We start from the raw sequence: 221,041 nt of genomic DNA, 5'->3' as shown, positions 1-221,041 counted from the left end.
TGACGGCCTTGTCGAGCTTGCGGGAAGCCTCCTGCGCGAGCGCGGTGGCCTTCTCCTTGTCACCGGCCTCGGCGGCCTCACGGAACTTGCGGATGGCGGTCTTGAGGGACGACTTGACGGCCTTGTTGCGCAGGCGCGCCTTCTCGTTCGTCTTGATCCGCTTCATCTGGGACTTGATGTTCGCCACGCGAAAGCCACCTTTTCCTCGGTCTCGGAGTCGCACCGCGCTTGTCACCGGCTCCGCCCCACTAAGGGGCGGTCTTCCTCCACAGCGGAATGCCGCGCGGGTACGGCCCAGAAGGTTATCAGGGCAGCTCACCGCACCGTGAATCGAGCCCTCTCGTCGCCGACCACGACCTCGTAGCCACCCCTGGCCACCTCGGGCTTGCCCGAGCCGTCCATGTCACCCGCCGTCACCGCGAGCCGCCGCACGTCGAACGCCACCTCGACCACCCGCGACTCGCCCGCCTTCAGCGCCACGCGCGTGAAGCCGACCAGGCGCTTGTCCGGCGTCAGCACCTTGCTCACGGGCTGGTGCACGTACACCGGCACGACGAGCGTGCCGTCACGCCCACCGGTGTTGGCCGCGGTCACCGAGACCGTCACCTGGCCGTCCCGCCGCACCTCGGCGGACTTCAGCGTCGGCGCGGACGTGGTGAACGTCGTGTACGACAGGCCGTGCCCGAACGCGAACTCCGGGTCGTACCCCGAACCGGCCACCGTGTTCGCGCCGCGCGGCTGGTCGTAGGAGAACGGCTGGTCGCCGACGGCCTTCGGCCACGACACCGGCAGCTTCCCGCTCGGGTTCACCGCGCCGAACAGCACGTCGGCGATGGCGCTGCCGCCCTCCGACCCGGGCAGCCAGCCCGCGACCAGGGCCGGCGCGTCCGCCACCGCGCCCAGCACCTGCGGCCGGCCGGTGAGCAGCACCACCACGACCGGCTTGCCGGTCGCGCGCACCGCGTCCACCAGGCCCTGCTGCTCGGTGGTCAGCGCGGGCTCCTCGGTGTCCGCCTCGCCCTCCGCGCCCGGGTCCTCACCGAGCACCACGACCACCGCGTCGGCGTCACCGGCCTGCGCCACCGCGTCGGCCCGAGTGGTGGCGCTCACGACGTTCGCCGACGGCGCGGCGGCCTTGATGCCCTGCAACACGGTCACCGCGGGCGGCACGGGGGACCAGCCGGGCACGCCCTGCCAGCCGACCGACCAGCCGCCGAGCTGCCGGGCCACCGAGTCGGCCGCGTCACCGGTGACCACGAGCTTGCGCGCGCCGGTCGACAGGGGCAGCACGCCGTCGTTGCGCAGCAGCACCGCGCTCTCCGCCGCCGCCCGCCGGGCCAGCTCCCGGTCCGCGCCGTTCACGATCGCGTCGGCCTTCGCCGCGTCCACGAACGGCTTCTCGAACAGCCCCAGCTCGAACTTGAGCTTCAGGACCCGCCGCACGGCCTGGTCGATCCGCTTGCCGGGGATCGCGCCGCTGCGCACGCCCGCCAGCAGCCCCGAGGTGAACCCGGCCGCGTCCGACGGCTCCATCGCCATGTCGACGCCCGCGTTGACGGCCATCGCGATGGCCTCCTCGTAGTCCGCCGCCACGTGGTAGCGGTCGACCAGGAACCGGATGTCCTCCCAGTCGGTGATCGCCACGCCCCGGAACCCCATCCGGTCGCGCAACTGCGTGGTCAGCAGGTACTTCGACGCGTGCGCGGGCACGCCGTTCACCGCGCCGGAGTTGATCATCACGGTGCCGACGCCCGCGTCGAACTGCGGCTGGAACGCGGGCAGCACGGTGTCCTGGAGGTACCGGATCGGCAGCTGGGCGGGCGCGCGGTCGTGGCCGTTGAACGGCTCGGAGTAGCCCGCGAAGTGCTTGGCGGTCGCGGTGAGCCTGGCGGTGCCGTCGGTCGGGTCGGACTGCTGCCCGCGCACGTTCGCCGCCGCCAGGGCGCCGGCCAGCACCGGGTCCTCGCTGTAGGTCTCGTAGTAGCGGCCCCAGCGGGTGTCACGCGCGATGTCGGACACCGGCGCGAAGTTCCAGAACACGCCGGTGGCGCGCATGGCCCGGCCGGTGGACGCCCCGAGCTTCTCCTGGAGCTCCGGGTCCCACGTCGCGCCGAGGCCGATCTGGTGCGGGAACATGGTGGCGTTGAGCACGTTCGAGTGCCCGTGCACGCCGTCCGCGCCGTAGATCAGCGGGATCCGCAGCCTGCTGTGGTCCAGCGCGTACTTCTGGATCGCGTTGGTCATCTCGGCCCACGCCCGCGGCGTGTTCGGGTCCGGCGCGTCGCCGCCGCCGGACAGGATCGAGCCGACCTTCGCGTCCTCCAGCACGGTCTTCATGCAGTCCTCGCGCAGCGGACCGGGGTTCCACTCGCAGTTGCCGCGCAGCTTGCCCAGCCGGATCTGGGTCATTTGGCCGACCTTCTCCTCCAGCGTCATCCGCTTGAGCAGGTCGTCGACGCGGCGGTCGACCGGGGCCCGCGCGTCCTGGTAGCCCGGTCCGGACGGCTCCATCACGCCGCCGGCCTGCGCGCCGGTGACCAACAGGGCCAGCGTGGCCAGCGCGGCCACCGTGGTCCGCTTGCGGGATCTCAACACCGAGGACCTCCAGGTGGGTCGGGGAGCACCGGGATCACCCTCCCTGTGTGACCCTGCGCACAACAGGGCTGAACGGCGCATTCTGGGAGCGCTCCCACTCCGGTAAGGAGTGAAATGCAGTACGCTCGTCTTGTTTTATGTGGGGGTGACCGCCGCACTCGACTGGCCCGGCTTCGGGCACATCTCGCTCGCCGCCCTGCTGTTCCTCTGCCTGGCCGCCGCCCTCGCGGGCGCGGTCGACGCCGTGGTGGGCGGCGGGGGGCTGATCCAGTTGCCCGCGCTGCTGCTGATCGCGCCGGGCGGCCAGCCGCTGTACGCGCTGGCCACCAACAAGGTCGCGTCCGTGGTCGGCACGGCGGCGGCCGTGCGCACCTACTCGCGGCAGGCCGCGATCGACTGGACCTCGGCGCTGCCGATGGCGGGAGCGGCGTTCGCGGGCGCGGTGGGCGGCGCGGCGTTCGCGGGTGCGCTGGCGCCCGGTGTGCTCAACGGCGTGGTGCTCGTGGCGCTGGTCGGGGTTGGCCTCTACACGTGGCGCAAGCCGGAGCTGGGCGTGGCGGAGGCGCCGCGGTTCACGCGGTTCGCGCAGATCGCCGTGATGGCCCTCGGCGGCGCGGTGATCGGCTTCTACGACGGCCTGGCGGGACCGGGCACGGGCGCGTTCCTGGTGTTCTTGCTCGTCGGCCTGGTGGGCTTCGCGTTCCTGCGCGCCTCGGCCACGGCCAAGGTCGTGAACGTCGCCACGAACCTGGGCGCGCTGCTGTACTTCATCCCGGCGGGGAAGGTGTTGTGGGGCTTGGGCCTGGTGCTCGCCCTGTGCAACGTCACCGGCGCGGTGTTCGGCGCCCGGCTGGCCGTGCGGCGCGGGTCGGCGTTCGTGCGCCGGGTGTTCCTCACCGTCGTGGTGGCGCTGGTGGTCAGTCTGGGGTGGAAGGCGGCGGTTGGATGACCCGGAACGTCGCACCCATCGGGTCGCCGACCGTGGTGAACCGGCCGAACCGCGACTCGGCCACGTCGCCGACCGTGATGCCGCCCAGCTCCTGCACCCGCCGGACCGCCGCGTCGGCGTCGGTCACCGCGAAGTAGGTCATCCAGTGCGGCGGGATCTCGGCGGGGATCTCGTTGGCCATCCCGAACACGCCCGCCACCGCGCGGCCCCCGACCCGCAGCTGGGTGTACGGGAAGTCCGGCAACGGGTCCAGCCCCACGCCGAACACCTGCTGGTAGAACTCGGCCGCGCCGAACGGGTCGCGGGTGGCCAGCTCGTTCCACACCACCGAACCGGGTTCGTTCACCACGTACGCGCCGATGTGCGTGCCCGCCTCCCACAGCCCGAACGCCGCGCCGTACGGGTCGACCGCGATCGCGCCGCGCCCCGGTCCGCCGGTGTCGAACTCGGGTACGAGCACCTTGCCGCCGTTGGCGTTCAGCTCCTCGAGCGACTCGTCGAGGTCGTCGGTGGCCAGGTAGGTCGTCCACACCACGGGGAACATCGCGTCCGACGGCATCTCGCCGAACCCGGCCACGGGCCGCCCGCGCACCAGCGCCATCGTGTAGTGCCCGGTCTCCGGGCCGCCGACCTCGAAGTCCCAGCCGAACAGGCCGCCGTAGAACTCCATGGTGGCGGCGCGGTCGGTGGTCATCATGTCGACCCACGCGGGTGTGCCCGGCGGGTACGGGGCGTCCATCTCGCTCACCTGGCCAACAGTCGCACCGGCGTCGGCCCGCCGCGAGTTGATCTACGCAGGGGAACGCCGCCGGCGGGAGTGGTCCGCGCCGACGGCGTCCGGTCATCCGTCCCGGCTCTCCCCGTCGTCCTTGCGGGGTCGGCCGCGCTTGGGTGGTGCGGCGGCCCCGGTGGGCAGCCGCCCGGCTTCGGCGAGCGCGCGGCGCAGCAGGAACTCGATCTGCGCGTTGGTGCTGCGCAGCTCGTCGTTCGCCCACCTCGTCAGCGCGTCGTGCACCGCCGGGTCGAGGCGCAGCAGGACGCTCTTGCGCTCGGCCACGTCAGGTGTACAGCGACCCGGCGTTGACCACGGGTTGGGTGGATCGGTCTCCGCAGAGCACGACCAGCAGGTTCGACACCATCGCCGCCTTGCGCTCCTCGTCCAGTTCCACCACGTCCTCCTCGGCGAGCCGGTCCAGCGCGAGCTGGACCATGCCGACGGCGCCCTCCACGATCCGCGACCGCGCCGCGACCACCGCGCCGGCCTGCTGGCGCTGCAACATCGCGTGCGCGATCTCCGGAGCGTAGGCCAGGTGCGTGAGTCGGGATTCGATCACCTTCACGCCGGCCGCCTGAACCCGGGCCGCGATCTCCACCGACAGCGTCTCGGTGATCTCGTCCGCGTTCTCCCGCAACGACAACCCGGTGCCGTCGTGGTTGTCGTAGGGGTAGCTCGTCGCGATGTGCCGCACGGCGGTCTCGGTCTGGATGCCGACGAACCGCACGAAGTCGTCCACCTCGAACATCGCCCGCGCGGTGTCCTCGACCTGCCACACCACCACGGCGGCGATCTCGATGGGGTTGCCGTCCGCGTCGTTGACCTTCAGCGTCGCGGTCTCGTGGTTGCGGATCCGGGTCGACACCTTCGCCTTGGTGGTGAACGGGTTCGCCCAGCGCAGGCCGTCCTGGCGCACGGTGCCGGTGTAGCGGCCCGCGAACTGGAGCACCCGCGACTCGCCCGGCGCGACGGTGAACAGCCCCACGGACACGACGACGGTGACGACGAGCAGCAGGGTGCCGGCCACGATCGCCGGGACGGTGGGCCCGTCCTCGCCCGGGATCGAACCGAGCGTGATCAGCGCCGTGCTCGCCAGCGCCCCGACCACCACGCCCGCGAGCACGCCCCACCCCGAGGGCGCGCGTGCTTCCTTCTCCCGGACCACCGGGACCGGCATCTGCACCGCAACATCCGTGACGTCCATGTTCCACCCCTCGATGTCATATCGCCTGCTTAGCAAAGTGATATCACTTTTTCGCGGACACGAGCAAGTCGCGACGGAGACGAGGACGGAACCTGACCGCATTGAGACCTACGGTGGGCGCATGACCCCGGTTCTGAGCCGTCGCGCCCTCGGTCGGGCCACCCTGGCCCGCCAGTTCCTGCTCGCCCGCACGGACGCGACCGTGCCCGAGGTCGTCGCGCACCTGGTCGGCTTGCAGGCCCAGACGCCGCACACCTGGTACACGGGGCTGTGGTCGCGGATCGACGGCTTCACGCCCGACCTGGCCGCGGACCCGCTGGTGAACCGCGAGCTGGTGCGCATCGCCGTGATGAGGTCGACGATCCACCTGGTCACCGCGCGGGACGCGCTCGCGCTGCGCCCGGCCGTCCAACCCGTGCTCGAACGCGACCTGTTCCGCAACTACACCCACGGCCGGGACATGCGCGGCCTGGACGTGGACGCCGTGGTGGCCGCCGGGCGCGCCCTGCTGGCCGAGAAGCCGCGCACGAACAAGGAGCTCGGCGCGCTGCTGCACGAGCAGTGGCCCGACCGCGCGCCGTCCTCGCTGGCCTACGCGATCCGGTGCCTGGTGCCGCTGGTGCAGGTGCCGCCGCGCGGTGTGTGGGGTCGCAGCGGCTCGATCGCGCACACCAGCGCGGAGACCTGGCTGGGCGCGCCCGTCGTCGACAAGCCGTCGGTGGACGACCTCGTGCTGCGCTACCTGGCCGCGTTCGGGCCCGCGACGGTGAAGGACGTGCAGACCTGGTCCGGCCTCACGAGGCTGCGCGAGGTGGTCGAGGGGCTGCCGCTGCTGCGGCTGCGCGACGAGGACGGCCAGGAGCTGTTCGACCTGCCCGACGCGCCCCGGCCGGACGAGGACGTGCCCGCGCCGCCTAGGTTCCTCTACGACTTCGACAACCTGCTGCTCTCGCACGCCGACCGGCGCCGGGTCGTCACCGCGGACGTGCGCGCGCAGAACTACGACCCGCACGGCCCCGTGCCGCAGTTCTTCCTGGTCGACGGCGTCACGGCGGGTGACTGGAGGTTCGACCGGACCAAGGAGGTCGCCACGCTGGAACTGCGGCCGTTCCACCGCCTGCCCGCGCCCGACGAGGTGGAGCGGGAAGCCGCGCGCCTGCTGGCGTTCCTCGCGCCGGACGTGCCGCGGCACGAGGTCCGGACAACCTCACCGGCGGCGTCGCGTCCCTGACTGCATGGGGACGATCACCGTGCGCCCGCCGGCGGAGGACGAGTGGCCGCTCGTCGACGTGTACGTCAAGGCCCGGCGCAGCTACTACGAGGGGCACGTGCCCGAGGCGGAGCTCGCCGAGTGGGAGCGGTCGGCGCGGGCCACCGGCTACGCCTTCGACAAGCCCGACCGGGTGTGGCTGTGCGCCGAGCTGGACCACGTCTTCGCCGGGTTCGCCCTGGTCACGCCCGGTGGCGACCTGTTGCAGCTCCAGGTCGCGCCGCAGTGCTGGGGCAGGGGCGTCGGTCACTCGCTTCACGAGGCGGCGATGGACGAGCTGCGCGGCCTCGGCGTCACCACCGCGCACCTCGACGTGTTCGCGGAGAACCACCGCGCGCGGCGCTTCTACACCGACCACGGCTGGCGCGAGACCGGCCGCGACGGCGACCACGTCCGAATGGCGCTCGAGCTGCGCGTGTGATCGCCTGGACGTCGTGGAGATCCTGAGCAGCCGCGTCCTCCTGCGCTCCCGCGACCCGGAGCGCACCACGGCGTTCTACCGGGACGTGCTGGGCCTGGCCGTCTACCGCGAGTTTCCCGGCGGCACGGTGTTCTTCCTCGGCCAGGGGTTCCTGGAGGTCTCGGGCACCTCCGCCGAACGGGCAACCGACGCCACGCGGCTGTGGTTGCAGGTGCGCGACCTGCGGCGGGCCGCCGAAGACCTCGCCGAGCACGTCGTCCGCCCCGCCCGGCGCGAGCCGTGGGGCCTGGACGAGCTGTGGGTCGCCGACCCCGACGGCCGACCGATCGTGCTGGTCGAGGTGCCCGCCGACCACCCGCTACGCCGGGACGCGCGCCACTAGCTGCACCGCGGGTCCGACCACGCCGCCGTACTGGTGCAACGACGTGCGCACCTCGGTGAACCCGGCCGCTTCGGCCTCCCGGATCAGGTCGTACTCCGAGGTGTCGAGCACCCTCCGGTGCACCGAGACGACCAGCCTGCCGCCGGGCCGCAACACCCGGGCCAGCTCGTGGAACGCGGCCGGCCGGTTGCCCCACAGCTGGAGGTTGTTCACCGAGACCACCACGTCCACCGAGTCCGCGGGCTGGCCGGTCCGCGTCGCCGCGCCCTCGCGCAGCTCGACCCGGCCCGCCACGATCAGCTCCGCGCACCGCGTGCGGGCCTCGTCCAGCATCACCTGCGACGGGTCGACGCCGATCGCCTTGAGCGCCCGTTCACCGGCGAGCTTGAGCCCGACGCCCGGACCGGGGCCGAGCACCAGCACGACCTCCTCGGGCGTGGGCGCGGCCACGTCGGTGACGTGCTCCTCCACCTTCGCGTTCAGCACGGCCATGACCCGGCCACCCAGCTCGCCCACCTTGCCGCGCGGGTGCCCGAACGCCGCGTCCAGCGCCTTCATCAGGTTGTTCGCCATGAGCCCAGCGTCGCCGCGGCACCGACCCGGCCGCATCCGGGATGGCCCCGAGGTCCCCCCAGGAGTGCTACCCGGACGAGCCCGGGTAGCACTCCCGGGGGAGTCGGTCAGCGCCAGCCGAGCCGTCGCAGCGCGTCCACGACCAGCGAGAACCGCTCCGGCTCCAGCACCGAGCCCTCACGGCGGATGTCGTCCTCGTCCAACTCGAACACCCGGTCCAGCCGCACGTAGGAGCGCCGGCCGTCGCGGTCCCAGCGGCCCGAGCCCAGGTCCAGGCAGTCGTCCACCTCGTGCCGGTCGGGGGTCCGGCTGGTCAGCATCAGGCCGAGCAGCGCCCGGCGGTGGCGGCCGACGACCAGCAGGGGCCGGTCCTTGCCGCGGCTCGGGTCCTCCTCGTAGGGGACCCAGGCCCAGACCACCTCGCCCGGGTCGGCCAGGCCGTCCAGGTCGGGCGAGTACTCCAGGGCGGCCGCCACCGCGGTCGTGTGGACCTCGCGCACCGCGCCCTTCACGGGGCGGGCGTCTTCACCGTTCGCGTACACGGCGGGCAGCATATGGTCCCGGTCACGTACGCGCGGAACGCCACGACGCCGTGACGTGAGAAGATGGGGCGATCCCCCGTCCTTCGTGTGCGAGGAACCTGAGTGACCACGTTCGCCGACCAGACGTTCACGCCTCCGGAGCTCATCCGGAACTTCTGCATCATCGCGCACATCGACCACGGCAAGTCGACCCTGGCCGATCGCATGTTGCAGCTCACCGGCGTGGTCGACGCCAGGGCCATGCGCGCTCAGTACCTCGACCGCATGGACATCGAGCGCGAGCGCGGCATCACGATCAAGGCGCAGAACGTGCGGCTGCCGTGGCAGGTCGACGGCCAGGACCACGTGCTGCACATGATCGACACGCCGGGTCACGTGGACTTCACCTACGAGGTCTCGCGCGCCCTGGAGGCGTGCGAGGGCACCGTGCTGCTGGTCGACGCCGCGCAGGGCATCGAGGCGCAGACGCTGGCCAACCTGTACCTGGCGATGGAGAACGACCTCACCATCATCCCGGTGCTGAACAAGATCGACCTGCCCGCCGCGGACCCGGACAAGTACGCCAAGGAGCTCGCCCACATCGTGGGCTGCGAGCCCGAGGAGGTGCTGCGGGTCTCGGCCAAGACCGGCCTCGGCGTCGACGCGCTGCTGGACGAGGTCGTCAAGCGCGTGCCCGCGCCGGTCGGCGACGCCGACGCGCCCGCCCGCGCGATGATCTTCGACTCGGTCTACGACACCTACCGCGGCGTGGTCACCTACATCCGCGTGGTCGACGGCAAGATCACCCCGCGCCAGCGGATCCGGATGATGTCGACCAACGCGACCCACGAGCTGCTCGAGGTGGGCATCATCTCGCCCGAGCCGAAGCCGAGCGTCGGCCTGGGCGTCGGCGAGGTGGGCTACCTGATCACCGGCGTGAAGGACGTGCGCCAGTCGAAGGTCGGCGACACCGTCACGGCCGAGAAGCACGGCGCGACCGAGCCGCTGGCCGGCTACCGCGAGCCGCGCCCCATGGTCTACTCCGGGCTGTACCCGGTGGACGGTTCGGACTACCCGGTGCTGCGCGAGGCGCTGGAGAAGCTCCAGCTCAACGACGCCGCGCTGACGTTCGAGCCGGAGACGTCGGCCGCCCTGGGCTTCGGCTTCCGGTGCGGCTTCCTCGGCCTGCTGCACCTGGAGATCACCCGCGACCGGCTGGAGCGCGAGTTCGGCTTGGACCTGATCTCCACCGCGCCCAACGTGGTCTACCGCGTGGTGATGGACGACGGCACCGAGCACGTGGTGACCAACCCGTCCGACTGGCCCGACGGCAAGCGCGCCGAGGTCTACGAGCCGATCACCAAGTGCACGATCATCGCGCCCAGCGAGTACATCGGCGCGATCATGGAGCTGTGCCAGTCCAAGCGCGGCCAGCTCGGCGGCATGGACTACCTGTCCGAGGACCGCGTCGAGCTGCGCTACACCATGCCGCTCGGCGAGATCATCTTCGACTTCTTCGACGCGCTGAAGTCCCGCACCCGCGGCTACGCGTCGCTGGACTACGAGGAGTCGGGCGAGCAGGACGCGGACCTGGTGAAGGTGGACATCCTGCTCCAGGGCGAGCCGGTGGACGCGTTCAGCGCGATCGTGCACAAGGACCACGCGTACGGCTACGGCACGAAGATGGCCAGCAAGCTGCGCGAGCTGATCCCGCGGCAGCAGTTCGAGGTGCCGATCCAGGCCGCCGTGGGCGCCCGCGTGATCGCCCGCGAGACGATCCGCGCCATCCGCAAGGACGTGCTCGCCAAGTGCTACGGCGGTGACATCACCCGCAAGCGCAAGCTGCTGGAGAAGCAGAAGGAAGGCAAGAAGCGGATGAAGATGGTGGGCCGGGTCGAGGTCCCCCAGGAAGCCTTCGTCGCCGCTTTGTCCACCGACGACTCCGGCGGCAAGGACAAGGGCAAGAAGTAGTACCACCGGCCCAATCCGCGTCGATCGGCACATCTTAGGGTGACCGTTCGGCGCGGATCGCTGTTTCGGAGGTCTTCTCCGCCATGGTTGGCGCGCCAACCGGGAGGAGGGGACCATGACCGTCATGGCCGAACACGAAGGCGACTCCTACACGGTCGAAGACCTGGAGGACATGCCTGATGACGGGCGCCGTTACGAACTCGTCGACGGGCAACTGCTCGTGAGCCCGGCACCGGGGTACCGGCATCAGCGAATCGTCTTGAAGCTCGGTGCGCTCCTGGACGCCCACTGCCCGGACGATCTGGCCGTGCTGACTGCCCCATTCGCCGTGCGGCTGTCCGGGAGGACCGAGGTGCAGCCGGACGTTCTCGTCGGCCGCCACGTCGATTTCACGGACAAGTTGTTGCCCGTCGCCCCGTTGCTCGCGGTGGAAGTGCTCTCGCCGAGCACGGGTATTCGCGATCTCACGATCAAGAAGAACGCCTACGAGCGAATGGGCGTGATCAGCTACTGGGTGATCGACCCGCAGGAGCCCGTGCTGGCGGTGTTCGAACTCGACCCTGCGGGCCGTTACCAGCAGGTGGCCGAGGTGCGGGGCGAGAAGCCGTTCGACGCGACGCTGCCGTTCCCGGTGCGGGTCGTGCCCGCCGAGCTGCTCGGCACGCTGTGGGAAGGCGAGTCGGGATGACGAAAGGGCCCTCAGGACGCCCCTGTCCTGAAGGCCCTCGAAGGGGTGTGGCGGCTCAGCCGTGGTTGCGCAGCGTGGTGCTGAGCGCCTGGCGGCGGAGGATCGCTTCGATCTCGCGCGCCTCGTGGCTGGAGTGCCGGGCGAGGATGGCTTCCATGTCCATCCGAGCGCTCGGGGTGTCGTAGGCGGCCAACTCGCGGTTCAGGTCCGCTTCCCGCTTGCGGATCTGCCGCCGGGTGGCGAAGTACGTGCGAACGGTCTCCAGAAGGGTGGTCATGTCGCCTTTCGGTCGTCCATCTGTATCGGTTCACCTACTATGATGCCGCACGTCAGAGCCTTGCGCGACCAAATACGACGTGATCTCCGCCGCAAGTGTCACGAGGGCGTGAAGGCCGTGTCACCGGCCCAGGACGTCCAGTGCCCGGGAGTACTTGGCGCGCAGCCGGTCCTGGGTGGCGGTGTCGAGCAGGGCCAGTCGCGGCGGTGAGGTGTTGTCGGCGATGTCGGCCCGCTTCACGGCCACCGCGACCGGGTCGGCGAGCACCCGCGCGAGGTAGTCCTCCTGCGCCTCACCGTCACGGTGCGTCAACGCCAGGACGGTCGCGACCACCTCGGGCGGGCACCCGGCGGCGAGCAGGTCGTCGGCCGTGACGGGGGTGTCCTCGACGACGTCGTGCAGCACGGCCGCCATGCGCGCGTGCTCGCCGGACACCCGCCCCATCACCCGCAGCGGGTGGCCGATGTAGGGCTGGCCGGACTTGTCGACCTGCCCGTCGTGGGCGGCCCGCGCGATCCGGATCGCGTCATCAACGGTGAACGTCATCCGATCATTGTTCACACCCTTGACAACACCCAGTGGTCTAGTCCATTTTTCGAGTGGCCCACGTCACCTGTGCTGGGCCTTGGCCGCCGACGAGAACGTGGAGGTGGACGTGGTTCCGAGGACGAGACGCGCACTGGGCGCGGTGCTGGCGGGTCTGCTGGCCATCGCGGGCCTGACCCTGGTGGTCGTGGGCAGCGCGTCGGCCGCCAACCTGGTCGCCAACCCCGGGTTCGAGGGCGGCACGGGCGGGTGGACGTGCAGCGCGGCGGCCACCGCGGCGACCACGACCAAGCGCAGCGGCACGCACGCCATGGCGGGCACCCCCGCGGGCCAGGACAACGCGCGCTGCTCGCAGACGATCTCCGTGCAGGCCAACACCGCCTACAAGCTGTCCGCGTGGGTCCAGGGCACCTACGTCTACCTCGGCGTGAGCGGCACCGGCAGCGGTGACAAGAGCACCTGGACGCCGGGCTCGGCGGGCTTCAGCCAGCTCTCGATCGACTTCACCACCGGCGCGAGCACCAGCGTCACGATCTACGTGCACGGCTGGTACGGCCAGCCGACGTTCTACGCCGACGACGTGAGCCTCGACGGCCCCGGCACCCCGCCGACGAGCACGACCACCAGCACCACCACCAGCACGACGACGACCACCAAGACGACGACGACCACCACCACCACGCCCGGCAACCCGAACCCGACGCTGCCCAAGCACGCGCTCACCGGCTACTGGCACAACTTCGACAACGGCTCGCGCCTGCTCAAGCTGGCCGACGTGCCCACCACGTACGACATCGTGGCCGTCGCGTTCGCCGACGCCACCACCACGCCGGGCGCGGTCACGTTCGCGCTCGACCCGACGTTGTCGAGCAAGCTCGGCGGCTACACCGACGCCCAGTTCAAGGCCGACGTGCGCACCCTGCAGAACCGGGGCCAGAAGGTGATCATCTCGGTCGGCGGCGAGAAGGGCACGATCAGCGTCGGCAACTCCACCGCCGCGACCAACTTCGCCAACAGCGTGAAGTCCCTGATCGCGAACTACGGGTTCGACGGCGTGGACATCGACCTGGAGAACGGCGTCAACGCCACCTACATGGCGCAGGCGTTGCGCGCGATCCACGCGGGCGGCGGCACCGTGATCGCGATGGCGCCGCAGACCATCGACATGCAGTCCACCGGGCAGGAGTACTTCAAGCTGGCGCTGGCCGTGAAGGACATCCTGACCGTCGTCAACATGCAGTACTACAACTCCGGCTCGATGCTCGGCTGCGACCAGAAGGTCTACTCGCAGGGCACGGTGGACTTCCTGGTGGCGCTGGCCTGCATCCAGTTGCAGAACGGCCTGCGCCCCGACCAGGTGGGTCTGGGCCTGCCCGCCTCGCCGTCGGGCGCGGGCGGCGGCTACCAGTCGCCCGCGAACGTCAACGCGGCGTTGAACTGCCTGGCCAAGGGCACGAACTGCGGTTCGTTCAAGCCCTCGCAGACCTGGCCCGGCATCCGCGGCGCGATGACCTGGTCGATCAACTGGGACGCGACCAACAACTGGCAGTTCGCCAACACGGTGGCGCCGCACCTGGACACCCTGCCGTAAGCCCCGACGTCACGACACACCGCTCCCGGACGTAGGACTCTCGCGAGAGTCCTACGTCCGGGACGCGTGCGTCCTACGTCCGGAACACCCGAGTCGAGCGTTCGGAACACGCCGTCCGGCGGTCGCGCGGGTTAGGGTCGGCGCCATGTTGGACCGACTCGAAGTGCCCGTCATCGCCGCGCCGATGGCCGGTGGGGCGTCCACGCCCGCGCTCGTGGCCGAGGTCGGCCGGGCGGGCGGCCTCGGGTTCCTGGCGGCCGGCTACCTGTCCGTCGAGGCGGTCGCCGAGCAGATCACCGCGACCACCGCGCTCACCGACCGGCCGTTCGGCGTCAACCTGTTCGTCCCCGGCCCCCGCTCCACCACCGACCTGGCGGGCTACCGCGAGCGCGTCGCCGCGCAGTCCCCGACCGAGCCGGGCGAGCCGCGCTGGGACGACGACTCCTACGGGGCCAAGCTGGAACTGGTGATGGCGCTGCGCGTTCCGGTGGTCTCGTTCACGTTCGGCCTGCCCAACCCGGAGGACGTGCACCGGCTGCACGCGGCGGGTGCCACGGTCGTCGTCACGGTCACGACGCCGCAGGAAGCCGCGCAGGCGGCCCAGGTCGGCGCGGACGCGCTGTGCGTGCAGGGAAGCGACGCGGGCGGGCACCGCGGCACGTTCGCCGACGACGGCGTCTCGCCCGGCGGCGGTGAGCTGTACGGCGTGCTGGCCGCGTTGCGGCTGGTGCGCGCGAAGGTGGACCTGCCGCTGATCGCGACCGGTGGGCTGGTGCACGGCGCGGACGTGGCCGCCGTGCTCGCCGCGGGCGCGGTCGCGGCGCAGCTCGGCACCGCGTTCCTGACCACGCCGGAGGCCGGCACGTCGGCCGCGCACCGCCAAGCCCTCGCCGAGGGCACCCGCCGCACGGCGTTGACCAGGGCGTTCAGCGGACGTCCGGCACGCGGCCTGGTGAACAGGTTCCTGGTGGAGAACCAGGAGCGGGCACCCGCCGCGTACCCGGAGGTGCACCACCTGACCAAGCCGGTGCGCGCGACCGGCGACCCCGAGCTGATGTCGTTGTGGGCCGGGCAGACCTACGCGCTGGTCCGAGCGGCCCCGGCGGCCGAGGTGGTGGCCCGGTTGGCCGCCGAGGCGCGCCAAGCCCTTTCCGTCGCCATCACGCGCATTTCCCCGGTGTAGCACCACAGAATGTCGGCGTGACCACCGCGCGCGAGCTCGCCGACGAGATGTTGACCCTGGTCCTGGACGCCGACCCCGTCACGGCGACGTTGCTGGGCATCCCCGGCTGGGACAACCGGTTGCCCGACCCGAGCGCGGAGGGCGAACGCGTGCTGCGCTCCCGCGCCGAGGACATCGCGCGGCGCGCGCGGGGCGGGGACGACGACCCGGTGACGCGTGCGGTGGTCGCGCAGCAGGCGTGGGGTCTGGTGCACCGCCTGGACGCGCACCTGGTCGAGCACACCCACGCCGAAGGGCTCACCGCGCCGCTGGCCGTGCTGCTGGCGGCGTTACCGCTGGTCCGCCCGTCCGGCGACGAGGCGCGCAAGGCGTACCTGACCCGGCTGTCGTCGCTGCCCGCCTACCTCGACGCGCTGACCCGAAGACAGCGGGACTCCGCGCGCCGCCCGCTCGGACACCTCGTGGAAGCCGCCGTCCACCGCCTCGACCGCTACCTCGCCGAAGCCGACGACCCGCTCGGCGTTCCGCTGCACGGCACCCCGTTCGCCGCGGTGTGCGCCCGGCTGCTGCACGAGACCGTGCGCCCGGCCGTCACCCGCTACCGCGACTTCCTGCGCGCCGAGGTGGTCGGCCGCGGCCGCGGGGAGGACCGGCCCGGCCTGTGCTGGCTGCCCGACGGCGACCTGATCTACGCGGACCTGGTCCGCACGTACACCACGACCGGTCACACGCCCGAGGAGCTGCACCGGATCGGCCTGGCCCTGGTCGAGGAGCTGGACCGGGAGTACGAGGAGATCGGCGGCCGGGTGTTCGGCCCGATCGGGGCGGCCGGCGTGCGCGCCCGCCTGCTCGCCGACCCGGACCTGCGCTGGCACGCCCCCGAGGACATGGTGGCGGTGGCGGCGGCGACCATCGCCCGCGCCGAGGAGGTCGCAGGACAGTGGTTCGGCACGGTGCCGCCGGCCCGGTGCGCGGTCGAGGCGGTGCCGGAGGCGGAGGCGCCGACCGCGCCGCTGGCCTACTACGTCGACCCCGCGCTGGACGGCTCCCGGCCGGGCACCTACTACGTCAACACTTACCGGTCCGAGCTGCGCGAGCGGTTCAGCGCCGAGTCGACCGCGTTCCACGAGGGCGTGCCGGGCCACCACTTCCAGATCTCGCTGGCCCAGCGGCTCGACGACCTGCCGCTGCTGCGCCGGTTCGCGTCCATCGAGGCTTACCTGGAGGGGTGGGCGCTCTACACCGAGCGGTTGGCCGACGAGATGGGCCTCTACAGCGACGACCTGGCCCGGCTGGGCATGCTGTCCGGCGACTCGCTGCGCGCCGCCCGGCTGGTGGTCGACACCGGGCTGCACGCGATGCGCTGGACCCGCCGGCAGGCCGTGGACTACCTGCGCGCCAACGCCGTCATGCCGGACGTGGACATCTTCTCCGAGGTGGACCGGTACATCGAGAACCCCGCGCAGGCGCTGTCCTACATGGTGGGGCGGCTGGAGATCCAGCGCCTGCGCGGCGAGGCGGAGCGGAGGCTGGGCGACCGCTTCGACATCAAGGCGTTCCACGACCTCGTGCTCGGCGGCGGGCCGTTGCCGATGGCCGTGCTCGCCGACGTGGTCGACGGGTGGTGCGGCTCAGTCCTCGGTGTTGTTGAGGACTGACTTCCGCCTGCTGTAGCCGAAGTACACGACCAGCCCGATGACGAACCACACGCCGAAGCGCAGCCAGGTCTCCGGGGCCAGGAACGTGATCAGCCACAGCGAGAACACCACGCCGATGATCGGCACGACCGGCATGCCCGGCGTCTTGAACGTGCGCGGCAGGTTCGGCTGCTTGTACCGCAGCACGATCACCGCGACGCAGACCACCACGAACGCCAGCAGGATGCCGATGTTGGTCAGCTCGGCGGCCTCGGCGATGGGCAGGAAACCGGCGATGACGGCGGACGCGATGCCGAGCACCCACGTGGTGCGCGTCGGCACGTGCTTGACCGGGTGGGTCTTGGCGAACCACTTCGGCAGCAGGCCGTCGCGCGACATCGAGTAGCCGACCCGGGCCGCGCCCATCAGGAACGTGAACAGCACCGTGGTGATGCCGAGCACCGCACCGACGGAGATGATGATGCCCAGCGCCGGCAGGCCGATGTCGGCGAACGCCGAGGCGAACGCGCTCTCCGCGTCCACGTCCTTGTAGTTGACCATGCCGGTGAGCACGAGGCAGGCCAGCACGTACAGCACCATCGAGACGGCCAGCGAGTAGATGATCGCCTTCGGCATGTGCTTCTGGGAGTCCTTGGACTCCTCGGCGGCCGTGCTCATGGCGTCGTAGCCGAACACCGCGAAGAACACCGTCGCCGCGCCGGTCAGCGCGCCGGAGATGCCGAACGGGAAGAACGGGTTGTAGTTGTCGGTGTTGATGTGGAACGCGCCGACGACGATCACCAGCAGCACCACGGCGACCTTCAGGTACACCAGGGTCGTCTCGAAGCGGGCCGCGTTCTTCATGCCCATGTTGAGCACGAACGCGATCAGCAGGCACAGCAGCACGGCGAACAGGTTGACCTTGTAGCTGCCCGCCGCGACGTCACCGGTCTCGGTGCCGGGCGCGCCGAGCATCCACACCGGCAGGTCGAGGCCGAGCAGGTTCAGCAGCTCGTTGAAGTAGCCGCTGATGCCGATCGCCACCACGGCCACGATCGCGGTGTACTCCAGCAGCAGGTCCCAGCCGATGAACCAGCCGACGATCTCGCCCAGCACGGCGTAGCCGTAGGTGTAGGCCGAGCCCGCCCTGGGGATCAGGCCCGCGAACTCCGCGTAGGAGAACGCGGCGGCGGCACTGGCGATGCCCGCGACGAGGAACGAGATCAGCACGGCCGGGCCCGCGGTCTTGTTGGCCACGGCCCCGGCCAGCGAGAAGATGCCCGCGCCGATGATGCCGCCGATGCCGATGGCGGTGAGCTGCCACAGCCCCAGGGTCCGGGTCAGCGCCGTCTTCTCGTCACTGATCTGCTCGATCGGCTTGCGGCGGAACACGCCGCTGCCCCGACCGAAGCCGTCCTGCACCGTCATTGGTCCAGCTCCCTCGGTGGATTGGTGTGCGGCGAACCGTACGCCGGTCCACCGGCACCGGGTTTGTTCGATTGCACCATTCGAGGGAGTGTTTTTTGTGCGGCCGTACGGGTTGACGAAGCTCAGTCCCGGGTGAAGACGATCTTGCCCGCGGTCTCGCCGTCGAGCATCGCGCGCAGGCCCTCCTCGACCCGCTCGAACGGCAACCGCGCGCCGATCTGCGGGCGCAGGCCGGTGAGGTCGCAGAACGAGAGCAGGTCGCCCAGCTCCTCGCGCGTGCCCATGGTCGAGCCGACGACCCGCAGCTGCAGGAAGAACAGCCGGGGCAGCTCGGCCGCCGACGCGTCACCGCTGGTCGCCCCCGAGATGACCAGCGTGCCGCCCGGCTTGAGGGCCTTCATCGAGTGCGACCAGGTGGCCTTGCCGACGGTCTCGAACACCGCGTCCACCCGCTCGGGCAGGCGCGCGCCCGACTCGAACGCCTGGTGCGCGCCCAGGCTCTCGGCCAACGCCCGCTTCTCCTCGGTGCGGCCGGTCACCCACACCCGGAAGCCCGCCGCCCGGCCCAGCTGCACCAGCGCGGTCGAGACGCCGCCCGACGCGCCCTGCACCAGCATCGTCTGCCCCGGCCGCAGGCCCGAGTTCACGAACAGCATCCGGTAGGCGGTCAGCCACGCCGTGCCCATGCACGCCGCCTCGGCGAAGCTCAGCCCCGCGGGCTTCGGCAGGGCGTTGCGCTTCGGGACGACGACGTAGTCGGCGAACGTGCCCTGGTGCTTCTCGGTGAGCAGCGTGCGGCGCGGGTCCAGCGTCTCGTCACCGGACCAGTCCGGGTCGCCGATCACCGAGTGCAGCACGACCTCCGTGCCGTCCTCCAGCACGCCCGCGCCGTCGCAGCCCAGGATCATCGGGAACTGCTCCGGCTTGATGCCCACGCCGCGCAGCGTCCACAGGTCGTGCATGTTCAGGCTCGCCGCTCTCACGGCCACCTTCACCCAGCCCTCCGGTACTTCGGGATCCGGTCGGTCGCCCACGCGCAGGGCGGCGATCGGGTCTTGCGGGCTCGGCTCGGCTGCGTAGACGGCGAACATGCGGGCAACTTACCGACTGGTAGTGATCCGTGTGCGGTGAAGCGCGTCACGGGACTACGCTCGGCGGTGTGGTGGACGCGTTCGAGCAGTGGTGGGACGGCGTGGAGCTGTGGTTGGCGCAGCTCGCGTTCCCGTTCCAGTTCGCGCTGCTCATGTGCGTGCTGCTGCCGTTGTCGCTGGGCCTGGCCCGGCTGATCGACCGGGTCGTGGACAACGCCTCGACCAGGTTCAACCCCGTGCCCAAGGTGCCGCCGGCGACCGAGGACCCCCAGCCCCGGAAGGTGGGGGCGGGCGAGCCTTCGTAGGCTCTGTGACCGTGACTCCCGCCCGGCGGCTCTCCGTCGCACTGCTCGGCCTGATCGCGCTGGTCGTGGTCGGCTACTTCGCCAAGGACCTCACCGGCACGTCGTCGTCACCCCCGCCGCCCGCGGTGTCGGGCGTGCCGGGCGCGGACTCCGGGTTGCCGGTCAAGTCGCTGTCGAGCCTGCCCGGGCAGGTGCGGGACACGTGGGAGCTGATCGAGCGGGGCGGGCCGTTCCCGTACCCGCGCAACGACGGCGTGACGTTCCAGAACCGCGAGAAGCGGCTGCCCGCGAAGGCGTCCGACTACTACCGGGAGTACACGGTGCCGACGCCGGGCAGCGACGACCGAGGGGCGCGGCGACTCGTGACGGGGTCGTCCGACGAGGTGTTCTACACCGGCGACCACTACGAGTCGTTCGTGGTCGTGGACGTGAGCAAATGACCTACCGGCACGTGGTGCGGCGAGGCGCGCACTCGAAGAAGGCGGCCATCGCGGCGATCGCGGAGGCGTTGAGCTTCCCCGACTGGTTCGGGCACAACCTGGACGCGCTGTACGACTGCCTGACCGACCTGTCGTGGCTGCCCGAGGGCGAGCACGTGCTGGTGTGGGAGGGCGGGAACGCCGACGTGGAGGCCGTGCTGGCGGACGCGGTCGCCCGAACCGCCGAGCTGGGCGACCGCGTCCTCACCGTCGTCCACCCGGACTGACTCAGTCCACGGGTTCGCTCTCAGCGAGTTCACGCAGCTCCGGCAGCGCCTTCCCGAGCATCGCGTGGACCTTCGCCGCGGCGTCGGGAGCGAGTGCCAGGTCGACCACGCCGTCGAGGTTCAGCTCGAAGTCGCCGTCGCCGTTGACGTGCGACCTGAACTCCGCGCCGGCGTAGACCTTGATGAACGAGGAGTGGTCGACTCCGCTTCCGCTGTGCTTCGCCATCTCGGGCAGCTCTCCTGTCATGTGGGGAAGGTCTTCAGCTCGCGCGGGAAGTAGTTCCGGTAGACCCCGGTCGCGGTGTCCCTCGCGGAGACGCACCCGCGAAGCTCCCGGACCAACCGCTCGTCGAACGGTTGAACCACGACCGCGCGCACTTCGCCGTAGAGCCGGACGTACCGCGTCTCGCCGGGGGTCGGCAGGTCGTCCATGTGTCGAGAGTAAGACGGCAACTCAATCTATGAGGCGGACGAACGGGTGAAAGTTTGAGTTGCCGTTTGAATCACTCGATCAGGTGGCCTCATTACGCCGGGTCGCTGCGGCAGACTCCGGCGCATGGTTGGTGATGACGACTTCGACCCGGTTATCGCGCGGCTCCAGTTCGGCGAGTTGGCTCGTGAGCTGCGAGAAGCGGCACGGGTGGAGTTCGGCGAAGCGGATCGGGCCGTGGGCGGCTACCTCGGCAAGCTGTCGAAGATCGAGACGGGCTCCATCGCTCCGCGACCGCAGGACGTCGACTGGATGATCGAGCGATACGGAGTCTCGTCGGCTCGGGCCGAGGAGTTGCGCTCACTCGCCGCGATAGCCCGACGCCGCGCCAAGCCCGCGAAGACCGCGAACACGTCCAGGCAGTACATCTCGCTCGAACGTCGCGCCTCCGAGATCCGCATGGTCTACAACGAGATCCCGGGCCTGCTCCAGACCGCCGAGTACGCCTTCAACGTGTTGTCCATGTCCCCTGTCGTGGTGGCCGCCGACGTCGCCGATCTCGCTCAGGAACGGGCCGAACGCGGACGCCGGGTCATCCGGCCCGACGGTCCGGCGATCTGGATCGCGCTCGGTGAGGACGCGTTGTACCGCTCGAACGGTGGGTCGGATGTGCTCCGTCGACAGCTCGAACACCTCCGCGAGGTCGCCGCGATGCCGAACGTCCGCTTCCGCGTGCTGCCCAGGTCGGCTACAAACGGCATCGTTCCTGCGCTGAGCTGCCCGTTCACCCTGCTACGGGTGGAACCGGGGAAGACGATCGTGTACGTCGAATCGTTGACGCGACCGGACTACATCAAGGCCACCGCGCCGTACGTGGCAGCGTTCGATCAGGCTTGGAACCTGGCGGCGTCCGAGCGCCAGTCAGCGGCAATACTGGAACGCGGGATCACTGACTGCGACGCGAAGTAGGAGCAGACGATGCGGATCGAAGCGACCGGCCTGACCGGTGCACGGTGGAGGAAGAGCAGTCGTTCGAACGGCGGTGGTGGCGCTCAGTGCGTCGAGTTGGCTTGCCTCGAAGCGGGCAGGGCAGTGCGGGACAGCAAGGCTCCCACCGGACCGGCCTTGCTCTTCGCCGCGCGGGCGTTCCAGGCGTTCATGGCCGAAGCGGCGTCCGGCAGCTTCGATCGGAAGTGACAGTGGGGGCGGGGCACCGCCTGATGCCCCGCCTTCGGCACTGCTAGCTAGTCGACCGGCACCCACGACGGCTTGCGCTTGGCCACGAACGCGGCGATGCCCTCCTGGCCCTCGGGGCCGCCGAAGTGCCGCGCGGACAGGGCCAGCATGTCGGCGAACACCTCGCCCAGGTCGGCGGACCGGGGTTCCCGGAGCATCCGCTTGGTGGCGGCCAGGGCGTTCGGCGCGCCCAGCGCGAGCATGTCGGTGTAGCGGGTGACCTCGGCGTCGAGGTCGTCGGCGGGCACGGCCGAGTTGATCAGGCCGATGGCCGCGGCGCGCGGGGCGGCGAACGTCTCGCCGGTCAGGAACAGCTCGTGCGCGGCGCGGGGGAGCAGGCGGGGCAGCACCGTCACCGAGATGACCGCGGGCACCACGCCGATGCGGACCTCGCTGAACGCGAACGTGGCCGTGTCCACCGCGACCGCGATGTCGCACGCCGCCACCAGGCCGACACCACCCGCGCGCGCGGGGCCGGCCAGCCGGGCGACCACCGGCTTCGGGCTCGTCCAGAGCTGCTCGAGGATCGCCGGGAACTCGTTGACCCCCTGCTCGTCGGCGCTCGCGCCGCCCGCCTCCTTGAGGTCCATGCCGGAGCAGAACACCGGGCCGGTGTGGCTCAGCACGACCACGCGCACGGCGTCGTCGGCCGTGGCGGTCCGGAGGTGCCCGGTCAGCTCGGCGCGCAGCCGGGAGGACAGGGCGTTGCGGTTGTGGGGGGAGTCCAGCGTGATCGTCGCGATGCCACGCCGCACCTCGTAGTGGACCAGCTCGTCTGCCATGGACGGCACTCTACGATCCCGGCATGATTGACAGCATCCTGTCAAAATGACAGGATGCTGTCATGGCGACGAAGACCGTGCACCTCGCGCTCTACGACACGCTGGCGGACTGGGAGTTCGGCTACGCGACCGCGCAGATCAACACCCCGGACTACCAGAAGGAGCCCGGTCGGTACCGGGTGCGGACCGTCGGCGCGACGCTCGACCCGGTGACGTCCCTCGGCGGCCTGAGGATCACGCCCGACCTGGCGCTGGCCGACGTCGACCCGGCGGACAGCGCGATGCTGATCCTGCCCGGCGCGGCGACGTGGGAGAGCGGCGGGAACGCGGTGTTCGCGGCGGCGGCGCGGCGGTGGCTGGATGCGGGCGTGCCGGTGGCGGCGATCTGCGGTGCGACGATCGGCCTGGCCGCCGAGGGCCTGCTGAACACGCGACCCCACGGTGGCAACGCGGTCGAGCAGTTGGCGGCCGTGCCGGGCTACACGGGTGCGGCGCTGTTCGGCTCCGAGCGTGCGGTGCGGGCGGACGGGCTGATCACGGCCGGTGCGGCGTCGGCGCTGGAGTTCGCGCGGGAGATCTTCGTGGAGCTGGACCTGTACGAGCCGGCCGTGCTGGAGGCGTGGTACGGGCTCTACCGGACGGGCGACCCGGCGTGGTTCGGCGAGCTCGTCGCGGCGGTCTCGTGAACGAGGTCGAGCCGCGCACGGAGGCGGGTGACGTGCTGACCGAGGTCATCATGCGCACGTTCCGCCTCTACGGCGGCTTCCTGGAGGCCGCGGAGGTGATGACGAAACCGGTCGGCCTGACCGCCGCGTGGTGGCAGGTGCTGGGTGCCGTGCTGCGGCAACCGCTGCCGGTGTCCGGCATCGCCCGCGAGATGAGCCTGACCCGGCAGAGCGTCCAGCGCATCGCCGACCTGCTGGTGGAGAAGGGCCTGGCCGAGTACCTGCCCAACCCGGCCCACAAGCGGGCCAAGCTCCTCCGCCCGACCACCGCAGGCCACGCCGCCGTCTCCCGCCTGGCCCAGGCCCAACACGCCTTCACCAACCGCATCTCGTCCCAGGTGGACCTGGCCGACCTGCGCACCACCCTCCACGTCATGGACCGCCTCGTCCACGCCCTGGACACCGACCACCCCTGACCCGCGAGTCCTACGTCCAGAACGCGAGAGTCCTACGTTCGCGCACCCCGAGTTCAACGCTCGGGCATACCGACGGGTATGCCCGAGCGTTGAATTCAGGTGCTCTGAACGTAGGACTCTCGCGGCGTGGACGTAGGACTCACGCGGAGGCGGCCAAGGGGGTGGTGAGGGCCGAGTGGTAGCGGTGGAGGATCAGTTCGGCGACTTCGGGGTCCGGGCCCAGGGGTGGGGCGATGACGGCGTCGTCGCCGGCCAGGCGGGTGACGCGGTCCGGGAGGAAGCCCGGGGCCAGGAACCACGACGCCACGGCGATGCGGCGGGCGCCGCGGGCGCGCAGGCGGGCCACGGCGGTCGGCACGTCCGGTTGCGCGCTGGCGGCGAAGGCGGCCTCGACGCCCGCCCAGCCCGAGCCCGCGGCCCAGCGGGCGGCGATGGACGAGACCAGGGCGTTGGCCGGGGCGTGCGACGAGCCCGCGCCGGCCAGCACCACGCCCAGCGTGCGGTCGCGGGAGCGGACGCCCACGGAGGCCAGGCGGCGCAGCGCGGCCGACTCCAGCCGCGGGTCCGGTCCGAGCACGTCGGCGATCGTCACGGCCAAGCCCGGCAGCCGCGTGTCCGCCACGGCACCCGGCACGTCCACCCGAGCGTGGAAAGCCTTGCCCAACAACAACGGCACCACCACGGCCGAACGGTGACCGTCCGCGTGCACCCCGCGCAGCACGTCACCCAGCAGCGGCACCGAGAGGTCCAGGAACGACCCGCGCACGTCCAACGACGGGGCCAACGCCCGCACCACGTCCAACAACTGGTGCACGACGGCCGCCGACCGCGGATCACGGCTGCCGTGCGCCACGGCCACCAACGCGGTCACAGCGCGCCCGTCAATCCGCGCGCCCGCAGCACCGCCCGCTCCAACGGCCGGAACACCAGCAGCTCGATCCCCACGCCGACCAGCAGGATCAGGAAGATCGCCGCGATCACCATCGAGATGTCGTTCAACGCCGACCCGTTGTGCAGGTACTGCCCCAGCCCCTCGCCGAGCTGCGGTGACGTGGCGATGATCTCCGCCGCCATCAGCGACCGCCAGGAGAACGCCCACCCCTGCTTCAACCCGGCCAGGTAGCCGGGCAGCGCGGCGGGCAGCAGGATGTGCCGCGCCGCCGCGAACCGGCTCGCGCCCAGCGCCTGACCGACCCGCGGCAGCAGCGGCGGGATCTGGTCGACGCCCGACACCAGGCCGTTCGCGATCGACGGCACCGAACCCATCAGCACGACGAAGTAGATGGTCGCGGGCGTCGCGCCGAACCACAGGATGCCCGCGGGCACCCACGCCACCGACGGCAGCGACTGCAGGCCCGTCAGCAACGACCCGATGGCCGCGCGCACCACCCGCACCTTGGCGATCAGCAACCCCAGCGGTGTGGCGATCACCACGGCGGTGAGGAACCCGAGCACCGCGCGGCTCACCGAGGTCCACAGCACCTCGAACGCCCGGCCGGTCTGGACGGCCTCCGCCACCGCCGCCCACACCGCCGCGGGCGAGGGGAGCTGGTACTCCGGCCAGAACGCCAGCGCCCACAACCCCTGCCACACGCCCAGCAGCAGGGCGAACGCGATCAGCGGCGGCACCGCGGTGCGGACGAACCGCTTGCGGAACGACGGCCGCCGCTCGCCCGACGGCGCGTCGAGCGCGTCCAGCCCGGCGCCGACCGCCGCGAGGTCCGTGTCAAGCTGCGGCATGACCGCTGATCACCTCTCGCAGGTGGGTCGTGATGTCCTCGATCACAGCGGGCTCGTCGCAGTCCACGGTGGACCACTCGCGCACCACGCGGCCCGGCCGGGACGACAGCAGCACGACCCGCTGGCCCAGCCGCACGGCTTCGCGCACGTCGTGCGTGACGAACACGATCGCCGTCGACGTCTCCCGCCACACCCGCACCAGCTCCGCCTGGAGCACGTCGCGGGTGATGGCGTCCAGCGCGGCGAACGGCTCGTCCATCAGCAGCAGGCCGGGCGTGTTGTCCTCGGCGCTGCCCAGCGTGGACGCCAGCGCACGGGCCAGCGCCACGCGCTGCCGCATGCCGCCGGACAGCTCGTGCGGGCGCTTGTGGCCCGCGCCGACCAGCCGCACCAGCGACAGCAGCTCGCTGGCCTTCTCCCGCCGCGGCCCCCGCTTCACGCCCGCGAGCCGCAGCGGCAGCTCCACGTTGCGCGCCGCGGTCAGCCACGGCATCAGCGCGGCCTCCTGGAACATCACGGCGGGCCGTGACGTGGTCAGCTCGATGCTGCCGGAAGTGGGCGCGTCCAGCCCGGCGACCAGGTTCAGCAAGGTCGACTTGCCGCAGCCGGACGCGCCCAGCAGGCACACGAACTCGCCCGGCGCGACCGACAGGTCGACGCCGTCGAGCGCGACGACGCCGGCCGGGCCGTGGCCGAAGACCTTCCGCACCCCGGACAAGGTCACCGCGGCGTCCACGTCGGACACGGCCGCTGGGGTCTCAAGCGTGGCGGTCATGGTGTGCCTGCCTTCCTCGAGTTACTTCTTGTCCAGCCCGGCGGTGTCCACGGTGGGCTTGCCCGCCGCCGTGAGCACCTTGTTCAGCAACGTGAAGTCGGCGAGCCCGGCCACGTCCGCGGCCTCCTTCGCCACGCCCGCGGTCACCGCGTCCTTCGCCAGCTGCGGGAAGCTCTTGGCCTGCGGGTCCACCGTCAGCTCGATGTTGTCGAACGCCCGGTCCAGCACGGGCTCGCCCAACGCCTTGCCGGTCAGGTCCTTGAGCGCCTTGTTGACGATCTGCTTGGCCTCGACCTTGTTGTTCTGCGCGAAGTCGGTGGCGGCGAGGTGACCGCGCAGCAGCGCCTCGACGGTCTGCGGGTGTTCCTGGAGGAACTTGGTGCGCACCAGCAGCACGGTGGTCGGGAACTTGCCGCCCTCCCACAGTGACTTCTCGTCCAGCAGGACCTTCGCACCCGCGTCGATCACCAGCCGCGAGGACCAGGGCTCCGGCGCCCACGCGCCGTGCACGTCACCCTTGCGGAACAGGTCGAGCGACTGCGAGTTCTCCGTGTTGGTGACGTTGACCTGGTCGGCGCCCGCGCCGACGGCGAGCTTCTCGTCCGACAGCCACTTCTTCAGCGCGACGTCCTGCGTGTTGCCGAGCTGCGGGGTGGTGATGACCTTGCCCTTGAGGTCGGCCACCGAGTTGATCTCCGGCTTGACCACGAGCTGCGCGCCGCCGGACGTGGCGCCGGAGACGAGCCGCACCGCCTCGCCCTTGGACTTGGCGTAGGCGTTGATGGCCGGGCCGGAGCCGATGAACGTCGCGTCCAGCGACTCGCCGAGCAGCGCGTTCACCGCCTCCGGGCCCGCGTTGAACGTCTGGGTGGTGAGCTTGGTGGTGCCGAGTTCCTTGGTGAACAGGCCCTTGTCGACGCCGATGAGCGCCGCGGCGTGGGTGACGTTGGGGAAGTAGCCGAGGCGGATCTCCGCCGCCGCGCCCTTGTCCTGCGCGGGCGCGGCGGACTCGTCGCCGCGGTCGACCCGCGAGCAGGCGGCGAGGGTGAGGAAGGCGGTGGCTACGGCCAGTGACTTGATCAGGGTGCGGCTGCTCACGACGGCGGTTGGCCTTTCTGGCTCAGGGACCGGGGGACACGAGGGCGTGGCTGTCGGACTGGGCGGCGTCGCCGCCCTCGGTACAGCTCTCCACGCCGTCCACCTCCGGCAGCGGGGCACCCACGAGCCCTGCCGCCAGCGTGCTGCCGTCGGCGGCGTCGATCACCAGGAACGCACCCGTGCGGCGGTCCTTCGCGTAGTCGTCCAAGGGGATCGGCTCGGCGGTGCGCACCGCGACCTGGCCGATCTCGTTCAGGTTCAGCGAGCCGGGCGCGTCGGTGCTGGCGAGCTTCTGCTCGTCGAACCGGGTGCGCAGCTCGGTGACGATCGCCTGCACGGTCCGCGTGCCGTGCTTAACCAGCACCCGGGCGCCCGGCGTCAGCGCCTTCTCCGACAGCCAGCACACCGTGGCGTCGAACTCGTCGGTGACCGTCGGCTGGTCGCCCGCGGCGGCGATCAGGTCGCCGCGGGAGATGTCGAGGTCGTGCGCCAGCAGCAGCGTCACCGACTGGCCCGAGGAGGCTTCCGGCAACGGGCCGTCGGCGGTGTCGATGCCGGTGACCGTGGAGCGCAGGCCCGCGGGCAGCACGGCGATCTCGTCGCCGACCCGCACGGTGCCCGCCGCGACCTGGCCCGCGTAGCCGCGGTAGTCCGGGTGCTCGGCGGTGCGCGGGCGGATCACGTACTGCACGGGGAAGCGGAACGGCGCGTCGTGCGCGTCCGGCTCCACCGGCACCGATTCCAGGTGCTCAAGCAGCGTCGGGCCGTCGTACCAGGGGGTCCGCGTCGAGCGCTCCACCACGTTGTCGCCCGCCAGCGCCGACACCGGGATCTCCACCACGGCGTCCTCGGCGTACCCGAGGGCGGTGGCGTGCGCGGTGAACTCCTTGGCGATGCGGGAGAACGTGACCTCGTCGAAGTCCACCAGGTCGATCTTGTTGACCGCCAGCACCAGCCGCGGCACGCCCAGCAGCGCCAGCACGGCCGCGTGCCGCCGGGTCTGCTCGATGACGCCCTTGCGCGCGTCGACCAGCAGCACGCCGAGCTGCGCGGTCGACGCGCCGGTCACCGTGTTGCGGGTGTACTGCACGTGGCCGGGGGTGTCGGCCAGCACGAACGAGCGCCGGGGCGTGGCGAAGTAGCGGTAGGCCACGTCGATGGTGATGCCCTGCTCGCGCTCCGAGCGCAGGCCGTCGACCAGCAGCGACAGGTCGGGCGTGGTCAGGCCGCGGTCGGCGCTGGCGCGGTGCACCGCGTCGAGCGTGTCGGCCAGCACCGACTTGGTGTCGTACAGCAACCTGCCGACCAGCGTGGACTTGCCGTCGTCCACGCTGCCCGCCGTCGCCAACCTCAACAGGTCGCTCATCTAGAAGTAGCCCTCCCGCTTGCGGTCTTCCATGGCGGCCTCGGACAGCCGGTCGTCCGCGCGGGTCGCGCCGCGCTCGGTGAGCCTGCTGGCCGCCACCTCGGCGATGACGGCGGAGATGTCGGCGGCCTCGGACTCGACCGCGCCGGTGCACGACCCGTCGCCGACGGTCCGGTAGCGGACGGTCTTCTCGATCTTCTGCTCGCCCTCGCGCGGACCGCCCCACGGGCCTTCCGCGAGCCACATCCCGTCGCGCAGGTACACCTCGCGCCGGTGGGCGTAGTAGATCGACGGCAGCTCGATGCCCTCGCGGGCGATGTAGTGCCACACGTCCAGCTCGGTCCAGTTGGACAGCGGGAACACGCGGACGTGCTCGCCGGGGCGGTGGCGGCCGTTGTAGAGGTTCCACAGCTCCGGGCGCTGCCGGCGCGGCTCCCACTGGCCGAAGGCGTTGCGCAGGCTGAAGATCCGCTCCTTGGCGCGCGCCCGCTCCTCGTCCCGACGGCCGCCGCCGAACACCGCGTCGAACTTGTGGTCGGTGATCGCGTCCAGCAGCGGCACGGTCTGCAACGGGTTGCGGGTGCCGTCGGGGCGCTCGGCCAGCCGGCCGTCGTCGATGTAGTCCTGCACCTTGGCGACTTCCAGCCGCAGCCCGTGCTGGGCCACGACCTTGTCGCGGAACTCGATGACTTCCTCGAAGTTGTGCCCGGTGTCCACGTGCAGCAGCGGGAACGGCACCGGCGCGGGCCAGAACGCCTTCACCGCCAGGTGCAGCAGGAGGGTGGAGTCCTTGCCGCCGGAGAACAGGATCACCGGCCGGTCGAACTCGCCCGCCACCTCGCGGAAGATGTGGATCGCCTCGGACTCCAGGCGGCCCAACGTGTCCAGAGCTGTCGCGGTGGTCATCCGTGCAACCCGCATTCGGTCTTGGCCAGCCCGGCCCACCGGCCGCTGCGGGCGTCGGCGCCCGGCAGCGGCTTCGCGGTGCACGGGGCGCAGCCGATGGAGGGGTAACCCGCCTGCACCAAGGGGTTCTCCAGGATCCCGTGCTCGGCGATGTAGGCGTTGAACTGCTCGTCGGACCAGGGCGCGATCGGGTTGACCTTCACCAGCCCGTTGCGGTCGTCCCACTGGACGATCGGCGTGTTCGCCCGGGTCGGCGCGTCCACGCGGCGCACACCGGTGACCCACGCGTCGTAGTTCTTCAGGGTCCGCTGCAGCGGGATGACCTTGCGCAGCCGGCAGCACCGGTTCGGGTCGGTCCGGTTCAGCAGGCCGAACTCCGCCTCCTGGTCGGCCACCGACTGCTCGGCCGCGGCGTTGACGATGTGCACCTCGGGGTAGACCAGGTCCACGGCGTCCCGCGTGCCGATGGTCTCGGCGAAGTGGTAGCCGGTCTCCAGGAACAGCACGTCCACGTCCGGCTTGACCTTGGTGGCCAGGTCGACGAGGACGGCGTCCTGCATGTTCGACGCGACGATCCAGCTCTCGCCGAACGTGCGGGCGGTCCACGCGAGCGCCTCTTCGGCACTGGCATCCGCCAGCTCGACCGAAGCGGCCTCGGCGATCACCTTCAGTTCCTCGACCCGGGTGGGGGCGGTCATCGCTGCACCTCCTGAGGAAGGTTGAGACCAACGAACTTGACGGTGAACACGCGGCGGCAGGAGGCGCACAGCCACGAGTGGCTCGGCTCCTCCTGCGGACGGAGGTCCTCGTCGCCGCAGTACGGGCAGTAGAAGGGGGTGGCGCGCTCGCTCACCGGAGATCACCCTCGTCCGCGCGGGCGACCCACTGCGCGAACCGCTCGTCCGCCTCGCGCTTGGCGACGAAGTTGCGCACCACCCGCTCGACGTAGTCCGACAGCTCGGCGGCGGTGACCTTGTGGCCGCGCAGCTTGCGGCCGAACCCGGCGTCCAGGCCGAGCCCGCCGCCCAGGTGCACCTGGAAGCCCTCGACCTGGTTGCCGTCGGCGTCGGTGACGATCTGGCCCTTGAGCCCGATGTCCGCGGTCTGGATGCGGGCGCACGAGTTCGGGCAGCCGTTGATGTGCACGGAGATCGGCTCGGTGACGCCCGCCACGACGTCGACCAGCCGGGCCTCCAGCGCCGACACCAGCTCCACCGCGCGCGCCTTGGTCTCGACGATCGCGAGCTTGCAGAACTCGATGCCGGTGCACGCCATCACGCCCCGCCGCCACGGCGACGGCTCGGTCTGCAACCCCAGCTTCGCCAGGTCCGCCTGGAGGGTCTTCACCTCGGCCTCGGGCACGTCCAGCACCACGAGCTTCTGCTGCGGCGTGAGCCGCACCCGGCCCGAACCGGCCCGCTCCGCCACCTTGGCCACCTCGACCAGCGTGGAACCGGACACCCGGCCCGCGATCGGGGCCGCGCCGACGTAGAACAGGCCGTCCTTCTGCTTGTGCACGCCGATGTGGTCGCGCGGGACGGCGGGCACCTCGGGCGCGGGACCGTCGACCAGCTTGCGCTTGAGGTACTCGGTCTCGAGGACTTCCCGGAACTTGTCCACGCCCCAGTCGGCGACCAGGAACTTGATCCGGGCCCGGTGCCGCAGCCTGCGGTAGCCGTAGTCGCGGAAGACGCTGATCACGCCCTCCCACACGTCCGGCACCTCGTCGGACGGCACCCACGCGCCCAGCCGCTTGCCGATCATCGGGTTGGTGGACAGGCCGCCGCCGACCCACAGGTCGAAGCCGGGGCCGTGCTCGGGGTGGTCCACGCCGACGAACGCCACGTCGTGGATCTCGTGCGCCACGTCCGGCAGGCCCGAGATCGCCGTCTTGAACTTGCGCGGCAGGTTCGAGAAGCGCGGGTCGCCGATGTAGCGGCGCAGGATCTCGTCGATCGCGGCCGTGCCGTCGACCACCTCGTCCTCGGCGATGCCCGCCACCGGCGAGCCGAGCACCACGCGCGGGCTGTCGCCGCAAGCCTCCATCGTGGTCAGGCCCGCGTCCTCCAGCTTCCGCCAGATCGTCGGGACGTCCTCGATGCGGATCCAGTGGTACTGCACGTTCTGCCGGTCGGTGATGTCGGCCGTGTCCCGCGCGTAGGTCTGGGACAGCTCGCCGATCAGCGCGAGCTGCTGCGTGGTGAGCCGGCCGCCGTCGATGCGGACGCGCAGCATGAAGTACTCGTCATCCAGCTCCTCCGGCTCCAACGTGGCCGTGCGGCCCCCGTCGATGCCCGGCTTGCGCTGGGTGTAGAGGCCGTACCAGCGGAAACGCCCGCGCAGGTCGGCCGGGTCGATCGAGTCGAAGCCGCCGTGGGCGTAGATGTTCTCGATCCGCGCCCGGACGTTGAGCGGGTTGTCGTCCTTCTTGCTCCGCTCGTTCGGGTTCAGCGGCTCGCGGTAGCCCAGCGCCCACTGCCCCTCACCTCGGCGCTGCTTGGTGCGCTGAGGCGTCGTCGTCGGGGGGACCATCCTCGTCCTCCGGGGATTCGGGGCGCTGGTGCGCGTGCGAGTCCCGGTGGAGCTGTGGTGGGGGTCTCGTCAGCGCACCCGGCGCCGACGGGAACAAAAAGGCAGGCGCGGGTTATGCCGAACGACGGCACATCGCGCTGGAGACACGCCGGAAGTCGACGTGGCGGCGGACCACCAGGCGCACTCCGGTCGATGTCATGTCAGTCAGCGTGCCACGCGTCCATCTCGTGGTCCACCGCCATCCGCATCGTGGGACGGGGTTGCGCCGCTGGTAGATGGGACAATGGGAGCCATGCCCTCCGCTCTGCCGATCGGTGACCCCGCGCCCCCCGACGGCTCCCTGCCCGCGTCCGCGCTCACCGGCCTGGGTGACCGCCCGTTCGGGGTGTACGTGCACGTCCCGTTCTGCGCCACCCGGTGCGGCTACTGCGACTTCAACACCTACACCGCCGGTGAGCTGGGCACTTCCGCGTCACCCGCGTCCTGGCTGGAAGGGCTGCGGCGGGAACTGGACCTCGCGGCGTCCGTGCTGGGCGACCCGCCGGCGGTCGACACGGTGTTCGTGGGCGGTGGCACACCGTCGCTGCTCGGCGCAGCGGGGTTGGGCCAGGTGCTCGACGCGGTGCGGTCGTCGTTCGGCCTGTCGGCGGGCGCGGAGGTGACCACGGAGTCCAACCCGGAGTCCACGTCGCCGGAGTTCTTCGCCGCCATCCGTGACGCGGGTTACACCCGGGTGTCGCTCGGCATGCAGTCGGCCGCCCGCCACGTGCTGGCCGTGCTCGACCGCGCGCACACCCCGGGCCGCCCGGTGGCCGCCGCGCAGGAGGCCCGCGCGGCCGGGTTCGACCACGTGAACCTCGACCTCATCTACGGCACGCCGGGGGAGACCGTCGCGGACCTCCAGGCGTCGCTGGACGCGGTCCGGCGCGCCGGCGTCGACCACGTGTCGGCGTACGCGCTGATCGTGGAGGAGGGCACGGCGCTGGCCCGCCGGGTGCGCCGCGGCGAGCTGCCGATGCCCGACGACGACGTGCTCGCCGACAAGTACGAGCTGATCGACTCGGCCATGACCGCCCAGGGGCTGACCTGGTACGAGGTGTCGAACTGGGCGGCGTCGGGCGAGGCCGCGTGCCGGCACAACCTGCTGTACTGGCAGGGCGCCGACTGGTGGGGCGCGGGCCCCGGCGCGCACAGCCACGTCGGCGGCGTGCGCTGGTGGAACGTCAAGCACCCGGCGAAGTACGCCGAGCTGCTGGCCGCCGGCACGTCGCCCGCCGCCGGCCGCGAGGTCCTCGACGACGACGACCGCCGGGTGGAGCGCGTGCTGCTGGAGCTGCGCCTGGCCACCGGACTGCCCCTCGACGTCCTCGACGCGGAGGGCCGGGCCGAGGCCGAGTCCGCCGCCGCCGACGGCCTGCTCGACCACACCGCCCTCGACCGCGGCCGCTGCGTCCTGACCGACCGGGGCCGCCTGCTCGCCGACGCCGTCGTGCGCCGGCTCACCTGACCACCGGGCCTGCGCGGGGCCGCACCGAAGCCCGGCGAGCGGTTTTTCCGATCCGGGCCCCAACCTCCGTAAACTCAAGGTGAAGCAGCCCGGTCCGTCCTGGAGGTGACGTGCGTGAACGCCGATGAGCGCCGGTTCGAGGTACTGCGCGCGATCGTCGCCGACTACGTGTCGAACCAGGAGCCGGTCGGTTCGAAAGCCCTGGTGGAGCGGCACAACCTGGGCGTGTCGAGCGCGACGGTCCGCAACGACATGGCGTCGCTGGAAGAGGACGGGTACATCACCCAGCCCCACACCAGCGCCGGCCGCGTGCCCACCGACAAGGGCTACCGCCTGTTCGTGGACCGGCTCAGCGAGGTCAAGCCGCTGTCCACGCCCGAGCGCAAGGCCATCCAGAACTTCCTCGAAGGCGCCTACGACCTGGACGACGTGCTGCGCCGCAGCGTCCGGCTGCTGGCCCAGCTGACCCGCCAGGTCGCCGTCATCCAGTACCCGACCCTGAGCCGCTCCACGGTCCGGCACATCGAAGTGCTCGCCATCACACCGGCCCGGCTGATGCTGGTGCTGATCACCGACACCGGCCGCGTCGACCAGCGCTCGGTCGACCTCGGCGACGTGATCACCGAGGACAACGTGGCCCGCATCCGGTCCATGCTCAACGGCGCCATGGTCGGCAAGCGCCTGTCCGACGCCTCCGCCGAGGTCGCGAAGCTGCCCGACGACGCGCCCGGCGACCTGCGCGACATCGTGCTGCGGGTGAGCACGGTGCTGATCGAGTCGCTGGTCGAGCACCCCGAGGAACGCCTGGTGCTGGGTGGCACGGCGAACCTCACCCGCAACGTGGCAGACTTCCCGGGTTCCCTGCGCCAGGTGCTGGAGGCGCTGGAGGAGCAGGTCGTGGTGCTCAAGCTGCTCGCCTCGGCCCGCGACCCCGGCCGGATCCTGGTGCACATCGGCGAGGAGAACGAAGCGGCCGAGATGCGCAGCACCTCGGTCGTGTCCATCGGCTACGGCAGCCGGGACAACCTGCTCGGCGGCATGGGCGTGGTCGGGCCGACCCGCATGGACTACCCCGGCACGATGGCGGCGGTGCGAGCGGTCGCCAACTACGTGGGGGAGATCTTGACCGGACGGTGACAGCGGGGGAACACCGCGGTCCCGCAGGACGTTTCGCAAGCGAGCGAGCGCGTGTCGAAGCGCGTTCGCAGGAGGAAACACGGTGGCGAGGGACTACTACGGCACGCTCGGGGTCTCCAAGAACGCGACTCCCGACGAGATCAAGCGCGCCTACCGCAAGCTCGCGCGGCAGCTGCACCCCGACGTCAACCCCAACGAGGAAGCGCGCTTCAAGGAGGTGACCGCCGCCTACGAGGTCCTGTCGGACCCGAAGAAGCGGCAGGTCGTCGACCTGGGCGGCGACCCGTTGGAGCCGGGCGGCGGTGGCGGCGGCATGCGCGACCCGTTCGCGGGGTTCGGTCTCGGCGACATCATGGACGCCTTCTTCGGCGCGGGCGGCGGTGGCGGGCGCGGTCCGCGCAGCCGCGTGCAGCCCGGCTCGGACGCGCTGATCCGGCTGTCGATGACGCTGGAGGAGTGCGCGGCGGGCGCTTCCCGCGAGCTCACCGTGGACACGGCGATCCTGTGCGACCGGTGCGTGGGCAGCGGGTGCGCCGAGGGCTCGTCCCCGGTGCGCTGCGACACGTGCGGCGGTCGGGGCGAGGTCCAGTCGGTGCAGCGCTCGTTCCTGGGCCAGGTCGTCACGGCCCGGCCGTGCCCGGTGTGCCGGGGCCTCGGCGAGGTCATCCCCGACCCGTGCCAGCAGTGCGCGGGCGAGGGCCGGGTGCGCTCGCGGCGCACCATCTCGGTGCAGATCCCGGCCGGCGTGGCCGAGGGCATGCGGGTGCGGCTCGCGGGCCAGGGCGAGGTCGGCCCCGGCGGCGGACCCGCGGGCGACCTGTACGTCGAGGTGGAGGAGGTGCCGCACGAGATCTTCGAGCGTGACGGCGCGAACCTGCACTGCTCCATCCGCATCCCGATGACGACCGCCGCACTGGGCGCGGTGCTGCCGCTCCAGACGCTGGACGGCGACGAGGAGCTGGAGATCGAACCCGGCACCCAGCCGAACACCGAGCTGGTGCTCACCGGGCGCGGCATGCCGCGGCTGCGGTCCAGCGGCCGCATCGACGGGCGCGGCGACCTGCACGTGCACCTGGAGGTCGTGACGCCGACCAAGCTGGACGCCCGGCAGGTCGAGCTGCTGCGCGAGCTGGCCGTCGCGCGCGGCGAGGACGAGCCGACGCTCGCGCACAACGGCAAGGGCGGCGGCGGTCTGTTCTCACGGCTGCGGTCCGGCCGCAACCACCGGTGACCCTGCCGGTCTTCCTGGTCGCCGCGCTGCCGCCCGGTGACGAGGCCGTCCTGGACGGCCCCGAGGGGCGGCACGCGGCCACCGTGCGCCGGTTGCGCGCGGGGGAGGAGCTGGTGCTCTCCGACGGCACGGGCGCGCAGGTGCGGTGCGCGGTGTCGGAGGCGTTCAAGGACTCCCTCCGGCTGCGCGTCGTCGAGCGGTGGGTCGTGCCCGAGCCGTCCGTCCGGGTCGTGGTGGCGCAGGCGCTGGTGAAGGGCGACCGGGGCGAGCTGGCCGTGGAGCTGGCCACCGAGGCGGGCGTGGACGGCGTCGTGCCGTGGCGCGCCTCGCGCTGCGTGACCAAGTGGGAGGACGGCCCGCGCGGGGCGAAGGCCCTCGAACGCTGGCGCAGCACCGCCCGTGAGGCGGCCAAGCAGGCCCGCCGGGCGCGCGTGCCGTCGGTCGCCGAACCCGTTTCGACGTCCGGCCTGGCGCGGTTGGCGTCGTCGTCGGCGATCACTTTGGTTTTGCACGAATCCTCTTCGTCGGCCATCGGATCGGTTCAGCTGCCCGCTTCGGGCGATGTGCTGCTCGTCGTCGGACCGGAAGGCGGCATCACCGACGAGGAATTGTCGACGTTGACCGGGGTCGGCGCGCACGTTGTGCGACTGGGGCCCACCGTTCTGCGAGCGTCGACCGCCGCGGCGGTCGCTTTGGGTGCGCTGGGTGTGCTGACCGATCGCTGGCGGTAATTGGCCTTGCTCCCTTCTGGCGAACACCCGACGTAGGGGTTACCCTCATGGCAGAGGGGTTGACTTGGTCTAACCGGGGAACCCCTCGACAGACCCGCCGGACACCTCCCCCCTCGGTCCGGCGCTCGCCGCGTCGCGGTGGGACGACCCCCAGGTCCCACCGCGACGCGGCCTCTTTTTTGCGTCCAAGGGGTTTCGATTGCGCATCGTCTACGGGCCGCACCCGAGCCAGTTCGGCGAGTTTTCCACGCCGTCCGGTGAATCGTTTCCGGTCGTCGTGGTAATCCATGGTGGTTTTTGGCAGCAGCGTTATGGGCTCGAACTCGGCCGCCCCTTGGCCGCTGACCTGGTCAGTCACGGCGTCGCCGCGTTCAACGTGGAGTACCGGCGGGTAACCGGCGGTGGCGGGTGGCCCGCGACCGGCGACGACGTGCTCGCCGCCATCGACGCCCTCGACCCGTCGTTCGGCCCGGTCGTCACGCTCGGTCACTCCGCCGGTGGTCACCTGGCCGTGTGGGCCGCTGCGCGCCACCCGCGCGTCGTGGGAGCCGTGGCGCAGGCGGGCGTCCTCGACTTCCTCCAGCACCCGGAGATCACCCGGCGGGCCGCCGAACTGCTGGGCGGCACCCCCGCCGAGGTCCCCGACCGCTACGCCGACGCCTCCCCGGCCGCCCAACTGCCCATCGCCAAGCCCCTCGTCCTGGTCCACGGCGAGGACGACGAGGACGTGCCGTTCGCCCAGAGCGAGGCGTTCGCCCGCGCCTCCGGCGCCGAGCTGATCGCCCTCCCCGGCACCGACCACATGTCCCTCATCACCCCCGGCACCGCGGCCTGGGCCACCTGCCGCACCGCCGCCCTCCGCCTGACCCGAACGTAGAACTCACCGGTCCCGAGCGTTCGACACGCGGGACCTGAACGTTCGACTCTCGCGAGAGTCGAACGCTCGGGACCCGAGAGTCGAACGCTCAGGACCCCTGAGTTCAACGCTCAGGACGGCGCGGGCCGGCCGGGTCGGTAGCCTGCGGAGCCATGTCCGACTGCCTGTTCTGCCGCATCGTCGCCCGCGAGATCCCGGCGACGGTGGTGCACGAGACCGACACCACGCTGGCGTTCCGCGACATCGCACCCCAGGCGCCGACCCACGTCGTGCTGGTGCCCAAGGTGCACGCGACCGACGCCGTCGCCCTCGCCGCGGCCGCACCCGGCGTGCTGGACGACCTGTTCCTGGCCGCCGGGGAGGTGGCCAAGTCCGAGGGTGTCGCCGACACCGGCTACCGGCTGCTGTTCAACACCGGCCAGGACGCGGGCCAGACCGTCTTCCACGCCCACCTGCACGTCCTCGGCGGCAAGCCGCTCGGCCCGCTGGCCTGACGCCTAACCCAGGGCCTGCATCACCGGCGCGTGCAGCCGCGCCCGGTCACCGCCGAGCGCACCCAGCACCATCAGGTCCACGGTGGACCGCGGCACGACCCCGCGCGCCTCCAGCCACGCCCCCAACCCCGCGTCACGCACGTCCACCCGCACCACCGCCCCGACCGCCACGTCCGCGACCAGCTCCGCCGCACGCTCCACCGACGGCGCCACGACCGGCCCCACCATCGTCACCGGGCCGTTGCGCCACGTCGCCACGAACCCGTCGTCGGCCACCCTGACCTGCGACGCGAACCCGAACAGCTCCGCCCACATCGCCGACCGGTCGGCGCCGAACACCTCGGCGTCGACCGCCACCACCCGCGCCCGGTCCGCCGGCTCCAACGGTCGCGACACGCCCGCGGCCGGGCCGCCGAACGCCCCGACGTGCGCGGTCACCGACCCCACCGACCGGAACCCCAGCTTCTCGTACAGCGGCTTGCCGTACGAAGTCGCGTGCAGCGACACCACCGGCGTGCCCGCGAACGCCAGCGCGTGCTCCACCAACCGCCGCCCCAGCCCGCGCCCGCCGCGGCTCGACGCCACCAGCACCATGCTCACCGCCGCGTGCTCGTCACCGAACCGGGTGACGATGGTCGTGCCGACCAGCTCGTCGCCGTCGAACAGCCCGAAACCGGTCCCGACCCGCAGGAGGAACGCCCACTTCGCCGGCTCCTCCGGCCACTTCCGGTCCGACGCCAGGCGGACGCAGGCGGGCAGGTCGTCGGGGGTGAGCTCGCGCAACTTCTCCACAGGTCCGAGTACACCCGCCGTGTCCAACCCGTTTCTTACTCCGGTGCGGACTGTCGGTGAGGGCGGCTAGCATCGGAACCGGTAGGTCGAATCCACCCGAGCACGGCGCGAACGCGCAGGAAGAGGGCCCGAGGCCACGTGGCCGGTACCGACGACAACACGCCGCACGCAGCCCCCACCGCGGCCGACGCCCAGTCCAAGTTCGCCGTGCCCGACGGCGCGGTGCTCGCCCTGCTCGGGTCGCGCGACGAGAACCTCCGGCTCGCCGAGGAACTGCTGGTCGCCGACGTGCACGTGCGCGGCAACGAGATCACGCTCTCCGGCCAACCGGCCGACGTGGCGTTCGCCGAACGGGTGTTCTCCGAGCTGGTCACCCTCGCCAGCCGCGGCCAGCAGGTGGGCCCGGACACGGTCCGCCGCACGGTCGCGATGCTGTCCGCGGGCACCGCGGAGTCGCCCGCCGAGGTGCTGAGCCTGGACATCATCTCCCGGCGCGGCCGCACCATCCGGCCCAAGACGCTGAACCAGAAGCACTACGTGGACGCGATCGACCAGAACACCGTGGTGTTCGGCATCGGTCCGGCGGGCACGGGCAAGACCTACCTGGCGATGGCGAAGGCCGTGCAGGCGTTGCAGGCCAAGCAGGTGAACCGGATCATCCTGACCCGGCCGGCGGTCGAGGCGGGCGAGCGGCTGGGCTACCTGCCGGGCACGCTGTACGAGAAGATCGACCCCTACCTGCGCCCCCTGTACGACGCCCTGCACGACATGGTCGACCCCGAGTCGATCCCGCGCCTCACCCAGGCGGGCACGATCGAGGTCGCCCCACTGGCCTACATGCGTGGCCGGGCGCAGCCCGTGTTCACCAACGTGCTCACTCCGGACGGCTTCCGGCCCATCGGCAGCCTCCGGGTCGGTGACCTCGTCATCGGCTCGAACGGCGAGCCCACCCCGGTTCTCGGCGTCTACCCGCAGGGAGTGAAGGACGTCTACCGGGTGACGGCCCAGGACGGCGCCTCGACGCTGGCCTGCGGTGAGCACCTCTGGACGGTGCGGACCAGGTCCGACCGCCGCCGCGACAAGCCGTGGCGGGTGTTGCAGACCAAGGAGATGATCGGCAACCTCCGCGCCGCGCACGCGCGCCGGTACGAGTTGCCGATGCTCAGCGCACCGACCTGCCACCCGGCGCGCGAGGTCCCGATGGACCCGTACGCCCTGGGCCTCCTGCTCGGCGACGGTTGCCTGACCGGGACCACCACGCCGTCCTTCGCGACCGATGACCCCGAATTGGCCGTCGCGCTCCAGGCCGCCCTGCCCGGGGTGGCGGTGAACTGGAAGGACCGGGTGAACTACACCCTCAACCGGGTGAAGTCGCCGGGCGATGTCGTGACGCTGGAGAACCCCGTCACCGGGGCGCTCCGAGCGCTGGACCTGCTCGGCACCCGCTCGCACACGAAGTTCATCCCCGAGGTCTACCTCGCCAACACGGCCGAGGTCAGGGTCGCGCTGCTCCAAGGTCTGCTGGATTCCGACGGCGGGCCGGTGGTCCAGTCGGGGCGCAGCTGCCGCATCCAGTACACGACCACGTCGGACGGGCTCAGGGACGACGTGATCCGCCTGGTCCGGTCGCTCGGTGGTGTCGCGCACACCAGGACCCGCGTGGCCGAGGGGCGCAAGCCCGGGTTCGCCGGCGGGCGCGAGGTGGCCTACCGGCACGACGCGCACGTCGTCGACATCCGCCTGCCGGAGGGCGTCGAGCCCTTCAGGCTCGCCCGCAAGCGCGAGAAGTACCTCGCGTCCGGTGGTGGTGGGCGGCCCATGCGGTTCATCGACAGCATCGAGCCCGCGGGCCGCACCGAGGCGGTGTGCATCCAGGTGGCCGCAGCGGACTCGCTCTACGTCACCGAGGACTACCTGCTGACCCACAACACGCTCAACGACGCGTTCATCATCCTGGACGAGGCGCAGAACACGACGCCCGAACAGATGAAGATGTTCCTCACCCGGTTGGGGTTCGGGTCGAAGGTCGTGGTGACCGGTGACATCACGCAGGTCGACCTGCCCGGCGGGCAGCGCAGCGGCCTGAAGGTCGTCAAGGACATCCTCGAAGGCGTCGACGACGTCCACTTCTCCGTCCTGACCAGCAACGACGTGGTCCGCCACCGGCTGGTCGCGGACATCGTGGACGCCTACGAGAAGTGGCAGGTCGAGCAGGACGAAGGCGACGCCGCCAACGGCCACCAGCACCACGCCGGACCCGGTGCGCGGTCGCGTGGGCAGCGCCGGGGACGATAGGCGCCGTGAGCATCGAGATCGCGAACGAGTCGGGCGTGAGCGTGGACGAGCCGTCCATCGTCGCCGCCGCCCGGTTCGCCCTGGACCGGATGGGCGTCAGCCCGTTGGCCGAGCTGTCCGTCCTGCTGGTCGAGCTGGACGTGATGGCGGACCTGCACCAGCGCTGGATGGACCTGCCCGGCCCGACGGACGTGATGGCGTTCCCGATGGACGAGCTGGACTCGGCGCGCCGACCGGACGCCGCGGGCCTCGGCCCGGCGCTGCTCGGCGACATCGTGCTGTGCCCGGACTTCGCCAAGGACCAGGCCAAGAAGGCGGGCCACAGCCTGCTGGACGAGCTGCACCTGCTGACCGTGCACGGCGTGCTGCACCTGCTCGGCTACGACCACGCCGAACCCGCCGAGGAACGGGAGATGTTCACGCTGCAGAACCGCATCCTGGGCGACTTCCGCACCGCGGCGGCCGAGGCGGAGCGCAAGTCGGCGCAGCGCGAGGCGGATTCGAAGCTCCTCGGGGCGGTGGGCCTGGAGGACGCGGACCGGCCCGAGCCGACAGCCTGAGGCGGCCGGGGTGATAGGCAGTTCCGCCGGCTTGCTGGTGCTGGCCGTGGTGTTGGTGTTGTCCGCGGGCGCGTTCGCGGGTGTGGACGCGGCGCTGGGCACGGTGTCGCGGGCGCGGGTCGAGGCGTTGCAGCGGCAGGGCCGGGCGGGCGCGGGGCAGTTGATCGCGCTGCTGGCCGACCGGCCGCGGCACGTGAACCTGCTGCTGTTGCTGCGCCTGGGCTGCGAGCTGGCGGCGACGGTGATCGTGACGGTGGTGTGCCTGGGGCTCATCGCCACCGACTGGGTGGCCATGCTGGTCGCCGGGCTGAGCATGCTCGTGGTGTCGTACGTGCTGGTCGGCGTGGGTCCGCGGACGATCGGTCGGCAGCACCCGTACGCGGTGAGCCTGCTCGCGGCGGGCCCGATCCGGGTGCTGGGCCGCGTGCTGGGGCCGTTGAGCAAGCTGCTGATCCTGGTCGGCAACGCGATCACGCCGGGCAGGGGCTTCCGCGAGGGGCCGTTCTCGTCCGAGGTGGAGCTGCGCGAGCTGGTCGACATGGCGCAGGAGCGCGGCGTCGTGGACGAGGGCGAGCGGGAGATGATCCACTCGGTCTTCGAGCTGGGTGACACGATCGCGCGCGAGGTGATGGTGCCGCGCACCGAGATCGTGTGGATCGAGCAGACCAAGTCGATCCGCCAGGCGCTGGCCCTGTCGCTGCGCACCGGGTACACCCGGGTGCCGGTGATCGGGGAGAGCGTGGACGACATCGTCGGCGTGGTGAACCTGAAGGACCTGGTGCGGCTGACGCTGGCCGAGGAGCCGAACGGCACGTCGGTGGCGGACGTGATGAAGCAGGCGTCGTTCATCCCGGACTCGAAGCCGATCGCGGACCTGCTGCGGGAGATGCAGCTGTCGCGCAACCACCTGGCGGTGGTGGTGGACGAGTACGGCGGCACGGCGGGCCTGCTCACCATCGAGGACATCCTGGAGGAGATCGTCGGGGAGATCACCGACGAGTCCGACACCGACGACCGGCCGCCGGTGGAGCACCTGGACGACGGTTCGGTGCGGGTCAGCGCGCGGTTGCCGGTGGACGACCTGGACGCGTTGTTCGGCACGGAGCTGGACGACCACGAGGTGGAGACGGTCGGCGGGCTGCTGGCGCAGCGCCTGGGCCGCGTGCCGCTGCCGGGCACGGAAGCCGAGATCGCGGGCCTGCGGATGCGGGCCGAGGGCGGCAAGGACGAACGCGGGCGGATGCGCATCACGACGGTGCTCGTGCGCCCGGTGAACAACGGCGACGACAGCGAGGGGACCACCGGTGAGTGACCTCGACCCCGAGGACCAGAAGATCGTCACGCTGGCGCGCTCGGCGCGTGCCCGCACGGGCGCGGCGGAGGGCGCGGCGGTGCGCGACACGGACGGCCGGACCTACGCGGCCACCACGATCGCCCTGCCGTCGCTGAAGCTGACGGCCCTCCAGGCAGCCGTCGCCGCGGCCGTGTCCAGCGGCGCCGAGGGCTTGGAGGCGGCAGCCGTCGTCACCGCTTCGACCGAGGTGGACGCCGACTCCGTGGCGGCCGTGCGCGACCTGACCGCGGGCGCGCCCGTGCTGCGGGCCGACGCATCCGGCGCGGTGCAGGAAACCGTGTAGGTGCGCGACTACGTCACCGTGTGCCGAGGCTGTTGCTGCGGCACGGTCAAGAAGCACCCGGACTACGACCACGACGAGCAGTTGCGTCGGTTGCGGACGCTGGCGGACGGTTCCGGCGGTCGACTGCGCGTGCGCACCGCCGACTGCCTCGACGCGTGCGAGAACTCGAACGTCATCGTGGTGAAGCCCGCCGGGCAGAAGCCGGTGTGGTTGGGCTTCGTCCTGCACGACGCGGTGATGGACGACGTGGAGCGCTGGCTCGCCGACGGCGGCCCGATGCCGGCGACGCTCGAGGTGAACCGCATCGCGCCTCCGGCGCAGCAAGCCTGAACGGGTCGGCGCGCCCCCCTGGAGAGGGCTGACGCGGCGCGGTCGGCGGGGGCGGGGACAATGGGCGGATGGATGGTTACCGCTCCGGGTTCGCGTGCTTCGTCGGCCGCCCCAACGCAGGCAAGTCGACGTTGACCAACGCGCTCGTCGGGACCAAGGTCGCGATCACGTCGAGCAAGCCGCAGACCACCCGGCACACCATCCGGGGCATCGTGCACCGCGAGGACGGGCAGCTGGTCCTCGTGGACACCCCCGGCTTGCACCGGCCGCGCACCCTGCTCGGCCAGCGGCTCAACGACCTGGTGCGCGAGACGTGGTCCGAGGTGGACGTGGTCGGCTTCTGCGTGCCCGCCGACCAGAAGGTCGGCCCCGGCGACAAGTTCATCGCCGCCGAGCTGGAGAAGATCGCCAAGCGCACCCCGGTCATCGGCATCGTCACCAAGACCGACCTGGTCGGCCAGCAGCAGGTCGCCGAGCAGCTGCTCGCCCTGCAGAACGTGATGGACTTCGCCGACCTGATCCCGGTGTCCGCGGTGGACGGCTACCAGGTCGACGCGCTGGCCGACCTGGTGCTGGGCAAGCTGCCGGAGGGCCCGCCGCTGTACCCGGACGGCGAGCTGACCGACGAGCCGGAGCTGACCCTGGTCGCCGAGCTGATCCGCGAAGCCGCGCTGGAGGGCGTGCGCGACGAGCTGCCGCACTCGATCGCGGTGGTGGTCGAGGAGATGCTGCCCCGCGAGGGCCGCGACGACCTGGTGGACATCCACGCCAACGTGTTCGTGGAGCGCCCCAGCCAGAAGGCGATCATCCTGGGCCACCGCGGCGAGCGCCTCAAGCAGGTCGGCATCACCTCGCGCCGGCACATCGAGAAGCTGCTCGGCACCCGCGTGTACCTCGACCTGCACATCAAGATCGCCAAGGACTGGCAGCGCGACCCGAAGCAGTTGCGCAGACTGGGCTTCTAGGCAGACTGGGGTTTCCAGGTGGCGAACCTCTACCGGGACACCGGGGTGGTCCTGCGGGTGCAGAAGCTCGGGGAGGCCGACCGGATCATCACGCTGCTCACGCAGCGGCACGGCAAGGTGCGCGCGGTGGCCAAGGGGGTGCGCCGCACGTCCTCCCGGTTCGGCGCCCGGCTGGAGCCGTTCGGGCACGTCGACGTGCAGTTCTACCCCGGCCGGTCGCTGGACGTGATCACGCAGGTGGAGACGCTGGACGCGTTCGGCGTGGTGCTGGTCGACGACTACCAGCGCTACACGGCGGCGTGCGCGGTGCTGGAGACCGCCGACCGGCTCACCTCCGAGGAGGGCGAACCGGTCGTCCGGCTGTACTTGCTGGTCACGGGCGCGTTGCGGGCGTTGGCGGCGAAGGAGCGGGACGCCTCGCTCATCCTGGACGCCTTCCTGATGCGCGCGATGGCGTTCGCCGGGTGGGCGCCCGCGGTGGACGAGTGCGCCCGCTGCGGCGACCCCGGCCCGCACAAGGCGTTCAACGTGCACGCGGGCGGCATGGTGTGCCCGCGGTGCCGCCCGCCGGGCAGCGCCACGCCGTCGACCGACACGTTGCGCCTGCTCGCCGCGCTCCTGCACGGTCGGTGGGACGTGGTGGACGGCATCCCCACGGGCGCGCGGCGGGACGCGAGCGGCCTGGTCGCCGCGCACCTCCAGTGGCACCTGGAGCGGCAGTTGCGCTCGCTGCCGCTGGTCGAGCGCAAGGCGCAGCCGGCCGACGGTTAGGCTCGCTCGCCGCACGAGAACCCCACCCATGGAGAGGACAGCCATGCTCCGCCGACGGCGGGTTGAGCGCGTCCAGCGCGTTCCCCGACCCCCGGAACCGCACCCGACCGGCGCGACGCCGCCGGTGCTGCCCGCGGACCTCGTGCCCCGGCACATCGCGATCGTGATGGACGGCAACGGCCGGTGGGCGAACCAGCGCGGCCTGTCCCGCATCGAGGGCCACAAGCGCGGCGAGGCCGTCGTGGTCGAGGCCGCCAAGGGCGCGATCGAGATGGGCGTGAAGTGGCTGTCGCTGTACGCGTTCTCCACCGAGAACTGGCGGCGCAGCCCGGAGGAGGTCCGCTTCCTCATGGGCTTCAGCCGTGACGTGATCCACCACCGCACCGACGAGCTGGACGAGCTGGGCGTGCGGGTGCGGTGGGCGGGTCGCCGGCCCCGGCTGTGGCGCAGCGTCATCAAGGAGCTCGAGGTCGCCGAGGAGCGCACGAAGGACAACACCGTGCTGAACCTGGCGATGTGCATCAACTACGGCGGTCGGGCCGAGGTCGGCGACGCGGCGCGGGAGATCGCGCGGCTGGTCGCGGCGGGCAAGCTCAACCCCGAGAAGGTGGACGAGCGCACCCTCGCCAAGCACATGTACCAGCCGGAGATGCCGGACGTGGACCTGTTCATCCGGCCTTCCGGCGAGCAGCGCACGTCGAACTTCCTGCTGTGGCAGTCGGCGTACGCGGAGCTGGTGTTCCAGGACATCCTGTGGCCCGACTTCGACCGGCTGGACCTGTGGCGCGCCTGCGAGGCGTACGCCATGCGCGACCGGCGCTTCGGCGGCGCCGTGGACAAGCCCGACGTGGAGGATTCTTAAGTGACCGACCAGGACGCCAAGGTGACCGCGGAACTGCTGACCGCGGCCCGCGAGGCGTTGGAGATGTTCCACGACGTCCACGTCGACGACGACGGCGCGTTGAGCTTCCAGCACGGCGAGGTGCCGTGCGCGGTGCAGGCGATGCGGCTGGCCGAGGGCCTGACCGTGCTCAGCCTGACCTGCGTGGTGGCCTGGGACCTGCCCGACGACCGCAACCTCGCCGTGTCCGCCGCCGAACGCGCCGGTCAGGGCCTGTTCGGCACGCTGGGCGTGGTGCACACCGACCGCGGGATGGATGTCACGTTGCGCTACGCGTTCCCGGCCGAGGGGCTGAAGCCGGAGCCGTTGAGCACGCTGCTGATGTTGGTCGTGTCCACTGCCTCGCAGCTGCGCAACGAGCTGCTGGCCGGAACCGGGAGCGCCTGATGGCCGGTGTGATCGTGTACGAGCCCGACGACGACACGGACGTGGAGGGCCTGCCGTGGGCGGTCACGTTCGAGGCGTCGGCGGGGGAGGAGTGGGCCTCGTTCGTGTGCGGCCCCTACGACCGTGACGACGCGGTGAAGCTGGCCGAGGAGGTGCTCGCCGCGAGCCGCGGCGTGACCGCCGTGGTCGAGCCGCTGCTGCCGGTGACGGAGGCGGCGGACGTGCTGGCGACGATCGCCGAGCTGCGGGACGAGGAAACCGACCCCGAGTAACCCTGCGTGACCGACCCGGTACGGTCTGGGCCCGAACGGGCGTCGACTTGACCGGGGGGGTCTTCGTGGAATCGCCGACTGCCAGTGAGCTCGGATCGGTGGAGGGGGTGTCGGTGGCGGTCGTCGCCACCGACATGCCGTGGGCGTTGGAGGTGGACGCCCTGGTGGTGTCCGTGGGCGGGAGCTTCGGTGAGCTCGGCGCGGAGCTGGCCCATCGGTTCCCGTCCTTCGCCAAGGAGGTCGAGCGCCTCGACCTGTCCCGCATCCCGTCGTCCCGACCGCGCACGGTCGAGCCGGGCGACGTGGGTTCACTGCGGTTCGTGATCCTCGCTTCCCCGCACGGCGACGACGGCGAGGTGAGCGAGGAGGCCGTGGCGGTCGCGACGAAGGCGGCCGTCCACGCCGCCGCCCGCGCGGGCGCCACGGGTGTCGCGCTGCCCCTGCTCGCCACGGGCGTGCTGGGGCTGCCGCAGGAGGACGTGGCCGCCGTCGTGGTGCCGGCGCTGGTGGAGGCCCTGCGGTCGTCGGCACGGCGCGGCCTGCGCCGGGTGGTGCTGTTCGGCCGACGGGAGCCGGTCGTCGGCATCGTCGCGCGGCAGTGGTCCGGTGAGGGTCCGGTGGCCGAGGGCTCGTTCCCGGCGACCGCGCACGACGACCTGGCGGGCGGGGTGTCCAGCGACCTGGTCGACCCGGCGAAGCCGATCCCGCTGGAACGCGACCGGCTCGGCGTGGGCACCTACGTGTCGATGCTGGCGACGGTGATCGCCGAACGCGCCACCCCGACGCCGTTGTCCATCGGCGTGTTCGGCGACTGGGGCGCGGGCAAGAGCTTCTTCATGGGCCTGCTGCGCGGGCGGATCGAGGAGCTGGCGGGCTCCGGCTCGCCGAAGTACTGCCACCGGGTCGTGCAGATCGGGTTCAACGCGTGGCACTACGCCGACACCAACCTGTGGGCGAGCCTGGCGGACGTGATCTTCCGGGCGCTCGCCGAGCCCGATCCCGGACCGGAACGGCGGCGCAGCGAGCTCCAGCGCGTGCTGGCCGAGAAGATCGACCGGCGGGTCGAGCTGGCCGAGGTGAACGGGCGGGCCGAGGCCGAGGTCGCCCGGCTCAAGGCCAAGCTGGACGAGGCGGACAAGGGGCACGTCACCGGTGCGCGCGACCTCCTCGCGGCCGTGCGCGAGTCGACCGAGGTCCAGGAACGGCTCGACCGGGTGTGGAAGCGGATCGGCGTCGCCGATGAGGTCGAACAGGGCAAGCTGCTGTCGCGGCAGCTGCGGGACACCCACTCCGACGTCGACGAGGTGCGCCGGTTGCCGAGCGACCGCAACGGCAAGCTGGCGCTCGCGGCGGCGGGCGTGGTGCTCGGCGTCAGCGCCGCGGCCGCGCTGGCGGCCCCGGTGATCACCTGGCTCGGCGGCGCGGCGGGGGTGGTGCTCGCCGCCCTGGGCGGTGGGCTGCTCCTGCGCGCCCGCCGCGGGTTGAGCGAGCTGCGGACCATGGCGGAGGACATCCGCGGCGGGCTGGACCGCATCCACGAGGAGGGAGTGCGGGAGCGCGTCGCCGAGACCGTCGAGCACCTGCGCAAGGCCGAGGCGGACCACCTGGTCGCGCAGGCGCAGTTGGACGAGGTGGTGGCCCGGGTCGGGGAACTGGGCCGGGAGCTGGCCGACCTCGACCCGGCGCGTCGGATGTCGGCGTTCGTGAGGGACCGGGCCGACGGCGACACCTACACCCGCGACCTCGGCGTCGTGTCGACGTTGCGCAAGGACTTCGAGCAGCTCGTGGCGCTGCTGGCGGACTGGCGGGCGAACCCGGGCGCGGACCCGGAGACCCGGCCCGTCGACCGCGTGGTGCTGCACATCGACGACCTCGACCGGTGCGAGCCGCGGCAGGTCGTGCAGGTGATGGAGGCGGTGCACCTGCTGCTGGCGATGGACCTGTTCGTCGTGGTCGTCGGCGTCGACCCGCGCTGGCTCGTGGGGGCGCTGCGCAGCCACTACGCGGGCGTCCTGGACGCGGGCGAGTCGCCGTGGCGGGTGCTGCCGGAGGACTACCTCGAGAAGATCATCAACATCCCGTTCACCCTGCCCGGCATGCCCGGCGGCAGCCTCGGGTCGCTCCTGCGCGCCATGGTGGAGGCCGACGCCCCCGGTCCGACCCCGGCGTCCCCGGCCGCGTCGGCCGAGCCCGCGCCCGCTGCGGAGCTGACGATCGAGCCGGGCGCGCAACTGGACGCGCCGCGGTCGCCGCGGGCCGCCCGACCGTTGACGGAGCCGGAGCTGGTGTTCCTGGACGCCCTGGACCGCCTGGTGGACACGCCGCGCGCGGCGAAGCGGCTGCTCAACGTGTACCGGATGATCCGGGCGACCCGGGACCTCGGCGACGCGGCGCGGTTCCTCGGCTCCGATGATCGCCCCGGCGAGTTCGAGGCCGTCGTCGTGCTGCTCGGCATCACCGCCGCCGCGCCCGCACTGGCCGCCGACGTGCTCACCGCCGCCCCCGAGTCGGCCGACGTGCGCGGCGGCCTCGTGCACCGCGACCCGGCCACGTCGTGGACGTCGTTCGCGGCCGACCTCCTGCCCCGGGACGGGCGGTCGCCGATCGTCGGCGAGATCGGCCCGGAGGCCGCCGAGCGGTGGCTGCGCCTGCACCGCGGCCTGCAACCGATCACCGATTCGGTCACCCTGCCCGACCTGACCGCGTTCCAGGCGTGGGTGCCGCACGTCCGCCGGTTCTCCTACCTGAGCCGCTGACCTCGGGCACCGCCGGACCCGACCGGTGTCGGCTACTCGTCCGGCGGCTCGTCGGGCTCGACGAACGCGAACATGCGCGCGCCTGTCGGCAACGGGCGCGGTTCGGCGCGGAAGCGGTGGGCGCCGACGCCGTAGCCCGCGTCCGGGTCGGAGACCCACCGGCGCTCGAAACCGCGCTCCTCGAACCACGCGCAGATCGACGGCACGAGGTCCGGAGCGCCGCGGTGGCGGGTCCAGATCACCGTGCCGCCCGTCCGGCACAGCGCGGCGCAGTGGTCGACGGTCCGCTCCACGTCCTCGTCGGTGATGTTGCCGAACACCCCGCAGACCAGCACGAGGTCCGCCGGGACCAGGTCGCGGTAGTGGTCGGTGAGCGAGGCGTCGGCCGTCAGCACCTCCACCCCTGGCAGACCCGCCGCCCGTGCCGCGGCGTGCTCGGTGTTGCGCGGGTCGAGCTCGACCAGGCGGGCGCGCACGTCGTCGCGCCGGGGGTGGTCGACGAGCACTTCCAGCAGGTCACGCCCCTGGCCTGCGCACAGGCTCACCACGCGCAACGGCCCCGGTGGGCTGTCGTCCAACGCGGCGCGGACCTGCTCCTGGACCGCCCGCAGCCGCCGAGCCAGCCGCGAGTCAGGACGGTCGTAGTCGGCGTGCCACCCGTGCCAGTCCACCCCTCGAACCTACCGCCGGTGACGGCCGGGTGGCCGGCACCCGAAGACCAGCCGGAGGTCGGTGAGCCCGCGGCGCGAGTTCTGGCATCATCTCGAAAGTGACAATCACTGGCGAGATCCGCGGCTCGCGCCGGCGCGGCACGCCACCGCGCTGGAAGATCACTTCGCTGGAAGTGCTCTGCGCGCTGCTCGTGCTCGCGCTGGTGCTCCAGGACTGGTTGGTCGGCGTGCTCGACGTGCCGGTGCTGCGCACGGCGTCCACGGTGTTCGTCGCGGTGTGCGTGCAGGCGCTGCCGTTCCTGGTCCTCGGCGTGCTCATCAGCGGCGCGATCGCGGCGTTCATCCCGGCGACCGCGCTGCGCCGGGCGTTGCCGAGCAAGACCGCGCTGGCCGTGCCCGTCGCCGGTGTCGCCGGTGTCGCGCTGCCCGGCTGCGAGTGCGCGTCCGTGCCCGTCTCGCGCCGCCTGATGCAGCAGGGCGTGGCGCCCGCCGTGGCGCTGACGTTCCTGCTCGCCGCGCCCGCGGTGAACCCGATCGTGCTCGTGTCCACGGCCGTCGCGTTCCCGAACGCCCCGATGATGGTGCCCGCCCGGTTCGCCGGCGCGCTGCTCACCGCCATCGTCATGGGCTGGCTGTGGACCCGGTTCGGCAAGGCCGAGTGGATCGCCGAACGGGCGTTGCGCCGCCTGCCCGACCACGACGGCACGTCCCGCTGGGCGGTGTTCGCCGAGACCGCGCGGCACGACCTGGTCGACGCGGGCGGGTTCCTGGTGCTCGGCGGCGTGTTCGCGGCGGCGTTCAACGTGCTCGTGCCGCAGGAGTGGCTCCAGACGCTGGGCGGCCAGGTCGTGCTGGCCGTCGTGGTGCTGTCGCTGCTGGCCGTGGTGCTGGCGCTGTGCAGCGAGGCCGACGCGTTCGTGGCGGCATCCATGTCGGCGCTGCCGCTGCTGCCCCGGCTGGTGTTCCTCGTGGTCGGCCCGGCGGTCGACGTCAAGCTCATCGCGCTGCAGGCGGGCGCGTTCGGCAAGTCCTTCGCGGCGCGCTTCGCCCCGGCCACGTTCGTGGTGGCGATCGCGTCGGCCCTGGCGGCGGGAGCGGTGTTCCTGTGAGGCGTGAGAACCCATGAGGCGTGAGACCCAGAACATCCTGCTGGTCCTGCTCGGCGGCGCGCTGCTCAAGCTCGCGCTGACCGGCACGTACCTGCGGTACGTCAAGGAGTCGCTGCAACCGTGGCTGGTCCTGACCGGCGCCGTCATGGTCGTGCTGGCCCTGTTGTCGATCGTGCGCGACATCCGCGGCGGTCAGCAGGACCCGAGCGGCGTCGAGCACGCCGGGCACGAGCACGGCACGTCCCGCAGCCCGTGGATGCTGCTGCTGCCGGTGTTCGCGGTGTTCCTGATCAGCCCGCCCGCGCTGGGCGCGGACACGGTCAACCGGTCCGACCGCAACGCCGCCCAGGAGGCCAACGCGTCGAGCGGGTTCGCGCCGCTGCCGTCCGACGACGTCATCCCGCTCACCATCTCCGAGTTCGTCACCCGCACGGCGTGGGACGACTCCGGCTCGCTGGACGACCGCACGGTCAAGCTCACCGGGTTCGTCGTGCGCAAGGACGCCGACGTGTTCATCGCCCGGCTGACCATCTCGTGCTGCGCCGCGGACGCCTCGCCGGTCAAGGCGAAGATGGCCGGTCAGGACTTCGCCGCGCTGCCCACCGACCAGTGGGTCGAGGCCACCGGCCGGGTCGTGCCCGGCTCGGCGACCAAGGAGACCGCGTTCGTTCCGACGTTCACGGTGTCGCAGGTCGTGCCGATCGCGACACCCGAGGACACCTACGAGGGCTGAGCCTTCCCGCAGCAGTCGCGGCACGTGCCGAAGATCTCCACGGTGTGGCTGACCTCGACGAACCCGTTCTCCGCGGCGACGCGGTCGGCCCACTTCTCCACCGCCGGGCCCTCGACCTCCACCGTGCGCCCGCAGCTGCGGCACACGAGGTGGTGATGGTGGTGCTGGGAGCAGCGCCGGTAGATCGCCTCACCCGAGTCGGTGCGCAGCACGTCCACCTCGCCGGCGTCGGCCAGCGACTGCAACGTGCGGTAGACCGTGGTCAGGCCGATGCCCTCGCCGCGCTTGCGCAGCTCCTCGTGCAGCTCCTGGGCCGAGCGGAACTCGCCCAGCGAGTCGAGCAGCTTGGACACCGCCGTGCGCTGCTTGGTCGACCTCAGTCCGGGCACCGCGGTGGTCGGACGCTCGCTAGTGGTCACATCTCCTCCGTCCGGGGGGTCCGGTCGGTCTGGTTGATACCACGCGGCCCCTCGTCCACATGGGTCACCGCGTCCACGACGATGTGCGCCAGGTGCTCGTCGACGAGCCGGTAGACGACCTCGCGGCCGTGCCGCTCGCCGTGCACGACACCCGCCGCCTTGAGCACCCGCAGGTGCTGGCTGATCAACGGCTGGGCCACGCCCAGCGCCTCGACCAGCTCGTGCACGCACCGGTCCGCCTCGCGCAGTTGCAGCACGATGGCGATCCGCACCGGCGCGGCGAGCGCGCGCAGCAGCTCACCGGCCGCGGACAGGGTCCGGGTGGGCTGCCGCGGCGCGGGCGGGGGCACGCGGCGTTCCGGGGAGTGCACGTGCTCGCCCCGCACTCCGACCGTCACGTCGCCTCCCACGTGGTATGGATTTTCACCACCGATACTACGGCGCTAGAGCACCGACACCGTGATGAGCACCAGGACGGCCAGCACGAGCAGTCTCAACACGCGCGCGCTCGGGGTCAGCAGGGGCCAGGTCGTGGCGAGCAGCGCCGCCACACCCAGCGCCAACAGGCCCAGCAGCAGCGCGCCCACCGTGCCCTGGAGCCACACGCCCAGCCCGAACACCACCAGGACCAGCAGGAACGCCGCCGGCGCGGGCACCCGCGAGAGCGGTCCGGCACCGGGGATCAGGGTCCGCTTCGAGTTACCAGCCACCGTGGCATCCTTGCACCGTGCTGCTCGTCTGCCGCTTCACCGTGGCCGAACCCGGGGTCGAGGCGTTCACCGGGCGCGTCGACCGGGCGTTGGCCCTGCTCACCGCCCAACCCGGCTGCCGCCGCGCCCAGCTGTCCCGGTCGACCGACGAGGCGGACCGCTTCGTGCTGACCGTCGAGTTCGACTCGGTGGTGGCCTACCGGCGCGCGCTGTCCCCGTTCGAGGTGCGCGAGCACGTCATCCCCCTGCTGTCCGAGGCGAGCACCGACGAACCCGCCGCCTACGAACCGCTGCTGGTCGCCGCCGACGGGGCGGTCCGGCGCGAGGTGAGCCTGCTGGCGCACGACGCGGGCACCGTCCGCCTGGGCGAGGCCGCGGGGCCGACCACGCCGCGCTGATCGGGTCCGCCGCCGGACCGCGGGGGCGTGCGGCGTGGCCCGGTCGCCCGATGGCGACCCGACGGCAAGGACTACCCTGGCAAGCCCCTTTCCCGTCCTTTCTGCATCTCCCGATGGAGTGTCCGTGGCAGCCGATCGCATCGAGACCGTCGTCAGCCTGTGCAAGCGTCGCGGGTTCGTCTACCCGTGCGGCGAGATCTACGGCGGCACCAGGTCGGCGTGGGACTACGGTCCGCTCGGCGTCGAGCTGAAGGACAACATCAAGCGCCAGTGGTGGAACTACATGGTGCGCGGCCGGGAGGACGTCGTCGGCTTGGACTCGTCGGTGATCCTGCCGCGCGAGGTGTGGGTGGCGTCCGGGCACGTCGAGGCGTTCGTGGATCCCCTGATCGAGTGCAACTCGTGCCACAAGCGGTTCCGGCAGGACACGCTGGCCGAGGAGTACGCCGAGCGCACCGGCAAGCAGGTGGCCGAGGGCGACGTGTCCGACGTCCCGTGCCCGAACTGCGGCACGCGCGGCCAGTACACCGAGCCGAAGATGTTCAACGGCCTGCTCAAGACCCACCTCGGCCCGGTCGAGACCGACGAGGGCCTGCACTACCTGCGCCCGGAGACCGCGCAGGGCATCTTCACGAACTTCCTCAACGTGCAGACCACGTCGCGCCGCAAGCCGCCGTTCGGCATCGGCCAGATCGGCAAGAGCTTCCGCAACGAGATCACGCCGGGCAACTTCATCTTCCGCACCCGCGAGTTCGAGCAGATGGAGATGGAGTTCTTCGTCGAGCCGGGCACGGACGAGGAATGGCACCAGTACTGGATCGACGAGCGCACCCGCTGGTACACCGAGCTGGGCATCTCCAAGGAGAACCTGCGGCACTACGAGCACCCCAAGGAAAAGCTGTCGCACTACTCGAAGCGGACCGTCGACATCGAGTACCGGTTCCGGTTCGGCGGCCAGGAGTGGGGTGAGCTGGAAGGCATCGCCAACCGCACCGACTTCGACCTCACGACCCACTCGAACCACTCGGGCGTCGACCTGTCGTACTTCGACCAGGCCACGAACTCGCGCTACAAGCCGTTCGTGATCGAGCCCGCGGCGGGCGTGGGCCGGCCGATGATGGCGTTCCTGCTGGAGGCTTACACCGAGGACGAGGCCCCGAACGCCAAGGGCGGCGTGGACAAGCGGGTCGTGCTCCGCCTGGACCGCAGGCTGGCCCCGGTGAAGGCCGCCGTGCTGCCGCTGTCGCGCAACGCCGACCTCTCGCCGAAGGCGAAGGACCTGGCCAACGCGCTGCGCAAGCACTGGAACATCGAGTTCGACGACGCGGGCGCCATTGGCCGCCGCTACCGCAGGCAGGACGAGATCGGCACGCCGTTCTGCGTCACGGTCGACTTCGACACCCTCACCGACCACGCCGTGACGGTGCGGGAGCGCGACACCATGTCGCAGGAGCGCGTGTCGATGGACCAGCTGGAGGGCTACCTGGCCGCCCGGCTGATCGGCGCGTGACCTGAGCGTTGAACTCGGGGGTCCCGAGCGTTCGACTCTCGGGACCTGAGCGTTCGACTCTCGGGACCTGAGCGTTCGACTCACGGGGTGGCGCGGTGGGCGGAGGGGGAGAGGCCCCGTTCCCGCTTGAACGCCGTGCTCAGTGCGAAAGCGGTGCTGTAGCCGACCTGGCGGGCGACCGCGGCCACGGTGGCGGACGGTTCGCGCAGCAGGTCGGCGGCCAGGGTGAGGCGCCAGTCGGTCAGGTAGGCCATCGGCGGTTCGCCGACCAGTTCGGTGAACCGCCTGGCCAGCGCCGCCCGGGACACGCCGACCGCCTCGGCCAGCGACCCCACCGTCCACGGGTGGGCCGGGTCGGCGTGCAGCAGTCGTAGGGCACGGCCCACCACGGGGTCGGCGTGCGCGGAGTACCAGGTCGGCGTGCGCGCCTCCGGCCGGCAGAACCACGACCGCAGCACCGAGATCAGCACCAGGTCGAGCAGGCGGTCCAGCACGGCCTCCTGGCCCGGTTCGTCGCGGGTGATCTCCTCGGCCAGCAGGGGCACCAGCGGCAGCTCGGACCGCGGCGCCACCAGGAACGGCGGCAGCACCGACAGCAGCCGGCGGCTCACCTCGCCGTCCCACTGGTACGTGCCGCTGAGCATCACCACGGACCCGTCCGCGTTCGCGCCCCACGTCCGCACGCCCAGACCCCACTGCTCGCACAGCGCGGCGCCGTCCGGCGTGGTGGTGATCCCGCCGGGGTGGACCACCGCCTGCACGGGCGTGGCCGGGTCGTCCGCCAGCACGTACGGGTCGGGCCCGCACAGCACCGCGACGTCACCGATGCGCAGCCGCACGGGGTCGCCGTCGTGCGGCAGCAGCCAGCCGTCCCCGCGCACCATCGCGACCACGGTCAACGGCGCGCGGTCCTCGATGCGCAGCGACCACGGCGGGTCCAGGACGGTGCGCATGAGGAACGCGCCACGGGCGCGCGGCCCGTCCAACAACCCGGCGAGAGCGTCCACGGGCGCCAGCCTAAGACGCTCGCGCATGCGTTCGAGGCGTCGAGCCATGGAGAGTCCAGGACCCCTCGACTTGACTGGTGCTCATGTTCCCCACGGTGACGATCATCGCGGCCCTCGGCTGCGGGATGATGGCTGGAGTCTTCTTCGCGTTCTCCGCGATGGTCATGCCCGGTCTGCGGCGGGCCGAGCCCGAGGTCGGGGTGGCCGCCATGCGGGCGATCAACCTGGCCGTCGTGAACCCCGCGTTCATCGGGCTCTTCGCGGGCACGGCGGTCGTCGGCGTGGTGGCGGCGTTCGAGGGCGACCCGTGGGCGTGGGCGGGCGCGGCGCTCTACGTCGTGGGCGGGATCGTGCTCACCGGGGCGTTCCACATCCCGCGCAACAACGAGCTGGAACGGCTCGGCTCGACCGACTGCTGGACCCGCTACTTGCGCGAGTGGGTGCCCGCGAACCACGTCCGGGCGCTGCTGTCGCTCGCCGCAGCCGTGTCGTTCACCCTTGCTGCCCTCCTCTAGCGATCACTGTGCGTAACCGGATTCGAGTTTAATGATCTGCGTCACGAACCATCGAGTGAATATCGAACCGACTGCGTGAAAACAGGCTCCTGATTAACCCTCACGTCACCCGCCTTTGTGACACTGGATTGCAGGCGCGGCTCATCGGGGGGTGTCATGACGCGTGTTGTCGTCGTCGCGATCGCCTTGGCGCTCGTCGCCGTGCTCGTGCCGTCGCCGTCCGGTCCGGTCGGCGTCGTGCGCGCCGCCCCGGTCGGCCACGTCGTCTCGGGTTCGGAGGAAGAGCCCGCCCGCGAAGGCCGCACCGGGGCCGAGACGCGATCTTGGGCGACCCGCCCGTCGCCGGCCCGACCTGCGGCGAACCCCTCCCGCGTGGTCCCCGTCCTCCGGCGCGTCGACGCGTCCACGGGTACGGACCCACCGGTGGACCGGGGACGACGGGACCACCTCCGTTCGTGGTCCACCCCATCGGCTCTCCAGGTGTTCCGGAACTGATCGGCGCCCCACCGCCAGTCGATCGCACGAGTCCGACCACCGACGAGTGGGGAAAACCGATGGAAATCACCCTGCGGGCGCACCACGCCCGCGCATATCCGCCCCGCGTGTCCCAGGAAATGGGACGCGGGCGCGCGAACGACCGATCACCGACCCCGTCCACCGGCCACGCGGCATCACGCGCGGTGAACGGCCCGGCGGGGGACGACCGGTGAGCACCATGACCCGACGACCCGCCCCGGCCCGGCTGCGGGCGACCCTCTGGCCCGACGTCGGCGCGTCGCTGGTGGTGTTCCTGGTGGCGCTCCCGCTGTGCGTGGGCATCGCCGTCGCCTCCGGCGTCCCGGCCGAGCTGGGCATCATCACCGGGGTGGTGGGCGGCCTCGTGGTCGGCCTGCTGCCCGGCAGCACCATGCAGGTCAGCGGCCCGGCGGCGGGCCTGACCGTGCTGGTCGCCGACACCGTCGCCACGCACGGCCTGCCCGCGCTCGGCCTCATCGTGCTCGGCGCGGGCCTGCTCCAGGTGGCCATGGGCCTGCTGCGGCTGGGCCGCTGGTTCCGCGCCATCTCGCCCGCCGTGGTCCAGGGCATGCTCGCGGGCATCGGCCTGGTGCTCGTGCTGGGCCAGCTCTACCCGTTCGCGGGGCAGGACCAGCCCGCCACGACCGGCGGGAAGTTCGCGGGCCTGCCCGACCTGGTCCGGGCCGCGTCGACCACCGCCGTCGGCCTGAGCGCCGTGGCCGTGGCCGTGCTGACGCTGGTGGTGGCCTGGCTGTGGAAGCGCACGCCGTGGCGCGCCGTGCCGGGGATGCTGGTGGCCGTCGTGGTCGCCTCGGCGGTGGGCGTGCTGCTGCCGGTGCCGCGCATCGAGGTCGGTCCGCTGACCGACGTGGTGGCGTTGGTCGACTTCTCCCTGCTGGACGCGGGCCTGCTGGGCGCGGTGCTGACGTTCGCCCTCGTGGCGTCGGCGGAGACGCTGTTCTGCGCGGCGGCCGTGGACCGGATGCACAGCGGGCCGCGGACCAGCTACAACCGGGAGCTCGTCGCGCAGGGCGTCGGCAACGCGGTGTGCGGCGTGCTCGGCGCGCTGCCGATGACCGCCGTGATCGTGCGCAGCGCGGCCAACGTGGACGCCGGGGCCCGCACCCGGCTGTCCCGCGTGCTGCACGGCGTGTGGCTGCTCGTGTTCGTCGTGCTGCTGCCGGGCGTGCTGTCCTACGTCCCGTTGGCGGTGTTGGCGGCGTTGCTGGTGCAGGCGGGTTGGAAGTTGCTGGCGCCCAAGCAGGTGCTGGCCCTGGCCCGCGCGGACCGGGCGGAAGCGGCCATCCTGGTCCTGACCGCCGGCCTGATCGTGCTGACCGACCTGCTCACCGGCACCCTCGCCGGCCTGCTCGCCGCGGTGGTCAAGACGGCCTGGGACATGTCCCGCCTGACCGTCACGGTGACCGCGCACGGCGAAGACCACCACCACGTGGCCGTGCGCGGCAACGCGACGTTCCTCAAGCTGCCGGGCCTGCTGGAGACCCTGGAGGCCGTGCCGGACAGCAGGCACGTCCGGGTCGACCTGACCGGCGTCCGCCACCTCGACCAGGCGTGCGGCCAGGCCATCGACCACTGGGCCGCGGGACGCGGCGGCGTCGAGCTGATCCACCCGGCGTCCGACTGAGCGCCACGCCCGGCGCGGGACCGCCCCCGCGCCGGGCACCGCCTCACGCCTTCGACCGCCGGGCGTGGTTGGCGTGCTTGCGCGCCGCGAACGCGTGCGCCTCGACCAGCAACGGCTCGACAGCGGCCACCGTCGCCTCACCCGGCGACACCACGCAAACCCAGTGCTGCGCCGCGTAGACGGGGTGCGGCATCACCCGATCCCGTTCCGCGTAGTCGAATCCGGTCTTCAGCACGCCCTGCTCGTCGCGCTCGGTCGGCACGGGCCCGAACATCGCCGTGTACGTCGCCTTGGTCAGCCCGATGTTGAGCCGATAGGCGCCCGGCCGGTCCAAGTCGGAGACCTGCTCGTAGTTGTCGCCGGTCACGATCGTCGCGAACGGCATCTGGCGCTCGGGCGGCAGGTCGCCGTCGGGGTCGTAGAGGAAGAACGTGTCGCCGTACGCCTCCATCACGCGGGTACCGGCAAAGGACTTAATGTGTTCCGTCATTTCCTCGGCATTCACACCTTCAAGCGTAACTTTCAACTTCCATATGAGGCTTCGCCGAGCTTTTCCCTGGGCAGACGGGCAAAACCCTCAAACCGCAGTTCAACCGAGGAGCGGACTTCCCGTACCGCTCCAGAGCACCCGGACCGCGCCCCGGGCTGCGGCCGCGAAGAGCAGGCAGCGCTCCCGGAGCGGGCGTGACGGCCACCCGCAGTGAGCCGGCCGGAATTCGCGGCGATGACCGCGTCGGCGGCGCACTACCGGCTCGCCCAGCAATCACCACAGCTCGCCATCCCGTGCGTCGACGAGCGTGGTACTCCTACGACCGGATCCGGGACGGCGACGCGTTCCACGTCGACCCGACGCCGTGACGGGCGGTCGCCCCGCTCGTCCCGCCGCTCACCGGGGCCAGAACTGCATGACCCAGTGCTCGACGGCCTCGTCCGCGTAAGGCAGGGAACCCACTTCGGCGGCGGCCTCGCGCCCCCGGCAGTGCACCCGCATCGCGTGGACACCGGGACCGCCCACCCGCAAGGTCCCCTCGGGCGCCCAGGCCGTCACGGTGGCCGGCCGCAGCACCCCGGAGGTGAGGAGCATCCTGCCCTCCCACACCACGTCCCACTGCCCCTCGGGCACGTCCGCCGGCCCGTCCCACGACTCCAGTCGCACGGCCGCCAGGTGCATGGCACCGCCACTGCGGAAGACGGCGCCGTTCTTGCCGGTCAGCATCGTCTCCGGTGAGCCCAGCGCGGACCAGCCCGGTTCGCCGGGTTCCACCCGGTCGTCGTCGATGAGGCCGAACTTGCCCCACTCGACGGTGACGTGCTCGTCCAACGCGGCCAACAGCCTCGCCATCCCACCCCCCGGCACTCGCGGCTCGCGGTATACCAGCATGCCGATCCCGTCACCATCGCGAGCAGGTGTTCGACGGCCGGGGTACCGGGGCGGGCACGGTGGCCTACCGTCCCGTCGATGACCATGCAGAGCGACCCTGAGCGGACCCGGTTACGCATCGCCGAGTTGGACCGGTACATGCGTGCGCACGTGCTGGATGGCAGCGGATTCAGGTGCGGCAAGGAGGCCGTCTGCCGGGCGTCGGCGCTGCGGCGTCCTGGCACGTCGTTCTGGCGTGGCCAGTTGTCGCACATCGGCCGCCACTACGACATCGTGGAGAACGGCCGGCCGTGGCGGGTGATGGTGTTGGGCATGGAGACCGGCAGGGAACGCGAGCACGTCACGCTGGCGGAGCGGTGGTCGGAACAGCAGTCGGTGATCGACGGCGACCCGCGCAGCCGGAAGCCCCACATGAAAGGCACGGCGAGCGCGTTGCGGCTGGCGTTCGGTCGTGAGCCGGGTCCGGACCGGCGTGGCGAACTGCTCGACCTGGCGAACGCGCCGCACCCGGTGCACATCATGGATGCCTACGCGCTGGTCAACGTCCGGCTGTGCTCAGCGGTCGCCACGGGGACCACCGCCTCGCGGGGGACCGCGGTGATGACCGCCAACTGCCTGGCGCACCTGGCGGCCACGGTGCGGGCACTGGAGCCGACGCTGTGCGTCCTGCAAAGCCGACCCGCCCGCGACGGGATCGACTCGATCGTGACACGAGCGCGGACCCTCGCGCCGAACCTCGAACACGTCCACCTGGCCGGTGTGCCCGTCTACCTGGCGTCATTCGGCCACCCGCACCAGATGGGCGCGCACTCGCCGATGAACTGGGGCAGGTCGTTCTCGACGCCCTATCTCGACGACGTCGTGGCCCCGACCATCCGAACGGCCCGTGACCTGTATCAGGAAGCCTGAGCGAAGGTGGTGGTCGCCGAAGCGGAGACAGCCCTGCTGGGCAGCGCGAACCTCACCGACCGGGGCCCGTCCGGCACCAGCGAGCTCGGTGTGCTGTCCCGCGACCGTGCGTTCGCTTCGAGGCTCGACGGGCGCTTCCGCGCGTTGCTGCGGCCTGAGGCGCGCTGCTTCAGCCGGTTGGCGTGAGCGCCGCGGTCAGCGCGTCGGTGACGGAGGTCAGGCGGTCTTTCGCGGTTTGCTCGTCGACGTTCGCCTGGATCGAGAGGACGGCCACGGCGTGGCGGTCGGCGAGGACGCCGGACGTGTGCAGGTGGAGGTCGGCCGGCAGGTACCACATCCAGCCCTGCTTGGCGTAGGTGTGGGAGTGGGTGGCCGAGCCGGGGGCGAGCAGGCCGTACGCCTGGTCGAAGCCGTCCGCGGCGGTGGGGGAGGCGGACGTCAGGGCGGTGACGACGAAGTCCCGGTCGGCGGTCGGGAGGTCGGTCGCGATGTAGCGGTAGAGCCGGGTCACGTCACGGGCCGACATCTCCACGTCGCCCCACTGGGAGGCGTCCTCGGGCGCGTGGGTGTCGGTGAGGCCCGCTCGGGCGGCGACGCGGTCGATCGCGCCCATGCCGTCGTGCACCGTCCACAGCGCGTTCATGGCGTCGTCATCGCTCAGGCTCAGGGCGCGTGCCAGCCGGTCCAGGTCGGCCGACGGGACCTCGCCGGCGGTCAGCACGTCCACGGCCACCAGGAGCTTGCTCAACGACGCCGAGCGGAACGGGGTGTCGGCGTCGGAGCCCGCCGTCGCGCCGGTCTCCAGGTCCACCACGGCGAGCCCGAGGTCGATGTCGCCCGCCGCGCCGACCGCCCGCGCCACCGCCGCCGAGAGGTCCGGGGCGGGTGCCTCGGCGGAGCGTGGCGCGGCCGGACGCGGGGTGTCCGCCGGAGTGGTCGCGGTGCTGTGCGGCGCGACCAGCGACGCGTGCGCGGTGCGGTCCGCCGCCTGCGGGTGCACGAGCGCGACCACGCCCGTCACCACCGCGACCGCGACCACCCACCAGCGTCTCCCCACCCCTCCACGGTCCGTCTCACAACCGCCTGACGTCGAGCGATTCCTCCTGTGCGGTTGCTGAAGATTCGTCACGTCGCACCACGTACGCACCGCCGGAGCGCCGCTCGGACACGGCTTCGACGAGCTCGGTGCCGTGGTAGACGAGCCCGGCGCCGTCGTCGGTGCAGTGCGCCACCGGCAGCACGCCCGACGTCACCGCCGCGTGGATCGCGGGCCGCCGCGCCGGCTCGCTGTCGTAGTGCACGCCGTTGCCGTACGGCAGGAAGCCCAGCCCGTTGGTGATCACCCGCAGCTCCGGCCCGAACGAGTCGGTCGCGCCGCCCACGAACCAGCAGATCGACCCGGCGGACACGCCGCCGAGCACGACGCCGTCCTGCCACGCGCCGCGCAGCGCCGACCCGAGGTCGTGCACCGCCCACACGGCGAGCAGGTTCGCCACCGACCCGCCGCCCACCCACACCACGTCGTGCTCGCGCAGGAACCCCGGCACGTCGGTCGTGGGCGGCATGGTGAACAGGTTCAGGTGCGACACCTCCCAGCCCGCGAGCTGCCCGGCTTCGGAGATGTTCGCGTTGAACCACCGCTGGTCGCCCGCGGCCGTGCCGATGTAGCACAGCCTGGGCTTGCGGCGGTGCACGCCGGACAGGTCGACGGCGTGGTGCACCAGGCCGTGGAACTCGAGGTTGGTCCGGTGCCCGGGGCGGAAACCGCCCGAGGTCGCCACGATCGTCGGCTGCTCTGCTGGCATGAGGTGATCCTGGCAGCGATGACGCCGCGACCGGTATGGGATCATCCGCGACGTGACGTTCCTGCCGAGACTCCGCAGGCTTGCCACGCGCGTCGTCCTGGGCGGCCTGGTGATCGGGCTCCTCGTCGTCGGCGGCACGGCGTTCCGCGTCTGGCAGGTGGCCCGCGAGGACGACCGCACCCACGCCGACATGGCCGTGGTCCTGGGCGCGGCCCAGTTCAACGGGGTGCCGTCGGACGTGCTGGAGGCGCGGCTGGAGCACGCCCGCCGGCTGTACGAGCAGGGCGTGGTCAACTACATCGCCACCACCGGCGGCCGTCAGCCCGGCGACAACTTCACCGAGGGCGAGGCCGGCCGGATGTGGCTGGAGGCGCGCGACGTGCCCGCCGACCGCATCCTCGAGGTCGGTGAGGGCACCGACACGCTCGGCAGCATCCGCGCGCTCGCCGCCGCCGCCCGGGAGAAGTCCCTGACCACGGCGGTGATCGTCAGCGACCCGTGGCACTCGCTGCGGGCGCGCACGATGGCCGAGGACGAGGGCCTGTCCGCGTGGACGTCGCCGACCCGCAGCGGCCCGAACGTGCAGACCCGCGAGACCCAGTTGTTCTACATCCGCCGCGAGACCGGCGCGCTGCTCTACTACCACCTGATGAAGGCGCCGGCGGGCGCGTTCGACGGCATCCTGCTGTAGGTCTGCCCTTACCCTGGGCGGATGAGGTCGGGCACGTGATCCAGGGCTACACCGCGCACGACTCCGCGAGGCTGCTCCCCGAGCTGCCCAAGGGAGCGGTGCTGCCCGGGGCGCGCACCGAGCGCCGTTCGCCGTTCTCCCGCGACCGGGCCAGGGTGCTGCACTCGGCGGCGCTGCGCCGGCTCGCGGGCAAGACCCAGGTCGTCGGCCCCAACGAGGGCGCGGAGGTCACCGGTGTGCCGCGCACCCGGCTCACCCACTCGCTGGAGGTCGCCCAGATCGGCCGGGGCATCGGCGAGGAGCTGGGCTGCGACCCGGACGTGGTCGACACCGCGGGCCTGGCCCACGACATCGGGCACCCGCCGTTCGGGCACAACGGCGAACGCGCGCTCGACGAGCTGGCCGGGCTGTGCGGCGGCTTCGAGGGCAACGCCCAGACCCTGCGCATCCTGACCCGGCTGGAACCCAAGACCGCCCGGGGCCTCAACCTGACCCGGGCGTGCCTGGACGCGGCGACCAAGTACCCGTGGACCCGCCGTCCCGGGATGGTGAAGTTCGGCGCCTACGACGACGACCTGGACGTGTTCTCGTGGGTCCGCCAGGGCGCGCCCGACCACCGGCGGTGCCTGGAGGCGCAGGTCATGGACTGGGCCGACGACGTCGCCTACTCCGTGCACGACGTGGAGGACGGCGTGCTCGCGCACCGGATCAGCCTGTCGGCCCTCGGCGACCCGGCCGAGCGCGCCGCCATCGCGGAACTGGCCGCCAAGCACTTCTCCGACGAGCCGGTGTCCGTGCTCGAAGCCACCGCCACCGAGCTGCTCGGCCTGCCGGTGATCGCCGAGCTGACCGAGTACGACGGTTCCCTGCGCGCCCAGGTGGCGTTGAAGCGGCTCACCAGCGAGCTGGTCGGTCGGTTCGCCTCGGCCGCCGTCGGCGCGACCCGCGAGGTGCACGGCCACGGCCCGCTGAGCCGCTACCGGGCCGACCTGGTCGTGCCGCCCCGGGTCGCGGCCGAGGTGGCGCTGCTCAAGGCGGTCGCGGTGCGGTACGTGATGAGCGACCCGTCGCGGCTGGCCATGCAGGCGCGGCAGCGGGAGCTGGTCGCCGAGCTGGTCCACCTGCTGCTCATGCGCGCCCCGGACACGCTCGACCCCGCGTTCCACCCGGCGTGGGCCGCCGCGGGCACCGACGCCGAACGGCTCCGAGTCGTGGTCGACCAGGTCGCCTCCCTCACCGACGCCCAGGCCGTGGCGTGGCGGCGGTCGCTGGCGAACGTCGCCCCCGAACCACTGTGACCGGTGGCACACTCGACCTCATGGCCGATGAGTCCAGAAGACCGCCGGGCCGTCCTTGGCCGTGGCGCAGACCGACCCGCGACCCGGTGCACGTCGGTGGCGAGCTCCCGTACGACGGGTGGGACGACGAGCCCGGCGACGACGGCTCCGCCGGGGTGCGCGAACCACGCCACCCCCAGCCGCTCGGACCCACGAGCGGCGCGGGTGAACGTCCGATCCCGGACGAGCCCACCGCCGTTAAGGAGACCCTGTGCCTGATCGAGCGCACCTGACGTTCGCCCTCACCCTCCACGACGCCGTCGCGCCCGACCGCACGCGCAACGCCTGCTGGTCGCCGTACTCGGTGGCTAGCGCGCTCGGCATGACGGCGCAGGCGGCGCGCGGGGAGACCGAGGCCGAACTGGTCGCGCTGCTCGGCGCGGACCACGCCAAGGTGCTCAAGGACGCGGTGGTCGGCGACGACGCCGAGTTCGCCGTGGCCAACACGCTGTGGGCGTGGGACGAGCTGCCGCTCAACGAGGGCTTCCTCACCGACCTGGCGGGGTGGCCGGGCGCGAAGGCCAGGTCCGCGCCGTTCGCGCACGACCCGGAAGGCGCGCGCAAGCTCGTCAACGCCGACGTGGCCGAGACGACCCGGGGGCTGGTCCCGGAGCTGCTGGTGCCGGGCTCGATCACGTCCGACACGGTCGCGACGCTGGTCAACGCGCTGTACCTGAAGTGCGCGTGGACCGAGGAGTTCCCCGAGCACGACACCGCCGACCTGCCGTTCCGCGGCGCCGGGACCGTCGCCACGATGCGCCGCGAGGGGAACGCGCGCTACGCCCAGCGGGACGGGTGGCAGGCCGTGGCGCTGGCCGCGCGCGGCGGTGTCGAGGCGGTCGTGCTGCTTCCTGACGGCGACCTGGGGGGCACCGAGGGCGTGCCCGGGGTGCTGGAGGCGTTGGACCACGACCGGGTCGAGCTGTTCCTGCCCAAGCTGGACCTGTCCGTGAAGGTGTCGCTGGCCGACGCGTTGCAGCAGGTCGGCGTGCGCACGATGTTCGGCCGTGACGCGGACCTCACCGGCCTGAGCCCCGACCCGCGGCTCTACGTGGACGACGTGGTGCACGAAGCCGTGCTGCGCCTGGACGAGCAGGGCTTCGAGGGCGCGGCGGCGACCGCCGTGATGATGCGCCTGACCTCGTTCATGCCGGTCGAACCCGCCCGCACGGTCCGCGTCGACCGGCCGTACCTGCTCCTGGTGCGGCACGCCGACACGGGCGCGATCTACTTCCTCGCCCAGGTCGCCAAGCCGTAGCCGATCTCCCGGGGCGCTGTCACGTCCGGGCCTCCCTCCTCGTCCACCGGGTGAAGACCCGAAACGAGGAGGGGACATGGCACCCAGGATCCCGGTGGTCACGACGAAGCAGGCCAACCCGCTGGTGCGCTTGGCCTACCGGTTCGCCAGGAAGCGGTTCGGCGCGGTGCCCGAGCCGTTCACCGTGGCCGCGCACCACCGCCGGCTGTTCGTGGCCAGCGCGCGGCACGAGATGGCGGTGGAGAAGGCCGCCCGGACGCTGCCGGTGTCGCTGCGGGAGCTGGTCGTCTACCTGACCGCGGTGAAGCTCGGCTGCTCGTGGTGCGTCGACTTCGGCACGATGCTGATCAAGCACGAGGGCTTGGACATCGACCGGCTCAAGGAGATCCACGACTACCGCACGTCGGACAAGTACACGGAGCTGGAGAAGCTGGCCCTCGCCTACGCCGACGCGATGACCGAGACGCCCACCGCGGTCACCGACGAGCAGGTCGCCGAGCTCGACCGGCGGCTGGGGCACCAGGGCCTGGTCGAGCTGACGTACCTGATCGCGCTGGAGAACCAGCGCGGCCGGTTCAACTCGGCGTTCGGCATCACCGACCAGGGCTTCACCTCGGGGGACGCCTGCCGGGTCCCTATGCCTTGACGCCCTCAGGGGCCTCGGGTCCCTCGGGGAACGGCACGTGGCCCAGCTTGTCCGGGTTCGACATGTCGTACACGCCGGCCACCTTGCCGTCCCGCACCACGATCGCCTCGACCCGGGGCGTCAACTCGCCCTGGGCGGCGAACACCAGCCCCAGGTCGCCGTTGACCAGCGCGGGCCGACCCTCGACGTCGCCGTAGCGGCGCATGAGGCCGAGGATGAGGCGCGCCACCTTGTCCGCGCCGCTGACCACGTGGACCGCCGTCTTGGCCTTGCCGCCGCCGTCGCCGACCATCACCACGTCCGGGTGCAGCAGGCTGACCACGGCGGCGAGGTCGCCCGACGCCACGGCCGCGAGGAACCGCTCCAGCACCTCGCGCTGCTCCTCCAGCGCCACCCGCGGCGGCGGGTCGGCCTCGGCCGCCGCCCGCCGGCCCCGTGACGCGTGCTGGCGGGCCGTGGCGACCGTGCAGCCCAACGCGTCCGCGATCTCCGCGAACGGCACGTCGAACGCGTCGTGCAGCACGAACGCCACCCGCTGCTCGGGCGTGAGGCGGTCCAGCACGACCAGCGCCGCCATCCGCACGCCGTCGTCGCGCACCACCGCGTCCAGCGGGTCGCCCTGCCCCGAGGTGACCACCGGCTCGGGCAGCCACTGCCCGACGTAGCGCTCCCGCCGCACCGCCGCCGACCGCAGCCGGTCCAGGCAGATCCGGCCCACCACGGTGGTCAGCCAGCCGCGCAGGTCCCGGATGCCGGCGCGCGCCTGCTCGGTCAGCCCGGTCAGCCGCAGCCACGCCTCCTGCACCGCGTCCTCGGCGTCCGCGACGCTGCCGGTGAGCCGGTAGGCCACGCCGACCAGGTGGGCGCGGTGGCCGGTGAAGGTCGAGGCCAGGGCCTGCTCGGCAGCCGGGGTCTCCGAGGCTGTGGTCACGGGCACCAGTCTGCCAGCACTAGACTCGCTCGACGTGGCAGGACGCATCCGGGAGAGCGACATCGCGGTGGTGCGCGACCGCAGCCGGATCGACGAGGTCGTGGGCGACCACGTCTCGCTGCGCCGGGCCGGTGGCGGTGCGCTGAAGGGCCTGTGCCCGTTCCACGACGAGAAGTCGCCGTCGTTCAACGTCCGCCCGTCGCACGGCACGTTCCACTGCTTCGGCTGCGGCGAGGGCGGCGACGTCATCGCGTTCGTGATGAAGATCGAGCACCTCGGGTTCGTGGAGGCGGTCGAGCGGCTGGCCGACCGGGCGGGCATCCAGCTCACCTACGAGGGCGGCGGCGCGACCATCCAGCGCGACCGCGGCACCCGAAGCCGGCTCATCGAGGCGCACCGGGTCGCCGCCGAGTTCTACGCCGAGCAGCTGACCACGCCGGACGCGCTGGCCGCGCGGGAGTTCCTGGCGCAGCGCGGTTTCGACGAGGCCGCGGCACGGCAGTTCGGCTGCGGCTTCGCGCCCGGCGGTTGGGACAAGCTCACCAAGCACCTCCTCGGGCGCGGGTTCGAGCTGACCGAGCTGATCAAGGCCCAGCTGACCAAGGAGGGCAGGCAGGGCCCGATCGACCGGTTCCACCGCAGGCTGCTGTGGCCGATCCGCGACATGGGCGGCGAGGTCGTCGGGTTCGGCGCGCGGCGCATCTTCGACGACGACCCGATCCAGGCCAAGTACCTCAACACCAGCGAGAGCCCGATCTACAAGAAGTCCCAGGTGCTGTTCGGGCTGGACCTGGCCAAGCGGGAGATCGCCAAGCGCAGGCAGGCCGTGGTCGTCGAGGGCTACACCGACGTGATGGCCATGCACCTGGCGGGCGTGCCCACGGCGGTCGCGTCCTGCGGCACGGCGTTCGGCGCGGACCACATGAACGTGCTGCGCCGGCTGCTCATCGACGACTCGCTCAACGGCGAGGTGATCTTCACCTTCGACGGCGACGCGGCCGGGCAGAAGGCGGCGCTCAAGGCGTTCGAGGGCGAGCAGGCGTTCTCCGCGCAGACCTACATCGCCATCGCGCCGGACGGCATGGACCCGTGCGAGCTGCGGCAGGCGAAGGGCGACGTGGCCGTGCGGGACCTGGTGGCCCGCCGCACGCCGCTGTTCGAGTTCGCCATCAAGACCCGGCTGCGCGACTACGACCTGGACTCGGTCGACGGCCGGGTCGAGGCGCTGAAGGTCATGGTGCCGTTCGTGGCGCAGATCAAGGACCGGGCCAAGCGGGACGGCTACGCGACCCGGCTGGCCTGGTGGGTGGGCTGGGACGACGAGGCCGCCGTGGTGCGCCGGGTGCGCGAGACCGCGACCGGTCGCGCGCCCGCCGCTCCCCGCCGCGCCGCGCCGGTGGACCCGAACCAGGGCGCGCTGGACGTCGACGGCCCGCCGCGCCCGGACCCGCGCGACCCGGCGCTGTGGGCGCAGCGCGAGGCGTTGAAGGCCGCGGTGCAGCTGCCGGAGATGGCCGGGCCGTACTACGACTCGCTGCCCGACGAGGCGTTCACGCACCCCGCGTACCTGGCGCTGCACCAGGCGATCCGGGAGGCGGGCGGGGTGTCGTCGGGGCTGGCCGGTCCGGCGTTCCTGGACGCCGTGTCGCAGGCGTGCCGGCAGCAGGCCGTGCGGTCGGTGCTCACCGAGCTGGCCGTCGAGCCGCTGCGGGTGAAGTCCGAGGACGAGTACCGGTACGTGCAGGGCGTCCTGGCGGGCCTGCAGAAGATCCTGGTGGCCAAGCAGATCGCCGAGATCAAGTCCCGGCTGCGGCGGGTCTCGCCGGTGGAGGAGCCGGACGAGTACCGGCACCTCTTCGGCGACCTGATCGCGCTGGAGGAGTACCACAAGGCGTTGGGCGAACAAGCGGTGGGCGGGCTGTGATGGGGCTGTTCCGGAGGATTTTCGGCTCGGGCGCGCCCGAGGGGTTCACCGGGTCGCTGGACGCCGACGAGAACGTGCTGGCGTCGGCCGCGGTCGGCTCGTCCTGGCTCGTGGCGACGTCGCACGGGCTGTGGTTGCCTGACCCGGGGCAGCCCGATCCGGCACAGCCCGATCCGGTTCAGCCCGGTCCGCGCCGGGTCGGGTGGCACCTGATCAGCAAGGCGACGTGGCGCGGCAACGCGCTGGTGGTGGTCGAGGCGGTCGAGGACGGGACCGCGGGCGGCGCCGTGGTGCTGCGCGACCTGCCGCCGCAGCGGTTCCCGCTGGAGTCGCCCGGCAAGGTGCCCGAGGTCGTGCACGAGCGCGTGACGGGGTCGATCAAGTCCCGGGAGCACAACGGGACGGTCGGCGCGTGGTTCGTGCAGCGGAAGGTCGCCGGGCGGGACGGCGTGGTGCTCCAGGTGCGGCCCGATCCCGGGGTCGACGTGGAGCGAGTCCGCGAGGTCGCGGCCTCGGTGGCGGCGAAGATCGCCGAGCTGCGCGGTTGACGAGTAGCAGTACGCGCGTACTGTAGGTAGCAGTACGTCCGTACTGTTGCTGGGGGTGCGCACATGTGGGATCCGGGGCGGTACCTGGCGTTCGCCGACCACCGGTCGCGGCCGTTCCACGAGCTCGTGGCCCGCATCGGGGCCGAGTCGCCGCGCCGGGTGGTCGACCTGGGCTGCGGTCCGGGGAACCTGACCGGGACGTTGGCGCGGCGGTGGCCGTCCGCGGTGGTCGAGGCGCTGGACTCGTCGCCGGAGATGGTCTCGGCGGCACGGGCGCGCGGGGTCGACGCGCGGCTGGGCGACGTGACGACGTGGGAGCCCGGGCCGGACACCGACGTGGTCGTGACGAACGCGGTGTTGCAGTGGGTGCCCGGGCACGAGGACCTGCTGCGGAAGTGGGCGCGGGCGCTGCCGTCCGGCGCGTGGCTGGCGATGCAGGTGCCCGGCAACTTCGCCGGGCCGTCGCACGAGCTGGTGCGGTCACTCGTGGCCGAGTCGTGGCCCGCGTTGCGCGGGTTGCTGCGGCCCTCGCCCGTGCTCGACCCGCGCGGGTACGCCGAGGTGCTCGACGGCTGCGCGGTGGACGCGTGGGAGACGACGTACCTCCAGCGGCTGGAGGGCGAGGACGCCGTGCTGGAGTGGATCACCGGGACGGCGCTGCGGCCGATCCGGGCGGCGTTGGACGACGGCGGGTGGGCCGCGTTCCGGGGTCGGTTGGCGCCGCTGCTGCGCGAGGCGTACCCGCCGCGGGCGGACGGCACGACGTGGTTCCCGTTCCGCCGGGTTTTCGCGGTGGCGCTGGTGCCGTAGACGTGCGCCGAGGCCGCCCCGGGGTTCGAGGCGGCCTCGGTCGGCGCGGGTCGGTCAGTTGGCGCGCGGGATGACGGGGTCGCGCCGGTGGCCGTTGGCGTTGGGCTGGTGCCGGCGGAAGCCGGTCTTCTCGCCCACCTTGGCGCGCACGATGCCCGCCGCGCCCTGGACCGCCGGGTGGTCGGCCAGGGAGCGGTAGGCGCGCACGATCTGGTCGTAGCGCTGGCGTCCGGCGCGCGCCCCTAGGACGTAGCCGACGGCGGCGCCGAGCAGGATGCCCTTCATGAGGTGGTCCTCTCCTGGAGATCGTGCCTGGTCACACCCCTTCCTACCCCATGAGGAGGGGGGTGTGCGCGAGCACTGTTCCGGATGCGCTAGAGTTACGTCCTGTCGGGCCGAGAGGCCCGGCCCACAACAGAACAATCCCCCTTAGCTCAATGGCAGAGCATTCGACTGTTAATCGAAGGGTTACTGGTTCGAATCCAGTAGGGGGAGCGCGATGGCAGCCCCAGGCCGGTCGGCCTGGGGTTTTGTCGTCTCATGGGGCCGGGGTACCCGCGAGTCACCCGTTTGTCACACGTTCGGGGCCGGTTTCTTGGGGCAGGCTGGGCCGCATGGCCGACCGCTTCGACCGTTTTGCCATCCGGCGCCGGATCACGTCCCTGGACCCCGAGCGGGACCACGCCGAGATCATGCGCCTGTCGTCGGGGTACGAGTTCCCGTGGGACTACGTGCGGGCGCTGGAGTTCGCCCTGTTCCGGACCTACTGCGTGCCGTCGATCTCGGCGTTGCTGGCGAAGACGGGCGAGTTCGAGCGGTGGCCGCAGAAGCGGTACGACGACACCGCGCTGCTGATGGCGGAACTGGTCGAGCACGGCTACGACTCGCCGCGGGGCCGTGAGGCGTTGCGGGTGGTGAACCGGCTGCACGGGCGGTACGACATCTCGAACGACGACATGCGGTACGTGCTGTCGACGTTCATCTTCGACCCGATCGAGTGGATCACGAAGTTCGGCTGGCGGCCGTTGACCGACCACGAGCGGCTGGGCGCGTTCCACTTCTACTCCGCCGTCGGGGCCCGGATGGGCATCAAGGCCCTGCCACCCACCTACGAGGGCTACCTGGCGTTCAAGCGGGAGTACGAGGACGCTCACTTCACCTACAGCGACACCAACCACGCGATCGGCCGGTACACGCTGGACCTGTTCTGCTCCTGGTACCCGGTGCCGCGCGCCCTGACCGCCAAGGCCGTCCTGGCCATGCTGGACGGCCCGATGCTGACCGCGTTCGGCTTCCCCCACCAACCCCGCTGGCTGACCGGCGCCGCCCACACGGCCCTGCGCCTGCGCGCCACCACCGTGCGCCACCTCCCGCCCCGCAGGACACCGCACCTGACCAACGCGAAGAACCGAACCTACCCGGGCTACCCCACGGGCTACCGCCCCACGGACCTCGGAGCCCCGTAGCCCGCCAGTGCACAGCTTGGTCACGCCACCCGGGTTGTCGAGACGCGGGGGATCTCCCCTCTGTACCCTCCGGAACCGCACGTCAGGGGGCGGTAGCTCAGCCGGTCAGAGCAGCGGACTCATAATCCGTCAGGTCGTGGGTTCGAACCCCACCCGCCCCACCGGCTGACCAGCGTGAACGCTGGGTCGGTGAGCAGTTGCCGCAGCGGGTCGAGCGCTGGTGGGCGGCCATGAGGTCGTGGCCGCCCACCAGCCCCTTGGTCGGCGTCGGGGTGGTGGATGCGGTGCAGTGGTGGATCAGGCCGGGGGTTGGTCGGGGTAGGTGACCTCGAACCGTTCGTCCGGTGTCTCGGGAGTGGTCAGCCGGCCGTCGGCAAGGGTGGAGAACGTGACGAGGACCGAGGGCAGCTCGGAATCGCCGATCGGCTCCCCGAGTGCCAAACCGGACAGGTCCAGCTCGCCCGAGGTGAGTTCTACGTCGGCGAAGCTCATCCGGACGAACTCGTTCAGCTCGGCTCCCCGGAACACCACCTTGCCGCCGGTAATGCGCGACTCGTCGAACGTCGCGTGGCCGAGGTTCCCCACGGGCGGGCAGTTGCTCGCCTGGGTGAACTCGGTGTGGCCGAAGTAGGTGGTTCCGCCGCTGAACTCCGATTTTCGGAAGAAGAGGTTGAAGTTGGTGAAACTGGCGCCTCCGAAGTGGGTGATGCCCGAGGCGAACTCGGCTTCGTCGAAGAAGAGGACAGCACCTTCGAACCTGGTCTGGAAGAAGGAGGCGCCGGCGCCGAAGTAGCACCGCTCGAAGTGGAACCAGCCGTCGTTGCGGTCGTCGCTCCTGCGTTCCAGCCCGGTGAACTTCGCGTCGCTGAAGTCGACCTCCTTCTTGAAGTGGCTTCCGTAGAGGTTCACTTTGTCGTACGTCCCGCCGGAGAAGTCGAAGTCCAAGTCACACCAGGAGTCCGGGTCCGCGGGGTCGGTGAGGTGCTGCCTGATGACGTCGAAGATCGTTTTTCTCACCAGCGACTCGTCGTCGTTCTCCAGGCTCGGCCGGTACGGCATCCGCAAGTAGGCGCACAAGAGGTCGACGCACATCTGGCGATTCTCAGGCCAGTCGTCGGCGAGCCTTCCGATCGCGTACACACCTGCCAGTCGGACGGGTGCGCGGTCGTGCCCCAATTGGGCTGCCGCATCCTGGTAACGCTTGCTCAGGTGCTCGGCGTCGGCTCGGTGGCTGGTCGCTTCGTCGATTCTCTGCTTGCGGTACGCGTAGACGAGTGCGAATGCTCCCGCCACAAGCGTGGCAGCGGACACCGTGGTCTTGACCAGATCATGCAGTTGCGCACCCGAGATCAGCCCCGAGGCGGGTGGGAACAACTTGACGCCCGACAGCCACGCTATCCCGAAGAGCAGCAGCGCGGCGGCCAGTGCGAATGCCAACAACGTGGCCAGCGCGGCGACCAGGAGGCCGGGCAGGTTCGGCGTGTGCCTGCCGCCCGGCCTGTTCTTCTTGACCGGCTTCTTGTGGTGTTCTCTCACTGTTCGACCCCGCTGGGTGGGTGGTGGCTGGACTGCCGCGCCGAGTGAGCGGCACCGCTCATGATCCGGCAGGTCGCTCGGGCACCGGGGCTCGCGTCGTGGCGGGACAGGTGCCACGGCCAAGCGGCGACACCCGTGTGCTTCGGGCCGAAGTGGGGTTCGACCCGTGCTGGTGGGCGTCGGTGCAGGTCAGGGCGGTTGGTGGGGGTTGGTTGGCGGGGTCGGGTGGAAAAGTTCGGTGGGGAGCGACCAGTTTTCGGTGGTGGCGGTGTCCATCCCTTCGAGAGCACATCTCGACCGCTTCGCCAGGCCGACCCGACCCCACCCGCCGTCGCACGTCAGACCTGTCGCGCCACCGTCCAATGCCGCCATCGGTCCTGCCCGAGCGCGCGGTGACCACAGGAACATGAGGAGCCACCATGCGAGGGATCCCGCCGGTCAGGGGAACCGACGCCTCGGCCCGGCGCTCGGCCGAGGGTTTGCTCGCGTTGGCGCGCAGTGGGGACGGGGAGGCGTTCCGGGGGCTCGTGGAGCCCTTCCGGCGGGAGTTGCAGGTCCACTGCTACCGCATCCTCGGCTCCGTGCAGGACGCCGAGGACCTGTTGCAGGAGACGTTGCTGGCGGCGTGGCGCGGGATCGGCGGGTACGAGGAGCGCGCGTCGGTGCGGACGTGGCTCTACCGGATCGCCACCAACCGCTGTCTCAACGCACTGCGGGCCGGCACCCGTCGTCCGAACGACTATGCGGCCTACCAATCGGAGGTCCCGTTGCCCGAGCCATCTCACCGCCGCGCGGAGCCGAGCTGGCTGGAGCCGTACCCCGACGCACTGCTCGACGAGATCGCCGACGACATGCCGGGGCCGGAGGCGCGCTACGAGGCCAGGGAATCGGTGTCCCTGGCATTTCTGACCGCCTTGCAGCAATTGCCGCCGAAGCAGCGGGCCGTGTTGGTGCTGCGGGATGTGCTCGGCTTTCGGGCGGCCGAGGTCGCGAACATCCTCGACACCTCCGAGAACGCGGTCACGAGCGCTTTGAAACGGGCCCGGAGCGCGCTGACGCAGGAACTGCCCGGTCGCGACCGGGAAAGCGCACCGCTGCCGAACTCGCCGCAGGAACGCCGGATCGTGGACGACTTCACCCGCGCGTTCCAAGCCGGTGACGTGGACGCGGTGGTGGACCTGCTGACCAATGACGCGCGGCTCACCATGCCGCCGCTGCCGCTGGAGTACCAGGGACTGGACGCCATCCGCCACTTCCTGGCCACGGTGGCGCTGCGCGACGGGATGAGCCACGTGCTGATCCCGACGCGCGCCAACGGCCAACCGGCCTTCGGCTGCTACCTGCGCGACCCGCGGACCCCGATCCTGCACGCGCACGGCGTGCTGGTGCTGACCCTCACCGGTGCGCGGATCACCGGCCTCACCAGATTCCACGACAACTCCCTGCTGCCCATCTTCGGACTTCCTCGATCACTCCGCGAATAACCCCGAGCGGCTGACTGCGAATCCGCCGCAGTCGATCCGACAGCACGTCCACGGAAAGTGCACGCGACAGGTCGTGCACGGGATGAACGGCAAGGCTGTGGCACTCGTCCACGGCATCTGCCTGCACTTTTTACCGATGAAGTAAACCGAAGGAGAACGGTGAGTACCGAAACAGGACGAATGTCGTCCAAACAGGCGTGGACATTGGGGCTCGCCTCACTGGCGTCGTTCATGATGGCCCTGGACAGCCTTGTCGTCACCACCACGCTGAGCACGATCCGCGCGGACCTGACGGCGTCGATCGAACAACTGGAATGGGTTGTCAACGCGTACAACCTGACCTTCGCGGTGTTGCTGCTGACCGGCGCGGCACTCGGTGACCGGTTCGGTCGCCGCAAGATGTTCAACACCGGTCTGGCGCTGTTCACCGTCGCGTCGGTGGCCTGTGCGCTGGCGCCGAACATCGTCTTCCTGATCGTGTCCCGAGCCTTCCAGGGCGCCGGGGCCGCGATGGTGCTGCCGCTGTCGCTCACGCTGATCACCGCGGTGTTCCCGCCGCAGACGCGCGGCAAGGCGATGGGCCTCTACCTGGGCCTGACCGGTCTGGCCACGCTGAGCGGCCCGTTCATCGGCGGCGCGATCGCCCAGGGCCTGGCCTGGCAGTGGATCTTCTGGCTGAACCTGCCGATCGGCATCGTCGCGATCCTGCTCGCGTCGCGCAAGGTCGACGAGAGCACCGGCCCGAACAACAAGCTCGACCTGGGCGGCCTCGTCCTGGTGACCCTGGGCGCGTTCGGCATCATCTGGGCCCTGGTGCGCGGCAACGCGGCCGGGTGGGGCAGCGCCGAGGTCGTCGCCTCGATCGTGATCGGCGTCGCGCTCATGGTCGCGTTCGTGTTCTACGAGAAGCGCACGCCGCGGCCGATGGTCCCGATGGCCTTCTTCAAGCTGCGCGCCTTCTCCACCGCCAACCCGGCGAACTTCTCGGTGTTCGCCTCGCTGTACGGCACGATGTTCTTCCTCGCGCAGTACTTCCAGGTCGTCAAGGGTCACGGCCCGCTGGTCGCCGGCCTCATGCTGATGCCGTGGACCGGCACGCTCATGGTGTGCGCGCCGATCGCCGGTCGACTGGTCGACAAGGTCGGTGAGCGCAAGTTCGTCGTCGGCGGCCTGTTCCTCCAGGCGGTCAGCATGGCGTGGATGGCGATGGCCATCGACACGGACACCTCGTACCTGGAGATCCTGCCCGCGCTGGTCATCGGCTCGGTCGGCATCACCGCGGCCATGCCGGCCGCGCAGAAGGCCGTCGTGAGCGCGGTGCAGCCGCAGCAGATCGGCCAGGCGTCCGGTGTGTTCATGATGCTGCGCATGTTCGGCGGCGTGTTCGGCACCTCGGTGTCGGTCGCCGTGTTCGGCGCCGTCGGCGGTTACGCCACGGCGGAGTCGTTCGCCGACGGCTTCTCCGGCTCGATGACCGCGGTCGCCATCCTGGCGTTCGTCGGCATGCTGATCGGTCTGGCGATGCCGAGCAAGCGTCCGGCTGCCGCCGCCCCGGCCGCCGCGCCGCAGCCGGCCGCCGCCGTCCCGCAGGCCGAGAAGGCTTAGGGCGACGGGCGCTCGACAACTGCACAAACTGCTGCACAACGGCAACCGCGCAATAGTCGCGAACGTCGGCCACTTCCGGCCGGCGTCCGTGACTATTGCTTCTCGGGTCATTGTTCGACAGTCGGCGAAGTGGTTTTGACCTGCGACTTCGTGTTCCCGTTGAGGTCTGACGGGTAGGGCATGTGAGAAGAAGCGGTTTCTTTCAGCGGTGTGCTAATAATTAGTGGCATCCGGCGGGAGACGGTTGTGGGAATTCTTTGAGAGGAGTCCAGTGTGGGCGCAGAAATTGGTGTCGCGCTGCCTGTCCGTGAGTACTCGATGCTGTACCCGACCGACGCGGCGGCCCCGCTGATCAGCCTGGCGCGCAAGGTCGAGGAGCTGCGGTTCGACTCGGTGTGGGTCGGCGACTCCTTCGTCACCCGGCCGCGCCTGGAGCCGCTGGCGCTGCTGGGTGCGATCTCGATGGTGACGAGAACGTCACCATCGGCACGGCGGCGCTGACGGCCGTGCTGCGGGAGCCGAAGTCGCTGGCGCACGCGATCACGCCGCTGGACCAGCTCGGCAACGGCCGGTTGAAGATGGGCCTGGGCATGGGCGAGCCGCTGCCGGTGAACAACGAGAGCGACCTGGTCCTGATGTCCTACACCGAGCGGATCACGCGTCGACGAGATGGTGCGGGCGTTCAAGACGGTGTGGGAAGGCCGCGAGGGCGACCTGAAGGGCCAATACTACGACCTGAACGAGCTGCGTCAGCAGGGCCCGCCGAAGACCCAGGGCGGTCCCGGCATCTACCTGGTCGGCAACGGCAAGCCGAAGGCCGTCCGCTGCACCGCCGAGATGTACGACGGCTGGATGCCGGTGCACATCGACGCGGAGGGCTACCGCCACTCGCTCGGCCGGATCCGGGAGCACGCGGAGAACTTCGGCCGCAACCCCGACGACATCCGCCCGACGATGTACATCGACGTCAACATCGGCCAGGACACCGCCTCGGGCGAAGCGGCGCTCAACGACTACACCACGCGCTACTACCAGCTGCCCCAGACCACCATGTCGAACTACCAGAACTACTTCGGCGGCACGGAGAAGGGCCTGGTCGAGCACCTGCGCGAGTTCGTCGAGGCGGGGTGCCGGCACATCATCCTGCGCATCAACACCTTCACCGACTACGACGACATGCTGCGGGTCATCGGCGAGAACGTGGTGCCCGCCATCCACGAGATCGAGGTGGGCTGACGCCGCGCGAGGTCACCGGGGCGGGCGATTGCGAGCGCAATGGCCCGCCCTCCCACGAGCGGCGCGGGCCCTCGCCGGCCGGGTTCCTACCCGGTAGGACCGGAGGTAGCATCGGTGGTATGAAAATCAGTGTGAGCCTCCCCGAGGAGGACGTAGAGTTCGTTGATCGCTACCTGCGGCAACACCGGAGCGCCTCCCGGTCGTCGGTGATCCACCAGGCGATCACGTTGCTGCGCGAGGCGGGTCTGGAGAACGCCTACGCGAGCGCGTGGGAAGAGTGGGAAGCCGGAGGGGACGCCGACATGTGGGACGTGACCGCGCCAGACGGTGTCCACGATGCGGCGAGGTGACATCTACTGGGTGGACCTGGAGCCGGCGCAGGGCGCCGAGGCGAACAAGATCCGCCCGGCCGTCGTCGTGAGCAACGACGCGGCGAACCGGGCCGCCGGACGGGGCGGCCGGGGTGTGGTGACCGTGGTCCCGATCACCTCCAACACCGCGAAGGTGTACCCGTTCCAGGTGCTGCTGCCCGCCAAGGACTGCGGGCTCGGCGCGGATTCGAAGGCCCAGGCCGAGCAGGTGCGCACGGTCTCCGCGGCCCGGCTCCGCGCCCGGATCGGCGGCCTGCCGCCCGCGGTGCTCAAGCAGCTCGACGACGCCCTGCGCGTGCACTTGTCGCTCTGAGCGACCGCCGCGCGACCGCCTCACGGTCACCGGCCGACCGCCGCCGGGACCGCCCGTGGACGGCCCCGGCAGCTCTGATCACCCCACGACGCGGATGGCCCCGGCCGGGCACAGGTGCGCCGCTTCACGCGCCGCCTTCTCGTGCTCGCCCGTCGGTGACGGCTCGAGCAGCACGACCGTCCCGTCCGCCTCGTCCTGGTCGAACACCGCCGGGTCGGTCAGCGCGCACATGCCCGATCCCGCGCAGCGGTCCGGATCGACTTCGATCTTCACGAGAACTCCACCGGCAGTTCGTGCACCCCGTAGATCGCCATGTCGGTGCGCAGTTTGACATCCTCCGCGGGCACCGCCAGCCGCAGGTCCGGGAACTCCCGGAACAGCGCGCTGAACCCGACCCGCATCTCGATCCGGGCCAGCTGCTGGCCCAGGCACTGGTGCACGCCGTGGCCGAACCCGAGGTGCCCGGACGCGGATCGGCGGACGTCGAACTCGTCCGGCCGCTCGAACCGCGCCGGGTCCCGGTTGGCGGCGGCCACCGAGATGGAGACCGACTCGCCCGCCCGGACCACCACGCCGCCGATCTCCACGTCCTCCAGCGCCGTGCGCAGCGTGCCGAACTGGATGATCGTCAGGTACCGCATCAGCTCCTCGACGGCGTTGTCCACCAACGACGGGTCCGCCCGCAGCGCCGCCAGCTGGTCGGGCCGCTGCAACAGCAGCAACGTCCCGATGCCCAGCATGTTCGCCGTGGTCTCGTGGCCCGCGACGAGCAGGAGCAACCCCATGTTGGCGACTTCGGAGTCGGTCAGCTCGCCGGTGGCGACGAGCCCGGTCAGCATGTCGTCGCCCGGCTCCACGTGCTTGCGCTCGGCCAGCCGGAGCACGAACTCCTCCAGCCGCTCGAACGCCGCCATGATCTCGTCCATCGTGGAGTCCAGGCTCAGCAGCTTCGCCGTGTCCTGCTGGAACGACTCCCGGTCCTCGTAGGGCACGCCCAGCAGCTCGCAGATCACCATCGACGGCACCGGCAGCGCGAAGTTCGCCACCAGGTCCGCGGGCGACCCGGACGCGCGCAGCGCGGCCAGGTGCTCGGCCACGATCTGCTCGATCCGCGGCATGAGCTGGTTCATCCGCCGCACGGTGAACTGCCCGGTGAGCAGCTTGCGGTACCGGGTGTGGTCGGGCGCGTCCATCCCGATGAACATGCCCGGCTTGGCCGGCGGCCGTTGCGCCACCGGCTGGCCCGCGACCATCCGCGGCGAGTGCTGGAGCTCGACCCGGCTGCTGAACCGCCGGTCCGCGTGCACCTCGCGGGCCAGCTCGTAGTTGGTCACGAGCCACCCCAGGTGCCCGTCGGGGAACTTCATCCGGCTGATCGGCGCCCGTTCGCGGAGCAACCCCAACTCCGCGGGCGGGTCGAACGCCGTGGTGCGTTGGGTGGGCAGCTCGGAGTACAGCGTTTCGGTCATCTCGCACACCTCCCAGTGCGTTAAGGGACCTACTTCGCAACATACAGAAGTTTCACGAACCCGTGAAGTAAATATGGCGTAGGGAAGGGGTGTAGTACGACTGATAGCAGGTGTGCTACAAAATGCCCAAGAACTCCAACACGGGGAGGTGAGGGGTCCTTGGTCATCGAGGTGCGCGATCTGCGGATGCGCTACGGCACGACGGACGTGCTGCACGGGGTGGACTTCACCGCGGGGCCGGGCGAGGTGGTGGCCCTGCTGGGGCCCAACGGCGCCGGCAAGACCACGACGATCGAGATCCTGGAGGGCTTCCGGCTGCCCTCCGGCGGGCACGTCCGGGTGCTGGGCGTCGACCCGGCGACCGGTGACGAAGCCTGGCGCGCCCGGCTCGGCGTGGTGCTCCAGTCCTGGCGCGACCACGGCCGCTGGAAGGTGCGCGAGCTGCTGCACCACCTCGGCCGCTACTACGAGCCCTACGCCACGCCGGGCCAGTCGCGGCCGTTCGACACCGACGAGCTGATCGAGACCGTCGGCCTGGCCGAGCACGCGCACAAGAAGATCAGCGGCCTGTCCGGCGGCCAGCGGCGGCGGCTGGACGTGGCGATCGGCATCGTCGGCAAACCCGACCTGCTGTTCCTGGACGAGCCGACCGCCGGGTTCGACCCGCACGCGCGCCGCGACTTCCACGACCTGGTGCACCGGCTGTCGGACCTGGAAGGCATGACCATCCTGCTGACCACCCACGACCTGGCCGAGGCGGAGAAGCTGGCCGACCGCATCCTGGTGCTCGCGGGCGGCCGGATCATCGCCGACGGCAGCCCCGACCGGCTCAGCCGCGAGGTGGCGGGCAAGTCCGAGGTCCGCTGGACGCACGACGGCCTGCGGCACGTGCACACGACCGACGACGCGACGGCGTTCGTGCGCGACCTGTTCCGCCAGCACACCAGCGGCATCTCCGAGCTGGAGGTGCGCCGCAGCACGTTGGAGGACACCTACATGGCACTCGTGCAGCGGCACGAGAGCGGGCAGGCGACGGAGGAGGAGGTGGCGCTGCGGTGAACGCCAAGGCGCAGGCGATCCGGCTCGGCGTGGACCGCGGCGTGCGCGAGTTCCGCCACTCGATGGGCAGCTCGGACCAGTTCTACAACCTGTTCACCGGGCTCGCCGCGCTGGTCGTGCTGTGGTTCCAGCGCGACTCGTCGGTCGAGGGCTCCGGCGTCTCGCTCGCCGCGCTCACCCTGCCCGGCATGCTCGGCATGGGGATGGTGTTCGGCGCGCTGGTCGGGCCCGCGGGCCAGCTCGCCATCAACCGGGAGGACGGCACGCTGCTGCGCGCCAAGGCGGTGCCGAACGGCATGATCGGCTACCTGGTCGGCCGCACCGTGCAGACGTCGCTGGACTCGTTGTCCGGTCTGGTGGTCGTGCTGGTGCCCGGCCTGCTGCTGGTGGACGTGCTGGAGGGCGCGGGGGTGGGCGGTGTGCTCGGCCTGCTCGCGGTGCTGGCGCTCGGCATGGCGTCGATGCTGCCGTGGGGCGCGGTGGCCGGGTCGATCACCAAGAGCCCCAGCGGCGCGATGGGCATCACCATGCTGCCGATGATGGGCATCATCGCGATCTCGGGCATCTTCTACCCGATCACCGCGATGCCGGGCTGGTTGCAGGGCGTGGCGCAGGTGTTCCCGGTGTACTGGGCGGGGCACGGCGCCAGGGCGGCGCTGCTGCCGGACGCGGCGGCGGCCGCGGAGCTCGGCGGCACCTGGCGGATCGCGGGGATGGCGGGCGTGCTCGGGGTGTGGGCGGTGGTCGGTTTCGTGCTAGCGCCTACGATCCTGCGTCGGATGGCTCGCCGGGAGTCCGGATCGGATATGGAGCAGCGCCGACAGGCGGCGTTGCAGAGGGTGCGATGAGCGAAAGCGTCTACAACCGGATCGCGATGCTGCGCGCGGAACGGGGTGTGTCACGCCGGCAGCTCTCCGAGGCGTTGGGCATCCACTACCAGACCGTGGGCTACCTCGAACGGGGCGAGTACAGCCCCAGCCTGTACCTGGCGCTGCGCATCGCGCAGTACTTCGAGGTGCCGGTGGAGGTCGTGTTCTCGACCGACCCGTTCCCCCGGTTGGGCAGCTCCGAGCGGTCCGCGTAGACGAGCGAGGGGGGCGGTGCCGACGCGCACCGCCCCCTTCGCGCTACCTCAGCTCGGCCTCGATCACGTCGGCCGCCGCGGCCGTTCCGCCCGCCGCCCGGATCTCGGCCTTGATCGCGGCGAGCCGCCGGGCCACCTCCGGGTCGTCGGCCAGCTCCAGCACGGCCGACCGCAGCCCGGCGGCCGTGACCTCGTCGCGCGGGATGTGCCTGCCGACGCCGAGGTCGACCAGGCGCAGCGCGTTCATGGCCTGCTCGCCGATCATCGGCAGCCCGATCATCGGCACGCCGTGGTAGAGCCCTTCCATCGTGCCGCCCATCCCGCAGTGCGTGATGAACACCTTGGCGTGCGACAGGATCTCCAGCTGCGGCACCCACCGGTGCAGCTCCACGTTGGCCGGCGGCTCGCCCAGCTCGACCGGGTCGACGTGCTTGCCGATGCTCATCACCACGTGCCAGTCCAGGTCGCCGAACGCCTCGAAGCACCGCCGGTAGATCTCCGGCTCGTCGGTGTAGGCCGACCCGAGCGAGATCAGCAGCACCGGCCGGTCGTCCGCGGGACGCTCCCACGTGCCCTGGAACGACGACCGGTCGCTCAGGCACGGTCCCACGAACGCGTACTTCGGGTGCACGGACTCGTGGTTGGGCTGGAACGACCGCGCGATGCTCACCACCGCCCGGTCCGGGTCGGCGACGTAGGCCGGGCCGGGGGTCGCCACGCCCTCGGCGGCCAGCCACTCGTCCAGCTCCTCGTAGAACGCGCGCACCTCGGGCTGGTCGACCATGTCGCCCATCTCCTCCTCCCAGCCCTCGTACGTGACGAAGGTGGGGGAGAACTGGACGGCCGGCACGCCCCAGCGGCCCGCGAGCACGCGCGCGGTCCACGCGCCGATGTCGTACACGACGACGTCCGGCCGGTCATCGGCGTACGCGGCCTCCAGCACCGGCAGCACCGTTCGGGCCTCGGCCAGGAACAGGTGCATGGCCGGTGCCAGCTCGGTCGGCCAGCGCTGGTCGTCGGTGGGCAGGGTCGTGGGGTGGACGACCGGCCGCGCGCCGGCCCGCTCGACGACGTCCGCGAAACCGGGGTCGACCGCGTAGCTGACCCGGTGGCCGCGGTTCACCAGCTCGGTGACGACGGGCAGCGTCGGGTTGACGTGGCCGTGGCCGGGGATGTTGAAGAAAGCGATGTGGGACACGGGAATCTCCGCATGGGTGAAGGGTCGGCTCGAAAACCCCGTCACGCGTCACGCGTGGGGGTGGACGGCTGCCTTCGCTCAGAGGTAGAGGACCCGGAACATCCACATGCCTACGACACTAGCGACGGGCGCCACTCATTTCCCGAGCACGCCGCGCAGCGCCGCCCGGACCGCCGCGGTCAGCTCGGCCACGCTCTCCGGCGTCCCGGGAGCCGGTGCGCCGAGCGCGCCCGCGCCCACCAGCCGGTCGAACACCAGACCGTCCACGAACGCCACCAGCTCCCGGCTCTGCCGCTCCGGGTCCGGCGCGCCCAACGCCGCCAGCAGCTCCCGCGCCTGGGCGCGCGGCCGTTCGCCGTGGGCCAGGACGCCGCGCAGCTCGTGGTGGTGGGTGGCCTCCAGCAGGCACGCGTACCGGGCCAGCGTGCGCTCCCGGCCGGTGGTCATCCACCGGTCCAGCACGTGCGCGACCGCCTCGGCGAGCAGGTCGGGGTCGAGCGTGACGCTCAGCCCCGCCTCCGCCACCTCGGCGTCGTCCAGGTCGGCGAGCCGCTGCACGACGCCCTCGACCAGCGCCTTGCGGGTGCGGAAGTAGGCCGAGGTCGAGCCGGTCGGCACGCCCGCCTGCGCGTCCACCGCGCGGTGGGTCAGCCCGCGCATGCCCTTGGTGGCCACCACGTGGATCGCCGCGTCGGCGAGGGCCGCCATGCGCTCCGTCACAGTGCGTCCTCCTTCTACAGCTGTAGAGTACTGGCATCTACAGCTGTAGAAGGAGTGGGCATGAAAGCGGTCGTGGTGGGCGGTGGCCTCGGGGGTGTCACGGCGGCGGTCGCGTTGCGGCAGGTCGGCTGGGAGGTCGAGGTGCTGGAACGCGCACCGGAGTTCGGCGAGGTCGGCGCGGGCGTCGGCGTGATGCCGAACGCCCTGCGGGCCCTGGCGGCGCTCGGGCTGGCCGACGACGTGCGGCGGATCGGCACGCCCCGCGTGCCCGGCGGCATCCGCGACCCGAGGGGCCGGACGCTGACGCGGGTCGACGCTTCGCCCGAGGACCACGTGGTCGCGGTGCACCGGGCCGACCTGCACCGGGTGCTGCGGTCGGCGCTGCCGTCCGCGTGCCTGGTCACCGACACCGAGGTGACGTCCGCGGACGACCTGGACGCCGACCTCGTGGTCGCGGCGGACGGCCTGCGCAGCCGAACCCGGCAGGCGCTGTTCCCCGGGATGCCCCAGCCGGTGTACGCGGGCACGACGGCGTGGCGCAGCGTGACGACGGCCGCGTTCCCCCGGGACCTCGGTCTGAGCCAGACCCTCGGCCCCGGCACCGAGTTCGGCGTCCTCCCGCTCGGTGACGGCCGGGTCTGCTGGTACGCGGCCACCATCGCGCCCGCCGGCGGCCGTTCGGCGGACGAGCTGGGCGAGGTCCGCCGGCTCGTCGCCGACTGGCACGACCCGATCCCCGACCTGCTGGACGCCACGCCGCCGGACGCCGTGCTGCGGCACGACATCCACGAGCTGGCCGCGCCGCTGCCGACCTACGTGCGCGGCCGGGTGGCGCTGCTCGGCGACGCGGCCCACGCGATGACGCCCTACCTGGGTCAAGGCGCGTGCATGGCGATCGAGGACGCCGTGGTCCTGGCCGCGGCGTGCGCCCGCGCCGACGACGTGCCGAGCGCGCTCGCGGAGTACGACCGGCAACGCCGGCCGCGCACCCAGTCGATGGCGAAGGCGTCGCGGATGCTCGGTCGGGTGGGGCACAAGTTGCGCAACCCGGTGCTCGTGAAGGTGCGCGACACCGCCGTGCGCGCCGTCCCGCCGTCGATCGGGCTGCGCGGGATGGCGAAGTTCATGGCGTGGACGCCGCCGTCGTTGTCACCCGATAGGTGAATATGCTGCTGTGAGGTAAATCACAAGTAACCGCCGCGATTCGGGCGGATAACGATCCAATATCACTCGTTTTCGCAGGATGTGTCACCCTTCTGCGCGATCAAGCACTTACTGTCCGCCATCGCCGGTCGGTCCTCACGGCACTTCGGCACCCGGCACGGCGGTGCAGCGACGGCGAAGGTCCAACTACGGTGTCCCGCCATGGCCCCCGTCCCCCCGAGTCCGGCTGAAGCCATTCCCCTGCACGACTCCGCCGCACCCGCCGTCGACCTCGCCGAGGCCGAGGAGTTCCTCCGACTGCACCACTCCGAGCACCCCGAGCTCGGTCCCGTCGAGTACCGCCTCGCCGAGATGCACGCCGAGGTCGCCGCCACCGGCACCTACCGCCACACGCCCGACGAGCTGACGTTCGGCGCACGGGTGGCGTGGCGCAACAGCGCGCGCTGCATCGGCCGGCTGTACTGGCGCAGCCTCAAGGTCCGCGACCTGCGGGACCTGCGCGACCCCAAGGAGATCGCGGACGAGTGCGTCGAGCACCTCAAGCTCGCCGGCAACGGCGGCAAGGTCCGCCCGGTGATCAGCGTGTTCGCGCCCGACGAGCCCGGCAGGCCCGCGCCGCGCATCCGCAACGAGCAGCTGATCCGGTACGCGGGCTACGTCGGCTCGGACGGCGGCGTGCTGGGCGACCGGCGCAACGCCGAGCTGACCGCCGCGGCGATCGACATGGGGTGGCGCCCGCCCGCCCGGCGCGGACCGTTCGACGTGCTCCCGCTGATCGTGGAGCGGGAGGACGCCGAGCCCGCCCTGGTCGAGCTGCCGCCCGACGCGGTGCTGGAGGTGCCGATCGGCCACCCCGAGCTGCCGTGGCTGGCCGACCTCGGGCTGCGCTGGCACGCCGTGCCCGCGATCAGCAACATGCGGTTGCGCATCGGCGGGATCGACTACCCGGCCGCGCCGTTCAACGGCTGGTACATGGGCACCGAGATCGGCGCCCGCAACTTCGCCGACGTCGACCGCTACGACCTGCTGCCCTACCTGGGCAGGCGGATGGGGTTGGACACCTCGTCGGTGCAGACGCTGTGGAAGGACCGCGTGCTGGTCGAGCTGAACCGCGCGGTGCTGCACTCGTTCAACCGGGCGGGCGTGACGATCACCGACCACCACACCGAGTCCGACCGGTTCCTCACGCACCTCAAGAAGGAGGAGGCGGCGGGCCGGTCGTGCCCGGCGGACTGGACGTGGATCGTGCCGCCGATGTCGAGCGGCATCACCAGCGTCTTCCACCGGTACTACGACAAGCGCGAGCTGGTGCCCAACTTCTTCCCCGGCGACACCACGGGCGTCTGCCCGGTGATCCACTGAACGTCTCAGCAAGACGTATGTACGGTTAACGTTAAAGTCCATGTGTGGCGTAGATCACCTCAGCGCGGCTAGGGTGACTCTCCGTGAGAGTGGGCATACCCGTCGAGGCGCGGCCCGCTGAGCGCCGCGTAGCCGGTCTACCGGAAACGGTGACCACGCTGATCGGTGCCGGACTCACGGTCGACGTGCAAGCCGGAGCGGGCCGACACGCCCACGCCTCGGACGCCGCCTACCGCGCAGCCGGTGCGAACGTCATCGCCGACCACCCGGCCGGGCAGTCCGACGTGGTCGTCTCCGTCCAACCGCCGACCCCCGAGCAGGCCGCCGCCCTCCGCGAGGGCGACATCACCATCAGCTTCCTCCAACCGGCCGCCGAGCCCGAGCTCGTCGAGGTGCTCAAGGACCGGAAGGTCACCGCGTTCAGCCTCGACCTGCTGCCCAGGGTGACCCGGGCGCAGTCCGCGGACGCCCTGTCGTCGCAGGCCCTCGTGGCGGGCTACCGGGCGGTGATGGAGGCGGCGAGCCGGCTGCCGAAGTTCCTGCCCATGTTCACCACGGCGGCGGGCACGATCCCGCCCGCCAAGGTGCTCGTCCTCGGCGCGGGCGTGGCCGGCCTCCAGGCCATCGCCACGGCACGACGCCTCGGCGCCGTGGTCGAGGCTTACGACGTGCGCGCCGCCGCCAGGGAAGAGGTGAAGAGCCTCGGCGCGCGGTTCCTCGAACTGGACCTCGAAACCCAGCGGGGCGTGTACGCCGAAGCGCAGTCGGAGACGTTCCTGGAGCGCCAGCGCGAGCTGATCGCGGACCGGGTCGCCGCCTCCGACGTGGTGATCTCCACCGCCGCCATCCCGGGCCGCAAGGCGCCCGTGCTGGTCACCAACGACATGCTCAAGGCGATGGCGCCGGGCTCGGTGGTGGTCGACCTGGCCGCCGAGTCCGGCGGCAACGTCACCGCGAGCAGCCCGGGTGAGGAGACCTGGGTCGGCGAGGTGCTGGTCTACGGCGCGAAGAACATGCCCAGCAGCATGCCCGTGCACGCCAGCAGGCTCTACGCGCGCAACGTGGCCAACCTCCTGATGATGATGACCAAGGACGGCCGGGTGGTCCCCGACCTCACCGACGAGGTGCTGTCCGGCTGCTGCCTCACGCACGCGGGAGAGCTGAGGAGGGAGCTGCCGTGATCGACCTGTTGACGATCTTCGTGCTGGCCGTGTTCGTCGGCTTCGAGGTCGTGTCCAAGGTGTCCACGATCCTGCACACGCCGCTGATGTCCGGCGCGAACGCGATCCACGGCGTGATCCTGGTCGGCGCCATCCTCATCACCGGCCGCGCCGAGCACGCGCTGGAGGTCACCCTCGGCCTCCTGGCGGTCTTCCTGGCCACGGTCAACGTGGTCGGCGGCTTCGTGGTCACCGACCGGATGCTGGAGATGTTCAAGGGCCACAAGGGCAAGCCCGTGAAGAGTGCGTCCAACGGGCACAAGGAGGTGGGGGAGTGAGCCCCACCTGGGTCCAGCTCGCGTACCTGGTCGCCGCGCTGTGCTTCGTGCTGGCGCTCAAGGGGCTGAGCACGCCGAAGCACGCCCGCGCGGGCAACCTGCTCGGCGCGGCGGGCATGGCGCTGGCCGTCGTCACCGCCTACGTGCACGGCGCCGTGCACAACGGCCTGCTGATCCTGCTCGCCGTCCTCGTCGGCGTGGCCGTGGGCATCCCGGCCGCGCGGTCGGTGAAGATGACCGCGATCCCGCAGATGGTGGCGCTGTTCAACGGCGTGGGCGGCGCGGCGGCGGCGCTGGTGGCGTTGACCGAGTTCCTGGCCGTGCCGCACGGCTCGGTGCTGTTCCAGGTCGCCACCGTGCTCACCGTGCTGATCGGCTCGGTCAGCTTCTCCGGCAGCGTGGTCACGTTCCTCAAGCTCCAGGAAATCATGACCACCCGGCCCGTGCTGCTGCCCGCGGGCCAGTTCCTCGCCATCGGCGTGGCCGCGGTGAGCGCGCTGCTCGCGCTGTCGGTCGTGCTGACCGGGAACAGCGTGCTGCTGGTGCTGCTGGCGCTGGCCGGTCTCGCGCTGGGCGTGCTGTTCGTGCTGCCGGTGGGCGGCGCGGACGTGCCGATCGCGATCTCGCTGCTCAACGCGTTCACCGGCCTGGCCGTCGCCGCGTCCGGTTACGTGCTGGCCAACACCCTGCTGATCGTCTCCGGCACGCTCGTCGGCGCGTCCGGCACGATCCTGACCCGGCTGATGGCCCAGGCCATGGGCCGGCCGCTGACCAACATCCTGTTCGGCGCGTTCCAGACGACCACGGCGACGGCGGCCACCGACGAGCAGCGCACCGTCCGCGCCGGCACCGTCGAGGACGTGGCGATCCTGCTCGGCTACGCCCACTCCGTGCTGGTGGTACCCGGTTACGGCCTCGCCGTGGCGCAGGGCCAGCACGCGGCGCGGGAACTGGCGCAGGTGCTGGAGCAGCGCGGCATCACCGTCCACTACGGCATCCACCCCGTCGCGGGCCGGATGCCGGGCCACATGAACGTGCTGCTCGCCGAGGCGGACGTGCCGTACGAGCACCTCAAGGAGCTCGACGACGTCAACCCCGGCATCGGCAGCGTCGACGTGGTGCTGGTGGTCGGTGCGAACGACGTGGTCAACCCGGGCGCGCGGGACGAGCCGAGCAGCCCGATCTACGGCATGCCGATCTTCGACGTGGACCGGGCCAAGGCCGTGGTGTTCATGAAGCGCTCGATGCGGCCGGGCTTCGCGGGCGTGGACAACAGCCTGCTCTACAACCCGAAGACGACCATGCTGTTCGGCGACGCCAAGGAGTCGCTGACCAAGCTGCTGGCCGCGGTGAAGCAGGTCTAGGCCAACTCGTAGGGCGGCACGGCGGGCGCGAGGTGGTCGCCGAACGCGGCGTCCGCCTCGACCCGCGTCCACCACCGCGCCCGGTCCTCCGTGGACAGGTCCGGCACCAGCACCGACACCCCGGACGAGCGGAGCAGCGCCACCATCCGCTCCACCGCGGTGTGCAGGAACGACTCGGGCCGCTCGGCGAGCCGGCGCACCACCGACGGGTCGAGCACCAGCGCGTCCACCGGCAGCTCGTCCAGCAGCGACAGCTCGGCCTGGCCGCCGTTGAACCGGGTCAGCCCGGTGGCGATCCCGTTGTCCCGCAACACCTGCGCGTTGTCCTCGCCGGAACCTTCGAGCATCGAGCGGGTGTCCAGGAAGATCCGCAGCCGGGACGCGGGCAGCCCGGTCTCGTCCAGCGTCCGCTTCACCGTGCGGACCAGGTCCTCGTCGCGCGACTGCATCGGCGACAGCTCGAAGAACAGCGTGCCGAACGACTCCGGACCGGTCGCGTCGCCCGCCGCCTCGCGCAGCGCCCACTGGCCCAGCGCCAGGGACAACCCGGTCTCCTCGGCCAGCTCCACGCACTCGTCGTGCCCGGCGCCGTCCCAGCGCAGCCGGGCCACGTGCCCGAGCACCCGCCCGTCCGCCAGGCCGACCACGGGCTGGTACTCGACCTCCAGCTCCCGCTCGGCCAGCGCGCCGGGCATCCGCGCGGCCCGCGCCTGCCGCTCCCGCAGCACCTGGTCGGCGTGCCCGTCGTAGGTCAGCCACTGCCGCTTGCCGCCCGCCTTGGCGCGGCGCAGGGTCGCGTCGCCCGCGCGCAGGACCTCCGCGACGTCCCACCCGGCGGGCGGCCGGTCGACCACGCCGATGGACGCGGACACGGCCACGCCGTTGTCCATGGGCCGCTGCAACGCCTCGTTGATCCGGTCGACCATGACGGGCACGGTCGGCGTGCCCGGCGCGTTGTCCACCACGATGGCGAACTCGTCGCCGCCCATCCGCGCGACCAGCGCGACCTCGTCCGCCACGACGGCTTCGAGCCGGTGGCCGACCTCGGTGAGCAGCCGGTCGCCGACCGCGTGCCCGAGGCCGTTGTTCACCAGCGAGAACGCGTCCAGGCCGAGGTGGTAGAGCGTGATGCCGCCGCGGGACGTGCCGTGCAGGGCCTCCAGCCGGGTGGCGAAGCGCTGCCGGTTGGACAGGCCGGTGAGCGAGTCGTGCAGCAGCTGGAAGTCCAGGTTCTTCTGGAGCAGGTGCAGTTCGCTGACGTCCTCGACCATGGTGACGTGGTACGCGGGCTCGCCGTCCGCGTCGCGCAGCAACGACACCGCCAGGTGCACCCACACCGGCTCGCCGTCCTCGCGCAGCAACCGCCGCTGCTCGCGCACGCGCGCCACCCGGCCCTCGCCCACCGCCCGGTACCTGGTCGCCAGCCCCTGGGCGTCCTCCGGGTCGAACAGCTCGACCAGCCGCCGGCCGGTCAGCTCGCCGCGGTCGCGGCCGATCATCTCGGCCAGCGCCTCGTTCACCTCGACGCACCGGCCGCCCAGGTCGGTGATCACGATGCCGAACGCGGAGGAGTCGAACACCTCGCGGAACCGGGCCTCGCTGACCTTGAGCACGCGCTCGGCGCGCAGCTTGGCCGCCAGGAGCGCGCGCTTGACCTCTTCCTGCTGGTCGAACGCGTCCAGTCGCATCGCGGTGGCGAAGCCGGTGCTGACGCTGCCCAGGATGGCGACGACCTTCTCCGCCAACCGCGGCACGTCGCGCAGCTCGGGGCTGAACAGCAGGGCGTGCCCGAGCACGTCCACCGTGCGCTGCAACGTGTCCGGGCCGGTGAAGTGGGCTTGGACCAGCCGGTGGCCGACCACGTCGACCGGGTCCACGGCGAACGGCTCGGCCTGGACGGCGTCGGCGATCAGGTCCACGAGGTCGAGCAGGAACAGCTCGATCTCGATCGGCGACATCGGGACGTACGCGGTGGGGTAGACCGCCCGCATCCACTCGCGCGCGATGTCCTGCCGCCGGGTCCGAGCGGGTGGCGACACGTCGCTCACGCCTTGCGCCCCACCCCGGCGAAGATGCCCGCCCGGTCGGCGTCCTCCTCGAGGGAGCCTTCCTCCGGCCGCCACCGCGGCAGCGGCACCACGCCCGGCTCGACCAGCTCGAAACCCTCGAAGAAGGCGCTGATCTCGGCGTGGGTGCGGGGGTACATCGGGTTCGCGCTGTCGCGCATCACGGCCACGACCCCGGACATCTCCTCGGGTTGCAGGTCGGAGGTGAACTGGGACAGGGCCAGGTGGCTGCCCGGCGGCACGGCGTCGCGGTACGCGGCGACCACGCCGGTCGGATCGCGGTCGGGCGGCACGAAGTGGAAGACCCCGACGGTGAGCACGCCGATCGGCTCGGCGAAGTCGATCAGACCTGTGTCGCGCACGCCCGCGAGCACGGCGTCCGGGTCGGTCATGTCCTCTTGCAGGATCGCGGACCGGTCGTCGTCGGCCAGGAGCATCCGGCTGTGCGCGACGGCGACGTCCTCGTAGTCCACGTACACCACGCGCGACTCGGGCGCGGCCCTCTGCGCGATCTCGTGCACGTTGCCGACGGTCGGGATGCCGGAGCCCAGGTCGAGGAACTGCCGCACGCCCGCGTCGACCAGGTGCAGCACGGCCCGGCGCAGGAACGCGCGGTTGAGGCGGGCGATGGTGCGGGCGTTGGGCTGGGCCGCGAGGAACTTCTCCGCGAGCTCCCGGTCGGCGGCGAAGTTGTGGCCGCCGCCGAGCAGGTAGTCGTAGAGCCGCGCGGCGCTGGGCAGACCGGTGTCGACCTCGTCGGGGACCCAGCTCCGCCGTTCCGCCACCGCTTCCTCACCCGTGTGTGTGCTCGTGCGAGCCCTTCGCCCCACCGGGGCGAGGTTACTGACCCGGCGGGACCAGAGGGCAGGGGACGGGGACGCTTGTCCCCGATCGGCGTACAAACGATCAGCCAGGTGATCACTGTGAGTGTGTCGGTTGCCACTCTCGGTCCTCATCCCGAGTGGGCGGCCGTGACACCCGGCGGACGTCCGGTCCGGCCACTGTGGACGGTGAGGCGCCCGCTCGGGTGATGCGGCCGGACCGTCCCGCGATGCGGGCGGGTGGAGTGTGACGCGGCTCGCGTCGAACCGGCCTCCCGCAGCACCCGGACCCACTGTTCTCGTGGCCGGCCGAAGTGTTCCGCCGCAGGTGGAGCGTCTGCGGCGGCCGGCGAGGGGCGGACGCGAACCGCCGCGGCGGACGATCCCTCGCCCGCAGACTGGATCGGTGCCCGACATGGTGCGACCCAGTACCCTTCCCGCATGTCAGACGAGGCACGCTCGCTCACCGACGTGGTCACGAGGCTCCGCCGGGCACTGCGCACGAGCATCCGGTCGGAATGGCCGTGGGACTCCCTGCCGATGGCGCAGGTCGAGCTGCTCCAGACGCTCGCCGAGCGCCCTCCGATGCGCGTGGGCGACCTCGCGGCCGAGTTGCGGCTGGCGCCGAACACGGTCAGCGGGCTCGTCGGCCAGCTCATCGAGAACGGCCTGGTCGAACGGGGCGGCGACCCCAGCGACCGCCGCGTGGCCCGGCTCTCCGTGACGCCCCAGGGGCACGAGCAGCTCGCCGTCTGGCAGGCCGCGCACGAGAAGCGCATCGGCTCCGCGCTGGACAAGCTCGACCCGGGCGAGCGCGCCGACGTGGTCCGCGCCCTGGCCGCGCTCGACCACCTGGTGGACCACCTGCGTGCGCACTGAAGCCCGCACCGTCGCCGCCGTCGCGCTGGGCGGCGGACTCGGTGGCCTCGCGCGCTACGGCCTGACCGCGGTGACGCCCGGTCCGTGGGGCACGCTGCTGGTCAACGTCGTGGGCTGCGCGTCGATCGGGGTGCTGATGGTCCTGGTGCCCCGCCTGCACCCGCTCGCGCGGCCGTTCCTCGGGATCGGCGTGCTGGGCGGCTTCACCACGTTCTCCGGCTACGCGCTGGACGCGGTGCGGCTGGGCGGCCTGACCGCGTTGGCCTACCTGTTCGGGACGCTGCTCCTGGCGCTGGGTGCGACGTTCGCCGCCATGGCCGTGACCCGCCGGGTGGCGCCGTGACCGTGCTGCTGGTCTTCGCCGGCGCGGCGGTCGGCGCGTCGCTGCGGTACGGCGCGAGCCGGGTGCTCCAGCGGTCGTTCCCCTGGGCCACCTTCGCGGTCAACGTCGTCGGCTCGTTCGTGCTGGGCTGCGTCGCGGGCGCGTCGCCCCACCTCGTCGCGCTGCTCGGCACGGGCCTGTGCGGCGGCCTCACCACCTACAGCACGTTCAGCTACGAGACCGTCCGGCTGACCGAGGACGGCCGCTACCGGCAGGCGTTCGCCAACGTCGCCGCGAGCCTCACCACCGGCGTGGCCGCCGCCGCCCTCGGCTACGCCCTTATCCGGTGACCTGTCGGTCACCGCTCACCCGCGAAGTCTCGCTGCTCGGCTGAGGACGTCTCCTGTGCCTCCAGTCCGGGATGAGCGACCCGTTCGGGTGGTTATTCGCGCCGTCAGGTGGATTCGGTGGCTCCGCGTGGCGAGGGGTCAAGCACGCTCATAACGTCTCCCGACAGCGATCGGGGCGGTGGGGCCGTCGATTCAAGTCCAGTGTGGACTGTGCAGGCAGGTCGCTCGTCCGGCTTGCACAGCAGACCCGGACCCCGAGCGCACCGGCCGAGTCGTACCGGCCCGGTCGATTGATCGACGGGAAGGCGATACGGATGGACGGCAAACCCACGAGGACGTTCGTCGGGGAGACCTGGCGCCGCCGCTGGGTCGCGGTAGTGGCACTCGGCGCGATGGTGAGCATCGTGACCTTGATCGGCACGTTGGCGAGACCGCCCGCAGCGCACGCCGTCGAGGCGCCGGTCGAGCTCGGTGTGGCGGAGAGCTTCTCGGTGCTGGGCGGTCAGTCGGTCACCAACACCGGTGACACCGTCCTGAGCGGCGACCTCGGCGTCAGTCCCGGTACTTCCATCACGGGCTTCCCACCAGGGATCGTCGGTGGGACCACGCACCAGAACGACGCGGTGGCGGCTCAAGCACAAGCCGACCTGACGGTCGCCTACGACGACGCCGCAGGACGGGCTCCCACCGGGCAGGCGCTCCCCGCGGACCTCGTCGGGCTGACGCTGGTAGGCGGCGTGTACGGGGCATCCGGGGCGACCGAGTTGAACGGGACGCTCACCCTCGACGGCCAGGGCGACCCGAACACGGTCTGGATCTTCCAGATCCCCTCGACCTTGATCACCGGCTCGGCCAGCGTGGTCAGCCTGATCAACGGCGCCAGGGCGTGCAACGTCTTCTGGCAGGTGGGCAGTTCCGCGACACTCGGCACGAACTCCGACTTCGTCGGCACGATCATGGCGTTGACGTCGATCACGGTGAACACGGGTGCGGACGTCCAGGGGCGCGCGCTGGCGCGCAACGGCTCGGTCACCTTGGACGACAACACGTTCACCACGGACGTGTGCGAGCCCGTTCCGACGACCACGACGACGACTAGCACAACGACCGCTACGACGACCACCACGACGGACACGACGACGCCGACGACCACCACCACGACCACGACGACCGATACGACGACGACGGCGCCGACCACGACGACGACCGGCACGACCACCACGACGACCGGCACGACGACGACGGCGCCGACCACGACGACGACCGGCACGACGACGACGGCGCCGACCACGACGACGACCGGCACGACCACCACGACGACCGGCACGACCACCACGACGACCGGCACCACGACGACGGCGCCGACCACCACGACGACCGGCACCACGACGACGGCGCCGACCACGACGACGACCGGCACGACCACCACGACGACGGGCGTTCCCACCAGTACGACTTCCCACCCCGGGGGTCCGATACCACCGGGGCACGTCCCGCACCACCCGGACGAACTCGCCTACACGGGATCGACCAGCCCGCTCGGCCTGCTGGTGAGCGTGGGAGCACTGTTCCTGGCGCTGGGCGCCGCGCTCATCGGCATCGGACGCCGGCGAGCACGGTGGAACAAGTAGCAGCGGTGTGAGGCGGTGAGGTCCGGTCGGTGCCGAGCAAGTGCACCGACCGGACCTCACCGCTCAACCGGTCAGCCGGTAGGCGACAACCTGCCCAGCACCTCCGGCAGGTCGCCGGTGTGCACCACGCCCAGCCGCTGCGTGGCCCGGGTCAGCGCCACGTACAGGTCGCTCGCGCCGCGCGGCGACTCGGCGAGGATGCCCGCCGGGTCGACCACCAACACCGAGTCGAACTCCAGGCCCTTCGCGTCCGTCACGCCCAGCACGACCACCTGCGCGTCGAGGTCGTCGGAGGCGCCCGGCACGGTGGAGCGCAGTGACGCCACCGACGCGGCGGGCACGATCACGGCCAGCTTGCCGTCCCCGATCGCGGCGACCTCCTTGCCCACCAACGACGGCAGCGCCTCGGCCACCGACGGCACCCGGAGGGCCCACGGCTGGAAACCGCTGTCCCGCACCGACGTCGGCGGCACCAGGTCCGGGTCGACCGACGCCAGCACGTCCGCCGCGACGGCCATGATCTCCGACGGCGTCCGGTAGTTGACCGTCAGCTCGGTGAGCTTCCAGCGGTCCATCACGTACGGCGACAGCACCTCGTGCCACGACGACGCGCCCGCGATGTCGCCGGTCTGCGCGATGTCGCCGACCACGGTCATCGACTTGGACGGGCACCGGCGCATCAGCGTCCGCCACGCCATCGGCGACAGCTCCTGCGCCTCGTCCACGATCACGTGCCCGAACGTCCAGGTCCGGTCCGCCGCCGCGCGCTCGGCCGCCGTCTCGTAGCGCTCCGCGCCGTGCCGCTCGGCCAGCCGGTAGGCGTCGACCAGGTCGGTCGCCATCAGGATGTCCGGGTCGGCGTCGTCCTCCAGGTCGAGGATGTCCAGCACGCCCTGCGCGTAGTCGATCGCCTGCCGCCGCTGCCGCTCGGCCCGCGCCTTGGCCTCGGTGTCGTCCTCGCCGAGCAGCTCGGCCGCCTCGTCCAGCAGCGGCACGTCGGCGGGCGTCCACTCGGCGCCGCGCGGGCGGGCCAGCAGCTCGCGCTCGGCGGGGGTGAACTTCGGCGCGGCCTTGGCGATGAGCTTCGGCGACGCGTACAGGTCCTCCAGCAGCCGCTGCGGCGTCAACGTCGGCCACAGCTTCTCGATCGCGGCCTGCACCGCCGGGTCCTCGCGCAGCTCGCGCCGGATGTCGTCGATGTCGGCCTGGTCGAGCAGGTGCCTGCCCAGCCGGGACACCGCCTGCGAGGCCAGCGTGGAGATGATCTCCCGCTGGAACGTGCGCCGCGCCTCGTTGTGCGGTCGCCGGGTCCGCCGCGCCCGGCCGCGGGCGTCGCTGATCGCCCGCCGGTCCAGCCGCAGCACGTCCTGGTCGAACGGGACCTCGACCAGGCTCGGCGCCTCCTGCCGGTCCCGGATCGCGTGCGCCACCACGTCGGCCATCTCGATGCGGCCCTTGAGCGCGGCCACCTCGGCGGGCTCGCGGCCCACCGCGGTCAGGCCGGGGAACAGCTCGCCGACGGTCGACAGCAGCACGCCGGTCTCGCCCAGCGACGGCAGCACCTGCCCGATGTAGCGCAGGAACGTCGCGTTGGGCCCGACCACCAGCACGCCGCGCTTGGCCAGCTGCCGCCGGTGCGTGTAGAGCAGGTAGGCGGCGCGGTGCAGCGCGACCGCGGTCTTGCCCGTGCCCGGACCGCCCTGCACGACGACCACGCCGTTCAGCTCGGTGCGGATGATCTTGTCCTGCTCGGCCTGGATGGTCGCGACGATGTCGCCCATCTGGCCGGTGCGGCTCGCGTTCACCGCGGCCAGCAGGGTGGCCTCACCGGTCAGGCCCTCGGACGGCCGGTTCGGGTCGACCGAGTTGATGTCCAGCAGCTCGTCGTCGAAGCCCACGACCTTGCGCTGCTTGGTCCGCAGGTGCCTGCGCCGGCGCACGCCGTCCGGCGCGGCGGCGGTGGCCAGGTAGAACGGGCGGGCGGCGGGCGCGCGCCAGTCCATCAGCAGCGGCTCGTACTCCTTGTCCTCGTCGAACAAGCCGATCCGGCCGATGTAGAACCGTTCGTCGGTGTGGAAGTCGAGCCGGCCGAAGCACAACCCGTTCTCCACCGCGCTGTACTGCGCCAACTGGTCGGAGTACATGGCCACCGAGGTGTCCCGCTCGGACCGCATCTGGTGCGTTCCGCCGGTTTGCCGCAGCGCGCCGGCCAGGCGCTTCGAGCTCTGCTCGCGGAGGTCGTCCAGCCTGCCGTACAGCATCGACACGTATTCCTGCTCCGACTCGGTTTCCGCGAGCCGGAGGTCATCGGAGGGGCTTGACAACGTGCCTCATTTCTGGATAGCGTGGTTTATCAGCCTGTCTCACATTGCGGCTGACGGTTCTTAGCGGGCACACTCCTGCGCCCGTCCTGCGCAGAACGTCTAATCTACTACACGTTCTTGGCGCCCGTGCGTGAACAAACCCCGCGATCCTCGCCCGACCCCGTGATGTGCGAAGGCCGCCGCCGAGCGGGTGCTCGGCGGCGGCCTGGTCCCGGTGAGCTGGCGTTACAACCGGTCCGCGACGATCGCGCCGATGGCGGCCATGCCGTCCGCGTTCGGGTGCAGCGGCGCGACCGGGCCGGTCGCCGCGACGCCCTCGAACCAGCGGTCCCGCGCCGGGGCGCACGCGTCGTGGCCCGCGCTGGGCGCCGCGATGTCGACGAACTCCACGCCGTGCTCCTCCGCCTCGCGGGCGAACACCTCGTTCAGCCGGTGGAGGCCGCCCTGGAGGTAGTCGGCGTCACGGCCCCAGATCGGCTGGTCCGGGTAGCAGCCGCCGGGCCGGATGTAGGTGCCGTAGCCGACGATGACGATCCGCGCCTCGGGCGCGCGGTCCGAGATCAGGTCGAGCGCGGCGGCGAACTCGGCGGCGTAGGCGTCGATCCGCTCGGCGAGCTCGTCCCGCCCGTTCGCGGTGAGCTGGTCGCGGCACGACGTGCCCACCGGTTCGGGCAGCACGTTGACGCAGCTCTTCGCCAGCTCGACGAACCCGACGTCGTTGCCGCCGATGGTCAGCGTCACCAGGTCGGTCGACGGGCTCAGCGCGTCCGCCTGCGGCTCGTGCGTGCCCCGGACCGTCGCCTGGGGCTCGGCCAGGTTCTCGGTGACGGCGCCGGAGCACGTCATGTCGGTGAGCCGCGCCCCGGTGCGCTCGGCCAGCGCGGCCGGCCAGTTGCGCGTCGACCGCAGGCAGCCGGGGTCCTCCGCGTCCTGCTGGGGGATGAGCGGTCCCGCGGCGGACGAGTCGCCCAGTGCGACGTACTCGAAGTCCGGTTCGGCGGTCGCCGCGCCGGTCGCCCAGGTGATCGACAGCACCGCCAGCAGTGCGGGTAGCAGCCTGCGCACGAGCGCCTCCTCATCGTGATCGGGTCGGGTCCGCTCGACATGATGTGGCCTGCGCCGCGGCGGTGCGTCGCCGAGCCGGGGTAGATCACCCGAGAGGGTTGCGGTGCGCGGAGCACACCCGGTGAGGGCCCACCACCCGATGAGCGGCTGTACGAAGGCACGCGGGTGAAACCGGATCGCGCGACCGGGTCGCTCCGGCAGGCTGGGACGCGTGAAGGAGAAGCGCCGGGAGTTGGCGAGGCTGTGCCGCATCGCGGTCGACCGGCCGAGGTGGCAGCTCGGGTTCGCGGTGGTCGTCTCGGCGTGGTCCCTGGTGTGGGTGGTGGGGCAGGCGTTCGGCGCGCCCAGCCCGCTGGAGGTGCTGCCGGTGCGCTGGGCGGGCCTGCCGACGGGGTGGCTGGACGCGACGCGGTCCTGGTTCGACGGCCGCACCGGGTTCCTGGCGGTGGTGGGCGGCCTGCTGTGGGCGATGACGAGCCCGGGCGGCCAGTCGCCCGCGCTGGTCGGCTGGCTCGCGGTGATGGCGGCGGCCGAGGACGTCGGCTACGTGGCGGTGCGGTGGGCGTTGCTGGCCCTCGCCGTGTTCCTGGCGGTGATGGGGCTGGTGTCGCTGACCGGGCGGCGGGCGTTCGTGGTGGACCGGGTCGCGGTCATCCCGCGGGACGTGGCGCGTGCCGGCGCGACCGCGGTGGCGTTGTCGGCGGTGGTGCCGCTGGTCGCGCCGGGACTGGTGCTGGTCCGGCTGGTCGGCCCCTACGTGACTCGGCCACCGCGCCGTCGGCCGGGGGCGCCGATCGTCGGCGCGGCTTCGACCGAACGGCGGCCGACCACCGTTCCGGCCGGTGAGACGCCCGGTGAACTGCAAGAACCGGTTCCGGCGCAGCGCGGATCACGATGACGGGCCGGTCGGATTCGGTGATCCCGTGAGATCGTGGGGGTTCGCGGCGGATCAGTGAGGGTATGCAAATAGTTTTGCCCCCCAACAATCCGAACCGAAAGATGAACAAAGCTCACATCACATTCCGGAATCGTCTGTTTGGGCTTACCGGTCCGTATCCATCAAGATGTGCCCGTGCCAGAAAATCCCGCCGAAAACCGCTTAGCCAAGGTGATGCGTCGTCAGCCCGTTCAGCAGCGCGGGGCCGCGACGGTGTCCGCGATTGTGGATGCCTGCGCGACGCTGCTCAACGACTACGACTACGACGACATCACCACCGCTCGGATCGTCGAGCTCGCAGGCGTGCCAATTGGATCGTTCTACCAATACTTCCCGGACAAGCGCTCTGTTGTGCACGCGCTGGCGTTGCGCGGCATGGAGGAGTACCTGGGCCGGGTCGAAACGCTGTTCACCGAGGGTCGGCTCGCCGACGACTGGCGGGAAGCGGTGCAGCAGGTCGTCGGCATCTACCTGCGGATGCTGGTCGAGCTGCCCGGTTTCGGCCGGGTGCGGTTCAGCGACCTGCTCGACGGCCACCGCCTCGACGCCTCCGTCGACCAGTACGAGCTGATGGCCGAACGGCTGCGCGACCTGTTCCTGGGCCGCTTCGCGGTGCGGGGCGACGCGCCGGTCACGTTGACGTTCCGGATGGCCGCCCAGACCGCCGACGCGATGTTCAAGCTCGCCGAACGGGTCGAGCCCGACGAGCGCCCGGTGGTGCTGCGCACCGCCGACGGCGTGATCCTGAGGATGCTCGCCGGGGTGTTCGACCCCTCGTGACTTGCCGCACCGGTCCGGGTGGTGTGGGGTGGACCGGTGAGCGACGACTTCGACGTGATCGTGATCGGCGGCGGCCCGGTGGGCGAGAACGCCGCCGCCCGGACTGCCGCCGGCGGACTGCGGACCGCGCTGGTGGAAGCCGAGCGCGTCGGCGGTGAGTGCTCGTACTGGGCGTGCATGCCGAGCAAGGCGTTGCTGCGCCCCGGTCACGCGCTCGCCGCCGCCCGCCGGGTGCCGGGCGTGCCGGTCGGGGCACGCCTGGACCCCGTGGAGGTGCTGAAGCGGCGCAACAGCTTCACCTCCGACTGGGACGACGCGGGCCAGGTCGAGTGGGCCGAGGGCGCCGGGCTGACCGTCGTGCGCGGACGCGGGCGACTGGTCGGGGAGCGCCGGGTCGACGTGGACGGCCGCGTGCTGACCGCGACCAAGGCGGTCGTGGTGTGCACGGGCAGCGTGCCGCGCATCCCGTCGCTGCCCGGTCTGGCGGACGTGGCGTACTGGACGTCACGGGAGGCGACCTCCGCGCAGGAGGTGCCCGAGTCGTTGGTGGTGCTCGGCGGCGGCGTGGTCGGCGTGGAGATGGCGCAGGCGTGGGCCCGGCTGGGGTCCGACGTCACGCTCGTGGTCTCCGGCGAGCGGCCGCTGCCGAAGTTCGAGGCGTTCGCGGGCGACCTGGTCGCCGAGGGGCTGCGCGAGGACGGCGTCCGGATCGTCACCGGGGCCAAGGCGGTCGGGGTGTCCGGTTCGGACGGGAGCGTGTCGCTGCGGTTGTCGGACGGGTCGGAGGTGCGCGGCGCGCACCTGCTGATCGCGACCGGGCGGCAGCCCGCGACGTTCGACCTCGGGGTGGAGCGGTTCGGCTTCACCGCCGGGGAGGCGCTGGAGGTCGACGACACCGGCCGGGTGTCCGGAGTGGACTGGTTGTACGCGGCGGGTGACGTCACCGGTCGCGCGTTGCTGACCCACCAGGGCAAGTACGCCGCGCGGGCGGTCGGCACGGCGATCGTCACCGACGCGGTCGACCCCCGACCGTGGACCGCGCCGGTCGCGACGGCGGACCACACGGCGGTGCCGCAGGTGGTGTTCACCGATCCCGAGGTGGCGTCGGTGGGCTGGTCTGAGGCGCAGGCCCGCGAGGCCGGACTGGAGATCCGGGTCGTCGACCTGGACATCGCGGTGGCCGGGTCGTCGCTGCACGCGGACGGGTACCGGGGCAAGGCGCGGATGATCGTGGACGAGCGCAGGCGCACGCTCGTCGGCGTCACGTTCGCGGGTCCGGACGTGGCGGAACTGATCCACGCGGCCACCATCGCGATCGTCGGCGAGGTCACCGTGGACCGGTTGTGGCACGCCGTTCCGGCGTACCCCACCATCAGTGAGGTGTGGTTGCGGCTCCTCGAGGCTTACGGTCTCTGACGCTCGGTGCACCGGGTGTCACCACATCGTGCACACTTTCCGCCGAGTGCCGTAGCACCAGTGGGGCCATCAAGACTCTTTACCTCAAAATGCGGCTTCAGCTCATTACACTGCGGTCGTGACCAGGGGAACCGTGGCTCTCGCGATCGGCGCGGTGTTGTGGTGCGCCTACGTGATCGTGTCCACGTTCCTGCCGGGCGGGCCTTCCTGGCCGCCGGTCGCGGTGCACCTGCCCGGGTTCCTGGTCGTGCCGGTCGTGCTGCACACGTTGTGCCGCGCGCGTTCCAACGCGTTGTTCTGCCTGGCGCACGTGCCGAAACCGGTGCTGTTCACCGGGTTCGCGATCGCGGTGGGCGGGTGGTTGTTCTCGTTCGGCGCGATCACGGGCAAGCCGGGCACGGAGACGTTGTGCGCGGTGGCCGGGCTGGTGATCGTGCTGCACGTGGCGTTCGGGCTGATCGGCGTCGGTCTCGTGCGCACGGGGTACTGAGGCGCGCCGCCGTTCCTACCGCTGCGAGGCGGGCAGCCGCAACGCCTGCTCGGTGAGCTCGGCCAGCCCCGGGTCGGCCGGGTCCTGGTCGCCCTCCGCCCACACCACCTGCGTGATGCGCACCTGCGCGCCCTTCGCCGAGACGGTGATCGCGGACCGGTCGAACGACGTCGGACCGCCCGGCCACGCGCGGCCCTCCTTGACCAGCGGGGTGACGCCGCCCGCGCCCGCCACCGACGCGATCGCGTGCAGCTCGGCCGCCCGGGTCGCGTCGGGCAGGCTCAGCTCGGCGACCGCCACACCCGCCCTCCGACCGTCCACTGTGGTCTCGTACTGCGCGCGGCGCAGCTGCATGCAGACGTGCTGGGCCAGCCACGCCTGCACGTCGCCGAACGCGTGGCCCGCGCAGTCGTCGGTCCGGTCCGCGCCGCGCGGCGTGAAGTTGCGGCCGTCCACGACGACGGTGGTCGGCTGGGGGTCGGTGGTGGTGGACGTCGAGCTGTCGGCCGTGTCGCCCGGTGACAGCGAGATGATCAGGGCGACCACCAGCAGCACTGCGAGGACCACGCCGCCCACGTAGGGCAGCACCTGGCGCTTGGTCGGCGCCGGCGTGACCTTCGGCAGCAGCATCGTGCTCGCCGACGCGAGGTCGGCCGCCGTGTCGGAGAAGCCCTCGGCGAGCAGGTGCTGGCGGGCGGGCGGCGTGCCGGTGGGCGCGAGCACGGCGACGAGCTTGGCCGCGTGCTCGGCGGAGCAGGGCCGGTCGCTGGTGGCCAACTCGCGGGCGGCGGCGAGGAGGGTCGTCGGCTTCGGGTGCAGCACGCGCACGCCCCGGTTGAGGTCCACCGTCGGCTGCACCACCTGGCCGACGTAGGGGCCGACCGCGACGACGGTCGTCACCGGCAGCGGCTCGCCGCGCATGTCCTGGATGCGGCGGGCGACGGCGGTGGAGGCGGCGAGGGCCTCGGCGGCCGGGCTCGTCGCGCCGTCCGGGCGGGTCAGCGGCCAGCCGTCGATCTTCCACTGCCCGTTGAGCGGCGCCTCCAGGCGCATCGCCGGGTCCGGCAGGTCCACGCCGACCACCACGAGCACGCCGCGGGGCAGCACGACCACCGCGTCGAGGTCGCGGGTGCTGTCCGGCGGGCGCACGCCGAGCAGGGCCACTCCGCCGAGCACGGCGTCACCGATGCCCCACGTGCTCAACGCGGCGCGCACGTCCGCGCCCACCGCGGAGGGCTCGGTCCCGAGTCGGATCAGCCGCACAAGATCACCACACGGTCGCTCGGTTCGGCGTTCCACACGGTCGGACACGGTAGCGCCGCCGGGGTGCGAGCTGCTCCGCGCATCGCGGGAGATGACGTTGCGTGACGACCATCACCTGAACAGGCGTGACTCGTTAGTGGGTTGCTCAACCCTGCATTGGAGGTTCGCCCGTGATGCGCAACGCCGCCCTGCTCGCGGCGGGCACGCTGGCGCTGTCCGCGGCGGTGGTCCCCACCGCCTCGGCCGGTCCGCTCGCACCCGTCTCGACGTTGCTCGCCAGTCAGCTGTCCAGCGCACAACCCGCGACGGTGTTCGTGCACGGCACCGACACCGCCGCCGCCGAGAAGGCCGTGGAGGACGCCGGCCTCGCCCGGATCACCGGCTTCGACCGGATCGGGGTGGTCGCGGCACGGGGCACGGCCGCGCAGATCACCGCGGCGCGGGCGGCGACCGGCGTGACCTACGTCGAGGCGAACCGGCCGATCCGGTTCACCGGGTCGACCTCGCACGTCGCGACCCGCGGGTTGGCCGCGCGCCAGACCCTGACCGGCGCGAACGGCGTGGCGCTGGACGGCACCGGCGTCACGGTCGCGGTGATCGACTCCGGGGTGGACCCGACGCACCCGGCGTTCCGGCAGGCCGACGGGCGGACCAAGGTCGTGCGCAGCCTGAAGAGCGTGTGCTTGGACGAGGCGAGCGCCGGCACCGGGTGCATCCTCGACGTGCCGACCTCCGTGGACACCGACCTGCTGTCGGTCGGCGGGCACGGCACGCACGTCACCGGCATCGCGGTCGGCGGTGACACGACGTTGAGCGACGGCACCGTGGTGCGCGGCGCGGCTCCCGGGGCGAAGGCCGTGGTGATCTCCACCGGCGCGGTGCTGTTCATCATCGGGGCCGACGCGGCGCTGAACTGGGTGTTGGAGAACCACCGGGCACCGTGCGGCGCGGGCGTCCCGGCGTCGGTGTGCCCGCCGATCAAGGTGGTCAACAACTCGTACGGGCCGTCCGGCGGTGGCGCGTTCGACCCGAACTCGACCACGGCCAAGTTGCAGCGGGCGCTGGCGGCCGAGGGCGTCGTGACGGTGTGGGCGAACGGCAACGACGGCGGTGACGGCAGCGCGAACCTGTCCAACCCGGCCGGTCAGGACCCGACGCCCGGCGTGCTGTCGGTGGCGTCGTACCACGACCTCGGCACCGGCACGCGGGACGGCGCGGTGTCGGACTTCTCGTCGCGCGGGCTGGCGGCGGACCCGTCGACGTGGCCGGACATCTCCGCGCCCGGCGAGGACATCACCTCGGCGTGCCGTCCCCACCTGGTGATCTGCGCGACCGGGCTCCAGCCGCAGAACGGTCCGGGGCTGCTGGACGTCGGCACGTTCAACACGATCAGCGGCACGTCGATGGCCGCGCCGCACATCACCGGCATCGTCGCGCAGCTGTTCCAGGCCGATCCCGGTGCGACGCCGGCGCGGATCGAGGCGGCGTTGAAGTCGACGGCGCACAAGTACGCGTCGGGTGCCGGGTACTCGGCGGTCGGGCCTTACACGAGCAGCCACGACAAGGGAACGGGGTTGGTGGACGTGGTCGCGGCGGTGGGGGCGCTCGGCGCGCTGTGATCGACCCGGAGATCAAGTGATCACCGCGAAGATCACGTGACCGTGTCCGGGTGATCCCGGAAAGTGACCTCGCGGTCCGGTGCCGGGCCGCGAGGTCGCGGATTTTGGGGTCGAAAGTCCTGTATCTGACCCGGGTGGGTGAGGAACGGGATGGTTCTTATGGCGGACCGCTGCCGCAGCGGGCAGAATGACCAAGTCGGGAATTCGCAAGATCGTCCGCATCATCGAGAGGTCGTAGGGGAAGACGTCCCTCGTCGAGTAGCGGAGGTCAGCTGTGAGCACCCGTGGCAGCAGCAGTGGCGTGGTCTACGTCCACTCGTCGCCGTCTGCGGTCTGTCCGCACGTCGAGTGGGCGATCTCGGGCACCCTCGGTGAGCGAGCGGACCTCAAGTGGGCGGCGCAACCCGCGGCGCCAGGTCAGTTGCGCGCCGAATGCAACTGGACCGGCGACGCCGGCACCGGTGCCCGACTCGTGTCCGCGCTCAGGGCGTGGCCGATGCTCAGGTTCGAGGTGACGGAAGACCCGAGTCCGGGCGTGGACGGCGTGCGGTACTGCTTCGCGCCCGTGTTGGGGCTGTGGCACGCGCGTACCAGCGCGAACGGCGACATCGTCGTGTCGGAGGACCAGCTCCGGGCGTTGGCGGCGCGCAGCAGAGGTGGCGAGTCGTTCGCGCACGGCGTGGATGAGATCCTGGGCGCGGCTTGGGACGACGCCCTGGAACCGTTCCGGCGGGCGGGCGACGGCGCACCGGTCACCTGGCTGCACCGCGTGGGCTGACCACCGGGCCTGCCCCACCTTCCGAACACGCGTGTCGAACGCTCAGGTCCCGCGTGTCGAACGCTCAGGTCCCGCGTGTCGAACGCTCAGGTCCCGAGAGTCCTACGTTCAGGTCCGGTGAGTTCAACGCTCAGGCAGGCCAAAGCACCCGGACCCATGTCACATCGAGCCTCAGAGGGCCGGCTGCGGGTCCGTTGTCGGCGCTTGCCATGCGGCCATGAGGTCGCGGTAGAGCGGGGAGGTGGCCAGGAGGTCCTGGTGGTGTCCCAGGAGGGGTGGGCCGCCGTCCATGAGGAGGACTTGGTCGGCTCTGAGTGCGGAAGAGAGCCGGTGGGCGATGACGATCAGGGTGCCGTTGCGGGCGGCGAAGGCTTGTTCGACGACGGCTTCGGCGGCGGGGTCCAGGGCGGAGGTGGCCTCGTCCAGGATCACGATGTCGGCCGGTGAGGTGTAGACGCGGGCGGCGGTGAGGAGTTGGGCCTCGCCGGCGGAGAGGCCGGAGGCGGAGTGGCCGATGGTGCCGGAGAGGCCGCCCAGTTTGGTGAGCAGGTCGGAGGCGCCCACGGCGGCGGCGGCCTGGAGGAGGGCGGCGTCGGAGGCGTCGGGGGCGAAGAGGGACAGGTTCTCGCGGACGGTGCCCGTGAAGAGGTAGGTCTCCTGGGGAACCAGGGCGATGCGCTGGTGGCGGAGTCGGGGCGCGACCGAACGGACTGGTGCGCCGCCGAAGAGGATGTCACCGGCTTGGGGCTCGACCAGGCCCGTGATCAGGCCGGCCAGGGTGGACTTGCCGATGCCGCTGGGGCCCACGACGGCCAGGTGGGAGCCCGGGGGCAGGGTCAGGTCGAGGTCGCGGACGACCGGTTCGGCGGTGGGGCTCCAGCCGAAGGTGACGGCGCGCAGTTCGAGGTCGTTGCCGGCGGGGGTGGCGTCGCCGCCGGGTTCGCGGATCGGGGGCGCGGCTTCGGCGAGCCGGCGGAGGGCGACCACGAGGCGCAGGACGACGGTGCTGGTGGTGTCCGCGAGGCGGCGCAGCGCGGGTTGGACGCTGGTGCTCAGGTAGACCACGGCACCGAGGACCTCGCCGACGGTCAACGTGCCCGCACGCACCATGCCCGGGGCCATGAGCAGCAGCAACACCAGCGGCGCGAAGCCGCCCAGGGCGATCACGACGCCGCGCAGCGCAGTGGCGAAGGCCATCCGGACGGTGGCCGACGCCTGGTGGTCGACCTCGGTCATGACGTCGCGCAGGGCGTGGTCCGCGCCGCCCACGGCGGTGACGTCGCGGACGCCCAGGAACACCGTGCCGGCGACGGAGGCGGCTTGTTCGTCGGCCAGCACGAGTCGGCGCTGGCCGCGGGCCAGCGACGGGAGCAGGAGGCCGAACAGGACCAGCGCCGCCACCACGGGGAGGATCACCAGCCAGGCCAACGAGGAGACCGTGGCGGCGAGGCCGACGAGGGCGGCGGCGGTGGTGACCAGCAGGGCCCTGGCTTGCACCAGGACGCCGGCGGTGGCGTCGCGGACGACCTCGACGTGGCGGGTGATCCGGGCGACGGCGCTCGCGTCGGGTTGGCGGGTCTGCGAGCCGGCGTGCAGGACACCGCGCACGATCTGGCGGACCAGCGCGTCGCGCAGGGGTTCGACCACCGCGCCCAGGCGCGTGAAGACCTGCCGCAGGCCGAAGCCGCCGAGGACGGCGACCGCGGCGAAGAGGAGGAGCCAGGCCACGCCGGTCCACGGGCGGCCGGCGGCGAAGCCCCGGTCCACGGCCAGGCCGACCAACCGGCCCGACAGCAGCGCCGGCACGCCTTCCAGGACCGACCAGCCGAGCAGGACCGCGATGCCGCGCCGCTGGTCGCGCAACGCCCGCAGGTAGGTCATCAGCCGAACACCGCCCGGTACTCGTCGTCGTGCCAGAGGTCGTGGTGCGGTCCGGTCCCGCGCACCCGGCCGTCGTCCAGCCAGACGACGAAGTCGGCGCGGCGGGCGGTGGCGGCGCGGTGGGTTACGACCACGCGGGTCCGGCCGGGCAGCGCCGACTCGACCGCGCGCTCCACTGTGGACTCGGTGACCATGTCGAGGCTGGCGGTGGCGTCGTCGAGCACGAGGATGGCCGGGTCGCGGACGAACGCCCTGGCCAGGCCGAGGCGCTGGGCCTCGCCGCCGGACATCGGCGCGCCGGACATCGGGGTGTCGTAGCCCTCGGGCAGCCGGACGACCACGTCGTGCACCTGGGCGGCGCGGCAGGCCGCTTCGACGTCGGTGCGGGGCAGCGAGGTGCCGTAGCGGACGGCGTCGGCGACGGTCGTGCCCACCAGGGCGGGGCGTTCGAACGCGTAGCCGACGGAGCCGCCGCGGCGCACCTCGCCCGACGACGGCCGCACGAGCCCGCCGATGACCGAGGCCAGCGCCGACTTGCCGGAGCCGGAACGGCCCACCACGGCGACGAACGTCCCGGCGGGCACGGCCAGGTCGACGTCGTGCAGCGCGTCCGGGACGTTCACGCCGATCAGCTCGATCCGACCGGGGGACGTGTAGCCCGGTGCGGCCAGAGGGGGGAGAGGTGTGGTGAGGACTTCTTCCAGCCGGCGGGCGGAGGCCCGTGCGCGTTGCAGGGCCGTCAAGAGGGTGGTCTGCCCCACCACGGTCATCCCGAGTGCGACGTAACCCAGGGCGGCCAGCACGTCGCCGACGCTGAGCCGGCCCGCGACCACGCCGAAACCGGCGGCGACCAGGACGGCCAGCTCCACGGCGGGCAGCAGCAGGCCGGCCCGCCAGATCATCCGCGCCTGCGTGCGCCACATGCCCACGCCGGCGGCGGTCAGGCGGGGCAGCGGACGCAGGACGCGCTCGGCCTCCTGGTCGGCACGACCGGAGGCGGCGATGGTGCGCAGGCCGCCGACGGCGTCCACCAGTCGCGCGGACAACTCCCCGGACACCTCCTGGTAGGTGGCCACGTCCGCGGCCGTCAAGCGCAGGTGCGAGCGCACCAGCAGCGCGGCCAGCGGCACGCTCAGCAGGAACACCACGGCCAGCCGCCAGTCCAACAGCGCCAACGCGGTGATCGCGCCGATCGCCGTGACCACCGAGATGCCCAGGTTCACCGCGAGCACCGAGACGCTGCCCGCGATCGCGCTGTCACCGGTCAGCCGGCTCACCGCGTCACCGGCCTCGAACCGCGCCGGGTGGCCCAGCGCGAGCAGGTGGGACGTCAGCCGCCGGCGCAGCCACGCCGCGCCGCGGGCGGTGATCGCCGCCGCCAGCACCACGCCGATCGCGTCACCGAGCACTTCCACGCCCGCGAGCCCGACCAGCCACCACACGGTCGGCGCGTCCAGCCGCCCGTCCAGCGCCATGTCCACGGCGGAGGCCAGGGCGGTCGGCAGGAGCAGCCCGGCGGCGGTGGCGGGCAGCGCGTTCAGCGCCAGCAGCACCCACCGCAGGTCTCGCCGGATGACGGTGGACAGCACCACGATCTGGGACTCCTAGGTCTATCGCCGTCCTCGGCGCATCATGGCCCTGCGAGGTCGCGACGTCCTCGCCGCCGGCTGCGCGGCAGCGGCAACCGGAAAATGGAGCCGGGTGAGCGGCGCACTTCGACTGCGCCGCTCACCCGGACCGGTGTTGCGAGTGTCAGCAGGCCAGCAGGCTGACGGTGGAGTGGCTGCAGGGGAGCAGCAGGGAGGCGTTGGACGCCGTGGTGCTGCCGCCACCGCCGCTGCCGCCGCTCGCCATCGCGTTCGACTGGGCCTCGGGGGTCTCGAGCTCCTGCAGGTCGAGGATGAAGTCCATCGTGACTCCTCAATTCGGGGGATTGGAAAGGGTTACTGCTACCGGCCGGTGAGGGCCGGGGCTGTGAGGAACGGCAGCACGGGTGTGCCGTCCAGGGCGGCGCCGAGCGCCAGCAGCACGCCCGCGCCGCCGGTGTCGACGTCCATCGAGAGCCGCCGCAGCTGGATGCCCGGGAACGCCAGGCCCTCCTGGTAGGGCACGGCGTGCCAGGCCAGCGCGGCCAGGTGCCGGTCGATCGCCTCCCGCGGGCCGTTCGCGTGCGCGAGGGTGGCCAGCAGGCCGGCCCGGCCGAGCATCAGCGCGGGTTGGATCACGAACTCGCCGGTCGTGCCGCCGACCAGCTCCGGCAGCCGTTCGACCACCGGCAGGTCCGGCGCGGCCACGCGGAACTCGTTGAGCACCAGGGCGATGCCCGCGCTGCCGACGCCGAGGTAGGGCAGGGTGCGGAAGTTGCCGTCGCGGACCTGCGTCGAGCCGTCCAGCGCGGTCATCGTCTCGGCCAGGTCCCGCTCCAGGGCGCGGACGCCCAGGTCGAGCCAGCGGCGGTCGCCGGTGTGCTGGAACAGGCGCAGGAACAGCAGCGCCGGGCCCGACCAGCCGTGCTCGAAGCCCGCGCGGGCCTTCGGGCCGGGCGGCTCGGCGTCCGCGAGCGCGGTGTCGAGCCGTTCGCCCAGTTCCAGCGCTCGGGCGGCGTAGGTGTCGTCGTCCCGCGTGCCGGCGAAGTGCAGCAGGTTCAGGCCGATGCCGGCCAGACCCGCGCTCAGGCCGTGGTCCCGGGTGTCGGGCACCATCTGCGCGTACGAGCGGACGAGCTCCTCGGCCAGGTCGTGGTGGCCGAAGTTCTCCAGCACGTGCGCGATGCCGTGCGCGCCGGTGAAGAAGCCGGGCTCCTTCGGCGGCTCGCGGCGCACCGCGTCGAGCAGCCACTGCTCGTGCTCGGGGTAGCGGCCCATCCCGGTGACGTGCAACGCGTGCAGCACGCCCGCCGCCCCGTAGCCGAACCCCGCGCCGCCGACCTCGAACTGCTCCACGTCACCGGGGAACAGCCGGTCCGCGCGCTGGGGCGTGGCGCTGGCCAGGATGCCCGCGGCGATCGACTTGCGCACCACCTGCCAGTCCGGTTCCGGCACGTCCAGCGCGGTGGTCGCGGGCCCGGTCCGCGGGTCGCGCGGGGCCAGGACGTCGACGATCTTCGCGCAGTACTCGTCGGGCAGGCCGAACCGCCGCTTGATGAAGTCGACGTGCGAGCGCAGCTTCACCGGGGCGAGCTCGACCACGGCGTTGAGCGGCAGGAAGACGTAGAGGCGCAGCGCGGCGAGCGCGTGCTCGTCGATGTCGAAGCCGGTGCGGTCCGGCGGCGCCTGGAAGCCCGGCGCGCCGAGCGTGGGCTTGCCGTTCTCCTCGACGCCGAACGCCAGCTCGAAGTCGATCAGCGACACCACGTCGTCGTCGTCCACCAGGACGTTGAGCGGGTGCAGGTCGCTGAACACGACACCGCGCTCGTGCACGGCGTCGACGATCCGCTCCACGTCGGCGACCAGCTTCAGGGCCCGCGCGGTGTAGGCGGTGATCGCCTCGTCGGTGACCTCGTGGTGGGTCAGCGGGTAGTTGTGGCCCAGCCACTGGCCGAGCGGTCGGCCCGACACCCGCGCCATGGCCAGGAACTCGTGCTCCCACGCGGTGAAGTGCTCGTACACCTCCGGCACGCCGGGCACGCCGGCCACCCTGGTCAGCATCGCGTGCTCGCGGCGCAGCCGGGCCACCGCGTCGACGTTCTCCCGGTCCAGCCCGGCGTGCGGCCTGGCCTCCTTGAGCACCACCGGCAGCTCGTCGGACTTGCGCACGGCCTCGTACACGCCGCCGCCGTTGGAGAAGTGCAGCGACCGCAGCACCCGGTAGGGGAACGCGTCGGCGTCACCGGCGCGCCGCGCGGCCAGGTGCTCCTCCAGGCACGCGGGCAGCTTCACCCAGTCCGGCACCCAGAACGTCGGCTTGCGCTGGTCCGGCACGAGCGCGCCGTCCGGGCCCTCGATGGCCAGCACGCGCTTGCCGTCCTGCTCCAGCCACTGCTCCACGAAACCGCCGTAGCGGACGAACAGCGGTCCGGCGCCGTAGCGCAGGTCGCTGAGGATGTACGCGCCCGACGAGCCCTTGAGGATCTCCGACAACTCCGCGAGCGTCGATTCCAGCTGCGCCTCGTCGGAGGGGTAGATGGTGATGAGCTTCCCGCTGCCTTCACGCGGCGCGTACTTCGAGTTCCGCGCCAGCACGATCGACTGGGTGCGCAGGTATTTGAACGGGATGCGGCGCGCGATCAGGTACTCGTACGACTTCAGCAGCACCTCGCCCGCGTTCAGCACGGTGGCCGAGACGTGCACCTTCCAGCCCTGCTTGGGCAGCACCACGCCGTCCGGGTGAACGTGCCGCCAGATGTTGCGGTCGCCTCGGGTCCAGCCGTCCGGCAACGCGGGGAGCACCTGCGAGAAATCGTCTTCGGCGGTTTCCGCGTGGCTTTGCACGTCGTAGAACAGACGGTCCGCGAAGCAGTAGGCCTCATAGCGGAGGTCCACGTGGATTTCGCCTCCTTGCGAGTTATCCGACCGGCATATTCCCGCACGGCAACGGCGGACAAGCCAATCCACCATTTCGGGGGGTGTTGACGTCCGTTCGTGCGATTGAGAGACGCTCGGATTTGCACTGCACGTGGGTATAGGCCGCCAGGAGTCACCCGATCGCCATGTTTAGCGGCACGGCTGTGCGGAAACCGGCTACCCGGCCAGGCTAAACGAAACGCGATCGTTCTTCGCGTTCGATGGCGCCCACCTGCGCGTTCGACGAATCACCGCTGTTTTGCGGGAACCGTTACCGACCGTGTCGAAAGAGGTGGTCAGAGCTGGGTTCGCAGTTTTCGGGACGACCGTCACCCGATATTTCGGGAAAACGTGACCGGGAACACTCCGACGCCATTGTGAGTAGTTATGCCAGGTAGCCCAAACCGCACTCTGCGGGTCTGTCGCTGCACCGTCCGGGTGATTACCCGCGCGTACGGGCGCTGTGGCACCCTCCAAGGGTGTCCGCGCGCCTGCTGCTGCCCGCCGTGCTCCTGGTCGCCGCCGCCACGGCGGGGGTGGGCGTGCTGGCGCGCGAGGTCTACCAGCGGCCCGCGGTGGCCCAGGGCGACGAGGTCGCCGCGCCCGTCTCCGGTACGTCCGGTTCGGTGCCCCGCAGCGCCCAGCCGGGCAGCGGTGCGGTGCAGCTGAGCGTCGACGCGGCGCAGCACCCCGACGGCCAACGCGTGCGCGAGGTGCTCCAGCAGTTCTTCGACGCGATCAACGGCCACGACTACGAGCAGTGGGTCAGGACCGTGACCGCGCACCGGGTCCAGGGCACGTCCGAGGCCGAGTGGCTGGCGGCCTACGAGAGCTCGCGGGACGGCTCGATCCTGGTGCACCGGATCGAGTCGGTCACGTCGACCAGGCTGAGGGTGCTGATGACGTTCACGAGCACCCAGGACATCGCCAAGGCCCCGGCCGAGCTCCAGTCCGACTGCATCCACTGGCGCGTCGTCTACCCGGTCCAGGAGGAGCGCGGCGCGCTGCGCATCGACTCCTCCCCGGAAGGCTCGACCTCCCAGTTCACCCCCTGCTGAACCGGCCCGGAGCACAACGGTGGGGTCGCCCCCCCGACCTTGGCGACCCCACCGAAAACCGCGACCCCGCCTACAGCGGGATGTTGCCGTGCGCGCCCCGGCCCGCCGGAGCCGCCGCGAGCGCCTGCGCCAGCTTGCGCCGCGTCTGCGTCGGCTCGACGACCTCGTCCACCACGCCGATCGCGATCGCCCGCTCCACGCCGCCCGCGATCCGCTCGTGCTCCTCGACGAGCTTCGCGTGCAACGCCTCCCGCTCCTCGTCCGGCACGGCCGCCAGCTTCTTGCGGTGCAGGATGCCGACCGCGGCCTTGGCGCCCATCACGGCCACCTCGGCGATCGGCCACGCGAACACCGCCGTCGCACCCAGCGACCGCGAGTTCATCGCGATGTACGCGCCGCCGTACGACTTGCGCGTCACCAACGTCACCCGCGGCACGACGGCCTCGCCGAACGCGTGCAGCAGCTTCGCACCCCGCCGCACCACGCCGTCCCACTCCTGGCCGACGCCCGGCAGGTACCCCGGCACGTCCACCAGCACGAGCAGCGGCACGCCGAACGCGTCGCACATCCGCACGAACCGCGCCGCCTTCTCCGCCGACAGCGAGTCCAGGCACCCGCCCTTGCGGATCGGGTTGTTCGCGATCACGCCGACCGTGCGCCCACCGAGCCGGCCGAGGCCGACCACGATGTTCGGCGCCCACTTCGCCTGCAACTCCTCGAACGAGTCCTCGTCGAGGATCGCCCGCACCAGCGGCTTGACGTCGTAGGCGCGCTGCGGCTGCTCCGGCAGCAACGCCCGCAGGTCGTCGCCGTCGGGCACCGTGTGCAGGTCGAACACGCCGGGCTGGGCGAACAGCCCGGTGATCCGCCGGGCCCGCTGGTAGGCGTCGGGCTCGTCGTCGGCGATCACGTGCACGACACCGGACTTGCGCCCGTGCGCCTCCGCGCCGCCCAGGCCGTCCATGTCGATCTGCTCGCCGGTCACCGACCGGACCACGTCCGGCCCGGTCACGAAGACCTTGCCGGCCGGAGCCATGATCACCACGTCGGTCAGCGCGGGGCCGTACGCGCCACCGCCCGCCGCCGGGCCGACCACCACGGAGATCTGCGGCACCCGGCCGGACGCCCGGATCATCGCGGCGAACATCTGGCCCATGCCGTCCAGGGACTCCACGCCCTCCGGCAGCCGCGCGCCGCCGGAGTGCCAGACGCCGATCACCGGGGTGCGCTCGCGCACCGCGGTGTCGATCGCCTCCACGATGTGCCTGCACCCCTCGGAACCGAGCGCGCCGCCCATCCGCGTGGCGTCGCTGCAGTAGGCGACGACCTTCGCGCCGTTGATCCGGCCGCGCACGGCGAACATGCCGCTGCCGTCACGGGGTCGCAACGGCGCGATGGACCCGGGGTCGAGCAGTTGCGCGAGCCGGACCTCCGGGTCGCGCGGATCGGTGTCGCCGTCCGCACCCGGGTTCGCCGGTCGGGACGCAAGGGCAGTCATCGCGAAAGGCTCCTCGTGAGACGAATGACGTCAGACCTGGGTGAAGACGAGCGAGACGTTGTGGCCGCCGAACCCGAACGAGTTGTTGACCGCGGCGACCAGGTCGATCTTGCGCGGCTCGCCGGTGACGACCTCCAGCTGCACCTTCGGGTCCTGGTCCTCCAGGTTCAGCGTCGGCGGCACGATGCCGTCGCGGACCGACAGCAGCGTGGTGATCGCCTCCACCGCGCCCGAAGCGCCGAGCAGGTGGCCGTGGTTGCCCTTGGGCGCGGTCAGCACCGGGTGGTCGCCGATCGCGCGGCGCACGGCCTGCGGCTCGATCACGTCGCCCACCTGGGTGGACGTCGCGTGGCAGTTGACGTGGCCGACGTCGGCCGGGTCGACGCCCGCGGCGCGGATCGCCTTGGCGATGGCCCGGGACTGGCCGATGCCCTCCGGGTCCGCCGCGGTGATGTGGTGGCCGTCCGAGCTGGTGCCGATGCCCGCGAGCTTGCCGTAGATCCGGGCGCCGCGGGCGCGGGCGAAGTCCTCGCGCTCCAGCACCATGATCCCGGCGCCCTCGCCGAGCACGAAGCCGTCCCGGTTGACGTCGAACGGGCGCGACGCGCGTTCCGGGTCGTCGTTGCGGGTGCTCATGGTCCGGGCCTGGATGAAGCCCGCCATGGTGATGGTGGTGATGCACGCTTCCGCGCCACCGGCCACGACCACGTCCGCCTCGCCGGACTTCAGCATCCGGTACGCCCAGGCCAGCGCCTCGGCGCCGGACGCGCAGGCCGACACCGGGGCGTGCACGCCCGCGCGTGCCTTCAGGTCGAGGCCGACGTGCGCGGCGGGGCCGTTCGGCATGAGCATCGGCACGGTCAGCGGCGAGACCTTGCGCAGGCCGGACGCCTCGATGAGGTCGTCCTGGTCCAGCAGCGTCATCGCGCCGCCGATACCGGTGCCCACCACGACGCCGAGCCGCTCGGGGTCGACGTCGTCGTCACCGAACCCGGCGTCCGCCCACGCCTGGCGGGCGGCGACCACCGCGACCTGCTCGCAGCGGTCCAGCCGGCGCGCCTCGACCCGCGGCAGCACCTCGGTCGGCTCGACCGCGAGCGGCGCGCCGATCTTCACCGGCAGTTCGAAGCGCTCCACGAAGTCGGCCGTCAGCGTGCGCACGCCGCTGCGGCCGGCCAGGAGGGCGTCCCAGGTGGAGGCGACATCGCCACCGAGCGGGGTGGTGGCACCCAGCCCGGTGACGACGACGTCGTTGCTACTGGTCATGCGTTGCTGGCGATGTAGTTGACCGCATCGCCCACGGTCTTGAGGTTGGCCAGCTCGTCGTCCGGGATCTTCACGCCGAACTTGTCCTCGGCCTGCACGGCGATCTCCACCATGGACAGCGAGTCGATGTCCAGGTCGTCCACAAAGGACTTGTCAGCCGTCACGTCGGCCGCCTCGACACCGGCGACCTCCTCGACGATCTCGGCGAGCCCCTTCTGGATGTCCTCGTTGCTCACTGAAAATCCCTTCCTTCTTGCTTCGCCGGCTGGGTGGTCCCACCGGAGTCTCGGATAGCGGTCACGGCAGCCGGACGACCTGTCCCGCGTAGGACAGGCCGGCTCCGAAGCCGACGAGCAGCGCCACGTCACCGCTGCGCACCTCTCCCGCCGCGCGCATGTGGTCCAGCGCGAGGGGGATCGAAGCGGACGAGGTGTTGCCGGAGTCCACGATGTCACGAGCGATCACGAGGTCTTCACGCGCACCCTTGGCGCGCAACCGCTTCGCGATGGCCTCGACGATGCGCAGGTTCGCCTGGTGCGGCACGAAGACGTCCACATCGGACACCTCCAGGCCGGCCAGCTCGATCGCCTTGAGCGCGATCGGCGCGATCTGCGTGGTCGCCCACCGGAAGACCGACTGGCCCTCCTGGAAGATGAACGACTGCCGGTCCCGCACGTGGATCATGTCCACCAGGTCGCCCGCGCTGCCCCACGACACCGGGCCGATGCCCGGCTCGTCGGACGGGCCGACGACCGCGGCGCCCGCGCCGTCGGCGAAGATGATCGCGGTGGACCGGTCGTCGCCGTCCACCCAGTCGGTCAGCTTCTCCGCGCCGATGACCAGCACGTGCTTCGCGGTGCCCGCCCGGACCAGGTCGGAGGCGGTGCCGAGGGCGTAGCAGAACCCGGCGCACGCGGCGTTCAGGTCGAACGCGGGCGCGCCCTTGACCCCGATCCGGTCGGCGACCTGGGCGGCCGCGTTGGGGATCTGGGACGGCATGGTGCAGGTGGCCACGATGACCGCGCCGATGTCCGACGGGGCGAGCCCGGCGTCGGCGACGGCCTTGGCGCCCGCCTCGACGGCCATGTCGACCAGCAGCTCGTCCGGCTTGGCCACGCGGCGGTTGGCGATGCCGACCCGGTCGCGGATCCACTCGTCGGAGGTGTCCATGCGCAGGCTCAGGTCGTGGTTGCTCACGATCGTCTCGGGCTGGTAGCTGCCCAGGCCGAGGATGCGGGTGCCGACCGGGCCGGTGGGGACCGAGAAGGTGGTCACTCGGCCACCTCCGCCGGGGCGGCGGTGATCAGGTCGACGACCTGGTCGAGCTGGTCGGGGGTCTTGAGGCCCAAGGTGGGGGTGCCCTTCAGTTCGCGCTTGGCCAGGCCGGTCAACGCGCCCGCGGGCGGCAGTTCGACCACCGCGGTCACGCCGTGCCCGGCGAGGGTTGCCTGGCAGGCGTCCCACCGCACGGGGCGGGTCACCTGGGAGATCAGCCGGCTGAGCACCTCGTCGCCGTCGGAGACCACCGCGCCGTCGGCGTTGGACAGCAGCGGCAGCGCGGCGTCCTTCACCACGATCCCGGCGGCACGGGCGCGCAGCGCCTCTTCAGCGGGCGCCATGAACCGGGTGTGGAACGCGCCCGCGACCTTCAGCGCGCGGATCTTCGCCCGGCCGGGCGGCTGCTCGACCAGCCGCTCCAGCGCGTCCAGCGGGCCCGCGGCCACGATCTGGCCCGCGCCGTTGCGGTTCGCGCCGACCAGGCCGAGCTCGTCGAGCCGGGCCAGCACCTCGTCCTCCTCGCCGCCGAGCACCGCGGCCATGCCGGTCGGCGTCAACGCGCAGGCGGCGGCCATCTCGGCGCCGCGCACGGCGGCGAGCGCCACGGCGTCGTCGGTGCTCAGCACGCCCGCGATGGCGGCGGCGGCCAGCTCGCCGACGGAGTGGCCGCCCACGACGGTGTCGGCGGGCAGCTCGACCCGGCGGCGCAGCTCCTCGTAGGCCAGCAGGGCCAGCGCGACCACCAGGGGCTGGGTGACGGCGGTGTCCTTGATCTCGTCCGCGTCCGCCGTGGTGCCCAGCCGGGCCAGGTCGAGACCGGTCGCCTCGGACCACGCGGCGACGCGCTCGGCGGCCCCCTCGACTTCGAGCCAGGGGGTCAGCATGCCGGGTGTCTGAGACCCCTGTCCGGGGGCGAGGAGCGCGATCACCCGCTCACTGAACACGGTCGCGGCCGTTTCCGGTGATGTCGCCACGGACGAAACCCAGGACCCAGCGTTGTAGGGTCTCTACAAATGTGACTCGTAGATGAACGTAGAACGACGTCGCGTGTTGTCGATCCCGGCCCAAACCGGACATGCGTCGTCCGTCACACCCGGTCAGGGGTCGCCCAGCGGTGTCACCACAGGCCGCGGGCGCGGGCCAACCTGCCCACGGAGAGCGCCACCCGCAGCACCAGAGCGTCACGGGGGTCGTTGGCGTTGCGCCCGGTGAGCTCGGTGGCCCGCTTGAGCCGGTAGCGGACCGTGTTCGGGTGCACGAACAGCTTCCGCGCGCACGCCTCCAGCACGCCCCCCACTTCCAGGAACGCGTCCACGGTCTCCAGCAGCGCGCCGCCCGCGTCCTCCAGCGGCCGGGCCACCCGGTCCACCAGCTGCCACTCGGCCTCCGGGTCGCCCGCCAGCGCCCGCTCCGGCAGCAGGTCCAGCGACCGCACCGGCCGCGGCGCGGCGGGCCACCCCACCACCGCGCGCAACCCGGACAGCGCGTCGCCCGCGCTGCGGTGCGCCTCGGCCAGGCTGGTCACGGTCGGCCCGGCCACCACCGCGCCCGGCCCGAACGCGTCGGACATCCGCACCAGCGCCTCGCCCCGCTCCGTCTCACCGCCCAGCACCACGACCAGCCGCGAGCCCTGCACGCTCAGCAGCACCGGCCGCCCGATCCGGGCCGCCCGGCTGCGCACCTCGAACACCACCGCGGGCGGGTCGTCCGACGGCGGGTTGCCCACCAGCACGGTCGCCTCGGCCGCCGGGTCCCAGCCCAGCGCGGTGGCCCGCGACAGCAACGACTCCTCCGCGTCGCCACGCACGATGCCGTCCACGACCAGCGCCTCCAGCCGGGCGTCCCACGCGCCGCGCGCCTCGGCCGCCGCCGCGTACGACGTGGCCGCGGAGAACGCGATCTCCCGCCCGTACCGCAGCACGCCCTCGGTCAGCAACGCGCGCTCGGCCTCGTTCTCGGCCAGCTTCGGCAGCAGCTGCTCGAACAGCTCCAGCGCGATCCGCACCAGCTCCACGGTCTGGCGCAGGCTCACCCACCGGGAGATGTCCTTGGGCGCGGAGCGGAACGCCTCGGCGGTCAGCCGGATGGCCTGCTGCGGGTCGTGCAGCCAGGACACGAACCCGGCGACGCCGTTCTGGATCAGCAGCAGCACCCCGGCCCGCTGGTCGGCGGGCATCCGCCGGAACCACGGCAGGCGCTCCTCCATCTCGGCCACGCTCGCCGCGGCCAGGTCGCCCGACGCCCGTTGCAGCGTTCGCAAGGTGGCCCGCGACAACGCGGTTGAGCTGGTCATGACCCCACGATCGCACGGGCCCGCAGGGCCGACACCAACGAGTGACACCCCCTGACGCTCCGCGCCGATCCCCTTACCGTCGGTGGCGTTCTGACCGGCTCGTTCGGGAGGGTCTAGTGCGCAGGTACATGTCAGTCGCGCTGGCGGTCGGCGCCGTGCTGGCGACGGCGGTCGTCCCGTCGCTCGGAGCGGCGCGCAGCGATCCGCTGGTCGAGTTCCACTCGCAGCAGCTCACGTGGTCGCCGTGCAAGCAGTCGCTGGAGTGCGCCGAACTGGTGCTGCCACTGGACTACGCGCGGCCCGCGGCCGAGCGGATATCGCTGGTCATCAGCCGGAAGAAGGCCGCGGAACCGGCCCGGCGGCGCGGCATCCTGGTGCTCAACCCCGGCGGGCCGGGCGGGTCGGGCCTGGGCATGCCGACGTTCCTCGCGGGCAGCGAGCTCGCCAAGGTCTACGACCTGGTCGGGTTCGACCCGCGCGGCGTCGGCGGCTCGACCGCGCTGACCTGCCGCACGGTCCCCGAGCTGGCCACGGTCGACACCCGACCGGCTGATTCGGAGTTCCCCAAGTGGGCCGCCGAGGCGCAGGCCGCCGAGGACGCCTGCCACCGCTCCGCCGGCGGCATCCGGCCCTACATCAGCACCGCCAACACCGCGCGCGACCTCGACGTGGTGCGGGCCGTGCTCGGCGAGGAGAAGCTCAACTACCTCGGCTACTCCTACGGCACGTACCTGGGCGCGGTGTACGGCAGCCTGTTCCCGGCGCGGATGGACCGCAGCGTGCTCGACTCGGCCGTGCACCCCGAGTGGATCTGGCGCGAGCAGTTCCGCGCGCAGGCGGTGGCCTACCGGCGCAACGTGGAGGCTTGGTCCACCTGGGTCGCCCAGCACCACGACCGGTTCCAGCTCGGCGCGACACCCGACGCGGTGATGGGGTCGGTCGAGGCGGTGGCGACGGCCCTGGCGACGAAACCGGTCGGCGAGCACGACCGCACCCGCTTCGACGCGGCGGTCGGCGTCGGGGCGCGGTACCGTCCACTGTGGTCGGACCTCGCGGTGGCGGTGACCCAGCTCCAGTCCGGGGCGCCGTCCGCGGCCGGCGCGCTGATGTCCGGCCATGCGCAGGACGACCTGGTCTCCGGCGTGTTCAACACGGTCACGTGCGAGGTCGACTGGCCGACCGACCTGGAGACCTACTACGAGGACATGCGCGTCTTCCGCGACCGCTACCCGTACGGCTTCGGCGTGATGCGCGCGGCGCCGACGACGTGCGCGTTCCGCAGCTTCACCCCGCCGGAGCCCGCCGTAACGCTCAAGCGCGCGGGCTACCCCGTGGGGGTGGTGGTGCAGGCGGAGGGCGACACCCAGACGCAGTACGAGAGCGGCCCGGCCATGGCGGAACGGCTCGGGCACAACCTCATCACCGTGCGGGACGAGGGCAAGCACGGCCTGTACGGCAGCGGCAACGCGTGCGTGGACCGGGCCGTCAACCGGTACCTGATCGACGGAATCCTGCCCGCCAGCAGCTCGTACTGCCCCGGTGACCCGCGGCCCGACGTGAGCCGGGTGAGCTCGCCCGAGCACGTGCGGGCCTACCTGGACGGTAGGGGCCTGTCGGCCCGGTGGTAGGCGCCGTGACCCGACCCGCGATGCGAAAACGCCCGGCGCGAGAACCTCGCGCCGGGCGTTTCCCTCTCCCCGGTCCCCACCGGTGATTCCACTCTGGACTGCCGACGCGAGAACCGCCACGTCAGTCACCCTTTCGTGCCACCACTTCAGGTTGCCGGGTGATGCGGGCTGAGAAACGATCCCGGCACAAGCCAAACGCGAAGGAGGGTCGTCGTGGGTACCCAGATCACCGAAGGACTCGGGCAGGCGTGGACGATGGTGGCCACGTTCGTGCCGAAACTCCTCGGCTTCCTGGTCGTGCTGCTCATCGGGTGGATCATCGCCAAGGCGCTGAGCAAGGCCGTCGGCTTCCTGCTCAAACGGGTCGGCTTCGACCGGCTCGTGGAGCGGTCCGGGCTGTCCGGCGCGATGGCGAAGTCCCCGATCGACGCCTCCGGGCTCATCGTCAAGCTGGTCTACTACTTCGTGCTGCTGATCGCCCTCCAGCTCGCGTTCGGCGTGTTCGGCACCGGCAACGCGGTGAGCGCCCTGCTCAACGACGTCATCGCGTACCTGCCGCGCATCGCCGTGGCGATCGTCCTGGTGCTCGTCGCCGCCGCGATCGGCAAGGCCCTGCGCGGCCTGGTCACCGGCGCGCTGGGCAACCGGCCGTACACGCGGATGCTGGGCGGCATCACGTACGGCTTCATCGTGGCGCTGGGCGTCATCGCCGCGCTCAACCAGCTGGGCATCGCCGTCGCGGTCACCATGCCGGTGCTGATCACGGTGCTGGCCACGATCGCCGGCGTGATCGTGATCGGCGTCGGCGGCGGCCTGGTCCGCCCGATGCAGCAGCGCTGGGAGGGCTGGCTCAACCGCATCCAGGAGGAGTCCGCGCACATCGCGCCCGCGCCGCGCCAGTCCCAGGACACCATGACGAGCCGGGCGCAGGAGCCGGTGACGGCCACCGCCCGCTCGGCCCGGCAGGCCCCGGTGGACCCGCCGACCCCGCCCGCGGGCATGCCGATGCCGCCGCACACCGAAGGGCGCTGACCCGACCGGCGCTGACCCGACCGGCGCCGGCACCCGCCACGACACCCGTCGCAGACGCCGACAGGCCCCCGACCCGGAGCACCGGGCGGGGGCCTGTCGGCGTTCGCGCGAGGTCAGTCCAGCTCGTCCAGCACGTCCGCCCAGCTCACGTACGCGAACCCGGTGGTCGGCAGGTCGCCCGCGGCCGGGGTGCGCTCGCCGTCGTGCACCACCAGCAGGCCCTCCGGGTAGGCGGGCCCGAGGTCGGCGGTCACCAGGTGCGCGCCGTCGGAGTGCTCGACCGAGTCGTTGCCCCGGCCCGCGCCCACCACGAACTCGCCGACGTGGCGGTTTCGGCCGGTCCGCTCGTAGGCCACGAACCGCGAGTCGCCCTGGCTGGACGCGATCAGGTAGCCGTCGCCGACGGTCAGGCCCTCGGCGTCGGCGGTCAGGTGCCGGCCGCCGAAACCGGGGTCCGCGCCCGACACCGAGCACTCCTCGGTCTCCGGGTCGTAGCTCTGCGGTACCCCGAACGAGCGAACCCGGTCGACCAGCGCGGGCGTGCCGAACCCGGTCGCCCGCAGCGGCACGCGCCAGATGCCGACGTCCTCCTGCGCGGCGTACAGCACGCCGTGCTCGGAGTCGACCACCATGCCCTCCAGCTGAGGCCCTTCGCCCGGCTCGCCGCACGGCGTCCACGTCGTGCCGTCGGGCAGCGGGAACGACGACGGCAGGTCGAGCGCGGACACCACCGCCGTGCCGACCGAGCCGTCCGGACCGGGCGTCACCCGCAGCAGCGCCACCCTGGTCTCGTTGCGCCGGTTCACCACGACCACCGGCGTGCGGCCGACGAACCCGGCCGCCAGCCCGTACGCGGTGTGCTGGTCGTCCACCTCCTCCTCCGACGAGGAGAACACCGGCCGCGCGCCGGGGTCGGTCACGTCCCGCACGACGGCCGGGCCCGCCGCCGCGCCGCGACCGTCGAGCTCGTAGACCCGGACGCGGTCCCGGCCGCGGTCGCTGACGAACGCCAGGTCGCGCGACCGCCCGCCGACCGGCACCCGGCTCAGCACGTCGACGTTGTTGAACCGGCCCGGCTTGGCACCCGGCGTCGGCGGCGCGGGCGCCGGATACGTGCCGAGGGTGCGGCCGGCCAGGTCGAACGCGGCCAGCCCGCCTTCCTTCAGCGTGCCGAGCACGACGCTCTGCCGCGCCGAGCGCGGGTGCACCCACACCGCCGGGTCGTCGGCGTCGGCGTTGGCCGGCGTCCCGGAGGCGTCGTCGACGAACGCGCGGGTCTGGGTGACCGGCACGACCTCGTCGGGCCCGGGGGAGGAGGCGATGAGCAGCGGCACCACCGCGGCCATGAGCAGGATTCGCATTCGGCGGAAGCTACTGGCCGCCGGTGTACCGGGGCTGAAGTCGAGGTGACCAGCGGGACGCGACTTCTCGGATCGTGCCGAGTGTGCTTTCGGTCACCCCAGGAACAGTTCCGCGCGCGATGATGTTCCGACGCGATGAGAGACATGCGCTCCGGGGCTCGGTGGAAATCCGAACCGGCGGTGACAGCCCGCGACCCGCCCACCAGGGCGGTTGACCCGGTGGAACTCCGGGGCCGACGGTGAAAGTCCGGATGGGAGGCGCGCATGCCGTTGGCCCGCCATGCCCCGGAGACGCCTGTCGGGGATGGAGGACGCGGTGCACGTCTTGATGCAGCAGGGCTTCACGGTGTTCGGGCAGAAGGTCTCCTGGGCCGAGTTCATCGGCCAGGTCTTCGCGCTGGTGGTGGTGTACCTGGCGCAGAAACGCTCGCTCTGGACGTGGCCCGTGCAGCTGGTCTCGGTCACGCTGCTGTTCGTGGTCTACGTGTCCGCCCAGCTCGGCGGCACGGCCGCGCGCCAGGTCGTGATCGCGCTGATCACGCTCTACGGCTGGTGGGCGTGGACGCGCCGGCGTGACCCGGTGTTCGGCGTGGTGGTCCGCAAGGGCACCGCGAAGGAGCGCGTCGCCGTGGCCGCGGCCTTCGTCCTCGGCACGGTCGCGTTCGCGTCCCTGCTGGACGCCCTGGACGCCTCGTGGGCGCCGTGGCCGGACGCCGCGATCTTCGTCGGCACCGTCCTCGCCTTCACCCTCCAGGGCTTCGGCCTGGTCGAGTTCTGGCTGGTGTGGCTCGTGGTGGACGCGATCGGCGTGCCGCTGCAGATCCAGTCCGGCCTGTGGTTCAGCGCCGCCGTCTACACCGTCTTCGCCGTCCTGGTGATCCGCGGCTGGATCGACTGGAACCGCGCCGCCAAGCAGACCACCGGCCGGGTCGCGGCGGCCACCTCCTAGCGCCCCTCGGCGGCCCGGGCGAGGTCGTCCGCGAGCTGGTCCAGCGACTGGCCGACCGAGCCCGGGTTCTCCAGCACGTGGTGCAGGCTCTCCTGCATCACGCTGGTCAGCTCGTCGTAGTGCGGCGACGGTCGCCGGATCCGGGCGTTGAGCAAACTGTCGCGCAGCTCGGGCGGGACCAGGCCGGGCTCGTCGTACAGCGCCCGGGTCGTGGGGGCCCACCCGGCGAGCTCGGCCATGCGCCGCTGGTTGTCGTCACGGGTGAGGAACTTGATGAACTCGCGGGCGGTCCGCTGGTTCGCCGAGCACCGCGACACGGCCAGGTTCCAGCCGCCCAACGCGCTGGGCCACGGCAGCGCGACCCTGCCCCACTTGCCGATCACCTTCGACCCGTCGGTGTCCAGCACCGGTCCGGCGTACGGCCAGTTGCGCATGAACAGCGCGCGGTCGGACCGGAAGGCGTCCAGCGAGCCGGGCTCGTCGTAGTCGCGGGCCTCGCGCGGGATCCAGCCCTGCGCGAAGCCGTCGGCGACGGCCCGCACGCCCGCCTTCGTCTCGGCGGCGTCCAGGCGCTCCAGGTCGCCGCGGTGCGCCCAGACGGCCTCGGCCGTGTTCACGATCAGGCCCTCGTAGCGCCGGAACTGGCCCACGAAGCCCTGCAAGCCGTACCGCGGCGCGATCTCGACCGCCTGCCGCCGCAGCTCCTCCCACGAGGTCGGCGGGGCGACCCCCACCTCGTCGAGCACGTCCTTGCGGTAGTAGAGCAACCCGGCGTCGCTGCGCCAGGGCACCGCCCACAGCGTGCGGCCGTCCGGGGACCTGGCCGCGTTCACCGCCGCGGACAGCATCCGGTCGACGCCGAACTCGACCGGGTCCAGCGGCTCCAGGTGACCGGCCGCGGCGAACGGCACCGTCCACACCATGTCCACGGCCATCACGTCGTAGCAGTCCGGGCTGCCCCGCACGCCCCGCAGGTCCTGACCGCGCGCGGTCAGCTGGGCGCGGTGGGCGTCGGTGGACGTCGGCATCTCCACGAACGTCACCTGCTCGCGCCTGCTGGCCTGCGCGTTCCAGCGGTCGACGAGCTCGCGCACCCGGCCGTGCGCGGTGGTGTCGAGGCCGTCCACGAAGGTGATCGGACCGGTGCCGTCCACGGCGTCGTCCCGGACCGGGGTCGTGCAGGCCGCCAGGAGCACCACCAGCGGCACGAGAAAGCGGATCACGTCACCCTCCCCACGCGGCGCGCCTGATGGCGTCCAAAGCGTCTTCCTGGCCCTGAGTGGCCCCGGAGCCGTTCCGGGAGACGATCTCCACGCAAGGACCCCCGTTGGCCTGTGCGGCCTCGTACAGCGGCGCTGAGGCCCCGCACGCGCCTTCCGTGAACCCGACGGCCACCACCCGGACGCGACCACCGGCGGACTTGGGTATCGAAGGGGCCCGGGCCGACGCCACCAGCACCACCACGTCCACGTGCTGCCCGACGCCGTCCTCGAGCGCGCCTTCGGTCAACGGCAGGTCCACCACCCGGTCGCGCGGGCCGGCCAGCTCCCGCACCCGGGTCGCGAACAGGTTCGCCTCCGGCGAGCCGTCCCGGGCCACCCCGAACACCTGCGCCCTGCTCGTGGCGTCCCACGCCCGCTGCACCAGCCTCACGTCCGGTTCGACCGCCAGCGGCCGGGGCCGGTCCGGGCGCACTCCCGGACCCGACCGCAGGCCGGTGTTCCAGGCCAGGTCGCGGAAACCGGCCCGCTTGAACTCCTCCTGGGCGTGCGGCGACAGCAGGTGCGCCAGGAACCGGTCCACGATCCGCTGCCGCCACTGGTTCGGCCGACCGGGCCGCTCCACCTCGACGAACGGGTGGTCCAGCACCAGCGCGCCCTCCCGCGGGTACAGCACCCGGCAGCCGGCGGTGCGCGCCACCGCCCGCTCGGAGCCGACCAGCGCCACGTCGCCCGTGCACGGCCCGTCGTCGGTCGTGCGGCCGGTGACCCGGCGCACCTCGCGCAGGAAGGTCGGCGAGTTCGGGTCCAACTCGCCCAACTGGCCGTACAGCAACGCGGCGGCCGCGGCCGTCCCGACGCCCGACGAGGTGTCCACCGCCGCCGACGGCCGCCGCACGTCACGCCACTCGAACTCGCCGTCCTGCGGCGCGATCCGCCCGGCCAGCTCCTCCGACGCGCCCAGCACCACCGGTGAGATCGCCACCTCACCACGGCGGTGCAGCCGCACGTCGTCGCGCTGCCGCAACGCCTCCTCCACGGCGGTGACCTCGGCGGTGGTGTCCGGCAGCCACACGTGCGGCTCGGCGGCGTCCACCAGGGTCAGGTCGCCCGGCTGCCAGCCCCGGCCCAGCGCCTCGGCCGCCACCCGGTCGGACCTGCCCGTGTACACCAGCGCGTCGAACTCCTTGCAGCCCTGCGGGTTGTGCCGGCCCGAGTCGTCCTCCAGGTCCAGCGCGAGCGACCGGACGACCTGCTCCTTCTCCGCCGACACCAGCACGTTCAGCTGGATCGGGGGAGGGCAGGGCGGCTCGGCGGGCGGCCGGGCGCCGAAGGCGTCCGCGGCACCCGCGCCGACCAGCAGCGCGGCCAGCCCCAGCCGGGCCCACGGCGGCTCGCGGCGCTCGCGGCGCACCCGCTTCGGCCTCGGCTCCGGCCTCGGGGGTGGCGCGTGGCCGTTCGGCACGTGCAGCCAGGCGCGCCCGCGCACCTCCTTGACGCCCACGTGCACGGGGCGGAACGACTCCGGGTCCATCGCCGGGTCCGGCCGCACCACGTCGTCGTAGAACCGGTCGGAGACGATCAGCGCGAACAGCGAGGTCGAGCGGTCCAGCGCCTGCCGCAGCGGCGAGGAGTCGAGCAGCCGGAACGCCAGCGTCACCTCGTCGCCGACGACCCCCTCCTTGTCGTGCTGCACCTCGCCCGCCGTGATCGCCATCCGCAGCCGCACCCGGCTGTCCTCGTGGCGGTTGAAGTTGTACCGGCGCAGCTCGCCCAGCAGCGCGTGCGGCAGACCGCCGACCACCCGGCTCTTGGGCACGTCCGGCGGCACGAGCACCATCACGCCGTCGCCGCGGTCCTCGTGGTAGGCCGCCGCCCAGTCCAGCCCGCTGTCCTCGAACGCGATCTCCAGTGCCGCGTAGAGGCCCCGCCGGATCTCCTCCTGCCGGATGCGCGTCCGCAGGCTGAACGCCGACACGTCGACGACCACCACCGTGCGGTGCACCGCGTGCAGCGGTTGCGTCCCCATCCGACCCCTCGTTGGAACGCCGGGTTTCGTGGGGCAAGTCTATGGGCTGGATCACAACCGGCAGCGGGAAAGCGAAGATTTCCGCTGGTCGGCCGCATTACTGCGGAAACGCCTCGGGGGCGGCACCCGCGTCACCGCGCGTGCCGCCCCCGAGGGTGGCGATCAGGCCAGGCCGGCGTCCGAGGTGGACGGGCCCGCGGCGCTCACGTCGTCGATCTTGTACTTGCGGGCCGCCTGCACGACCAGCGACTGCTGGATCTCGCCGCGCTTGGCCAGCGCCGCCAGCGTGGCCACCACGATCGACTCGGCGTCGACCAGGAAGTGCCGCCGCGCCGCCGGCCGGGTGTCGGAGAAGCCGAACCCGTCGGTGCCCAGCGTGGTCATGTCGGTCGGCACGTACGGCCGGATCAGGTCCGGCACCGCGCTCATCCAGTCCGACACCGCCACCACGGGGCCCGCCACGTCCGCCAGCACCTGCGTGACGTACGGCACGCGGGGCTCCTGGTCGGGGTGCAGCAGGTTGTGCCGGTCGACCTCGACGGCCTCGCGCCGCAGCTCCGAGTACGACGTCGCCGACCACACGTCGGCCTGCACGCCCCACTCCTCGGCCAGCATCCGCTGTGCGTCGACCGCCCACGGCATCGCCACGCCGGACGCCAGCAGCTGCGCCCGCGGACCGCTCTGCGCCGGCGCCGCCTGGTACCGGTACAGACCCCTGAGCAGGCCGTCGACGTCCAGGTCCGCCGGCTCGGCCGGCTGCTGGTACGGCTCGTTGTAGACGGTCATGTAGTAGAAGATGTTCTCGGCGTTCTCGCCGTACATCCGCCGCAGACCGTCCCTGACGATGTGCGCCACCTCGAACGACCACGCCGGGTCGTACGCCACGACGGCCGGGTTGGTGTGCGCCAGCAGCAGCGAGTGCCCGTCCGCGTGCTGGAGACCCTCGCCGGTCAACGTGGTGCGGCCGGCCGTGGCGCCCAGCACGAAGCCGCGCGCCATCTGGTCCGCCGCCGCCCACAGGCCGTCACCGGTCCGCTGGAACCCGAACATCGAGTAGAAGATGTAGATCGGGATCATCGGCTCGCCGTGCGTGGCGTAGGACGTGCCCGCCGCCGTGAACGACGCCGTCGACCCGGCCTCGTTGATGCCCTCGTGCAGGATCTGGCCCTGCTCGCTCTCCTTGTACGCCAGCATCAGCTGGGCGTCCACGGAGGTGTACATCTGCCCGTTCGGGTTGTAGATCTTCTGCGCCGGGAACATCGAGTCCATGCCGAACGTGCGCGCCTCGTCCGGGATGATCGGCACGATCCGGCCGCCGATCTCCGGGTCCTTGGCCAGGTCGCGGACCAGCCGGACGAACGCCATCGTGGTGGCGACCTCCTGCTTGCCCGAGCCCTTGCGGATCACGTCGTAGACCTTGTCGCCCGGCAGCACCAGCGCCTTGGACTTCGTCCGCCGCTCCGGCACGAACCCGCCGAGCTGCTTGCGCCGCTCCAGCAGGTACTGGATCTCCGGGGAGTCCTTGCCGGGGTGGTAGTACGGCGGCAGGTACGGGTCCAGGTCCTTGTCCTCGATCGGGATGCGCAGGCTGTCCCGGAAGAGCTTCAGGTCCTCGTGGGTCATCTTCTTCATCTGGTGCGTGGCGTTGCGCGCCGCGAAGTGCGGGCCCAGGCCGTAGCCCTTGATGGTCTTGGCGAGGATGACCGTCGGCTGGCCGTGGTGCTCCACCGCCGCCTTGTACGCCGCGTAGACCTTGCGGTAGTCGTGGCCGCCGCGCTTGAGGTTCCACACCTCGTCGTCGGACATCGGCGTGACCAGGTCCTTCGTCCGCGGGTCGCGGCCGAAGAAGTGCTCGCGGACGTACGCGCCGTCATTGGCCTTGTACGTCTGGTAGTCGCCGTCCGGCGTGGTGTTCATCAGGTTGACCAGCGCGCCGTCGCGGTCGGCGTGCAGCAGGGCGTCCCACTCACGGCCCCAGATGACCTTGATGACGTTCCAGCCCGCGCCGCGGAAGAACGCCTCCAGCTCCTGGATGATCTTGCCGTTGCCGCGCACCGGGCCGTCGAGGCGCTGCAGGTTGCAGTTCACCACGAAGGTCAGGTTGTCCAGCTGCTCGTTCGCCGCGACCTGGAGCAGGCCGCGCGACTCCGGCTCGTCCATCTCGCCGTCGCCGAGGAACGCCCAGACGTGCTGGTCGGACGTGTCCTTGATACCGCGGTCGTGCAGGTAGCGGTTGAACCGCGCCTGGTAGATCGCGTTCATCGGGCCCAGGCCCATGGACACCGTGGGGAACTCCCAGAAGTCCGGCATCAGCCGCGGGTGCGGGTACGACGGCAGGCCGCCGCCCGGTCCGGCGTGCGAGTACTCCTGGCGGAAGCCGTCGAGCTGCTCGGCGCTCAGGCGTCCCTCGAGGAACGCGCGGGCGTACACGCCGGGGGAGGCGTGGCCCTGGATGAACACGTGGTCACCGCCGCCGGGGTGGTCCTTGCCCCGGAAGAAGTGGTTGAAGCCGACCTCGTACAGGCTCGCCGACGACGCGTAGGTCGAGATGTGCCCGCCGACGCCGACGCCGGGCCGCTGCGCGCGGTGCACCGTCATCGCCGCGTTCCACCGGATCCAGGCCCGGTAGCGGCGCTCCACCTCCTCGTCGCCGGGGAACCACGGCTCGCGCTCGGTGGGAATGGTGTTCACGTAGTCCGTGCTGGTCAGCGAAGGGACACCGACGTGGCTCTCCCTGGCCCGCTCGAGCAGCCGCAGCATCAGGTAGCGGGCGCGCTGCTGCCCGCCGCCCTTGAGCGCGGCGTCGAACGACTCCAGCCACTCCGCGGTCTCCTCCGGGTCGATGTCGGGGAGGTGGGCGGCCAGACCGTCACGGATGACGCGTACCCGCTCGGGGGTGTTCTGCGGGGCCAAGGGATCTCCTCGTTCCGGGGTCTTCTCAGTCCCATCGTCGCCCGACAGTCACGGTCCCGTCACCTCTACCGGTGAGTAACTCTGGATCGTTTCTCTCGCGCGCGCGAATAGGAGGTATGTAGAGCGTGCCTCATCCGGTCGGGGGACCGCACTCGGGGGTACCCGATGCGGCGTGTCTTGGCCTCTACGGTTGCGCGTGGCGGGGCTGACAGTGTTCGCTAGCCGCGACTGGTAGTGACATCGCGCGGCAGTCGTACCCCCGGCTGCCGCTCTTGTGTACTTGGAGGAGTGGAAGCCGTGGTCGCCGCGGAAGACGCCGGCAAGATCGGTGTCGCCGACAGGCTCGGGATCGAACCGGGCAGCGTGGTCCAGGAGATCGGCTGGGACGAGGACGTCGACGACGACCTGCGTGCCGCGATCGAGGAGCGGGTGGGCGGTGATCTGCTCGATGAGGACTCCGACGAGGTCATGGACGTGGTCCTGCTCTGGTGGCGCGAGGAGGACGGCGACCTCGCCGACGCCTTGATCAACGCCACCACGGCCCTCGCCGACGACGGCGTGATCTGGGTGCTGACGCCCAAGACCGGGCGGGCCGGTCACGTGGAGCCGAGCGACATCGCCGAGGCCGTGTCCACCGCGGGGCTCGCCCAGACCTCCAACATCACGGTGAGCGGTGACTGGTCCGCGACCAGGCTCGTCTCCCCGAAGTCGGCCAAGACGAAGCGCTGACCGCGGACGAGGCACGCCGCTCGCCATGCCCTAGGCTCGACGGCGGGCTCCCCGATCGGGTGGAGCCCGTTCTTCGGGTTGCCCAGGTGGCACGCGGTGGTGGAGGGTTGCATTGGTCGAGGTTGGCGCTCAGGCCCCTGACTTCACGCTCAACGACTACAACAAGCAGCCCGTGACGCTGTCCTCGTTCCGCGGGGAGCGCAACGTGCTGCTGGTGTTCTACCCGTTCGCGTTCAGCGGCATCTGCACCGGCGAGCTGTGCCAGGTGCGCGACGAGCTGGCCGCCTACGAGGACGAGAACGTGCAGGTCATCGGCGTGTCCGTGGACACACCGTTCAGCCTGAAGGCGTGGGCCGCCCAGGAGGGCTACCAGTTCCCGCTGCTGTCGGACTTCTGGCCGCACGGGCAGGTCGCCCAGGTCTACGGCGTGTTCAACGAGCAGGCCGGCCTCGCCAACCGCGGCACGTTCCTCATCGACACCGCCGGCGTGGTCCGCTACGCCGAGGTGAACGCCCCCGGCGAACCCCGCGACCAGGAGGCTTGGAAGAAGGCCGTCGCCGCCCTGTCCTGATACCTTCCCGGCGCCGCCTCACCACCGGCGCTTCTCCGGGCGCGTAGCTCAGCGGAAGAGCACTCGGTTTACACCCGAGCGGTCGCAGGTTCGAATCCTGCCGCGCCCACTGTGCCCCCTGGGGGTGCAACCCCCAGACCCCGCCCGGTGGGCTCCGCCTCCGGACCCCCGCCGGGGCTCGTCGCCCCTGGCCCCCGCGGTGGCGGGCTTCACTTCAGCGCTTCGCGCCTTCGCTGCGCCATGAGAGCGTCGCGGTGGTCCTGTTATGTGCTTCAGGTTTCGTCCAGCCAGATCACGTGCGCTCGTCGTGCTCCGGCTGAGCGGGAGCTGATCTCGAACACGGTTCGTGCGTGGTCGGGGCTGTCGGAGGTGAGCCGGAAGTCGCCCTCGACGGAGTTGACGTCGGCCCGGTCGCCGTAGGCCAGACCGTAGCCGGCGACGCGAACGTCCTTCGGGTCGTCGTACTCCTCGACGATGGCGAACAGCCGCGGGGCTTCCTGGCGGGCGATCTCGTGCGCGCTCACGCGGCCTTCCTCTCGTGCTCGTGGATCAGGTCCGCCAGTGCGTCTCCAGAGACCAGGCGATTGCCTGCCTGTTCGGGCGTCACCAGCCACATCACCGGTGTGGTGTCGAGGGCACTCGGGGGTAGCGGGATGGGCATTCCCGCGGCCACCACCCGAGCCTGGGCGCTCAGCAGCACCGACGGCACTGGTGGTTGGACGAGGAAGTAGGCGATCGGCATGTTCGGGAACGCGAGGACCGGCGTCGGTGAGGCGGCGAACCGAGGGTCGTCGGTCAACCTCATCACCAGGTTCTCGGCCACCATGAACGCCCCCAAGCGCGTGCCGGTCACCGTGAGGACGTTGGGCTGGTGCCGTCCGGGCATCGACCACCACTCGCGCACCCGGCGGGCATCTGTGGTCGCCTCTTCGGACGGTCGCAGACAGGGGTCGATGACACGGGACTCGTCCGCCGGATCGGCGAAGTGACCGTTGTGCCAGATGGCTCCCGGCAGGACGGGCCAGCCCATCTCGGCGTAGTCGAGGGCGGCTTGCGGGATCGTGTTCGTGGGCACTGCTGACGTCGAAGCCGTGGCGTGTGACCAGCGGAGGGAGTGGGATGTCGGAGACCCCCGACATGATCGGCAAACGTGTCCGCTACTGGCGCTTGCGCCGCAACCTCGGCCGCAAGCAGTTCGCCGACATGATCGGTCGGTCGACGTCGTGGCTGGACAAGATCGAGTCCGGCGAGCGGGACCTGGTCCGCATCCCGGTCATCGAGTTGGTCGCGGACGCGTTGTCCGTCGACCCCACCGTCCTCACGGACGGGCCCGCTGCGGCTCGCGCCGCCGGTTGCGTGGACACCGCGGAGGTCACGGCGATCCGGGCCGCGCTCGGCCGCTACCCGGGGTTGGCCCTCGATGCTCGCCAACCGCGCTCGGTCGCTCACCTGGCCCGCCAAGCCGACTACGTCAACCACGCCTGGACCTCATCGCACTTCACGACAGTCGTCCGCCATCTGCCTGAGCTGCTGGAGGACGCACAGGCGGCGACCCTCACCGCACAACCCGCCGACCAGGTCGCGGCACACCGGGTCCTCGTTACGGCCTACCGGATCGCCTCGTCGGTGCTGCTCAAGTTCGAGAGCCACGACATCGCCTGGCTGGCGGCCGACCGGGCCATGCACACCGCCCTGGCCGTGGACGACACCTGGTCACAGGCTCGGGCCACCCGGAGCGTCGCCCGAGCCATGACCGCGGCGAGGCAGCGTGCCGGGGCTGTCAACGCCCTCCTGGACATGTCAGAGCGGATGCGACCCGCAGTTCCCGGGGACCCGGGCCGCCTGCTGTCCCTCCAAGGGATGCTCTACCTCACCGCGTCGATCACCGCCGCCAAGCAGGAGGACCCGACTTTGGCCCTGGCCATGCACGAGGAAGCGATGCAGGCCGCCGAACGCATGGAACCGCACTACGACACGAGCGACACCCAGTTCGGTCGAGCCAACGTGGCCATCCACCGCGTCGCGGCCCTCGTCCGCCTCTTCGAGGCCGAGTCGGCGCTGCACTACGCGAAGACCATCCCGGCCGGCGCGGTCGACGCCCTACCGCCCGAACGCCGGGCCAACTACCTGCTCGACCTGACGCAGGCCAACACCCAGCGCGGTAACTACGCCGAAGCCGCCCGCACTCTCACCCGGGCCGAGCGCGTCGCCCCGCAGGAAGTTCGCTGCCGACCGGCCGCCCACAACCTCCTGCGCACGTTGCTGTCCGCCACCACCGGTGAACCCGCCCGCCAAGTCCGTCAGATGGCACACCGAGCCGGAGTCCCCGCATGACCGAGCGAGTCCTGTACCTGATGATCTGCGGCGCGGGTCCGGCCGACCACGTCGACGTCGCCGTGGACCTCGCCCACGAACGGGGCTGGTCGGTCCACTGCGTGGCCACACCCGCCGCCGTCGAGCACTTCCTCGACCTGGACAAGCTGGAGCACCGGACCGGCCACCCCGTCCGCACCGGCTACCAGCGGCAAGGTCAGCCGGCGCTGCCCAAGGCCGACGCTGTGGTGGTCGCGCCCGCGACCTACAACACGATCAACAAGTGGGCCGCCGGGATCGCCGACACCTACGTGCTGACCCAACTCGCCGAGCTCACCGGTCTGGGTGTGCCGATCGCCGTCCTGCCCTTCGTGAACACGGCCTTCGCCGCCAATCCCGTCCTGCACCGCAGCATCGACGCGTTGCGTGCCTCGGGCGTGAACGTCCTGTTCGGCGAGGGCGGCTTCCAACCGCACCCGCCGAGAACCGGGAGCACGGTGATGGCCGGCTATCCCTGGCGCTTGGCCTTCGACGCAGTGGAGTAGTTCGGGTACGTCGGTGGATCCGTGACACGCATGTCGAATAAAGCTCACCTTTATCCGGGCGGTGCATCGCGGAAAAGGGCATGTGCGTTACATCGGAGTTGTCGGGATAACGGTCCGGCACGCGTTGTAACGCGCGTTCGCGCACTCGCGATGATCGGGCGTACATCGATTTCGAGGAAGTGCGCCATGGAACACCAGCAGATCTCCCACCCCCAGCCGTATCCCCAGCCGGTGGCGGTGAAGCCGACCAGGTTCGGCGCGCTCGCGTGGGCAGCCCTGATTTTCGGCATAGTGGGCATCGTCGGTTCGCCGATCATCATCTTCAACAACCTCACCGCGGTCGTCGCCGGCGTCGGTTTCGTGCTCGGGTTCATCGCGCTCTTCGGCACCAAGAAGATCATCGCGGTGATCGGTGTGGCGCTCTGCGTGCTCGGGATCGTCTTCACCGTCATCGCGCAGCAAGCGGCGGTGGAGAAGCTCGACGAGATCATCAACGGCTCGACCAACCAGGGGCAGGTCAGCGGTGGTGCGGACAGCGCCGCGCCGGTCGAGCCGAAGCCCGAGGCGGCGCAGGCGGCGCCCACTTGGGGGCAGCGCTACACCTGGGCCGACGGCTTGGCCGTCGAGGTCTCCGCGCCCACGCCGTGCACGCCCGGTCAGTACGCGGCACCGCCGAACATCGCTCGCGCGGCCAAGGTGACCGTGACCGTCACGAATGGCACCGACAAGCCGTTCGACGCCGGACTCCTGTCCTTCGGCAGCGATGCGCAATTCGACGGGCGGAAAGCGGAAACGGTGTTCGACTCCAGTGGCGGATGCGGGAGCGGCGGTGCGGAGAACGCCACGGTGCTGCCCGGAAAGTCCTACACGTACGAGACGGCCTTCTCCGTCGGTGCGCAGCCCGGTGAACTCCAGATCGCCTTGCAGCCCACTTTCGGCTCGGACAAGGCCGTGTTCGTCGGCCAGGCGTGAAGCGCCCCGTTATGCGCTGGCGGCGGATTCCGTGACGCCGGACAGGTCGAGGTCGGAGCGGGTGGTCGGGAGCAGGCGGTCGCCCACCGAGAGGTGGCCCGGGACGAGGACGGCGTACTTCGCGCCGAACGCGACGCCGGTCGGTGTGCGGCGGTAGGTGGCGAGGGTGCGCAGTGGTTCCGGGCCGGTTCGGGTGCCGGTTGGTTGGTCGACGGTGGTGACGGCGCAGCGGATGGCCGGTTTGGCGTAGGCCAGTTCGACGGTTCCGGTGGTCAGGTGGAGGGCGTGGTCCTCTTCGTGGGCGGGCCAGTCGTCGACGACGATGTTCGGGCGGAAGCGGCTCGCCGGGACGGGGTGGCCGCCGCTGGCGGTGATCCGGGCGTTCAGGGCGCGCAGCGAGGTGGCGGACAGCAGGTGCACCGGGCAGCTGTCCGCGTAGGCCGACGTGCCCGCGGTGAGGCCGTCGGTGACGCGGTGGTGTTCGGGTGGGGCCAGGACGAGCCGGCTCGGTTCGCCGAGGACGGCGGTGAGCCAGGCGGCGACGGGGTCGCCCTGGTCGATGCCCGTGTACGACGAGCCGAACAGGGTGACCGGACGTCGTGGCGAGGTCGTGTCGAGGGGCACGGCGATGCTGCCGGCGTCGGGCGCGGACAGGGTGAGCCGGTCCGGGTCGACGGTGGGCTGGATCGTGGCCAGCAGCGGGTCGCGGCGTTGTGAGCGGAAGGTGCCGGAGAGGTCGGTGACGAGGTAGCGGCGGTCGTGTTCGAGGCCGGCGTGGCCGAGCCTGCCGGCCTGGAGGCGGATTCCGGCGCAGCCCTTCACCGGGTAGTGGTACAGCTCGGAGATCGTCGCCATGTCGGCCACGGTAGCCAAGGGCGCGGGCAACGCGATTGCGGAAAATCGTTCGAGCAGGCCACGCCGAAGCAATGATCCGGCGTGAACAGCATCGATCGCGCAATAGTCGAGCACCTCCGTGCCGATGCGCCCGGCTCACCAACAGTGAACTCGCCGACCGGGTCGGTCCGACCCCGCCCCTGCTTGCGATGCCACGGTCGCCCGGCTACGCCGCCACCGACCGGATCGAGGACGCGCCCGGCATCGGTCGCGTCGCCTCGCACCTGACCGTGAAGACCATCAAGCACGAGCCGTGGCGCGGTCAGGCGGCGTGCTCGCGACCCTCGCGCAGCTCGTGCCAGCGGCCCTCGCGCAGCCGGTAGGAGCGGCCCGCGACGGTGGTGTCGAAGGCGACCCAGCGGTCCATCGGGATCGGGGCGGTGAGCAGTTGTTCGCGGTCGGGGTCGGCGCAGGGGATCAGGCGGGACTGCTTCAGCTCGTCGGTCCGGGCGAACTCGGGGATGCGGGCGAAGCGGGCGGTGAGGGCGGTGACGTCCAGGGCCGGGTCCAGGGGGACGGGGCCGTAGCCGCCGACGTCGTTGCTGCGGAACGCGACCGTGTCGCCGGCTCGTGGCGCGGCGGCGGCGGGCCAGCGAAGGGTCAGTCGGCCGAACCGGGTGCTGCCGCCCAGCGCGGCGGCCAGGCGACGTTCCAGAACGGTCAGCAGGGTGTCGTCTTCGACGGTGTTCACGGCGGTCGGAACTCCTTTTCGTGCGCGGCGGAACGGCGAGGAAGAGTTCGGCGCGATGTATTCACCGTGGCCCACGGACGAGTGGAACGGGCGGGTCTGTCGGCGAGCGGCAAGTGGGGTGAGCTCAGCGGCGGTGGGGCTCGGGCGGGGGCGATGAGGTGCGAAGACCACCCCGGCGAGGCGGAGTTGGGCGTATTGGGTGGCACTGCGGAAAAGCAAGTCACTCGATGAGGTGATTATCGTTTTTTGAACGTGATCGTTTCCTGAAGAGTTGCTGAAGCTGTCGCGGTCACGCGAATGAGTCGACAGGTCGGGGCGAAAGGCGGCCGGACCGTTCGGCGCACGGGGCCGTCCGCTCGCCCCAGTGGGCCGGATGGTCCATTAGGGGCTGCTAACCGGATCCCCCTATGTGGCATCCCCCTACCCCGGGGCGTGGCGAAAGCGTAACTTCCTCGCATGTCGCCCAGGACGGTCATCGCGGTGGTGGGTGCCGCGTTCTTCCTGGCCGGGTTGCTGATCATGCTGCTGCCCCTGTCCGCGGACTCGCCGTCGGGCGTCCCGGTCGCGTGCGGGAACAGCGTGGGCATGGGGTACGACGCCGTGGTGGTCGAGGCCGAGGGCTCGGCGTTCGTCGAGATCTGCGGCCGGCTGCGGAGGGAGCGGTTGGCGTGGGCCGCGCCGGTCATCGTGGTGGGCCTGGTGGGCGTGGCCGGGACGATGGTGGTGCGCCGCAAGTCGTCCCCGTAGCTACCTGCGAGTAGCTTCTACCCCATGAGGTGGATGGTCTACGGCGCTTACGGGTACACCGGCACGCTCGTCGCGGAACTGGCGGTGCGGCGCGGGCTGCGGCCGGTGCTCGCCGGGCGGGACGCGGCGAAGGTGCGACCCCTGGCCGAGCGGCTGGGCCTGGAGCACCGGGTCTTCGGCCTCGACCGGGCGGCGCGGGAGCTGGCCGACGTGGACGCGGTCGCGCACTGCGCCGGGCCGTTCTCCTCGACCTCGGGGCCGATGGTGGACGCCTGCCTCGCCTCCAAGACGCACTACGTCGACATCACGGGCGAGATCGACGTCTTCGAGGCCGTGAGCCGGCGGGACGAGGACGCGAAGCGGGCCGGTGTGGTGCTGCTGCCCGGCGCCGGGTTCGACGTCGTGCCCACCGACTGCCTCGCCGCCCTGCTGCACGACGCCCTGCCGACGGCCACGCACCTGGACCTCGCGTTCGTGGTCCAGGGCGGCGCCAGCACGGGCACCGCGATGACCGCCGTCGAGGGCTCGGGCGGCGGGGGACGGGCCCGCGTGGACGGCGTGATCCGCAACGTCCCGCTCGGCCACCGCCGGCGCACGGCCCAGTTCCGCGACCGCCCCAGGGAGGTCGGGGCCATCCCGTGGGGCGACGTGAGCACGGCCTACCGGTCCACCGGCATCCCGAACGTCACCACGTTCACCACGATCCCGGGCGTGCTGGGCAAGCTCCAGCCGCTCACCGCGCCGCTGCTGCGCACGCAGGCCGCGCAACGGCTCGGCCGGGCGCTGGCCAAGCGCATCGGCGGCCCGAGCGAGGCCACGAGGGCCAGGACCCGCTGCGAGGTCTTCGGCGAGGTCTGGGACGGCGAAGGGCACCGGGTCCGGGCCGCGCTCTCCGGCCCGAACGCCTACGACCTGACCGCCGACTCGGTGGTCGAGGCGGTCCAGCGCCTGGCCGGCACGAGCCCCGGCGCGCACACGCCGTCCAGCGCCTTCGGCTCCGACTACGTCCGGGCGCTGGACGGCGTGGTGGTCAGCGGGCCGACAACAGTGAGGTGATCTCCTGCGCCGCGCTGCCGGCTTCCAGCAGGTGGTGCAGGTTCTCCGGCAGCACGTCGCCGCGCTTCTGCACGGCCTGCGCGTACAGCCGGCCGGCGCGGTAGGACGAGCGGACCAGCGGGCCGGCCATGACACCGGAGAAGCCGATCTGCTCGGCGGTCTCCTTGTGCGTCACGAACTCCTCCGGCTTGACCCACCGCTCCACCGGGTGGTGCCGGGGCGAGGGCCGCAGGTACTGCGTGATGGTGATGATCTCGCAGCCCGCGTCGTGCAGGTCGCTCAACGCCTCGGCGACCTCGTCCGGGGTCTCGCCCATGCCCAGGATCAGGTTGGACTTGGTCACCAGCCCGGCCTCGCGGGCGGCGGTGATGACCTCCAGCGACCGCTCGTAGCGGAACGCCGGCCGGATGCGCTTGAAGATGCGCGGCACGGTCTCCAGGTTGTGCGCCAGCACCTCGGGCCGGGACGAGAACACCTCGGCCAGCTGCTCGGGCACCGCGTTGAAGTCCGGGATCAGCAGCTCGACGCCGGTGCCGGGGTTCATCGCGTGGATCTGGCGGACGGTCTCGGCGTACAGCCACGCCCCGCCGTCCTCCAGGTCGTCACGCGCCACGCCGGTCACGGTCGAGTAGCGCAGACCCATGGCCTGCACCGACTCCGCCACCCGACGCGGTTCATCGCGGTCGAGGTCGGCGGGCTTGCCGGTGTCGATCTGGCAGAAGTCGCAGCGACGGGTGCACTGCTCGCCACCGATCAGGAAGGTGGCCTCCCGGTCTTCCCAGCACTCGTAGATGTTGGGGCAACCGGCCTCTTCGCACACCGTGTGCAGGCCCTCGCGTTTGACCAGGCCCTTGAGCTCCCGGTACTCGGGGCCCATCTTCGCCTTGGTCTTGATCCACGAGGGCTTCTTCTCGATGGGCGTTTGGCTGTTGCGGACTTCCAGCCGCAGCAGCTTCCGACCTTCAGGTACGACGGTCACGACCTCAACCCTACGTCACGAGGGGTCGGGCGCGACGCCCGTGAGCTTGGCCGTCAAGTCCCACAACCGGCTGGCCGCGAGCTCGTCGCGGGCCGCCGTGGTGGACCCCGCGCGGGCCGGGTGGCCGCGCGTCTCGCGGAACCCGTCCGGGCCGTAGTAGCCACCCGGCTCGACGTCCGGCGACGTCGCCGCGTAGAGCTGCGGCAACGCCCCGACCTCGACCGACTGGGAGAAGAAGTCGCTGATCTTGGTGCCGAGCCCCAGCAGCGGGTTGCGCCGCGCCCGCGCCATGTTGGCGCTCAGCTCGGTGGCGGTGATGCCGGGGTGCGCGGCGACGGACGTCACGTCCAGGCCGGCGGCCCGCGTGCGGCGGTCCAGCTCCCGGGCGAACAGCAGGTTCGCCAGCTTGGACTGCCCGTACGCGCCCCACGACGTGTACCGGCGCACCTCGTAGTTCGGGTCGGCCAGGTCGAGCCGGCCCGCGGCGTGGGCCAGGCTGGACACGGTGACCACGCGCGCGCCCGGCCGCGTGCGCAGCGCGGGCATCAGCAGCCACGTCAGCGCGGCGTGGCCGAGGTGGTTGGTGCCGAACTGGCGCTCGAAGCCGTCGGCGGTGCGCCCCAGCGGCACCGCCATCACGCCCGCGTTGTTGACCAGCACGTCCAGCGCGTCACCGGTGCGCTCGCGCACCTGCGAGGCGGCGGCGCGGATCGACGCCAGGTCGGCCAGGTCCAGCGGCACCAGCTCGGCCTTGCCACCCGTCGCGAGCACGCGCTCCAGCGCGCGCTGCCCGCGTTCGGGGGACCGGCAGGCCAGCAGGACGTGCGCGCCCTTGCCCGCCAGCACCTCTGCGGTGCGCAGGCCGAGGCCCGAGTTGGCCCCGGTGACCAGCGCGGTGCGCCCGCTCTGGTCCGGGATGTCCGCGGTGTCCCACTTCCGGGCGTTCCACTTCGGCATGGGTCAATACCTACCAGGCGGTCAGGCGCTCTTGGCGAGCCTGCGGTGCCTGCCCGCCACGACACCGGGCCGCGTGCGGACCAGGTTCGTGAACGCCGCGCCGACCCGGGCGATCTCCGCGGCCGGCTCGGACAGCTCCGCGAGGCCCGAGGTGAGGGCCAGCATGCGCTGCTCGCGCTCGACCGCCTCGGTGGACGTCAGGTGCGCGTCGAGCACGGCGCGCAGCACGGGCTGCTCGGCGGCCAGGCCGCGCCACGTGCGGGCGACGGTCTCGACCCGGTCGTCGTCGCTGTCCTCCAGGGCCGCGCCGAGCCGCCCGGTGAGCTGCTGCATCCAGCGGTAGTGCAGGGCCAGGAGCAGCTCGTCCTCGGTGGCGAACAGGTCGCGGTCGAACTTCAGGGGTGCCGCGGGATCCCCCGCCGCGGCGCGGAGCACGGCGTCCAGAGCGTCGCGCCGTCGGTAGAAGTCGGACCAACTCATGATCACGCCCTCCTCTCGTGGTGACCGGCGTCATACCCCAGGTCTTTCGCATACCGGCGGTATGGCCGATGAGGCGAACATACCACGAGTACGTACCGTCGGTATGTCGTACGGTTGTGAACGTGGTGACAGTGCGGTCGAGGCGGTTGGACTACTCGGAGTCGACGAGGCAGGCCCTCGTGGACAGTGCCGTGGAGTTGTTCACCAAACGCGGTTACGCAGGCACTTCGCTGGACGAGGTGGCCAAGCGGGCGCGGCTGACCAAGGGCGCGCTCTACCACCACTTCAGCGGCAAGCAGGCGCTGTTCGAGGCGGCCTTCGACTCGGTCGAGACGAAGTTCATCGAGAAGCTCGGCGAGATCGTCAGCGCGCCCGGTGACCCGTGGGAGACCGCCATCGCGGGCCTGCGCGCCTACGTGCGGGTCTGCCTGGAGCCCGCCTACCAGCGGATCGTGATCCACGAGGCCCCGGTGGTGATGGGCTGGGAGCGCTGGCGCGAGGCCGAGGAGCACTTCAGCTACGGCCTGCTGCGCTCCACGATCGAGGTCTTGGTCACATCCGGCGAGCTGGAGCAGCTGCCGGTCGAGACCATGAGCCGCCTGCTGTTCGGCGCGCTGTCCGCGGGCGCGAGCACGATCGCCGGCGCGTCCGACCCCCGCAAGGCCAGCGCCGAGGTCGAGCGCACCATCGTCCGGGTGGTGGAAGGTCTCCGGGTCCGGACCGACGTCCCGCCTCCCGTCGAGGACAAGCGCTCGCGGTCCCGCCGCCGGTGAAGGCGCTCGGATCGCGACGGGCCCACCCGTCGGACTAGCGTCAAGCGAGTGGAACTCCGCATCTTCACCGAGCCCCAGCAAGGGGCCTCCTACGACGACCTGCTGGCGGTGGCGCGCACCGCCGAGGCCGCGGGCTACGGCGCGTTCTTCCGCTCCGACCACTACCTCAAGATGGGTGACGGCGACGGCCTGCCCGGCCCGACCGACGCCTGGATCACGCTCGCCGGCCTCGCCCGCGACACGAGCACGATCCGCCTCGGCACGCTGATGACCGCCGCGACGTTCCGCCACCCCGGCCCGCTGGCCATCTCGGTGGCGCAGGTGGACCAGATGTCCGGTGGCCGGGTCGAGTTCGGCTTCGGCGCGGGCTGGTTCGAGGCCGAGCACACCGCCTACGGCCTGCCGTTCCCCGCCACCGGCGAGCGCTTCGAGCGGTACGAGGAGCAGCTGGAGATCATCACCGGCCTGTGGAACACGCCGGTCGGCCAGACCTACGACTTTTCCGGCAAGCACTACACCCTCGCCGACTCGCCGGCGCTCCCCAAGCCCGCGCGACGCATCCCGGTGCTGATCGGCGGCACGGGCCGCAAGCGCACGCCCGCGCTGGCCGCCAGGTTCGCCGACGAGTTCAACCTCCCGTTCCAGTCCGTCGGCACCGCCACCGAGGTGCTGGCCCGCGTGGACGCCGCGTGCGCCGAGATCGGCCGCGACCCGAAGGAGATCACCCGCTCCGCGGCCCTCGTGGTGTGCGTGGGCCGTGACGACGCCGAGGTCGCCCGCCGGGCCGCCGCCATCGGCCGCGAGGTGGCCGAGCTGCGCCGGAACGGCCTGGCCGGCACGCCCGACGAGGTGGTGGACAAGCTCGGCTCGTGGCGCGACGAGACCGGCATCGGCCGCGCCTACCTCCAGGTCCTCGACCTCGCCGACCTCGACCACGTGGAGCTCATCGCGGAGACCGTCGCGCCTCAGCTGCGCAGCTGACCGGCGACGTCCGACGCGGCGGTGAGCAGGACGAGCACGGGCACGGTCGCGGCCTGCCGCAACCGGTAGCTCCCGCGCTTGTCCTGCTCCACCACGCCGGACGCCGTCAACGCCTTCAAGTGGTGGTACAGCTGGCCGGTCGACCCCAGCCGGGCCGCCTCCTGCAACGCCGTCGCGGGCTGCCCGCCCCGCGCCAGGAGCGTCCGCACGATCTCCACCCGCACCGGGTGCGCCAACGCGGACAGCACCTCGATCCGGGGCCGGTCCGGCAACGACAGCACGTGCTCCGGCGTCACGTCCACCCGCCACGACACCCGGCCGTCCCCCGCCGCGACCTGCCCCCGGCCCAGCTCGGCACCCGCGAGTGCGTCCCGCTCGTCGCCCTCCAACGCGGCCACGCGCTGTTCCAGCTCGGCAAGTCGCTGCACCAGGTCCACCGCGGTCATCCTACGAGAGGCTCACCTGGAATCCCCGCAGCGCAGCGGGCTCCACCAGGGCCGTGCGCACCAGCTCGGCCAACTCCCCGGCCCGCGCCTGCCACCCCTCGTCGACCTCCCGGACCAGCACCGCCGCACTGCCCTCCGGCACCTTCAAACCGACCGCCACGACCCCCGGCAGCACCCCGACCACCACACCGTCGAGCGCCTTCCGGCACGTCCGCTCCACCTCCGCCGCCGTGCCCGCCCACGTCCCCCGCGCCCACGAACGACGACCCTCATGCGTCACGTCGGGGAACCGCCCGAGCGCCTCGAGCTGCAACCGCGGGTCGCCCAGGTACCGCTCGACCTCCACCGCCCGCCCGAGCACCAACCGCAGCACCTCGGCCGAGAACGCGGGAACCCCCACACCCAACCGCCGCCCCAGCCAGTCCCCGGCCGCGAAGTCCCCGTGCCGCACCATCACCGACACCAGGTCGCCCACCGTCACGAACCGCTGCGGCTCGTCCGCCACCACCCCGTTCGTGGACGCGAGCCCCAACGCCCGCAACGCCGCCTGGTGCGCGCCGCCGTCGAGCCCCAGGTGGTACTGCTCCCACTCCGCGACGCGCACCCGCTCGTCCGCCGCGACGCCACCCTCTCCGTACGCGGCCAGGTGGGACAGCATCCGCACCGCCGCCAACGGCTGCCGCTCGTGCGGCCGGTGCACGACCCGCCCGCCGCGCCCGTCGAGCACCACGGCCACGTGCCGCCGGTTCGCCCGCACCCAGTCCAACCAGCTCTCGGACGCGACGCCGGGCAGCACCGTCGCGACACCGGCCACCCCGCACGCTCGGAACAGGTGCCGTCGAGTCAGGAGCACGACGATCTCCCTCCAGTTGTCCGTAATTCCGGAACACCAGAGGGTAGACCCGTCAGCCCGCCTGGACCGCGAACGTCACCCCGGCCGCCACCGGCTGCTCCCGCACGATCGTCCGATCGGTCAGCGGCAGGTCGCCGTTCAACGCGTCCACCACCGCCCGACGGGCCAGCGGCAGCACCTCGGCCACCGTCACGTCCCGCCCGAGCTCGTGCGACAACGACGCCACCCCCGCGTCCCTGATCCCGCACGGGATGATGTCGCCGAACGCCGCCAGGTCCGCATCGCAGTTGATCTCGAACCCGTGCATCGTGACGCCCCGCTGCACCCGGATCCCGATCGCCGCGACCTTGCGCTCGCCACCCCGGTCGTCGGCCGGGATCCACACGCCGCTGCGCCCCTCGACCCGACCCGTGCGCACGCCCAGCTGGTCGCACACGTGGATCAACGCCTGCTCCAACCGCCGCACGTACTGCACCACGTCCAACGGCTCGGCCAGCCCCACGATCGGGTACCCGACCAACTGCCCCGGCCCGTGCCAGGTGATCTTCCCGCCCCGGTCCACGTCGATGACCGGCACGTCACCACCCCGGGGCCGCTCCTCGGCCTCGGTGCGCCGACCGCACGTGTAGACGGGCGGGTGCTCCAGCAGCAGCAGCGTGTCGCCGATCGCGCCGTTCGCGCGCGCCTCGGCGAGCTCCCGCTGCAGGTCCCACGCGGCCAGGTAGTCGATGGTGCCCAGCTCGCGCACCTCGATCGGATCCGTCGAGGTGCGGCAGGAAAGGTCAGGACTGCTCACGTCTCGACACTACGCCCACGGGCACCAGCCGAAGGGCGCGGGAGACGACCATCCCCACCCCCACCACCGCCAACACCGCGCCGACCGTGTCGGTGAACCAGTGCATCTCCAGCACGACCCGACTGGCCGCCGTCAGCACCACCGCCGTGCACGCCAACACCACCGCGACCCTCAACCACCGACGGGCCAACCACGCGCACAGCACCACCCCCGTGAACACCACCGACGTCACCGCCGTGACGTGCCCGCTCGGGTACGCCCACTTCGGGAACTCGATCGGCCGGACCCGCTGGTACCAGTACCGGGCGAACACCGTCGACCAGCACACCGCCAGCAGCACCGCGCACCGCGCCAACAACGGGTCCTTCGCCAGGAACGCCCGCAACGCCAACGAGGCCAACGCGATCGTCGCCAACCCCGGGCTGAGCACGAAGCTCACCACCGCCGACACGTCCACCAACCCGGGCCCCAGCCCCACCGCCTTCTGCCGCAGCCCCTCGTCCACCGCGGGAGGCGCGTGCCGGACCGTGAGCCCCAACACCACGGAGGCCAGCGCCAGCACGACGCCGACCAGCGCCCCGATCACCTCTCGACGGCCGCCGCGACGGCCGCCCCGAGCGCCGGGTGCAGGAACTGGAACCCCCGCTGCTCCAACACCCGCGGCACCGCCCGCTGACCGGCCAACAACCCCTCCTCGGCCATCTCGCCCAGCACGGCCTTCAACGCGAACGCCGGCGCCACCCACGGCGTGGGCCGGTGCAACGCGTGACCGACCGTCCTGGTGAACTCCGCATTCGTCACCGGACCGGGCGCCGTCACATTCACCGGCCCGGACACGTCATTCTCCACCAGGAACCGAATAGCCGCCGTCACGTCGTCCAACGAAATCCACGGCATGTACTGCCGCCCATCACCCAACCGCCCACCCAGGAAGAGCGTGAACAACGGCCTGATCTTCCCGAACAACCCACCCGAAGGACTGATGACGAGCCCCGTGCGCATCGTCACCACCCGGGCGTGCCCCTCGGCCGCCGCCGTGGCCGCCTCCCACTGACGGCACAACCCCGCCAGGAACCCCGTCCCCGACGGACTGGACTCGTCGACCACCTCGTCCCCGGTGTCGCCGTAGTACCCGACCGCACTGGAGTTCACCAGCGCCGGCACCCCGTGCTCCACCACCGCCGCAGCCAACACCTCCGTGGGCACCGTGCGACTGTCCAACAACACCTGCTTGCGCGCGTCACTCCACCGCTTGTCCGCCACCCCCGCCCCGCAGAGGTTGACCACCGCGTCGACCCCGTCCAACGCCCCACCGTCGATCCGCCCGGCCGGCGGATCCCACCCACGCTCATCCGGCCCCGAGGGCCGCCGCCGAACCAACCGCAGGACCTCGTGCCCCCCACCGCGCAACGCGGCAACCACACTGGTGCCGATCAACCCCGACGATCCCGCGATGACAACCCGCATGCGTTGATCGTCTCGCAGCAGGGCGCCGGTTGCACAGCGGCAGTCGTGTCACCCCCGCCACCTCACACCCCGTCACCCGCGAAACCCGGACCCCGACCCAACCGGAACATTGAAGGGCAGTGGGGGCATCCTGCTGATCTGCCCGTCCCGCGAGGACTTTTTCAATCTTTGTCTTTTATCTCTTCCGCAAACCAAAAGCCGCCCCCCACCAGGGGAGCGGCTTCCGGTCAATCCGAAAATCAGAGCCCGAGGTCAGCCTCGAACGACCCCTCTTCCAACCGGTTCTTCACCGTCGTGAGGAACCGACCGGCGTCCGCGCCGTCCACCAGCCGGTGGTCGTACGTCAGCGCGAGGTACGCCATGGAGCGGATGGCGATGGTGTCGTCACCGTTCTCGTCCGTGATCACCACGGGCCGCTTCTTCACCACGCCCACACCCAGGATGCCGACCTGCGGCTGCTGGATGATCGGCGTGTCGAACAGCGCGCCGTTGCTGCCCAGGTTGGTCAGCGAGAACGTGCCACCGGTCAGCTCGTCGGGCGTGAGCTTGTTGGCCCGCGCCCGCGCCGCCAGGTCGCCGATCTTGTGCGACAGCCCGGCCAGGTTCAGGTCGCCCGCGTTCGCGATCACCGCGTTGAGCAGACCCCGCTCGGTGTCGATCGCGATACCCAGGTGCTCGGCACCGTGGTACACGACCTCCTTCTTCTCCTCGTCGATCGACGCGTTCAGCACCGGGTGCTGCTTGAGCGCCTCGACCGCCGCCTTGGCGAAGAAGGGCAGGAACGTCAGCTTCGTGCCCTCGCGCTGCTCGAACGCGGCCTTGGCCTTGTTCCGCAGCCGGGCGATCTTGGTGACGTCCACTTCGAACACCTGCGTGAGCTGCGCCGAGACCTGGAGCGACTCACGCGTGCGCTGGGCGACGATCTGCCGCAGCCGGGGCAGCTTCTGCACCGTGCCGCGCTTGCCGCTGGTGTCGGCCGGAGCCGACGCGACCCGCTGGGCGGGGGCGGACGCCGCCGGCTTGGGGGCCTCCTGCTTCGGGGCCTTCTTGGCCTCGACCGCCGCGAGCACGTCCTGCTTGCGGATCCGGCCGCCGACACCCGTGCCCTTGAGCGTGGCCAGGTCGATGCCGTTCTCCGAGGCGAGCTTGCGCACCAGGGGCGTCACGTAGGGCGCGCCGTTGGCGGACTCCTCCGCCTCCTGCTTCGGCTCGGACTTCGGCGCTTCCTGCTTCGGCGCGGGAGCCTCCTGCTGGGGGGCTTCCTGCTGGGGAGCCTCCTGCTGGGGGGCTTCCTGCTTCGGCGCGGGAGCCTCCTGCTTCGGGGCTTCCTGCTTGGGCTCCGGCTTCGGCGCTTCCTGCGCCGCCGGCGCGGGCGAACCCGACCCGATCACCGCGAGCCGACCGCCGACCTCGACGGTCTCGTCCTCACCGGCGGTGATCTCCAGCAGCGTGCCCGCCACCGGCGACGGGATCTCGGTGTCGACCTTGTCGGTGGACACCTCCAGCAGCGGTTCGTCGACCTCGACCGAGTCGCCGACGGCCTTGAGCCACCGGGTCACGGTGCCCTCGGTGACGCTCTCGCCCAGCGCGGGCATGGTCACCGGGGTGCCCTCGGCCGACCCGCCGGACTGCGCCGGCGCGGCCTCCGCCCGGGGCTCGGGAGCCGACTGCGGCTCGGGCTCGGACTGCGGCTCCGGCTGCGCCTCCTCGGCCGGCGCGGCAGCCTCACCGGCGGTCGAGTCGGACGAGTCGGACGACGCCCCGGAGTCCGAACCGTCACCGATGACGGCGAGCTCAGCGCCGACCTCGACGGTCTCGTCCTCCTGGGCGACGATCTTCTGGAGCACGCCCGCCGCGGGCGACGGGATCTCGGTGTCGACCTTGTCGGTGGACACCTCCAGCAAGGGCTCGTCGACCTCGACGCGGTCACCCTCCTGCTTCAACCAGCGGGTGACCGTGCCCTCGGTGACGCTCTCGCCGAGTGCGGGCATTTGGACGGAGAAGGCCATCGTTCGCTGACTCCTCGTGCGTGGGTCGGGGATCGGCTGACTGGGGTGCGACGGTCAGCCGTGCACGTGCAGCGGCTTGCCGGCCAAGGCGAGGAAAGCCTCGCCGAGGGCTTCTGTCTGGGTCGGGTGGGCGTGGATCAGCGGAGCCACGTCCTCGGGGTAAGCCTCCCAGCTGTAGATGAGCTGGGCTTCACCGATCAGCTCGCCGACCCGCTCGCCGACCATGGTGACACCGACCACCGGGCCGTCGGGCGCCTTCACGAGCTTGACACCGCCGGCGGTCTTCAGGATCTGGCTCTTGCCGTTGCCCGCGAGGTCGTAGACGAACGTCTCCGCGGAACCGTACTTCTCCTTGGCCGCGGCCTCGGTCAGACCCACCGACGCGACCTCGGGCTTGCAGTAGGTGACGCGCGGGATGCCCGCCTCGTCGATGACCTTGGGGTTCTGCCCGGCGATGTCCTCGGCGACGAAGATGCCCTGCTGGAAGCCGCGGTGCGCGAGCTGGAGGCCGGGCACGATGTCGCCGACCGCGTACACGCCGGGCACGCTGGTGCGCAGCCGCTCGTCGGTGATGACGAAGCCGCGCTCCATCTTCACGCCGGCCTCCTCGTAGCCGTGGCCCGCCGTGTTGGGCCCGCGGCCGACGGCGACCAGCAGCAGGTCGGCGTCCAGCACGTCGCCGGACTCGAGCGTGACCGACACGCCCGACTCGGTCTGCGTCGCGCCGGTGAACTTCACGCCGGTCTTGAACTTGATGCCGCGGCGGCGGAAGGCGCGCTCCAGCTGCTTGGACGCGTACTCGTCCTCGGCCGGGACCAGGCGGGGCAGCGCCTCCACGATGGTCACGTCCGCGCCGAAGGAGGACCACACGCTGGCGAACTCGACGCCGATCACGCCGCCGCCGAGCACGACGACCTTCTCCGGGATGAAGTCCAGGTTCAGCGCCTGGTCGCTGGTGATGACCCGGCCGCCGATCTCCAGGCCGGGCAGGCTGCGCGCGTACGAGCCGGTCGCCAGGACCACGTTCTTGCCGGTGTAGCGCTGCCCGTCCACCTCGACGGTGTTCGGGCCGACGAACGTGCCCGCGCCCTCGACCAGGGTCACCTTGTTGGCCTTGACCAGGCCCTGGAGTCCCTTGTAGAGGCGGCTGACCACGCCGTCCTTGTACGAGTTGACGCCCGCGATGTCGATGCCCTCCAGCGAGGACTTCACGCCGAACTGGTCACCCTCGCGCGCGTTGTCCGCGACCTCCGCCGCGTGCAGCAGCGCCTTGGTGGGGATGCAGCCGCGGTGCAGGCACGTGCCCCCCAGCTTGTCCTTCTCGACCAGGATGACGGACAGGCCGAGCTCGGCCGCGCGGAACGCGCAGGCGTAGCCGCCCGAGCCGCCACCGAGGATCACAAGGTCGGCGGAGGTGTCGGTCACGGATTCTCCCTGGAGAGCTTGATGCCTTACTCCGCGCGGGTGCGCGCGTGTAGTTGCCATCTTGTCACTACCGCGCGAACGGCCGCGACGCGGTGTCGGTCTTGGGGCGATTTGCCCCCACCTTCACACGTGCGCCGGCACCATGGTCGGCAGAGGTCCTTGCAGGAGGTGGCCCGGTGGGGCTGTTCGACCGTTTTCGCAGGAAGCAGCGGCCCGGCGTGCTCCGATCGGCCACGTCCACGGACACCGGCCACCTGGAGCAGTGGGCTGCCGCGCGCCGGGGCGTGGAGGCGTACGTCGAGCCGAAGACGACCGTGACGGACACCACGATCGTGCTCGTCGCGCACGACGGCGAGTGGACGCGCCGCCGGATCGACGGCACCGAGGGCGCGAAGAAGCTCGCCAAGAAGCTGGAGATCCCGATCTACGACGCGGGCATCGTCGGCTACCCGAAGCGGATGCGGGAGTACTCGCGCCGCAAGAACCAGGGCGCCTGACGGGCGTGCCGCGCGGAGCTTGACCACGGGCGCGAACCCCGCCCCGCGTCGCCCGCCTTCGCGGCAGCCCGCCCGCGTCAGTCTTGCCCGATTCCGTCCCACAACGTCCTGACCAGCGCTTCCGGATCTCCCGGCCGATCCGAGAAGAACCCCAGGAACGCCTGGTAGTGGCACGCGCCCAGGAGCAGGTCCGCCGCCGACGCCGGCTCGACCCCCGCCGGCAACCGCCCCAGCGCCCGCTCCGCCTCCAGGTACCGCGCCAGCGTCTCCGGCACGGTCGCCGGACCCACCCCGTGCGCCTTCAGCGCCTCCCGGTGCGCCGCCAGCAACGCCGGCTCGGAGAAGATCGACGCGGCGATCGGGAACGTCTCGACGTAGAACGCGATCGCGGCGCGCGCGATGTCGACCAACGTCTCCCGCACGTCGCCGCGCCCGGCCTCCAACCCCGCCAGCAGCCCCGTCAGGTCGCTCGGCGCGCGTTCCCGGAGCACGGACAGGAACAGCTCGGTCTTGTCCGCGAAGTGCTTGTACAGCGCCGCTTCCGAGAATCCCGCCGCCTTGGCGATCTCCTTCGTGGTCGCCCGCGCGAGCCCTTTGGTGCGCATGACGTGGGCCGCCGCGTCGAGCATGCGGTCGCGTGTGGTCATGGGGCTACCCTAGTGGTTAGTGAGTACTCACTAACGGAAGGGCGGACCCATGCGCATCACGGTTCTGGGAGCGAGCGGGGGCACCGGCTCGAAGATCGTCGAGCTGGCCCGGGAGGCGGGGCACGACGTCACCGCGATCGTGCGCACGCGCAACGGCCGCGACACGGTGGCCGACGTGATGGACCCCGACTCGATCGGCCCGCACGTGGCCGGCGCGGACGCCGTCGTCTCGGCGATCGGGTCGCGGGCGGCGCTGAAACCGACGTCGGTGCAGACCGACAGCACCAGGTCGGTCGTCCTGGCGATGAAGGCGCACGGCGCGCGCCGGCTCGTCGTGGTCAGCAACAGCGGCATGGTGACCGACGGCGACGGCCCGTTCACGCGGTACCTGGTCAAGCCGGTCCTGCGCCGGGTGCTCAGGCACCCGTGGGGTGACATGGCGCGGATGGAGGACGTCGTGCGCGCGAGCGGTCTGGAGTGGACGATTGTCCGCCCGCCGCAGCTGACGGACGGTCCGCGCACGGACGCGTACCGCACGGCGGTGGGCGCCAACGTGCGCGGGGGCATGCGGGTGTCCCGGGCCGACCTGGCGGCGCTGGTGGTGCGCTGCCTGGCCGACCCGGGAACCGTCCGTCAAGCGATCAGCGTGGCGAACTGAACCTCGCGGGTCCGTAGGTCGCGGGTCAGCCGTTCGCCGCGATGTCGGCCAGCACCGCCGCCAGGGTGCGCACCGGCACGCCGGTGCCGCCCTTGGTGGTGTACCCGTACGGCCCGCCGGTGTGGAACGACGGCCCGGCCACGTCGATGTGCGCCCACGTCACGCCCTCGGCCACGAACTCGCGCAGGAACACGCCCGCGGCGAGCATGCCGCCGAACCGGTGCCCGGCCACGTTCGCGATGTCGGCCACCTTCGAGTCGAGGTCGCCGCGCAGCTCGTCCGGCAGCGGCATGGCCCACGCCTGCTCGCCCACCGCGCGCCCGATGGCGGCCACGCGGTCGCGGAACTCCTCGGTGCCCATCACGCCGGCCGTGCGCTTGCCCAGCGACACGACCTGCGCGCCGGTCAGCGTGGACGTCTCGATCAGGTAGTCCGGGGCGTCCTCGCAGGCGCGCACGATCGCGTCGGACAGGATCAGCCGGCCCTCGGCGTCGGTGTTGAGCACCTCGACGGTCTTGCCGCCGTACATGGTCAGCACGTCGCCGGGCCGGTAGGCGGTGCCCGACGGCATGTTCTCCGCCATCGGGGCCCACGCGGTCACCTCGAGCGGGTACTTCAGCTTCGCGGCCAGCACGACGGTGGCGATCACGGCCGCCGCGCCGCCCATGTCCGAGGTCATCTCGTCCATGCCCGCGGCCGGCTTGATCGAGATGCCGCCGGTGTCGAACGTGATGCCCTTGCCGACCAGCGCGACCTTCTTGCCCGCCTTCGGGCCGCGGTAGGTGATGCGCACCAGGCGCGGGGGACGGCTGGAGCCGCCGCCGACGCCGAGGATGCCGCCGAAGCCCTGCTTGCGCAGCGCCTTCTCGTCCAGGATCTCGACCTCGAGGCCCTCGGCCTTGGCCAGCGCGGCGGCCCGGTCCGCGAAGGAGGCGGGGAACAGGTCGTTCGGCGGGGTGTTGACCAGGTCGCGGGTCGCGGTGACGGCCTCGGCGATCGCGGTGGACGCCTTGAGGGTCGCGCGGTGCGCCCGGATGTTGCCCTCCGCCGGCGCGACGAGGTCGACGCGCGCGACCGGGCCGTCGCCCTTGTTCGACTTGTAGGCGGTGAACGAGTACGCGCCCAGCAGCGTGCCCTCGACGGCGGGGCCGAGGTGCAGGCTGCTCAGCGTGGTGACGGCGCGCTTGCGGCCGGAGAGGGCGCGGGCGGCGGCGCCGGACGCGCGGCGCACCTGCTCCTCGGTGACCGAGCCGTCGTCGGCGGGCTTGCCGAGGCCCACGGCGAGCACGACGCGCGCGCTGAGCTTGCCCAGCGCGGGCACGGTGACGACCTCCTCGGCCTTGCCGCTCGCGCCGACGGCGTCGAGCACGTCCAGCAGCGCGCCGTCGAACGCGGCGTTCACCGCTTCGGAGCCGGCGGCGAGCGCGAGGCCGTCCGGTCCCTGGACTGTGCCCACCACAACGGCGTCGGCGGTGGTGCTGCTCGGGTCACTGTCGGTGATGGCCAGCTTCGGCGCGGTCACTGCGGCTCCTTGACGGGGTCCTCCCGGCGCTTCCTGGTCGTGCGGCGGGATGGGGGTGATGGTGACGAATGCTAAAGGTCCCGTTCACACAGATGGCCGCCGCACCTTCGATCGCAATGAGTAACAATTAACACGAACGGGGGTCGACCGGCCGGGCGTTAGCAGTCACCCGGTTGATCTGAGACTGTGTACCGGTGACAATCACGCCCCGTGTCGGAGCAGTGGCGCTCGCCCTCGGCGCGACGCTGGGGGCCGGTGTGTTCACCGGTTTCGCCCCCGCCGCGGCCGTGGCGGGCCCCTGGTTCCTCCCCGGTCTCGTCTTAGCCGCGGTGACGGCGTTGTGCTGCGCCTTCTCCACCGCGGACCAACACCGCGCGTACCCGGACGCCCCCGGCGGGTACGCCTACATCCGCAATCAACTCGGGCCGTGGCCCGCGCGCATCGGCGCGAGCGCGCATTTGGTGGGCAGAGCGGGGATGGCGGCGGCGCTGGCAGGGATGTTCGGCGCGTACGTCGTGCCCGACCACCGGGTGGCGGCGGCCGTGGGGCTGATCGTGGTGACGGCGGCGCTGGGCGCGGCCGGGGTGCGGTGGAGCGCCGGGCTGAGCGTGGCCGCGGCGGGTGTGGTGCTCGGGGTGCTCGCGCTGGTGGTGCTGGTGTGCTTCTCCGTGGCGCCGCCGGAGAACCCGGCGGTGGACGGCGGGGGCGGGCCCGGTTTCGACGGGCTCATGGCCGCGTCGCTGGTGCTGTTCGCGGCGTTCGTGGGGTTCGAGCGGGTGACCGCGCCGCGCGGCGGTGACCGGGTGTTCTCGTCGCGGGTGCTGCACATGGCCGTGCCGGTGGTGATCGGTGTGGTGCTGCTGGTGTGCATCGGGGTCGGCGCGGCGCTGCTGCGGCAGCTCGGGTCGGCGCGGCTGGCGTTGTCGCCCGCGCCGTTGCGGGACGCGCTGGTCGTGGCCGACGGGGCGTGGCTGCTGCCCGTGCTCGCGGTCGGCGCGGGGGTGGCGGCGGTGTCGTCGCTGTTCTTCGTGCTGGGGTCGGCGCGGCGGACCCTGGTCGGGTTGGCCGAGACCGGTGACCTGCCGCCGATCCGGGCCGGGTGGCCGCTGGAGGTGGTGAGCGCGGCGCTGGCGGTGGGCGCGGTGGTGGCGCTGCCGCCGTCGACGACGTTGGCGGTCGGCGCGTGCGGGACGGCGTTCTACTACGGCTTCACGAACGCGTCGGCGCGGGTGCTGCTGCAAGAGGATCGGACGTGGCCGATGCGCACGGCGTGCCTGGGGCTCGGGCTGTCGGTGCTGCTGGCGATGAGCGCGCCCGCCGGGGCGTTGGCGATCACCGGGGTGGGGATCGCGGTGGGCACCGGGTTGCTCGGGCTGGGGCGGGTGCGGCAGCCGGTGGGGTGAGGTTCGGCCGGGCTGTGGAGCCGGGCTGCACGGTGGCTGCACGACCGGCTGCACGATGGCGTCACGCCCGCCGTTCGCGAAGGGTTTTCGCCTCTTTTGGATGGTTGGATGTCCGAGCGTCGGGACGGCGATTTTCTGACGTCCCACCGGCGGCTATCGTGCTGCCATGACGACCGCGTTGCCTTTCACCCGGACCCCCAACCCGCAGCCGGCGACCCCGGAGCGCGTTGCGGAGGTACTTGCCAAGCCGGGCTTCGGGCAGCACTTCACCGACCACATGGTGACGATCCGCTGGAACCAGGAGCAGGGCTGGCACGACGCTGTCGTCGAGCCCTACCACTCGCTGGAGCTCGACCCGGCGGCCATGGTGCTGCACTACGGCCAGGCGATCTTCGAAGGGCTCAAGGCATACCGCCAGCCCGACGGTTCGATCGCGTCCTTCCGCCCCGAGGCGAACGCCGAGCGCTTCCGCGCGTCGGCGCGCCGGTTGGCGATGCCCGAGCTGCCCGACGAGCTGTTCCTGGAGTCGATCCGGGAGCTGCTGGCCGTCGACGAGCGGTGGGTGCCCGCCATCCCCGAGGAGTCGCTGTACCTGCGGCCGTACCTGTTCTCCACGGAGAAGGGGCTGGGCGTGCGGCCGGCGAAGGAGTACCTGTACGTGCTCATCGCCTCGCCCGCCGGGTCGTACTTCGCGGGTGGGTTGAAGCCGGTGACGGTGTGGTTGTCGACCGAGTACGTGCGCGCGGCCCCCGGTGGTACCGGCGCGGCGAAGTTCGCGGGCAACTACGCGGCGTCGCTGGTGGCGCAGGCGCAGGCCGCCGAGCAGGGCTGCGACCAGGTCGTGTGGCTGGACGCGGTGGAGCGCCGGTGGGTCGAGGAGATGGGCGGGATGAACCTGTTCTTCGTCCTCGGGTCCGGTGACGACGCGCGGGTCGTGACGCCGGAGCTGTCCGGGGCGCTGCTGCCCGGGATCACGCGTGACTCGCTGCTGCGGCTGGCGGCCGATTTCGGGTACGCGGTGGAGGAGCGGCGGATTTCCACCGAGGAGTGGGAGAAGAAGGCCGAGTCCGGGGAGCTGACCGAGGTGTTCGCGTGCGGGACGGCGGCGGTGATCACGCCGGTCGGGCACGTGAAGCACGCGGATGGGGAGTTCTCGGTTTCCGGCGGGCGGACCGGTGAGGTGACGATGAAGTTGCGGAACCACCTGACGGGTATCCAGCAGGGATTGGTCGAGGACCCGCACGGGTGGATGGCGAAGATCAACTGAGTGCGGTTTCATTTCGGCTCGGTGGTGCGGCCCGGCTCGATGTGACATGGGCCCTTACGGGCACTCCAGCCTAAAGTACCCGAACCCATGTCACATCGAGCCTTTGTGATTTCTTAGAGTGCGTTGATGGCGAGGACGGTGATGGTTGCCGTTTCGCAGGCTGCGCCGAGGACGTCGCCGGTGATTCCGCCGAAGCGTTCGCGGGTGTGGCGGATCAGCAGGATCGTCAGGGCGGCGGCCAGGGCGATCGACAGTGGGCCTTGCCAGGGGTGGATGAAGTAGCCGGCGGTGGCGAGGGCGGTCCACCAGAGGGCGGCGATCCACGGTGGTTGGGTTCCGGCGACGAGGGCGCCGAGGCCGTTGGGGCGGGCGGCGGGGATGCCTCGTCGGCAGCAGAGGATGAAGGCGGCGCGGCCGGCGGTCAGGGCCAGGACGGCCGCTCCCCAGTGGACCGTGGGGAAGGCGGCGGCTTCGGCGCCCAGGATGACGATCAGGGCCACGACGGCGAAAGGGCCCGCGCCGCCGTCCTTCATGACGGCGAGGGCGCGTTCCGGTGGGCCGTAGCAGCCGAGGCCGTCGGCGGTGTCGGCCAGGCCGTCCAGGTGCATGCCGCGGGTGGCCAGGGCGAGGAAGCCGACGGTCAGGAAGCCGGCGACGAGGTCGGGCAGGGGGAGTTGGAGGAGCGCGACGACCGCCGCGCCCAGGAGGAGGCCGACGAAGGGGGAGAAGGCGATGGCCCGTTGTGCTGCCCGCGCGTCGACTTCGTTCGAGCCGACGCGGACGGGCAGGACGGTGAGCCAGGAGAGCGCCAGGCGCATCAGGCGGGTCCGGAGATGCCCGCGCTGTCGAAGGTCGCCATCTCGGCCAGGATGCGGGTGGCCATCACGACCAGGGGGAGCGCGGCCACGGCGCCGGAGCCCTCGCCCAGGCGCATGTCGAACTCCAGCAGCGGGTCGAGGCTCAGGTGGCCCAGGGCCAGGGTGTGGGCGGGCTCGGCGGAGCGGTGGCCCGCGACCCACCAATCGCGGGCGCCGGGGGCCAGTTCTTCGGCGACGACGGCCGCCGCGCCGACCACGACGCCGTCCAGGATGACCGGGGTCTTGCGGACGGCGGCCTGGGCCAGGAAGCCCGCCATGGCGGCGATGTCCGCGCCCGAGGAGGCGGCCAGGAGCGCCACCGGGTCGTTGATGACCGGGCGGGCGCGGCGCAGGGCGTCGCGGATGGCGGCGGTCTTGCGCATCCAGCCCTGGTCGTCGATGCCGGTGCCCCGGCCGACGACGGCGACCGGTTCGGAACCCGTGAGGGCGGCGATGAGGACGGCGGCCGGGGTGGTGTTGCCGATGCCCATGTCGCCGGCGATGAGGAGGTCCGCGCCGCCGTCGACCTCGTCGTCCACGAGCTTGCGGCCCACCTCGACGGCCCGCTCGGCCTCCTCGACGGTCAGAGCGTCCTCGCGGTCGATGGAGCCGGAGCCGCGGCGGACCTTGAAGTCGCCGACGGCGGTCTCGGAGTCGACGGCCAGGTCGACCACGCGGACGGTGGCGCCGGCGACGTTGGCCAGCACGTTCACCGCGGCGCCGCCCGCCAGGAAGTTCGCCACCATCTGGCCGGTGACCTCGGGCGGGTAGGCGGAGACGCCGTGCTGGGCGACGCCGTGGTCGCCCGCGAAGACGACCACGCGGGGACGGGTGAAGGGGCGGGGCGGGCACTCGCCCTGGCAGGCGGCCACCCACGCGCCGAGGTCTTCGAGCCTGCCGAGCGAGCCGACCGGCTTGGTGAGCACGGCCTGCCGGGCCAGCGCCTCGGTGCGCGCGTGCTCGCTCGGCGGCTCGACGGACGGGAACTCGATGGTCACCGACTACCTCCGGGTTCGCGCAGTCGCAGTGGGATTCCGGCGACGACCAGCAGCACCTCGTCGCAGACCTCGGCCAGCCGCGCGTTGAGCGAGCCGAGGTGATCGCGGAAGAGCCTGCCAGAGTGGGTGCCGGGCACGACGCCCAGGCCGACCTCCGCCGAGACGAGGACCAACCGGGCGCGGGTGTTCGCCACCGCCCGGACCAGTGCCGCGCACTCCGCCTCGACCTGGGCCATGCCGTGGCCCTCCCAGGCCCCCGCGTCGTCCAGCACGCCGTTGAGCCAGGTCGCCACGTCGTCCACCAGGATCGGCGGGTCGGCCTCGCTGGTGGCGGTGAGCAGGGCGATCAGGTCGCTCGGCGCGGGCGCCTCCACCGTCGTCCAGGTGGCGGGGCGGCGGGCGACGTGCTGGGCGATGCGCAGCTCCCAGTCGGCGTCGTCGGGGTAGCGGCGCGCGGTGGCGACGTAGGTCACGACGTCCTCCGCGAGCAGCCCTTCGGCGTGCGCGGACTTGCCCGAACGCGCGCCGCCCAGCACCAGTGTCCGACGCGTCACACCGCACTCCATCCGTTCCGTGAGGACATAGCCTGACCGGGAACGTTACCCGTACGGAGCAGCGCGAGGAGGCCCGTCATGGAGTACCGGTGGCGGTACCAGGACGAGCACGGTCAGGAGATCGACGGCCCGGTGGTCTCCTTCCCCGACCAGACCGCCGCCGAGGACTGGTTCTCCTCCGCGTGGGTCGAACTGCGGGAGGCCGGTGTCGCGCAGGTGACGTTGCTGCGCAGCGAGTCCGAGGTCTACGGCCCGATGTCCCTCGCCCCGGCCGAGTAGCCGTCGGTCGGGATCGGGCCGGCCGACGTCCAGGGAACGGGCAGTCCGGGTGCACCACTGCCCGTCCGCCTGGGACACGGGTGAGCTAGTCCAGGCTCATCGCGGCGGCCAGCCGCCGCAGCTCCGGGATCTTCGCGCCGAGCATCCAGTACAGCTTCTCCGCCGCGTCGGGCGTCAGGGCGACGGTCGCCGTCATGTCGAAGGTGACCTCGTAGTCGCCGTCAGCGGTAACGGATTCCTCGAACTTCGCCTCGCTCATGATCCGGACGTACGACGTCTGCTCGACCGCGTCCGAGGGTCGCATCACCATTTGTGTCAACTCTCCTTCTCTGCGATTGACGTGTGTTCCCGCCCCGCCGCGTCACGCGTTCGTGCAAGCGGCGCAGAAAAGTGAACCGACTTCGGCAATGGCCGCAGTCGCACCGGAAACACCGGTGGTACCGCACGAGCACGACGGCGCCGATCGCGGAAGCGATCAGTGTCAGAGCTGCCCACATCGCCCCTCCCGTTGCCGGATTGGCCGGTGCCGTCGTTCTTACCGGTGTGGTTGAGCGGCTCCGTCGATCGACGCGTCTGGTGAGGTCTGAATCGCTGGTCTGGCGCTGTCTGGTGGCGTGGTCGTGCGGGTGTCTGGTATGAGTGCAGAACCGTCTGGTATCGCCGGACGCGAGCAAGGGGGTGATTGTGTCGCAGGCACTCGAAGTGAGCGGTGCGCGGTTGAGGGCTGCTCGGGAGTACGCCGGGTTCTCGCTCACCCGCATGGCCCAGGCGATCAACTACTCGAAGTCATATCTGGGGCTGGTTGAAACGGGCGTGAACCCGGTTACCCTAGAGGTGGTAGCGGCGTACGAACGAGCATTAGGGGCCGGCGTGTACCGATCGGACATCAATCACCCGCGACTGAAGAAGATCGACGGTCCCGAACACCTGCAACACATTCGGGAAGCGGTGGAATCCGGAGATCCGGACATCTTCGCCCAGGGGCCGACGTCCAGTTCCATCGACGCGGCGGTGGCTCCGGTGCTGGGGCCGAAGGCCATCGAGAACTTCCGCCAGTGGGCCGTCAGCGGTCGGACCTCGACGCTCAGGGCCAACGCGGTGAGCATCTTGGGGTTCCTGCCCGGCAGGGAGAACGCGGACGTGGTCGTCAGCGTGCTGGACAACGACGACGCCGTGCGGCGACTGTGCCTGGCATCTGAAGTGTCCCGGCTGACCCAGTGCGGTTGGGACGTCGCCCTCGCCGTCGCGGACGACCCCGCCGGCGCGCCGGAACCCCGAAGGCTCGCCGCGAAGTTGGCGAAGGAAGCGGTCGACCCGAGGGACACCGAAGCCCGCTGGTGCGCGGGTTACCTCCTGCAGCGCATGGCGGCGATCCTCGGCCCGGACAGCTGACCCCCGGCACGCGGAAGCCCCGCTCGGGAGTCCGAGCGGGGCTGTCCGAGGGCGGGTCAGGGGGTGATGGTGAACCGCGGGTCGGTCTCCACGACGCCCTCGAGCACGTCGTCGATCTTCTTCAGCAGTTCGTCCTCCAGCTTCACGCCGGCGGCCTTGACGTTCTCGTGCACCTGCTCCGGGCGGGACGCGCCGATGATCGCGCTGGCCACGTTCGGGTTCTGCAGGGTCCACGCGACCGCGAGCTGGGCCAGCGACAGGCCCGCCTCGTCGGCCAGCGGCTTGAGCTGCTGGACCTTGGTCAGCACCTCGTCGCGCAGGAAGCGCTGGATGAACTTCGAGCCGGTCTCGTCGGTGGCCCGCGAGCCCTCCGGCAGCGGCTGGCCCGGCAGGTACTTGCCGGTCAGCACGCCCTGGGCGATGGGCGACCACACGATCTGGCTGATGCCCTCGCGCTCGGAGGTCGGGATCACCTGCGACTCGATCACGCGCCACAGCATCGAGTACTGCGGCTGGTTGGAGATGAACGGCACGTTCAGCTCGCGGGCCAGCGCCGCGCCGCGGGCGATCTGGTCGGCGTTCCACTCCGACACGCCGATGTAGAGCACCTTGCCCTGCCGCACGAGGTCGGCGAAGGCGAGCATCGTCTCCTCCAGCGGCACGGACTTGTCGTACCGGTGCGCCTGGTAGAGGTCGACGTAGTCGGTCTGCAGCCGCTTCAGCGAGCCGTTGATCGACTCCATGATGTGCTTGCGGCCGAGGCCCTTGTCGTTCGGGCCGCCGGGGCCGGTCGGCCAGAAGACCTTCGTGAAGATCTCCAGCGACTCGCGGCGCTGCCCGGCCAGCGCGCGCCCCAGCACCGACTCGGCCTTGGTGTTGGCGTAGACGTCGGCGGTGTCGAACGTGGTGATGCCCGCGTCGAGCGCGGCCCGGACGCAGGCCGTCGCCTGGTCCTCCTCGACCTGCGAACCGTGGGTGAGCCAGTTGCCGTACGAGATCTCGCTGATGTTCAGGCCACTGCGGCCGAGGCGTCGGAACTCCATGGCCGGCAGTCTAGTGAGAACTCGTTCGGCAAGCTAATGAACTCCCGGGTCACACCTTGTCGCCGGGGCTCACCCGCGGCTTGGGCACGCGCAGCCTGCGCAGCTGGCTGGCGCGGATGAACGAGTACCAGCCGATGGACAGGCCGCGGGTGGTGTCGTTGGGGAACTTCAAGCGCACCCGGCGGTTGACCATCCGGCCGAGCACGAAACCCTCGACGATCATCGCCAGCAGCATGAACGTGGTCAGCAGCGTGGCGTACTGCTGGATCGCGGGCGCGGGCACGAGCAGGGCCACGAACACCAGGATCGCCAGCGGCATGAACAGGCCCATGAGGTTGCGCCGCGAGTCGACCACGTCGCGGATGTAAGCCTTCACCGGGCCGCGGTCGCGAGGCAGGAGGTACTTGTCCTCGCCCGCCATCATCCGCTGGCGGCGCTCGACCGCCGCCGCGCGCCGCTCCTCCTTCGACACCTTGTTCCCGCGCGCCCGCTTCAACGCCTCGCGCTGCGTGCGGGGCGGTGGCGGGACGGGGCCGCGCCGCTTGCCCTCGGCCTCGCGCCGCTTCGGCGTGGGCCGACCCTTGCCGGGGGTGCGCGACGGATCGGCCGGGGTCACCTCCGCGGAAACGTCCTCGGCGGTGGTGGTCTCGGCGGCTTCGTCGGCGTTGCGGCGCAGGAACCTCACCGCACCAGAGTAGGAGATGCCCCGATAAGTACTGTTCGCGAGGTGCGAGTTGTTATTGCGCCGGACTGCTTCGGCGGAACGCTGACCGCGCGGGAAGTCGCCGAAGCCGTGGCTGAGGGCTGGCGCCGCACCGCTCCCGACGACGAGCTGCGGCTGTGCCCGCTGGCCGACGGCGGGCCGGGTTTCGTGGACGTCCTGCACGCCGCGCTGGGTGGCACCCGGCACACCACGACCGTCACCGGGCCGCTGGGCACGCCCGTGGAGGCGGTGTGGCTGGAGCACGACGGGTCCGCGTACGTCGAGTCCGCCCAAGCCTGTGGCCTGCACCTCATCCCCCCGGACGAGCGTGCCCGGTCCGCCGAGACCGCCACGACCGGGGGCGTCGGCGAGCTGCTCAACGCGGCCGGCGACGCGGGCGTCCACACGATCGTGGTCGGCCTGGGAGGCTCGGGCACCACGGACGGCGGCGCCGGATTGCGCGAGACCGCACGACCGGTGACCGCCCGCCTGGTCGCCGCCGCCGACGTGGAGAACCCCCTGCTGGGCCCGCACGGCGCCGCGCGCACGTTCGGACCGCAGAAGGGCGCGTCACCCGACGCGGTGGAGCGGTTGGAAGCCCGGTTGGCCGCGATGGACGAGCTGGCCGACGTCCGCGACCGGCCCGGCGCGGGTGCCGCGGGAGGTCTCGGCGCCGCGCTGATGGCGCTCGGGGCCACCGTCCGGTCGGGCGCGGGCCTGGTCCGCGCGCTGACCGGGCTGGACGACGCGCTCGACCACGCCGACCTGGCCGTGACCGGCGAGGGCAGCTTCGACTGGCAGTCGCTGCGAGGCAAGCTGGTGACCGCCGTGGCCGGTGGCGCGGCCGAACGCGGCGTGCCGTGCGTGGTGCTAGCGGGCCAGGTCGCGGTGGGTCGGCGCGAGGCGGCGGCGGTCGGCGTGCAGGAGTCGTACGCGGTGGCCGAGCACGCCGGTTCGGTTCAGCGCAGCCTGGCCGACCCGGCCGGCACCCTCGCCGACCTGGCCGCACACGTGGCGAGGCAGTGGTCACACTCCCGGCCGTGACGTCTGTGCGACCATGGGGTCAGGAACAAAGCGGGTACTTCCCGTGTTTGCCCGGAGTAGTTGCCCGCAAAGGACCTCTGAGGGAGAGCCATGACGACCGCTCAGGACGCAGTCACCCCGACTCCTGAAGCCCCGCCCACCCACGGCGTGACGCTGACCGACGCGGCTGCCGTGAAGGCGAAGGCGCTGCTGGACCAGGAGGGTCGCGACGACATGCACCTGCGCATCGCCGTCCAGCCCGGTGGCTGTGCGGGGCTGCGTTACCAGCTGTTCTTCGACGAGCGCACGCTCGACGGTGACGCGCTGCGCGACTTCGGCGGCCTGAAGGTGGCCGTGGACCGCATGAGCGCCCCGTACGTCGAGGGTGCGGTGATCGACTTCGTCGACACGATCGAGAAGCAGGGTTTCACCATCGACAACCCGAACGCGGGCGGCTCGTGCGCCTGCGGCGACTCGTTCCACTGATCGACCCGCTGGACCAGCGCTCCAAGGGAAAGGCCCCCGCCACGTGGCGGGGGCCTTTCCCTTGGGTGCTCGCCGGACCTCAGACGTAGACCTCCAGGTCCGCGACCTGGTCGTAGTTGGCGTCGTCCACCTGCCACGGCGCGGTGGGGTGCGACTCGGGGAGGACCCCGGCCACCGCGCCGCGCAGCTCCTGCGGCACCTCGGTGGAGTCCTCGATCAGCTCGGCCAACGTGTTCGCCTCGGTGTTCCTCACATCGGCGACCGTATGCGCGCCGAGTGCTTGACAAAAGCCCTACCGGGCGGTAGTACCGCCCGGTAGGGCCATCTCACACGTGCGCGGCCAGCGGTGTGGTGGTGCCGGACGTTGCCGGGCGGGCGGCGGTCACCCTGCCGACCACCAGGGCCACCCCCACGCCGAGGATGGTCGACAAGCCGCCGACGGTGCCGACCCACCGCAGGCCGAGCCCGCTGGTCAGCACCACGCCGCCGAGCATCGGGCCCAGCGCCGCGGCCACGTTGAACGCGGAGATGTTCACGGAGGCGACCAGGCCGGCCGCCGAACCCGCCTGGCCCATCAGGTAGGTGTGGATCAGCGGACCGGCCGTGAACGCGCTCGCGCCCAGCACGAACACGCTCACCACGGCCGCGACCTTGCTCTCCAGCATCAGCCCCTGGGCCAGCAGGGCCACGCCGAGCACCGCCAGCGGCACGGGCAGGACGCGGGCGATCCGGTCCGTCGGCACCCGGCCCGCCAGCGTGCTGCCGACCAGCGTGCCCACGCCGTACACCAGCAGCACGCCGGTCACCCAGCCCGGCTCGAACCCGCTGACCTCGCGCAACGCCGGCGCGACGTAGGTGAACGCGGTGATCAGGCCGGTGAACGACAGCACCGTCGTGACCAGCCCCAGCAGCACGGTGCGCCTGCCGAACGCGAACAGGCTGGCCCGCACACCGGGGTCCGGCTCGTGCGCGACCTTCGGCGTGCCCAGCGCGACCCCGGCCAACCCGATCGCGGTCAACGCGCTGACCAGCACGAACGACGCCCGCCAGCCGTAGTTCTGGCCGATCAGCGTGCCCAGCGGGATGCCCAGGATGGTCGACAGCGCGACACCGTTGACGACTTTGGCGATGGCCGCGGTCTGCTTCTCCGGCGGCACCGCGGCGATGGCGACCTGGGACGCCACCGCGAAGAACAGGCCCTGGGCGAGCGCGGCCACCATGCGCGCCGTCATGAGCAGGGCGTAGTCGTCGGCCAGGGCGCTGCCCAGGGAGGCCACCAGGGCCAGCGCCATGACGGAGATCAGGAGCTTGCGGCGCGCGATGCGCCCGGTGAGCACGGTGAGCACGGGACCGCCCAGGGCGACCGAGACGGCGTACGCCGTCACCAGCAGACCTGCGGTCGGCACGTCCACACCGAGGTCGGAGGCGACCTCGGGCAGCACGCCGACGATGATGAACTCGGATGTCCCCACAGCGAATGCGCTGAGCATCAGGATGAAGGCGATCACGGCGACGACGCTAAAGTGTGACACTGACGTCAGGGTCAAGGTTGCGTGATCGAACCCTCTTTCCGACCGGGGTGGGAATAGTGCTGATCGGCGAGCTCGCGGAGAAGACCGGTGCGACGGTGCGCATGCTGCGCTACTACGACCAGCAGGGGCTGCTCACGCCCCAGCGCACGGACTCCCGCTACCGCGTCTACGACGAGTCCGACGTGGAACGCGTCCGCAGCGTCCGCTGCCTCATCAACTCCGGCCTGAACGTGCGCCTGGCCCGGCTGGTGCTCGCGCACGCGTTCGGCCAGGACGTCGAGCTGCCCGAGGACGAGGCGGGCTGCGTGCCGCTGCTGCGCATGCTCAACGACGAGCTGGCGTCCGTCGACGCCCGCATCGAGCAGCTGACCCGCACGAAGGAGCACCTGGGCAGGCTCGTCGCCGACGTCACCGGCATCCTGCGGTCGAAGTGCGTAGCCGAACCCGCGGAGCAGTCGGCCGGTTGAGGCGCGCACGCGAAAGGCCCCCGGCACGCACCGCGCCGGGGGCCTTTCGCGACACCGCGTGACTAGAGCTTGACCGGGTAGTGCGGCTCGGGCACGACCGGGCGGATCCGGCCCTCCACGAAGATCCCGTGCCAGATCATGAACACCAGCAGCGCCCAGATCCGGCGGCTGTTGTCGGCCACGCCCGACCGGTGCTCCTCGATGACCCGCAGCACCGCGCCCTTGTCGATGTACTGGTCGGTCTGCGACTGGCGCACGGTCTCCACCGCCCAGTCGTGCATCTCGTCCTTCAGCCAGTGCCGGATCGGCACCGGGAAGCCCAGCTTGCGCCGGTTGAGCACGTGCGCGGGCACGATGTCGCGGATCGCCCGCCGCAACGCGTGCTTCGTCGTCTCCTTGGTCAGCTTCAGCTCCGACGGCACCTGCGACGCGATCCGGAACACCTCGGGGTCCAGGAACGGCACCCGCAGCTCCAGCGAGTTCGCCATCGTCATCTTGTCGGCCTTGACCAGGATGTCGCCGCGCAGCCACGTGAACAGGTCCACGTGCTGCATCCGCGTCACCGGGTCCCAGCCCTCCGACTCGCGGTAGGGCTGAGCGGTCACGTCCTTGTGCGACACGTTCGGGTCGTACGTGCGCAGCACCTGCCGCAGCTGGTCGTCCATGAAGATCCGCGCGTTGCCGTAGTAGCGCTCCTCCAGCGTGAGCGCGCCCCGGCGCAGCAGGTCCTTGCCCCGCACGCCCTGCGGGATCTTGGTCGACACCTTGCCCATGGCCTTGCGCAGCGCGCCCGGCACCTTCTCGAACGGCGCCAGCGACAGCGGCTCCCGGTAGATCGTGTAGCCGCCGAACAGCTCGTCCGCGCCCTCGCCGGACAGCACCACCTTCACGTGCTCGCGCGCCTCGCGGGCGATGAACCACAGCGGCACCAGCGCCGGGTCCGCCACCGGGTCGTCCAGGTACCACGTGATCAGCGGCAGCGCGTCCATCATCTCCTGCGCCGTCACCGCCCGGACCACGTGCTTGACGCCGATCGCGGCGGCCGACTCGGCGGCCACGTCGATCTCGGAGTAGCCCTGCCGCTCGAACCCGGTGGTAAACGTGATCAGGTCCGGGTTGTGCTCCTTGGCCAGCGCCGCGACCACGGTCGAGTCGATGCCGCCGGACAGGAACGAGCCGACCGTCACGTCCGCGCGCATGTGCTTGGCCACCGAGTCGCGCAACGCCTCGGTGATCTCGTCGTACAGCCGGTTCTCGTCCGCCTCGCCGCGCACGGTCCGCGGCCGGAACGTGGCCGGGAAGTACCGCTCGACCACGGGCCTGCCGCCCGGCGTGAGCGTGAACGACGTGCCGGACTCGATGCGGTGGATCTCGCTCTGCAACGACTCGGGCTCCGGCACGTACTGCAGGATCAGGTAGTGCTGGAGGGCCTTCTCGTCCACCTTCGGCCGGATGCCGATCGCGGGCGCCAGCTCCAGCACCGACTTCTTCTCGCTGGAGAACGCCACGCCGCCGGGGCCCGCCGCGTAGTACAGCGGCTTGATGCCGAACGGGTCCCGCGCGCCGAACACGACCCGGCGCGCCTTGTCCCAGATCAGGAACGCGAACATGCCGCGCAACCGCGCCACGGCCCCCGGGCCCCAGTAGTGGTAGGCGGCCACGATGGTCTCGGTGTCGCCGTCGGTGGCGAAGACCGCGCCGAACTGCTTGGTCAGCTCCGCGCGCAGCTCCACGTAGTTGTAGATCTCGCCGTTGAACAGGATCGCGTACCGACCCTGCTGGTCGGGCGGACCCCAGTGCAGGGGTTGGTGCGAGTGCTCGATGTCGATGATGGACAGCCGGTTGAAGCCGAAGACGACCTCACCGCCCTGCCAGGTGCCGCTCTCGTCGGGGCCGCGGTGGCGCATGCAGCGCAGTGCCCCCGCCACCGCCGAGCGCGCCCGCTCGGCCTCGTTCTCGCCAGGGCAAACCAGTCCTACCAGGCCGCACACGCCGTAAACACCCTTCGTGTCGTGTGGAGAAGACTCCAGTATGCCGGGGGCCCGGTGTGTGACCGAAACTGCACTCCACCGGGGCAGCCCCCGACGGGTGATGCGTCGTGCGCTGAGCTACGCTCCCGCATGATCCGGCATGGGGCGTGATGACGCCCTTGCCTGCGAGCTTTTTGACGTTGAGTGGCGCGAGGAGGCGGCGAGCAGTGGGCCTGAAGGAGGGCACCAGGGCAGCCCGGCTGGCGAAGGTCGGCGGGCTGGTCGGCCTGGTCGGCGTCGGGGCCACGGGTTGCTCCACGGAAGAGGTGCTGCGCTTCGGTTGGCCGGTGGCCGTGACGCCGCAGGCCGAGGCGATGCGCGAGCTGTGGACCTGGTCGGTCGTCGCGGCTCTCGCGGTCGGCGTGATCGTGTGGGGCCTGATCCTCTGGTCGGTCGCGTTCCACCGCAAGAAGAGCGAGGAGCTGCCCCGCCAGGTCGCGTACAACCTGCCGCTGGAGCTCGTGCTGCTGGTCGTGCCGACGATCATCGTGGCGGTCTTGTTCTACTTCACCGCCGTGACGCAGAACTACGTCACGGACAAGAGCAAGACGCCCGACGTGACGGTCGACGTGATCGCGTTCCAGTGGAACTGGGAGTTCCAGTACCCCCAGCACAAGACCGAGGCGTCCGACCTGCCGGTGAGCACCGTCGGCACGTCCGGCGAGATCCCGCTGCTGGTGGTGCCGCAGGGCAAGTCGATCCGCTTCAACCTGCGGTCGACCGACGTCATCCACTCGTTCTACGTGCCGGAGTTCCACTTCAAGCGGGACGTCTTCCCCGAGCCGGAGAAGAACAACCAGGACAACGCGTTCCAGATCGACCGGATCGACCGGACCGGGTCCTTCGTCGGGCGCTGCGCCGAGCTGTGCGGCACGTACCACGCGGTGATGAACTTCGAGGTCAGGGCGCTGGAACCGGCCGACTACGACCGGTACATGGAACTGCGCAAGCAGACCAACGCCGACACCGGGCAGCCCTACACGGCGGCCGAGGCGCTGACCGAGATGAACTGCGGTGAGCTCTGCACGCCGTACGCCGTGACGACCAAGCCCTTCGACACCGACCGGACTGTCCGCGAGGCGTCCGACGGTGGGAAGTAGGAGGACGCTGCGATGAAGGTCGAAGCCCGCATTTTCGACTTGGTGATGGGGTTCTCGTTCCTGATGGCCGTCGTGTACGGCTACTGGACGTGGGCGGACACCGGTTTCGTCGAGCCGACCGGCACGGTCGCGCTCGCGCTGACCGGCGGCCTGGCGCTGATCGTCGGCACCTACTTCCGGTTCGTCGCCCGGCGCATCGAGGTCCGGCCGGAGGACAACGCGGACGCCGAGGTCAGCGACGGTGCCGGTGAGCTGGGCTTCTTCAGCCCGGGCAGCTACTGGCCGATCGGTCTGGCGGCGGCCGCCGCGACCGCGGGCGTGGCGCTGGCGTTCTGGCACGTGTGGCTGCTGGTGATCGCCGTGGTGATGCTGCTGATCGCCGTGGGCGGTCTGGTGTTCGAGTACCACACCGGTCCGAGCCACGACTGAGTGAGCGCGAACGAAGGGGGCCACCTCGCCGAGGTGGCCCCTTCGTCGTGCCTCAGGCCGCGGCGGCCGAGTTCTGGTAGCTGTCCACGTACTCCTGCCCGGACAGCTCCAGGATGCGGTAGACGATCTCGTCGGTGACCGAGCGCAGCACCGGCAGCGACTCGTGCATGCCCGCGTACCGGTCGAAGCGCAGCGGCTCGCCGAACCGGACCGTGATGGGGCGCACGCGGGGCAGCTTGCGGTCCACCGGCTGCACCTCGTCGGTGCCGATGAGCCCGACCGGGACGACCGGCGCGCCGGACTCCAGCGCCATCCGGGCCACGCCGGTGCGGCCGCGGTGCAGGCGGCCGTCCAGCGAGCGCGTGCCCTCGGGGTAGATCGCGAACGCGCCGCCGCCGTCCAGGATGTCCTTGGCGGTGTCCAGCGACGCCCTGGCGGCCCGGCCGAGGCCGCGGCGCACGGGGACGTGGCCCAGCGAGCCGAAGAAGTAGCGCGACAGGGCTCCCTTGACGCCCTTGCCCTCGAAGTACTCGGCCTTGGCGAGGAACGAGACCCGGCGCGGCACGACCATGGGGATCACGATGCTGTCGATGAACGACAGGTGGTTCGGCGCGAGGATCACCGGACCGTCGGCGGGCACGTTCTCCAGCCCTTCGACCGTCGGCCGGTAGACCAGCCGCGCCGTGGGCGCCACCACTCGTTTCATCACCGTGTAGAGCATGGGAACAGCATGACCCGCCCCTGTTGCGCGGCGGTGAAAAGGTGGCCGTCGTCTCGGTCGCTCACGCGGGGTGCTCGGCGCACAGGCAGCCGACGCCCTTGCCGATCCACTCGCGACCGACCCACTCCGGGTGCCGGCCGACCACCAGCGCCTCGACCTCCTCGGCGATCGCCGCCTCGTCCATCCCGGACTCGCGGCGCGCCCACGTCTCGTCGCGCAGCAGGCGCAGGTAGTCGCGGACGTCGGCGAGCAGCCGGGCGTCGCCGACCTCGCCGTGACCCGGCACGACCGTGCGCGCGCCCGACGCGACGAGGCGTTCCACGACCGCCAGCCAGCGGGTGCCCGACACGTCGGTGTCGTGCGGCGGGAACCAGGGGAAGATCGCGAACTGGCCCGCCTCCACCAGGTCGCCGGTGAACAGCACGTCCGCGTCCGGCACCCGGACCACCTGGTCGCCCCGGCTGTGCGCGCGGCCGGTGGCGCGCAGCCGCACGACCCGGCCGCCGAGGTCCAGGTCGTGCTCGCGGTCGTAGACGAAGTCCGGCCGCGCGAGCTCGACGCCCACGAGCCGCCGTTCGACCGACTCGGCCAGACCGCGGAACATCGCCAGGTAGCCGGGGCCCTTGCGCTCCAGGTCGTCAGCCTGGTCGCGGTTGAGCAGGAACGTCGCCTCACCCGCGAAGACCTGCGCGCCGAACGCGTGCTCGGGGTGGAAGTGGGTGGTGGTCAGGTACAGCCTGCGGCCCCGCGCCTGGTCGAGCGCGAACTCCAGCACGGCCTCGGCGTTGGCGACGCCCAAGCCGGTCTCCACCACGAGGACGGAGTGCGTGCCGCCGATGACGCCGATGTTCGGCACGAGCGGCACCCCGCCGTCGGGGACGACCAGCAGGTCACGGGCGAGCTCACGGGCGTTGGCCACCCGGACGGCGGGATCGGGCAGTGTCGGTTCGGTCATGCGACCCAGTCCACCCGCGGCGGTGGCGGGGCGTCCAAGCCCGATGCCGCACCGCCGATACCGCGCCGGTATCGTCGCTGGTGATGGACCTCCGCCTGCTGCGCTACTTCGTCGCCGTCGCCGAAGAGCTCCACTTCGGGCGGGCCGCGGCCCGGCTGCACATGACCCAGCCGCCGCTCAGCCGCGCCATCAAGCAGCTGGAAACCGACCTCGGTCACGTGCTGCTGCACCGCTCACCCGCCGGGGTGTCACTCACCCCGGCCGGCACGTCGCTCTACGACGAGGCTCGCACGTTGCTGGCGCAGGCCGAGCAGGCACGCGTCAAGGTGGCCGCGGCGGCGGGCACGGCGACCATCACGATCGGCACGCTCGCCGACAGCGCCGAGCAGGTGGGCACCCGGCTGGCCGCCACCTACCGCGCTCAGCACCCCGGGGTGCTGGTCCACATCCGCGAGGCGGACTTCACCGACCCGACCACGGGGCTGCGGGCGGGCCTGGTCGACGTCGCGCTCACCAGGGCCCCGTTCGACGACGTGGGCATCGTCACGCACGTGCTGCGCAGCGACCCGATCGGCGTGGTGCTGCGCGCGGACGACCCGCTGGCCGGCCGGGGGAGCGTGCGCACGGACGAGCTGGCCGACCGCCGGTGGTTCCGGCTGCCGGAGGGCACCGACCCGGTCTGGCTGGCCTACTGGAGCGGCGGGCGGCACCGCGAGGGGCCGGTCGTGCGCACGGCCCACGAGTGCCTGCAAGCCGTGCTGTGGAACGGCTCCGTGGGGCTCGCGCCGATGGGTCACGCGCTGCCCGAAGGTCTCACGGCCGTGCCGCTGGTCGACTGGCCGCCCAGCCGCCTCGTCGTCGCCTGGGCGGGCACCGACCCGGGCCCGCTCGTCCGCTCGTTCGCCCGCATCGCGGTGGCCGCCTACGGCGACGGGTCGTCGCCAGGGGACCGCTGAGGGGCGCTGGAACCGCCGAGCGGCATTAAGCGGCCGGGGACCGCCGCCGGCGGCGGCCCCGTCGCGTCACCGAGCGAGCGCTGAGCGCAGGTAGAGCCGCCGAGACGCCCAGCGCGCGTTCAGCGGCCGGTGGAGCCGCTCAGGCGTCCGCCAGAGCCGCCTTCAGCTCCGACGACCGCGCCGCCCACCGCCGCAGCAGGTCCGCCGCCGCGCCCGAGTCGATCGCCTCCGCCGCCCGGCCCAACCCGGCGGCGAGATCGGCGTGCAGGTCACCCGACAGCCCGCTGTGCGCCGCGACCGCGCCCGCCGCGTTGAGCAGCACCGCGTCCCGCACCGCACCCGGCTTCCCGGCCACCAGCTCGCGCACCACCTCGGCGTTCACCGAGGCGTCACCACCCTTGAGGTCCTCGGGCAGCGCCGGGGCGATGCCCAGCGCCGACGGGTCGATCCGCTCGGTGCGCACCTCGCCGCCGTCGGCCACCCACACCGACGTCGTGGTGGTCGTGGTGATCTCGTCCATCCCGTCGTCACCGCGCACCACCAGCGTGGTGTTGCCGCGCCGCGCGAAGACGCCCGCGATCAGCGGCGCGAACGCCACCCGCGCGCAGCCCACCAGGCCGACCCGCGGCTGCGCCGGGTTCGTCAGCGGCCCGAGCAGGTTGAACGACGTGGGGATGCCGATCTCGCGCCGCGGCGCGCCCGCGTGCCGGAAACCGGGGTGGAACACCGGCGCGAAGCAGAACCCGATGCCCAGCTCCTCCACCGTCCGCTGCACGCCCAGCGGCGGCAGGTCGATGGCCACGCCCAGCTCTTCGAGCACGTCCGCGGTGCCGCACTTGGACGACGCCGCGCGGTTGCCGTGCTTGACCACCGGCACGCCCGCCGCGGACGTGACGATCGCCGCCATGGTCGAGATGTTCACCGACCCGGAGCTGTCACCGCCGGTGCCGACGATGTCCGCCGCCCGCACGTCCACGGTGAACCGCCGGGCGTGCCGGAGCATCATCGTGGCGATGCCGTCGACCTCCTCGGGCGTCTCGCCCTTGGCCCGCAGCGCCACCGCGAACGCGGCGATCTGCGCGGGCGTCGCGGCACCGGACATCACTTGGTCCATCGCCCACGCCGTGTCGTCCTGCGACAGGTCGACCCGGTCGACGAGCTGGTTCAGCAGTAACGGCCAGGTGCGCTCCACGGCGACATCAGCCCCGGACCACGGGCAACGCCGTCGAGCGCAGCACCTCGGCCACGGTCTCGGCGGCCGCCAGCGGGTCGAGCGGGTGCACCAGCACCGCGTCCGCCTGCGACCACGTCGCCAGCCACCGGTCGTCCTTGCGGCGCACCGCGACCACGATCGGGGGGCAGTCGGTGATCTCGTTCTTCAGCTGCCGGGACAGGCCCATGCCGCCCGTGGGTTGCGCCTCGCCGTCCAGGATCGCCAGGTCGACGCCCCCGTTGTCCATCTCGTAGAGGACGTCGGCGATCGCGCCCGCCTCGACGTACTCGACGCGGCCCAGGTCCGGCGCGGGACGGCGACCCACCGCAGTGATGATCGTCTCACGCACCTCGGGGCGGTGGCTGAACACCAGGATCCTGGTCGTCTGCGTGCTCATCGCGCGATCCTCCGGCGGGTCGGGGTGCCAGGTGGGTCCCGATGTTATCCGGCTGACCATGCGTGACCTGAAGTGCGTCCCACCCGATCCAGTCGCCGCCGAGCCGCTGGGCCAGGCTCGCCATCCGGGCGCGCTCCTGAGCGCAGTGCAACGCGTCCAGCCGCTGCACCCGCAACGCGTGCCAGCGGCCGTCGTGACGAAGCTCCCACCCGTCCGGCGCGAGCAGCTCGCGCGCACGTTCTACCTGGTCAGACGGCAGTTCCAGGTGGTGACGCAGCACTGCGGGCTCGTCCGGCCGCCACCGGGGCGACCTCGCCAGCGCCGCCGAGTCCGCCTCCGCGACGTCGAACGCCTCCACCACGACCGTCAGACCAGGTGAATCGATCTCCAGTGCGGGTACACCCCGCCGTGCCCGGCGATCACGCAACCGGCTCAACAACCCCATGACCGTCCTCACCGTGCGTGTGACCCAGATGACCTGCGTACGTGCCCCGGACCCGATGGGCGGGGCGAAAACCTGCAAGCAATAATGCGTCGTGTGACAACGGCAGCGCCCTCAATCGGCCAGCGCGTGCACTCGCTGAACCGCCCGAACATGGTCAGCGTCGGCACGATCGTCTGGCTGTCCAGTGAGCTCATGTTCTTCGCGGGGCTCTTCGCCATGTTCTTCACGGTGAAGGCCCAGAACGAAGGGCACTGGCCACCAGAGCCGACCCACCTGAACGTGCCCTACGCACTGTTCTTCACGATCATCCTGGTGGCGTCCTCGTTCACGTGCCAGTGGGGCGTGTTCGCCGCCGAGCGCGGCGACGTGTTCGGCCTGCGTCGCTGGTACATCGTGACGCTGATCATGGGCGCGATCTTCGTGGCCGGTCAGGCCGGTGAGTACATCAACCTCGTGCACGAGGGCACCACGATCCCCGGCTCGGCCTACGGCACCGTCTTCTACCTGACGACCGGCTTCCACGGCCTGCACGTGATCGGCGGCCTGATCGCGTTCGGCTACCTGCTGGTCCGCACGAAGCTGAGCAAGTTCACGCCCGCGCAGGCGACCTCCGCGATCGTCGTGTCGTACTACTGGCACTTCGTCGACGTCGTCTGGATCGGCTTGTTCGCCGTCATCTACATCGTGCCCTGACCAGCTCGAACCCCGAACTCACACCAGCAAGGGTTGCCGCACACATGACCACCAACACCACACGGGCCCGGAAGCGCAGCACCAAGCTGCGCAGGCGGATCTCGGGCCTGCTCGCGCTGGGCTTCGCGCTGCTGGCCGCGGGCTTCCTGTTCAGCGCCCTCGCGCCGCAGCCGCAGACCGCGCAGGCGCAGGACGACCCGGCGCAGGTGCGACTGGGCGAGCAGCTCTACAACAACACCTGCATCAGCTGCCACGGCAAGAACCTCGACGGCGTCGAGGACCGCGGCCCCAGCCTCATCGGCGTGGGCGAGGCGGCCGTGTACTTCCAGGTGTCGTCCGGCCGCATGCCGATGGCCCGCCAGGAGGCGCAGGCGCAGCGCAAGCCCGCCAAGTTCACGCCGGAGGAGGTGGACGCGATCGGCGCGTTCATCCAGTCCCGCGGCGGCGGCCCGCAGACGCCCGAGGAGCGCGGTGAGGCGCTGCGCGGCGACGACCCGGCCCGCGGCGGCGAGCTGTTCCGGCTCAACTGCTCGGCGTGCCACAACTTCACCGGCCGCGGCGGGGCGCTGTCGTCCGGCAAGTTCGCGCCCGAGCTCGACGGCGTGTCCGAGGAGCAGCTGTACACCGCGATGCTCACGGGCCCGCAGAACATGCCGAAGTTCTCCGACCGGCAGCTCACGCCGGAGGAGAAGAAGGACATCATCGCTTACATCAAGTCGGTGACCGACGGGAACAACAACCCCGGCGGCGCCCCCCTCGGCGGCCTCGGGCCGGTATCGGAGGGTCTGATCGCGTTCATCGTGGGTATCGCCGCCCTGATCGGCGTGACCCTCTGGATCGGAGCCAAGGCATGAGCGGCGTGAAGCCGAACGAGCTGCCCGACGAGGCGGAACTCGCCGGGATGAGCCGGGACGAGCTGGTCAAGCTCGGCGCCCGCATGGACGGCGTGGACATCGTCCACTACGAGGACCGCTGGCCGGTCAAGGGCACGCGCGCGGAGAAGCGCGCCGAGCGCCTGGTGGCCCTGTGGTTCGCCATCTCGGCGCTGGCCGGCCTCGCGTTCCTGGTGGCGTTCCTCTGGTGGCCGTGGAAGTACGAGGCTCCGAACACCGAGCACCACTTCCTGTACAGCCTCTACACGCCGGTCATCGGCCTCACGCTGGGCCTGGCGATCCTCGGCCTCGGCGTGGGCGCGCTGCTCTACACGAAGAAGTTCATCCCGGAGGAGCTGTCGGTCCAGCAGCGCCACGACGGCGGCTCGTCCGAGGTCGACAAGGCCACGGTCATCGCCCAGCTGGCCGACGCGGGCGAGCGGTCCACGATCGGCCGCCGGTCGCTCATCAAGCGCACGGCGGGCCTGGGTGCCGGTGTGTTCGGCCTCGGCGTGCTCGCCGTGGGCGTGGGCGGCCTGATCCGCAACCCGTGGGCGAACAGCGACTCCAAGGACTCGCTCTGGCACACCGCGTGGAAGTCCGAGAACGGCGAGAAGGTCTACCTGCGCCGGCACACGGGCGACTTCCACGAGGTCGCGCTGGTCCGCCCCGAGGACCTCGACGCCGGTGGTTTCGAAACGGTGTTCCCGTTCCGCGAGTCGGACCGTGACGACGAAGAAGCCCTGGTCCACGCACTGAAGCGGGCCGACAGCCCGGTCATGCTCATCCGCCTGCGCCCCGGCCAGTCGGTGGTCAAGCGCGCCGGCCAGGAGGACTTCAACTACGGCGACTTCTACGCGTACTCGAAGATCTGCACGCACCTCGGGTGCCCGACTTCGCTGTACGAGCAGCAGACCGGCCTGCTCCTGTGCCCCTGCCACCAGTCGCAGTTCGACGTCTTCCACTACGGCAAGCCCCGGTTCGGCCCGGCGACCCGTGCGCTGCCGCAGCTTCCGATCACGGTTGACGAGGACGGATACTTGATTGCCCGCGGCGACTTCATCGAGGCCGTGGGTCCGGCGTTCTGGGAGCGTAAGTCATGAGCGGCATCACCACGCCGACGAAACGGCAGGGCGCGGGCGCCCGCCTGGCGGGTGGCGCCGCCAAGTGGGCTGACGACCGGTATCACGTTGCTTCCGGCATGCGGAAGCAGCTGAACAAGGTCTTCCCGACGCACTGGTCGTTCCTGCTCGGCGAAATCGCGATGTACAGCTTCATCGTGCTGCTGCTGTCGGGCACGTACCTGGCCCTGTTCTTCGACCCCTCCATGGAGGAGGTCGTCTACAACGGCAGCTTCGTCAACCTCCAGGGCATCGAGATGTCCCGGGCGTTCGAATCGACCCTGCAGATCTCGTTCGAGGTGCGCGGCGGCCTGTTCGTCCGCCAGGTGCACCACTGGGCCGCGCTGCTGTTCATGGGCGCGATCGTCGTGCACATGTTCCGGATCTTCTTCACCGGCGCGTTCCGGCGCCCGCGTGAGATCAACTGGGTCATCGGCATCGTGCTGTTCATGCTGGGCGCGATCGAGGGCTTCCTCGGCTACTCGCTGCCCGACGACCTGCTGTCCGGCACCGGCCTGCGGGTGATGGCGGCGCTGCTGATCTCGATCCCGGTGGTCGGCACGTGGACCAACTGGCTGCTGTTCGGCGGCGAGTTCCCGGGCACCGAGGTCATCCCGAGGCTCTACTCGCTGCACATCCTGCTCATCCCCGGCATCCTCCTGGCGCTGATCGCGGTGCACGTGGGCCTGGTCTGGTACCAGAAGCACACCCAGTTCCCCGGCGTCGGCCGCAAGGAGACCAACGTCGTCGGCGTGCGCATCATGCCGGTGTTCGCGGCCAAGGGCGGCGGCTTCTTCGCCGTGGTCGTGGCCGTGACGGCGATCATGGGCGGCGTCTTCCAGATCAACCCGATCTGGAACTTCGGCCCGTACAACGCGTCGCAGGTGTCGGCGGGCGTGCAGCCCGACTGGTACATGGGCTGGACCGACGGCCTGATCCGCCTGTGGCCCGCGTGGGAGCTCTACCTGGGCAACTACACGGTGCCGGCGCCGTTCCTGCCGTTCATCCTCGGTCTGCCGCTGCTGACCGGCCTCGCCGCGGTGTACCCGTGGATCGAGCGCAAGATGACCAAGGACTACGCACACCACAACCTGTTGCAGCGCCCCCGTGACGTGCCGGTCCGGACGTCGCTGGGTGCCATGGCGATCTCGTACTTCATGGTGCTGCTGCTCTCGGGCGGCAACGACATCATCGCGATGAAGTTCGACATCTCGCTGAACGCGATGACCTGGATCGGCCGCATCGGCATGCTCCTGGTCCCGCCGCTGGCGTACTTCATCACCTACCGCATCTGCATCGGGTTGCAGCGCGCGGACCGCGAGGTGCTGGAGCACGGTGTCGAGACGGGCATCATCAAGCGCCTGCCGCACGGCGAGTTCATCGAGGTGCACCAGCCGCTGGGCCCGGTGGACGACCACGGCCACCCGCTGCCCCTGGCCTACCAGGGCGCGTCGGTGCCGAAGAAGATGAACAAGCTGGGTTCGGCCGGGCACCCGGTGCCGGGCAGCTTCCTGACCCCGGACCCGGTGGAGGAGACCGCCGCCCTGGCCCGTGCGCGGGCCGAGCGCGGTGTGTCGGCGGACGCCCTGTCCGGCGAGAACAAGCCGGCGGGCGAGCTGGCCGGGAAGCCGGCTCAGCCGGAGGACTGACCCGTCCGTTCGTCGTGGAGGCCCCGCACCGGTTCCGGTGCGGGGCTTTCCCGTTAAGGTGCGGCGTGCCCACGCGTCCGCTGCTCTTCCTCGACGTGGACGGTCCGCTCATCCCGTTCGGCGGCGTCGGGCACCTGACCCACGGGCCCGTTCCGGCCTCGGGGAACCCCCTCCTGACCAGGGTGAACCCCGATCACGGCCGGCGGCTGGCCGCGTTGCAGTGCGACCTGGTGTGGGCGACGACGTGGCAGGAGGACGCGAACGAGTCCGTCTCACCCCTGCTGGGCTTCCCGCCGCTGCCGGTCGTGCCGTGGCCGGAGGAGGAGCCGCCCGCAGGCGTGCACTGGAAGACACCGGCACTGGTCGCCTGGGCCGCTGGCCGCCACTTCGCCTGGGTCGACGACGACATCACCACCCGGGACCGCGCCTGGGTGGCCGCCCATCACCGGGGTGCCGCGCTCCTGCACCGCGTCGACCCCCGCCTCGGCCTGACCGACGCCGACTTCACCGTGCTCGACGAGTGGCTGCGGCACGACCGCTGAGCCGCCTGACGTGCTGCGGCGGCCCGTCGAGCGCGTGCTTCGCGGGGGTCCCCGCCCAGGGGATCCCTGTTTTTCATCCTGCCGGCCGGGTCTGACAATTCCGGCCGGTGCGGGGTCGTCCGATCAGGTGCCTTCCGACCAGACGTCCCGGGTCAGCGTCCTCGGGTCAGGCGTCTTCGAGGCCGATGGCGAACGCCGCGTCCGTGTCGCGCTTCGAGTACGACCGGAACGAGATGTGGGTGTCCGTGTTCAGCACGCCGGGCACCTTGGAGATGTGGCCGGGCACCAGGTCGGCCAGGTCCTCGTGCCGGGCGACCTTGACCAGGGCGATCAGGTCGACGTCGCCGGCGCACGAGTAGACCTCGGTGACGCCCTCGATGTCGGCGATCGCCTGCGCCGCGTCCGGGATGGTCTCGGCGGCGGCCTGGATCAGCACGATCGCGGTGATCACAGCGGTCCTCCACAAGTCGTCGGGGTATCGACCGCCCACATGCTAGTGGCCCGCCACCCGGTACTGGTCGCGACCGGCCTCGGCGCGGGCCACCCACTCCCGCCACGAGCCGGCGGCGAACGCGGGGGAGGTCCACGGGCGGTCGCAGTGGACCAGCCGGGTGCCCGGCCGGTCGATCCACCGCAGCACCACGCCGACCTCCTCGGCGGGCGCGCCGAACAGCGGGCCCTCGCCCGGGACCACGGTCTCCGCCGACGCCACCAGCGCGTCCACCACCGGCATCGGCCGCACGCCCCGCCGCGCCACCCCCGCTGACGCCAGCCGCCCGTGCCGCACCACGGCGAACTCCCACCCGCCGGCGCCGTCCGGGCGCGCCGCCACCACCTCCGGCAACGCCGCCAGCCCCGCGAGCCGCTGCGCCCGGTCCAACGACCGCACCAGCGACGACATCCGGTCGCGCCGGGCGGCGGCGTCCTCGAAGCGGTGCGCGGCGGCGAGCGCGTCGATCTGCGCGGTCATGCCGTGCAGCGGCGTCACGTCCGCCCCGGCGACCAGCCGGCGGAAAGCCGAAGCGGCGGGGGAGTAGTCGTCCACCGACTGCCGGCCCGCGCACGGGGCCTTGCACCGGCCCAGCTCGAACAGCGCGCACGGGGTGGCGGAGGCGTTGCGCGCCGGGATGCGGATCGAGCACGCCCGCAGCGGCACGGCCTCCAGCAGCGCCTCCAGGGCCGTCTCGGCCAGCCGCCGGGACCGGAACGGGCCGAACGCCCCCTCACGCGGCGTGCGGACCACGGAGAGGCGCGGAAACGCCTCGTCGGTCAGCACGAGCCACCACGCCTGCCCCTGGTTCTTCGACCGGCGGTTGTAGGCGGGTTTGTGGGCGGTCAGCAGCCGCAGCTCCCGCACCTCCGCCTCCAACGAGTGCGCGCACTCCACCGCGTCGACCCGGACCGCGAGCGACACCATCTCCCTCAGCCGCTTGCGCCCCTCGCTGGCCGTGAAGTACTGCCTTACGCGCCGCCGCAGGTCGGACGCCGTGCCGACGTAGAGCACCTCTTCGGACGGGCCGCGGAACAGGTACACGCCCGGGGTGGACGGCAGGTGCGCGGCCAGGGTCCGCTTGCGCCGCTGCGCGGGCGTCACCTCGGGCAGGTAGGCGACCAGCTCCTCCAGCGAGTGCACGCCGACCGAGCCGACGCGCTCCAGCAGGTGGTGCAGCACCTCGACGGTGGCGCGGGCGTCGACGAGCGCCCGGTGGTTGGGCTGCTCGGCCACGCCGAACAGCTGGGCCAGCGCCGACAGCCGGCAGCTGGGTGCCTCGTCCCGGCTCAGCACCCGGCGGGCCAGCTTCACCGTGCAGACGACGGTCGGCTTGGGCCAGGTGTAGCCGTGCCGGGCGCAGGCGGCCTTGATGAAGCCCACGTCGAAGCCGGAGTTGTGCGCCACCAGCACCGCGCCGGCGGCGAACTCCAGGAACGCGGGCAGCACCGTGGCCAGCCGCGGCGCGCCGGTCACCATCAGCTGGGTGATCCCGGTCAGCGCCACGACCTGCGGCGGGATGCCCCGCTCGGGGTCGACGAGGGTGCCGAACTCGCCGATCACCCGCCCGCCGCGCACCTTGACCGCGCCGATCTCGGTGATCGCGTCCTCGTCCGCCCGGCCGCCGGTGGTCTCCAGGTCGAACACGACGAACGTGGTCTCGCGCAGCGGTGTGCCCAGTTCGTCGAACGTGAGCTGAGTAGTCATCGCCGCGCACCGTAGCCAAGTCCACCGACATGTTTGATCGCCGCTGCTCCGCGGCCACGACCTCGCCGGCGCGCAGCAGCGGTGATCGAGGGCGGCGGCGCGATGGAGCAGGGCTAGCCTGTACGGGTGCAAGAGCCGATCGAGCCGCCCGAGGGCGCTGACGACCTGGTGCCGGACCAGGCCGTCGAGTCCACTGTGGACTGGTCGGCGCTGCCCGAGCCGCTGCGCGCGCGGCTCGCGGAGTTGAGCGCGGACGCGTTGGGCGACATGGCGAAGGTGGACGTCCCGCAGTCGCTGCGCGCGGTGGCGCGGTTCGCGCCGACCAAGCGGGCCCGGCTGGGCGCGCCCGCCCTCATCGGCGGGCTGAAGTCGTCGGCGACCTTCCGGGCGGCCGTGGTCGAGTGGCTGCGGCGCAACCGGCCGGCGGTGCTCGAGGTGACCTCGCCCGACCCGGTGGCGGCGGGGGCGGCGGCGGTCCTGCAGGGCGAGGAGGTCGCGTCCCACTTCATCGAGCTGGTCGGCAGGCGCGCGGCGGACGCGGCGCTGCGCGCGGAGCGCGACCTGGCCGTGCAGCGGGCGGAACGGCTCGAGGCGGAGCTGGAGCGGCTCAAGGCCGAGCGGGCCGAGGCGGGCGGCGCGGTGGACAAGATCCGCGAGGCGTCCGAGGCCGAGCTGGAACGGCTGCGCAAACGATTGCGCGAGCAGGGCGTGCGGCTGCGGGAGGCGAAGGACCGCGCCGAGGCGGCGGCGGTCGAGGCGGACCGGGTGCGGGCCGAGGCCGAGGCCGCCCTGCGCCGGTTGACCGCCGAACGGGACCGCGAGCGCGAACGCGCCGAGCACGAGCGCGCCAAGGCGCAGCGGGCCGAGTCGGACGCCGAGGTGGCCCGCCAGTCGGCCAAGGAGGCGCGGCAGGCCGACGAGGTGCGGCTGGCCCTGCTGGTCGACACGCTGGACGGCGCGGTGAACGGCCTGCGCCGCGAGCTGGCGCTGGGCGGCGCGGGACCGCGACCGGCGGACCTGGTCCGGGGCGCGAGCGCGGCGCAGGGCGCGGTCGGCCGGGTGGAGGACCCGGCGGCGCTGGACCGGCTGCTGGCGCTGCCCGCCGTGCACCTGATCGTGGACGGCTACAACGTCACCAAGACCGGCTACCCGGAGCTGTCGCTGTCCGACCAGCGGGACCGGCTGGTGCACCAGTTGGCCGTGCTGGCGGCGCGCACCGGCGCGGAGGTGACGCTGGTGTTCGACGGGGCGGGCGTGGTGGCCGTGCCGACGTCCGCGCCGCGCGGGGTGCGGGTGCTGTTCAGCGATCCGGGGGTGCTGGCCGACGACGTGATCCGGGCGTTGGTGACCGCCGAGCCGGAGGGCCGTCCGGTGGTCGTGGTGACGTCCGACCGGGCGGTGGCCGACTCCGTCCGACGGCGGGGCGCGCACCCGGTGCCGTCCGCGGTGCTGCTGGCCCGCCTGGGCCGGGTGTGACCCAGATCGTGTTTTTAACACCACCGGTGGTCACACGACCAGGTCACAGCTAGGCCGATCGTGAACCAAGGTGAACTCGGCGTGATTTCCGTGCCCCGCTAGTGGACGCCGGGACTCACTTTTCGTAACCTAGCCGAGATCTCGCGGCGGGCAGTGGTCCATCCTGGGCCGCGACGCGGGTTCACCGCCGAATCGGCCTGTCGGGGAGCCGAGCCGGAATCTCTCACCAGAGGTGCGCCGGGCCGCGTCACGCGCCCGGTCGGCAGGCGGGATCAGACGAAGGAGACACACGCGACTGTGGCGTCGCAACGACTCAAGCGCGGACTGCGCGGGGCGATGGCGGCCACGGCGGTGGCCGCTGCCGCGGTGGGCGCTCTGCCCGTACCCGCCGGAGCCCAGCCCAACACCCCCGCGAACGCCTCCGAGGCGCTGAAGAAGTACAACGAGCTCGCCGAGCAGGCGACCAAGCTCAACGAAGAACTGCTGCGCGCCGAAGAGCAGCGCAACGCCAACCAGGCCGAGCTGGACAAGGCCAACGCCGACCTCGCGCAGGCGACCCAGGCGGGCGACCAGGCCAAGGCCGACGAGGAGACCTTCCGGGTCCAGGTCGACAAGCTGACCGAGGCGTCGTTCGAGGGCGCGCGGTTCAACCAGCTGTCGGCGCTGCTGGTGTCCGACTCCCAGCAGGACTTCCTCAACCGCATGTCCGCGCTCGGCGTGCTCGCGTCGGACAACAACGAGTCGCTCGAACGGCTCTCCGGCGCGGTCGACGCCGCCGAGGACGCGCGGCAGAAGGCGGCCGACGCCCAGTCCCGCGCGCAGGCCGCGACGGACGAGGCGACCAAGATCGCCGACGACATCAAGAAGCGCAACGACGAGCTCCAGGGCCAGATCACCGAGGTCAAGGACCAGCTCAACCGGCTGACGGCGCAGGAGCGCAACACGCTGACCAACACCGGCCCGAAGGTCACCGCCAACGTGCCCGCGGGCGCGGCGGGCGTCGCGCTGCAGTTCGCGCTGGACCAGCAGGGCGACATGTACCTGTACGGCGGGACCGGCCCGGACCGCTGGGACTGCTCGGGCCTGACGTCGAAGGCTTACGCCTACGCCGGCGTGACGATCCCGCGCACCTCCGGCGGCCAGGCGGGCGCCGGGCGGGCGGTCAGCCGCTCCGAGGTCCAGGCGGGCGACCTGATCATCTACAACGGCGGCAACCACGTGGGCATGGCGGTGGACAACGCGCGGGTCGTGCACGCGTCCACCGACGGCGTCCCGGTCAAGGTCGTGCCGCTGGAGAACCCCGGCACGATCTACGCCATGCGGCGCATCGCGGGCTGACAACTCCCATCCGGCAGGGCCATCCTTGACACGAGGGTGGCCCTGCCGATGACTTTGGAGGCCCGTGAGCCGCATCAGGGTCGTGCTGGCCGCGGTGGTGGCCGTGACGTTCCTCGTCGGACTGGTCACGGCCGTCGCGCCGACGACCCCACCCGCTCCGCACCGGGCGGACGCCGTCGCGGCGTTGCTCGACCAGCGCGCGCGAGCCGTGCTGGACCGGGACGAGGCGGCGTTCAGCGCCGTGCTCGACCCGGGGGCCGACGCCGGGTTCCGGCAACGGCAGCTCGACCTGTTCCGCAACCTCGCCCACGTGCCGCTGGCGGAGTGGGAGTACCGGCTCGACGGGGAGGTCGACCTGTCCGGGCTGGCGCTGCCCGCCGCCGACGAGGTGTGGGCGCCGGACGTGCGGCTGGGCTACCGGCTCGCCGGCGTGGACGTGGAGCCGAGCAGCCAGGGCATGGCCTACCTGTTCACCCGGCGCGACGGCCGCTGGTACCTCAACTCCGACACCGCGCTGGAGCCGGCGGGCCGCCGCACGTGGCGCGGGCCGTGGGACTTCGGGCCGTGCCACGTGCTCACCGGCACCGGCGGGTTCGTGCTGAGCCACCCCGGCGGTGAGGCGCTGGCCGCACGGGCGCTGGCCGAGCTGGACGGCGCCGTGACGGCCGTGACCGAGGTGTGGGGCCAGGCGTGGGCGCGTCAGGTGGCCGTGCTGGTCCCCGCGAGCCCGGAGGAGATGGTGGCGCTCGTCGGACCCGGGTTCGCCACCGGCGCGATCGCGGGCGTCGCGGTGGCCGACCGGGTGGACCCGGACACGCACACGGCGCGGGGCCAGCGGGTGGTGCTCAACCCCGACAGCGCGGGCGCGTTGTCGCCGCTGTCGTTGCGGGTGCTGCTGCGGCACGAGATCACGCACGTCGCCACGCGCGGTGAGACCGTCGACGGCGCGCCCATGTGGGTGCTGGAGGGGTTCGCGGACTACGTGGGCTACCGGCGCAGCGACGTGCCGCCGACCAGGGCCGCGCCGCTGCTGGCCGCGCAGGTGCGGCGGTCCGTGCCGGCCGCGCTGCCGTCGGACGCCGACTTCCGCGGTGACGCGATGGAGCTGGCCTACCAGCAGGCGTGGTCGGTGAACCTGTACCTGGCGGCGTCGCTGGGCGAGCCGGGGCTGGTCGCGCTGCACCGGCGGCTGGCGCGGGTTCGGGCGTCCGAAGTGGACGGCGTGCTGCTGGAGGCCACCGGCGGGGACACCGCGGCGCTGGTGCGCGGGTGGCAGGACTTCCTGCGGCGGACGTTCCCGTAACGTGGTCGCGTGCGTCGGACCTTGCTGGTGACCAATGACTTCCCGCCACGGCCCGGCGGAATCCAGTCCTACCTGCACGCGTTGGCCGTGCGGCTGCCGGAGCTCGTGGTGTACGCGCCTTCGTGGCAGTCGTCGTCCGGCTCGCACCCCGAGTTCGACGCCGTGCAGCCGTTCGAGGTGGTGCGGCACCCCGGGACGTTGATGCTGCCCACGCCGGACGTCGTGCGGCGGGCGTCGGACATCCTGCGTGGAGCGCGCTGTGACGCCGTGTGGTTCGGGGCGGCGGCTCCGCTGGCCCTGATGACGTCACGGCTGCGTGCCGCGGGCGCGTCCCGGGTGGTGGCGTCCACGCACGGGCACGAGGTCGGGTGGTCGATGCTGCCGGGTGCGCGGCAGGCGTTGCGGCGCATCGGGTCGGACGTGGACGTGGTGACGTTCGTGAGCCGGTACACGCGGTCGCGGTTCGCGGCGGCGTTCGGCCCGATGGCGGCGTTGGAGCACCTGCCGTCCGGGGTGGACACGTCGGTGTTCGCGCCGTCGTCGGCGGCTCGGGAGGAGATGCGCGCCCGGTACGGGCTGGGCGACCGGCCGGTGGTGGTGTGCGTGTCGCGGCTCGTGCCGCGCAAGGGGCAGGACGTGCTGGTGCGGGCGTTGCCGGAGATCCGGCGGCAGGTGCCCGGCGCGGCGTTGCTGCTGGTCGGCGGCGGGCCGTACCGGGGGGCGGTGGAGCGGCTGGCGGCGTCGGTCGGCGTGTCGGAGCACGTGGTGCTGACCGGGTCCGTGCCGTGGGAGGAGCTGCCCGCGCACTACAACGCCGGTGACGTGTTCGCGATGCCGTGCCGGACGCGGGGGCGCGGGCTGGACGTCGAGGGCCTGGGGATCGTGTACCTGGAGGCGTCGGCGACCGGGCTGCCCGTCGTGGCGGGGCGTTCGGGCGGGGCGCCGGAGACCGTGCGGGACGGCGTGACGGGTCGGGTGGTGGACGGGCGCGAGGTGGCGGAGGTGGCCAACGCGGTCGCCGCCCTGCTGGCCGACCCCGGCACCGCGGCGAAGATGGGCGCGGCGGGTCGTGAGTGGGTCACCGCGAACTGGCGCTGGGACGACCTGGCCGACCGCCTGGCCGGCTTGATCAACACCTGAGCGTTCAACTCACGGGTCCTGAACGTAGGACTCTCGGGACCTGAGCGTTCGACTCTCGCGTGCTGAACGTAGGACACGCGCGAGAGTCGAACGCTCGGGTCCCGAGAGTCGAACGCTCAGGTACCCCGAGTTCTACGTTCGTGCCGGGTCGTCGTCGCCCAGGAGGTGGTCGACGGCGGCCAGTTCGGTGCGGGCGTGGCGCTCGGTGATGCGCAGGCCCAGGTCGGACGTCAGCGTCACGGCCTGGGCGGCCAGGGCCCGCGCCTCCGTGACCTGGCCCAGCAGGCGGCGCACGCCCGCCAGGCCGACCAGGGCACGCGCCTCGCCCGGCAGGTAGCCGATCCGGCGGGCCTTGGTCAGGGCCTGCTGGAACTGCTCGTCGGCGGTGCGCAGCGAGCCGAGGCCGCGGTTCGCCGAGGCCATCACCACCAGCACGTTCGTCGTGATCCGCTGGTCGCCGTCCTGCCGCAGCTCGGCCAACGCCCGGTCGGCCAGCTCCAACGCCTCCGCGTGCTCGCCCAAGTCCAGCCGCACCGACGCGATGCTCTCCAGCACCCGCGCCGCGGCCTCCCGGAACCCCGACTCCGTCGCCAACCGCAACGCCTCGGACAGGTGGGTGAGCGCGCGCTGCGGCTCGCCCATGAGCTGCGACGCCACGCCCAACAACGTCAACGCGGTGATCTCGCTGCCCCGCAACCCGTGCTCCACGCTGATCGCCAGCGCCTCGCCGAGCAGGTCCACCGCCTCGGCCAGCTCCCCGGTCTCGATCGCCAGCACGCCCAACCCGGTCAGCACACCCGTCTCACCCGACCGCGGCCCGCCGGACTCCCGCTTCAACGCCAGGCACGTCTCCAGGTCGTCCCGCGCCGACGCCAGGTCGCCCGCCTCCAGCCGCACCACGCCGAGGTTGCCGCGCACCTCCGCCTCCGACGCCAGGTCGCCGCGCATCCGGTGCAGCTCGACGGCCCGCGTGTAGTGCGCGACGGAGGTCTCGAAGTCGCCGAGCCGCCAGTGCAGCGTGCCCAGGTTCTGGTGCATCGCCGCCTCGCCCGCCACGTCGCGCTGCTCGTGCGCCGCGTCCAGCCCGTACCGCGCGGTCGACAGCCACTCGGTGACGTGCTTGCCGATCCACAGGTAGCCGCGCAGCCCATCGGCCAGCCGCCACGACATCGCGGCAGGCCCCCGTTCGGCCGCCGACCGGATCGCCGCGGTCAGGTTCGCCCGCTCCGCGTCCAGCCACGCCCGCGCCTGCGCCGCCGTCTCGATCCGCGGCAGCCGCACGGCCCGCCCGGCGGGCGTCGGCAACCGCATCAGGTCCGGGTACAGCAGTTCCGCGCAGTGGTCCACCGCGCGCACGTAGAACTCCAGCAGCCGCACCCGGGCCGCGGCCACGTCCTCGTTCCCGGCCTCCGCCATCTCCGCGGCGAACCGCGCCAGCTCGTCGTGGAACGCGTACCGGCCGCCGTCGGCGCTCACCAGCCGCGCCCGGCTGAGCTGCCCGAGCAGCGCAGCGGCCTCCGGCACGGTCAGCTCGGCCGCGTTCGCCGCCGCCTCGGTGCTGAAGTCCGGCCCCGGAACCACGCTGAGCAGCGCGAACAGCCGCCGCGCGCCCGGCGTCAGGGCGGCGTGCGCCAGGTCGAGCGGACGCCGGTCGCCCAGCCTCTCCAGGTACCGCGCCACCGAACCGCCCGCCACCGACGCCGCCGCGATGTGCAGCGTCAACGGCAGGTGCCCGCACCGCCGCGCCAGCTCCTGCGCCGACTGGCCGGACCGCCGCAGCACGGCCAGCGACTCGTGCGGCTCGAGCACGTCCAGCCCGACCCGCCGGGCGCCGTCCACGGCGATCAGGCCGCGCAGGTCGTCCCGGCTGGTCACCAGCACCGGGCAGCTCGCCGCACCGGGCAGCAGCGGGCGCACCTGGTCGGGCGCGGCGGCGTTGTCCAGCACCAGCAGCATCCGCCGACCGGCCAGCAGCGATCGGAACAGGCCGCTCTGCTCGTCGGAGTCGACCGGGATCTGCTCCGGCGGCACGCCGAGCGCCCGCAGGAACCGGGTCAGCACCTCCACCACCGGCGTGGCCGGTCCCGTCGCGTACCCGCGCAGGTCCACGTACAGCCGACCGTCCGGGAACCGCTCGCGCAGCCGGTGCGCCACGTGCACGGCCAGCGCCGTCTTGCCCACCCCGGGCACGCCGGTCAGCGCCACGATCGGCACCGCGGTGCGCGGCCCGTCCGGCGCGATCAGCCGGGAGATCCGGTCCACCAGCTCGGCCCGGCCCACGAACCCCGGCACGTCGGGTGGCAGCTGGTCGGGCACGTCCGGGTCCGACTGCTCGGCCGGCGCGGCCAGGCTCGGGTCGCCGACCAGGATCGCCTGGTGCAGCTCGCGCAGCGCCGCGCCCGGCTCGATGCCCAGCTGCTCGCCCAGCAGCCGGTCGACCAGCCGGAACGCCTCGAGCGCCTCGGCCTGCCGGCTGCCCCGGTACAGCGCCACCATCAGCTGCGCCCAGAACCGCTCGCGCAGCGGGTGGTCGGTGGTCAACGACCGCAGCACCGGCACCAGCCGCTCGTGGTTGCCCAGCGCCAGCTCGACGTCGTTGCGCTCCTCGTGCACCACCAGAAGCCGCTCGGCCAGCCGCGGCACCTCGTCGTCGCGCAACGCCTCCGACGGCACGTCCGACAGCGCCGGCCCGCGCCACAGCGCCAGCGCCTCGGCGTACAGCTCGGCGGCGTCGGCCAGGTGCCCGGACTGCGCCGCCTGCCGCGCGAGGCCCGCCGTGGTGGTGAACCGGTGCACGTCCACCTGCTCCGGAGGCACGACCAACCGGTAGCCGTCCGAAGTGGTCCGGATCAGCGACGGGTCGCCCAGCAGCTGCCGCAGCCGCATGACGTAGGTCTGCAACGTGCCGCGGGTGCGGGCGGGCGGGTCGCCGCCCCACAGGAAGGACACCAGCTCGCCAATTGAGACGACCCGGCCGGCGCGCAACGACAGGGCAGCCAGCAACGCCCGGTGCTTGCCCGCCCGGACGGGCACCGGTTGACCCTGTATGCGCACTTCAAGCGGGCCGAGAAGGCCGAACCACGGCCCAGCGCCCATCCGTCTGCGTCCCCTCGTTCCGCCTCCCCGGGGCACAGCCTAGGCGAGCGCTGACGGCACGAGTCATCACCGCGTCAGCGATACGACAGCGCGCTGCGGCAGTCTATGAAAAGTCCCGGTTGGGGGACCGGGACAACAGAACTTCTCGGGTCCGCGTCAGCGGATACGCGATCACTGGGGGTCGAGTGGCCCGCACTTCGGTGCGGGCCACTCGTCTGTGTCCGGTGGGCGCCGCCCCCGACCTCGCGGCGGGGTCAGCGGGCGTAGATGGCTTCGATGTCCTGCTTGTAGGTCGAGGCGACGACCGAGCGGCGCAGCTTCAGGCTCGGCGTCATCTCGCCGCCCGCCTCGGTGAAGTCCACCGGCAGGATGCGGAACTTCTTGATCGCCTCCGCCTTGGACACCGCCTGGTTGGCCTCGTCCACCGCGGCCTGGATCTCGGCGAGCAGCGTCTCGTCGTCCACCATCTCGGCCACGGTCGCCGACGACGACTTGCCGTTCTGCTCCTTCCACGCCGGGAAGAACTCGGGGTCGATGGTGATCAGCGCACCGATGAACGGCTGCGCGTCGCCGACCACCATGCACTGGCTGATCAGCGGGTGGGCGCGCAGGCGGTCCTCCAGCACGGCGGGCGAGACGTTCTTGCCGCCCGCGGTGACGATGATCTCCTTCTTCCGGCCGGTGATCCTGAGGAAGCCGTCGGAGTCCAGCTCGCCGATGTCGCCGCTGTGGAACCAGCCGTCCTCCAGGGCCTCCGACGTCGCCTGCTCGTTGTTCCAGTAGCTGCGGAACACGATGTCGCCCTTGATCAGGATCTCGCCGTCCTCGGCGATGCGGATCGACGTGCCGATCACCGGACGCCCCACGGTGCCGACGCGGAACGCCGCCGCCGTGTTCACGCACGCCGCCGCGCTGGTCTCGGTGAGGCCGTAGCCCTCCAGCACCGGCACGCCGATGCCGCGGAAGAAGTGCGCCAGCCGCTCGCCGAGAGGCGCGCCGCCGGACACCGCGTTGGTGCACCGGCCGCCCAGCGCCGCCTGGAGCTTGCTGTAGACGAGCTTGGCGAACAGCGCGTGCTTGAGCTTGAGGCCCAGGCCGACGGTGCCGGTGTCCAGCGCCTGGCTGTAGGCCACCGCGGTCGCCTCGGCGGCGTCGAAGATCTTGCCCTTGCCCGCCGCGTGCGCCTTCTGCTTCGCGCCGTTGTAGACCTTCTCGAACACGCGCGGCACGGCCACCACGAACGTGGGCCGGAACGACTGGAGGTCCTCCACCAGGTTCTTCACGTCGGCCGTGTGGCCCATGGTGACCCGCGTGTAGACGCCGCACACCGACAGGGCGCGGGCCAGGATGTGCGCCAGCGGCAGGAACACCAGCAGCGAGTTCCCGGCCTGCATGAGCTGCGGGAACGCGGTGATCCCGCCCCGCACCTCGGACAGCAGGTTGCGGTGGGTCAGCTCGCAGCCCTTTGGCCGGCCGGTGGTGCCGGAGGTGTAGACGATGGTCGCGGTGTCGTCCGCGCCGACCACCTTGCGCCGTGCGCGCGCGTCGTCGTCGGACACCGACGCGCCCAGCGCGGTCAGCTCGTCGATCGCGCCCGCCGCGTCGCCGGAGGGGCCGTCGACCTGCCACACGTGCCGCACCTCGGGCAGACCCGCCACGACGGAGTCGACCGTGGCGCGGTGCTCGGAGGTCTCCACGAACACGGCCTTGGCCGAGGAGTCGGACAGGATCCACTCGACCTGCTCGGCCGAGGAGGTCTCGTAGATCGGCACGACGACGCCGCCCGCGTGCCAGATGGCGAAGTCGAGCAGGGTCCACTCGTAGCGGGTCTTGGACATCAGACCCACCCGCTCGCCGGGTTCGAGCCCGGCCGCGATCAACCCCTTGGCGACCGCGAGGACCTGCGCGGCGAAGTCGCGGGCGGTGACGTCCACCCACGTCCCGTCCACGCGGCGGCGGAAGCTGACGGCGTTGCCGAAGCGCTCCGCGTTCGCCCACACCATGTCGGTGAGGTTCTCCTCGGCAGCCACAGTGGCGGTGGCGGGGACGCTGAACTCGCGCACGTCGACCTCCGGACGATTGTTTGTTACCGGTGGGGAAACCTAGCCTGTGATTCCGGCGATACACCAGGCCGGCCCGCGTTTCCGTAACCGTGTCGTGGCACTCTCCTCACCCGTGCCCAGTGTCGACGTCGTGGACGAGACGTTCCTCGCAGTGCCCCCGGCGGTGGTCGCCGCGGCCTTCGCCCCGCCCGCCGCGTGGGCGGAGTTCTGGCCCGACCTGTCCCTCGAGGTGTACGCCGATCGGGGGACCGAGGGATTGCGCTGGACGGTCGCAGGCGCGCTGGTCGGAACGATGGAGGTGTGGCTGGAGCCGGTCCTGGACGGCACCCTGCTGCACTACTTCCTGCGTGCCGACTTGCCGGGCGGCGCGTCCGACAAGCGCACCCGCCGCGAGGTGCGCCGCCGCCAGTTGGCCGCCAAGCAGGTGTCACTCGGCCTCAAACTGATCTTGGAGGACGGTCGGGCACCCGGGGTGCCACCGGTCCTGCCGTAGATTTGGGTCTTGTGCGCGTTCACGTCGTCTCGGATGTCCACGGCAACGCGGAGGCCCTCGCCCGCGCCGGTGACGGCGCCGACGCGCTGGTCGTGCTGGGTGACCTGGTCGACTTCGTCGACTACCACGACCACGGCAAGGGCATCCTGGGCCAGGTTTTCGGAGCGGAGAAGGTGGAGGTGTTCGCCCGGCTGCGGCGCGGCCGGTTCGGCGCCGAGACGGTCCGCTACATGCGGTCGCTGTGGGAGAGCCTGGACAACGCCGCGGACGTCGTCCAAGAGGCGATCATGGAGCAGTACACCGCGATGTTCGCGGTGATGAGCGCGCCCACCTACGCCACGCCGGGCAACGTCGACAGCCCGGAGCTGTGGCCGCTGTTCGCCCGCGACGGCGTGCACGTCCTGGACGGGCAGGTGGCCGAGATCGGCGGGCTGCGGTTCGGCTTCGCGGGCGGCGCGCTGCTGCACCCCGGCTTCGTGCCCAACCGGCGCGGCCCGTGGCGGCCCTACCTGCGCACCGAGGAGGAGTTCGGCGCGGCGCTGGCCGGGCTGGGCGAGGTGGACGTGCTGTGCACCCACGTGCCGCCCGCCGTGGCCGAGCTGACCTACGACGTGGTCGCCCGCCGGCCCGAGCTGGGCTCGACGTCGTTGCTGAAGGTGATCGAGCGCGACCGGCCGCGGTGGTCGGTGTTCGGGCACGTGCACCAGCCGATGGCGCGCCGGGCGCGGGTCGGCTGGACCGAGTGCGTCAACGTCGGCCACTTCCAGCGCACGCGCACGCCGCACGTCCTGCGTTGGTGAGCCGAACCACCGGGTAGCCTCCCCGACATGGCCGACGAGTCCACCCAGTCCATCGTCATCGACGCGACGCCCGAGGAGATCGCGGCGGTCATCGCCGACTTCGACGCCTACCCCCAGTGGGCCAACGGGATCAAGCGCGCCGAGGTGCTGGAGACCGGGGCGGACGGCCGGGCGGCGCAGGTCAAGTTCAACATCGACCAGGGCCCGATCAAGGACGAGTACGTGCTCGCCTACGACGAGTGGTCGCCGAGCCGCATCTCGTGGCACCTGGTCAAGGGCCAGATGCAGAAGTCGCAGGAGGGCAGCTACGCGCTGACCCCCAAGGGCGGCTCCACCGAGGTCACCTACACGCTGTCGGTGCAGCTGGTCGTGCCCATGATCGGCCTGTTCCGGCGCAAGGCCGAGAAGATGATCATGGACACCGCGCTCAAGGAGCTCAAGCGCCGGGTGGAAAACGCTGGATGAGCGCCCGCCTGCTGCTCTTCACCGGTAAGGGCGGGGTCGGCAAGACGACCTTGGCCGCCGCCACCGCCACCGCGCTCGCCGCGGGAGGTCGCAAGGCGCTGGTCGTGTCCACCGACCCGGCCCACTCGCTGGGCGACGCGCTCGGCGTGCCGCTGACCGCGCACGTCAGCGAGATCGACGGCGCCGGGTCGGCCGGGGTCCTGCACGCGGCCCAGATCGACCCCCGCGCGCTGGTCGACGACGCGTGGCGGGACCTGCGCGGACACCTGCGGACCGTGCTCGCCGGCGCGGGCGTCGACGAGCTGGACGCCGAGGAGCTCACCGTCCTGCCCGGCGTCGAGGAGCTGCTGGCGCTGTCGGAGGTGCAGCGGCTGGCCGGCACCGGGCCGTGGGACGTGGTGGTCGTGGACTGCGGTCCGACCGCCGAGACGTTGCGGCTGCTCGCGCTGCCCGAGGCGTTCGCCTCCTACCTGGAACGGCTGTTCCCCACCCACCGGCGCGTGGTGCGCGGGCTGCTGGCCGGCGTCGCCGGCAGCGGCACGGTGGAGAAGTGGGACGCCACCGCCGACGCGCTGGGCCGGCTCGCCGAGAACCTGGAGCAGCTGCGCGGCCTGCTGACCTCGCCCACGACCAGCGTGCGGCTCGTGCTGACCCCCGAACGGGTCGTCGCGGCGGAGACCCGGCGGACCGTGACGGCGCTCGCGCTCCAGGGCATCCGGGTCGACGGCGTGGTGGCCAACCGGGTCGTGCCGGACCCCGGCGCCGACCGCGGGCCGGCCGCCGACTGGCTGCGCACCCGCCGGACCGAGCAGGACGCCGTGCTCGCCGAGCTGGCCGACCTCGGTTCGGTGACCGCGGTGGAGCACCGGGCCGCCGAACCGGTCGGCGCGACCGCCCTGCTGGACGTCGCCGAAAGCCTCTACCGGGGGCGCGACCCGCTGGACGGCGTCGTCGACGACGAAGAGCCGCTGCTGTCGGTGGAGCGGACCGGCGAACTGGAGTACACGTTGCGCCTCGCGCTGCCGATCGGCGACTCGTCGCTCGACCTGGCGCGGGTGGGCGACGACCTGGCCGTCACCGTGGACGGCAGGCGGCGGCTCGTGGCGCTGCCGTCGTTGCTGCGGCGCTGCCTGGTGACCGGCGCGGAGCTGGACGACACCGGGTTGGCGGTGCGGTTCGCACCCGACCCCGACCTGTGGATGCGGTGAGGCCCGTGGACGCCAAGCTCGCCGAAGAGCTCCGCCTGCTGCTCGACGCGGCCGCCGAGCGCGCGCAGCCGTGGCTGCACCGGATGGCCGCCGCCGAGGGCGAGCACGACACGCGCACGTGCGGCTGGTGCCCGCTGTGCAACGCGGTGGCGCTGGCCCGGGGCGACCGGTCCGAGCTGGCCGCGAAGGCGGCCGAGCACGTGGCCGGGCTGATCGCGGTGCTGCGGGCGGCGCTGGCCGAGCCCGCCGCGGCCGAGCAGGCCGAGCCGGGAGCAGCGAGACCGGAGAAGCCGCGCGTCCAGCACATCCCGGTGGTGCGGCGCGACCAGGGGTCGCAGTGCTGACTGTCGGCGTCGACGTCGGCGGGACGAGTGTGCGCGCGGGTGTCGTCGACGGTGACGGCGCGGTCCTCGACACCGCCCGCGCGGCCACGCCCAGTGGCGAGGGAGCGCTGGAGGAGGCGATCGGCACGGCCGTCGCGGAACTCGCCTCCCGGCACCGGATCGCGGGCGTCGGCCTGGCCGTGGCCGGGTTCGTGGCCTCCGACCGGCGCACCGTGCGGTTCGCACCGCACCTGGCGTGGCGGCAGGCCCCCGTGGCCGAGCGGATCTCGCAGCGCGTCGGCATGCCCGTGGTGCTGGAGCACGACGCGAACGCCGCCGCGTTCGCCGAGCACCGGTTCGGCGCGGCGCGCGGCGCGAAGATCGCCGCGCTGGTCGCGATCGGCACCGGGATCGGCGGCGCGCTGCTGATCGACGGCCAGGTGTTCCGCGGCGCCCACGGCGTGGCGCCGGAACTCGGACACCTGCGGCTCGTGCCGGACGGGCGGCCGTGCCCGTGCGGCAAGAACGGCTGCTGGGAGCGGTACTGCAGCGGCACGGCGCTGAGCACGACCGCGGTCGAGCTGCTGGCCCGCTACCCCGGCCAGTCGACCGTGCTGGCGCGGGAGGCGCTGGGCGACTCGCGTGCCGTCACCGGGCGTCGGGTGGCGGGCGCGGCGCGGGACGGCGACCCGTTGGCGCAACGCGCGATGGCCGACCTGGCCCGGTGGCTGGGGGAGGGGTTGGCGCTGGTCGCCGACGTGTACGACCCCGAGGTCGTGGTCATCGGCGGAGGTGTGTCGGAGTCCGCGCCGCTGTTCCTGGACGACGCGCGGGAGCGGTACGCGGCCGTGGTGACCGGGGCCGGGCACCGGCCGTTGGCGCGCATCCGGACCGCGCAGCTCGGTGACGACGCCGGCATCGTCGGGGTGGCCACGCTCGCGCGTGACGTGGCGGCGAGCACAGCCCGCAACGGAAGGCACCGTTGACCTCCGCGTCCGCGTAGCATCGCGGGATGCGGACCGCCGTCATCAGGGGACCGCGAGACCACCACGTCCGCGAGTCCCGCACCGATCCCGTGGTGCGCCGATGAGGACGGGTGCGGCGCACGGGCACGTCGGGTACTTCCACGAGACCGCGTTCTACGGCAGTGACGACGACTACCGGTCGTTCGTCGTGCCGTTCGTGGACGAGGGCGTGGCGGCGGGCGAACCGGTGGTGGTGGCGTGCCGCGAGGCGAACGAGCGGCTGGTGCGCGACGCGGTGGCCGACCCGTCCGGCGTGGTGTTCCTGCCCGGCGGCGACCAGTACGCCCGGCCGACCGAGGCGATCCTGGCCTACCGGAAGCTGTTCGCCGAGTACGCGGGCGCGCCGCAGATCCGGGTGGTGGGCGACGTGCCGCACCCCGGCGTCGGCGCGTCGTGGGACTGGTGGGCGCGGTACGAGGCGGCGGTGAACGAGGTGTTCGCCGAGTACCCGCTGTGGGGGGTGTGCCCGTACGACCTGCGGACCACCCCGGCGCGGGTGCTGGCGGACGTGGCGCGGACCCACCCGTGGACGGTCGGGGCGGACGGGGCGCACCTGCCCAACCCGCGGTACCGGTCCTCGTGGGTGCTGCCGTCCGCCGTGCCGTCGGCGTTCGAAGCGGGGCGTCCGCTGGTGGAGCTGACCGACCCGACGCCGGCCGAGGCGCGGCGTGCGGTGACCGCGGCGTGCGCCGGCGCCCGGTTGAGCCGGGACGAGGTGGACGACATCGTGTACGCGGCGAGCGAGGCCGTGACGAACGCGCACTCGCACGGCCGGCCGCCGGTGCGGCTGCGGGCGTGGGCGGGGCCGACGCACGTGCTGGTGGCCGTGACGGATCGGGGCGACGGTCCGTCCTCCGCCTCGGCGGGCCTGGTCCCGACCGACCGCACCACCACCGCCGGCGTGGGCCTGTGGCTGACCCACCGCACGTGCCGCGACGTGACCATGAGCCGTGACGCCGAGGGCTACACGATCCGCCTGACCGCCGGCCACTGACCCGCGAGTCGAACGCTCACGTCCCGCGTGTCGAACCTCCAGGTCCCGCGAGTCGAACGCTCAGCGCCCGCGTGTCGAACGTTCAGGTCCCGCGTGTTCAACGCTCAGCACACGCCCGGCGGATCGCTCGTCGCCCTGAGCGTTGAATTCAGGGGTCCTGAGCGTTCGACTCTCGGGGCCTGAACGTTCGACTCTCGGGGCCTGAGCGTTCGACTCTCGGGGCCTGAGCGTTCGACTCTCGGGTCCTGGGTGTTCGACTCGCGCGAGGGATTAGAGGACGGCGCCGTCGTCCCAGCCCGAGTCGGGGGGCTGGGTGTTGCGCATGCGCAGGATCAGCCAGCCCGCGCCCGAGCACATCACGATCAGCGCCAGCGGGGTGCCGATCGTGCCGGTCAGGCCGAACAGGCCCGGGAACAGCAGGAGGACGACGCCCAGGAGGATCAGCAGCAGGGCCGCGACGGTGCCCGGCCGCAACGCGGGCAGCGGAGGCGGGTCCGGCGGCACGTAGTGGTCGTTCGGGTCGTCCGGGTCCGGGTACGCGTCGGGGTCGTCGTCCGCGGTGGCCACGGCCGGCTGGCCCTCCGGCCGCACGGGACGGGCCGGCTCGGCCTCGTCGCCCTCGTCCGGGTCGACGTCGTCGAGGAAGGCTTGCTTGCCCACGCCTTCGCGTTCCAGACCCGCCACGATCTCGGCGAAGGTCGCGTCGACGTCCTCCGGGCCGTCGGTCGAGTCGCGTCGGGAGTTCATCGGCGTGCTCCAGCCCTCCGGTCGTGAAGGCCAATCCTCTGCCAGGTTCCATCGTCCCACGAGCCCGTTGTGTTGCGGATTACGGCAGCGGGTGGACCTTGGGACCGTACCGCCTCCACGCGGCGGTTCGTTGTGTCTTTCGCCGCCGGCTCCGTAGGCTGGCGTCGGGGATCAAGCACGTCGAGGAGGCGCTCCCAGCGGTGCTCTACTGGTTGATGAAACACATCTTTCTCGGGCCGCTCCTGAAGCTGTTCTTCCGACCCCGGATCATCGAGGGCGCGGAGAACATCCCCAAGGAGGGCGGGGCCATCCTGGCGAGCAACCACCTCGCGGTCTCCGACTCGTTCTTCCTGCCGCTGAAGCTGTCGCGCCGCGTCACCTTCCCGGCGAAGATCGAGTACTTCACCGGCAAGGGACTCAAGGGCCGCTTCCAGCGCTGGTTCTTCTACGGCGTCGGCCAGGTGCCGATCGACCGGTCCAGCGCCTCGGCCGCCCAGGGGGCGCTCGACACCGGCGTGCGGATCGTGCGCGAGGGCAAGCTGCTCGGCATCTACCCCGAGGGCACGCGCTCGCCCGACGGCCGCCTCTACAAGGGCAAGGTCGGCGTCGCGTGGATCGCGCTGGAGTCCGGCGCGCCGGTCATCCCGGTGGCGATGTTCGGCACCGACAAGGCCAACCCCATCGGCTCGAAGATGTGGCGGCCGTACCCGATCCGGATCAAGATCGGCAAGCCGCTGGACTTCTCCCGCTACGAGGGCCTGTCCGGCGACCGGTTCGTGCTGCGGTCCATCACCGACGAGATCATGTACGCCCTGATGGAGCTGTCCGGCCAGGAGTACGTCGACGTGTACGCGGCCAAGGCCAAGGAAGGGCCCAAGGCGGCCGGGTCCGGCGACGGCGAGCAGGCGAAAGCCGTCGATCGGCTGCCCGAGGCGAAGGCGGGCTGATCGGCACCCCTAGGCTGGTGGGGTGCGGTTCTTCTACGACTGTGAGTTCATCGAGGACGGGGTCACGATCGACCTCGTCTCCATCGGGGTGGTCGACGAGGAAGGCCGCGAGTTCTACGCCGTGTCGACCGAGTTCGACCCGGCCAAGGCCGGTCCGTGGGTGCGCGCGAACGTGCTCAACCAGCTGCCGCCGCCCGCCGACCGGGCGTGGCGCAGCCGGGAGCGCATCCGCGCGGACCTGCTCGACTTCCTCGGCGGACCCAAGGCCAACCGGGACGAGATCGAGCTGTGGGCGTGGTTCGCCGCCTACGACCACGTGGCGCTGGCGCAGCTGTGGGGCCCGATGCCCGCGCTGCCGCGCTGCCTGCCCCGGTTCACGCGTGACCTGCGGCAACGCTGGGAGGACGTGGGCAAGCCGCGGCTGCCGCAGGCGCCTGCCGACGCGCACGACGCGCTGGCCGACGCGCGGCACAACCTGGCGCGCTGGAAGGTGATCGAGACCGAGCGGCAGCGGAAGGGGTTCGCGGTCCGGTAGGTGGACCCTCGCTTGCTGCACCGATCCAGCACGTGTCAGGCTTGGGTGACCCACGCCACGAGAAGAGATTGGCTAAGCAAATGCGCATTGGTGTGCTCACCGGCGGTGGCGACTGCCCCGGCCTCAACGCGGTCATCCGCGGTGTGGTCCGCAAGGGCATCGAGGCCCACGGCTGGGAGATCGTGGGGTTCCGGAACGGGTGGCAGGGGCCGGTCGAGAACCTGACCAAGCCGATCGGGCTCGATGACGTCGAGGACATCCTCACCAGGGGCGGCACCATCCTCGGCTCGTCGCGCACCAACCCGTACAAGATCGACGGCGGTGTCGACCGCATCCGCGAGACCCTCGCGGCGAACCAGGTCGACGCGCTGATCGCCATCGGCGGCGAGGACACCCTCGGCGTCGCCAAGCGGCTGACCGACGACGGCATCGGCGTCGTGGGCGTGCCGAAGACCATCGACAACGACCTGGGCGCGACCGACTACACGTTCGGCTTCGACACCGCCGTGCACATCGCCACCGAGGCGATCGACCGGCTGCGCACGACGGCCGAGTCGCACCACCGCGCGCTCGTGGTCGAGGTCATGGGCCGCCACGCGGGCTGGATCGCGCTGCACTCGGGCCTGGCCGGCGGCGCGAACGTGATCCTGGTGCCGGAGCGGCAGTTCAGCGTCGACAAGGTGGTCGAGTGGGTGGAGCGGCGCTTCGAGCGCCAGTTCGCCCCGATCATCGTCGTCGCCGAGGGCGCCATGCCCGAGGGCGGCGCCGAGGTTCTGCACTCCGGTGAGAAGGACGCGTTCGGCCACGTGCGGCTGGGCGGCATCGGCACCTGGCTGGCCGAGGAGATCGCGGAGCGGACCGGCAAGGAGTCCCGCGCGGTCGTGCTGGGCCACGTGCAGCGCGGCGGCATCCCGACCGCCTACGACCGCGTGCTCGCCACCCGGTTCGGCCTGCACGCGGTGGACGCGGTCGCCGACGGCGACTTCGGCGTCATGGTCGCGCTGCGCGGCACCGACATCGTCCGGGTCAAGCTGTCCGAGGCGACCGAGGAGCTGAAGACCGTCCCGCTGGAGCGCTACCAGGAGGCCGAGGTCTTCTTCGGCTGATCGGTCGGGCTTGCGCGAGAGCCCCTGGCGCCCGGTGGCGCCAGGGGCTCTTCGTCACTTCTTGGCGTACTCGGCGAGCCCGGTGAAGTCGACCATCACGCACGCCTCGTCGCCGACGACCCACGCGTCGTGCCCGGGTTCCACCGTGATCGCCTCACCCGGCCCGGCCTCGCCCTCCGCGCCGTCGTCCATGACGACGTGCATCCGGCCGGACAGGATGTAGCCGGTGTGGGCCGCCTGGCAGGACCGGGTGCCCGCGATCGGCCCGACGTCCTGCGACCACCGCCAGCCCGGTTCGAACTCCGCTCTGCCGACCGTCGTGTCACCGATGGTGACCAGGTCGATGTGACCGTGCGGGAACTCCCGCACCTCCTCGGGTTCCGTGAAGCTCTTCGACGCGAGCACGGACATTCCGATCACCTCGTCATCTGCGTCTCAGCCCTGCACCACGGGGTAGATCTCGTCCGCCACGAGGCCGTGCGCCTCGCGGTGGACCCGGTGCGCCGTCTCCGCGTCCGGCGCGTCGACCAGGCAGAACACCTTGCCGTCCCGCTCGTCGACCCAGTAGTTGAGGTACCGCACGCCGTACTGCCCTTGGGTGCGCAGGTCCGCGGCGTGCGCCTCGGCCACGTCACGGGGACCGGCACCTTCGGGCAGGTGGTTGTGCACGTCCATGAACAACATGGGGGTCCTCCCGACTCGGAGTGGATCGGGACACGCTAGGCGGCGCGGCGTTCCCAAACCGTTCCCACGGCGGTCCCGTCGGGCCGGACGTAGGGTGCCGCCATGCCGGCCACCTGCCAGGTGCACGTGCTGGGCAGGTTCACCGTCGCCGTCGACGGCAGACCCGTCCCGGGTGACGTGTGGCGCAACCGGCGCGCGGCCGACGTGGTGAAGCTGCTGGCCGTGGCGCCGGAGCACCGGCTGCACCGCGAGCAGGTGATGGACCGGCTGTGGCCGGACCTGCCCGTCGAGGCGGCCGGGGCGAACCTGCGCAAGGCGGTGTTCTACGCGCGGCGCGCGCTGGGACGTGCCGACGCGGTCCAGTGCGAAGGGCGGCTGCTGACGCTGTGGCCCGGCGGTGTCCTCGACGTGGACCTGGACCGGTTCGAGCGGGCGGCCGACGCGGCGTTGGCGTCGGGTGACGCGGCCCGGTGCGCGCTCGTCGCCGCCGACTACCGCGGTGGCCTGCTCGTGGACGACCGCTACGAGTGCTGGGTCGCGGAGCCGCACGAGAAGGTGGAGGGCCGGTACGCCGCGCTGCTGCGGGCCGCGGGCGACTGGGAACGGCTGCTGGAGCTGGACGCGACCGACGAGCAGGCGCACCGGGCGGTGATGCGCCGGCACCTGGCCGCCGGTCGCCGCGGCGAGGCGCTGCGCCAGTTCGAACGGCTGCGGCGCACGCTGCGGGAGCGGATCGGGGTCGGGCCGGACGCGGAGACCCTGGCGCTGTACGAGTCGGCGCTGGCCCTGGACGCGGCCGACCCGCCGTCACCGGCGCAGCGGGCGGCGGTCGCGCTGGCCAACGGCCTGGTCGCGTTCGGGCGGCGGCACCTCGCCGAGGCCGAACGGCTGGCCCGGCAGGCGCGCGTGCTGGCGCTGGACGCCGACCTCGGGCACGAGCTGGGCGAGGCGTCGACCCTGCTCGCGCTCGTCGCGCACGCCCGCGGCACGTGGCACCGGCTGTTCCGGGAGGAGTTCGCCGACTCGGTGCGCCACCCGCCGCGGCCCGAGGTCTACGACGCCCACCTGTGCTTCCAGGAGTTCTACCTGTACGGGCCGGAGGGGCACGACGGCGCCGAGTCGTTCGGCCGCGACCTGCTGGACATCGCGTCACGGGCGGGGTCCGCGGCGGGCCGGGCGCTGGCGTGCCTGCTGCTGGGCGAGTTCGCGCTGCTGTCCGGCCACCTCGACGACGCGGTGGCGACGCTGGGCGAGTCGCTGCGCGAGGCGGAACGCGCCGGGTGCGCCTCGGCCCGGTCCCTCGCCCTCGAACGGCGGGCCGAGGCGCGGGCCCGGCTCGGCGACCGCGCGGCGGCCCGCGCCGACCTCGCCGAGGCGCTGCCGCTGGCCTGCTCGTCCCGCATCCCGTCGCACCTGGTCATCCGCGTGCACGGGGTCCGCGTGCTGGCCGCCGACACCCTCGGCGGGGCGCTCGGCCCGATCCGGGACGCCGAGCGGTGGCTCACCGGGGCCCCGCACGTGTGCGACCCGTGCTCGATGGGCTTCCGGATCGCGGCCGCGACGGCGTGCGCGCACGCGGGCAGCCCGAGCCGGGCCCGGCCGCACCTGGCGGAGGCGGAGCGGATCAGCGGCCTGTGGCAGGGCGGCCCGTGGACGGCCGCGCTGTGGGAGGTGCGCGCCGAGGTGCGGCGCGCGGAAGGTCAGCGCACGCAGGCGGCGGCGTTGTTCCTGGAGGCCGCCGAGCGGTTCGCGGTGATGCGCCGACCGCTGGAGGAGCGCCGGTGCCGGGCCGCCGCCGACGCCTGCCTCACCGGTCCGTGAACGCCCCGAAGTGCAGGTAGGCGGCGAACGTGCCCAGCCAGTGCTCGGCGTAGTAGCCGTGGCCGAACACGTGCCGCAGGCCGGTCTCGCGGTGCGCCTCGGCCGCCGTGCGGGCCAGGTCGGCGTACCGGTGGTCCTCGGGCAGCGCCGCCGCGACGGACCGCCACTGCCACGCCCGCGACAGCGCCGGCCCGACCAGGTGCGAGCCGTACGCGTCACCCGGGTCGTCCACCGGCACCGGCTCGCGCAGCACCTTTCAGCGCGAGTCCTCCAGGTGCGGCAGGAACGCCTCGAACCACGCGGTGAACCCGTCGGCCGGCAGCACCCGCCGCACCAGGTCCGCCTCGGTCAGCGCGGGCGAGAGGAAGTCCGCCGCGTCCGGCTCGAACCCGCCGTACCCGACGTCCTCCCGGTGCCACCGCAGCGCCGCCCGTTCGCACGCCGACGCCAGCTCCTCGTCACCCACGGCGCGTGCCGCGTCGAGCACCAGCCCGGTCGCGAACGCGGTGTTGCCGTGCGTGCCGGTCCGGACCGGCAGCCGCGCGGTCGTCACCTCGGCGAGATACCGGTCACGCAGCACCTCGCTCAACGGCCGCAGCTCCGCCGCCCACGGCGAGCCCCGGGTGCGGAGTTCCGCGTCGAGCACCAGCAGCCACGCCCACCCGTAGGGGCGCTCCCAGAACCCGCCGCTCGGGCCGTCGAAGAACGCCGCCTCGGTCCGCGCGTGCTGCCGCGTGATCAGCGAGTCGAGCACCCGCCGGGCCTGCTCCGCGCCCTCGACCTCGGGCCGCACCCGCAGCAGCCGGACCGCCAACCAGGTCTGATGCACGCACGAGTGCCAGTCGAACGACCCGGCGAAGATCGGGTGCAGCACGCGCAGCGGCACCAGGTCGGCGTCGCCCGTCACCACGTGCGACCAGTGGGCCGGGTAGTCCCGCCGGATGTTGTCCACCGCGGTCGACAGCAACCTGGCCGCCGTGTCGTCATCCGATCGGGTGTCCGGCATGGTCCACATAATGCACAGGTCGGACCCGAGTCCGTCTCTGAGTGTGGACAGCTATCTTTAACGTGTGAACTGGACCGTGGACGTGCCCGTGGACACGCTTCCCGAGCTTCCGCCCCTGCCGCCCGAGATGCGCGACCGACTGGACGACGCGCTCGGCCGGCCCGCCGCCCAGCAGCCGGAGTGGCCGGACGCCGAGCAGGTGCGCCGCGTGCGCGCCGTGCTGGAGAGCGTGCCGCCGATCACCGTGCCCGCCGAGATCGACCGGCTGCGCGACAACCTGGCCGAGGTCGCCCGCGGCGAGGCGTTTCTGCTGCAGGGCGGCGACTGCGCGGAGACGTTCGCGGACAACACCGAGCCGCACATCCGCGCGAACGTCCGGACCCTGCTGCAGATGGCCGTCGTGCTCACCTACGGCGCGAGCCTGCCGGTGGTGAAGATCGGCCGCATCGCGGGCCAGTACGCCAAGCCGCGCTCGTCGGGCATCGACGCGCTCGGCCTGCCGTCCTACCGCGGCGACATCGTCAACTCGCTGGTCGCGACGCCCGAGGCGCGCGTGCCGGACCCGTCGCGGATGATCCGCGCCTACGCCAACGCGGGCGCGGCGATGAACCTGCTGCGCGCCATGACCACCGCGGGCATGGCCGACCTGCACCGGCTGCACGACTGGAACAAGGACTTCGTCCGCCAGTCGCCCGCCGGTGAGCGGTACGAGGCGCTGGCCGGCGAGATCGACCGCGGCCTGCGGTTCATGTCGGCGTGCGGCGTGAACGACACGTCGCTGCACACCACCGAGATCTTCGCCTCGCACGAGGCGCTGCTGCTCGACTACGAGCGGGCGCTGCTGCGCCTGGACACCAACGGCGACCAGCCGCGGCTGTACGACCTGTCGTCGCACTTCCTGTGGATCGGCGAGCGGACCAGGCAGCTCGACGGCGCGCACATCGCGTTCGCCGAGCTGCTGTCCAACCCCATCGGGTTGAAGATCGGCCCGTCGACCACGCCGGAGATGGCCGTCGAGTACGTCGAGCGGCTCGACCCGCACCACCAGGCCGGCCGGCTGACGCTGATCAGCCGCATGGGCAACGGCAAGGTGCGCGACGTGCTGCCGCCGATCGTCGAGAAGGTCACCGCCTCCGGCCACCAGGTCATCTGGCAGTGCGACCCGATGCACGGCAACACGCACGAGTCGTCCACCGGCTACAAGACCCGCCACTTCGACCGGATCGTCGACGAGGTGCAGGGCTTCTTCGAGGTGCACCGGCGCCTGGGCACCCACCCGGGCGGCATCCACATCGAGCTGACCGGCGAGGACGTCACCGAGTGCCTCGGCGGCGCCCAGGAGATCTCCGACCTGGACCTGGCGGGCCGCTACGAGACCGCCTGCGACCCGCGCCTGAACACCCAGCAGTCGCTGGAGCTGGCGTTCCTGGTCGCCGAGATGCTGCGCAGCTAGGACCCCGTGTGAGACGACGGTGGCCCCCGACTCCCCGCGAGTCGGGGGCCACCGTCGTCTCACACGCCGATGATGGTGATCTTGGTGTCCTTCGGGACGCGCTCACCGGCCCGGATGGACTGGTTCACCACGCGGGCCCGGTCGCGGTTGTTGAACTGGACGTCGACCTTCAGGCCCGCGTCCTCCAGGATCTTCTTCGCTTCCTTGACCGACTTGCCCTCGACCTGCGGCACGGTCACCGAGTCCGCGGACACGATGACGGTCACCTGCCGGTTGCCCGGCGGCATGTTCGTGCCCGCCGGCGGGTCGGTGCGGATCACCTTGCCACCGTCGACCTTGTCGGAGAACTCCGTCGGACCCTCGACCGGGTCGAACCCGGCGGCGCTCAGCTCGGCGAACGCCTCGTCCTTCGTCTTGCCCGTGACGCTGGGCACCGGCTTGGGCTGCGAGCCCTTGCTCAGCACGATCGTCACCGCCGACCCGATCGGCACCGGCGTGCCGGGAGCGGGCTTCAACGTCACCACCTTGCCCTTGGGCACGCGGTCGCTGAACGCGTCCTCGGCGGGGTTGAGCTGCGGCTTCAACCCGACCGACGTGATCTCCTGCTCGGCGGCGGCCACCTCGACGCCCGCGTTGACCTGCGGCACGACCGGCTTGCCCGCGGACACCACGAGCCGCACCAGGTCACCCTGGTTGGCCTTGGTCCCGGCCGGCGGGTCGGTGCTGATCACCTGCCCGCTGGGCACGGTGTCGTGGTTCTCCCGGCGGGCCGTCTTGGTCAACGACGCCTCGTCCAGCAGCGCGGTGGCCACCGACTCGTCCTTGCCGACCAGGTCGGGCACGGTGGTGACCCGGCCGACGGCGAACCACCAGGTGGTGAGGCCGATGAGGATCGCGGCCACCACGACCACGCTGAGCCACGTGATGAACTGCCGCTTGCTGCGCGCCCGCATCTCCTCGTAGAGCTGCTCGGGCGTCTTCTTCTTCGGCGGTCTCTTGGCACGCGGACGGCCCGCCGGTGACGGAGCGCCGACCGACGGCTGACCGGGCGGCGGCGATCCGGGCGGCAGCGGACCGATCGGCTTCGGCTCGGGCGGCGCGAGCAGCTCGGCGCGGGGGATCGCCCGGGTGCCCTGCGGCCCGGCCGTCGGCGGCACCAGCGGGTTCGGCCGGTGCACCGGCACGGTCGGGTCGGCGAACGGCGCACCCGCGCCCACCCGCACCGGCTCGACCCGCACCGTCTGCTCGGCGGGGCTCACCGGCGCGGACACCAGCTCCGTGGCCTCTTCCGCGGGCGCGGGGGTGGTCGGCAGCGGCACGTCCACGGTGGCGATGCCGAGCATCGCCCGCGCGGTCTCCACCTCGGACAGGAACGACTCGGCGTCCGCGGGCCGCAGGAACGGCTCCTTGCGGGTCGCCCGGCGCACCAGCTCCGCGACCTCCGGAGGCACGTCCGGCACCGGGGGCACGTCGTCGTTCACGTGCCGGTAGGCCACCGAGATCGCGTTGTCGCCCACGTACGGCGGCGCGCCGGTCAGCATCTCGTACAGCAGCACGCCCGCCGAGTAGACGTCGCTGCGCGCGTCCGTCGTGCCCGTTGTCACCTGCTCGGGCGAGAGGTAGGCGACCGTGCCCAGGATCATGGCGTCGCTGGTCACCCCGGCCGTGGAAACGGCGCGGACCAGGCCGAAGTCGGCGACCTTCACCGTGCCGCCGGGCCCGATGAGCACGTTCTCCGGCTTCACGTCCCGGTGCACGAGGTCGGCGCGGTGCGCGGCGGCCAGCGGTGCGAGGACCTTCTCGATGACGGTCAGCGCCAGCGGCACGTCCAGCTTGCCGCGCGCGTTGAGCAGGTCGCGCAGCGTGCCGCCCTCGACCAGCTCCATGACCAGGTAGACCCGGTCCTCGTCCACGCCCTGGTCGTGGACCTGCACGACGCCGGGGTGGTGCAGCTTGGCCGCGGCCCGGGCCTCGCGCTCGAACCGCGCGACGAACTGCGGGTCGGCCGAGAACCGGGGGTCCATCACCTTGATGGCCACGGTCCGCTCCAAGCGGGTGTCCACACCGCGGTACACGGTGGACATGCCGCCCCGCGCCACCAGGGAGCCAACCCGGTAGCGTTGTTCGAGCAGCCCGCCGATCACGTTCGTCGCCGACCTTTCCACAGCCGTGGATCGTACGGTGGGGTGATGCCGACCGATGCTGTGCGCTGGAGCATCCCACGCGCGCTTGTGGGATCCGCGTCAAAGTCGGGTGGAACAGGGGGTGTCCGCAAGCCGACCCTCAGGTGTATCGCCACCACCCGGTTGGCGCAGGGCGTGGTTCACGTCGTTGTGGCATCGTGACGCACGTGAGTGCGATTCCTGCCGCTGCGGATGTGCTGGCTCCCGACCTGGAGGTCCTGCCCCTCCCCGAGGTCGCCGAGCGTCTTGACCTGCCGATCAACCGAGTCCACCAGTTGCTGCGCGACGGTCAGCTGCTCGCCGAGCGCCGCAACGGCGTCCTCGTCGTCCCCGCCGCGTTCCTCGCCGCCGGAGGTGTGGTGAAGGGGCTGCCCGGCACCATCACGGTGCTGCGCGACTCCGGCTTCTCGACCGAAGAGATCCTCCGGTGGCTGTTCACCGAGGACGAGACCCTGCCCGGCACGCCCATCGAGGCGCTGCGCGGCGACCGCGGCCGTGAGGTGAAGCGGCGGGCACAGGCTTTGGGCTTCTGACGAGCACCGCACCACCCGAGACGACCGAACCACGTCCGGGCGGCTCCCCTTCCCGGGGGAGTCGTCCGGACGTCGTGTTCCCGGCGGGCGTTAACGCCCGGTGACCCTCGCCACCAGCGCGCGGGCGAGCCCCGGCACGGCGACCGCCAGCCGGCGCGAGGTCGGCACCGCGACCCGGCGGTCCAGCACCCGGTAGTCGGCGGCGGCGATCTCGTCCAGGATCGCCCCGTACAGCGTGAGCGCGGTCCGCACGCACGGTCGGGACACGGGGTGCAGCATCGGCACGCCCGGCTCGGCCTCGCGGTACACGGACGACGCGAGCGCGACCAGGTGCCGCAACACCCTCCGCACCCGCTGGTCGGCCTTCCCGGTCCGCCGGCACCACGCCAGCAGCTCCCGGTCGACGCCGTAGGCCGCAAGCACGTCCTGCGGCAGGTAGACCCGACCGCGGTCGAGGTCCTCGCCGACGTCGCGCAGGAAGTTCGTCAGCTGGAACGCCCGGCCCAGCGCGGCGGCGTGCGGTTCCGCTTCGGCGCGCGGCACGACCGTGCCGAACACGGGCAGCAGTTGCAGTCCGATCACCGCCGCCGAGCCGTGCATGTACCGCTCCAGCGCGGCGAGGTCCGGGTAGGACGTGACGGTCAGGTCCATCCGCATCGACGCCAGGAACTCACCGAACAGCGCCGGGTCGATCGAGTGGCGGCGCGCGGTGTCCACCAGGGCCACGAGCACCGGGTGGCCGGTCGGCCGTCCCGCCAGCTCGTCGGCCAGCTGGGCCTCCAGCAGCTCCAGGTCACCGGCCGGGTCGGTGGACGTGCCGCTGTCCACGATCTCGTCGGCCCACCGCGCGAAGCCGTACAGGGCGTGCACGGCGGGCCGCTGCGCCGGGGTGAGCAGGCGGGTGGCGAGGAAGAACGTGCGGCCGTGCGAGGCGTTCAGCTCGCGGCACCGGGCGTAGGCCGCGGCCAGGTCCGTCACGTGCGCCTGCCGGGCGGCCGGGCAGCCCGCGGGCGCGCCGGTGCGGCGCTGGAACGGGGGAGCGGAGGGGTCGCGGACATCGCGGCCACATCGTCGCACAACGCGCGTGCGGTCAACGCCGGGTGTGCGCCCGCCGCGGTTGCGCGGGCCGCCGCGACCTCGCCCCGGCGAGCCCGGTGATCCGCTGCGCGGCCAGCCGGCCGGAGATGAGCACCGGCGGCACGCCGACGCCCGGCGTGGTGCCGCAGCCGGCCAGCACCGCGTTGTCCAGCACGAGGTTCCGCGGCCGGAACGGCCCGGTCTGGGCGAACGTGTGCGCCGCCGAGAACGGGGTGCCCGCGGCCAGGCCCAGGTCGGCCCAGTCCCGCGGCGTGACCAGCCGCTCGACCCGGATCGCGTCGCCGAACCCGGTGAGCCCGCGCCGCTCCAGCACGCCGACCAGCTCGTCGCGGTAGGCCGGGCCGACCCGGTCCCAGTCGATCGGGCCGACGCGCAGGTTCGGCACCGGCGCGAGCACGAACATCCCCTGCCCGGGCGGCGCGGTGACCAGCAGCGACGGATCGCTCATCAAGGTGCCCCGCCGGGTCAGCTCGTCGAACGTCCGGTCCCACTCCCGGCCGAAGAGCAGCGTGTGGTGCGCCAGCTCCGGCCACGTCCGGTCCACGCCCGCGTGCAGCACGACCGCTGACGGCGACCACGTGACCGGCACGGGGCGGCGCGGGCGGTGGCCGAGCAGGCGGTACGACACCGGCAGGTCCGGCGTGAGCACCACCGCGTCGCACGGGATGCGCTCGCCGTGGGTGGTGCGCACCGCCGTCACCCGGCCGCCGATGCGCTCCAGCCAGGCCACCGGCGTCTGGAACCGCAGGTCGGCGCCCGCGTCCCGGGCCGCCGCCGCCAACGCGTCCGGCAACGCCCGCATCCCGCCCTCGGGATAGTGCACCCCCGCGATGGTGTCCATGTAGGCGATGACGGCGTACGCGGCGAGCGCCTTGCGCGGCGGCACGCCCGCGTACAACGACTGGAACGAGAACACCCGCTGCACCCGCTCGTCGCGCACGAACCGCGCCACCGACGGCCCGAGCCGGGCGAACCCGCGCAACCCGGCCAGCTTCGCCAGCTCGGGCGTGAGCAGCGACAGCGGCGAGTCGAAGTTCGCCCCGATGAACCGGTCCCGCTCCACCCGGTACAGCTCGGTCAGCCACCGCCGCAGCGCCCGGTACCCGGCGGCCTCGCGCGGACCGGCGAACCGGCGCACCTCGGCCTCCATCGCCTCGGCGTCGGAGTGCACGTCCAGCGTGCTGCCGTCGGCGAAGCGTGCCCGGTAGGCGGGGTGCACGGGCCGCAGGTCCAGCCGGTCGGCCAGCGAGTCGCCGACCGCGTTCAGCGCCTCGTCCACCAGCTCCGGCATGGTCAGCACGGTCGGCCCCGTGTCGAACCGGTAGCCGCCCAGGTCCAGCCGCCCCGCCCGGCCGCCGGGCACGGCGTCGCGCTCGACCACGGTGACCCGACGACCCGCGCCGAGCAGGTGCAGCGCGGCCGACAACCCCGCCAGCCCCGCGCCGACCACGACGACGTGGTCCGTGCGGCCGGTGACCGTGCGCATCGTCAGGAAGTCCTCTTGGTGGCGCTGATCGCCAGCTCCGCGAGCCGCTCACCGGCCGGTTCGGCGATCGGGGACCGGTCCAGCGCCCGCAGCGCGGACCCGGTCAGCTCGGCGATCCGCTCCTCGACCGCGTCCACCGCGCCCACCTCGCGCAGCCGGGCGCGCACCTCGTCGACCATGTCCACGTCCAGGTCCGGCTTGCCCAGCGCCTCGTGCAGCACGTCCGCGCCGAACTCCATGCCCAGCGCGACCAGCAGCGTCCGCTTGCCCTCGCGCAGGTCGTCACCCGCGGGCTTGCCCGTCACCGCCGGGTCGCCGAACACGCCGAGCAGGTCGTCGCGCAGCTGGAACGCCACCCCGATGTCGGTGCCGAACGACCGCAGGCCGTCCACCAGCTCCGGTGACGCGCCGCCGATCGCCGCGCCCATGTGCAGCGGCCGTTCGACGGTGTAGGCGGCGGTCTTGAGCCGGTCGATGCGCAGCGCCGCGTCCGGCGAGGCGTCCCCGCGGGCCTGCGTGAGCACGTCGAGGTACTGGCCGGCGAGCATCTCGGTGCGCATGTCCCGCCACGGCAGGCTCAGCCGCTGCAACGCGTCGGTGGGCAGCCCGGCGGCGAACAGCATGTCGTCGGCCCAGGCCAGCGCCACGTCGCCGATCAGCACGGACGCCGCCAGCCCGAACCGCTCGGGCTCGCCGAGCCAGCCCTTGGCGCGGTGCTCGCGGGCGAACCGGACGTGCACGGTCGGCATGCCCCGGCGCGTCTCGGAGGCGTCCATCAGGTCGTCGTGCACCAGCGCGCACGCCTGGATCAGCTCCAGCGAGCTGACCGCCGTGAGCACGGCGTCGGCCAGCTCGCCGTCCGGGTCACCGCCCGCCGCCCGCCAGCCCCACCACGCGAACGTGGGCCGGATCCGCTTGCCGCCGCCGAGGACGAAGTCGGCCAGCGCGTCGACGGCGCCGGTGAAGTTCTCCTCCATGCGCGCACCCAGTGCCCGGCGGTCGGCCAGGTAGGCGGCCAGCGCTTCGTCGACGTGCTTGGGCAGTTCGAGGTCCAACGGGTGGGGCGGCACCCGTCTATCGTCACCTCTGCCGCTTCGGGATGCCCAACCGGGGGGCTGGTCCCATCTGGTGACAGCGGTCTTCCACGGCTCGGACGTACCTCTAGGCTGTGCGGCATGACGTCGGTGGTCGAACGCTTGCGCACGGGGTCCCCCGTGTTCTCCGTCGAGTTCTTCCCCCCGCGCGACGAAGCCGAGGAGACCATCCTCTGGCGTGCGATCCGCGAGCTGGAACCCTTCGACCCGGCGTTCGTGTCCATCACCTACGGCGCGGGCGGCTCGTCGCGCGACCGGACCATCCGCACCACCGGCCGGGTGGCGCAGGAGACGACCCTGCTGCCGATGGCGCACCTCACCCTGGTCAACCACTCGGTGGCCGAGCTGCGCAACGTGATCGGCTGGTACGCGGCGGTCGGCGTGCGCAACATCCTCGCCGTGCGGGGCGACCCGCCCGGCGACCCGAACGGCGAGTGGGTGGCCCACCCGGAGGGGCTGACCTACGCCGAGGAGCTGGTGCGGCTGTGCCGCGAGCTCGGCGACTTCTGCGTGGGCGTGGCGGCCTCGCCGTACGGCCACCCGCGGTCGGCGGACCTGGACTCCGACACCGAGTACCTGGTGCGCAAGCTGCGCGCCGGGGCGGACTTCGCGATCGCGCAGCTGTTCTTCCAGCCGGAGGACTTCCTGCGCCTGCGCGACCGTGTGGCCGCGCGCGGCTGCGACACCGTGCTCATCCCGGGCCTCATGCCGCTGACCACGCCGCGGACGTTGGCCAAGACGATCGAGCTGTCGGGGTCGTCGGTGCCGGACGCGGTGGCGCGCCGCCTCGACCCGTACGCCGACGACCCGGCGAGCTTCCGCAAGGCGGGCATCGACCTGGTGACGGAGATGGGGGAGCGGCTGCTCGCCGAGGGCGTGCCGTGCCTGCACTTCTACACGTTCAACCGGTCGAAGGCGACGCGCGAGATCGTCGGCCGGCTCGGGTTGGTGCCGGCCCGCGCCGTCTAGGACGGCGTGCTCGACGATCCGGCCCGCCCGCCATCCGCAGTGGTCGGCGGGCGGGGTCGGTGGTCGGGGTCGGCGGGTGGCGGGTGGCGGGTGGCGGTCACACGCTGTCGACCTGGTGGCGGCGGTGGGCGACGATGGCCAGGATGACCACGATCAGCGCGGCGCCGCCGGTCAGCCCGGCGACCAGCATGGTCCAGCCGAAGTAGGACACCGAGTTGGCGCCCGCGTAGCGGACCGTGGCGCTCAACATCGAGGCTTGGCCGGGCTTCGGGGACCACGCGATCGTCGCGTTGTCCTCTTCTCGCCCGTTCGTGTCGATGATTTCACCCGGAAAACTGATCTTCACCTGGATGTCGGCGCGTTCCGGCGGCACCTGCGTCAGGTCGACCGACCCGGACAGCGTCACCAGGTCGCCGGACCGCCGGAACGTCAGCTGGTACCGGCTGGACGACGCGCTGGTCGCCGCGGACAGCGACCGCACCTCGTCGAAGGTCAGCCCGCTGAACGACAGCTGCGTGCCGACGTAGTCGTCGACCTTGTAGGGCTTGGTGCTGACCCTGCTGGCCAGCTCGTTCGGCACCTTCAGCTGCGGACCGGGGTCGTTGTCCTCGGTCGGCGGGGTGGCGGCGACGATCTCGCCGGACACGCGGTCGTCGGTGGACAACGCCATGGCGGCGTGCAGCCGGACGCACCCCGTCAGCGAGAACAGCGCGAGGAGGAGAACCGGAAGGAGGAGCGCGGAGGCCCTGGGCACCCGGCCATCCTGCCGGCCACGGTCAAAAGTTGACCGGAGGTACACGATCGTGAGCGTGGCTAATTACCTGTTGGAGGGACATGCCCCGCAGGTAACGTGCGGCTCATGTCAACCTCCTCCGCCGGCGTGCACGGCATCAGCAACCAGTTCGTGGCCGACTACGCGGCAGCGGACCCGTTGGCCGCGACGTTCATCGGCAAGCCCGGCCACGACGACCGGCTGACCGACTACTCACCGGAGGGCCACGCCGCCCGCGAGGAGCTGGCGCGCAACGCGCTCGCCGCGATCACCGCCGCCGAGCCCGCGGACAAGTCGGAGGCCGACGCGAAGGCCGTGTTCCTGGAGCGGATCGGCCTGGAGGTCGAGCTGCACGAAGCCGGCCAGATGGAGGGCAACCTCAACGTCATCGCGAGCCCCGTGCAGTCGATGCGCGAGGTGTTCGACCAGATGCCCACCGACACCGCCGACGACTGGGCGGTGATCGCGAAGCGGCTCACCGCCGTGCCGGACGCGGTGGCGAACCTGCGCGCGGGCCTGGCCCACGCCGCCGACAAGGGGCACGTGTCGGCGTTGCGGCAGGTCAGCAAGGTCGCCGAGCAGTGCGACACGTGGTCCGGCCGGGCGGGTGGCAAGTCGTTCTTCGCCGACCTGATCGCCGACGCTCCCGCGGACGGCGCGCTGCGCACCGAGCTGGAGGCGGGCGCGAAGGCCGCCGCCGAGGCGTACGGCGACCTGGCCGCGTTCCTGCGCGACGACCTGGCGCGCAAGGCGCCGGAGAAGGACGCGGTCGGCGAGGACGTCTACCGGCTCCAGTCCCGCTACTTCACCGGTTCCCGGCTCGACCTGGCCGAAGCCTACGAGTGGGGCTGGGAGGAGTTCAGCCGGGTCGAGACCGAGATGAAGCAGGTCGCGAACCGGATCAAGCCGGGCGGCACGCTCGCCGAGGCCGCGGCCGCGCTGGACGCGAACCCGCGCTACCTGGTGCACGGCAAGGACGGCCTGCGGTCGTGGATGCAGGAGCTGTCGGACAAGGCGCTCCAGGACGTGCGCGGCGTGCACTTCGACCTGCCGGACGAGCTGATGAAGCTGGAGTGCCGCATCGCGCCCCCCGGCGGTGGCGTCGGCGCGTACTACAGCAGCCCCACGCCCGACTTCTCCCGTCCCGGCCGCATGTGGTGGTCCGTGCCGGACGACAAGGAGGAGTTCCCCACCTGGCGCGAGGTGACGACCGTCTACCACGAGGGCGTGCCCGGCCACCACCTCCAGGTCGCCACGGCCGTCTACCAGGCGGAGAAGCTCAACGAGTTCCAGCGCCTGATGTGCTGGGTGTCCGGGCACGGCGAGGGCTGGGCGCTGTACGCCGAGCGGCTGATGCGCGAGCTCGGCTACCTGGAGGACGACGGCGACCTGCTGGGCATGCTCGACGCGCACCTGTTCCGCGCGGCCCGCGTGATCGTCGACATCGGCATGCACCTGGAGCTGGAGATCCCCAAGGGCACCGGCTTCCACGAGGGCGAGCGCTGGACCCCGGACCTGGGCCTGGAGTTCATGCTCACCCGCACCATCACCGACCCGGCGCACGTGCGCGACGAGATCGACCGCTACCTGGGCTGGCCCGGCCAGGCCCCGTCGTACAAGCTCGGCGAACGCCTGTGGCTGGCCGCCCGCGACGACGCCCGTTCCCGGCACGGCGACGCGTTCGACCTGAAGAAGTTCCACCGGGACGCCCTGGAAATGGGCGCCATGGGGCTGGACACTCTTCGTGAACGGCTCGCCGAGCTCTGACGTCGGGTGCCGGTGACCCCGGTTTCACGCCGAGGTCACCGGCTCCGGTGTTGGATGGTGGGCGAACGACCGTAGGGGGGACCTGATGACCGGACGTGCGAAGCGGACCGCGCTCGGCGCGGTGCTGGTCGGCGCGCTGCTCGTCGCCGGCGCGCCGGCGTACGCGCAGGAGCAGCCGCTCGGCGACCAGGCCGAGTGGCGCATCCGCCAGGAGATCGTGGACCACGCCCTGCGGCAGGTCGGTCAGCGCGAGGGCAGCGGCAACTACTACCCGCCGCAGTACCAGCTCGCGGGTCAGGGCGTGCTGCGGCCGGCGGAGTGGTGCGGCGTGTTCGTCAACTGGGCGTGGTCGACCGCCGGCGTGCCGGACAAGCCTTCGATGCGCCCGGCTCCCGGCGCGTCGGTGCTGGACCAGGGTCACTGGGCCACCTACTGGCAGAAGTGGGGCAAGGTCAACGGCCGGTGGAAGGACATCGCGGAACGCGACGTCGCACCCGGTGACGCGGTGGTCTACGGGAACTACCCGGACATGCACGCGCACGTCGGCCTGGTGGTCGAGGTCAAGTACGACCGGACCGGTCGCAAGGCCACTCACGTGCGGACGGTCGAGGGCAACTTCGGTGACCGGGTCGTGTACTCGAAGCTGCGCAAGATCGAGGGCCTGAACGCGGGCAAGTACCTCCAGGCGTCCGGTTTCGTTTCGCCCTTCTAGGTCTGCGCGAAGCTCGATAGAGCAAAGCTCGAGAAGCAAAAGATCAAAAGATCACAAGCGTCCTCGCCGTCCGGCGAGGACGCTTTTCAAGGCTTTTCTTGCAGTTTTATGCGGTATGCGGGTCGCCGTCAGGTGATGGGAAGCGTCCGCCCGAGCACCGCAAAGGGTCGGGGATCACCGGTGAACTGGTAGTGCCGCAGCACGTCCACGAAACCCATCCGCAGGTACAGCCGCCAAGCCTTGCTCGGCCCCTCCGGAGTGGACAACAGCACCCGTGAACTGGGCACGCCCGCCACCAGGTTCCGCAGCAACTGCTCGCCCACCCCCCGTCCCTGCGCGCTGGGCAGGACGTGGAGTTCCGTCAGTTCGAAGTAGTCGCGCATCCACTCCTCGACCGCTCGAGGGCCGGACACCATGGTCAGTCCGTGTCGCACCTGCTCGTGCCACCACTGGCCGACGGAACCCCGGTAGCCGTAGCCGATGCCGATCAGCTCGTCCTGCTCGCCCAGCGCCACCACGCACCGCCAGCCGTCGCGCAGCATGTGGGCCAACCACATGGGCGCGCGCTGCTCGGCCGTGCCGGGTGGGTACTCCATCGCGCTCACGTAGAGCGCGAGCGCCTCGTCCAGTCGGGAGTTCAGCTCCCGGCTGGACAGCGTGACGATCCGCTGGGACGGCGCGGCGGTCACTGGGCGACCTCGGCCGGGGTGCCGCCGGTCAGGTCGACCAGGCCCTGGTAGGTGGTCGGGTAGACGGCGTGCGGGTGGCCGGCCGCGGCCCACACCACCTCGTACTGCTCCAGTGCGACGTCGACGAACGTCATGATCGGCGCGGGGTGCCCCACCGGGGAGACGCCGCCGATGACCTGGCCGGTGTGCTCGCGGACGAACGCGGGGGTGGCCCGTTCGATCGAGTCGGCGCCCGCCGGCACGGCCAGCTTGGCCGTGTCCGCGCGGTGTGCGCCGGAGGTGAGCACGAGCAGTGGCGAGGGCACGCCGTCGCGGACGGCGGCGAACACGAGGCTATTGGCGATCGCGCCGACCGGCACGCCCACCGCCTCGGCCGCCGCGGCGGCGGTGCGGACGGCGTCGGCCAACACGCGGATCCCGTTCGCTGCCTCGTGGTGGCCCGCCTCGGACAGTGCGGCGGCCACCTTGCGGATGCCGGGGTGGTCGAGTGCGCTCACCTGTTCATAAGACCACGGACGGTCGGGTTGAGGAGTTCCGGGCCGGCAGGATAGTCTGGTCTGGCTCGAACGTTTGTTCGAGCAATGCCTTGGTGGTGGGGCGGGGGAAGCGCCCCACCACCAAGTGCCGCCGTCTCCCCGCGGCGGTCGTCGCTGTCCCGACGCCGCGAGGAGGCCGCGAGATGACTCAGACCTTCCCCCGCCGCCGCATTCCCCTCCCGCTACCACCGGCGTCGGCGGTGAGCCTGCTCGGGCAAGCCCGCGAGTGCCTGGCCGAGGCCGAACGCGACCCGAACCCGCCCACCCGCTTCGCCACGGCCTACCTGGCCGCGATGCGGGCCGCGGCGGCCGTGCTGGCGGCCAGGGGCCGACCCCACCGGGGCCGGGCCAAGCCGACCAGCGTGTGGGTCCTGCTGTCCTCCCTCGCGCCGGAGCTGCGCGAGTGGGCCGCGTTCTTCGCCGAGTGCTCGGCGACGCGCGCGGCCGTGCTGGCGGGCATCACCAGGCAGGTCACCCAGCGCGCAGCCGACGACCTGGTGCGCCAAGCGGCGCAGTTCACCGAGTTGGTCGACGAGATCATGTACGAGGACGGACTGTGAGCAGGGGACTGGTCGCCTACGACCGCCTGATCGACGTAGTGGAGGCCGAAGCCGAGCGCCTGGCGGCGTCGGCCGAGGGACAGCGCCCGGAACGCCAGGTGCCCGCGTGCCCGGGGCTCAACCTCGGGGAGACGGCCCGGCACGTGGGCAGCACGTACCGGATGGTGTCGACGTGGCTGAGGGAAGGCAGCCAACCCCTGGTGTGGCAGCAGGACCCGGAGCCGGGACAGACGCTCCCCGAGTACGTGCGCGCGGGCGTGCGACCGCTGGTGCGGGCGCTGCGGCCGCACGAACCGGACGACCCGTGCGAGACGTGGTGGCCCGCCGAGCGCAACCACAACTTCTGGGCGCGACGGCTCGCGCACGAGTCGACCGTGCACCGGATGGACGTGCAGGCGGCGGCCGGGCTGCCGGTCGACCCGGTGGACGACGACGTGGCCGAGGACGGCGTGGACGAGATCCTCACGCTGTGGCTGGGTCACCGGCTGGACATCCTCGGCGTGCGCGGCACGCGCGAGGGGACGGTGGCGATCCGCACCGGCGGGAAGGTGTGGCTGGCCACCACCGGCCCGGACCCGGCCGTGTCCCGGCTCGCCACCGAAGAGGAGGCCGCTTCGGCGAACGGCGAGGTGACCGGCACGCCGATGCAGGTGTACCGCTGGCTGTGGGGCCGCATCCCGGACCGCGACCTGCCGCCGACCACCGGCGACCACGACGCGATCGCCCAGCTGTGGGCGTTGCTGAGGCTGGCCACCAAGTAACCGCGCCACACCGCAGAACGTGCGCCCGCCGCCGGACACCGACCCCGTCCGACGGCGGGCGCACCCACGTTCACCCGCACCCGCACCGGCGGCACCGGCTCACAGCGCCAGGGAAGTGACCTCCACCAACCCGTCACCCGTCGCCGTCTCCAACCGGAACCGGGCCGAACGGCCGTCGATCTCCAGCACCCCCACCGAGTTGCCGAAGTGCGGGCCGCTGAACTTGTGCCACGCCACCGGGTCCGGCGAGATCCCGCGCCGGTCCGCCCACCACCGCAGCACGCGCGCGATCGGCTTCGACCACGACAACCGGAACGCGGGCCGGAACACCCACGGCGGATCGTTGTGCACGGGCGAGCACACGAGCTGGTACACCTTCGCGTCCACCGACGAGGCGAACGTCGCCCGTGCCGCGTAGCTGTGGTGCACGTCCCCGGACAGCACGCACACCGTGCCCGGCGCGTCGTCGGACCGCGAGATCCGCTCCAGCAACCGGGCCAGCCGCTCGAACGACGCCCGGAACGCGGGCCAGTGCTCCAGGTCCGCGACCTGCCGCACCTTCTCGCCGACCCGGCCGCGCCACCCCGGCAGGCCCGCCATCCGCTCGTTCAACGACTGGAAGTGGCTCAACCCGTGCGGCATCAGCCACGGCAGCGACGAGCCGATCAGCAGGTGGTCGAAGTCACCGGTCGCGTTGGCCTCGATCCAGTCGAACTCGCCGTCACCCACCATGAGCCGCTGCGGCCCGGACAGGATGCGCCCGCTGCGCGTGTCGATCACCAGCAGCCGCACCCGGCCGAAGTCGCGCCGGTAGCTCCACCGCGTCGACTTGCCGCCGTCGACCTCCTGGTCGGCCCGCTCGGCGAACTCCTCCAGCATCGACTGCACGTCACCGCCCGCCGACCGCACCTTGGCGTACAGCTCGTCGGCCGCCAGCTCCTCCGGGCTGAGGTTGCCCAGGTGCTGGTAGACCCAGTAGGACGCGAGCCCGGCCTGGATGCGCTCCGGCCACCACCGCTTGGTCGCCATCTGCTCGCGCCACGTCCGCGACGTGTTCCAGTCGTCGCGCACGTCGTGGTCGTCGAAGATCATCGACGTCGGCACCACGGACATCAGCCAGCGGATCTCGGGGTCGGCCCACGACTCGTGGTACAGCTCGGCGTACTCGCGGAACGACACCACCTCACCCGCCGGCTCCGCTCTGCGCTGGGCCAACCACTCTTTGATGCGCGGCGTCGGCTCGTCGGCGTAGACCTGGTCGCCCAGCAGCACCAGCGCTTCCGGCCACTGCTCCTGCGGCTCGTCCTTCATCCGCAACGCGTACGCGTCCAGCGCGTCGAACCCGAGCTTGTCCGGCGTGCCCTCGCCCTTGGCCGCGCGGCACGACCCGAACAGCAACCGCCGCACCGGTCCGGTCCGGATGCGCGGCGGCGGGAACGGCGAGTCCGGCCGCGGCCACACCACGTCACCGTCCAGTCGCACGTCGTAGGACGTGGTCGAGCCCGGCGCGAGCCCTTCGACCACCACCAGGGCGAAGTGCTGCTCGCCGACCTGGAACGTCTCCGCCCGGTGACCCGCGACGGAGACCTCGCACGCGGCGTCCGTCTCCACCCACACCGTCGCCGACGTGGAATCGACGTGCCGCAGCACCGGACCGAGAACCAGCTGAGCCATTGCGCAGACGTTACCTTCGGACCATGGCAACGAGGTGGT

Annotated in this window: 229 protein-coding genes, 3 tRNA genes, 6 pseudogenes and 1 riboswitch (2 of these 239 cut by a window edge); of the genes and pseudogenes, 133 read left to right on the top strand and 105 right to left on the bottom strand. The window is 71.9% G+C overall.

Annotation, left to right across the window (positions count from 1 at the left end):
- Together rpsT and ACIQMJ_RS25075 are read right to left on the bottom strand one after the other, a co-directional pair.
- Positions 1–187: the 5' portion of a 30S ribosomal protein S20 gene (rpsT, locus tag ACIQMJ_RS25080; RefSeq protein ID WP_387488827.1), read on the bottom strand. The gene continues 74 nt to the left of window position 1, outside the view; only the first 187 of its 261 coding nucleotides appear in the window; it begins with the start codon at positions 185–187; its stop codon lies beyond the left edge, outside the window.
- A gap of 128 nt (positions 188–315) precedes the next feature.
- Entirely contained in the window at positions 316–2,595 is a 2,280-nt protein-coding gene (locus ACIQMJ_RS25075) for a glycoside hydrolase family 3 N-terminal domain-containing protein (RefSeq protein ID WP_499763418.1), read from the bottom strand.
- 145 nt (positions 2,596–2,740) lie between these two features.
- Here ACIQMJ_RS25075 and ACIQMJ_RS25070 point away from each other — a divergent pair, with 145 nt between their 5' ends.
- Positions 2,741–3,544: a TSUP family transporter gene (locus tag ACIQMJ_RS25070; RefSeq protein WP_499763417.1), complete on the top strand. Its 804-nt coding sequence runs from the start codon at positions 2,741–2,743 to the stop codon at positions 3,542–3,544.
- Here ACIQMJ_RS25070 and ACIQMJ_RS25065 read toward each other — a convergent pair.
- From ACIQMJ_RS25065 to ACIQMJ_RS25055, 3 genes are all read right to left on the bottom strand, one after another.
- Positions 3,513–4,283: a VOC family protein gene (locus ACIQMJ_RS25065; RefSeq protein WP_499763617.1), complete on the bottom strand. Its 771-nt coding sequence runs from the start codon at positions 4,281–4,283 to the stop codon at positions 3,513–3,515. The two genes, ACIQMJ_RS25070 and ACIQMJ_RS25065, sit on opposite strands and share 32 nt — an antisense overlap.
- Positions 4,284–4,385: 102 nt before the next feature.
- A complete protein-coding gene (locus ACIQMJ_RS25060; RefSeq protein WP_141978614.1) occupies positions 4,386–4,601 on the bottom strand; it encodes a type II toxin-antitoxin system antitoxin in 216 nt (71 codons plus the stop codon).
- A 1-nt stretch (position 4,602) separates the two neighbouring features.
- Positions 4,603–5,523 (bottom strand): SPFH domain-containing protein, encoded by a 921-nt coding sequence (locus ACIQMJ_RS25055; protein ID WP_499763416.1) that lies wholly within the window; start codon positions 5,521–5,523, stop codon positions 4,603–4,605.
- A gap of 121 nt (positions 5,524–5,644) precedes the next feature.
- Here ACIQMJ_RS25055 and ACIQMJ_RS25050 point away from each other — a divergent pair, with 121 nt between their 5' ends.
- The 3 genes from ACIQMJ_RS25050 to ACIQMJ_RS25040 are packed head-to-tail and all read left to right on the top strand — an operon-like array spanning position 5,645 to position 7,596.
- Positions 5,645–6,754, top strand: coding sequence for a winged helix DNA-binding domain-containing protein (locus tag ACIQMJ_RS25050; protein ID WP_499763415.1), 1,110 nt, complete (start codon positions 5,645–5,647; stop codon positions 6,752–6,754).
- A gap of 4 nt (positions 6,755–6,758) precedes the next feature.
- Entirely contained in the window at positions 6,759–7,214 is a 456-nt protein-coding gene (locus ACIQMJ_RS25045; RefSeq protein WP_499763414.1) for a GNAT family N-acetyltransferase, read from the top strand.
- 13 nt (positions 7,215–7,227) lie between these two features.
- Positions 7,228–7,596, top strand: coding sequence for a VOC family protein (locus tag ACIQMJ_RS25040; protein ID WP_499763413.1), 369 nt, complete (start codon positions 7,228–7,230; stop codon positions 7,594–7,596).
- On the opposite strand, the gene ACIQMJ_RS25035 is transcribed toward ACIQMJ_RS25040, so the two are convergent.
- Positions 7,573–8,169, bottom strand: a complete 597-nt coding sequence (locus ACIQMJ_RS25035; RefSeq protein WP_499763412.1) for a class I SAM-dependent methyltransferase — start codon at positions 8,167–8,169, stop codon at positions 7,573–7,575. The genes ACIQMJ_RS25040 and ACIQMJ_RS25035 overlap by 24 nt on opposite strands.
- A 107-nt stretch (positions 8,170–8,276) precedes the next feature.
- Positions 8,277–8,711 (bottom strand): type II toxin-antitoxin system PemK/MazF family toxin, encoded by a 435-nt coding sequence (locus ACIQMJ_RS25030; protein ID WP_499763411.1) that lies wholly within the window; start codon positions 8,709–8,711, stop codon positions 8,277–8,279.
- 102 nt (positions 8,712–8,813) lie between these two features.
- On the opposite strand from ACIQMJ_RS25030, the gene lepA reads away from it, so the two are divergent.
- Together lepA and ACIQMJ_RS25020 are read left to right on the top strand one after the other, a co-directional pair.
- Complete coding sequence (gene lepA, locus ACIQMJ_RS25025; protein WP_499763410.1) at positions 8,814–10,661, top strand: translation elongation factor 4; 1,848 nt, start codon at positions 8,814–8,816, stop codon at positions 10,659–10,661.
- Between the two features lie 115 nt (positions 10,662–10,776).
- Positions 10,777–11,349, top strand: a complete 573-nt coding sequence (locus tag ACIQMJ_RS25020; protein WP_499763409.1) for a Uma2 family endonuclease — start codon at positions 10,777–10,779, stop codon at positions 11,347–11,349.
- 55 nt (positions 11,350–11,404) lie between these two features.
- On the opposite strand, the gene ACIQMJ_RS25015 is transcribed toward ACIQMJ_RS25020, so the two are convergent.
- Together ACIQMJ_RS25015 and ACIQMJ_RS25010 are read right to left on the bottom strand one after the other, a co-directional pair.
- Positions 11,405–11,626: a hypothetical protein gene (locus ACIQMJ_RS25015; protein WP_141978601.1), complete on the bottom strand. Its 222-nt coding sequence runs from the start codon at positions 11,624–11,626 to the stop codon at positions 11,405–11,407.
- Positions 11,627–11,746: 120 nt separating this feature from the next.
- A complete protein-coding gene (locus ACIQMJ_RS25010) occupies positions 11,747–12,172 on the bottom strand; it encodes an HD domain-containing protein (protein ID WP_499763408.1) in 426 nt (141 codons plus the stop codon).
- A gap of 109 nt (positions 12,173–12,281) precedes the next feature.
- On the opposite strand from ACIQMJ_RS25010, the gene ACIQMJ_RS25005 reads away from it, so the two are divergent.
- The 3 genes from ACIQMJ_RS25005 to ACIQMJ_RS24995 all read left to right on the top strand — a co-directional run bounded on the left by ACIQMJ_RS25005 (position 12,282) and on the right by ACIQMJ_RS24995 (position 16,604).
- Positions 12,282–13,763 carry a chitinase gene (locus tag ACIQMJ_RS25005; protein ID WP_499763407.1) on the top strand — a complete coding sequence of 494 codons (1,482 nt, stop codon included), beginning with the start codon at positions 12,282–12,284 and terminating at the stop codon, positions 13,761–13,763.
- A 145-nt stretch (positions 13,764–13,908) separates the two neighbouring features.
- Positions 13,909–14,946, top strand: coding sequence for an NAD(P)H-dependent flavin oxidoreductase (locus ACIQMJ_RS25000; protein WP_499763406.1), 1,038 nt, complete (start codon positions 13,909–13,911; stop codon positions 14,944–14,946).
- Between the two features lie 17 nt (positions 14,947–14,963).
- A complete protein-coding gene (locus tag ACIQMJ_RS24995; protein ID WP_499763405.1) occupies positions 14,964–16,604 on the top strand; it encodes a DUF885 domain-containing protein in 1,641 nt (546 codons plus the stop codon).
- On the opposite strand, the gene ACIQMJ_RS24990 is transcribed toward ACIQMJ_RS24995, so the two are convergent.
- Entirely contained in the window at positions 16,578–18,011 is a 1,434-nt protein-coding gene (locus tag ACIQMJ_RS24990; RefSeq protein WP_499763404.1) for an amino acid permease, read from the bottom strand. The genes ACIQMJ_RS24995 and ACIQMJ_RS24990 overlap by 27 nt on opposite strands.
- 122 nt (positions 18,012–18,133) lie before the next feature.
- Complete coding sequence (locus ACIQMJ_RS24985; RefSeq protein ID WP_499763403.1) at positions 18,134–19,102, bottom strand: zinc-binding dehydrogenase; 969 nt, start codon at positions 19,100–19,102, stop codon at positions 18,134–18,136.
- A 68-nt stretch (positions 19,103–19,170) separates the two neighbouring features.
- Here ACIQMJ_RS24985 and ACIQMJ_RS24980 point away from each other — a divergent pair, with 68 nt between their 5' ends.
- The 3 genes from ACIQMJ_RS24980 to ACIQMJ_RS24970 are packed head-to-tail and all read left to right on the top strand — an operon-like array spanning position 19,171 to position 20,113.
- A complete protein-coding gene (locus tag ACIQMJ_RS24980) occupies positions 19,171–19,407 on the top strand; it encodes a hypothetical protein (RefSeq protein WP_499763402.1) in 237 nt (78 codons plus the stop codon).
- A gap of 11 nt (positions 19,408–19,418) precedes the next feature.
- Positions 19,419–19,847 carry a guanyl-specific ribonuclease gene (locus ACIQMJ_RS24975; protein ID WP_499763401.1) on the top strand — a complete coding sequence of 143 codons (429 nt, stop codon included), beginning with the start codon at positions 19,419–19,421 and terminating at the stop codon, positions 19,845–19,847.
- Positions 19,844–20,113: a barstar family protein gene (locus ACIQMJ_RS24970; RefSeq protein ID WP_499763400.1), complete on the top strand. Its 270-nt coding sequence runs from the start codon at positions 19,844–19,846 to the stop codon at positions 20,111–20,113. The genes ACIQMJ_RS24975 and ACIQMJ_RS24970 overlap by 4 nt, the downstream gene beginning before the upstream one ends.
- 1 nt (position 20,114) lies before the next feature.
- On the opposite strand, the gene ACIQMJ_RS24965 is transcribed toward ACIQMJ_RS24970, so the two are convergent.
- On the bottom strand, positions 20,115–20,360 hold the full coding sequence (locus ACIQMJ_RS24965) for a hypothetical protein (protein WP_499763399.1): 246 nt from the start codon (positions 20,358–20,360) through the stop codon (positions 20,115–20,117).
- Positions 20,357–20,545: a hypothetical protein gene (locus ACIQMJ_RS24960; RefSeq protein WP_499763398.1), complete on the bottom strand. Its 189-nt coding sequence runs from the start codon at positions 20,543–20,545 to the stop codon at positions 20,357–20,359. Before ACIQMJ_RS24960 ends, ACIQMJ_RS24965 begins: the two co-directional genes overlap by 4 nt.
- 124 nt (positions 20,546–20,669) lie before the next feature.
- Here ACIQMJ_RS24960 and ACIQMJ_RS24955 point away from each other — a divergent pair, with 124 nt between their 5' ends.
- Positions 20,670–21,512 (top strand): helix-turn-helix domain-containing protein, encoded by an 843-nt coding sequence (locus ACIQMJ_RS24955; RefSeq protein ID WP_499763397.1) that lies wholly within the window; start codon positions 20,670–20,672, stop codon positions 21,510–21,512.
- A 9-nt stretch (positions 21,513–21,521) separates the two neighbouring features.
- Positions 21,522–21,740, top strand: a complete 219-nt coding sequence (locus ACIQMJ_RS24950; RefSeq protein WP_499763396.1) for a DUF397 domain-containing protein — start codon at positions 21,522–21,524, stop codon at positions 21,738–21,740.
- A 47-nt stretch (positions 21,741–21,787) separates the two neighbouring features.
- Here the strand turns inward: ACIQMJ_RS24950 and ACIQMJ_RS24945 are convergent, their stop codons facing one another.
- Positions 21,788–22,561 carry an enoyl-CoA hydratase-related protein gene (locus ACIQMJ_RS24945; protein ID WP_499763395.1) on the bottom strand — a complete coding sequence of 258 codons (774 nt, stop codon included), beginning with the start codon at positions 22,559–22,561 and terminating at the stop codon, positions 21,788–21,790.
- Positions 22,562–22,623: 62 nt separating this feature from the next.
- On the opposite strand from ACIQMJ_RS24945, the gene ACIQMJ_RS24940 reads away from it, so the two are divergent.
- Together ACIQMJ_RS24940 and ACIQMJ_RS24935 are read left to right on the top strand one after the other, a co-directional pair.
- The gene (locus ACIQMJ_RS24940) at positions 22,624–23,247 is read left to right on the top strand and encodes a DJ-1/PfpI family protein (RefSeq protein WP_499763394.1); all 624 of its coding nucleotides are present in this window, start codon (positions 22,624–22,626) and stop codon (positions 23,245–23,247) included.
- Positions 23,244–23,702 carry a MarR family winged helix-turn-helix transcriptional regulator gene (locus ACIQMJ_RS24935; protein WP_499763393.1) on the top strand — a complete coding sequence of 153 codons (459 nt, stop codon included), beginning with the start codon at positions 23,244–23,246 and terminating at the stop codon, positions 23,700–23,702. Before ACIQMJ_RS24940 ends, ACIQMJ_RS24935 begins: the two co-directional genes overlap by 4 nt.
- A gap of 139 nt (positions 23,703–23,841) precedes the next feature.
- On the opposite strand, the gene ACIQMJ_RS24930 is transcribed toward ACIQMJ_RS24935, so the two are convergent.
- From ACIQMJ_RS24930 to ACIQMJ_RS24890, 9 genes are read right to left on the bottom strand one after another with little or no spacing between them, the layout of a single operon-like run.
- On the bottom strand, positions 23,842–24,573 hold the full coding sequence (locus tag ACIQMJ_RS24930; RefSeq protein ID WP_499763392.1) for a sirohydrochlorin chelatase: 732 nt from the start codon (positions 24,571–24,573) through the stop codon (positions 23,842–23,844).
- On the bottom strand, positions 24,570–25,442 hold the full coding sequence (locus tag ACIQMJ_RS24925; RefSeq protein WP_499763391.1) for an ABC transporter permease: 873 nt from the start codon (positions 25,440–25,442) through the stop codon (positions 24,570–24,572). The genes ACIQMJ_RS24930 and ACIQMJ_RS24925 overlap by 4 nt, the downstream gene beginning before the upstream one ends.
- Positions 25,429–26,217 (bottom strand): ABC transporter ATP-binding protein, encoded by a 789-nt coding sequence (locus tag ACIQMJ_RS24920; protein WP_499763390.1) that lies wholly within the window; start codon positions 26,215–26,217, stop codon positions 25,429–25,431. The genes ACIQMJ_RS24925 and ACIQMJ_RS24920 overlap by 14 nt, the downstream gene beginning before the upstream one ends.
- A gap of 21 nt (positions 26,218–26,238) precedes the next feature.
- A complete protein-coding gene (locus ACIQMJ_RS24915) occupies positions 26,239–27,315 on the bottom strand; it encodes an ABC transporter substrate-binding protein (RefSeq protein ID WP_499763389.1) in 1,077 nt (358 codons plus the stop codon).
- 22 nt (positions 27,316–27,337) lie between these two features.
- Positions 27,338–28,681, bottom strand: coding sequence for a sulfate adenylyltransferase subunit 1 (locus tag ACIQMJ_RS24910; protein ID WP_499763388.1), 1,344 nt, complete (start codon positions 28,679–28,681; stop codon positions 27,338–27,340).
- A complete protein-coding gene (cysD, locus tag ACIQMJ_RS24905; protein ID WP_499763387.1) occupies positions 28,682–29,587 on the bottom strand; it encodes a sulfate adenylyltransferase subunit CysD in 906 nt (301 codons plus the stop codon).
- Complete coding sequence (locus tag ACIQMJ_RS24900; RefSeq protein WP_499763386.1) at positions 29,584–30,285, bottom strand: phosphoadenylyl-sulfate reductase; 702 nt, start codon at positions 30,283–30,285, stop codon at positions 29,584–29,586. Before ACIQMJ_RS24900 ends, cysD begins: the two co-directional genes overlap by 4 nt.
- Entirely contained in the window at positions 30,282–30,440 is a 159-nt protein-coding gene (locus tag ACIQMJ_RS24895; protein WP_033427569.1) for a hypothetical protein, read from the bottom strand. The genes ACIQMJ_RS24900 and ACIQMJ_RS24895 overlap by 4 nt, the downstream gene beginning before the upstream one ends.
- Positions 30,437–32,119 carry a nitrite/sulfite reductase gene (locus ACIQMJ_RS24890; RefSeq protein ID WP_499763385.1) on the bottom strand — a complete coding sequence of 561 codons (1,683 nt, stop codon included), beginning with the start codon at positions 32,117–32,119 and terminating at the stop codon, positions 30,437–30,439. The genes ACIQMJ_RS24895 and ACIQMJ_RS24890 overlap by 4 nt, the downstream gene beginning before the upstream one ends.
- 292 nt (positions 32,120–32,411) lie before the next feature.
- On the opposite strand from ACIQMJ_RS24890, the gene hemW reads away from it, so the two are divergent.
- The 6 genes from hemW to ACIQMJ_RS24860 all read left to right on the top strand — a co-directional run bounded on the left by hemW (position 32,412) and on the right by ACIQMJ_RS24860 (position 38,096).
- A complete protein-coding gene (hemW, locus tag ACIQMJ_RS24885) occupies positions 32,412–33,626 on the top strand; it encodes a radical SAM family heme chaperone HemW (protein WP_499763384.1) in 1,215 nt (404 codons plus the stop codon).
- A 114-nt stretch (positions 33,627–33,740) separates the two neighbouring features.
- Positions 33,741–34,763, top strand: a complete 1,023-nt coding sequence (gene hrcA / locus ACIQMJ_RS24880; protein ID WP_499763383.1) for a heat-inducible transcriptional repressor HrcA — start codon at positions 33,741–33,743, stop codon at positions 34,761–34,763.
- Between the two features lie 82 nt (positions 34,764–34,845).
- Positions 34,846–35,994 carry a molecular chaperone DnaJ gene (dnaJ, locus tag ACIQMJ_RS24875; protein ID WP_499763382.1) on the top strand — a complete coding sequence of 383 codons (1,149 nt, stop codon included), beginning with the start codon at positions 34,846–34,848 and terminating at the stop codon, positions 35,992–35,994.
- Positions 35,991–36,725 carry a 16S rRNA (uracil(1498)-N(3))-methyltransferase gene (locus ACIQMJ_RS24870; protein WP_499763381.1) on the top strand — a complete coding sequence of 245 codons (735 nt, stop codon included), beginning with the start codon at positions 35,991–35,993 and terminating at the stop codon, positions 36,723–36,725. The genes dnaJ and ACIQMJ_RS24870 overlap by 4 nt, the downstream gene beginning before the upstream one ends.
- A gap of 199 nt (positions 36,726–36,924) precedes the next feature.
- Complete coding sequence (locus ACIQMJ_RS24865) at positions 36,925–37,602, top strand: alpha/beta hydrolase family protein (RefSeq protein ID WP_499763380.1); 678 nt, start codon at positions 36,925–36,927, stop codon at positions 37,600–37,602.
- A 152-nt stretch (positions 37,603–37,754) separates the two neighbouring features.
- A complete protein-coding gene (locus tag ACIQMJ_RS24860) occupies positions 37,755–38,096 on the top strand; it encodes a histidine triad nucleotide-binding protein (protein ID WP_499763379.1) in 342 nt (113 codons plus the stop codon).
- 3 nt (positions 38,097–38,099) lie between these two features.
- On the opposite strand, the gene ACIQMJ_RS24855 is transcribed toward ACIQMJ_RS24860, so the two are convergent.
- On the bottom strand, positions 38,100–38,888 hold the full coding sequence (locus ACIQMJ_RS24855) for a GNAT family N-acetyltransferase (protein WP_499763378.1): 789 nt from the start codon (positions 38,886–38,888) through the stop codon (positions 38,100–38,102).
- Positions 38,889–39,110: 222 nt separating this feature from the next.
- Here ACIQMJ_RS24855 and ACIQMJ_RS24850 point away from each other — a divergent pair.
- The 13 genes and pseudogenes from ACIQMJ_RS24850 to ACIQMJ_RS24790 all read left to right on the top strand — a co-directional run.
- Positions 39,111–39,737 (top strand): annotated as a pseudogene (locus ACIQMJ_RS24850) (PhoH family protein); the annotation flags it as partial.
- Positions 39,726–40,505: pseudogene (locus ACIQMJ_RS24845) on the top strand (PhoH family protein); the annotation flags it as partial. The pseudogenes ACIQMJ_RS24850 and ACIQMJ_RS24845, both read left to right, overlap by 12 nt.
- A 312-nt stretch (positions 40,506–40,817) precedes the next feature.
- Positions 40,818–41,183, top strand: a pseudogene (locus tag ACIQMJ_RS24840) (PhoH family protein); the annotation flags it as partial.
- Positions 41,184–41,188: 5 nt separating this feature from the next.
- Positions 41,189–41,743, top strand: coding sequence for an rRNA maturation RNase YbeY (ybeY, locus tag ACIQMJ_RS24835; protein ID WP_233820390.1), 555 nt, complete (start codon positions 41,189–41,191; stop codon positions 41,741–41,743).
- A 13-nt stretch (positions 41,744–41,756) separates the two neighbouring features.
- A complete protein-coding gene (locus ACIQMJ_RS24830) occupies positions 41,757–43,055 on the top strand; it encodes a hemolysin family protein (RefSeq protein WP_499763616.1) in 1,299 nt (432 codons plus the stop codon).
- Complete coding sequence (locus tag ACIQMJ_RS24825) at positions 43,048–43,380, top strand: cytidine deaminase-like protein (protein WP_499763377.1); 333 nt, start codon at positions 43,048–43,050, stop codon at positions 43,378–43,380. Before ACIQMJ_RS24830 ends, ACIQMJ_RS24825 begins: the two co-directional genes overlap by 8 nt.
- Complete coding sequence (locus tag ACIQMJ_RS24820) at positions 43,381–43,710, top strand: (2Fe-2S) ferredoxin domain-containing protein (RefSeq protein ID WP_499763376.1); 330 nt, start codon at positions 43,381–43,383, stop codon at positions 43,708–43,710.
- Between the two features lie 68 nt (positions 43,711–43,778).
- Positions 43,779–44,675 carry a GTPase Era gene (era, locus tag ACIQMJ_RS24815; RefSeq protein ID WP_387488757.1) on the top strand — a complete coding sequence of 299 codons (897 nt, stop codon included), beginning with the start codon at positions 43,779–43,781 and terminating at the stop codon, positions 44,673–44,675.
- Positions 44,676–44,693: 18 nt separating this feature from the next.
- Positions 44,694–45,446 (top strand): DNA repair protein RecO, encoded by a 753-nt coding sequence (gene recO / locus ACIQMJ_RS24810; RefSeq protein ID WP_499763375.1) that lies wholly within the window; start codon positions 44,694–44,696, stop codon positions 45,444–45,446.
- A gap of 43 nt (positions 45,447–45,489) precedes the next feature.
- A complete protein-coding gene (locus ACIQMJ_RS24805) occupies positions 45,490–46,308 on the top strand; it encodes an isoprenyl transferase (protein ID WP_387488753.1) in 819 nt (272 codons plus the stop codon).
- Complete coding sequence (locus ACIQMJ_RS24800) at positions 46,309–46,734, top strand: YbjN domain-containing protein (RefSeq protein ID WP_387488752.1); 426 nt, start codon at positions 46,309–46,311, stop codon at positions 46,732–46,734.
- On the top strand, positions 46,734–47,006 hold the full coding sequence (locus ACIQMJ_RS24795) for a hypothetical protein (RefSeq protein WP_499763374.1): 273 nt from the start codon (positions 46,734–46,736) through the stop codon (positions 47,004–47,006). Before ACIQMJ_RS24800 ends, ACIQMJ_RS24795 begins: the two co-directional genes overlap by 1 nt.
- A 65-nt stretch (positions 47,007–47,071) precedes the next feature.
- Complete coding sequence (locus ACIQMJ_RS24790; RefSeq protein ID WP_499763373.1) at positions 47,072–49,762, top strand: P-loop NTPase fold protein; 2,691 nt, start codon at positions 47,072–47,074, stop codon at positions 49,760–49,762.
- Positions 49,763–49,794: 32 nt separating this feature from the next.
- Here ACIQMJ_RS24790 and ACIQMJ_RS24785 read toward each other — a convergent pair whose 3' ends face one another.
- A complete protein-coding gene (locus tag ACIQMJ_RS24785; protein ID WP_499763372.1) occupies positions 49,795–50,433 on the bottom strand; it encodes a class I SAM-dependent methyltransferase in 639 nt (212 codons plus the stop codon).
- Between the two features lie 98 nt (positions 50,434–50,531).
- Between ACIQMJ_RS24785 and ACIQMJ_RS24780 the strand changes: the two genes are divergently transcribed.
- Together ACIQMJ_RS24780 and ACIQMJ_RS24775 are read left to right on the top strand one after the other, a co-directional pair.
- Complete coding sequence (locus tag ACIQMJ_RS24780; RefSeq protein WP_499763371.1) at positions 50,532–51,542, top strand: permease; 1,011 nt, start codon at positions 50,532–50,534, stop codon at positions 51,540–51,542.
- 13 nt (positions 51,543–51,555) lie between these two features.
- A complete protein-coding gene (locus ACIQMJ_RS24775) occupies positions 51,556–52,275 on the top strand; it encodes a TIGR03943 family putative permease subunit (RefSeq protein ID WP_499763370.1) in 720 nt (239 codons plus the stop codon).
- On the opposite strand, the gene ACIQMJ_RS24770 is transcribed toward ACIQMJ_RS24775, so the two are convergent.
- Genes ACIQMJ_RS24770 through ACIQMJ_RS24760 form a run of 3 tightly spaced genes read right to left on the bottom strand, consistent with a single transcriptional unit; the run spans position 52,263 to position 53,404 of the window.
- Entirely contained in the window at positions 52,263–52,694 is a 432-nt protein-coding gene (locus tag ACIQMJ_RS24770; protein ID WP_499763369.1) for a Fur family transcriptional regulator, read from the bottom strand. The genes ACIQMJ_RS24775 and ACIQMJ_RS24770 overlap by 13 nt on opposite strands.
- Positions 52,691–53,092, bottom strand: coding sequence for an ArsR/SmtB family transcription factor (locus ACIQMJ_RS24765; protein ID WP_499763368.1), 402 nt, complete (start codon positions 53,090–53,092; stop codon positions 52,691–52,693). The genes ACIQMJ_RS24770 and ACIQMJ_RS24765 overlap by 4 nt, the downstream gene beginning before the upstream one ends.
- 45 nt (positions 53,093–53,137) lie before the next feature.
- Complete coding sequence (locus ACIQMJ_RS24760; protein ID WP_499763367.1) at positions 53,138–53,404, bottom strand: hypothetical protein; 267 nt, start codon at positions 53,402–53,404, stop codon at positions 53,138–53,140.
- Between the two features lie 17 nt (positions 53,405–53,421).
- Between ACIQMJ_RS24760 and ACIQMJ_RS24755 the strand changes: the two genes are divergently transcribed.
- A complete protein-coding gene (locus ACIQMJ_RS24755; protein WP_499763366.1) occupies positions 53,422–53,802 on the top strand; it encodes an antibiotic biosynthesis monooxygenase family protein in 381 nt (126 codons plus the stop codon).
- A gap of 124 nt (positions 53,803–53,926) precedes the next feature.
- Entirely contained in the window at positions 53,927–55,312 is a 1,386-nt protein-coding gene (locus ACIQMJ_RS24750; protein WP_141978513.1) for a glycine--tRNA ligase, read from the top strand.
- Positions 55,313–55,392: 80 nt separating this feature from the next.
- Here ACIQMJ_RS24750 and ACIQMJ_RS24745 read toward each other — a convergent pair whose 3' ends face one another.
- Positions 55,393–56,319 carry an AraC family transcriptional regulator gene (locus ACIQMJ_RS24745; RefSeq protein WP_499763365.1) on the bottom strand — a complete coding sequence of 309 codons (927 nt, stop codon included), beginning with the start codon at positions 56,317–56,319 and terminating at the stop codon, positions 55,393–55,395.
- 95 nt (positions 56,320–56,414) lie between these two features.
- Here ACIQMJ_RS24745 and ACIQMJ_RS24740 point away from each other — a divergent pair, with 95 nt between their 5' ends.
- Complete coding sequence (locus ACIQMJ_RS24740) at positions 56,415–56,834, top strand: anthrone oxygenase family protein (protein ID WP_499763364.1); 420 nt, start codon at positions 56,415–56,417, stop codon at positions 56,832–56,834.
- 715 nt (positions 56,835–57,549) lie between these two features.
- Positions 57,550–58,995, top strand: coding sequence for a SulP family inorganic anion transporter (locus ACIQMJ_RS24735; RefSeq protein WP_499763363.1), 1,446 nt, complete (start codon positions 57,550–57,552; stop codon positions 58,993–58,995).
- Between the two features lie 43 nt (positions 58,996–59,038).
- On the opposite strand, the gene ACIQMJ_RS24730 is transcribed toward ACIQMJ_RS24735, so the two are convergent.
- On the bottom strand, positions 59,039–59,485 hold the full coding sequence (locus tag ACIQMJ_RS24730; protein WP_499763362.1) for a DUF6194 family protein: 447 nt from the start codon (positions 59,483–59,485) through the stop codon (positions 59,039–59,041).
- Positions 59,486–59,881: 396 nt separating this feature from the next.
- On the bottom strand, positions 59,882–60,337 hold the full coding sequence (locus ACIQMJ_RS24725) for a hypothetical protein (protein ID WP_499763361.1): 456 nt from the start codon (positions 60,335–60,337) through the stop codon (positions 59,882–59,884).
- Positions 60,338–60,454: 117 nt separating this feature from the next.
- Between ACIQMJ_RS24725 and ACIQMJ_RS24720 the strand changes: the two genes are divergently transcribed.
- Both ACIQMJ_RS24720 and ACIQMJ_RS24715 read left to right on the top strand, forming a co-directional pair.
- Positions 60,455–61,285, top strand: coding sequence for a hypothetical protein (locus ACIQMJ_RS24720; RefSeq protein WP_499763360.1), 831 nt, complete (start codon positions 60,455–60,457; stop codon positions 61,283–61,285).
- 6 nt (positions 61,286–61,291) lie between these two features.
- Positions 61,292–61,471: a hypothetical protein gene (locus ACIQMJ_RS24715; RefSeq protein ID WP_499763359.1), complete on the top strand. Its 180-nt coding sequence runs from the start codon at positions 61,292–61,294 to the stop codon at positions 61,469–61,471.
- On the opposite strand, the gene ACIQMJ_RS24710 is transcribed toward ACIQMJ_RS24715, so the two are convergent.
- Positions 61,455–62,342, bottom strand: coding sequence for a serine hydrolase (locus tag ACIQMJ_RS24710; protein ID WP_499763358.1), 888 nt, complete (start codon positions 62,340–62,342; stop codon positions 61,455–61,457). The two genes, ACIQMJ_RS24715 and ACIQMJ_RS24710, sit on opposite strands and share 17 nt — an antisense overlap.
- A 16-nt stretch (positions 62,343–62,358) precedes the next feature.
- Entirely contained in the window at positions 62,359–63,090 is a 732-nt protein-coding gene (locus tag ACIQMJ_RS24705; protein WP_499763357.1) for a Type 1 glutamine amidotransferase-like domain-containing protein, read from the bottom strand.
- 52 nt (positions 63,091–63,142) lie between these two features.
- Between ACIQMJ_RS24705 and ACIQMJ_RS24700 the strand changes: the two genes are divergently transcribed.
- The 5 genes from ACIQMJ_RS24700 (at position 63,143) to ACIQMJ_RS24680 (ending at position 67,022) form a co-directional block, all read left to right on the top strand.
- Positions 63,143–63,781: a YdcF family protein gene (locus tag ACIQMJ_RS24700; protein ID WP_499763356.1), complete on the top strand. Its 639-nt coding sequence runs from the start codon at positions 63,143–63,145 to the stop codon at positions 63,779–63,781.
- A 38-nt stretch (positions 63,782–63,819) separates the two neighbouring features.
- The gene (locus ACIQMJ_RS24695; RefSeq protein ID WP_499763615.1) at positions 63,820–65,079 is read left to right on the top strand and encodes a deoxyguanosinetriphosphate triphosphohydrolase; all 1,260 of its coding nucleotides are present in this window, start codon (positions 63,820–63,822) and stop codon (positions 65,077–65,079) included.
- A 20-nt stretch (positions 65,080–65,099) separates the two neighbouring features.
- Positions 65,100–65,351, top strand: coding sequence for a hypothetical protein (locus ACIQMJ_RS24690; protein ID WP_499763355.1), 252 nt, complete (start codon positions 65,100–65,102; stop codon positions 65,349–65,351).
- A complete protein-coding gene (locus tag ACIQMJ_RS24685; protein WP_499763354.1) occupies positions 65,330–66,376 on the top strand; it encodes a serpin family protein in 1,047 nt (348 codons plus the stop codon). Before ACIQMJ_RS24690 ends, ACIQMJ_RS24685 begins: the two co-directional genes overlap by 22 nt.
- Before the next feature lie 76 nt (positions 66,377–66,452).
- Entirely contained in the window at positions 66,453–67,022 is a 570-nt protein-coding gene (locus tag ACIQMJ_RS24680) for a carboxymuconolactone decarboxylase family protein (protein ID WP_499763353.1), read from the top strand.
- On the opposite strand, the gene ACIQMJ_RS24675 is transcribed toward ACIQMJ_RS24680, so the two are convergent.
- A complete protein-coding gene (locus ACIQMJ_RS24675; protein WP_499763352.1) occupies positions 67,012–67,959 on the bottom strand; it encodes a sigma-70 family RNA polymerase sigma factor in 948 nt (315 codons plus the stop codon). The two genes, ACIQMJ_RS24680 and ACIQMJ_RS24675, sit on opposite strands and share 11 nt — an antisense overlap.
- A 28-nt stretch (positions 67,960–67,987) precedes the next feature.
- On the opposite strand from ACIQMJ_RS24675, the gene dnaG reads away from it, so the two are divergent.
- From dnaG to ACIQMJ_RS24660, 3 genes are all read left to right on the top strand, one after another.
- Complete coding sequence (dnaG, locus tag ACIQMJ_RS24670; RefSeq protein WP_499763351.1) at positions 67,988–69,877, top strand: DNA primase; 1,890 nt, start codon at positions 67,988–67,990, stop codon at positions 69,875–69,877.
- Complete coding sequence (locus ACIQMJ_RS24665) at positions 69,877–70,425, top strand: hypothetical protein (protein ID WP_499763350.1); 549 nt, start codon at positions 69,877–69,879, stop codon at positions 70,423–70,425. Before dnaG ends, ACIQMJ_RS24665 begins: the two co-directional genes overlap by 1 nt.
- A gap of 63 nt (positions 70,426–70,488) precedes the next feature.
- A complete protein-coding gene (locus ACIQMJ_RS24660; RefSeq protein WP_499763349.1) occupies positions 70,489–71,235 on the top strand; it encodes a trans-aconitate 2-methyltransferase in 747 nt (248 codons plus the stop codon).
- Between the two features lie 54 nt (positions 71,236–71,289).
- Here the strand turns inward: ACIQMJ_RS24660 and ACIQMJ_RS24655 are convergent, their stop codons facing one another.
- Positions 71,290–71,520 (bottom strand): hypothetical protein, encoded by a 231-nt coding sequence (locus ACIQMJ_RS24655; protein ID WP_366198833.1) that lies wholly within the window; start codon positions 71,518–71,520, stop codon positions 71,290–71,292.
- Between the two features lie 138 nt (positions 71,521–71,658).
- Here ACIQMJ_RS24655 and ACIQMJ_RS24650 point away from each other — a divergent pair.
- From ACIQMJ_RS24650 to ACIQMJ_RS24640, 3 genes are all read left to right on the top strand, one after another.
- A tRNA-Asn gene (locus tag ACIQMJ_RS24650) sits at positions 71,659–71,730 on the top strand.
- Positions 71,731–71,849: 119 nt separating this feature from the next.
- Positions 71,850–72,701 carry an oxygenase MpaB family protein gene (locus tag ACIQMJ_RS24645; protein ID WP_499763348.1) on the top strand — a complete coding sequence of 284 codons (852 nt, stop codon included), beginning with the start codon at positions 71,850–71,852 and terminating at the stop codon, positions 72,699–72,701.
- A gap of 86 nt (positions 72,702–72,787) precedes the next feature.
- Positions 72,788–72,862 (top strand) — tRNA-Ile (locus ACIQMJ_RS24640).
- Positions 72,863–72,998: 136 nt separating this feature from the next.
- Here the strand turns inward: ACIQMJ_RS24640 and ACIQMJ_RS24635 are convergent.
- On the bottom strand, positions 72,999–74,237 hold the full coding sequence (locus tag ACIQMJ_RS24635; RefSeq protein ID WP_499763347.1) for a hypothetical protein: 1,239 nt from the start codon (positions 74,235–74,237) through the stop codon (positions 72,999–73,001).
- A 419-nt stretch (positions 74,238–74,656) separates the two neighbouring features.
- On the opposite strand from ACIQMJ_RS24635, the gene ACIQMJ_RS24630 reads away from it, so the two are divergent.
- From ACIQMJ_RS24630 to ACIQMJ_RS24600, 7 genes and pseudogenes are all read left to right on the top strand, one after another.
- Positions 74,657–75,721, top strand: coding sequence for a sigma-70 family RNA polymerase sigma factor (locus ACIQMJ_RS24630; RefSeq protein ID WP_499763346.1), 1,065 nt, complete (start codon positions 74,657–74,659; stop codon positions 75,719–75,721).
- A 180-nt stretch (positions 75,722–75,901) separates the two neighbouring features.
- Positions 75,902–77,326: an MFS transporter gene (locus ACIQMJ_RS24625; RefSeq protein WP_499763345.1), complete on the top strand. Its 1,425-nt coding sequence runs from the start codon at positions 75,902–75,904 to the stop codon at positions 77,324–77,326.
- Positions 77,327–77,599: 273 nt separating this feature from the next.
- Positions 77,600–77,827, top strand: coding sequence for a hypothetical protein (locus ACIQMJ_RS24620; RefSeq protein ID WP_499763344.1), 228 nt, complete (start codon positions 77,600–77,602; stop codon positions 77,825–77,827).
- Between the two features lie 5 nt (positions 77,828–77,832).
- Positions 77,833–77,877 (top strand): annotated as a pseudogene (locus tag ACIQMJ_RS24615) (hypothetical protein); the annotation flags it as partial.
- Between the two features lie 118 nt (positions 77,878–77,995).
- On the top strand, positions 77,996–78,562 hold the full coding sequence (locus tag ACIQMJ_RS24610) for an LLM class flavin-dependent oxidoreductase (protein WP_499763343.1): 567 nt from the start codon (positions 77,996–77,998) through the stop codon (positions 78,560–78,562).
- Positions 78,563–78,681: 119 nt separating this feature from the next.
- Complete coding sequence (locus ACIQMJ_RS24605; protein ID WP_073886438.1) at positions 78,682–78,912, top strand: ribbon-helix-helix domain-containing protein; 231 nt, start codon at positions 78,682–78,684, stop codon at positions 78,910–78,912.
- A complete protein-coding gene (locus tag ACIQMJ_RS24600; RefSeq protein ID WP_499763342.1) occupies positions 78,899–79,246 on the top strand; it encodes a type II toxin-antitoxin system PemK/MazF family toxin in 348 nt (115 codons plus the stop codon). Before ACIQMJ_RS24605 ends, ACIQMJ_RS24600 begins: the two co-directional genes overlap by 14 nt.
- Positions 79,247–79,324: 78 nt before the next feature.
- On the opposite strand, the gene ACIQMJ_RS24595 is transcribed toward ACIQMJ_RS24600, so the two are convergent.
- Together ACIQMJ_RS24595 and ACIQMJ_RS24590 are read right to left on the bottom strand one after the other, a co-directional pair.
- A complete protein-coding gene (locus ACIQMJ_RS24595) occupies positions 79,325–79,519 on the bottom strand; it encodes a ferredoxin (RefSeq protein ID WP_499763341.1) in 195 nt (64 codons plus the stop codon).
- Entirely contained in the window at positions 79,516–80,715 is a 1,200-nt protein-coding gene (locus ACIQMJ_RS24590) for a cytochrome P450 (protein WP_499763340.1), read from the bottom strand. The genes ACIQMJ_RS24595 and ACIQMJ_RS24590 overlap by 4 nt, the downstream gene beginning before the upstream one ends.
- A 186-nt stretch (positions 80,716–80,901) precedes the next feature.
- On the opposite strand from ACIQMJ_RS24590, the gene ACIQMJ_RS24585 reads away from it, so the two are divergent.
- Genes ACIQMJ_RS24585 through ACIQMJ_RS24575 form a run of 3 tightly spaced genes read left to right on the top strand, consistent with a single transcriptional unit; the run spans position 80,902 to position 82,858 of the window.
- Positions 80,902–81,774 (top strand): ABC transporter ATP-binding protein, encoded by an 873-nt coding sequence (locus tag ACIQMJ_RS24585; RefSeq protein WP_499763614.1) that lies wholly within the window; start codon positions 80,902–80,904, stop codon positions 81,772–81,774.
- Positions 81,771–82,622, top strand: coding sequence for an ABC transporter permease (locus tag ACIQMJ_RS24580; RefSeq protein WP_499763339.1), 852 nt, complete (start codon positions 81,771–81,773; stop codon positions 82,620–82,622). The genes ACIQMJ_RS24585 and ACIQMJ_RS24580 overlap by 4 nt, the downstream gene beginning before the upstream one ends.
- Positions 82,619–82,858: a helix-turn-helix transcriptional regulator gene (locus tag ACIQMJ_RS24575; protein ID WP_033437276.1), complete on the top strand. Its 240-nt coding sequence runs from the start codon at positions 82,619–82,621 to the stop codon at positions 82,856–82,858. The genes ACIQMJ_RS24580 and ACIQMJ_RS24575 overlap by 4 nt, the downstream gene beginning before the upstream one ends.
- 43 nt (positions 82,859–82,901) lie before the next feature.
- Here the strand turns inward: ACIQMJ_RS24575 and ACIQMJ_RS24570 are convergent, their stop codons facing one another.
- Positions 82,902–84,101 (bottom strand): macrolide family glycosyltransferase, encoded by a 1,200-nt coding sequence (locus ACIQMJ_RS24570; RefSeq protein WP_499763338.1) that lies wholly within the window; start codon positions 84,099–84,101, stop codon positions 82,902–82,904.
- A gap of 90 nt (positions 84,102–84,191) precedes the next feature.
- On the bottom strand, positions 84,192–84,776 hold the full coding sequence (locus ACIQMJ_RS24565; protein WP_499763337.1) for a TetR/AcrR family transcriptional regulator: 585 nt from the start codon (positions 84,774–84,776) through the stop codon (positions 84,192–84,194).
- A 60-nt stretch (positions 84,777–84,836) separates the two neighbouring features.
- On the opposite strand from ACIQMJ_RS24565, the gene ACIQMJ_RS24560 reads away from it, so the two are divergent.
- From ACIQMJ_RS24560 to ACIQMJ_RS24540, 5 genes are all read left to right on the top strand, one after another.
- Positions 84,837–85,940, top strand: a complete 1,104-nt coding sequence (locus ACIQMJ_RS24560) for an FAD-dependent monooxygenase (protein WP_499763336.1) — start codon at positions 84,837–84,839, stop codon at positions 85,938–85,940.
- Between the two features lie 201 nt (positions 85,941–86,141).
- Positions 86,142–87,302, top strand: a complete 1,161-nt coding sequence (locus tag ACIQMJ_RS24555) for a nitric oxide synthase oxygenase (RefSeq protein WP_499763335.1) — start codon at positions 86,142–86,144, stop codon at positions 87,300–87,302.
- Between the two features lie 83 nt (positions 87,303–87,385).
- Positions 87,386–88,483, top strand: coding sequence for a Re/Si-specific NAD(P)(+) transhydrogenase subunit alpha (locus ACIQMJ_RS24550; protein ID WP_499763334.1), 1,098 nt, complete (start codon positions 87,386–87,388; stop codon positions 88,481–88,483).
- Positions 88,480–88,800: an NAD(P) transhydrogenase subunit alpha part 2 gene (locus ACIQMJ_RS24545; RefSeq protein WP_499763333.1), complete on the top strand. Its 321-nt coding sequence runs from the start codon at positions 88,480–88,482 to the stop codon at positions 88,798–88,800. Before ACIQMJ_RS24550 ends, ACIQMJ_RS24545 begins: the two co-directional genes overlap by 4 nt.
- Positions 88,797–90,164 (top strand): NAD(P)(+) transhydrogenase (Re/Si-specific) subunit beta, encoded by a 1,368-nt coding sequence (locus ACIQMJ_RS24540; protein ID WP_499763332.1) that lies wholly within the window; start codon positions 88,797–88,799, stop codon positions 90,162–90,164. Before ACIQMJ_RS24545 ends, ACIQMJ_RS24540 begins: the two co-directional genes overlap by 4 nt.
- Here the strand turns inward: ACIQMJ_RS24540 and ACIQMJ_RS24535 are convergent.
- On the bottom strand, positions 90,161–92,212 hold the full coding sequence (locus ACIQMJ_RS24535) for a putative bifunctional diguanylate cyclase/phosphodiesterase (protein ID WP_499763331.1): 2,052 nt from the start codon (positions 92,210–92,212) through the stop codon (positions 90,161–90,163). The two genes, ACIQMJ_RS24540 and ACIQMJ_RS24535, sit on opposite strands and share 4 nt — an antisense overlap.
- The gene (locus tag ACIQMJ_RS24530) at positions 92,209–93,015 is read right to left on the bottom strand and encodes an SAM-dependent methyltransferase (protein WP_499763330.1); all 807 of its coding nucleotides are present in this window, start codon (positions 93,013–93,015) and stop codon (positions 92,209–92,211) included. The genes ACIQMJ_RS24535 and ACIQMJ_RS24530 overlap by 4 nt, the downstream gene beginning before the upstream one ends.
- 477 nt (positions 93,016–93,492) lie before the next feature.
- On the opposite strand from ACIQMJ_RS24530, the gene ACIQMJ_RS24525 reads away from it, so the two are divergent.
- The 4 genes from ACIQMJ_RS24525 to ACIQMJ_RS24510 all read left to right on the top strand — a co-directional run bounded on the left by ACIQMJ_RS24525 (position 93,493) and on the right by ACIQMJ_RS24510 (position 96,233).
- Positions 93,493–93,930: a MarR family winged helix-turn-helix transcriptional regulator gene (locus ACIQMJ_RS24525; RefSeq protein ID WP_053720039.1), complete on the top strand. Its 438-nt coding sequence runs from the start codon at positions 93,493–93,495 to the stop codon at positions 93,928–93,930.
- Positions 93,920–94,273, top strand: a complete 354-nt coding sequence (locus tag ACIQMJ_RS24520) for a fluoride efflux transporter FluC (RefSeq protein WP_499763329.1) — start codon at positions 93,920–93,922, stop codon at positions 94,271–94,273. The genes ACIQMJ_RS24525 and ACIQMJ_RS24520 overlap by 11 nt, the downstream gene beginning before the upstream one ends.
- Complete coding sequence (gene crcB, locus ACIQMJ_RS24515) at positions 94,270–94,602, top strand: fluoride efflux transporter CrcB (RefSeq protein ID WP_499763328.1); 333 nt, start codon at positions 94,270–94,272, stop codon at positions 94,600–94,602. Before ACIQMJ_RS24520 ends, crcB begins: the two co-directional genes overlap by 4 nt.
- Before the next feature lie 314 nt (positions 94,603–94,916).
- On the top strand, positions 94,917–96,233 hold the full coding sequence (locus tag ACIQMJ_RS24510) for an ice-binding family protein (protein WP_499763327.1): 1,317 nt from the start codon (positions 94,917–94,919) through the stop codon (positions 96,231–96,233).
- Positions 96,234–96,304: 71 nt separating this feature from the next.
- Here ACIQMJ_RS24510 and ACIQMJ_RS24505 read toward each other — a convergent pair whose 3' ends face one another.
- Both ACIQMJ_RS24505 and ACIQMJ_RS24500 read right to left on the bottom strand, forming a co-directional pair.
- Positions 96,305–98,557 carry a HelD family protein gene (locus tag ACIQMJ_RS24505; RefSeq protein WP_499763326.1) on the bottom strand — a complete coding sequence of 751 codons (2,253 nt, stop codon included), beginning with the start codon at positions 98,555–98,557 and terminating at the stop codon, positions 96,305–96,307.
- Positions 98,558–98,782: 225 nt separating this feature from the next.
- Entirely contained in the window at positions 98,783–99,622 is an 840-nt protein-coding gene (locus ACIQMJ_RS24500; RefSeq protein ID WP_499763325.1) for an SGNH/GDSL hydrolase family protein, read from the bottom strand.
- 211 nt (positions 99,623–99,833) lie between these two features.
- On the opposite strand from ACIQMJ_RS24500, the gene ACIQMJ_RS24495 reads away from it, so the two are divergent.
- From ACIQMJ_RS24495 to ACIQMJ_RS24480, 4 genes are all read left to right on the top strand, one after another.
- Positions 99,834–100,520 carry a hypothetical protein gene (locus ACIQMJ_RS24495; protein WP_499763324.1) on the top strand — a complete coding sequence of 229 codons (687 nt, stop codon included), beginning with the start codon at positions 99,834–99,836 and terminating at the stop codon, positions 100,518–100,520.
- A 252-nt stretch (positions 100,521–100,772) separates the two neighbouring features.
- On the top strand, positions 100,773–101,339 hold the full coding sequence (locus tag ACIQMJ_RS24490; protein ID WP_499763323.1) for a TetR/AcrR family transcriptional regulator: 567 nt from the start codon (positions 100,773–100,775) through the stop codon (positions 101,337–101,339).
- Between the two features lie 54 nt (positions 101,340–101,393).
- Entirely contained in the window at positions 101,394–102,755 is a 1,362-nt protein-coding gene (locus ACIQMJ_RS24485) for a dihydrolipoyl dehydrogenase family protein (protein ID WP_499763613.1), read from the top strand.
- Positions 102,756–102,873: 118 nt separating this feature from the next.
- Entirely contained in the window at positions 102,874–103,245 is a 372-nt protein-coding gene (locus ACIQMJ_RS24480) for a hypothetical protein (RefSeq protein ID WP_499763322.1), read from the top strand.
- A 15-nt stretch (positions 103,246–103,260) separates the two neighbouring features.
- On the opposite strand, the gene ACIQMJ_RS24475 is transcribed toward ACIQMJ_RS24480, so the two are convergent.
- The gene (locus tag ACIQMJ_RS24475; protein ID WP_499763321.1) at positions 103,261–104,508 is read right to left on the bottom strand and encodes a hypothetical protein; all 1,248 of its coding nucleotides are present in this window, start codon (positions 104,506–104,508) and stop codon (positions 103,261–103,263) included.
- A gap of 173 nt (positions 104,509–104,681) precedes the next feature.
- Here ACIQMJ_RS24475 and ACIQMJ_RS24470 point away from each other — a divergent pair, with 173 nt between their 5' ends.
- Both ACIQMJ_RS24470 and ACIQMJ_RS24465 read left to right on the top strand, forming a co-directional pair.
- Entirely contained in the window at positions 104,682–106,127 is a 1,446-nt protein-coding gene (locus ACIQMJ_RS24470; protein ID WP_499763320.1) for a S8 family peptidase, read from the top strand.
- Between the two features lie 274 nt (positions 106,128–106,401).
- Entirely contained in the window at positions 106,402–106,905 is a 504-nt protein-coding gene (locus tag ACIQMJ_RS24465) for a DUF3145 domain-containing protein (protein ID WP_123743506.1), read from the top strand.
- Positions 106,906–107,076: 171 nt separating this feature from the next.
- On the opposite strand, the gene ACIQMJ_RS24460 is transcribed toward ACIQMJ_RS24465, so the two are convergent.
- The 4 genes from ACIQMJ_RS24460 to lanKC form a co-directional block, all read right to left on the bottom strand.
- Positions 107,077–108,786: an ABC transporter ATP-binding protein gene (locus ACIQMJ_RS24460; RefSeq protein ID WP_499763319.1), complete on the bottom strand. Its 1,710-nt coding sequence runs from the start codon at positions 108,784–108,786 to the stop codon at positions 107,077–107,079.
- Entirely contained in the window at positions 108,786–110,378 is a 1,593-nt protein-coding gene (locus tag ACIQMJ_RS24455; protein ID WP_499763318.1) for an ABC transporter ATP-binding protein, read from the bottom strand. The genes ACIQMJ_RS24460 and ACIQMJ_RS24455 overlap by 1 nt, the downstream gene beginning before the upstream one ends.
- A 160-nt stretch (positions 110,379–110,538) precedes the next feature.
- Positions 110,539–110,697 carry a SapB/AmfS family lanthipeptide gene (locus ACIQMJ_RS24450; RefSeq protein WP_499763317.1) on the bottom strand — a complete coding sequence of 53 codons (159 nt, stop codon included), beginning with the start codon at positions 110,695–110,697 and terminating at the stop codon, positions 110,539–110,541.
- Between the two features lie 38 nt (positions 110,698–110,735).
- Positions 110,736–113,267, bottom strand: a complete 2,532-nt coding sequence (gene lanKC, locus ACIQMJ_RS24445; RefSeq protein WP_499763316.1) for a class III lanthionine synthetase LanKC — start codon at positions 113,265–113,267, stop codon at positions 110,736–110,738.
- 500 nt (positions 113,268–113,767) lie between these two features.
- Between lanKC and ACIQMJ_RS24440 the strand changes: the two genes are divergently transcribed.
- Positions 113,768–114,346 (top strand): hypothetical protein, encoded by a 579-nt coding sequence (locus ACIQMJ_RS24440; protein ID WP_499763315.1) that lies wholly within the window; start codon positions 113,768–113,770, stop codon positions 114,344–114,346.
- Between the two features lie 70 nt (positions 114,347–114,416).
- On the opposite strand, the gene ACIQMJ_RS24435 is transcribed toward ACIQMJ_RS24440, so the two are convergent.
- From ACIQMJ_RS24435 to ACIQMJ_RS24410, 6 genes are all read right to left on the bottom strand, one after another.
- A complete protein-coding gene (locus ACIQMJ_RS24435; protein WP_499763314.1) occupies positions 114,417–115,844 on the bottom strand; it encodes an acyl-CoA carboxylase subunit beta in 1,428 nt (475 codons plus the stop codon).
- A 30-nt stretch (positions 115,845–115,874) separates the two neighbouring features.
- On the bottom strand, positions 115,875–117,110 hold the full coding sequence (locus tag ACIQMJ_RS24430) for a beta-ketoacyl-[acyl-carrier-protein] synthase family protein (RefSeq protein WP_499763313.1): 1,236 nt from the start codon (positions 117,108–117,110) through the stop codon (positions 115,875–115,877).
- The gene (locus ACIQMJ_RS24425; RefSeq protein ID WP_053720023.1) at positions 117,107–117,346 is read right to left on the bottom strand and encodes an acyl carrier protein; all 240 of its coding nucleotides are present in this window, start codon (positions 117,344–117,346) and stop codon (positions 117,107–117,109) included. Before ACIQMJ_RS24425 ends, ACIQMJ_RS24430 begins: the two co-directional genes overlap by 4 nt.
- Positions 117,347–117,407: 61 nt before the next feature.
- Positions 117,408–118,385, bottom strand: coding sequence for a beta-ketoacyl-ACP synthase III (locus ACIQMJ_RS24420; protein WP_141978404.1), 978 nt, complete (start codon positions 118,383–118,385; stop codon positions 117,408–117,410).
- On the bottom strand, positions 118,382–119,332 hold the full coding sequence (locus tag ACIQMJ_RS24415) for an ACP S-malonyltransferase (RefSeq protein ID WP_499763312.1): 951 nt from the start codon (positions 119,330–119,332) through the stop codon (positions 118,382–118,384). Before ACIQMJ_RS24415 ends, ACIQMJ_RS24420 begins: the two co-directional genes overlap by 4 nt.
- Positions 119,333–119,505: 173 nt before the next feature.
- Positions 119,506–120,681 (bottom strand): PucR family transcriptional regulator, encoded by a 1,176-nt coding sequence (locus tag ACIQMJ_RS24410; protein ID WP_387488633.1) that lies wholly within the window; start codon positions 120,679–120,681, stop codon positions 119,506–119,508.
- A 128-nt stretch (positions 120,682–120,809) separates the two neighbouring features.
- Between ACIQMJ_RS24410 and ACIQMJ_RS24405 the strand changes: the two genes are divergently transcribed.
- Complete coding sequence (locus ACIQMJ_RS24405; protein WP_499763311.1) at positions 120,810–122,309, top strand: alpha/beta hydrolase; 1,500 nt, start codon at positions 120,810–120,812, stop codon at positions 122,307–122,309.
- A gap of 213 nt (positions 122,310–122,522) precedes the next feature.
- Positions 122,523–123,341: a mechanosensitive ion channel family protein gene (locus tag ACIQMJ_RS24400; protein ID WP_499763310.1), complete on the top strand. Its 819-nt coding sequence runs from the start codon at positions 122,523–122,525 to the stop codon at positions 123,339–123,341.
- Between the two features lie 113 nt (positions 123,342–123,454).
- Here ACIQMJ_RS24400 and ACIQMJ_RS24395 read toward each other — a convergent pair whose 3' ends face one another.
- A complete protein-coding gene (locus tag ACIQMJ_RS24395) occupies positions 123,455–124,702 on the bottom strand; it encodes a phytase (protein ID WP_499763309.1) in 1,248 nt (415 codons plus the stop codon).
- Between the two features lie 143 nt (positions 124,703–124,845).
- Positions 124,846–124,969, top strand: a riboswitch (FMN riboswitch).
- A gap of 49 nt (positions 124,970–125,018) precedes the next feature.
- On the opposite strand from ACIQMJ_RS24395, the gene pnuC reads away from it, so the two are divergent.
- On the top strand, positions 125,019–125,651 hold the full coding sequence (gene pnuC, locus ACIQMJ_RS24390) for a nicotinamide riboside transporter PnuC (RefSeq protein WP_499763308.1): 633 nt from the start codon (positions 125,019–125,021) through the stop codon (positions 125,649–125,651).
- Here pnuC and ACIQMJ_RS24385 read toward each other — a convergent pair.
- The 3 genes from ACIQMJ_RS24385 to aceE all read right to left on the bottom strand — a co-directional run bounded on the left by ACIQMJ_RS24385 (position 125,648) and on the right by aceE (position 131,813).
- Positions 125,648–126,874 carry an extracellular solute-binding protein gene (locus ACIQMJ_RS24385; RefSeq protein ID WP_499763307.1) on the bottom strand — a complete coding sequence of 409 codons (1,227 nt, stop codon included), beginning with the start codon at positions 126,872–126,874 and terminating at the stop codon, positions 125,648–125,650. The genes pnuC and ACIQMJ_RS24385 overlap by 4 nt on opposite strands.
- A gap of 1 nt (position 126,875) precedes the next feature.
- Positions 126,876–128,900 (bottom strand): substrate-binding domain-containing protein, encoded by a 2,025-nt coding sequence (locus tag ACIQMJ_RS24380; RefSeq protein ID WP_499763306.1) that lies wholly within the window; start codon positions 128,898–128,900, stop codon positions 126,876–126,878.
- A gap of 162 nt (positions 128,901–129,062) precedes the next feature.
- Positions 129,063–131,813, bottom strand: a complete 2,751-nt coding sequence (aceE, locus tag ACIQMJ_RS24375) for a pyruvate dehydrogenase (acetyl-transferring), homodimeric type (RefSeq protein ID WP_499763305.1) — start codon at positions 131,811–131,813, stop codon at positions 129,063–129,065.
- Positions 131,814–132,110: 297 nt separating this feature from the next.
- Between aceE and ACIQMJ_RS24370 the strand changes: the two genes are divergently transcribed.
- From ACIQMJ_RS24370 to ACIQMJ_RS24360, 3 genes are all read left to right on the top strand, one after another.
- Entirely contained in the window at positions 132,111–132,542 is a 432-nt protein-coding gene (locus ACIQMJ_RS24370) for a DUF3052 domain-containing protein (protein ID WP_123748036.1), read from the top strand.
- Between the two features lie 112 nt (positions 132,543–132,654).
- The gene (locus tag ACIQMJ_RS24365; protein ID WP_499763304.1) at positions 132,655–133,113 is read left to right on the top strand and encodes a peroxiredoxin; all 459 of its coding nucleotides are present in this window, start codon (positions 132,655–132,657) and stop codon (positions 133,111–133,113) included.
- 37 nt (positions 133,114–133,150) lie between these two features.
- Positions 133,151–133,222: transfer RNA gene (locus ACIQMJ_RS24360), tRNA-Val, on the top strand.
- 163 nt (positions 133,223–133,385) lie between these two features.
- Here ACIQMJ_RS24360 and ACIQMJ_RS24355 read toward each other — a convergent pair.
- Positions 133,386–133,637, bottom strand: a complete 252-nt coding sequence (locus ACIQMJ_RS24355) for a hypothetical protein (RefSeq protein ID WP_499763303.1) — start codon at positions 133,635–133,637, stop codon at positions 133,386–133,388.
- On the bottom strand, positions 133,634–134,188 hold the full coding sequence (locus tag ACIQMJ_RS24350; RefSeq protein WP_499763302.1) for a bifunctional DNA primase/polymerase: 555 nt from the start codon (positions 134,186–134,188) through the stop codon (positions 133,634–133,636). The genes ACIQMJ_RS24355 and ACIQMJ_RS24350 overlap by 4 nt, the downstream gene beginning before the upstream one ends.
- A gap of 44 nt (positions 134,189–134,232) precedes the next feature.
- Between ACIQMJ_RS24350 and ACIQMJ_RS24345 the strand changes: the two genes are divergently transcribed.
- From ACIQMJ_RS24345 to ACIQMJ_RS24335, 3 genes are all read left to right on the top strand, one after another.
- Positions 134,233–135,447, top strand: a complete 1,215-nt coding sequence (locus tag ACIQMJ_RS24345; protein ID WP_499763301.1) for a helix-turn-helix domain-containing protein — start codon at positions 134,233–134,235, stop codon at positions 135,445–135,447.
- Entirely contained in the window at positions 135,444–135,971 is a 528-nt protein-coding gene (locus ACIQMJ_RS24340) for a flavoprotein (protein WP_499763300.1), read from the top strand. Before ACIQMJ_RS24345 ends, ACIQMJ_RS24340 begins: the two co-directional genes overlap by 4 nt.
- 186 nt (positions 135,972–136,157) lie before the next feature.
- Positions 136,158–136,943 (top strand): hypothetical protein, encoded by a 786-nt coding sequence (locus tag ACIQMJ_RS24335; RefSeq protein ID WP_499763299.1) that lies wholly within the window; start codon positions 136,158–136,160, stop codon positions 136,941–136,943.
- A 9-nt stretch (positions 136,944–136,952) separates the two neighbouring features.
- On the opposite strand, the gene ACIQMJ_RS24330 is transcribed toward ACIQMJ_RS24335, so the two are convergent.
- Positions 136,953–137,798 (bottom strand): MOSC domain-containing protein, encoded by an 846-nt coding sequence (locus ACIQMJ_RS24330; RefSeq protein WP_499763298.1) that lies wholly within the window; start codon positions 137,796–137,798, stop codon positions 136,953–136,955.
- Positions 137,799–138,099: 301 nt separating this feature from the next.
- The gene (locus tag ACIQMJ_RS24325) at positions 138,100–138,528 is read right to left on the bottom strand and encodes a TIGR04141 family sporadically distributed protein (protein ID WP_499763297.1); all 429 of its coding nucleotides are present in this window, start codon (positions 138,526–138,528) and stop codon (positions 138,100–138,102) included.
- 456 nt (positions 138,529–138,984) lie between these two features.
- Between ACIQMJ_RS24325 and ACIQMJ_RS24320 the strand changes: the two genes are divergently transcribed.
- Both ACIQMJ_RS24320 and ACIQMJ_RS24315 read left to right on the top strand, forming a co-directional pair.
- Complete coding sequence (locus tag ACIQMJ_RS24320; protein ID WP_499763296.1) at positions 138,985–139,275, top strand: hypothetical protein; 291 nt, start codon at positions 138,985–138,987, stop codon at positions 139,273–139,275.
- Positions 139,276–139,299: 24 nt separating this feature from the next.
- On the top strand, positions 139,300–140,331 hold the full coding sequence (locus tag ACIQMJ_RS24315) for a saccharopine dehydrogenase family protein (RefSeq protein ID WP_499763295.1): 1,032 nt from the start codon (positions 139,300–139,302) through the stop codon (positions 140,329–140,331).
- On the opposite strand, the gene lipA is transcribed toward ACIQMJ_RS24315, so the two are convergent.
- Genes lipA through ACIQMJ_RS24300 form a run of 3 tightly spaced genes read right to left on the bottom strand, consistent with a single transcriptional unit; the run spans position 140,306 to position 142,747 of the window.
- Positions 140,306–141,310: a lipoyl synthase gene (gene lipA, locus ACIQMJ_RS24310; protein WP_499763294.1), complete on the bottom strand. Its 1,005-nt coding sequence runs from the start codon at positions 141,308–141,310 to the stop codon at positions 140,306–140,308. The two genes, ACIQMJ_RS24315 and lipA, sit on opposite strands and share 26 nt — an antisense overlap.
- Positions 141,311–141,325: 15 nt before the next feature.
- Positions 141,326–142,267 (bottom strand): oxidoreductase, encoded by a 942-nt coding sequence (locus ACIQMJ_RS24305; protein ID WP_499763293.1) that lies wholly within the window; start codon positions 142,265–142,267, stop codon positions 141,326–141,328.
- 21 nt (positions 142,268–142,288) lie between these two features.
- Positions 142,289–142,747: a hypothetical protein gene (locus tag ACIQMJ_RS24300; RefSeq protein WP_499763292.1), complete on the bottom strand. Its 459-nt coding sequence runs from the start codon at positions 142,745–142,747 to the stop codon at positions 142,289–142,291.
- 131 nt (positions 142,748–142,878) lie between these two features.
- Between ACIQMJ_RS24300 and ACIQMJ_RS24295 the strand changes: the two genes are divergently transcribed.
- Both ACIQMJ_RS24295 and ACIQMJ_RS24290 read left to right on the top strand, forming a co-directional pair.
- The gene (locus ACIQMJ_RS24295) at positions 142,879–143,520 is read left to right on the top strand and encodes a TetR/AcrR family transcriptional regulator (protein ID WP_170232416.1); all 642 of its coding nucleotides are present in this window, start codon (positions 142,879–142,881) and stop codon (positions 143,518–143,520) included.
- A 48-nt stretch (positions 143,521–143,568) separates the two neighbouring features.
- Complete coding sequence (locus ACIQMJ_RS24290; RefSeq protein WP_499763291.1) at positions 143,569–144,501, top strand: LLM class F420-dependent oxidoreductase; 933 nt, start codon at positions 143,569–143,571, stop codon at positions 144,499–144,501.
- Here ACIQMJ_RS24290 and ACIQMJ_RS24285 read toward each other — a convergent pair.
- The 7 genes from ACIQMJ_RS24285 to lpdA all read right to left on the bottom strand — a co-directional run bounded on the left by ACIQMJ_RS24285 (position 144,486) and on the right by lpdA (position 151,497).
- Positions 144,486–144,947 (bottom strand): ArsR/SmtB family transcription factor, encoded by a 462-nt coding sequence (locus ACIQMJ_RS24285; protein WP_499763290.1) that lies wholly within the window; start codon positions 144,945–144,947, stop codon positions 144,486–144,488. The two genes, ACIQMJ_RS24290 and ACIQMJ_RS24285, sit on opposite strands and share 16 nt — an antisense overlap.
- Before the next feature lies 1 nt (position 144,948).
- Positions 144,949–145,800, bottom strand: a complete 852-nt coding sequence (locus tag ACIQMJ_RS24280; RefSeq protein WP_499763289.1) for a hypothetical protein — start codon at positions 145,798–145,800, stop codon at positions 144,949–144,951.
- Between the two features lie 52 nt (positions 145,801–145,852).
- Entirely contained in the window at positions 145,853–146,596 is a 744-nt protein-coding gene (lipB, locus tag ACIQMJ_RS24275) for a lipoyl(octanoyl) transferase LipB (protein WP_499763288.1), read from the bottom strand.
- Entirely contained in the window at positions 146,583–147,182 is a 600-nt protein-coding gene (locus tag ACIQMJ_RS24270) for a phosphatase PAP2 family protein (protein WP_499763287.1), read from the bottom strand. The genes lipB and ACIQMJ_RS24270 overlap by 14 nt, the downstream gene beginning before the upstream one ends.
- On the bottom strand, positions 147,179–148,063 hold the full coding sequence (locus ACIQMJ_RS24265; protein ID WP_499763286.1) for a TIGR01777 family oxidoreductase: 885 nt from the start codon (positions 148,061–148,063) through the stop codon (positions 147,179–147,181). Before ACIQMJ_RS24265 ends, ACIQMJ_RS24270 begins: the two co-directional genes overlap by 4 nt.
- Before the next feature lie 239 nt (positions 148,064–148,302).
- Positions 148,303–150,072 (bottom strand): 2-oxoglutarate dehydrogenase, E2 component, dihydrolipoamide succinyltransferase, encoded by a 1,770-nt coding sequence (sucB, locus tag ACIQMJ_RS24260; RefSeq protein WP_499763285.1) that lies wholly within the window; start codon positions 150,070–150,072, stop codon positions 148,303–148,305.
- A 54-nt stretch (positions 150,073–150,126) separates the two neighbouring features.
- Entirely contained in the window at positions 150,127–151,497 is a 1,371-nt protein-coding gene (gene lpdA, locus ACIQMJ_RS24255) for a dihydrolipoyl dehydrogenase (RefSeq protein ID WP_499763284.1), read from the bottom strand.
- Positions 151,498–151,673: 176 nt separating this feature from the next.
- On the opposite strand from lpdA, the gene ACIQMJ_RS24250 reads away from it, so the two are divergent.
- Positions 151,674–151,994: an oxidoreductase gene (locus tag ACIQMJ_RS24250; RefSeq protein ID WP_387488583.1), complete on the top strand. Its 321-nt coding sequence runs from the start codon at positions 151,674–151,676 to the stop codon at positions 151,992–151,994.
- A gap of 77 nt (positions 151,995–152,071) precedes the next feature.
- Here the strand turns inward: ACIQMJ_RS24250 and ACIQMJ_RS24245 are convergent, their stop codons facing one another.
- Positions 152,072–152,641 (bottom strand): TetR/AcrR family transcriptional regulator, encoded by a 570-nt coding sequence (locus ACIQMJ_RS24245; protein ID WP_499763283.1) that lies wholly within the window; start codon positions 152,639–152,641, stop codon positions 152,072–152,074.
- Positions 152,642–152,690: 49 nt separating this feature from the next.
- Between ACIQMJ_RS24245 and ACIQMJ_RS24240 the strand changes: the two genes are divergently transcribed.
- A complete protein-coding gene (locus ACIQMJ_RS24240) occupies positions 152,691–153,299 on the top strand; it encodes an NAD(P)-dependent oxidoreductase (protein ID WP_499763282.1) in 609 nt (202 codons plus the stop codon).
- A 25-nt stretch (positions 153,300–153,324) separates the two neighbouring features.
- On the opposite strand, the gene ACIQMJ_RS24235 is transcribed toward ACIQMJ_RS24240, so the two are convergent.
- Entirely contained in the window at positions 153,325–154,821 is a 1,497-nt protein-coding gene (locus tag ACIQMJ_RS24235) for a leucyl aminopeptidase (protein WP_499763281.1), read from the bottom strand.
- Between the two features lie 194 nt (positions 154,822–155,015).
- On the opposite strand from ACIQMJ_RS24235, the gene ACIQMJ_RS24230 reads away from it, so the two are divergent.
- Together ACIQMJ_RS24230 and ACIQMJ_RS24225 are read left to right on the top strand one after the other, a co-directional pair.
- On the top strand, positions 155,016–156,224 hold the full coding sequence (locus tag ACIQMJ_RS24230; protein ID WP_499763280.1) for an APC family permease: 1,209 nt from the start codon (positions 155,016–155,018) through the stop codon (positions 156,222–156,224).
- 166 nt (positions 156,225–156,390) lie between these two features.
- Positions 156,391–157,491, top strand: coding sequence for a branched-chain amino acid aminotransferase (locus ACIQMJ_RS24225; RefSeq protein ID WP_499763279.1), 1,101 nt, complete (start codon positions 156,391–156,393; stop codon positions 157,489–157,491).
- A gap of 113 nt (positions 157,492–157,604) precedes the next feature.
- Here the strand turns inward: ACIQMJ_RS24225 and ACIQMJ_RS24220 are convergent, their stop codons facing one another.
- The 3 genes from ACIQMJ_RS24220 to cobU are packed head-to-tail and all read right to left on the bottom strand — an operon-like array spanning position 157,605 to position 159,900.
- Complete coding sequence (locus ACIQMJ_RS24220; protein WP_499763278.1) at positions 157,605–158,309, bottom strand: adenosylcobinamide-GDP ribazoletransferase; 705 nt, start codon at positions 158,307–158,309, stop codon at positions 157,605–157,607.
- The gene (cobT, locus tag ACIQMJ_RS24215) at positions 158,309–159,346 is read right to left on the bottom strand and encodes a nicotinate-nucleotide--dimethylbenzimidazole phosphoribosyltransferase (RefSeq protein WP_499763277.1); all 1,038 of its coding nucleotides are present in this window, start codon (positions 159,344–159,346) and stop codon (positions 158,309–158,311) included. Before cobT ends, ACIQMJ_RS24220 begins: the two co-directional genes overlap by 1 nt.
- Positions 159,343–159,900 (bottom strand): bifunctional adenosylcobinamide kinase/adenosylcobinamide-phosphate guanylyltransferase, encoded by a 558-nt coding sequence (cobU, locus tag ACIQMJ_RS24210; protein ID WP_499763276.1) that lies wholly within the window; start codon positions 159,898–159,900, stop codon positions 159,343–159,345. The genes cobT and cobU overlap by 4 nt, the downstream gene beginning before the upstream one ends.
- Before the next feature lie 78 nt (positions 159,901–159,978).
- On the opposite strand from cobU, the gene ACIQMJ_RS24205 reads away from it, so the two are divergent.
- The gene (locus ACIQMJ_RS24205) at positions 159,979–160,179 is read left to right on the top strand and encodes a hypothetical protein (protein WP_499763275.1); all 201 of its coding nucleotides are present in this window, start codon (positions 159,979–159,981) and stop codon (positions 160,177–160,179) included.
- An 85-nt stretch (positions 160,180–160,264) separates the two neighbouring features.
- Here the strand turns inward: ACIQMJ_RS24205 and ACIQMJ_RS24200 are convergent, their stop codons facing one another.
- Entirely contained in the window at positions 160,265–160,489 is a 225-nt protein-coding gene (locus ACIQMJ_RS24200; RefSeq protein WP_499763274.1) for a hypothetical protein, read from the bottom strand.
- Positions 160,490–160,818: 329 nt separating this feature from the next.
- Between ACIQMJ_RS24200 and ACIQMJ_RS24195 the strand changes: the two genes are divergently transcribed.
- Entirely contained in the window at positions 160,819–161,571 is a 753-nt protein-coding gene (locus ACIQMJ_RS24195; RefSeq protein WP_499763273.1) for a helix-turn-helix domain-containing protein, read from the top strand.
- A 56-nt stretch (positions 161,572–161,627) separates the two neighbouring features.
- Here ACIQMJ_RS24195 and ACIQMJ_RS24190 read toward each other — a convergent pair whose 3' ends face one another.
- Both ACIQMJ_RS24190 and ACIQMJ_RS24185 read right to left on the bottom strand, forming a co-directional pair.
- On the bottom strand, positions 161,628–162,614 hold the full coding sequence (locus tag ACIQMJ_RS24190) for an aldo/keto reductase family protein (RefSeq protein WP_499763272.1): 987 nt from the start codon (positions 162,612–162,614) through the stop codon (positions 161,628–161,630).
- A gap of 49 nt (positions 162,615–162,663) precedes the next feature.
- Positions 162,664–163,299 (bottom strand): DUF3043 domain-containing protein, encoded by a 636-nt coding sequence (locus ACIQMJ_RS24185; RefSeq protein WP_073886504.1) that lies wholly within the window; start codon positions 163,297–163,299, stop codon positions 162,664–162,666.
- Between the two features lie 42 nt (positions 163,300–163,341).
- Between ACIQMJ_RS24185 and ACIQMJ_RS24180 the strand changes: the two genes are divergently transcribed.
- Both ACIQMJ_RS24180 and ACIQMJ_RS24175 read left to right on the top strand, forming a co-directional pair.
- Positions 163,342–164,361 carry a glycerate kinase family protein gene (locus ACIQMJ_RS24180; protein ID WP_499763271.1) on the top strand — a complete coding sequence of 340 codons (1,020 nt, stop codon included), beginning with the start codon at positions 163,342–163,344 and terminating at the stop codon, positions 164,359–164,361.
- Between the two features lie 90 nt (positions 164,362–164,451).
- On the top strand, positions 164,452–164,826 hold the full coding sequence (locus ACIQMJ_RS24175; protein ID WP_141978315.1) for a HesB/IscA family protein: 375 nt from the start codon (positions 164,452–164,454) through the stop codon (positions 164,824–164,826).
- Between the two features lie 79 nt (positions 164,827–164,905).
- Here the strand turns inward: ACIQMJ_RS24175 and ACIQMJ_RS24170 are convergent, their stop codons facing one another.
- Positions 164,906–165,079, bottom strand: a complete 174-nt coding sequence (locus tag ACIQMJ_RS24170) for a hypothetical protein (protein WP_499763270.1) — start codon at positions 165,077–165,079, stop codon at positions 164,906–164,908.
- Between the two features lie 73 nt (positions 165,080–165,152).
- Positions 165,153–166,334: an MFS transporter gene (locus ACIQMJ_RS24165; protein WP_499763269.1), complete on the bottom strand. Its 1,182-nt coding sequence runs from the start codon at positions 166,332–166,334 to the stop codon at positions 165,153–165,155.
- Positions 166,335–166,405: 71 nt separating this feature from the next.
- Here ACIQMJ_RS24165 and ACIQMJ_RS24160 point away from each other — a divergent pair, with 71 nt between their 5' ends.
- Positions 166,406–166,825 carry a MerR family transcriptional regulator gene (locus ACIQMJ_RS24160; RefSeq protein WP_499763268.1) on the top strand — a complete coding sequence of 140 codons (420 nt, stop codon included), beginning with the start codon at positions 166,406–166,408 and terminating at the stop codon, positions 166,823–166,825.
- 62 nt (positions 166,826–166,887) lie between these two features.
- Here ACIQMJ_RS24160 and asnB read toward each other — a convergent pair whose 3' ends face one another.
- Entirely contained in the window at positions 166,888–168,816 is a 1,929-nt protein-coding gene (gene asnB / locus ACIQMJ_RS24155) for an asparagine synthase (glutamine-hydrolyzing) (RefSeq protein ID WP_499763267.1), read from the bottom strand.
- A 206-nt stretch (positions 168,817–169,022) separates the two neighbouring features.
- Here asnB and ctaC point away from each other — a divergent pair, with 206 nt between their 5' ends.
- Positions 169,023–169,955: an aa3-type cytochrome oxidase subunit II gene (ctaC, locus tag ACIQMJ_RS24150; RefSeq protein ID WP_499763266.1), complete on the top strand. Its 933-nt coding sequence runs from the start codon at positions 169,023–169,025 to the stop codon at positions 169,953–169,955.
- A 12-nt stretch (positions 169,956–169,967) separates the two neighbouring features.
- The gene (locus ACIQMJ_RS24145; RefSeq protein ID WP_499763265.1) at positions 169,968–170,384 is read left to right on the top strand and encodes a cytochrome c oxidase subunit 4; all 417 of its coding nucleotides are present in this window, start codon (positions 169,968–169,970) and stop codon (positions 170,382–170,384) included.
- Positions 170,385–170,436: 52 nt separating this feature from the next.
- Here ACIQMJ_RS24145 and ACIQMJ_RS24140 read toward each other — a convergent pair whose 3' ends face one another.
- Both ACIQMJ_RS24140 and ACIQMJ_RS24135 read right to left on the bottom strand, forming a co-directional pair.
- Positions 170,437–171,105, bottom strand: a complete 669-nt coding sequence (locus ACIQMJ_RS24140) for a lysophospholipid acyltransferase family protein (RefSeq protein ID WP_499763264.1) — start codon at positions 171,103–171,105, stop codon at positions 170,437–170,439.
- Between the two features lie 61 nt (positions 171,106–171,166).
- Entirely contained in the window at positions 171,167–172,060 is an 894-nt protein-coding gene (locus ACIQMJ_RS24135; protein ID WP_499763263.1) for an MBL fold metallo-hydrolase, read from the bottom strand.
- Positions 172,061–172,143: 83 nt separating this feature from the next.
- Between ACIQMJ_RS24135 and ACIQMJ_RS24130 the strand changes: the two genes are divergently transcribed.
- Entirely contained in the window at positions 172,144–173,016 is an 873-nt protein-coding gene (locus ACIQMJ_RS24130) for a LysR family transcriptional regulator (RefSeq protein ID WP_499763262.1), read from the top strand.
- A gap of 139 nt (positions 173,017–173,155) precedes the next feature.
- On the opposite strand, the gene trpD is transcribed toward ACIQMJ_RS24130, so the two are convergent.
- The 3 genes and pseudogenes from trpD to ACIQMJ_RS24115 form a co-directional block, all read right to left on the bottom strand.
- Positions 173,156–174,208 (bottom strand): anthranilate phosphoribosyltransferase, encoded by a 1,053-nt coding sequence (gene trpD, locus ACIQMJ_RS24125; RefSeq protein ID WP_499763261.1) that lies wholly within the window; start codon positions 174,206–174,208, stop codon positions 173,156–173,158.
- A gap of 7 nt (positions 174,209–174,215) precedes the next feature.
- Entirely contained in the window at positions 174,216–174,626 is a 411-nt protein-coding gene (locus ACIQMJ_RS24120) for a hypothetical protein (protein WP_360460710.1), read from the bottom strand.
- Between the two features lie 67 nt (positions 174,627–174,693).
- Positions 174,694–175,071 (bottom strand): annotated as a pseudogene (locus tag ACIQMJ_RS24115) (hypothetical protein); the annotation flags it as partial.
- 84 nt (positions 175,072–175,155) lie between these two features.
- Between ACIQMJ_RS24115 and ctaE the strand changes: the two are divergent.
- The 5 genes from ctaE (at position 175,156) to ACIQMJ_RS24090 (ending at position 179,948) form a co-directional block, all read left to right on the top strand.
- A complete protein-coding gene (gene ctaE, locus ACIQMJ_RS24110) occupies positions 175,156–175,764 on the top strand; it encodes an aa3-type cytochrome oxidase subunit III (protein ID WP_499763260.1) in 609 nt (202 codons plus the stop codon).
- A 44-nt stretch (positions 175,765–175,808) separates the two neighbouring features.
- Positions 175,809–176,618 (top strand): cytochrome bc1 complex diheme cytochrome c subunit, encoded by an 810-nt coding sequence (gene qcrC / locus ACIQMJ_RS24105; RefSeq protein ID WP_499763259.1) that lies wholly within the window; start codon positions 175,809–175,811, stop codon positions 176,616–176,618.
- Positions 176,615–177,739 (top strand): cytochrome bc1 complex Rieske iron-sulfur subunit, encoded by a 1,125-nt coding sequence (qcrA, locus tag ACIQMJ_RS24100; RefSeq protein WP_499763258.1) that lies wholly within the window; start codon positions 176,615–176,617, stop codon positions 177,737–177,739. The genes qcrC and qcrA overlap by 4 nt, the downstream gene beginning before the upstream one ends.
- Positions 177,736–179,406, top strand: a complete 1,671-nt coding sequence (gene qcrB, locus ACIQMJ_RS24095) for a cytochrome bc1 complex cytochrome b subunit (RefSeq protein WP_499763257.1) — start codon at positions 177,736–177,738, stop codon at positions 179,404–179,406. The genes qcrA and qcrB overlap by 4 nt, the downstream gene beginning before the upstream one ends.
- A gap of 65 nt (positions 179,407–179,471) precedes the next feature.
- Complete coding sequence (locus tag ACIQMJ_RS24090; RefSeq protein ID WP_499763256.1) at positions 179,472–179,948, top strand: HAD domain-containing protein; 477 nt, start codon at positions 179,472–179,474, stop codon at positions 179,946–179,948.
- Between the two features lie 166 nt (positions 179,949–180,114).
- Here the strand turns inward: ACIQMJ_RS24090 and ACIQMJ_RS24085 are convergent, their stop codons facing one another.
- Positions 180,115–180,399: an Lrp/AsnC family transcriptional regulator gene (locus tag ACIQMJ_RS24085; RefSeq protein WP_053718754.1), complete on the bottom strand. Its 285-nt coding sequence runs from the start codon at positions 180,397–180,399 to the stop codon at positions 180,115–180,117.
- Positions 180,400–180,441: 42 nt separating this feature from the next.
- On the bottom strand, positions 180,442–182,145 hold the full coding sequence (locus ACIQMJ_RS24080) for a DEDD exonuclease domain-containing protein (RefSeq protein ID WP_499763255.1): 1,704 nt from the start codon (positions 182,143–182,145) through the stop codon (positions 180,442–180,444).
- 126 nt (positions 182,146–182,271) lie between these two features.
- Here ACIQMJ_RS24080 and ACIQMJ_RS24075 point away from each other — a divergent pair, with 126 nt between their 5' ends.
- The 4 genes from ACIQMJ_RS24075 (at position 182,272) to ACIQMJ_RS24060 (ending at position 187,402) form a co-directional block, all read left to right on the top strand.
- Positions 182,272–183,621, top strand: a complete 1,350-nt coding sequence (locus tag ACIQMJ_RS24075; protein ID WP_499763254.1) for an NYN domain-containing protein — start codon at positions 182,272–182,274, stop codon at positions 183,619–183,621.
- A 297-nt stretch (positions 183,622–183,918) separates the two neighbouring features.
- The gene (locus ACIQMJ_RS24070; RefSeq protein ID WP_499763253.1) at positions 183,919–184,959 is read left to right on the top strand and encodes a C40 family peptidase; all 1,041 of its coding nucleotides are present in this window, start codon (positions 183,919–183,921) and stop codon (positions 184,957–184,959) included.
- 64 nt (positions 184,960–185,023) lie between these two features.
- Complete coding sequence (locus tag ACIQMJ_RS24065) at positions 185,024–186,262, top strand: basic secretory protein-like protein (RefSeq protein WP_499763252.1); 1,239 nt, start codon at positions 185,024–185,026, stop codon at positions 186,260–186,262.
- 9 nt (positions 186,263–186,271) lie between these two features.
- Positions 186,272–187,402 (top strand): glycosyltransferase family 4 protein, encoded by a 1,131-nt coding sequence (locus ACIQMJ_RS24060; protein ID WP_499763251.1) that lies wholly within the window; start codon positions 186,272–186,274, stop codon positions 187,400–187,402.
- Between the two features lie 132 nt (positions 187,403–187,534).
- On the opposite strand, the gene ACIQMJ_RS24055 is transcribed toward ACIQMJ_RS24060, so the two are convergent.
- Together ACIQMJ_RS24055 and ACIQMJ_RS24050 are read right to left on the bottom strand one after the other, a co-directional pair.
- On the bottom strand, positions 187,535–190,435 hold the full coding sequence (locus tag ACIQMJ_RS24055; RefSeq protein ID WP_499763250.1) for an AfsR/SARP family transcriptional regulator: 2,901 nt from the start codon (positions 190,433–190,435) through the stop codon (positions 187,535–187,537).
- 317 nt (positions 190,436–190,752) lie between these two features.
- Complete coding sequence (locus ACIQMJ_RS24050; RefSeq protein ID WP_499763249.1) at positions 190,753–192,561, bottom strand: AMP-dependent synthetase/ligase; 1,809 nt, start codon at positions 192,559–192,561, stop codon at positions 190,753–190,755.
- 112 nt (positions 192,562–192,673) lie between these two features.
- Here ACIQMJ_RS24050 and ACIQMJ_RS24045 point away from each other — a divergent pair, with 112 nt between their 5' ends.
- The 7 genes from ACIQMJ_RS24045 (at position 192,674) to ACIQMJ_RS24015 (ending at position 197,869) form a co-directional block, all read left to right on the top strand.
- Positions 192,674–193,054, top strand: a complete 381-nt coding sequence (locus tag ACIQMJ_RS24045) for a polyketide cyclase / dehydrase and lipid transport (protein ID WP_499763248.1) — start codon at positions 192,674–192,676, stop codon at positions 193,052–193,054.
- 11 nt (positions 193,055–193,065) lie between these two features.
- Entirely contained in the window at positions 193,066–193,854 is a 789-nt protein-coding gene (locus ACIQMJ_RS24040) for a metallophosphoesterase family protein (RefSeq protein ID WP_141978274.1), read from the top strand.
- 27 nt (positions 193,855–193,881) lie between these two features.
- On the top strand, positions 193,882–194,319 hold the full coding sequence (locus ACIQMJ_RS24035) for an SRPBCC family protein (RefSeq protein ID WP_499763247.1): 438 nt from the start codon (positions 193,882–193,884) through the stop codon (positions 194,317–194,319).
- Positions 194,316–195,527, top strand: a complete 1,212-nt coding sequence (locus tag ACIQMJ_RS24030) for an ArsA family ATPase (protein WP_499763246.1) — start codon at positions 194,316–194,318, stop codon at positions 195,525–195,527. The genes ACIQMJ_RS24035 and ACIQMJ_RS24030 overlap by 4 nt, the downstream gene beginning before the upstream one ends.
- Positions 195,528–195,532: 5 nt before the next feature.
- On the top strand, positions 195,533–195,871 hold the full coding sequence (locus ACIQMJ_RS24025) for a hypothetical protein (RefSeq protein ID WP_499763245.1): 339 nt from the start codon (positions 195,533–195,535) through the stop codon (positions 195,869–195,871).
- The gene (locus ACIQMJ_RS24020; RefSeq protein ID WP_499763244.1) at positions 195,865–196,836 is read left to right on the top strand and encodes an ROK family protein; all 972 of its coding nucleotides are present in this window, start codon (positions 195,865–195,867) and stop codon (positions 196,834–196,836) included. The genes ACIQMJ_RS24025 and ACIQMJ_RS24020 overlap by 7 nt, the downstream gene beginning before the upstream one ends.
- 100 nt (positions 196,837–196,936) lie before the next feature.
- Positions 196,937–197,869 (top strand): anti-sigma factor RsbA family regulatory protein, encoded by a 933-nt coding sequence (locus tag ACIQMJ_RS24015; protein WP_499763243.1) that lies wholly within the window; start codon positions 196,937–196,939, stop codon positions 197,867–197,869.
- A 270-nt stretch (positions 197,870–198,139) separates the two neighbouring features.
- On the opposite strand, the gene ACIQMJ_RS24010 is transcribed toward ACIQMJ_RS24015, so the two are convergent.
- Positions 198,140–198,616, bottom strand: coding sequence for a hypothetical protein (locus ACIQMJ_RS24010; RefSeq protein ID WP_499763242.1), 477 nt, complete (start codon positions 198,614–198,616; stop codon positions 198,140–198,142).
- 200 nt (positions 198,617–198,816) lie between these two features.
- Between ACIQMJ_RS24010 and ACIQMJ_RS24005 the strand changes: the two genes are divergently transcribed.
- From ACIQMJ_RS24005 to ACIQMJ_RS23995, 3 genes are all read left to right on the top strand, one after another.
- The gene (locus tag ACIQMJ_RS24005; protein WP_499763241.1) at positions 198,817–199,563 is read left to right on the top strand and encodes a lysophospholipid acyltransferase family protein; all 747 of its coding nucleotides are present in this window, start codon (positions 198,817–198,819) and stop codon (positions 199,561–199,563) included.
- A 22-nt stretch (positions 199,564–199,585) separates the two neighbouring features.
- Complete coding sequence (locus tag ACIQMJ_RS24000) at positions 199,586–200,098, top strand: polyadenylate-specific 3'-exoribonuclease AS (protein WP_499763240.1); 513 nt, start codon at positions 199,586–199,588, stop codon at positions 200,096–200,098.
- A gap of 80 nt (positions 200,099–200,178) precedes the next feature.
- The gene (locus tag ACIQMJ_RS23995) at positions 200,179–201,204 is read left to right on the top strand and encodes a 6-phosphofructokinase (RefSeq protein ID WP_499763239.1); all 1,026 of its coding nucleotides are present in this window, start codon (positions 200,179–200,181) and stop codon (positions 201,202–201,204) included.
- 54 nt (positions 201,205–201,258) lie between these two features.
- Here ACIQMJ_RS23995 and ACIQMJ_RS23990 read toward each other — a convergent pair whose 3' ends face one another.
- Together ACIQMJ_RS23990 and ACIQMJ_RS23985 are read right to left on the bottom strand one after the other, a co-directional pair.
- A complete protein-coding gene (locus ACIQMJ_RS23990) occupies positions 201,259–201,615 on the bottom strand; it encodes a cupin domain-containing protein (RefSeq protein WP_499763238.1) in 357 nt (118 codons plus the stop codon).
- A 24-nt stretch (positions 201,616–201,639) separates the two neighbouring features.
- Entirely contained in the window at positions 201,640–201,888 is a 249-nt protein-coding gene (locus ACIQMJ_RS23985) for a DUF4242 domain-containing protein (RefSeq protein ID WP_499763237.1), read from the bottom strand.
- 102 nt (positions 201,889–201,990) lie between these two features.
- Here ACIQMJ_RS23985 and ACIQMJ_RS23980 point away from each other — a divergent pair, with 102 nt between their 5' ends.
- A complete protein-coding gene (locus ACIQMJ_RS23980; RefSeq protein ID WP_499763236.1) occupies positions 201,991–203,709 on the top strand; it encodes an AfsR/SARP family transcriptional regulator in 1,719 nt (572 codons plus the stop codon).
- Here the strand turns inward: ACIQMJ_RS23980 and ACIQMJ_RS23975 are convergent.
- Positions 203,696–204,715, bottom strand: a pseudogene (locus ACIQMJ_RS23975) (DUF2891 domain-containing protein). The gene ACIQMJ_RS23980 and the pseudogene ACIQMJ_RS23975 sit on opposite strands and share 14 nt — an antisense overlap.
- Positions 204,716–204,779: 64 nt before the next feature.
- Here ACIQMJ_RS23975 and ACIQMJ_RS23970 point away from each other — a divergent pair.
- Complete coding sequence (locus ACIQMJ_RS23970) at positions 204,780–206,168, top strand: class II 3-deoxy-7-phosphoheptulonate synthase (protein WP_499763235.1); 1,389 nt, start codon at positions 204,780–204,782, stop codon at positions 206,166–206,168.
- A 59-nt stretch (positions 206,169–206,227) separates the two neighbouring features.
- Here the strand turns inward: ACIQMJ_RS23970 and ACIQMJ_RS23965 are convergent, their stop codons facing one another.
- Positions 206,228–208,333: a Stk1 family PASTA domain-containing Ser/Thr kinase gene (locus tag ACIQMJ_RS23965; RefSeq protein WP_499763234.1), complete on the bottom strand. Its 2,106-nt coding sequence runs from the start codon at positions 208,331–208,333 to the stop codon at positions 206,228–206,230.
- Positions 208,334–208,518: 185 nt separating this feature from the next.
- Here ACIQMJ_RS23965 and ACIQMJ_RS23960 point away from each other — a divergent pair, with 185 nt between their 5' ends.
- Positions 208,519–208,884 carry an Rv2175c family DNA-binding protein gene (locus tag ACIQMJ_RS23960; protein WP_499763233.1) on the top strand — a complete coding sequence of 122 codons (366 nt, stop codon included), beginning with the start codon at positions 208,519–208,521 and terminating at the stop codon, positions 208,882–208,884.
- A 90-nt stretch (positions 208,885–208,974) separates the two neighbouring features.
- Here the strand turns inward: ACIQMJ_RS23960 and ACIQMJ_RS23955 are convergent, their stop codons facing one another.
- From ACIQMJ_RS23955 to ACIQMJ_RS23945, 3 genes are all read right to left on the bottom strand, one after another.
- On the bottom strand, positions 208,975–209,862 hold the full coding sequence (locus ACIQMJ_RS23955) for a phytoene/squalene synthase family protein (protein ID WP_499763612.1): 888 nt from the start codon (positions 209,860–209,862) through the stop codon (positions 208,975–208,977).
- Positions 209,863–209,974: 112 nt separating this feature from the next.
- Positions 209,975–211,468 carry a phytoene desaturase family protein gene (crtI, locus tag ACIQMJ_RS23950; protein ID WP_499763232.1) on the bottom strand — a complete coding sequence of 498 codons (1,494 nt, stop codon included), beginning with the start codon at positions 211,466–211,468 and terminating at the stop codon, positions 209,975–209,977.
- A 2-nt stretch (positions 211,469–211,470) separates the two neighbouring features.
- Positions 211,471–212,538 carry a polyprenyl synthetase family protein gene (locus tag ACIQMJ_RS23945; RefSeq protein WP_499763231.1) on the bottom strand — a complete coding sequence of 356 codons (1,068 nt, stop codon included), beginning with the start codon at positions 212,536–212,538 and terminating at the stop codon, positions 211,471–211,473.
- A gap of 105 nt (positions 212,539–212,643) precedes the next feature.
- Between ACIQMJ_RS23945 and ACIQMJ_RS23940 the strand changes: the two genes are divergently transcribed.
- The gene (locus tag ACIQMJ_RS23940) at positions 212,644–213,531 is read left to right on the top strand and encodes a methylenetetrahydrofolate reductase (RefSeq protein WP_387488478.1); all 888 of its coding nucleotides are present in this window, start codon (positions 212,644–212,646) and stop codon (positions 213,529–213,531) included.
- 97 nt (positions 213,532–213,628) lie between these two features.
- Here the strand turns inward: ACIQMJ_RS23940 and ACIQMJ_RS23935 are convergent, their stop codons facing one another.
- Complete coding sequence (locus ACIQMJ_RS23935; RefSeq protein ID WP_499763230.1) at positions 213,629–214,285, bottom strand: DUF3153 domain-containing protein; 657 nt, start codon at positions 214,283–214,285, stop codon at positions 213,629–213,631.
- Positions 214,286–214,390: 105 nt separating this feature from the next.
- Between ACIQMJ_RS23935 and ACIQMJ_RS23930 the strand changes: the two genes are divergently transcribed.
- Together ACIQMJ_RS23930 and ACIQMJ_RS23925 are read left to right on the top strand one after the other, a co-directional pair.
- A complete protein-coding gene (locus ACIQMJ_RS23930; RefSeq protein ID WP_499763229.1) occupies positions 214,391–216,070 on the top strand; it encodes a DUF885 domain-containing protein in 1,680 nt (559 codons plus the stop codon).
- Positions 216,071–216,155: 85 nt separating this feature from the next.
- Complete coding sequence (locus tag ACIQMJ_RS23925) at positions 216,156–216,782, top strand: CHAP domain-containing protein (protein WP_499763228.1); 627 nt, start codon at positions 216,156–216,158, stop codon at positions 216,780–216,782.
- 128 nt (positions 216,783–216,910) lie between these two features.
- On the opposite strand, the gene ACIQMJ_RS23920 is transcribed toward ACIQMJ_RS23925, so the two are convergent.
- Positions 216,911–217,471, bottom strand: coding sequence for a GNAT family N-acetyltransferase (locus ACIQMJ_RS23920; protein WP_499763227.1), 561 nt, complete (start codon positions 217,469–217,471; stop codon positions 216,911–216,913).
- Complete coding sequence (locus ACIQMJ_RS23915) at positions 217,468–217,968, bottom strand: YbaK/EbsC family protein (RefSeq protein ID WP_499763226.1); 501 nt, start codon at positions 217,966–217,968, stop codon at positions 217,468–217,470. Before ACIQMJ_RS23915 ends, ACIQMJ_RS23920 begins: the two co-directional genes overlap by 4 nt.
- 182 nt (positions 217,969–218,150) lie before the next feature.
- Between ACIQMJ_RS23915 and ACIQMJ_RS23910 the strand changes: the two genes are divergently transcribed.
- Positions 218,151–218,567 (top strand): SAV_6107 family HEPN domain-containing protein, encoded by a 417-nt coding sequence (locus ACIQMJ_RS23910; RefSeq protein WP_499763225.1) that lies wholly within the window; start codon positions 218,151–218,153, stop codon positions 218,565–218,567.
- On the top strand, positions 218,564–219,328 hold the full coding sequence (locus tag ACIQMJ_RS23905) for a maleylpyruvate isomerase family mycothiol-dependent enzyme (RefSeq protein ID WP_499763224.1): 765 nt from the start codon (positions 218,564–218,566) through the stop codon (positions 219,326–219,328). The genes ACIQMJ_RS23910 and ACIQMJ_RS23905 overlap by 4 nt, the downstream gene beginning before the upstream one ends.
- A 99-nt stretch (positions 219,329–219,427) precedes the next feature.
- Here the strand turns inward: ACIQMJ_RS23905 and ACIQMJ_RS23900 are convergent, their stop codons facing one another.
- Positions 219,428–221,002, bottom strand: a complete 1,575-nt coding sequence (locus ACIQMJ_RS23900; RefSeq protein WP_499763223.1) for an alkaline phosphatase D family protein — start codon at positions 221,000–221,002, stop codon at positions 219,428–219,430.
- Positions 221,003–221,025: 23 nt separating this feature from the next.
- Here ACIQMJ_RS23900 and ACIQMJ_RS23895 point away from each other — a divergent pair, with 23 nt between their 5' ends.
- Positions 221,026–221,041 carry the 5' end (the start) of a VOC family protein gene (locus ACIQMJ_RS23895; protein WP_499763222.1) on the top strand. 695 nt of this gene lie beyond the right edge of the window, so 16 of the gene's 711 nt are visible here — the first part of the coding sequence; the start codon lies at positions 221,026–221,028; the stop codon falls past the right edge of the window.

Source organism: Actinosynnema sp. NPDC091369, from assembly GCF_044757065.1.
Lineage (GTDB): Bacteria > Actinomycetota > Actinomycetes > Mycobacteriales > Pseudonocardiaceae > Actinosynnema.
The sequence above is the reverse complement of the archived record's forward strand: the minus strand, read 5'-3'. Positions and strand labels throughout refer to the sequence as shown.

Bases quoted from the DNA above. Each gene is read 5' to 3' on its own strand.
- ACIQMJ_RS24225 (WP_499763279.1), top strand. From the start codon at position 156,391: ATGACGACCGCGTTGCCTTTCACCCGGACCCCCAACCCGCAGCCGGCG.
- ACIQMJ_RS23985 (WP_499763237.1), bottom strand. From the start codon at position 201,888: ATGTTGTTCATGGACGTGCACAACCACCTGCCCGAAGGTGCCGGTCCC.
- crtI (WP_499763232.1), bottom strand. From the start codon at position 211,468: ATGCGCACGGTCACCGGCCGCACGGACCACGTCGTCGTGGTCGGCGCG.
- ACIQMJ_RS24910 (WP_499763388.1), bottom strand. From the start codon at position 28,681: ATGAGCGACCTGTTGAGGTTGGCGACGGCGGGCAGCGTGGACGACGGC.
- ACIQMJ_RS24725 (WP_499763361.1), bottom strand. From the start codon at position 60,337: ATGGCGAGGCTGTTGGCCGCGTTGGACGAGCACGTCACCGTCGAGTGG.
- ACIQMJ_RS24960 (WP_499763398.1), bottom strand. From the start codon at position 20,545: ATGGACGACCTGCCGACCCCCGGCGAGACGCGGTACGTCCGGCTCTAC.
- ACIQMJ_RS24470 (WP_499763320.1), top strand. From the start codon at position 104,682: ATGCGCAACGCCGCCCTGCTCGCGGCGGGCACGCTGGCGCTGTCCGCG.
- ACIQMJ_RS24145 (WP_499763265.1), top strand. From the start codon at position 169,968: ATGAAGGTCGAAGCCCGCATTTTCGACTTGGTGATGGGGTTCTCGTTC.
- ACIQMJ_RS24330 (WP_499763298.1), bottom strand. From the start codon at position 137,798: ATGGCGACGATCTCCGAGCTGTACCACTACCCGGTGAAGGGCTGCGCC.
- ctaE (WP_499763260.1), top strand. From the start codon at position 175,156: ATGCGTCGTGTGACAACGGCAGCGCCCTCAATCGGCCAGCGCGTGCAC.
- qcrC (WP_499763259.1), top strand. From the start codon at position 175,809: ATGACCACCAACACCACACGGGCCCGGAAGCGCAGCACCAAGCTGCGC.
- ACIQMJ_RS24720 (WP_499763360.1), top strand. From the start codon at position 60,455: ATGACCATGCAGAGCGACCCTGAGCGGACCCGGTTACGCATCGCCGAG.
- ACIQMJ_RS24795 (WP_499763374.1), top strand. From the start codon at position 46,734: ATGGCCGGTGTGATCGTGTACGAGCCCGACGACGACACGGACGTGGAG.
- ACIQMJ_RS24030 (WP_499763246.1), top strand. From the start codon at position 194,316: ATGAGCGCCCGCCTGCTGCTCTTCACCGGTAAGGGCGGGGTCGGCAAG.
- ACIQMJ_RS24080 (WP_499763255.1), bottom strand. From the start codon at position 182,145: ATGACTACTCAGCTCACGTTCGACGAACTGGGCACACCGCTGCGCGAG.
- ACIQMJ_RS24600 (WP_499763342.1), top strand. From the start codon at position 78,899: ATGCGGCGAGGTGACATCTACTGGGTGGACCTGGAGCCGGCGCAGGGC.
- ACIQMJ_RS24395 (WP_499763309.1), bottom strand. From the start codon at position 124,702: ATGCGAATCCTGCTCATGGCCGCGGTGGTGCCGCTGCTCATCGCCTCC.
- ACIQMJ_RS25000 (WP_499763406.1), top strand. From the start codon at position 13,909: ATGTTGGACCGACTCGAAGTGCCCGTCATCGCCGCGCCGATGGCCGGT.
- ACIQMJ_RS24430 (WP_499763313.1), bottom strand. From the start codon at position 117,110: ATGACCAGTAGCAACGACGTCGTCGTCACCGGGCTGGGTGCCACCACC.
- ACIQMJ_RS24625 (WP_499763345.1), top strand. From the start codon at position 75,902: ATGTCGTCCAAACAGGCGTGGACATTGGGGCTCGCCTCACTGGCGTCG.
- ACIQMJ_RS24555 (WP_499763335.1), top strand. From the start codon at position 86,142: ATGGCCCCCGTCCCCCCGAGTCCGGCTGAAGCCATTCCCCTGCACGAC.
- ACIQMJ_RS24970 (WP_499763400.1), top strand. From the start codon at position 19,844: ATGACCTACCGGCACGTGGTGCGGCGAGGCGCGCACTCGAAGAAGGCG.
- ACIQMJ_RS23900 (WP_499763223.1), bottom strand. From the start codon at position 221,002: ATGGCTCAGCTGGTTCTCGGTCCGGTGCTGCGGCACGTCGATTCCACG.
- ACIQMJ_RS24985 (WP_499763403.1), bottom strand. From the start codon at position 19,102: ATGTTCGCCGTCTACGCAGCCGAGCCGAGCCCGCAAGACCCGATCGCC.
- ACIQMJ_RS24205 (WP_499763275.1), top strand. From the start codon at position 159,979: ATGGAGTACCGGTGGCGGTACCAGGACGAGCACGGTCAGGAGATCGAC.
- ACIQMJ_RS24305 (WP_499763293.1), bottom strand. From the start codon at position 142,267: ATGCCGAAGTGGAACGCCCGGAAGTGGGACACCGCGGACATCCCGGAC.
- ACIQMJ_RS25055 (WP_499763416.1), bottom strand. From the start codon at position 5,523: ATGGACGTCACGGATGTTGCGGTGCAGATGCCGGTCCCGGTGGTCCGG.
- ACIQMJ_RS23925 (WP_499763228.1), top strand. From the start codon at position 216,156: ATGACCGGACGTGCGAAGCGGACCGCGCTCGGCGCGGTGCTGGTCGGC.
- qcrA (WP_499763258.1), top strand. From the start codon at position 176,615: ATGAGCGGCGTGAAGCCGAACGAGCTGCCCGACGAGGCGGAACTCGCC.
- ACIQMJ_RS24380 (WP_499763306.1), bottom strand. From the start codon at position 128,900: ATGGGGACGCAACCGCTGCACGCGGTGCACCGCACGGTGGTGGTCGTC.
- ACIQMJ_RS24630 (WP_499763346.1), top strand. From the start codon at position 74,657: ATGCGAGGGATCCCGCCGGTCAGGGGAACCGACGCCTCGGCCCGGCGC.
- ACIQMJ_RS24035 (WP_499763247.1), top strand. From the start codon at position 193,882: ATGGCCGACGAGTCCACCCAGTCCATCGTCATCGACGCGACGCCCGAG.
- ACIQMJ_RS23910 (WP_499763225.1), top strand. From the start codon at position 218,151: ATGACTCAGACCTTCCCCCGCCGCCGCATTCCCCTCCCGCTACCACCG.
- ACIQMJ_RS24735 (WP_499763363.1), top strand. From the start codon at position 57,550: ATGACCCGACGACCCGCCCCGGCCCGGCTGCGGGCGACCCTCTGGCCC.
- ACIQMJ_RS24690 (WP_499763355.1), top strand. From the start codon at position 65,100: ATGGCCGATGAGTCCAGAAGACCGCCGGGCCGTCCTTGGCCGTGGCGC.
- ACIQMJ_RS24705 (WP_499763357.1), bottom strand. From the start codon at position 63,090: ATGCCAGCAGAGCAGCCGACGATCGTGGCGACCTCGGGCGGTTTCCGC.
- ACIQMJ_RS24655 (WP_366198833.1), bottom strand. From the start codon at position 71,520: ATGAAGGGCATCCTGCTCGGCGCCGCCGTCGGCTACGTCCTAGGGGCG.
- ACIQMJ_RS25015 (WP_141978601.1), bottom strand. From the start codon at position 11,626: ATGACCACCCTTCTGGAGACCGTTCGCACGTACTTCGCCACCCGGCGG.
- ACIQMJ_RS24775 (WP_499763370.1), top strand. From the start codon at position 51,556: ATGAGGCGTGAGACCCAGAACATCCTGCTGGTCCTGCTCGGCGGCGCG.
- ACIQMJ_RS24450 (WP_499763317.1), bottom strand. From the start codon at position 110,697: ATGGACTTCATCCTCGACCTGCAGGAGCTCGAGACCCCCGAGGCCCAG.
- ACIQMJ_RS25020 (WP_499763409.1), top strand. From the start codon at position 10,777: ATGACCGTCATGGCCGAACACGAAGGCGACTCCTACACGGTCGAAGAC.
- ACIQMJ_RS24345 (WP_499763301.1), top strand. From the start codon at position 134,233: ATGTCGGAGACCCCCGACATGATCGGCAAACGTGTCCGCTACTGGCGC.
- ACIQMJ_RS24315 (WP_499763295.1), top strand. From the start codon at position 139,300: ATGAGGTGGATGGTCTACGGCGCTTACGGGTACACCGGCACGCTCGTC.
- ACIQMJ_RS23930 (WP_499763229.1), top strand. From the start codon at position 214,391: ATGTCAACCTCCTCCGCCGGCGTGCACGGCATCAGCAACCAGTTCGTG.
- ACIQMJ_RS24925 (WP_499763391.1), bottom strand. From the start codon at position 25,442: ATGCCGCAGCTTGACACGGACCTCGCGGCGGTCGGCGCCGGGCTGGAC.
- ACIQMJ_RS24965 (WP_499763399.1), bottom strand. From the start codon at position 20,360: ATGACAGGAGAGCTGCCCGAGATGGCGAAGCACAGCGGAAGCGGAGTC.
- ACIQMJ_RS24940 (WP_499763394.1), top strand. From the start codon at position 22,624: ATGGCGACGAAGACCGTGCACCTCGCGCTCTACGACACGCTGGCGGAC.
- ACIQMJ_RS24335 (WP_499763299.1), top strand. From the start codon at position 136,158: ATGGAACACCAGCAGATCTCCCACCCCCAGCCGTATCCCCAGCCGGTG.
- ACIQMJ_RS25065 (WP_499763617.1), bottom strand. From the start codon at position 4,283: ATGGACGCCCCGTACCCGCCGGGCACACCCGCGTGGGTCGACATGATG.
- ACIQMJ_RS24805 (WP_387488753.1), top strand. From the start codon at position 45,490: ATGCTCCGCCGACGGCGGGTTGAGCGCGTCCAGCGCGTTCCCCGACCC.
- ACIQMJ_RS23990 (WP_499763238.1), bottom strand. From the start codon at position 201,615: ATGTCCGTGCTCGCGTCGAAGAGCTTCACGGAACCCGAGGAGGTGCGG.
- ACIQMJ_RS24610 (WP_499763343.1), top strand. From the start codon at position 77,996: ATGGTGCGGGCGTTCAAGACGGTGTGGGAAGGCCGCGAGGGCGACCTG.
- ACIQMJ_RS24120 (WP_360460710.1), bottom strand. From the start codon at position 174,626: ATGAGCACGCAGACGACCAGGATCCTGGTGTTCAGCCACCGCCCCGAG.
- ACIQMJ_RS24245 (WP_499763283.1), bottom strand. From the start codon at position 152,641: ATGACCACACGCGACCGCATGCTCGACGCGGCGGCCCACGTCATGCGC.
- ACIQMJ_RS24435 (WP_499763314.1), bottom strand. From the start codon at position 115,844: ATGACTGCCCTTGCGTCCCGACCGGCGAACCCGGGTGCGGACGGCGAC.
- ACIQMJ_RS24680 (WP_499763353.1), top strand. From the start codon at position 66,453: ATGGCACCCAGGATCCCGGTGGTCACGACGAAGCAGGCCAACCCGCTG.
- ACIQMJ_RS23980 (WP_499763236.1), top strand. From the start codon at position 201,991: ATGCCGGCCACCTGCCAGGTGCACGTGCTGGGCAGGTTCACCGTCGCC.
- ACIQMJ_RS24945 (WP_499763395.1), bottom strand. From the start codon at position 22,561: ATGGCAGACGAGCTGGTCCACTACGAGGTGCGGCGTGGCATCGCGACG.
- ACIQMJ_RS24010 (WP_499763242.1), bottom strand. From the start codon at position 198,616: ATGAACTCCCGACGCGACTCGACCGACGGCCCGGAGGACGTCGACGCG.
- ACIQMJ_RS25050 (WP_499763415.1), top strand. From the start codon at position 5,645: ATGACCCCGGTTCTGAGCCGTCGCGCCCTCGGTCGGGCCACCCTGGCC.
- ACIQMJ_RS24525 (WP_053720039.1), top strand. From the start codon at position 93,493: ATGTCAGACGAGGCACGCTCGCTCACCGACGTGGTCACGAGGCTCCGC.
- cysD (WP_499763387.1), bottom strand. From the start codon at position 29,587: ATGACCACCGCGACAGCTCTGGACACGTTGGGCCGCCTGGAGTCCGAG.
- ACIQMJ_RS23995 (WP_499763239.1), top strand. From the start codon at position 200,179: ATGCGCATTGGTGTGCTCACCGGCGGTGGCGACTGCCCCGGCCTCAAC.
- ACIQMJ_RS25010 (WP_499763408.1), bottom strand. From the start codon at position 12,172: ATGACGTTCACCGTTGATGACGCGATCCGGATCGCGCGGGCCGCCCAC.
- ACIQMJ_RS24590 (WP_499763340.1), bottom strand. From the start codon at position 80,715: ATGACCGAAACGCTGTACTCCGAGCTGCCCACCCAACGCACCACGGCG.
- ACIQMJ_RS24860 (WP_499763379.1), top strand. From the start codon at position 37,755: ATGTCCGACTGCCTGTTCTGCCGCATCGTCGCCCGCGAGATCCCGGCG.
- ACIQMJ_RS24920 (WP_499763390.1), bottom strand. From the start codon at position 26,217: ATGACCGCCACGCTTGAGACCCCAGCGGCCGTGTCCGACGTGGACGCC.
- ACIQMJ_RS24585 (WP_499763614.1), top strand. From the start codon at position 80,902: ATGCGCTACGGCACGACGGACGTGCTGCACGGGGTGGACTTCACCGCG.
- ACIQMJ_RS24140 (WP_499763264.1), bottom strand. From the start codon at position 171,105: ATGCTCTACACGGTGATGAAACGAGTGGTGGCGCCCACGGCGCGGCTG.
- qcrB (WP_499763257.1), top strand. From the start codon at position 177,736: ATGAGCGGCATCACCACGCCGACGAAACGGCAGGGCGCGGGCGCCCGC.
- ACIQMJ_RS24015 (WP_499763243.1), top strand. From the start codon at position 196,937: ATGAGGACGGGTGCGGCGCACGGGCACGTCGGGTACTTCCACGAGACC.
- ACIQMJ_RS24130 (WP_499763262.1), top strand. From the start codon at position 172,144: ATGGACCTCCGCCTGCTGCGCTACTTCGTCGCCGTCGCCGAAGAGCTC.
- ACIQMJ_RS23940 (WP_387488478.1), top strand. From the start codon at position 212,644: ATGACGTCGGTGGTCGAACGCTTGCGCACGGGGTCCCCCGTGTTCTCC.
- ACIQMJ_RS24645 (WP_499763348.1), top strand. From the start codon at position 71,850: ATGGCCGACCGCTTCGACCGTTTTGCCATCCGGCGCCGGATCACGTCC.
- ACIQMJ_RS24300 (WP_499763292.1), bottom strand. From the start codon at position 142,747: ATGAGTTGGTCCGACTTCTACCGACGGCGCGACGCTCTGGACGCCGTG.
- hemW (WP_499763384.1), top strand. From the start codon at position 32,412: ATGCCCTCCGCTCTGCCGATCGGTGACCCCGCGCCCCCCGACGGCTCC.
- ACIQMJ_RS24135 (WP_499763263.1), bottom strand. From the start codon at position 172,060: ATGACCGAACCGACACTGCCCGATCCCGCCGTCCGGGTGGCCAACGCC.
- era (WP_387488757.1), top strand. From the start codon at position 43,779: ATGGATGGTTACCGCTCCGGGTTCGCGTGCTTCGTCGGCCGCCCCAAC.
- ACIQMJ_RS24900 (WP_499763386.1), bottom strand. From the start codon at position 30,285: ATGACCGCCCCCACCCGGGTCGAGGAACTGAAGGTGATCGCCGAGGCC.
- ACIQMJ_RS24605 (WP_073886438.1), top strand. From the start codon at position 78,682: ATGAAAATCAGTGTGAGCCTCCCCGAGGAGGACGTAGAGTTCGTTGAT.
- sucB (WP_499763285.1), bottom strand. From the start codon at position 150,072: ATGGCCTTCTCCGTCCAAATGCCCGCACTCGGCGAGAGCGTCACCGAG.
- ACIQMJ_RS24405 (WP_499763311.1), top strand. From the start codon at position 120,810: ATGTCAGTCGCGCTGGCGGTCGGCGCCGTGCTGGCGACGGCGGTCGTC.
- ACIQMJ_RS24575 (WP_033437276.1), top strand. From the start codon at position 82,619: ATGAGCGAAAGCGTCTACAACCGGATCGCGATGCTGCGCGCGGAACGG.
- ACIQMJ_RS24950 (WP_499763396.1), top strand. From the start codon at position 21,522: ATGCGGATCGAAGCGACCGGCCTGACCGGTGCACGGTGGAGGAAGAGC.
- ACIQMJ_RS24990 (WP_499763404.1), bottom strand. From the start codon at position 18,011: ATGACGGTGCAGGACGGCTTCGGTCGGGGCAGCGGCGTGTTCCGCCGC.
- ACIQMJ_RS24560 (WP_499763336.1), top strand. From the start codon at position 84,837: ATGAAAGCGGTCGTGGTGGGCGGTGGCCTCGGGGGTGTCACGGCGGCG.
- ACIQMJ_RS24460 (WP_499763319.1), bottom strand. From the start codon at position 108,786: ATGACCTACCTGCGGGCGTTGCGCGACCAGCGGCGCGGCATCGCGGTC.
- ACIQMJ_RS24240 (WP_499763282.1), top strand. From the start codon at position 152,691: ATGCGCATCACGGTTCTGGGAGCGAGCGGGGGCACCGGCTCGAAGATC.
- ACIQMJ_RS24220 (WP_499763278.1), bottom strand. From the start codon at position 158,309: ATGCGCCTGGCGCTCTCCTGGCTCACCGTCCTGCCCGTCCGCGTCGGC.
- ACIQMJ_RS24890 (WP_499763385.1), bottom strand. From the start codon at position 32,119: ATGGTCCCCCCGACGACGACGCCTCAGCGCACCAAGCAGCGCCGAGGT.
- ACIQMJ_RS24410 (WP_387488633.1), bottom strand. From the start codon at position 120,681: ATGACCAGCTCAACCGCGTTGTCGCGGGCCACCTTGCGAACGCTGCAA.
- ACIQMJ_RS24285 (WP_499763290.1), bottom strand. From the start codon at position 144,947: ATGACCGCGGTGGACCTGGTGCAGCGACTTGCCGAGCTGGAACAGCGC.
- ACIQMJ_RS24320 (WP_499763296.1), top strand. From the start codon at position 138,985: ATGTCGCCCAGGACGGTCATCGCGGTGGTGGGTGCCGCGTTCTTCCTG.
- ACIQMJ_RS24665 (WP_499763350.1), top strand. From the start codon at position 69,877: ATGGGGCTGTTCCGGAGGATTTTCGGCTCGGGCGCGCCCGAGGGGTTC.
- ACIQMJ_RS24190 (WP_499763272.1), bottom strand. From the start codon at position 162,614: ATGGAGTTCCGACGCCTCGGCCGCAGTGGCCTGAACATCAGCGAGATC.
- ACIQMJ_RS24955 (WP_499763397.1), top strand. From the start codon at position 20,670: ATGGTTGGTGATGACGACTTCGACCCGGTTATCGCGCGGCTCCAGTTC.
- ACIQMJ_RS24340 (WP_499763300.1), top strand. From the start codon at position 135,444: ATGACCGAGCGAGTCCTGTACCTGATGATCTGCGGCGCGGGTCCGGCC.
- ACIQMJ_RS25045 (WP_499763414.1), top strand. From the start codon at position 6,759: ATGGGGACGATCACCGTGCGCCCGCCGGCGGAGGACGAGTGGCCGCTC.
- ACIQMJ_RS24660 (WP_499763349.1), top strand. From the start codon at position 70,489: ATGTGGGATCCGGGGCGGTACCTGGCGTTCGCCGACCACCGGTCGCGG.
- ACIQMJ_RS24175 (WP_141978315.1), top strand. From the start codon at position 164,452: ATGACGACCGCTCAGGACGCAGTCACCCCGACTCCTGAAGCCCCGCCC.
- ACIQMJ_RS24200 (WP_499763274.1), bottom strand. From the start codon at position 160,489: ATGGTGATGCGACCCTCGGACGCGGTCGAGCAGACGTCGTACGTCCGG.
- ACIQMJ_RS24730 (WP_499763362.1), bottom strand. From the start codon at position 59,485: ATGACGGAACACATTAAGTCCTTTGCCGGTACCCGCGTGATGGAGGCG.
- ACIQMJ_RS24510 (WP_499763327.1), top strand. From the start codon at position 94,917: ATGGACGGCAAACCCACGAGGACGTTCGTCGGGGAGACCTGGCGCCGC.
- ACIQMJ_RS25035 (WP_499763412.1), bottom strand. From the start codon at position 8,169: ATGGCGAACAACCTGATGAAGGCGCTGGACGCGGCGTTCGGGCACCCG.
- ACIQMJ_RS24265 (WP_499763286.1), bottom strand. From the start codon at position 148,063: ATGCGGGTTGTCATCGCGGGATCGTCGGGGTTGATCGGCACCAGTGTG.